The sequence below is a fragment of the Kitasatospora sp. NPDC015120 genome, from assembly GCF_043080305.1.
Taxonomy (GTDB): Bacteria; Actinomycetota; Actinomycetes; order Streptomycetales; family Streptomycetaceae; genus Kitasatospora.
In genome coordinates, this window is record NZ_JBIBVJ010000013.1 from 1 (window position 1) to 186,059 (window position 186,059).

General features: G+C 73.6%; 124 protein-coding genes and 4 pseudogenes. 72 read left to right on the forward strand and 56 right to left on the reverse strand.

Annotated features, from left to right (window positions below; all coding sequences use genetic code 11):
- A partial coding sequence (locus tag ACF1AK_RS25605; protein ID WP_391501163.1) for a beta-ketoacyl synthase N-terminal-like domain-containing protein occupies nucleotides 1–4,357 on the reverse strand: 4,357 nt, incomplete at its 3' end.
- Between the two features lie 313 nt (nucleotides 4,358–4,670).
- On the opposite strand from ACF1AK_RS25605, the gene ACF1AK_RS25610 reads away from it, so the two are divergent.
- Nucleotides 4,671–5,456 carry a BTAD domain-containing putative transcriptional regulator gene (locus ACF1AK_RS25610; RefSeq protein ID WP_391501164.1) on the forward strand — a complete coding sequence of 262 codons (786 nt, stop codon included), beginning with the start codon at nucleotides 4,671–4,673 and terminating at the stop codon, nucleotides 5,454–5,456.
- 111 nt (nucleotides 5,457–5,567) lie between these two features.
- Here the strand turns inward: ACF1AK_RS25610 and ACF1AK_RS25615 are convergent, their stop codons facing one another.
- The 6 genes from ACF1AK_RS25615 to ACF1AK_RS25640 form a co-directional block, all read right to left on the reverse strand.
- The gene (locus tag ACF1AK_RS25615) at nucleotides 5,568–6,836 is read right to left on the reverse strand and encodes a ketosynthase chain-length factor (RefSeq protein WP_391501165.1); all 1,269 of its coding nucleotides are present in this window, start codon (nucleotides 6,834–6,836) and stop codon (nucleotides 5,568–5,570) included.
- Nucleotides 6,833–8,095 carry a beta-ketoacyl-[acyl-carrier-protein] synthase family protein gene (locus tag ACF1AK_RS25620; RefSeq protein ID WP_391501166.1) on the reverse strand — a complete coding sequence of 421 codons (1,263 nt, stop codon included), beginning with the start codon at nucleotides 8,093–8,095 and terminating at the stop codon, nucleotides 6,833–6,835. Before ACF1AK_RS25620 ends, ACF1AK_RS25615 begins: the two co-directional genes overlap by 4 nt.
- Before the next feature lie 90 nt (nucleotides 8,096–8,185).
- Nucleotides 8,186–9,388, reverse strand: a complete 1,203-nt coding sequence (locus ACF1AK_RS25625) for a cytochrome P450 (protein WP_391501167.1) — start codon at nucleotides 9,386–9,388, stop codon at nucleotides 8,186–8,188.
- An 86-nt stretch (nucleotides 9,389–9,474) separates the two neighbouring features.
- A complete protein-coding gene (locus ACF1AK_RS25630; protein ID WP_391501168.1) occupies nucleotides 9,475–10,923 on the reverse strand; it encodes an FAD-dependent oxidoreductase in 1,449 nt (482 codons plus the stop codon).
- Nucleotides 10,923–11,921 (reverse strand): methyltransferase, encoded by a 999-nt coding sequence (locus ACF1AK_RS25635; protein ID WP_391501169.1) that lies wholly within the window; start codon nucleotides 11,919–11,921, stop codon nucleotides 10,923–10,925. Before ACF1AK_RS25635 ends, ACF1AK_RS25630 begins: the two co-directional genes overlap by 1 nt.
- Before the next feature lie 71 nt (nucleotides 11,922–11,992).
- The gene (locus ACF1AK_RS25640; protein WP_391501170.1) at nucleotides 11,993–12,934 is read right to left on the reverse strand and encodes an aromatase/cyclase; all 942 of its coding nucleotides are present in this window, start codon (nucleotides 12,932–12,934) and stop codon (nucleotides 11,993–11,995) included.
- Nucleotides 12,935–13,127: 193 nt separating this feature from the next.
- Between ACF1AK_RS25640 and ACF1AK_RS25645 the strand changes: the two genes are divergently transcribed.
- The 8 genes from ACF1AK_RS25645 to ACF1AK_RS25680 all read left to right on the forward strand — a co-directional run bounded on the left by ACF1AK_RS25645 (nucleotide 13,128) and on the right by ACF1AK_RS25680 (nucleotide 22,390).
- Nucleotides 13,128–13,805: a TcmI family type II polyketide cyclase gene (locus ACF1AK_RS25645; protein WP_391501171.1), complete on the forward strand. Its 678-nt coding sequence runs from the start codon at nucleotides 13,128–13,130 to the stop codon at nucleotides 13,803–13,805.
- Complete coding sequence (locus tag ACF1AK_RS25650) at nucleotides 13,802–15,007, forward strand: cytochrome P450 (RefSeq protein WP_391501172.1); 1,206 nt, start codon at nucleotides 13,802–13,804, stop codon at nucleotides 15,005–15,007. Before ACF1AK_RS25645 ends, ACF1AK_RS25650 begins: the two co-directional genes overlap by 4 nt.
- Before the next feature lie 99 nt (nucleotides 15,008–15,106).
- Nucleotides 15,107–15,847, forward strand: a complete 741-nt coding sequence (locus ACF1AK_RS25655) for an SDR family oxidoreductase (RefSeq protein ID WP_391501173.1) — start codon at nucleotides 15,107–15,109, stop codon at nucleotides 15,845–15,847.
- A gap of 63 nt (nucleotides 15,848–15,910) precedes the next feature.
- Nucleotides 15,911–16,612, forward strand: a complete 702-nt coding sequence (locus ACF1AK_RS25660; RefSeq protein WP_391501174.1) for a Clp protease N-terminal domain-containing protein — start codon at nucleotides 15,911–15,913, stop codon at nucleotides 16,610–16,612.
- Nucleotides 16,613–16,721: 109 nt separating this feature from the next.
- Nucleotides 16,722–18,515 (forward strand): ABC transporter ATP-binding protein, encoded by a 1,794-nt coding sequence (locus tag ACF1AK_RS25665; RefSeq protein ID WP_391501175.1) that lies wholly within the window; start codon nucleotides 16,722–16,724, stop codon nucleotides 18,513–18,515.
- Nucleotides 18,512–20,428, forward strand: coding sequence for an ABC transporter ATP-binding protein (locus ACF1AK_RS25670; protein WP_391501176.1), 1,917 nt, complete (start codon nucleotides 18,512–18,514; stop codon nucleotides 20,426–20,428). The genes ACF1AK_RS25665 and ACF1AK_RS25670 overlap by 4 nt, the downstream gene beginning before the upstream one ends.
- A gap of 416 nt (nucleotides 20,429–20,844) precedes the next feature.
- Entirely contained in the window at nucleotides 20,845–21,270 is a 426-nt protein-coding gene (locus tag ACF1AK_RS25675; protein ID WP_391501177.1) for a hypothetical protein, read from the forward strand.
- A 64-nt stretch (nucleotides 21,271–21,334) separates the two neighbouring features.
- The gene (locus tag ACF1AK_RS25680) at nucleotides 21,335–22,390 is read left to right on the forward strand and encodes a glucose 1-dehydrogenase (RefSeq protein ID WP_391501178.1); all 1,056 of its coding nucleotides are present in this window, start codon (nucleotides 21,335–21,337) and stop codon (nucleotides 22,388–22,390) included.
- Nucleotides 22,391–22,978: 588 nt separating this feature from the next.
- Here the strand turns inward: ACF1AK_RS25680 and ACF1AK_RS25685 are convergent.
- From ACF1AK_RS25685 to ACF1AK_RS25695, 3 genes and pseudogenes are all read right to left on the reverse strand, one after another.
- Nucleotides 22,979–23,662: a hypothetical protein gene (locus ACF1AK_RS25685; protein ID WP_391501179.1), complete on the reverse strand. Its 684-nt coding sequence runs from the start codon at nucleotides 23,660–23,662 to the stop codon at nucleotides 22,979–22,981.
- Nucleotides 23,663–24,469: 807 nt separating this feature from the next.
- Nucleotides 24,470–25,756, reverse strand: coding sequence for an MFS transporter (locus tag ACF1AK_RS25690; protein ID WP_391501180.1), 1,287 nt, complete (start codon nucleotides 25,754–25,756; stop codon nucleotides 24,470–24,472).
- 106 nt (nucleotides 25,757–25,862) lie between these two features.
- Nucleotides 25,863–25,958 (reverse strand): annotated as a pseudogene (locus ACF1AK_RS25695) (IS5/IS1182 family transposase); the annotation flags it as partial.
- A gap of 922 nt (nucleotides 25,959–26,880) precedes the next feature.
- Here ACF1AK_RS25695 and ACF1AK_RS25700 point away from each other — a divergent pair.
- The 6 genes and pseudogenes from ACF1AK_RS25700 (at nucleotide 26,881) to ACF1AK_RS25725 (ending at nucleotide 31,648) form a co-directional block, all read left to right on the forward strand.
- Complete coding sequence (locus tag ACF1AK_RS25700; protein ID WP_391501181.1) at nucleotides 26,881–27,555, forward strand: sigma-70 family RNA polymerase sigma factor; 675 nt, start codon at nucleotides 26,881–26,883, stop codon at nucleotides 27,553–27,555.
- 220 nt (nucleotides 27,556–27,775) lie between these two features.
- Nucleotides 27,776–28,711, forward strand: a complete 936-nt coding sequence (locus tag ACF1AK_RS25705) for a B12-binding domain-containing protein (RefSeq protein ID WP_391501182.1) — start codon at nucleotides 27,776–27,778, stop codon at nucleotides 28,709–28,711.
- A gap of 455 nt (nucleotides 28,712–29,166) precedes the next feature.
- Nucleotides 29,167–30,430, forward strand: a pseudogene (locus ACF1AK_RS25710) (NAD(P)/FAD-dependent oxidoreductase).
- 53 nt (nucleotides 30,431–30,483) lie between these two features.
- A pseudogene (locus tag ACF1AK_RS25715) lies at nucleotides 30,484–31,044 on the forward strand (DUF1365 domain-containing protein); the annotation flags it as partial.
- A gap of 62 nt (nucleotides 31,045–31,106) precedes the next feature.
- A pseudogene (locus tag ACF1AK_RS25720) lies at nucleotides 31,107–31,445 on the forward strand (DUF1295 domain-containing protein); the annotation flags it as partial.
- Nucleotides 31,442–31,648, forward strand: a complete 207-nt coding sequence (locus tag ACF1AK_RS25725; RefSeq protein ID WP_391501183.1) for a hypothetical protein — start codon at nucleotides 31,442–31,444, stop codon at nucleotides 31,646–31,648. The pseudogene ACF1AK_RS25720 and the gene ACF1AK_RS25725, both read left to right, overlap by 4 nt.
- Before the next feature lie 145 nt (nucleotides 31,649–31,793).
- Here ACF1AK_RS25725 and ACF1AK_RS25730 read toward each other — a convergent pair whose 3' ends face one another.
- Nucleotides 31,794–32,021, reverse strand: coding sequence for a hypothetical protein (locus ACF1AK_RS25730; protein WP_391501184.1), 228 nt, complete (start codon nucleotides 32,019–32,021; stop codon nucleotides 31,794–31,796).
- A gap of 490 nt (nucleotides 32,022–32,511) precedes the next feature.
- On the opposite strand from ACF1AK_RS25730, the gene ACF1AK_RS25735 reads away from it, so the two are divergent.
- The gene (locus ACF1AK_RS25735; protein WP_045694210.1) at nucleotides 32,512–32,715 is read left to right on the forward strand and encodes a cold-shock protein; all 204 of its coding nucleotides are present in this window, start codon (nucleotides 32,512–32,514) and stop codon (nucleotides 32,713–32,715) included.
- A gap of 397 nt (nucleotides 32,716–33,112) precedes the next feature.
- The gene (locus tag ACF1AK_RS25740; RefSeq protein ID WP_391501185.1) at nucleotides 33,113–34,645 is read left to right on the forward strand and encodes a DEAD/DEAH box helicase; all 1,533 of its coding nucleotides are present in this window, start codon (nucleotides 33,113–33,115) and stop codon (nucleotides 34,643–34,645) included.
- Nucleotides 34,646–34,758: 113 nt separating this feature from the next.
- Here the strand turns inward: ACF1AK_RS25740 and ACF1AK_RS25745 are convergent, their stop codons facing one another.
- Nucleotides 34,759–35,526 (reverse strand): FadR/GntR family transcriptional regulator, encoded by a 768-nt coding sequence (locus ACF1AK_RS25745; protein ID WP_391501186.1) that lies wholly within the window; start codon nucleotides 35,524–35,526, stop codon nucleotides 34,759–34,761.
- A 44-nt stretch (nucleotides 35,527–35,570) separates the two neighbouring features.
- Here ACF1AK_RS25745 and ACF1AK_RS25750 point away from each other — a divergent pair, with 44 nt between their 5' ends.
- The 4 genes from ACF1AK_RS25750 to ACF1AK_RS25765 all read left to right on the forward strand — a co-directional run bounded on the left by ACF1AK_RS25750 (nucleotide 35,571) and on the right by ACF1AK_RS25765 (nucleotide 45,520).
- A complete protein-coding gene (locus ACF1AK_RS25750) occupies nucleotides 35,571–36,497 on the forward strand; it encodes a proline iminopeptidase-family hydrolase (protein WP_391501187.1) in 927 nt (308 codons plus the stop codon).
- Nucleotides 36,498–36,598: 101 nt separating this feature from the next.
- A complete protein-coding gene (locus ACF1AK_RS25755) occupies nucleotides 36,599–37,915 on the forward strand; it encodes an APC family permease (protein ID WP_391501188.1) in 1,317 nt (438 codons plus the stop codon).
- Between the two features lie 676 nt (nucleotides 37,916–38,591).
- Nucleotides 38,592–44,873: a DNRLRE domain-containing protein gene (locus tag ACF1AK_RS25760; protein ID WP_391501294.1), complete on the forward strand. Its 6,282-nt coding sequence runs from the start codon at nucleotides 38,592–38,594 to the stop codon at nucleotides 44,871–44,873.
- A 113-nt stretch (nucleotides 44,874–44,986) separates the two neighbouring features.
- Nucleotides 44,987–45,520, forward strand: coding sequence for a hypothetical protein (locus ACF1AK_RS25765; RefSeq protein ID WP_391501189.1), 534 nt, complete (start codon nucleotides 44,987–44,989; stop codon nucleotides 45,518–45,520).
- A 166-nt stretch (nucleotides 45,521–45,686) separates the two neighbouring features.
- Here the strand turns inward: ACF1AK_RS25765 and ACF1AK_RS25770 are convergent, their stop codons facing one another.
- Complete coding sequence (locus tag ACF1AK_RS25770) at nucleotides 45,687–46,661, reverse strand: alpha/beta hydrolase (RefSeq protein WP_391501190.1); 975 nt, start codon at nucleotides 46,659–46,661, stop codon at nucleotides 45,687–45,689.
- 230 nt (nucleotides 46,662–46,891) lie between these two features.
- Between ACF1AK_RS25770 and ACF1AK_RS25775 the strand changes: the two genes are divergently transcribed.
- Nucleotides 46,892–47,590 (forward strand): type 1 glutamine amidotransferase domain-containing protein, encoded by a 699-nt coding sequence (locus tag ACF1AK_RS25775; protein ID WP_391501191.1) that lies wholly within the window; start codon nucleotides 46,892–46,894, stop codon nucleotides 47,588–47,590.
- Between the two features lie 70 nt (nucleotides 47,591–47,660).
- Here the strand turns inward: ACF1AK_RS25775 and ACF1AK_RS25780 are convergent, their stop codons facing one another.
- Complete coding sequence (locus tag ACF1AK_RS25780; RefSeq protein ID WP_391501192.1) at nucleotides 47,661–48,263, reverse strand: TetR/AcrR family transcriptional regulator; 603 nt, start codon at nucleotides 48,261–48,263, stop codon at nucleotides 47,661–47,663.
- A 92-nt stretch (nucleotides 48,264–48,355) separates the two neighbouring features.
- Between ACF1AK_RS25780 and ACF1AK_RS25785 the strand changes: the two genes are divergently transcribed.
- Entirely contained in the window at nucleotides 48,356–49,612 is a 1,257-nt protein-coding gene (locus ACF1AK_RS25785; protein WP_391501193.1) for an NADH:flavin oxidoreductase/NADH oxidase family protein, read from the forward strand.
- 94 nt (nucleotides 49,613–49,706) lie between these two features.
- Here the strand turns inward: ACF1AK_RS25785 and ACF1AK_RS25790 are convergent, their stop codons facing one another.
- Complete coding sequence (locus tag ACF1AK_RS25790) at nucleotides 49,707–49,892, reverse strand: hypothetical protein (RefSeq protein ID WP_391501194.1); 186 nt, start codon at nucleotides 49,890–49,892, stop codon at nucleotides 49,707–49,709.
- Between the two features lie 213 nt (nucleotides 49,893–50,105).
- Between ACF1AK_RS25790 and ACF1AK_RS25795 the strand changes: the two genes are divergently transcribed.
- Together ACF1AK_RS25795 and ACF1AK_RS25800 are read left to right on the forward strand one after the other, a co-directional pair.
- Nucleotides 50,106–50,939, forward strand: coding sequence for an RNA polymerase sigma factor (locus ACF1AK_RS25795; RefSeq protein ID WP_391501195.1), 834 nt, complete (start codon nucleotides 50,106–50,108; stop codon nucleotides 50,937–50,939).
- A gap of 9 nt (nucleotides 50,940–50,948) precedes the next feature.
- A complete protein-coding gene (locus tag ACF1AK_RS25800) occupies nucleotides 50,949–52,919 on the forward strand; it encodes an SsgA family sporulation/cell division regulator (RefSeq protein ID WP_391501196.1) in 1,971 nt (656 codons plus the stop codon).
- Nucleotides 52,920–53,473: 554 nt separating this feature from the next.
- On the opposite strand, the gene ACF1AK_RS25805 is transcribed toward ACF1AK_RS25800, so the two are convergent.
- The 3 genes from ACF1AK_RS25805 to ACF1AK_RS25815 form a co-directional block, all read right to left on the reverse strand.
- Complete coding sequence (locus ACF1AK_RS25805; protein WP_391501197.1) at nucleotides 53,474–53,929, reverse strand: M20/M25/M40 family metallo-hydrolase; 456 nt, start codon at nucleotides 53,927–53,929, stop codon at nucleotides 53,474–53,476.
- Nucleotides 53,930–54,299: 370 nt separating this feature from the next.
- Nucleotides 54,300–55,070, reverse strand: coding sequence for an SDR family NAD(P)-dependent oxidoreductase (locus ACF1AK_RS25810; RefSeq protein ID WP_391501198.1), 771 nt, complete (start codon nucleotides 55,068–55,070; stop codon nucleotides 54,300–54,302).
- A gap of 51 nt (nucleotides 55,071–55,121) precedes the next feature.
- The gene (locus tag ACF1AK_RS25815; RefSeq protein ID WP_391501199.1) at nucleotides 55,122–55,775 is read right to left on the reverse strand and encodes a TetR family transcriptional regulator; all 654 of its coding nucleotides are present in this window, start codon (nucleotides 55,773–55,775) and stop codon (nucleotides 55,122–55,124) included.
- 893 nt (nucleotides 55,776–56,668) lie between these two features.
- Between ACF1AK_RS25815 and ACF1AK_RS25820 the strand changes: the two genes are divergently transcribed.
- A complete protein-coding gene (locus ACF1AK_RS25820) occupies nucleotides 56,669–58,159 on the forward strand; it encodes an MFS transporter (RefSeq protein WP_391501200.1) in 1,491 nt (496 codons plus the stop codon).
- A gap of 503 nt (nucleotides 58,160–58,662) precedes the next feature.
- Here ACF1AK_RS25820 and ACF1AK_RS25825 read toward each other — a convergent pair.
- From ACF1AK_RS25825 to ACF1AK_RS25850, 6 genes are all read right to left on the reverse strand, one after another.
- Complete coding sequence (locus tag ACF1AK_RS25825) at nucleotides 58,663–59,037, reverse strand: hypothetical protein (RefSeq protein ID WP_391501201.1); 375 nt, start codon at nucleotides 59,035–59,037, stop codon at nucleotides 58,663–58,665.
- A gap of 113 nt (nucleotides 59,038–59,150) precedes the next feature.
- A complete protein-coding gene (locus tag ACF1AK_RS25830) occupies nucleotides 59,151–59,543 on the reverse strand; it encodes a roadblock/LC7 domain-containing protein (RefSeq protein ID WP_391501202.1) in 393 nt (130 codons plus the stop codon).
- A gap of 82 nt (nucleotides 59,544–59,625) precedes the next feature.
- Nucleotides 59,626–60,639, reverse strand: a complete 1,014-nt coding sequence (locus ACF1AK_RS25835; protein ID WP_391501203.1) for a hypothetical protein — start codon at nucleotides 60,637–60,639, stop codon at nucleotides 59,626–59,628.
- A complete protein-coding gene (locus ACF1AK_RS25840) occupies nucleotides 60,636–61,019 on the reverse strand; it encodes a hypothetical protein (protein ID WP_391501204.1) in 384 nt (127 codons plus the stop codon). Before ACF1AK_RS25840 ends, ACF1AK_RS25835 begins: the two co-directional genes overlap by 4 nt.
- 333 nt (nucleotides 61,020–61,352) lie before the next feature.
- The gene (gene hisD, locus ACF1AK_RS25845) at nucleotides 61,353–62,675 is read right to left on the reverse strand and encodes a histidinol dehydrogenase (protein WP_391501205.1); all 1,323 of its coding nucleotides are present in this window, start codon (nucleotides 62,673–62,675) and stop codon (nucleotides 61,353–61,355) included.
- Nucleotides 62,676–62,885: 210 nt separating this feature from the next.
- Nucleotides 62,886–63,857, reverse strand: coding sequence for a LacI family DNA-binding transcriptional regulator (locus tag ACF1AK_RS25850; protein ID WP_391501206.1), 972 nt, complete (start codon nucleotides 63,855–63,857; stop codon nucleotides 62,886–62,888).
- A 326-nt stretch (nucleotides 63,858–64,183) separates the two neighbouring features.
- Here ACF1AK_RS25850 and ACF1AK_RS25855 point away from each other — a divergent pair, with 326 nt between their 5' ends.
- From ACF1AK_RS25855 to ACF1AK_RS25910, 12 genes are all read left to right on the forward strand, one after another.
- Nucleotides 64,184–65,101 (forward strand): ABC transporter permease, encoded by a 918-nt coding sequence (locus tag ACF1AK_RS25855; RefSeq protein ID WP_391501207.1) that lies wholly within the window; start codon nucleotides 64,184–64,186, stop codon nucleotides 65,099–65,101.
- Nucleotides 65,102–65,183: 82 nt separating this feature from the next.
- Nucleotides 65,184–65,981, forward strand: coding sequence for an ABC transporter permease (locus ACF1AK_RS25860; RefSeq protein WP_391501208.1), 798 nt, complete (start codon nucleotides 65,184–65,186; stop codon nucleotides 65,979–65,981).
- Nucleotides 65,982–66,002: 21 nt separating this feature from the next.
- Nucleotides 66,003–66,956, forward strand: coding sequence for an ABC transporter ATP-binding protein (locus ACF1AK_RS25865; protein ID WP_391501209.1), 954 nt, complete (start codon nucleotides 66,003–66,005; stop codon nucleotides 66,954–66,956).
- A complete protein-coding gene (locus ACF1AK_RS25870; protein WP_391501210.1) occupies nucleotides 66,953–67,783 on the forward strand; it encodes an ATP-binding cassette domain-containing protein in 831 nt (276 codons plus the stop codon). Before ACF1AK_RS25865 ends, ACF1AK_RS25870 begins: the two co-directional genes overlap by 4 nt.
- 68 nt (nucleotides 67,784–67,851) lie before the next feature.
- Nucleotides 67,852–69,387 (forward strand): ABC transporter substrate-binding protein, encoded by a 1,536-nt coding sequence (locus tag ACF1AK_RS25875; protein WP_391501211.1) that lies wholly within the window; start codon nucleotides 67,852–67,854, stop codon nucleotides 69,385–69,387.
- Between the two features lie 72 nt (nucleotides 69,388–69,459).
- Nucleotides 69,460–70,272 carry an IclR family transcriptional regulator gene (locus tag ACF1AK_RS25880; protein WP_391501212.1) on the forward strand — a complete coding sequence of 271 codons (813 nt, stop codon included), beginning with the start codon at nucleotides 69,460–69,462 and terminating at the stop codon, nucleotides 70,270–70,272.
- Complete coding sequence (locus ACF1AK_RS25885; RefSeq protein WP_391501213.1) at nucleotides 70,269–71,417, forward strand: NAD(P)/FAD-dependent oxidoreductase; 1,149 nt, start codon at nucleotides 70,269–70,271, stop codon at nucleotides 71,415–71,417. The genes ACF1AK_RS25880 and ACF1AK_RS25885 overlap by 4 nt, the downstream gene beginning before the upstream one ends.
- Nucleotides 71,414–72,373 (forward strand): alpha/beta fold hydrolase, encoded by a 960-nt coding sequence (locus ACF1AK_RS25890; protein WP_391501214.1) that lies wholly within the window; start codon nucleotides 71,414–71,416, stop codon nucleotides 72,371–72,373. The genes ACF1AK_RS25885 and ACF1AK_RS25890 overlap by 4 nt, the downstream gene beginning before the upstream one ends.
- 232 nt (nucleotides 72,374–72,605) lie before the next feature.
- Nucleotides 72,606–73,208, forward strand: a complete 603-nt coding sequence (locus ACF1AK_RS25895) for an isochorismatase family protein (RefSeq protein WP_391501215.1) — start codon at nucleotides 72,606–72,608, stop codon at nucleotides 73,206–73,208.
- A gap of 159 nt (nucleotides 73,209–73,367) precedes the next feature.
- Nucleotides 73,368–75,020 carry a malate synthase A gene (gene aceB, locus ACF1AK_RS25900; RefSeq protein ID WP_391501216.1) on the forward strand — a complete coding sequence of 551 codons (1,653 nt, stop codon included), beginning with the start codon at nucleotides 73,368–73,370 and terminating at the stop codon, nucleotides 75,018–75,020.
- Nucleotides 75,021–75,492: 472 nt separating this feature from the next.
- Nucleotides 75,493–77,784: a catalase gene (locus ACF1AK_RS25905; RefSeq protein ID WP_391501217.1), complete on the forward strand. Its 2,292-nt coding sequence runs from the start codon at nucleotides 75,493–75,495 to the stop codon at nucleotides 77,782–77,784.
- A 138-nt stretch (nucleotides 77,785–77,922) separates the two neighbouring features.
- Nucleotides 77,923–78,630, forward strand: coding sequence for a glycosyltransferase (locus ACF1AK_RS25910; protein ID WP_391501218.1), 708 nt, complete (start codon nucleotides 77,923–77,925; stop codon nucleotides 78,628–78,630).
- A 49-nt stretch (nucleotides 78,631–78,679) separates the two neighbouring features.
- Here ACF1AK_RS25910 and ACF1AK_RS25915 read toward each other — a convergent pair whose 3' ends face one another.
- Nucleotides 78,680–79,903, reverse strand: coding sequence for an MFS transporter (locus ACF1AK_RS25915; RefSeq protein ID WP_391501295.1), 1,224 nt, complete (start codon nucleotides 79,901–79,903; stop codon nucleotides 78,680–78,682).
- A 661-nt stretch (nucleotides 79,904–80,564) separates the two neighbouring features.
- On the opposite strand from ACF1AK_RS25915, the gene ACF1AK_RS25920 reads away from it, so the two are divergent.
- Nucleotides 80,565–81,212: a hypothetical protein gene (locus ACF1AK_RS25920; RefSeq protein ID WP_391501219.1), complete on the forward strand. Its 648-nt coding sequence runs from the start codon at nucleotides 80,565–80,567 to the stop codon at nucleotides 81,210–81,212.
- Between the two features lie 12 nt (nucleotides 81,213–81,224).
- Here the strand turns inward: ACF1AK_RS25920 and ACF1AK_RS25925 are convergent, their stop codons facing one another.
- From ACF1AK_RS25925 to ACF1AK_RS25980, 12 genes are all read right to left on the reverse strand, one after another.
- On the reverse strand, nucleotides 81,225–82,139 hold the full coding sequence (locus ACF1AK_RS25925) for a glycosyltransferase family 2 protein (RefSeq protein ID WP_391501220.1): 915 nt from the start codon (nucleotides 82,137–82,139) through the stop codon (nucleotides 81,225–81,227).
- Nucleotides 82,136–83,038, reverse strand: a complete 903-nt coding sequence (locus tag ACF1AK_RS25930; protein WP_391501221.1) for a glycosyltransferase family 2 protein — start codon at nucleotides 83,036–83,038, stop codon at nucleotides 82,136–82,138. Before ACF1AK_RS25930 ends, ACF1AK_RS25925 begins: the two co-directional genes overlap by 4 nt.
- 9 nt (nucleotides 83,039–83,047) lie before the next feature.
- The gene (locus ACF1AK_RS25935; protein ID WP_391501222.1) at nucleotides 83,048–84,034 is read right to left on the reverse strand and encodes a glycosyltransferase family 9 protein; all 987 of its coding nucleotides are present in this window, start codon (nucleotides 84,032–84,034) and stop codon (nucleotides 83,048–83,050) included.
- Entirely contained in the window at nucleotides 84,031–85,443 is a 1,413-nt protein-coding gene (locus tag ACF1AK_RS25940) for a PfkB family carbohydrate kinase (protein WP_391501223.1), read from the reverse strand. The genes ACF1AK_RS25935 and ACF1AK_RS25940 overlap by 4 nt, the downstream gene beginning before the upstream one ends.
- A complete protein-coding gene (locus tag ACF1AK_RS25945) occupies nucleotides 85,440–86,093 on the reverse strand; it encodes an SIS domain-containing protein (RefSeq protein WP_391501224.1) in 654 nt (217 codons plus the stop codon). Before ACF1AK_RS25945 ends, ACF1AK_RS25940 begins: the two co-directional genes overlap by 4 nt.
- Nucleotides 86,093–87,343, reverse strand: coding sequence for a glycosyltransferase (locus ACF1AK_RS25950; protein WP_391501225.1), 1,251 nt, complete (start codon nucleotides 87,341–87,343; stop codon nucleotides 86,093–86,095). Before ACF1AK_RS25950 ends, ACF1AK_RS25945 begins: the two co-directional genes overlap by 1 nt.
- Nucleotides 87,340–88,302: a glycosyltransferase gene (locus tag ACF1AK_RS25955; protein ID WP_391501226.1), complete on the reverse strand. Its 963-nt coding sequence runs from the start codon at nucleotides 88,300–88,302 to the stop codon at nucleotides 87,340–87,342. Before ACF1AK_RS25955 ends, ACF1AK_RS25950 begins: the two co-directional genes overlap by 4 nt.
- Complete coding sequence (locus ACF1AK_RS25960; protein WP_391501227.1) at nucleotides 88,299–89,366, reverse strand: glycosyltransferase family 9 protein; 1,068 nt, start codon at nucleotides 89,364–89,366, stop codon at nucleotides 88,299–88,301. The genes ACF1AK_RS25955 and ACF1AK_RS25960 overlap by 4 nt, the downstream gene beginning before the upstream one ends.
- Nucleotides 89,363–90,022 carry an HAD-IIIA family hydrolase gene (locus ACF1AK_RS25965; RefSeq protein WP_391501228.1) on the reverse strand — a complete coding sequence of 220 codons (660 nt, stop codon included), beginning with the start codon at nucleotides 90,020–90,022 and terminating at the stop codon, nucleotides 89,363–89,365. The genes ACF1AK_RS25960 and ACF1AK_RS25965 overlap by 4 nt, the downstream gene beginning before the upstream one ends.
- Nucleotides 90,023–90,058: 36 nt before the next feature.
- On the reverse strand, nucleotides 90,059–91,123 hold the full coding sequence (locus tag ACF1AK_RS25970) for a glycosyltransferase family 2 protein (RefSeq protein WP_391501229.1): 1,065 nt from the start codon (nucleotides 91,121–91,123) through the stop codon (nucleotides 90,059–90,061).
- The gene (locus ACF1AK_RS25975) at nucleotides 91,120–92,790 is read right to left on the reverse strand and encodes a carbamoyltransferase (protein WP_391501296.1); all 1,671 of its coding nucleotides are present in this window, start codon (nucleotides 92,788–92,790) and stop codon (nucleotides 91,120–91,122) included. Before ACF1AK_RS25975 ends, ACF1AK_RS25970 begins: the two co-directional genes overlap by 4 nt.
- A gap of 72 nt (nucleotides 92,791–92,862) precedes the next feature.
- The gene (locus ACF1AK_RS25980) at nucleotides 92,863–93,822 is read right to left on the reverse strand and encodes an NAD-dependent epimerase/dehydratase family protein (RefSeq protein ID WP_391501230.1); all 960 of its coding nucleotides are present in this window, start codon (nucleotides 93,820–93,822) and stop codon (nucleotides 92,863–92,865) included.
- A 330-nt stretch (nucleotides 93,823–94,152) separates the two neighbouring features.
- Between ACF1AK_RS25980 and ACF1AK_RS25985 the strand changes: the two genes are divergently transcribed.
- The 4 genes from ACF1AK_RS25985 (at nucleotide 94,153) to ACF1AK_RS26000 (ending at nucleotide 102,034) form a co-directional block, all read left to right on the forward strand.
- On the forward strand, nucleotides 94,153–95,250 hold the full coding sequence (locus tag ACF1AK_RS25985) for a glutamate--cysteine ligase (protein WP_391501231.1): 1,098 nt from the start codon (nucleotides 94,153–94,155) through the stop codon (nucleotides 95,248–95,250).
- A gap of 490 nt (nucleotides 95,251–95,740) precedes the next feature.
- Nucleotides 95,741–100,078, forward strand: a complete 4,338-nt coding sequence (locus ACF1AK_RS25990) for a hypothetical protein (RefSeq protein ID WP_391501232.1) — start codon at nucleotides 95,741–95,743, stop codon at nucleotides 100,076–100,078.
- A gap of 250 nt (nucleotides 100,079–100,328) precedes the next feature.
- Entirely contained in the window at nucleotides 100,329–101,480 is a 1,152-nt protein-coding gene (locus ACF1AK_RS25995; protein ID WP_391501233.1) for a sulfotransferase family protein, read from the forward strand.
- A gap of 122 nt (nucleotides 101,481–101,602) precedes the next feature.
- The gene (locus ACF1AK_RS26000) at nucleotides 101,603–102,034 is read left to right on the forward strand and encodes a MarR family winged helix-turn-helix transcriptional regulator (RefSeq protein WP_391501297.1); all 432 of its coding nucleotides are present in this window, start codon (nucleotides 101,603–101,605) and stop codon (nucleotides 102,032–102,034) included.
- 93 nt (nucleotides 102,035–102,127) lie between these two features.
- On the opposite strand, the gene ACF1AK_RS26005 is transcribed toward ACF1AK_RS26000, so the two are convergent.
- Genes ACF1AK_RS26005 through ACF1AK_RS26040 form a run of 8 tightly spaced genes read right to left on the reverse strand, consistent with a single transcriptional unit; the run spans nucleotide 102,128 to nucleotide 110,240 of the window.
- Nucleotides 102,128–102,931: an alpha/beta fold hydrolase gene (locus ACF1AK_RS26005; RefSeq protein ID WP_391501234.1), complete on the reverse strand. Its 804-nt coding sequence runs from the start codon at nucleotides 102,929–102,931 to the stop codon at nucleotides 102,128–102,130.
- On the reverse strand, nucleotides 102,928–103,572 hold the full coding sequence (locus ACF1AK_RS26010; protein WP_391501235.1) for a LysR substrate-binding domain-containing protein: 645 nt from the start codon (nucleotides 103,570–103,572) through the stop codon (nucleotides 102,928–102,930). The genes ACF1AK_RS26005 and ACF1AK_RS26010 overlap by 4 nt, the downstream gene beginning before the upstream one ends.
- A gap of 6 nt (nucleotides 103,573–103,578) precedes the next feature.
- Nucleotides 103,579–104,463: a DUF6182 family protein gene (locus ACF1AK_RS26015; protein WP_391501236.1), complete on the reverse strand. Its 885-nt coding sequence runs from the start codon at nucleotides 104,461–104,463 to the stop codon at nucleotides 103,579–103,581.
- Nucleotides 104,460–105,584, reverse strand: coding sequence for a hypothetical protein (locus tag ACF1AK_RS26020; protein ID WP_391501237.1), 1,125 nt, complete (start codon nucleotides 105,582–105,584; stop codon nucleotides 104,460–104,462). Before ACF1AK_RS26020 ends, ACF1AK_RS26015 begins: the two co-directional genes overlap by 4 nt.
- Nucleotides 105,584–107,023, reverse strand: coding sequence for an FAD-dependent oxidoreductase (locus ACF1AK_RS26025; protein ID WP_391501238.1), 1,440 nt, complete (start codon nucleotides 107,021–107,023; stop codon nucleotides 105,584–105,586). The genes ACF1AK_RS26020 and ACF1AK_RS26025 overlap by 1 nt, the downstream gene beginning before the upstream one ends.
- Entirely contained in the window at nucleotides 107,020–107,874 is an 855-nt protein-coding gene (locus ACF1AK_RS26030; RefSeq protein WP_391501239.1) for a class I SAM-dependent methyltransferase, read from the reverse strand. Before ACF1AK_RS26030 ends, ACF1AK_RS26025 begins: the two co-directional genes overlap by 4 nt.
- 27 nt (nucleotides 107,875–107,901) lie before the next feature.
- A complete protein-coding gene (locus ACF1AK_RS26035) occupies nucleotides 107,902–109,584 on the reverse strand; it encodes a GH3 auxin-responsive promoter family protein (RefSeq protein ID WP_391501240.1) in 1,683 nt (560 codons plus the stop codon).
- Nucleotides 109,581–110,240: a hypothetical protein gene (locus tag ACF1AK_RS26040; RefSeq protein ID WP_391501241.1), complete on the reverse strand. Its 660-nt coding sequence runs from the start codon at nucleotides 110,238–110,240 to the stop codon at nucleotides 109,581–109,583. The genes ACF1AK_RS26035 and ACF1AK_RS26040 overlap by 4 nt, the downstream gene beginning before the upstream one ends.
- 252 nt (nucleotides 110,241–110,492) lie before the next feature.
- On the opposite strand from ACF1AK_RS26040, the gene ACF1AK_RS26045 reads away from it, so the two are divergent.
- The gene (locus ACF1AK_RS26045; RefSeq protein ID WP_391501242.1) at nucleotides 110,493–111,344 is read left to right on the forward strand and encodes a helix-turn-helix domain-containing protein; all 852 of its coding nucleotides are present in this window, start codon (nucleotides 110,493–110,495) and stop codon (nucleotides 111,342–111,344) included.
- Nucleotides 111,345–111,385: 41 nt separating this feature from the next.
- On the opposite strand, the gene ACF1AK_RS26050 is transcribed toward ACF1AK_RS26045, so the two are convergent.
- Nucleotides 111,386–113,494, reverse strand: a complete 2,109-nt coding sequence (locus ACF1AK_RS26050) for an acyl-CoA dehydrogenase family protein (protein ID WP_391501243.1) — start codon at nucleotides 113,492–113,494, stop codon at nucleotides 111,386–111,388.
- A 204-nt stretch (nucleotides 113,495–113,698) separates the two neighbouring features.
- Between ACF1AK_RS26050 and ACF1AK_RS26055 the strand changes: the two genes are divergently transcribed.
- The 5 genes from ACF1AK_RS26055 to ACF1AK_RS26075 all read left to right on the forward strand — a co-directional run bounded on the left by ACF1AK_RS26055 (nucleotide 113,699) and on the right by ACF1AK_RS26075 (nucleotide 118,941).
- The gene (locus tag ACF1AK_RS26055; RefSeq protein WP_391501244.1) at nucleotides 113,699–114,472 is read left to right on the forward strand and encodes a thioesterase II family protein; all 774 of its coding nucleotides are present in this window, start codon (nucleotides 113,699–113,701) and stop codon (nucleotides 114,470–114,472) included.
- A 190-nt stretch (nucleotides 114,473–114,662) separates the two neighbouring features.
- Nucleotides 114,663–115,799: an acyl-CoA dehydrogenase family protein gene (locus ACF1AK_RS26060; protein WP_391501245.1), complete on the forward strand. Its 1,137-nt coding sequence runs from the start codon at nucleotides 114,663–114,665 to the stop codon at nucleotides 115,797–115,799.
- Nucleotides 115,796–117,277 (forward strand): amino acid adenylation domain-containing protein, encoded by a 1,482-nt coding sequence (locus tag ACF1AK_RS26065; protein ID WP_391501246.1) that lies wholly within the window; start codon nucleotides 115,796–115,798, stop codon nucleotides 117,275–117,277. Before ACF1AK_RS26060 ends, ACF1AK_RS26065 begins: the two co-directional genes overlap by 4 nt.
- Nucleotides 117,278–117,316: 39 nt before the next feature.
- Entirely contained in the window at nucleotides 117,317–117,592 is a 276-nt protein-coding gene (locus ACF1AK_RS26070; protein WP_380287860.1) for an acyl carrier protein, read from the forward strand.
- 2 nt (nucleotides 117,593–117,594) lie between these two features.
- Nucleotides 117,595–118,941, forward strand: coding sequence for an NAD(P)/FAD-dependent oxidoreductase (locus ACF1AK_RS26075; RefSeq protein WP_391501247.1), 1,347 nt, complete (start codon nucleotides 117,595–117,597; stop codon nucleotides 118,939–118,941).
- Here the strand turns inward: ACF1AK_RS26075 and ACF1AK_RS26080 are convergent.
- The gene (locus ACF1AK_RS26080; protein WP_391501248.1) at nucleotides 118,938–119,687 is read right to left on the reverse strand and encodes a 4'-phosphopantetheinyl transferase family protein; all 750 of its coding nucleotides are present in this window, start codon (nucleotides 119,685–119,687) and stop codon (nucleotides 118,938–118,940) included. The genes ACF1AK_RS26075 and ACF1AK_RS26080 overlap by 4 nt on opposite strands.
- 74 nt (nucleotides 119,688–119,761) lie before the next feature.
- Between ACF1AK_RS26080 and ACF1AK_RS26085 the strand changes: the two genes are divergently transcribed.
- Nucleotides 119,762–134,761 (forward strand): SDR family NAD(P)-dependent oxidoreductase, encoded by a 15,000-nt coding sequence (locus ACF1AK_RS26085; protein ID WP_391501249.1) that lies wholly within the window; start codon nucleotides 119,762–119,764, stop codon nucleotides 134,759–134,761.
- A gap of 70 nt (nucleotides 134,762–134,831) precedes the next feature.
- A complete protein-coding gene (locus tag ACF1AK_RS26090) occupies nucleotides 134,832–141,353 on the forward strand; it encodes a type I polyketide synthase (RefSeq protein ID WP_391501298.1) in 6,522 nt (2,173 codons plus the stop codon).
- A 107-nt stretch (nucleotides 141,354–141,460) separates the two neighbouring features.
- Here the strand turns inward: ACF1AK_RS26090 and ACF1AK_RS26095 are convergent, their stop codons facing one another.
- Nucleotides 141,461–142,060 carry a TetR/AcrR family transcriptional regulator gene (locus ACF1AK_RS26095; protein WP_391501250.1) on the reverse strand — a complete coding sequence of 200 codons (600 nt, stop codon included), beginning with the start codon at nucleotides 142,058–142,060 and terminating at the stop codon, nucleotides 141,461–141,463.
- A gap of 64 nt (nucleotides 142,061–142,124) precedes the next feature.
- Here ACF1AK_RS26095 and ACF1AK_RS26100 point away from each other — a divergent pair, with 64 nt between their 5' ends.
- The gene (locus ACF1AK_RS26100; RefSeq protein ID WP_391501251.1) at nucleotides 142,125–143,141 is read left to right on the forward strand and encodes an ATP-binding cassette domain-containing protein; all 1,017 of its coding nucleotides are present in this window, start codon (nucleotides 142,125–142,127) and stop codon (nucleotides 143,139–143,141) included.
- Nucleotides 143,138–143,986 (forward strand): ABC transporter permease, encoded by an 849-nt coding sequence (locus ACF1AK_RS26105; protein ID WP_391501252.1) that lies wholly within the window; start codon nucleotides 143,138–143,140, stop codon nucleotides 143,984–143,986. The genes ACF1AK_RS26100 and ACF1AK_RS26105 overlap by 4 nt, the downstream gene beginning before the upstream one ends.
- A gap of 114 nt (nucleotides 143,987–144,100) precedes the next feature.
- Here the strand turns inward: ACF1AK_RS26105 and ACF1AK_RS26110 are convergent, their stop codons facing one another.
- Nucleotides 144,101–147,478, reverse strand: a complete 3,378-nt coding sequence (locus ACF1AK_RS26110) for an amino acid adenylation domain-containing protein (protein ID WP_391501253.1) — start codon at nucleotides 147,476–147,478, stop codon at nucleotides 144,101–144,103.
- A gap of 18 nt (nucleotides 147,479–147,496) precedes the next feature.
- On the reverse strand, nucleotides 147,497–150,325 hold the full coding sequence (locus tag ACF1AK_RS26115) for a type I polyketide synthase (protein ID WP_391501254.1): 2,829 nt from the start codon (nucleotides 150,323–150,325) through the stop codon (nucleotides 147,497–147,499).
- A gap of 274 nt (nucleotides 150,326–150,599) precedes the next feature.
- On the opposite strand from ACF1AK_RS26115, the gene ACF1AK_RS26120 reads away from it, so the two are divergent.
- From ACF1AK_RS26120 to ACF1AK_RS26170, 11 genes are all read left to right on the forward strand, one after another.
- Complete coding sequence (locus ACF1AK_RS26120) at nucleotides 150,600–151,613, forward strand: hypothetical protein (RefSeq protein WP_391501255.1); 1,014 nt, start codon at nucleotides 150,600–150,602, stop codon at nucleotides 151,611–151,613.
- 296 nt (nucleotides 151,614–151,909) lie between these two features.
- The gene (locus ACF1AK_RS26125) at nucleotides 151,910–152,779 is read left to right on the forward strand and encodes a hypothetical protein (protein ID WP_391501256.1); all 870 of its coding nucleotides are present in this window, start codon (nucleotides 151,910–151,912) and stop codon (nucleotides 152,777–152,779) included.
- 14 nt (nucleotides 152,780–152,793) lie between these two features.
- Nucleotides 152,794–153,675 (forward strand): diiron oxygenase, encoded by an 882-nt coding sequence (locus ACF1AK_RS26130; RefSeq protein ID WP_391501257.1) that lies wholly within the window; start codon nucleotides 152,794–152,796, stop codon nucleotides 153,673–153,675.
- Nucleotides 153,672–153,917, forward strand: a complete 246-nt coding sequence (locus tag ACF1AK_RS26135) for an acyl carrier protein (protein ID WP_380287836.1) — start codon at nucleotides 153,672–153,674, stop codon at nucleotides 153,915–153,917. Before ACF1AK_RS26130 ends, ACF1AK_RS26135 begins: the two co-directional genes overlap by 4 nt.
- The gene (locus ACF1AK_RS26140; protein WP_391501258.1) at nucleotides 153,917–154,744 is read left to right on the forward strand and encodes a hypothetical protein; all 828 of its coding nucleotides are present in this window, start codon (nucleotides 153,917–153,919) and stop codon (nucleotides 154,742–154,744) included. The genes ACF1AK_RS26135 and ACF1AK_RS26140 overlap by 1 nt, the downstream gene beginning before the upstream one ends.
- Nucleotides 154,744–155,727, forward strand: a complete 984-nt coding sequence (locus ACF1AK_RS26145; RefSeq protein ID WP_391501259.1) for an NAD(P)H-dependent flavin oxidoreductase — start codon at nucleotides 154,744–154,746, stop codon at nucleotides 155,725–155,727. Before ACF1AK_RS26140 ends, ACF1AK_RS26145 begins: the two co-directional genes overlap by 1 nt.
- A gap of 4 nt (nucleotides 155,728–155,731) precedes the next feature.
- Nucleotides 155,732–156,598, forward strand: a complete 867-nt coding sequence (locus ACF1AK_RS26150) for an alpha/beta fold hydrolase (RefSeq protein WP_391501260.1) — start codon at nucleotides 155,732–155,734, stop codon at nucleotides 156,596–156,598.
- Nucleotides 156,591–156,845, forward strand: a complete 255-nt coding sequence (locus ACF1AK_RS26155) for a hypothetical protein (protein ID WP_380287828.1) — start codon at nucleotides 156,591–156,593, stop codon at nucleotides 156,843–156,845. The genes ACF1AK_RS26150 and ACF1AK_RS26155 overlap by 8 nt, the downstream gene beginning before the upstream one ends.
- A gap of 17 nt (nucleotides 156,846–156,862) precedes the next feature.
- Nucleotides 156,863–157,447, forward strand: a complete 585-nt coding sequence (locus ACF1AK_RS26160) for a 4'-phosphopantetheinyl transferase superfamily protein (protein ID WP_391501261.1) — start codon at nucleotides 156,863–156,865, stop codon at nucleotides 157,445–157,447.
- Between the two features lie 12 nt (nucleotides 157,448–157,459).
- Nucleotides 157,460–163,723, forward strand: coding sequence for an SDR family NAD(P)-dependent oxidoreductase (locus ACF1AK_RS26165; protein WP_391501262.1), 6,264 nt, complete (start codon nucleotides 157,460–157,462; stop codon nucleotides 163,721–163,723).
- A gap of 36 nt (nucleotides 163,724–163,759) precedes the next feature.
- Nucleotides 163,760–164,878: a thioester reductase domain-containing protein gene (locus tag ACF1AK_RS26170; protein WP_391501263.1), complete on the forward strand. Its 1,119-nt coding sequence runs from the start codon at nucleotides 163,760–163,762 to the stop codon at nucleotides 164,876–164,878.
- A gap of 116 nt (nucleotides 164,879–164,994) precedes the next feature.
- On the opposite strand, the gene ACF1AK_RS26175 is transcribed toward ACF1AK_RS26170, so the two are convergent.
- Both ACF1AK_RS26175 and ACF1AK_RS26180 read right to left on the reverse strand, forming a co-directional pair.
- Complete coding sequence (locus ACF1AK_RS26175; protein ID WP_391501264.1) at nucleotides 164,995–167,250, reverse strand: amino acid adenylation domain-containing protein; 2,256 nt, start codon at nucleotides 167,248–167,250, stop codon at nucleotides 164,995–164,997.
- Nucleotides 167,240–167,536: a phosphopantetheine-binding protein gene (locus tag ACF1AK_RS26180; RefSeq protein WP_391501299.1), complete on the reverse strand. Its 297-nt coding sequence runs from the start codon at nucleotides 167,534–167,536 to the stop codon at nucleotides 167,240–167,242. The genes ACF1AK_RS26175 and ACF1AK_RS26180 overlap by 11 nt, the downstream gene beginning before the upstream one ends.
- 221 nt (nucleotides 167,537–167,757) lie before the next feature.
- On the opposite strand from ACF1AK_RS26180, the gene ACF1AK_RS26185 reads away from it, so the two are divergent.
- Nucleotides 167,758–168,687, forward strand: a complete 930-nt coding sequence (locus ACF1AK_RS26185) for an alpha/beta hydrolase (protein WP_391501265.1) — start codon at nucleotides 167,758–167,760, stop codon at nucleotides 168,685–168,687.
- An 81-nt stretch (nucleotides 168,688–168,768) separates the two neighbouring features.
- Here the strand turns inward: ACF1AK_RS26185 and ACF1AK_RS26190 are convergent, their stop codons facing one another.
- The 4 genes from ACF1AK_RS26190 to ACF1AK_RS26205 form a co-directional block, all read right to left on the reverse strand.
- Entirely contained in the window at nucleotides 168,769–171,516 is a 2,748-nt protein-coding gene (locus ACF1AK_RS26190) for an AAA family ATPase (protein WP_391501266.1), read from the reverse strand.
- A 76-nt stretch (nucleotides 171,517–171,592) separates the two neighbouring features.
- The gene (locus tag ACF1AK_RS26195) at nucleotides 171,593–172,876 is read right to left on the reverse strand and encodes a cation:proton antiporter (RefSeq protein WP_391501267.1); all 1,284 of its coding nucleotides are present in this window, start codon (nucleotides 172,874–172,876) and stop codon (nucleotides 171,593–171,595) included.
- A gap of 46 nt (nucleotides 172,877–172,922) precedes the next feature.
- A complete protein-coding gene (locus ACF1AK_RS26200) occupies nucleotides 172,923–173,513 on the reverse strand; it encodes a response regulator transcription factor (RefSeq protein ID WP_380296825.1) in 591 nt (196 codons plus the stop codon).
- 1,011 nt (nucleotides 173,514–174,524) lie between these two features.
- Nucleotides 174,525–175,160: a TetR/AcrR family transcriptional regulator C-terminal domain-containing protein gene (locus ACF1AK_RS26205; protein WP_391501268.1), complete on the reverse strand. Its 636-nt coding sequence runs from the start codon at nucleotides 175,158–175,160 to the stop codon at nucleotides 174,525–174,527.
- Between the two features lie 120 nt (nucleotides 175,161–175,280).
- Here ACF1AK_RS26205 and ACF1AK_RS26210 point away from each other — a divergent pair, with 120 nt between their 5' ends.
- The 7 genes from ACF1AK_RS26210 to ACF1AK_RS26240 all read left to right on the forward strand — a co-directional run.
- Entirely contained in the window at nucleotides 175,281–176,741 is a 1,461-nt protein-coding gene (locus tag ACF1AK_RS26210; RefSeq protein WP_391501269.1) for an MFS transporter, read from the forward strand.
- A gap of 125 nt (nucleotides 176,742–176,866) precedes the next feature.
- On the forward strand, nucleotides 176,867–177,625 hold the full coding sequence (locus ACF1AK_RS26215) for a class I SAM-dependent methyltransferase (protein ID WP_391501270.1): 759 nt from the start codon (nucleotides 176,867–176,869) through the stop codon (nucleotides 177,623–177,625).
- Entirely contained in the window at nucleotides 177,619–178,839 is a 1,221-nt protein-coding gene (locus ACF1AK_RS26220; RefSeq protein WP_391501271.1) for a sensor histidine kinase, read from the forward strand. The genes ACF1AK_RS26215 and ACF1AK_RS26220 overlap by 7 nt, the downstream gene beginning before the upstream one ends.
- A complete protein-coding gene (locus ACF1AK_RS26225) occupies nucleotides 178,836–179,555 on the forward strand; it encodes a response regulator (RefSeq protein WP_391501272.1) in 720 nt (239 codons plus the stop codon). The genes ACF1AK_RS26220 and ACF1AK_RS26225 overlap by 4 nt, the downstream gene beginning before the upstream one ends.
- 223 nt (nucleotides 179,556–179,778) lie before the next feature.
- Nucleotides 179,779–181,977 (forward strand): MMPL family transporter, encoded by a 2,199-nt coding sequence (locus tag ACF1AK_RS26230; protein ID WP_391501273.1) that lies wholly within the window; start codon nucleotides 179,779–179,781, stop codon nucleotides 181,975–181,977.
- A 179-nt stretch (nucleotides 181,978–182,156) separates the two neighbouring features.
- Nucleotides 182,157–182,690: a hypothetical protein gene (locus ACF1AK_RS26235; protein WP_391501274.1), complete on the forward strand. Its 534-nt coding sequence runs from the start codon at nucleotides 182,157–182,159 to the stop codon at nucleotides 182,688–182,690.
- Nucleotides 182,691–182,984: 294 nt separating this feature from the next.
- On the forward strand, nucleotides 182,985–186,059 hold a 3,075-nt coding region (locus tag ACF1AK_RS26240), incomplete at its 3' end, for a hypothetical protein (RefSeq protein WP_391501275.1).

Below are 186,059 nucleotides of genomic sequence, written 5' to 3' on the forward strand. Positions count from 1 at the left end.
CCGGCAGTGCGGGGCCGGCGGCGGTGGCGATCTGGCTCGCGTAGGCGCGCAGTGCTTCCCCGGTCCGCGCCGACAGCACCCACCCGACCGGCCCCGAGGATGACGACGACTGCTCTGAGCTGACCTCCTCGGCCTGTGGAGCCTCCTCCAGAATGAGGTGGGCGTTGGTCCCACTGATGCCGAAGGATGACACCGCGGCGCGGCGTGGCCGGCCGGTGGTGGGCCATTCGCGGGGTTCGGTGAGCAGCCGGACGCCTCCCGCGTTCCAGTCCACGTGGGGGGTCGGCTCGTCAACGTGCAGGGTAGGTGGCAGGATGCCGTGTCGTAGGGCTTCCACCATTTTGATGACGCCGCCGATTCCGGCTGCTGCCATGGCGTGGCCGATGTTCGACTTCAGCGAGCCCAGCCACAGTGGTTGGTCCGGGGAATGCTCCTGCCCGTAGGTCGCCAGCAGTGCCTGCGCCTCGATGGGGTCGCCGAGCTTGGTGCCGGTGCCGTGCGCTTCGACCACGTCGACATCCCCACCGGTTAGCCCGGCGTTGGACAGTGCGGTGCGGATGACCCGTTGCTGTGACGGGCCGTTCGGCGCGGTCAGCCCGTTCGAGGCGCCGTCCTGGTTCACGGCCGATCCCCGCAGCACGGCCAGCACTCGGTGCCCATGAGCGCGGGCGTCGGAGAGGCGTTCGAGTGCCACCAGCCCTGCGCCCTCGCCCCAGCCGGTGCCGTCGGCCGCTGCCGCGAACGCCTTGCAGCGTCCGTCGACGGAGAGGCCTCGCTGCCGGGAGAACTCCACCAGCATCCCTGGTGAGGACATCACGCTCACGCCACCGGCCACGGCCAGCGCGCATTCACCGTTGCGTACGGCCTGGGCTGCCTGGTGCAGGGCGACCAGCGATGACGAGCACGCCGTGTCCACCGTCACCGCGGGCCCCTCCAGGCCGAGGAAGTACGCCAACCGGCCCGAGGCGACACTGCCACTCACACCGGTGAGCACGTATCCGTCCACCCCACCGTACGGAGTGTCGAGCCGCGGGCCGTAGTCGCCCGCCATGGCACCGATGAAGACGCCCGTGTTGCTGCCGCGCAGCGACCCGGGCTCGATCCCGGCGTCCTCCAAGGTCTGCCACACCGTCTCCAGCAGCAACCGCTGCTGCGGATCCATAGCCAGCGCCTCGCGCGGAGAGATACCGAAGAACCCGGCGTCGAAGCCGGCGATGTCATCGAGGAAACCGCCGTATTGGGCGTAGGTCCGCCCGGATGTCGACGGGTCCGGGTCGAAGAGGTTGTCCAAGTCCCAGCCGCGATTGCGTGGCAGCTCGCCGACCGCATCCCGCCCCGACTGCACCAGGTCCCACAACCCCGCCGGCGATGACGCACCACCGGGGAACCGGCACCCCATCCCGACAATGGCGATCGGATCGTCGGCGGTGCTGTCACCAGCTGCCGGAGCGCTCACCGCGGCACCCGCGTCGCGATGCCCGGTGAGCTCCGCGTGCAGGTACGTCGCGAACCGGTCAGGGGTGGGATGGTCGAAGACCAGAGAGCCGGACAGGACCAGACCCAGCTCTCCGGAGAGCCCGGCGCACAGCTCGACCGCGGTGAGGGAGGTCAGCCCGAGGTTCTTGAAGGAGGTCAGCGGCTCCAGGTGGCCCGCGTCGTACCCCAGGACGGCCGCGAGGTGCGTGAGCACCAGGCCGAGCAGGCCGTCGCGGTCGCGGAGAGAAGCAGGCCCTGCGGCGGGTGCGGCCTCGCGCGCCTCGCCGAACCAATGCCGGCTGCGCTGGAAGGCGTAGGTGGGAAGCGCGACCCTGCGGCCGCCGTCCAGCAGCGGCGTCCAGTCCACTCCCGCCCCCGTGGCGTGCAGGGTGCCGAGCGCCCGGAGCAGCGTGCGGACCTCGTCCTGCCCGGCGCGCAGGGTGGACACCGCCGTGGGGGTCTGCTCGGCGAGGGTCTCCCGGGCGAGGCCGGTGAGGACGGGGTCGGGGCCGAGTTCGAGGTAGCGGGAGACGCCTGCGTCGTGCAGGGTGCGGATGCCGTCGGCGAAGCGGACGGTGCCACGGATCTGGCGTGCCCAGTAGCCGGGGTCGGTCAGCTCGTCCGTGGCGGCGGGGCGCCCGGTGATGTTCGAGATGACGGGGATCCGAGGGGCGTGGAAGGTCAGCCCACGGATGGCGTCGGCGAACTCGTCCAGGATCCCGTCGAGGTGGTGGGAGTGGAAGGCGTGGCTGACGTTCAGCTGCTTGGTCTTCACTCCCTTGGTACGGAAGGATTCAGCCACTGCCAGCACCGGGCCGGTGTCGCCGGAGATCACGACCGAACCGGGCCCGTTGACGGCGGCGATGCCCACCCCGGACTCCGGCAGCAGCGCCCGCACCTCGCACTCGTCGGCGTTGACGGCCACCATCGTCCCGCCGGACGGCGCCCCCTGCATCAACCGTCCCCGCGCCGCGACGAGCGTGCAGGCGTCGGGCAGCGACAGCACGCCGGCGACGTGCGCGGCGGTGACCTCACCGATCGAGTGACCGATCAGGTGCTGCGGCCGTACTCCGAACGACTCCACGAGCCGGAACAATGCTGTCTCCACCGCGAACAGCGCCGCCTGCGTGTACCTGGTCCGGTCGAGCAGTTCCGCGCCGGACCACACGATCTCCCGCAACCCGCTGCCCAGCAACGGATCCAGTTCCGCGCACACCGCGTCGAAGGCTTTGGCGAACACCGGGAACTGCGCGTACAACTCCCGGCCCATGCCAGTCCGTTGCGCGCCCTGTCCGGTGAACATGAACGCCGTGCCGCCCTCGGAGACTGCCCCGGACACCGCGTTCGGCGCCGGAACGTTCGCCGCCAGCGCGGTCAGGCCGGCGCTCAACTCGGCCGCATCGGCGCCGATCACGACCGCGCGGTGCGTGAGCGCGGCGCGGGTGGTTGCCAGCGAGAAGCCGAGGTCGAGCGGATCCGGCTCGCCCTGTGCAGCGACATGACCGGCCAGCCGATCGGCCTGGGCGCGCAGTGCCTGGGCGGTGTCGCCGGACACCAGCCACGGGATCGGGCCTGCCTTCTCGGGGCGGCTCTGCCGGACGGGCGACGGCTCCGGAGCCTGAGCGAGCACCAGGTGGCAGTTGGTGCCGCCCATCCCGAACGACGACACGCCTGCCACCCGCTGCCCGTCGCCCGGCCACCCGCGCAGCTCGGTGGCGACCTCGATGCCCAGGTCGGCGAGCGGGATGTCGCTCGGGGGAGCGGTGAAGTTCAGACTCGCCGGCACCTGGCCGTGCTGGACGGACAGTGCCGCCTTGATGAAGCCGGCGATCCCGGCTGCCCCCTCCAGGTGCCCCAGATTGGTCTTGGCCGACCCCACCACGAGCGGTCGGCTCCGGTTGGCGAAGACCGAGCCCACCGCAGCCGACTCCACCCGGTCCCCGACCGGCGTGCCGGTGCCGTGCAGTTCCACGTATCCCACCTCGGTGGGGTCCGTCCCCGCTGCGGAGAGGGCCGCCCGCAGCAGCTCCTCCTGCCCCGGTCGGCTCGGAGTGGTCAACTGCTCGCCACCGCCGTCGTTGTTCACCGCGCCGCCGCGGATCACACAGATCACCTGGTGGCCGTTCGCGACGGCGTCCTCCAGCCGCATGAGTACCACCAGGCCTGCGCCCTCGCCGCGTACGTAGCCGTTGGCGCGCGCGTCGAAGGTGTAGCACCGGCCGTCCGGCGACAGCGCGCCAAACTCGCTCGCGGCCGCGGTCGATTCGGGCGAGAGGGTCAGGTTCACGCCGCCGGCCAGCGCCCAGGCGGACTCTCCACGACGCACGCTCTCGTACGCCTGGTGCACGGCGACCAGAGCCGAGGACTGCGCCGAGTCCACGACCACGCTCGGGCCGGACAGACCCAGGAAGAACGAGATCCGGTTCGCGAGGATGCCGCGCTGGAGCGCGGACAGGGTGAAGCTGTCGATCGCTCCCACGCCCTGGTCGTGCACCAGCTGGGCATAGTCGTCCCCCATGGCGCCGAGGAAGACTCCCGCCCGGTTGCCGCGCACCACCGACGGGTCGACGCCCGCGAGTTCGAGGGCCTCCCACGCCAGTTCCAGCACCAGCCGCTGCCGCGGGTCCATTGCTGCGGCTTCGCGTGGCGACACGCCGAAGAAGTCCGCGTCGAAGTCCGCGACCCCGTCGATCAGCCCGGCTCTGCCCACCCGCGTGCCGACGTGCGAGACGCGGTCGGCAGGGACGTCGCCGACGGCCTCCGCACCCGCCGAGAGAAGGTCCCAGTACGCCTCGGGCGAGCTCGCGCCCGGAAAGCGGCAGGACAGCCCGACCACCGCGACAACGTCGTGACCGTTCGATTCCACGAAGTTCTCTGTCATGACAGCGGATTCTCATTCCGGTCTCGGCGGAGGGTGGAAGGGCACCGGGAGGGCCTCCACCCCGGAGCATGGCAAGCCGAACAGATGGATCAACAGAGCCTGGATCGAGGGACGCTGTCCAGCTGGCCCGACGGACGCTGAGCTTCTGCTTCCGCTCACGGGCCCTCGACAGTTGGTGTCCGGGTGTCAGAAGCGCACCACTTGTGTCTACCTTGACGGCTGTCAGACAGTCGGTGCACACTCCCAAACGCGAGCCCAGCGAAGATTCACGTACGAGGCTTCTGTTCGAATACCGCGTGAACGGGGACGAACCTTGTTAGACTTCCACATACTTGGCCGCCTGAAAGTCACCAACGACCTGACCGACTGCACACCAACTGCACCGATGGTGCGCCGGGTATTGGCTCAGCTTCTCCTGTGTGCGAACAACATCGTCACGCTCGACGCGATCATCGACGAACTGTGGGGCGACAAGCCGCCGAAGAGCGCCGTCCCCACCGCGCAGACGTACATCTACCAGCTGCGACGCCAGTTCGAACCGTGGCTGCCGAACGGCAAGGCCGAGCAGGTGCTCGCCACCTGCGGCACCGGCTACGTACTCCAGTTGAACCCGGGCCAGCTCGATCTGGAGGCGTACCTCCGGCTGGCCGAGCAGGGGCACCTCGCGCTCGCCGCCGGCGATCCGGCTGCGGCGAGGCAATTGCTCTGGCAGGCGCTCGACCTCTGGTCGGGGCCGGCGCTCGCCGACGTGACGGCCGGTCCGTCCATCCAAGCGCACATCGTCCATCTCAGTGAACAGCGCGCGCACACGGTGGAGCTGCGCATCCAGGCCGACGCGATGCTCGGCCGGCACCGGGAACTTGTCGGAGAGCTGAAGGCCATGCTGATGGCCGACCCACTTAACGAGTGGTGCCACGCTCAGCTGATCAAGGCACTGGCCTGCAGCGGTCGACGGAACGAATCGCTGGTCGCCTACCAGCGCCTGCGCAAGACGCTGTCCACCGAGCTCGGGCTCGAACCCTCGGAAGTGCTACAGGAGTTGCACCAGGACGTCCTGGCCGGGCGCGACTCCTGGTCGGACTGGCGCACCTCGGCGTAGCTGACCGGGCGGTGGTGAGGGCCGAGGGCCGAGGGACGGGGGAAGTCCCTCGGCTGCTCGTCTGCCCGGATGACCGGCCTGGCGGATCCGCTTCCGGGGTACCGGCGTGCGCTACGGAGCCGTCAGTACCATCGCGGAGTTGAGGCCCTCGCCGCGGGCAAGGACCAGCGCCGTGGACACGGGCACCTCCCTCGGCCGGCCGAGTACCAGGTCGAGCTGATCGGAGGGGACCGGGTCGGTCACATTGATCATGGGGGGGATAACGCCGTGCCGCATGCTCAGCAGCGCCGTGGCCACGTCGATCGCCGGGCTGCCGGCGTACAGTCGCCCGGTCATCGTCTTCGGCGCGGTGACCGGAACCGCACGCGGGCCGAACAGGCCGGTGATGGCGGCGGCTTCGGCGCGGTCCAGCTCCGCGACCCCGGCCGCGTCCGCGAACACCACGTCCACGTCGGCCGGCGTCACCCCGGCGTCCGCGAGCGCGAGCTCGATGGCCCGGCGCAGCCCGGGCTCCCGGCCGGACCCTGGCCGCGGGTCGAAGGTGGTGGCGTGGCCGGCGATCTCGCCGTACGGCCGGGCCCCGCGAGCGAGCGCGTGTGCGGCCTCCTCGACCACGAGCAGGGCACCACCCTCACCCAGCACGTACCCGGACGCGGCGGTGTCGAACGGCAGATAGGCTCGCGTGCGGTCGGTCACCGTGCTCAGCCGGCCGGTCGTCAGCTCGATCGCCCACCCGAGCGGGCATAACCCGCTCTCCGCCGCACCGCACATCGCGACCGGCAGCCCGTCGGCCACGTAGCGGCGGGCCTGTGCGATGGCCTCCAGGCCGCTGGTGTGACCGGTCAGGACACCGCCGGGGCCGTGCAGGCCGTGCCGGATGGAGATCTGCCCCGTGTTCACCGCGTAGAACCAGGAGAACGAGAGGTAGGCGCTCACATGGTCGCTGCCGAGGCTCCAGAGTTTCTCCAACTCGCGCTGGCTGTACTCCAGTCCGCCGACGGAGATGCCGGTGGCGACGCCGACATGGTCCTGCGGCACCGTGGCCAGGTCGAGGCCGGAGTCGCCGACCGCCGTCTCCATGGCGATCAGCGAGAGCCGGGTGCTCTGGTCGGTCTGCGGGACCAAACGGCCAGGGATGTACTTGCGGACGTCGTAGTCGGGCACCTCACCCGCCAGCTGAGCCGGGTACTGCGCCGGATCGAACCGGGTGACCCGGTCGATCCCGCTGCGCCCGTGCAGGACGGCGTCCCAGTACTCGGCGGTGTCGAAGCCGTTCGGTGCGACGACCCCGAGGCCGGTGATCACCGCCCGGCGGAGCCTCGGTGCCGTGCCGCTTCCGGCCTCGGTGCCGGTGTCAGGCCTTGGTATCGTGGTACTCATCGGCTCCCCTCCTTGGTCAGCACCATTGCGCTCTGGAAGCCGCCGAACCCGCTGCCGACCTTGAGCACCGTGCGCAGGTCAGCCTCCCGCGCGGTGAGCGGCACGTAGTCGAGGCCCAGGTCCGGGTCGGGCTCGTGCAGGTTGGCCGTCGGGGGGATCAGCCCGGCCTCGATGGCCAGTGCGCAGGCCGCGATCTCGATCGAGCCGATCGCCCCCAGGGAGTGGCCGATCATGGATTTGATCGAACTCACCGGCGTCCGGCACGCGTGCTCGCCGAGGGTGCGTTTGAACGCGTCGGTCTCGTGCCGGTCGTTCTGCACGGTCCCGGAGCCGTGCGCGTTCACGTAGTCCACCTGCTCGGGCGAGCGCCCGGCCATCCGCATCGCCACCTCGATGGCCTGGGCCAGCTCGGGGCCGTCGGTCCGCAGCCCGGTCATGTGGTATGCGTTCGCGCGCACGCCCCAGCCGCTGATCTCCGCGTAGATGTGCGCACCACGCTTCCTGGCGTGTTCCAGCTCCTCCAGTACCAGCATCGCGCTGCCCTCGGCGAGCACGAAGCCGTTGCGGGAGCGGTCGAACGGGCGGGAGGCGGTGGCCGGGTCGTCGTTGCGGTTCGTCGTCGCCTTGATCGCGTCGAAGCAGGCCACGCAGATCGGTGAGATGGACGCGTCCGAGCCGCCGGCCAGCATCACGTCGGCGGCGCCCTCGCGGATCAGCTGCGCCGCGTGGGCCACCGACTCGATCCCCGCCGTGCAGCCCGTGGACACCAGCCCCACCGGGCCCTCTGCGCCGACCACCCAGGCCACATCGGCGGCGACCGAGGTCGGCACCAGGTAGTTGAACATGTGGGGCACCGCGTACTCGTGGTCGAGGAGCCACTTGCGGCCGCCGTCGGACAGGACGTTGTACTCCCGGTCCAGGCTCATGGTGCCGCCGATGGCACTGCCGACGGTGACGCCGACGCGGTGCGGATCGATGGCGTCCACGTCGAGACCGGAGTCCGTCACCGCCTCCTTGGTCGCGGCGACCGCGAGCTGTGCGCCCCGGTCCATCCGCCGGATCTCCTGCGTGGACAGGCCCTCCGCCACCGGGTCGAAGTCGCACTCACCCGCGATCCGCGAACGGAACTTGGACGCGTCGAACAGCGAGATGGTGCGCGTGGCCGTGGTACCGGAGGAGATCAACTCCCAGAACTCCTTGGTGTTTCCACCACCGGGGGCGCGTACGCCGATGCCGGTGACGGCTACTCGGCGGCTCAACGCGCCCTCCCCGCTCGAACTCTGAACACGGCATTCGGCATGCGAGTCTCTTCCTACTAGCAGCTGACTTCGGTATTCGCGAGGTGGGCCTCAGACGTCGAACGTGACCGGCAGCGCCTCCAGTCCGCGGATCGTGAGGCTGCGCTGCCACCGCAGCTGCGCGGGCGGTACGGCCAGGGCGAGGCCCGGCAGCCGGCGCAGCAGTGCTTCGAAGGCGATCCGGCCCTCCAAGCGGGCCAGCGGAGCGCCGAGACAGAAGTGGGCACCCCGGCCGAACGCCACGTGCCCGTTCTCGGCGCGGGTGACGTCGAAGCGGTCCGGTGCCGCAAACTTCGCCGGGTCCCGGTCAGCCGCCGCGAGCGACAGCAGCACCGGGTGGCCCTTCTCGATGCGGGTGCCCGCGATCTCGATGGGTTCGAGCGGGAACCGCCAGGTCGCCGTCTCGAACGACCCGTCGTAGCGGAGCATCTCCTCCAGGGCCGAGTCCAGCATCTCCGGCCGCTCGCGCAGCAGGGCGAGCTGGTCGGGGTGGCGCAGCAGCGCGAGGGTCCCGTTGCCGATCAGGTTGACCGTCGTCTCGAAGCCCCCGACCAGCAGCAGGGACATCATCGACAGCAGCTCGGTCTCGTCCAGCCGGTCGTCGGCGTCCCGCGCCGCGATCAGGGCGTCCACCAGACCGTCGGCCGGCTCCTTGCGGCGCTGGTCGACCAGATCGGTCAGGTAACCGAGCAGGTCGCGCAGGCCGACCGGACGCGCGGCCTCCTGGCTGGTCCGGACGGAGTCGGTGTCGTTCGTCCACCGGCGGAAGTCCTTCGTCCATTGACGGAAGACGTCCTGATCCGCCCGGGGCACGCCCAGCAGCTCGCAGATAACCGTGATCGCCAGCGGGAACGCGAACTCGCTGAGCAGTTCGGCGCGCCCGGTCGGCACGATCCGGTCGAGCAGCCCGTCCGTGATCTCCTGCACTTGGCCGCGCAGGTTCTCGACCCGGCGGGTGGTGAAGGCGGTCGAGACCAGCCGGCGCAGCCTGGTGTGCTCGGGCGCGTCCGTGGTCAGCAGGTGCGTCCCGAGCCCGGTCCGATCCTCCAACGGCCGCCCCTTGCCCGCCTCCTGCCAGTCGAGCGGTGCATTGCGCGGGTCCTTGCTCATCCTGGGGTCGGACAGCAGGCTGCGCACGTCCTCGTACCGGGTCACCAGCAGTCCGTACAGGCCCTTGCCCTCCATGACCTGCCGGACGGGCTCCTGCTCACGCAGCAACGCGTACTGGGGGTAGGGGTCATCGCCGAAATCCATCGTCCACCTCCGCTTGCAGATCCTCGCGGCGCCGGTTCGAGGCGGCTTCGCGCCCGGACCGATCCGGCGCCGCGAGGTGATTCGGTCTAGTGCTGCCGGCACAGGAGCCGGTCGAGGGCCTCCTGCAACTGCTGGGTGCTGGTCGCCTCGCCGTCCCCGGGGGCAGCCGCGCGCCAGCCGACGAAGCCGTCGGGGCGGACGAGCACGGCGCCGTCCTCCTTGATGCCGGCGGCCGCGGCCCAGCCTTCGACGGCGTGGGCCGTGATGCCCAGCTCCCGTGCGGCCGCCAGCCAGTGGCCGGCCGCTGTCCCGGTGAGCAGGGTGAAGCCGTCCACCAGGTCGACCGTGGATCGGCCGTCCGGGAGCCGGCGGTGCGGCAGGCGGCTGCCCGGTGCACCGTCCAGGGTGAGGTTCTCAAAGTCCGACAGCGGTTCCGGGTCGATCACCGCGGGGGAGTCGTACCGGTAGCCGACCACCGGGAGCATGATGCCTGCCATGCCGACGGCCGCGCGGTCGGCGGCCCGGCTCGGGTCGTTATCCCAGTGCAGGTCGCGGTTGTGGGCGCGGATCACGACCTGCTCCATGGTGAACAGGGCGACCGGCCGGCGCTCGGCCTCGTAGGTGTCGAGCAGTGCGTCACCACCGGCGGCCAGCTTCCACGCGAGGTTGTGGCCGTCGGCGATGCCCACGTTGAGCCCGAGACCGCCGACCGGCGGCACCACGTGTGCCGCGTCGCCGACCAGGAAGACGTTCCCCTGGCGGAACCTGTCGGCCACCAGGGCCGTGGAGGACCAGGGCAGCAGGCTGATGATCTCCGGCTCGATGTCGGTGACGCCGGTGGCGTCCCTGATCTGCTGCTGGATCCGGTCGACGGGGGTGTCCGGGTCGCCGTTCGGGATGTGGAAGACCCAGCGCTCGTCGTCGACCTTGAGCAGGATGCCGGAGGCCCGCTCGTTGCGGAGGAACGTCATGGAGAACGGCGGGGTCGGCAGGTCGGCGCGGAACAGCACATTGAGCATGTGGCTGCTGCCGATCCGGCCCGGGCCCGTGACGCCGATGCCGAGCAACTCCCGTACCGTGCTGCGGACTCCGTCGGCGGCGATGACGTAGTCGCCCGTGACGACCCTGCCGTCCGCCGTGGTGACGCCGCCGTCCGAGACGGCGACCACCTCGCTGTCGAAGTCCACCCGGCCGCCGAGCTCCCGCAGCCGTTCCAGGGCGGCTCGGTCGACGCGGTCCTGCGGGCAGCTACCCAGCCTCGCCGGGCCGGTTTCCGGCGGCTCGAACGCGGCCGTCTCCGTGGTGAGTTCGGCCAGGCTCGGCCCGGTCATCAGGCCCCGGACGCGGCTGTCCGTCTCGACCTCGATGCCGGCCTCGCGCAGGATCTCCGCCGAACGGTCGGTGATGCCGAACGCCCTCGGGTGGTCGTTGGCCTGCGCCCGGCGCTCCAGCACGTGGACCGAGACGCCTTGGCGGGTGAGGAAGACAGCGGTGCACAGCCCGACGGTGCCACCGCCGACGATCACGACACGCATCAGTTCCTCCGCAGTTCGACGACGGACATCCGGCCGGCCGGCAGGACCGAGACGATCCCGAGGCCGGCCGATCCGGCCAGCCCGCCCAGCTGTTCGAGGCTGTGCTGGCGGCCTCCGAAGTAGCAGAGCATCCGCAGGTCGCCCTCGGTCTGGATGCTCTGGTTGTTGAAGTAGTCCACGACGAAGACGCTCCCCGTGGTGGCCGCCGCGTCAGCGCAGCGCCGCATGATGCGGGCGGCCGAGGCGTCGTCCCAGTTGTGCAGGATGCTCGACAGTAGGTAGCCGTCCCCGTCGGCGGGCAGCTCGTCGAAGAAGCTGCCGGCCACGGTGCGGGCCCGGTGGTCGAGACCGGCGGCGGCGATGGCCTTCCCGGCGCGGCGCACCGGCCCGGCCAGGTCGAGGACCGTCCCGTGCAGGGTGTGGTGCGCCTGCAGGATGGTGATCAGCATGCTGCCGTCGCCGCCGCCGACGTCGACGAGGTGGCGCAGCCTGCCCCAGGGGTACGCCCCGGCCACCGCCGACGCGTGCACCGCCAGCCGGGCGCCCATCAGCGAGTCGAACGACTCGGCCCGCCCGTCGTCGGCCGACAGGTCCTCCCAGAAGGTCACCCCGTACTGCTGCGGGAACGCGGGCTCGCCGGTGCGGACCGTGTGCAGCAGGTGGACCAGGCTCAACTCGGCGTGCCCGAGGGCACCTTCGATGTCGAGCACGGACTGCATGGCGTCCGGCTGCCCCTCACACAGGTACCGACCCATGGCCGTCAGCTCGTACGCCCCCTCCGCACCCGACAGCACGCCGGCCGTCACCAGGTGGTCCAGCAGTCGCCCGAGCACGTCCCGGTCGGCGTGCACCGCCTCCGCCAGCGCTTCGGCCGTCCGGGTACCGGCGGCGATGTGGTCGGCCAACCGCAAGGTCGCCGCCACCCGGATGGCCATCGGGGTCACCAGATCCGCGGCTGCCCATATTCCCCCGCCCCTGGCGGTCGTCTCCTCGGCCATTGCTCCTCCTGACTCGACGGCTGCCCCGTCGCCCTGCCCGGCATGAAAGGTTCCTGGTACGCGCACCCGCCTCAGCTGTCGGCGCGCTCCTCCGCGTACTCCTTGGCGAGGCGCAGGTTGCTCATGCTGTTGGAGCTCAGCAGGCGCCGCAGGTAACGGCGCGCCTCGCCGACCGTCGTGCCGCCGCCGAGCAGCGACAGCGCCGAGCGCTTGATGGTGCTGGTGTGCCGGGCTTCCGCGATGACGCCCTCCGGCGTCTGGGTGAACCGCCAGTGGCCGGTGTGCGCGTCGAGCATCGCGGGGAGCGAGATCTGCTTGTAGACGATCAGCTTGGACGGCAGGCAGATCCGTACCGAACGGACGGTGTGCACGGTGCCGTCCGGGCCCTTGGTGTCCATGTCGAAGAACTGGATGTTCGGCACGTCCTCGGTCATGGCCAGACCCACCACGTGCGGGATGCGCTCGGGCCAGAGGTCCGCCCGGTAGAGGTACTCGTAGGCGTCCTCGATGGAGCCGGAGATGAACAGCGGGTCGGTGAAGGAGAGCACCAGCTCGTCCAGGTCGGCACGCCGTTCCGCCGTGACGCGCAGGGTGTCGAGGTGCTCCTTGCCGTCTTGGCCGATCCGGTCGAGCAACGGGGCGAGGTCGGCGCCGGCCGGCGCCTCGACGTGGTGGTGCAGCTCGACCCTGGTCCGGTTCGGCGCCAGTTCGGTGAACACCCACTCGCCGTGGATCTCGGTGGCGGGCGCCTCGGTATCCATGTACGTGAAGGCGATCCGGCGCCCGGGCCGGTCGGTGCGGCGCACGGTCCGCCAGGTGCGGACGGCGCTGTCGCCGGCCAGCGACCAGTGCTGGACCAGTTCGCCCTTCTCGTTGGTGTGGAGCACCTCCGCGTGCACGGCGGACGCATGGAACTGCGACCAGCGCTCGACGTCCGCGACCAGGTTGAACACTGTCCCGAAGTCGGCATCGATGACCAGGTCGTGATCAACCTGCTGCTGAACACTCGTCACTGCGAGACACCTCACAAGCGTCGTGGCCTCTGTTGCTCAGACCATGTCCGCCGCCGTTCGAGCGCACGTCGAGAACCCTTTGACGGCCGCTGGAGCGTCCCCTTCCGCCGTTGATCCAGCGTCGATCCAGCGTCGAAGGCGAGGACACAAGCTCGGCGCGATCCCGGAACACCGCCAACCGTGAGGAGAGCTCGTGACGACCATCGTCACCGTCGGCTCGTTCGACAGCAGTGGCGTCGCCGACGTCACCAAGATCCTTCGGGAGTTCGACGGCGAAGTTGCACCAGGGCTCCCCCGGCTGCGCCGGAGGCAGGTCTTCCACTACAGCGACCTGTACATCCATTTGCAGGACTGGGACGTCGCCGACGAGGGCGAGGCGCAGCGGCTGATCGCCACCGACCCCCGGTGCACCCAGTTGGACGAGCGCCTGTCCGCCTACTTCGGCGGGCACGCCCCGACGGAGGACTGGGACGGCCCGGTGGACCGGCCCACGGCCGAGCGGTTCTACCTGTGGCCGGCCGAACAGTTGGAGAACCTGGAGCACTCGTACAGCGCGGTGATCGTCAACACCCAGCGGCAGGAGCACATCCCCGAGGTGTCGCGGCTGTTCGCGGAGTCGGACGAGACCGACATCCCGCAGAGGATGGGGACGCTGCGCCGTCAGATCTACCTGTGGCGCGGTATCTACCTGCACATCCAGGACTTCGCCGAGACCAACAGCATTGAGGTGATCAACTCGGTGTGGACGGAGGGCGACCCCCGCTTCCTGCAGCTCGTCGACGACCTCACGCGGATCATTCCGCCGTACGACCCCGCCGGCAAGTCCCTGGCCACTCGCTTCTACCACTGGGCTGCAGAGGTGTCCGCATGACCGAGCTTCCGACCTTCCCCATCCGCCGGCAGCACCCGAGCGTGCTGCCGGCCGAGTACGAGACGCTGCGGGAGCGCGGCATCGGCCGGGTGGTGCTGCCCACCGGCAAGTTCGCCTGGCTGGTGGTGCGGCCCGAGTTCGCCCGGTTCGTGCTGTCCGACCCGCGGTTCAGCTCGGACAAGACCAGCGGCAAGTTCCCGAAGCTGACGCCGAACTCGCTGAACAAGCTCAAGCACTGCGCGCCGTTCATGATCAACCTGGACGGACCGGAGCACCTGGAGAAGAAGCGGGTGATGATCCGGGAGTTCTCCGGGGAGCGGCTCGTCTCGCTGGAGAGCCGCATGGACGTGGCCGTGAACGAGCTGGCCGACGCGATGCTGGCGCAGCAGACGAAGCCGGTCGACCTGGTGGCGGAGCTGGCGTACCCGATCGCCTGGAAGTTCCAGGAGATGTTCATCGGCGTCCCCATGGCCGAGCTGAAGAAGATGCGCGACCACGTGTGGGACCTGCTGTTGCGGACCTCCAACGAGGAGGAGGAGAAGGCGGCCGCCGCGATCCTCAACAACCACGCGATCGAGGTGTTGAAGGAAAAGGCGGACAACCTGGGCGACGACATGATGAGCCGCCTGATCGTGGAGGAGCGCGCCGAGCACGGCGAGGTGGACTGGTACCGGATGGCGCCCATGATGCTGTCGAACGCCCAGGGCATCCACAACTCGGTCTCCACGATGATCTCCCTGGGCGTGCTCACCCTGCTGTCGCACCCTCAGGAGCGGGCTACGCTGCTCGCCGAGCCGGGCCGGATGTCGGCCGCGGCGGACGAGATGCTCCGGTTCTTCTCGATCAACGACGGCACCCCGATGCGGGTGGCCGTGGAGGACGTGCTCGTCGGGGACACGCTGGTCAAGGCCGGTGACGGCGTGGCCATTCCGACGTTGCCCGCCAACCGTGACCCTTCGACGTGCCCGTACCCCAACGAGCTCAACCTCCTGCGGGAGCAGCCCGTCCGGCACATCGCGTTCGGCCACGGGCCGCACCAGTGCCCGGCGAACCGGCTGACGCCGGATGTGCTGGGGATGGTCTACACGACGCTGTTCGAGAAGGCCCCCACGCTCGCGCTGGCCGTGCCCGAGGCGGAGCTGACGTACAAGTACCACTCGATCCAGGCGTTCGGACCGAAGACGATGCCGGTCACCTGGTAGGCAGTTGCCGACCGCCGCGCCCGCCCCCCCTGGCGGGCGCGACGGCCTGCCTGTCTGCCTGCCGAATTGACCGAGTCGAGCACTGCCGGAGGGCAACCCATGATGCCGCAGAGCAGCGAGGGCCGTGTCGCCCTCGTCACCGGAGCCTCGGGGGCGCTCGGCGCCGCCGTCGCACGCGTCCTCGACCGCCGCGGCTACCGGCTCGCGTTGCACTACGCTACCGGCGAGGCCAGGGCCCGTGAGCTCGCGGCCGGACTCGGCGGGCCCAGTACCGTCGTGCAGGCGGACGTGGCCGACTGGGCCGCCACGCAAGGCATGGTGGACCAGGTGCGCGCCGAGCTGGGCGACATCAGCGTGCTCGTCAACGCGGGTGCGATCCGCCGTGACGGTCTGCTGGTCACCCAGTCGGTCGAGGACTGGACCAGGACCATCGCCGTCGACCTGACCGGCACCTTCCATACCTGCCGGGCGGTGCTCCCGGACATGCTGCGGGCCCGCTGGGGGCGGATCGTCAACGTGGTCTCGCCCGCCGCCCTGATCGGCAGCAAGGGCCAGACAGCGTACTCGGCGGCCAAAGCCGGCGTGGTGGGGATGACCCGGAGCCTGGCCCTGGAGTGCGGGCGGTCCAAGGTGACGGTCAACGCGCTCTCGCCCGGGCTGATGGCCTCGGCGATCACCTCGGAGGTGCCGGCCGAGGTCGGCGCCGCGCTGCTGGCCAGGACGGCGTTCGGCCGAATAGGCACTCCCGAGGAGGTGGCTCGCGGCATCGAACTGCTGCTGGACGCCGACTACATGACGGGTCAGGTGCTCTCCATCGACGGCGGGATGTCGATCGCGTGAGTCCCCCGGACGGGCGTCAATTTCTTCTTGACGCCCTAGGGGCGTCAAGTTAGTCTTGACGACATGAGCCCTCTCAACATCGGCCTCGCCGACCTGATCGCCCGCCTCGACGAGGACACGCCCGGCGCCGACCACCTGGCCCGCATCAGCGAGGCCCAACTGCGCAACCGGACCCTGACCGACCTCGGCAACCAGCTCGTCGACCACTACGTCAGCAAGGCCAAGGAGGCCGGCGCGTCGTGGAGCGAGATCGGTGACGCCATCGGGGTGACCAAGCAGGCCGCCCAGCAGCGCCACACCTCCAACCCCTTCGAGCGGTTCACCGAGCGCAACCGGCACGGCATCGTGCTCGCGCAGGAGGCCGCCCGGACGTACAAGCACGACTCCATCGGCACCGAACACCTCCTGCTCGGCCTGCTCGGTGAGCCGCAGGGCCTGGCGTACAAGGTGCTCCTGGCCGAGACCGGATCGGAGCAGACCATCCGCGACGCCATCGAGGCGGCGCTGCCGCCGGCCGGGCAGAAGACGCTGCGCGGCCACATCCCCTTCCGGCCGGAGAGCAAGGAGGCCATCGAGCAGGCCTCCCGCGCCTCGGCCGAGCTCGGCAACGACTGGGTCGGCACCGGGCACGCGCTGCTCGGCCTGATCCGCACCGCCCAGAGCCCGGCCGCGCAGATCCTGCGCGAGCTCGGCTTCACGGCGGACGGGCTGCACGCGGCGGTCAAGGCCGAGCTCGCCAAGCGCTCTGACTCGCCCGGTAAGTAACGACCCTGACGACCGGTCACCACGGCGCAGCGGTGGCGGCCGGTCGTCGCCGAGCAGTCAGCAAGCCGAGTGGGGCGCCCGGGCAGGGCGCGTACAGAGGGGTACCCAGGTGAGCAAGACGTATCCGCCGCCGAGCGCGGCGATCGACCCCGACCCGAGCCGCTCCTGGCTCAGGCGGGCGTGGCCGCTGGTGCGGGCGCACGGGTGGATGTTCGGCCCGGCACTGGTGATGTCCGGGGCTGGCCTGCTGGTGGCGGTGCAGGTGCCGACCCTGATCCAGGACGCGGTGGACAACTCGATCGTGTCGGACAGGGTGCCGCTGTCGCACTACCTGTGGTGGCTGGTCGCGCTGACGGTGGTGATGCTGGTCGTCGGCTACCTGTCCAAGCAGTTACTCTTCCGCGCCGCGGCCAAGATCGAGTACGACCTGCGCAACATCGTGTACGGGCACCTGACCGGCATGTCGTTCCCGTTCTACGACCGGGCGCAGAGCGGGCAGTTGATCTCCCGCGCCAACTCCGACATCCGCGCCGTGCAGATGTACCTGTCGTTCGCGCCGTACCTGCTGGTGCAGTGCGGCATCTCGCTGGTGGCCTTCGTGTACATGCTGGCGATCAACGTGCCGCTGGCCGTCCTGGCCATGCTGCCGATGCCGCTGCTGTTCGTGACCAGCCGGCGCATGCAGCGCTCGATGTTCCCGCTGTCCTGGCTGATCCAGGCCCGGCTGGCCGAGGTCGCGACCGTGGTGGACGAAAACATCAACGGCGTACGCGTGATCAAGTCCTTCGCTGCCGAGCGGAGCCAGCTGGCGCTGCTCCAGAAGGCCGCGACCGGCGTCCGCTGGGCGAACGTCAAGGACGCCGACCTGCGGGCCCGCTGGACGCCCCTGGTGCAGAACCTGCCCCGCGTCGGCATGGCGATCGTGCTGCTGTACGGCGGACACCTCGTCATCCAGGGCGACATGGGAATCGGCGCGATCCTCGCCTTCAACGCTTACCTCCTGATGCTCCAGGTGCCGTTCCAGGTTTTCGGCAACCTGCTCATGCTGGGGCAGCGGTCCTCGGCCGCGGCCAAGCGTCTGTACGAGGTACTGGACGAGAAGCCGGAGATCGTGGACGCCCCCGGGGCACGGGCGATCCCCAGGGTGCGCGGTGACGTCCGGTTCGAGGACGTCACCTTCGGCTACGGCGACGGCCCGGACGTGCTGAACGGGCTCTCGCTGCGGCTGAACCACGGCGAGACGGTGGCGGTGGTCGGCCGGACCGGCTCCGGGAAGTCCACCCTGGCCCGACTGCTGCCGCGGTTCTACGACGTGCGCGGCGGTTCCGTCTCCCTGGACGGACACGACGTGCGGGACCTGACCCTGCACAGCCTGCGGGAGAGCGTCGGCGTCGTGCTGGACGAGCCGTTCCTGTTCTCGGCCTCGGTCCGCGACAACATCGCCTACGGGCGGCCGGACGCGGAAATCACCGACATCGAGCGCGTGGCCCGGCTGGCCGGGGCGCACGAGTTCATCACCGAGCTGTCCGACGGTTACGACAGCGTCATCGGCGAACGCGGCTACTCCCTCTCCGGCGGGCAGCGCCAGCGCATCGCGATCGCCCGGACGCTGCTGGTGAATCCGCCGGTGCTGGTGCTCGACGACGCCACCAGTGCCGTCGACGTCCAGGTGGAGCAGGAGATCCACGCCGGGCTGCGGACCCTGTTCGCCGACCGGACGACGCTGATCATCGCGCACCGGCCGTCCACCATCAGCCTGGCCGATCGCGTGGTGCTGCTGGACGGCGGGCGGATCGTCGCCGACGGCACGCACCGGGAGCTGTTGGCGAGCACACCACTGTACGCGGAGGTGCTCGCGCAGGCGGACGAGAGCATCGAGGAACTGAGGAGTGTGGGTCGATGACGACTCCCGGAGGTGGCGGCGCGGCGTTCAACGGCGGCGGCAGCGCCACCGCACCAGGCCTGCCGTTCGCCGGCGTGCCGCCGGAGATGCAGGCGAGCATCGACAAGCTGCTCAAGGCCGAGCCGGAGCGCTCCGAGCCCGACGTCGTCTTCGACCACAGCCGGCCCGATCCTGACGGCGCCAAGCTGAGCCTGCGCCGGCTGATCCGCCCGTACTGGCCGATGGTGCTGCTGGCCGGCCTGCTGGTGGCCGTGGAGGCGCTGACCCTGCAGGCCGGGCCGAAGCTGACCCAGATCGGGATCGACGACGGCATCACGGCGAAGAACTTCGGCGCCCTGGTGGTGGTCACGGTCGTCTACCTGGCCAGCCTGGTGCTCACCGGCCTCTCGCAGGCCGCGCGGGTCAAGGTGACCGGGCGGATCGCCGCGTGGGTGATGAACGACCTGCGGATCAGGGTCTTCACCCAGCTGCAGCGGCTGTCGCTGAACTTCTACACCGAAGAGAAGGCCGGCGTGATCATGAGCCGGATGACCAGCGACATCGAGAACCTCCAGCAACTGCTGCAGGACGGCCTGGCGCAGTTCGCCGTCCAGGGCCTGACCATGGTCGTGGTCACGGTGGTGCTGTTCAGCTACAACGCGTGGCTGGCGCTCATCACCATCCTGCTGGTGGTGCCCATCCTGACCGGGCTGTCCCTGTGGTTCCACCGGGCGACCGGCAAGGGCTACGTGCGGGTGCGGGACACCCTCGCCGACGTGATCGCCGACCTCTCCGAGAGCCTGCAGGGTGTTCGCATCATCACGGCGCACAACCGCCAGCAGCACAACACTGAGCACCACCGACAGGTCACCGGCACGTACTACGACGCCAACGTGCGGACCGCCCGGATCAACTCGGTCTACACACCGAGCACCCAGGTCATCGGCGTCGCCGGGCAGATCGCGCTGCTGGCCATCGGCGCCGGCATGGTCGCCGACGGGCAGTTGACCATCGGCGAGCTGGTGGCGTTCCTGCTCTCCCTCGGCGCCTTCTTCCAGCCCATCCAGCAGCTGGTGCAGCAGCACAACACGTACCAGCAGGGGCAGTCGTCGATCGTGAAGCTAAAGCAGCTGCTGGGCACCCGGCCGGAGGTCGAGGAGGACCCGGGAGCGGTCGACCTGCCGAAGGTCGAGGGCGAAGTCGTCTTTGACGGCGTGACGTTCGGCTACCTGCCCGACCGGCCCGTGATTTCCGACGTGTCGCTGGAGATCCAGGCCGGCGAGACCGTGGCGTTCGTCGGTCCGACCGGTGCCGGCAAGTCCACCCTCGCCAAACTGGTCGCCCGGTTCTACGACCCGACCTCGGGCCGGGTGCTCATCGACCGGCGCGACCTGAAGGACGTGCGGATTGACTCGCTGCGCCGGCAGCTCGGCGTCGTGCCGCAGGAGCCCTTCCTGTTCGCCGGGCCGCTTCGGGACAACATCCGCTTTGCCGCCCCGGACGCCTCCGACGACCAGGTCCGGGAGGCACTGCGGGTGGTCGGCCTGGACGAGGTGGTCGAGCGGCTACCCGACGGTCTCGACACCGTCGTCCAGGAGCGGGGCCAGTCCCTGTCCTCCGGCGAACGGCAGCTTGTCGCCCTGGCCAGGGCGTTCCTGGCCCAGCCCCGGGTACTGGTCCTGGACGAGGCCACGTCCAACTTGGACCTCCGGTCCGAGTCCAAGATTGAGGATGCCCTGGACGTATTGCTGGAGGGCCGCACCGCGATCCTGATTGCGCACCGGCTCTCCACTGCTATGAAGGCCGACCGCATCATCGTCATCGACGAGGGCCGGATCGTCGAGATCGGTTCGCACGACCAACTCGTCGCCGCCGACGGCAAGTACACCCAGATGTACGCGACCTGGACCAGCCAAGCCGCTAAGGTCCACTGACGAACCTTGCGCGTCTCGCTCCCGGACGTGGAGCGGGACTCCGCACCTGTCCGGAAACCTGATCCGCGTAGGTGGACTCTGTCGGGGATCTCGGTTGTGCCGCTGCCGGTGATCACGGTGGTGCGCCAGTCTCGCGGGTGTACGACGCCCGCGAGATTCCCGAGGAGTGCGAGATGTCGATCCGTCCCCCGTCCGGGTGTCGGGCTCCCAGTGTTGACGACGCGGATGGCTCGGGCCAGCAACCTGGGCGGTACGACGGCGATGCGGGTGCCTGACCGCCTTGACGATCTGTGGCGGACGAGGACTTCACCGGCTGGTCCGCGCGACCGCCGCCCGGGGCTGCTGCCGGCGCAGCTGGCCACGGTGAGCGTGCAGCAGTTCCGGCTGGGCCTGTCCGACCCGATGCCGACGAGGCCGTGTACAAGCTCGGCGTGGAGACCGGTATGGACTTCTCCTGGGCGTCGCGTAACGCGGACGTGCTCGCCGTTGCTGGTCATCAGGAGGTCACGGTGCGGGATTACCAAGCACCGGGGCAGGGTGGAGAGCCGACCGCGCTGCTCGCCCGGCTGCACAGCAGCATGCTGGAGCCCTGCCTGCTGAGCCAGGCCAGCCTGACCGCGGCCGACCTGGCTGTCATCCGGGAAACGCTGATCGACCCGGAATTCGAGATGCTGACAAATCAAACGAAAGTCGGTGAGCCGGGCCGATCTGGTGTCCAGTATTCGCGCGGTGTACGCCGACGACGTCCGCATCGTGCTGCTCGCGTCCGCCGAGGCACTGACCCGCATCGTCTCGGCGTCGAACTACCCGGAGACGCTCGCCGAACGGGAGCTGGGATCTGACCCTGGTGAGCAAGGTCATGAGCAATCGGCAGATCCCGCGGCGGCTGACCATTGTTGAGGGCGAGTGAAGCGGCACCTGGGGGCCATCTTCACGAAGCTGGAGGCCAGTTCCCGACTCGAAGCGGTCAGCAAGGCGGCCTCCATCGGCCTCATCGCCCCCATCGGATATAACTTTGCGCGAGGGTGCTGGAGGCATATTCGTGGCGTGTTCGTGACTGACAAGAGAACTAAAATATGTGATCCCTGGGCGGGTTGTTGCCGCCCTCTGGTGCTGATTGAATCAATTTTCAGAAGGGTCTCCGTCCTCTTGCTTTCCAGGGGCGGTGATCCGAAAGTAGCGGCAGGCGCCACAAAGGAAGGTTCGTGGACTGTGACGGGCTTGAATGGCAAGACTGCGTTGGTGACCGGCGGTCGGACAGGCATCGGCTTCGGCATCGCTACCGCGTTGGTTGAGCGAGGTGCCAATGTGGTGATCACCTCGCGCAGTGAGGACAAGCTGCGTGTGGCAGCCGCCGAACTCGGCGGAGAACACGCTTTCGGGATCGCGGGCGAGGCCAACGATCCCGAGCACGCGCGGAACGCGGTGGCGGCCGCAGTCGAGCGGTTTGGGTCGCTGGACCTGTTGGTGAACAACGTCGGCGGCACGGAGCGGGACGGCCGCCGGCTGGTCGACACCGATGTCACGGCGTACCGGCGGACTATCGAGCTCAACTTGATGTCCGCACTGACCTGGGTTCAGGCGGCCTGGCACGGCTGGCTTGCCGAGCACGGCGGCGCCATCGTCAACATATCCTCGATCGCCAGCAAGCTTGCCGTCCCCGACGGTACTTCGTACGGGACGGCCAAGGCAGCGGTGAACCACTTCACCCGGCAGATGGCGAACGAGCTCGCGCCCGGAGTCCGGGTGAACTGCGTCGAGGCTGGCACCGTCCTCACCGATTTCACCAGGGCTAACGTCGAGGGCCGCCAGGAGAAGGTGGTCGGCTCCATCCCGTTGAAGCGGCTCGGTACGCCCGCCGACATCGGTGCGGCCGTGGCCTTCCTGCTCTCCGACGATGCGGCCTGGATCACCGGGCACACCCTGGTCGTCGACGGCGGCCGGCTGCTCCACAACAGGTAGGACAGGTCGGCGTGATCGAGGATCGCCGTGCAGCGATCCTCGATCGGACAGAGTGTGGCGGATGTACATGACGCGGTCGTCCGGCCGCACGCACGGGCGCTGGAGGCCGAGTGCCTCCCCCTTGCGCAGGCCGGTGCCGATGATGACCTCGAAGAGGTCGGCGAAGGCCGGGTCGACACCTCGGCAGTGGGAGAGAAGGCGACGGCCTGCTCCGCGGTCCACGGCACGCGCTCGTCGGGGCGGGGCCTGCGCATGGGCAGGGGCTGGGCGGCGTTGAACGGCAGGCGGTGCGTGCGCACGGCCGCGCCCAGGGCGCTGGAGCGTGTGGCGAAGCAGGGGTAGACCGCCTGGCGCCTTCGGCCGGCGTCGAGCTGCTCGTGGGCGTAGGCGGAGATGTGGTTCGTGCGCGAGGTCCTCCAGACGCAGTTTGCCGAAGACGGGGATCAACTCGCAGAGCATGGGCACTGCTTCCGCACGACCAGCCCCGTCCCACGCGTCCTCGCCGACGGTGCCGTTGGCTTCGACGGTCGGGGTCCGCGCGCTCGCGGGAACCCCGGACCGACCGCAACAGCGCGCCTGGGCGGGTGCCTACCGCAGGACGGGCCTGCCCTCAAGCACCGCCTTCAGGATCTCCAGGCTCTTGCAGGATCTGTCCTCATGGAGGAACTCGGGGAGGACCGCCTCCGCAACGCCGGCGACCTTGCCTTCCCCGCCGAGGTGGACAGCGGCGTTGGCTCCCTCGGCGTACTCGTTCAGGTGCCCGCGAATACAGGTGTCGGTCGTGGGTTTGCCGGCGAAGTAGATGCAGCCCCGGCCGCCCATCTCAAGCCAGGTATGGGCGGACACCGGGCCGTTGACGACGAGGGCGGCCGGGTCGTACAGCGAGGTCGCGAGAAGGTTCCGGACGGTCAAAGACCGGCCGACGAACAGGCAGCTGTCCCAGAGGCACACCAGATCCTGTGCCGCGACCGAGCCGGTGACGTAGAGCGTCGTGTAGACGTCCGCGTTGCAGAAAGTGAGGGGACCGCTGACGGTCAGATCGCCATCGATGACGTAGACCGTGTCCTCGTCCTCGCAGGGCGCGTTGCCCAGCGCCAGCGCACCGTCGATCGTCAGGTCACCGCGGTGGACGTAGAAATGTTCGGGCTGCTCACCGAAATAGTCGTCGACATCCCAGCTGGTGCGGGTGCTCGCTTCGGCCATGTCGTACTGATCCAGCGCCTCCTCAACTGGCACGGCATCCCAGTTTGCGGCGGGCGATTCGAGAAACACGCCTCTCCCTTTCGACAGTGGGGTCAGCGGCGGGTGGTCGCCGCCGCAGTGTTCGATGGCTGCCGTGATCCTCCCTCACAGCTACGACAGCATGCTGACGGGCGGTCCGAGCGAGGGTCGCAGGTCGCGCTCCGTCCGAGCCCTGCTGCCGAAGGCCTCGATTCCGAGGTCCGGACCTGTCGCGGCGTTGTCGGACGCAGGACGCAGGCTCCCGGACCGATGAGGTGCGACTCCGACTGGCACCCGATCGGCGAGCGCCACTGGTGCAGCGAAGATCATCTAGGAGCGGCCGTGAAACCCGGAGACATCACCATCCCTCAGCGCCTGGGGCATCTCAGTCGTGACCCTCGTGGGTATCCAGTGATCGCGACGGTGGACCGCGGCAGTGACGGCGTCGACTTCGGCTCGATCGACGAGCACAGGAAGCTGGTCCTCGCGACGTTCGACTGGTGCGCGGTCTGCGGTTTGCCGTTCCGCGACGAGGCGCGGTGGCAGTTCGTCATGCATATGCCGGAAGGAGGAAGCGTCGACGCCATCTGGAGCGGCGAGGCCCCGGTGCACGAGATCTGCGGTGTCTATGCGGCGCAGTTCTGTCCGTTCCTGTCGCCTCCGGGCACGTCGCCTGGGCGACGACGGCCGCCGAGGGCAGCGTCGACCGGCTGGCGTGCTCGCGGCCGGCTACAAATGGCATTTGACCGCCCGATTTGGGCGGTCAAATGCCTCTCGCTTGATTTGCAGTCGGGTGGTTGGGTGCTTTCCTCGTTCTCTCGAAGCTCTTACCACGGGGCGTTCTGTACCGATCTGCCGTCAGGGCAGCTGCGCTGGAAAGGTGCGCAGTGCTCGGACATCCTTGGTCGCCATCAAGGGCAAGCAGGAGAGAAGGCCCACTGCGGCAATCAACCACAAGGTGGGACGTATGCCGATGAGCGAGGCTAGGTACCCGCCGACCAGGGCCCCGACCGGCAGGGTGCCCCAGATGGCGAACCGGATGGAAGCGTTCATCCGGGCCTGCATCCCGGTGGGTGTGATCGCTTGGCGAAGGCTGACCTGTCCAATGTTGTAGACAGTGATGCCGCAGGCCATGACGCCGGTGGTGACGATCAGCGTGGGTATTCCCCGGGCCTCGGTCGCCGTCGCGAGGATGACGACCGCGATTCCCGACATGGACTTGGCTGCGATCAGGACCCTGCCGAGGCCAGCCAGTCTGATGAGCCGGCCGCTGAGCACGGCGCCCAGAAGCGCGCCGCAGTTCCCCACCGTCAGTGCGAGCCCGAGTTCCCCCGGCGAGAGTTCCAGGTCCTGCAGGGCGTAGGCGGTCAGCACAGCCCCGAGCGCGCCGCTCAGTCCCACGAAGTTGCTGATTCCGGTCGCAACAGCCAAGGCCCGCAGCATCCGGTGGCGGAAGACGAAGCGCAGCCCCTCGGCGATCTGGGTGCCCATCCTGGTCCTTGCCGGGGGCTTCGGCGCCTCGGCCTGCGGAATCCGGATGAAGCCCAGCAAGACGGCGGACACCAGGTAGCTCACCGCATTGGTGACGAGGATCAGTGGCGCGGCGACCGTCTGCAGGAGGAGACCCCCGATGCTGGGCCCGGCCAATTCCGCCGTCGAGCGGGAGAACTCCAGCCTGCTGTTACCGTCTGCGGTCTGTTGCCGGGAGACGACGGTCGGCAGGAACGCCTGGTCCGCTATGTCGAAGAACACGGTGAACAGGCCGATGGTGAATCCGACCGCGCCGAGCAGGGGCAGGCTCAGGTGCTCCGTGAGGTAGCCGATCGGAAGCAGGGCGATGGCCACGGCCCGGCCGATGTCAGCCGTGACCATCACACGCCTGCGGTCCCAGCGGTCGAGCAGTGCACCCGCGGGGAGTCCGACCAGGAGGAAGGGTAACGTCTCCAGCGACGATATGATGCCGAGTTGACTGGTCGTCGCCGAGAGTGTCGTCAGGGCGAGTACGGGGATCACGAAGAAGGTGACCTGTGTCCCGAACTGGCTGACAGTGTGCGCCGACCACATCGCCTGGAAGTTGCGTTGTCGCCATACGCTGATCGGCCTGGCGACAGTAGTTGCCGGATCGGCTCCGGTGTCGACGTTCACAATCCCTCGTTCCTGATGTGTAGTTTGCGAAGAACTTCTAAGAGCCTGTCCCGTAACTGATCCTTGAGAGGTCGAGGCGGGACCGGTCGTCCGCTGGTCGGTACTGCTACGCGGCTTGGAGCAGGTTATGGAGGCGGGCGATGCCGAGCATGGAGTGGTGAACGCCGTCGCCTTTGAGACGGCAGTCGCGCAGGATCTTCCAGTTCGGGCAGCACCTCGTCGACATCAACGCACTCCTCGCCGAAGTGCTCGACCAGATAGCCCCTGCCCTCCAACTCCGCGACCAGCCAGGCGGAGCCGAGCCGCACCGGGCCTGGGCGCGCGGCAGGTACCGCGCCGGAGACCAGGAGCCGGTCCTGACACAGCGCGCCTGGTTCGCCCCAGGGAGAAGGGTCCACTTGGCCCCAGGGATCGTCGCTCCTCGGCGCCGCGGCCGGCAGGTCGTCGAAGTTTCGAGCATGCGCTGGCCCCCTGGAACGCCTCGGTGAGCAGCCACTGCGCCCTGGAAGTCCAGTCGCGCCGTCCGGACGCCGCGATGTGCTTGCCCTCAGCGGTGAAGAGGCCGACGGGCCAAGCCAGTTCGTAGTTGCTGAGATCTATCACGGGGAATTCCCTCCGCGCCCGGGGGGCCGCTGGTCAAGCGATCTACGTACCGGCTGCACCGGGAGGATACCGGCGGACCCGGACAGAACGGCGGGAATTCCGCGGCTCACGGTTGGCACATGCCGCCGGGAAAGCCCTCCAGGCCGCCAGACCTGCCTGGCGGCACCCCGTCCCCGGGGCTTCCTCGCTGGGACAGTCTCGCCGAGGTGGCGAGGAACCCCACCTGTAGGCCGGGACGCACCACCCCGCCGGCCATCCCTTCCGAGCCGTTGCGGTCGGCCGACCGGGGGTGGCGGTGGCGCCAGTAGGGGTTGTCGGGCGGCAGGTTGTCGCTCACCGGCCGTACATGCCGAAGGTGGCGATCACCAGCACGCACTGTGCGGCCTCTTCTGCGGGATCGGCCGGGGCCGCCGAGGGGGAGAGCCGCGGCGGTGCCGCGGCGGTTCCGCCCCGCGAGCACGGAAACGCTGCACAAACGGTTCGACTGGGCTCAGGGCGTCGAATCGCTGCACCGTGGCGAGGTGACCTGGACCACGCGAAATCGAACCGGCGCGCTGTGCGGCAGCGGGCACGTGCCGGCGGCCGCTGATCTGCGCGGGCTTCTCGATCTTTCGGCACGCGGCGACGATCGGGCGTTCGAGGCGCTGTACCGCGTGGTCGCGGCGCCTGTCTACGGTGTGGCGCTGCGGACCCTGTGCAGTACCGCTCATGCCGAGGAGGTCGCCCAGGAGGTCCTGCTGGAGGTCTGGCGCACGGCGGCGGCCTACCGGCCCGAGCGGGGTTCGGTGATGACGTGGGTCCTGACGATCGCGCACCACCGCGCGGTGGACCGTGTGCGCTCCGCCCGGGCGGCCGATCGGCGCGATCAGGCGGCCGCGGACCGGGAGCCCCTGCTGCAGGAGTCGCCGGAGGAGGAGGCCGTCCGCTCGCTGGACCGGCTGCGGGTCCGGTCCGCTCTGGCGGAGCTGAGTCCGGCGCAGCGCGAGGCGGTGATGCTGTCCTACTACGACGGGTACTCACACCGGGAGATCGCGCAGCTGATCGGCGTGCCGCTGGGTACCGTCAAGACGCGGATCCGCGATGGCCTCATCCGGCTGGGGGACGCCTTCGCTCCTGACGGCGGCCGGAGCCGGCCGGGCAGCGTCCGTCCTGGCCGCTCGCCCGGGCCGGGCCGCTACGGAAGCGCTGCGATGTGATGCGGAGAGACGGCCGGTGGACCATGAAGACCTCGATCAACCAGGGGCCGTGGGTGAGCCGCGTGCGATGCGACGGGGGAAGGATCGCGGGGTGGTGACGGCACGGGCTCACTCCCCGACGGGACCACGGGCCGCAGCCCTGCCCGGGGAGCCGGTTCCGGCGCCGGGCCCGGTGGACAACGGGGGCCTCCCGACCGGGGGTGTGGCCCGGCGCCTCGGGGTGTCGCCCACCACCGTCCGCTCCTGGGAACGCCGCTACGGCATCGGCCCCGCCGACCGGGAAGCCGGGCACCACCGCCGCTGGCGTCCCGAGGACATCGCCGTCCTGGAGAACATGTGCCGGCTGACGGCACGCGGGGTCCCTCCGGGGGAGGCCGCCCGCGTCGCCCTGGCCGAGCGCGACCGCGCGGTTCGCGCCGAACCGCGGCCTGCCCGCCCCGAGCCGGGAACGGGCCGGCCGAGCGGTGGGCTCGTTCCCGGCCACGGTCCGGGCGGGAGCCGGGCCCTGCGGGTCGGGTCGGTCCGCCCGGAATGCCGGGGCCTGGCCCGGGCGGCGGTGAGGCTGGACGCGCCGGAGGTCGCCAGGATCTTGCGGGAAGCGGTGGACGCGCTCGGAGTGGTCGACGCATGGACCGAGGTCATGATGCCCGCGCTGCGCGCCGCGGGCCGCAAATGGGCAGCCGACGGCGAGCAGTACGTCGAGGTCGAGCACCTGCTGTCCTGGCACGTCTCCAGTGCTCTCAGAGGCGTGGCCGTCGGCGCGTTCACCGCCCGTCGGGCGAGTCCGGTCCTCCTGACGGCGACTCCCCTGGATCTGCACACCCTCCCGCTGGAGGCCACCGCTGCGGCACTGGCGGAGCGCTCGGTGCCCTTCCGGATGCTGGGCGCGGCCGTCCCGGCCAGAGCCCTGCTGGACGCCGTCCGGCGGATCGGCCCGGGGGCTGTGATGATCTGGTCCCAGGACCAGCACACCGCGGACCGCGAGCTGGTGCGCAGGATCGGCGACAGCACGTGGGGGCCGCGCGGGTCCCGCAGCGGGGCCGTGGTGGTGGCCGCCGGTCCCGGTTGGGCCCGGCACCGGCCCCCCGCCGGCGTCGCCCGTCCCGCCACCCTCGCCGACGCCGTCGACCTCCTCGAACAGGCCGTCACGGCCTGAACCCCCTTCGAGGCCCGGACCGCCCGGACCGCCCGGACCGCTCGGACTACCCGGACCGCCCGGACCGCCCGGACTACCCGGACCGCCCGGACTACCCGGACCGCCGGACCGCCCCACCTCCGGCCGCGCTCCTGCTCGGCACCCCAGGAGCGCGGGGACACCGTCTTCGTGGGCGGCGGCGCGCCGGCGAGTGCACCGCGCGGCGTGTCGCACGGCCGTGCCCGCAGACCGCGGGCACCTCGGTGGCTCCCACCACGAGGCGGTGTCCTGCTCCCTGCTTCTCCCGGGATGCGGATCCGGGCCAATCCGAGCCGCTGCCGGCTCCGAAGACCCGGTACGACACCAGCGCGGGCCGCTTCGGGGCCCGGTCGGGAGGGGCTCTCGTGACCGTGTTCGACACCGTTTCCACCCCCCGGGCCGGAGCCCGTGCGGATCGCGCCGCGCGCCCGCGCACCGTGGCGGTGGTGGGGGCAGGCGTTGCCGGGCTCACGGCGGCCTACGAGCTCTGCCGCGCCGGGGTGGAGGTCGACGTGTACGAGGCCGACGCGCGGCTCGGCGGCCACGCCCACACCCAGGACGTCACCGCCGGGGACGGGCGGGCACTCGCGCTGGACACGGGCTTCCTGGTGCACAACGAGCGGACCTACCCGCACCTGGTGCGGCTCTTCGCCGAGCTCGGCGTGCGCACCCGGGACAGCGAGATGAGCATGTCCGTGCGCTGTGACGGCTGCGGTCTGGAGTACGCGGGTGCACGCGGACCGGCCGGCCTCCTCGCCGGGCCGCACGCCCTGGTGCGCGGCCGGTACCTGCGGATGCTCGCCGAGGTCCCGCGCTTCCACCGGCTCGCACGCCGGCTGCTCGCCGACCCGCACGCCGGCGACCCGAGCCTGCGCGACTTCCTCGCCGCCGAGGGGCTTCTCGCGGTACTTCGTGAACCACTTCATGACCCCGGTGGTCTCCGCGGTCTGGTCCTGCGCCCCCGACCTGGCGGGCGACTACCCGGCGCGCTACCTGTTCGCGTTCCTCGACAACCACGGCATGCTCTCCGTGACCGGCTCACCGCGCTGGCGCACCGTCGTCGGCGGCTCCCGCACCTACGTCGACAGGATCGCCGAGCGGCTCACCGCCGTCCACCGCTCCACCCCGGTCCGCGCGGTCCACCGGCACCCCGGCGGCGTCACCGTGACCTGCGAGGACGGACGCCGCACCGAGGCCGACGCCGTCGTGGTCGCCATCCACGCCGACCAGGCCCTGCGCCTGCTCGCCGACCCCACCGCCGCCGAAACGGAGGTCCTCGGCGCCTTCACCTACTCGCGCAACCCCACCGTGCTGCACCGTGACCCGGCGGTGCTCCCCTCCGCCCGGGGAGCGCGCGGATCGTGGAACTACCGCATGCCGCACTGCACCGCCCCCGCCGACCGGGTCCGGGTCAGCTACCACCTCAACCGGCTGCTGCACCTCGACACCGCCGAGGACTACCTGGTCACCCTCAACGAGGACCGCCGGCACGCGGTCCCCGACCACCTGGTGGTCTCCCGCACCGTGTACGAGCACCCCGTGTACACCGCGGGCTCCGTCGCCGCCCAGCGCCGACTGCCCGAACTCACCACCGCCCGCACCGTGTTCGCCGGCGCCTACCACGGCTGGGGCTTCCACGAGGACGGCTGCCGCTCCGGCAGCGAGGCGGCCCGCGCCCTGCTCGGGGTGAGCGCGCCGTGACCGCCCTGCCCGGACCGTGGGGCGCGCTCCTCTACGACACCGTCACCACGCACGTGCGCACCACACCCCGGCTCCGGTCGTTCCGCCACCGCGGGTACCTGTGGCTGGTCGACCTGGACCACCTGCCGGCCGTGCCTCGGACGCTTCGGCCGCTGGCCCGGTTCCTTCCCCGCGACCACGCCCCGGACCCGAGCGGCGATCCGCTGACACCGCGCCGGGAGCTGCAGCGCTACCTCGCGCACCACGGCGTGCGGCTCGGCGACGGACAGGTCCTGATGCTCACCCAGGCCCGCTCGCTCGGGCACGTGTTCAACCCGCTGACCGTCTACTGGTGCCGCGACGGGGCGGGCCGTGCGCTGTGCACGGTCGCCGAGGTCCACAACACCTACGGCGGCCGGCACCGCTACCTGCTCGCGCCCGATCCCGAAGGCCGTGCGGAGAGCGCCAAGGAGTTCTACGTCTCACCGTTCTTCCCCGTCGACGGCCGCTACACGATGGTGCTGCCCGAACCGGGCGGGCACCTGCGGCTGACGGTCCACCTGGAGCGCGGGGGCGGTCGCGCCTTCACCGCGACCGTCCGCGGCACCGCGCGCCCGGCCGGCCCCGCCGCCCTGCTGCGCGCCGCACTCACCCACCCGTTCGCCACCTGGGCCGTCAGCCTGCACATCCGCTACGCGCCCACTTCAAGGCCGCCCCCGCCAACCGGGGCCGGATCATGGACCGCGGCCTGTGGCGCTACACCCGCCACCCCAACTACTTCGGCGACGCCTGCGTCTGGTGGGGCCTGTTCCTGCTCGTCGCCGACACCCCCGCCGGCTGGGCCTTCGTCCTCAGCCCGGTCCTCATGACCTGGCTGCTGGCGTTCGGCAGCGGCAAACCCGTGCTGGAACGCCAGATGGCCACCCGACGGCCGGGCTGGGCCGAGTACGTCTCCCGTACCAGCGGCTTCATCCCGCTGCCACCGCGCTGGCACCCGAACACCGCGACCGCACCCACTGCGAGGCACCGCCCGTGACCGTCTCCATCGCCCTGTTCACCCAGGACCTGCGCCTGCACGACAACCCCGTCGAGCCGGGCCCGGGCGGAGCGGCCGGGGCGGTCGCTCGGTCCGGGAAGGTGCCCAGGAAGTCATCCAGTCCCACCGGGCCGGCGGCCGTGTCGGTGCCCGGCACCGGGGCGGGCAGGCCGCCGGAGGCGGCCGGGGTGAGCGCTTCGTAGGTGACGGCGCGTCCGAGGTGGGCGGCGAACGCCTCGTGGCGGCGGAGCGCCCGGAGTCCGGTGCTCCGGGTCGACGCCCGGAGTCCGGTGCTCCGGGTCGACGGTGACGGCCTTCCGTGATCTCGGCGGGCGGCCGAGCCGGGGGTCAGAGTGCGTACATGGCGTGGTACGGCTGGACGATGCGCTGCTGGTGTGATCCGAAGTCGACGAGCACGGCGGCGTCGCCGGTCTCCTCGACGCTGACGATCCGGCCGAGGCCGTACCTGTCGTGGGTGACGCGGTCGCCGGGGGCGAAGTGCTTGCGCGGCGCTTCAGGCCGTGCCTGGAAGGGGCTGGTGGGCAGGTGGCGGCGGGCTGCCGAGTATTTCGTCATTTCCGGCCAGTATGCGCCGGAAAACACCGCAGCGGAACCCTCCGGAGCGTTGGAGTCGGCGGCGTCGAAATCCGTGTGGCGTACGGCACGTTCGATACGCCCCGGGTGCGCGGTGCCGGTCGCGGACGGGGCCGCCGGGGGAGGTTCCCGGCGGGCCGCGCCGCCCCGCCGGGAAGGCCCGGCAGCGGACGGCGGGCGATGGGAACTCCAAGTGGGTTGGGGCGCAGGCGAGTTGGAAGGGGCGGCGGCCGGACGTGCGACCTCGGGGACGGCCCCTTCGAAACCCGGGGCGAAATGTTCACCCGTTGCGGGCCCGGGCCTGCTACAGTCGTTAATAGTTGCAGTAGTGGTTCCCATGAACTTTGTGTGCGCCTGCTGATGTTTCGCAGGCGCATTTTTGTTTCCCGGCTCTTTCCCCGGGTGGGTGCTCATCGCGGCGACTCGAAGTCCGCGCCGTGCGGGTTTCGGACAGCCCATGAAGGAGATTTTAATGGCTAATGGCACCGTGAAGTGGTTCAACTCGGAGAAGGGCTTCGGCTTCATCGAGCAGGAGGGTGGCGGCCCGGACGTCTTCGCCCACTACTCGAACATCAACGCCAACGGCTTCCGTGAGCTGCTTGAGGGCCAGAAGGTCGAGTTCGACGTCACGCAGGGCCAGAAGGGCCCGCAGGCCGAGAACATCCGCCCGCTGTAGTTTCTGCTCCGGCACCCGCCCGGTAGCGAGGGGCCCGCACCGAGACATGTTGCCCGGTGCGGGCCTCGGCGTTTTCGGGCGCCGTCGAAGCGCCCCCGGCCGGGCCGGCGCCCCCGCCGGCCGTGGCCGTCACGGGGCGGCAGCGGCCGTCACGGGGCGGGCGGGACGCGCAGTGCGGCGTCCGGGCCGATGTCCGGCCGTTCGTGGTGAGTGTCCGGGGCCCAAGGCCCTCCATGCCCGCCCTTCCCGGCAGGCGCCGCCCACGGGCGACGTGGCCCACGGGTCCGCCGTCCACGTTCCGCCCGCCGCATCTCCGGCCCGTTCCCTTGCGGTCTTCTCCGGCCCCGCGCCGCAGAGCCTTCCTCGTGACGCGCCGCCCGAAGGAAGGTCTTCCCGCATGAACCGCCCCAGCCGCCCCTCGTACCGGAGAACCGAACCCCGCTCCGGGGACGGTTCCCCCTCGCACGCGCCGGACCCGGCCGACGGCCGGCGGTCCCGCGGCCGGGGCCAGGACCGGGGTCCTTCGCGTCGCTCCTCCTCCCCGGACGAGTTCGCCATGCCGGTGAGCGCGACCCCCGTGCTGCCGCCCGTCGAGTCCTTCGACGAACTGGACCTGCCGACGGCGCTGCTGTCGCTGCTGGCCCGCAAGGGCGTCACCGCCCCGTTCCCGATCCAGGCCGCGACGCTGCCCAACTCGCTGGCCGGCCGCGACGTGCTGGGCCGGGGCCGGACCGGCTCCGGCAAGACCCTCGCGTTCGGCCTCGCCGTGCTGGCCCGCACCGCCGGCCGGCGGGCCGAGCCGGGCCACCCGCTGGCCCTGGTCCTGGTTCCCACCCGCGAACTCGCACAGCAGGTCACCGAAGCCGTCACCCCCTACGCCCACGCGGTGTGCCTGCGGACGGCCACCGTGGTGGGCGGGACGTCGATCGGCCGCCAGGCGCGGATGCTGAACCGCGGGGCCGAGGTCCTGGTGGCCACCCCGGGCCGGCTCAAGGATCTGATCCAGCGCGGTGACTGCCGGCTGGACCGGGTCGGCACCACCGTCCTGGACGAGGCCGACCAGATGGCCGACATGGGCTTCCTGCCCCAGGTCACCGAGATCCTCGAACAGGTCGCCGACGGCGGACAGACGATGCTGTTCTCCGCCACCCTGGACCGCAACGTCGACCGCCTGGTGCGGCGCTTCCTGAAGGACCCGGTCACGCACTCGGTGGACCCGTCCGCGGCGGCGGTCAGCACCATGGAGCACCACGTGCTGCAGGTGCACACCTACGACAAGAACGCCACGATCGCCCACATCGCCGCCCGCGACGGCCGGGTGATCATGTTCACCGACACCAAGAACGGAGCGGACCTCCTGGTCGATGACCTCCTCGCGAAGGGCGTCAGGGCGGCGGCCCTGCACGGGGGCAAGTCCCAACCGGAGCGCACCCGCACCCTGGAGCAGTTTCGCACCGGCGAGGTGACCGCGCTGATCGCCACCAACGTCGCCGCCCGCGGCATCCACATCGACGGCCTCGACCTGGTCGTCAACCTCGATCCGCCGATCGACCACAAGGACTACCTGCACCGCGGCGGACGCACCGCCCGCGCCGGGGCGTCCGGCACCGTCGTCACGCTGGTGCTGCCCGGCCAGCGCCGTGCGGCGGCCCGCTTGATGACCTCGGCCGGCATCGTTCCCGTCACCACGAAGGTCCTCGCAGGCGGCGAGGAACTCGCCCGCATCACCGGTGCCCGCGTGCCCACCGGCGTGCCCGTCGTGATCCCCGGACCCGCCTTCGAGCGCCCGCGCCGCAACGCCTCCGGCAGCCGCGGCCGGCACGGCCGTCCCGCTCATGCGGGCGGCGGCACCCGGACGGCCGCCGGCCGTGACGAGCGCGGAGCTTCCGCCGGCCACCGGGCACCCGGGCGCACCGCCCCCGCCGCGTAGCACCCGGCGGGCCCGGCCCGTGGCCGGCCCCGCGAGGCCCGCGCGGGGAACGACTCACGCCGGCCCCGGCCACCGCAACCACGCGTTCCCCGGGATGAGCCGCAGGCCTCGGACTACCTGTCCGCATCTGTCCGGACGGTGACGTGGGCTGCTTCGACGTGCTCGATATTGATGCGGGCATGCAGGCGTCCGATCTCGTGGGCCGCGGCGACATCCCGCGCGAGAATGGCCTCGACGAGGCGTTCGTGGTCGCGCAGGGCGCGGCGCTCCATGTCCTGCCAGGTCGGCTCCGTACCCCAGGGGTGCAGCGGAGCACGGATGTGGAGGCGGCGTTCCAGCGTCAGCAGGGATTCGTGCAGCGCCGGACTCCGAGCCGCGTTCGCGACCGTCTCGTGCAGCAGTTCGTCCGCGGCCTGGGCCTCGGGTCCCGAGCCCGCCGCCCGGAATTCTTCGAGGCGGATCAGCAGCGCCTCCCGGTCGGATCCGGTGTGGCGTTGCGCCGCCGCCGCCGCGACGGCTCCGTGCAGCCAGCTCTCCGCCTCGTACTGGTCGAGAAGCCGTGCGCGTGCGGCGGCGAGGACCTGGAGGATCGCGGGCTCCGTGCGCACGGCGTCCGAGCCGATGACGAAGGTGCCGCCGGTGCGTCCGCGCTGCTTCCGGAGGAGCCCGAGGTCCACGAGCCGGGCGATCGCGGCGCGCACGGTCACCCGTCCCACCCCCAGGGCTTCGGCGAGCTCCCGCTCGGGCGGGAGTTGCACCCCGGGCAGGTACTCGCCGATCGCGATCGCGACGATCAGGCGGTCCCCGATCTGTTCCCCCAGCGTCCGCGACTGGGTGTCCCGCGGGAACGGTTCGAGGTGGGTCTCTTCAGGGGCCGGCATCCCTCCATCATCCGCCAAGGATCCGTCCGACTAAAGGTTCCCCCATGGAACCTTTTGTGAGAAGGTGGGCCCCAGCCAAAGGAGCCGAGGTGCTGACATCTCCGCATATGCGACGTGACGTCGACGTCCGGACGGGTTTCGTCCCGACCCCGCAGGGGCGTCTGGCCTACCGCGCACTCGTCCCGGACCGCATCGCCGAGCCCCCGTTGCTCGTGCTGCACGGGGGGCCGGGGATGCCCGGCGAGTATCTGTCCCCGCTGTTCGAACTCGCGGACGAACGCCCCGTGATCCTGTTCGATCAGCTCGGCTGCGGGCGGTCCGACAGACCGGCCGATCCGGCCGCTCTCACCCTGGAGGTCTTCACCGAGCAGGTGGATCTCGTGCGCGAGCACCTCGGTTGCGACCGGGTGCACCTCTTCGGGCACTCCTGGGGCGGGCTCCTCGCGCTCTCCTCCTATGCCGCTCACCCCGGACGCGTCGCGTCACTGGTCCTTGCGAGTCCCCTGGTCAGCGTCGACCGGTGGTGCGAGGACGCCCGGCGACTGACCGACGCACTGCCGGCGCCGTTGCGGCACGCGATCGACGCCGGGCCGGGCGCGCCGGGCTACGCGGACGCGGAGAAGGAGTTCTACCGCCGGCACTTCTGCGCCCTGGACCCGTGGCCGGATCCACTGCGGGATTCGATGAGCCGACTGGCAACCGATGTGTACGAGACCATGTGGGGGCCGAACGAGTTCAGCCAGACGGGAACCCTCCGCGGAACCGATCTCTCGGGGGTCGCCGCCTCCGTGGACGTCCCCACGCTCTGGATCGCCGGCTCGGACGACGAAGCGCGTCCCGACACGCTCCGGGGGTTCGCCGGAGCCAACCCGCACAGTGAGTTCGTCGTCCTGCCGGGCACCCACAACGTTCACCTCGAACAGCCCGGGGCGTATCTCTCCGCGATCCGCGGCTTCCTCGACGCCCACTAGCTCCGAAGGGAAATCCCTTGGCCAGTCCGCTCCCTGATGCGCCGTCAAGACCTGACACCACGCTCGAAGAGCTCGGGTACGCGCAAGAACTCAAGCGAACGATGTCGCTCGGCGATGTCGTCGCATTCGGGCTCATCTACATGGTTCCGATGGCGCCGCTCGCGGTCTTCGGCATCATCTACAACTTCTCCCACGGCATGCCCGCTCTCGTCTACGTCGTCGCCGGCGTCGCCATGGTGTTCAGCGCGATGAGCTACAAGGAGATGGCGAAGCGCTTCCCCGTCGCGGGTTCCGTCTACTCCTACGTCCGCCTCGGCATCAACCGGTTCTTCGGATTCGTCTCGGGATGGGCGATCCTTCTCGACTACCTCCTGCTCCCGGCCCTGCTCTCGGTGTTCGCCGCAGCGGCGATGACGAGTGTCCTGCCGGGCGTTCCGGAGTTCGTGTGGGTGATCCTCTTCGTGGTTCTCGCGGCGGCGGTCAACCTGCGCGGCATCACGCTCACCGCCGGCATGAACCTGGTGTTCCTGGTCATCCAGTGCCTCGTCCTCGCCGTCTTCGTGATCGGCGCCGCGGTCGCCGTCGCCCAGGGGCGCGGAGCCTTCACCCTCGACCCGGTCTTCCGGGCCGATGAATTCTCCTGGGAGATCGTCTTCGGCGCGATCCCCATCGCCGCCCTCAGCTACATCGGCTTCGACGCGATCTCCACCCTGAACGAGGAGGCGAAAGGGGGCGGAAGGACGGTGTCGAAGGCGACCATGGTCGTCCTCGTCGTCGTCACCCTGCTCTTCGTCACCCAGGTGTACCTCGCCGCGGTCTTCGTGCCGGCCGACACCGTCTTCGCCGACGGCGATCCCGTCAACAACGCGTTCTACGACATCGCCGGCAAGGTCGTCGGACCCTGGTTCAAGGTGGTCATCACCCTGACGTCCGCCCTCATCGCGATCTTCGCGAACTCGATCGCCTCCCAGGCCACCTCAAGCCGCCTGGTGTTCAGCATGGCCCGCGACCGTCAACTGCCGGCCGTCTTCGCCGAAGTCGGAAAGCACCAGGTTCCCCGCAACGCCATGTTCCTGATCGCCGGGCTGTCCCTCGTCATCGGCATCGCCGGCACCACCCGACAGGAACTGCTCACCACGCTCGTCACCTTCGGCGCGCTGACCGCCTACATCCTGCTCAACATCGCCGTCATCGTCCATTTCGGGATCCGCGGGCGCAGCCGGAACTGGTTCCTGCACTGGACCTCGCCACTGCTCGGCACCCTGGTGCTCGGCTACGCCCTGTGGAACGCCGATCCCCACGCCCAACTCCTCGGCCTGGGATGGCTCCTCGTCGGCATCGGCATCGCGGGCTCCTGGGCCTTCCGCACACGCCACCCGGACACCGAAGCGGCAGCCACGGCCCGGAGCGGGCACTGAGCGCTGACCCCCTGCATCCACGGCGGCACCCTCACCGTCGAGGACACCGCCGTCGGCTGCACGTTCCGCGTCCGCCTGCCCGCCCGGGCCGGCATGGCCGGCACCGGCTGACCGCTCTGAACCGGCGGACCGGCCTCGGGACGTCCTCGTCCACCGGCGCACCTGCCGGCCCTCGGCGTTCGGCGGTGCGCCACTCCCGGGCGGGGCGTGCGGGCCGGTTGGCCTCGGCTCGGTGCGGCACGTGCCGATGGGTCGTCAGGCCCGTAGTGGTGGCAGGCCCGGCGCCGGCCCCGGCCCTGTGGGTGAGGGCTTGACCGTACCGGTGCAGGAGGAGGACCCCGGTGGTGGCGAGGCCGGTGAGCAGGCCCGGGCCAAGCCTCGGGTCTCGCCGCCGAGCGTCCGACTGCTTCCCGTCGATGCGCCACGGAAAACCCGCACTGTCCTCACGGGTGCCCCATATTCCACTTGAATAACAGCTTCGGGTTTCCTGGGAACTTCTTGAGCGTCCTTGTCCTGACAGGGCGTCATATGGCCCATTGCTCCCTCGCATACGATCCGTGCGGCCCCGTCACACGGGCGGGATCATGACAAGGGAGATGATGTGCGCGATCGCATATCAGGGCGCCGCGGGCGGTCGATGCCGCCGGGTGTCCGGGGGGTGGGCGTCGCCGTGGCGATGGCCGTGTCGGTGTCGGTGCTGGTCGGGACGGAGACCGCGCTGGCCGCGCCCGGTCAGGGCAACGCCGGTGGACCGCAGGGCGGTCAGAGTGCGCAGTGGGCCACCACGGCGGCCGATGTGCCGTCGGCGCGGGTCACGGCGCGGCTGTCCCGGCAGCGGGTGGAGGCGCTGTCCGAGCGGACCGAGACATCGACGACGTGGGTCAACAAGGACGGTTCGCTGACCACCGAGCTGTTCGCCGGTCCGGTGCGTTTCCAGCGCGGCGGGGAGTGGACGGACGTCGATCTGACGCTCCAGCCGCAGGCGGACGGTTCGGTGGCGCCGAAGGCGCACCCGCGCGGGCTGAAGTTGGCCGCGCCGGGCGGTTCGCGGGCGAATTCGTTCGCGGATTCGCAGGCGGGCAAGAACGAGGACCGCACCCTGGTGACGCTCGGCGAGGGTGACCAGCAGGTCGAGCTCCAGTGGAAGGGCGGTCTGCCCAAGCCGGAGCTCGACGGCACGAAGGCGACGTACAGGGACGCGATCGCGGACGGCGCGGCGGACCTGGTGGTGGAGGCCACCCGGACCGGTTTCGAACAGTTCACGGTGCTCAAACAGCGCCCCACGACGGCCGGTTATTCGTACACGATGCCGCTGAAGGCCAAGGGCCTGAAGGCGGAGGCGCAGGGGGACGGCAGTGTGCTGTTCACCGACCGGAAGACCGGTGAGAAGCGGGCCGTGCTGCCCGCGCCGGTGATGTGGGACGCCACCTCGATCGCCGGATCGCACGAGCACCCGAACCGCGCCGAGGTCGGTCTGAAGGTTGTCCAGCACGGCGAGAACATCGACCTGGTGTTCACGCCGGATGCGGCGTTCCTCGCCGATGCGAGGACGCAGTTCCCGGTGACCGTCGACCCGTCGACGATCGCGCTGGGCAACGTCTTCGACACGCGGGTGCAGAAGGGCGAGACCGTCGACTGGTCGGCGGACACCGAACTGTACTGGGGCAACTCGGGCACCAAGAACGCCGACGGCTCCTCCCGGGAGGCCCGCGCCTTCATCAACTGGAACACCGGGCCGATCGCCGACGCGCTGGTGATGAACGCGACGCTGTCGCTGTGGAACTTCCACTCCGGCAACAGCGACTGCGCCGCCTATGCCTGGGACATCTACGACACCGGGCTCGCGTCCACCGCGTCCCGCTGGACGGCGCAGCCGGCCTGGAACTCCAAGCTCGCCTCGTCGAACGAGACCGCGGGCCGCACCGGCTGCCAGAACGACGGCTGGATCAACGCCGACGTCACCAATCTGGTGCAGACCTGGACGTCGGCGAAGAAGTCGACCTCCGGCATGGGCCTGCGGGCGCCGGACGAGACCAACACCAAGTACTGGAAGGAGGTCAACTCCTCCGAGGCCGGCTCGAACGTGCCGAAGCTGACGGTCACCTACAACTACCGCCCGCGGACCGGCACCGACCAGCAGGCCGGCTCGCCGTTCTACAAGGACGCGAACGGCACCTGGTGGGTCAATTCGACCACGCCGACGTTGCGGGACACCTTCGTCGACCCGAACAACGACAAGGTCAACGGCACCTTCCAGATCTTCGACAACGACACCAACGCGCAGGTCGGCAACGTCCTGGTCTCGCCGTACGTCGCCTCGGGCCAGCCCGCCTCGGTGACCGTCCCGGCCGGCCTGCTGGCCAACGGCAAGACGTACCGTTTCCGGACCTCGCCGTACGACAGCATGCACTACAACCTCGGCTGGTCGCCGTGGGCGTACTTCACGGTCGACACCTCCAAGCCGTCCGCGCCGACCGCGATCACCTCGACGGACTACCCGTCGGGGCAGTGGGTCAAGGGCGCCGGCCAGGCCGGCGTGTTCACCGTGACCCCGGCGTCCGGCGGCCAGAGCGCCCTGGAGTGGACGCTCGACGGCACCAACTGGACGAAGGTCCCCACCAACGGCTCCGCCGCCCCGGTCAACCTGACGGTCACCCCGGACAGGGCCGGCACCCAGATCCTCCAGGTGCGGGCCGCCAGCCGGGCCGAGAACAAGTCCGACGCGTTGTCGTACACCTTCCAGGTCGGCGCGGGCGGCGTGATCTCGCCGAACGACGGCACCCGCACCGCGGCGCGCCTCCCGCTGATCGCCGAGGCCGACGCGGCGAAGTACAACGCCGTCAGCTTCTCCTGGCGCCGCTCCGACGCCGACCCGTGGACCACCATCCCGGCCACGGACGTCACCAACGGCGGCAACACGGTGAACTGGCCCGTCGCACTGACCACCGGCAAGAGCCCGTCGCTCACCTGGAACGCCACCAGCACCGTCAGCCCCGACGGCGCGGCGCAGCTCCGTGCGGACTTCACGGGCCCGAACGGCGCGGCGGTCTCCTCCGAGGGCGTCAAGGTGGTTGTCGACCGCAAGGCGTCCGGCGCCGCCTCCACGCAGGTCGGCCCGGGCACGCTCAACCTGCTGACCGGTGACTACAGCGTCTCCGTCACCGACGCCTCGTTCTTCAACCTGTCGGTCGGCCGTACGCACTCCTCGCGCGACCCGAAGGCCGCGGCGAACCAGGACGGCCAGGCCGCGATCTTCGGGCCGAACTGGACCTCCGGCGTGGGCGCGGAGGTCTCCCAGTCCGCCTACACCGAGATCCGCAAGACCTCGAACACCTCGCTGGACGTGGTCCTCACCGAGGGCGGCACCGTCGCTTTCACCGCCAATGCGGCCGGCAACGGCTGGGTCCCGGAGCCCGGCAGCGAGGCACTGACCCTGCGCGGCACCTTCGCCTCGGGCGACTTCACCCTGTCCGACACCGACGGCTCGGTCACCACCTTCGCCAAGGTCGACCCGGCCGCCGCGACCTGGACGGTGACGTCCAGCCTGCATGACGGCCTTGACAACTCGACCTCCACGGTCATTTCCGAGACGACCGTGGTGAACGGCAAGACGCTGGCCCGGCCGAAGTACATGATCGCGCCGACCTCCGCCGTCACCGCCGCCGCGTGTGCGGCCAACCCGGCCACCAAGGGCTGCCGCGTCCTGCAGTTCGTGTACGCCACCGCCACCACGGCCACCGGCTACGCCAGCAGCACCGACTTCGGTGACTTCGCCGGCCAGGTGTCGACCATCAAGCTGTGGGCCACCGCCCCCGGCGCGGCCAACGCCACCGCCACCGACGTCGCCACCTACCGCTACGACCTCGGCGGCTCGCTGCGCCAGACCTGGGACCCGCGCCTCGGCGCCGGAACCAAGACCCAGTACTCGTACGTTGCCGCCGCCTCCTCCAACGGGGCGCTGGCCGGCATCCTGCCGCCCGGCATCAACGGCGGCTACCACATGGCCTACGGCAGCATCGCGGCCAACCCGTCCGCCGGCGACGGCATGCTCACCAAGGTGTGGACCAACACCCTCACCCCGGGCACCAACACCGTCAACGGCACCGCCAACACCACCATCGTCTACGGCGTCCCGACCAGCGGCAGCAAGGCGCCCGAGGACCTGTCGGCCACCGCCGGCCTGACCTGGGGCCAGACCGACCTGCCGACCGACGCGACTGCGGTCTTCCCCGCCGACCAGGTTCCCGCCTCCAACAGCGGCACCGACCTGAACGCGGGCGACTACACCAGGGCCACCGTCAACTACCTGAACGCCTCCGGCCGCCAGGTCAACACGGCCACCCCCGGACACCGGATCACCACCACCGAGTACGACAGGTCGGGCAACAGCGTCCGAACGCTCTCCGCGGCCAACCGCGAACTCGCCCTCGGTACCACCGACGCCGCCAAGGCCCAGCTGGCCGACCTCGGCATCAACACCCTCCCCAGCGGCGAGCGCGCCCAGCTGCTCTCCAGCACCAGCGTGATCAGCGTCGACGGGCTGCGTGAGACGGAGAGCTACGGCCCGCTGCACCGCGTCACCCTCGGCGCCGACGTGGTGTCCGGCGGCGCGACGGTCGCCAAGGCCGGCACCGAGGCGCTCTCCCGCACCCGCGTCGTGAAGATCTACGACGAGGGCCGCCCGACCGACGGCACCGCCAAGGTCAAGGACCTGGTCACGTCCACCGTCACGGGTGGCGCGCTGCGGGCCTGGCCGGACGTGTTCGTCGAGACCCGCAGCGAGAAGCGGGTCTACGACTGGGTCCTCGACGTCGCCACCCAGCGCATCCAGGACGTCGGCGGCCTGAACCTCACCACCGTCACCGGCTACGACAGCCAGGGCCGGGAGACCTCCAAGTCGCTTCCCCGGTCGAACGGGTCGGACGCGGGTACCACCCGCACCACCTACTGGTCCGCGACCGGCACCGGCACCTGCGCCGGCCGCCCCGAGTGGGCGGACCTCGTCTGCCGGACCGGCCCGGCCGGTGACATCACCGGCGGTGGCTCCAACCCGGCCCAGCTGCCGTCCAAGACCGTCCAGTACGGCCTGTTCGGGCAGATCACCCAGACCGACGAGACCGCCAACGGCGTCACCCGCACCACCACGATCACGCCCGACGGTGCCGGCCGCCCGGTGACCGCCACCGTCACCGGCGGCACCGGCGCGGCGGTTCCGCCGGTCACCACCACCTACGACCCGATCACCGGCGCGGTCACCAAGCAGACGTCCGGCACCGGCGGGACCATCACCAAGGCGTATGACGCGATCGGCCGCCTGACGTCCTACACCGACGCCGACGGCTCGACCACCACGACCCAGTACGACGCGCTGGACCGACCCGTCACGGTCACCGACAGCGTCCCGTCCACCACCACCTACACCTATGACACCGCCGTCGACCCGCGCGGCCTGGCGACCTCGGTCACCGACTCGATCGCCGGCACCTTCACGGCCCGCTACGACGCCGACGGCTCCGTGGTGACCCAGGGCCTGCCCGGCGGGTACACCATGACCGAGCGCCACGCCCCGAACGGCACCGCCACCGGCCGCGTGTACACCCGCGACAGCGACGGCACGGTCGTGCTCTCCGACGGCATCACCGAGACCGTCCAGGGCCAGCGGGCCACCCACACCGGTACCCCCGGCGTCACCCCGGCCCAGACCTACACGTACGACAAGGCCGGTCGTCTGACGACGGTTCAGGACACTTCCACCGACGCCGTCTGCACCACCCGCAGCTACGGCTTCGACAACAACACCAACCGCACCTCGCTCGCCACGGCCGTCGCGGCCCGCGGCACCGACTGCACCACCACCGGAGCGACCACCCAGACCAACACCTACGACACCGCCGACCGCCTGGTGAACCCCGGTCACACCTATGACGCGTTCGGCCGCACCACCGCCCTGCCCGGATCCACCGTCGCCTACTACACCAGCGACCTGGTCCAGCAGCAGACGACCGGTGCCAACCGCCAGACCTGGACCCTCGACCCCGCCCAGCGCTTCCGCGGCTGGACCACCGAGACCAACAACGCCGGCACCTGGACCCAGAGCGGCACCAAGACGAACCACTACTCCAGCGACAGCGACAGCCCCAGCTGGATCGCCGAGGACGGCGCGGGCAACCTCACCCGCAACGTCGGCGGCCTGGTCGGCGGCCTCGGCGCCACCACCACCAAGACCGGGGGCACCATCCTCCAGCTCGCCAACCTGCACGGCGACATTGCCCTCCAGCTCCCGCTGGACACCTCCCAGGCGCCGGTCGCGCTCGACAGCGACGAGTACGGCAACGCCCGGGCCGGCCAGGCGGCCGCCCGCTACGGCTGGCTGGGTGCACAGGAGCGGTCCGCGGAGACCGTGGGCTCGGTCATGCTGATGGGCGTCCGGCTGTACAACCCGGCCACCGGCCGCTTCCTGTCCGTCGACCCGGTGGCCAACGGCAGCTGCAACCGGTACGAGTACACCTGTGCCGATCCGCTGAACAAGTACGACCTGGACGGCAATGCGCTCATGGAGCGCGTCCAGACCGACTGCAATTACTACAACTGCGTCCGCATCCGGCGTATCTGCGACAAGTCGAGCCGCAAGTGCTCGCTCCAGTGGGACATGTGGTTCCGCCAGGGCTGGGCCGGCGCCTACATCTACGCCGGCTGGCGCTACCGGCTCTCCGTCAACGGCGACCAGGTGGCCGCCGGCAGCTACAGCCACGGCGAGCTCGGCTGGTACAACTTCCACGGGTACTGGTACGGAAACGGCGCCCGCGGGAGGCACAGCTGCTACGGGTTCTTCATCTGCTTCCTCGACCCGGGTGACTCCGTCCAGTTCTACGCCACCGGCAGGGCCGCGATCGGCGTCGCCCAGTTCTACTGGCAGCGGTTCCAGAACTTCGGCGGTGGTGGCCGCTACTCGGGCTGAGGCCTGAGAGTCTTCAGGACACGTCCCACCGCAAGACCCGTTCAGCACCGCACCGACCCGGCCGGTTCCTCCGGCCGGGTCGGCCTTTCCTCGTCGCCAGGAGACACCACCCGATGAACGACCGCGAGTTCGAGGCCCGCTACGAGGACCGCTTCGCGCACTGGCTGGCACGCATGGACGGCGAGCTGGCCGTCCTGCCGGCGGACGGGCCGACCGCCTGGATCCGGAGGGTCTACCGCGAGCACGGCGAGCTGCCCGTGGAACGCTTCGCATGGCTCGCCTTCGACCACAAGTGCCGGACCGTCACGGAGGCGCTGCGCCAGGTCGTTGCCGACGCGCGGGAGTCCACGCACCACGACCTGGAGATCCTGCCGGAGTTCACCAACCCGTCCCCCGGGTTCCCGGCGGGCGACGTGGCGGTCGCCGGATCGGCGATCCAGTCGTTCGACGGGCCGCGGGTGCGGGCGGAGGTCGCCGACGCCGTCCAGTCGTACCTGGCCGACCGGTACCGGACGGTGTGGCCGCTCTGTCCGCGCCACCAGGTGGGCCTGCACGCCGTCACGCACGACGGCGAAGCCACCTGGTGGTGCCACGTCGGGGACCACCCGGGCGACCGGATCCCCGCCGGCGGGCCGGCGGCGGCCTGACCGGCGTCGCGCGTCGCGCCCGGTGGTCAGACCGCCCTGTGGTGGGAGCAGGTGGAAGCGGTCGATGACGGCGGCGGCTACCTGGACGGGGGATGCGTCCTGAGCCCCGAGCGCCGCGAGCCGCCGGTAGTGCGGCGCCGTCCGCGCGCGCACAAGCCTGGGCGGGTCAGCCGTCGTGGAGTGCCGTCCTGAGGGCGTCGACGGCGAGTTTGCGGGCGACGTTGGCGGCGCGGGTGTCGCGGAGGCTGTCCAGGAGGAGGAAGTCGTGGACCATGCCCGCCACGCGGACGGAGGTGACGTCGACACCGGCCTCGCGGAGCTTGTTGGCGTACTGCTCGCCCTCGTCGCGCAGGACGTCGGCCTCGTCGGTGATGACGAGGGTGGTCGGCAGGCCCTCCAGTTGCTCCAGGGTGGCCTGCAAGGGGGAGGCGTGGTGCTCGGCGCGCTGGGCCGCATCGGTGGTGTAGGCGTCCCAGAACCACTTCATGCCGTCGCGGGTGAGGTAGTAGCCCTCGGCGAACTGCCGGTAGGACGGGGTGTCGAAGTCCGCGTTGGTCACCGGGTAGAGCAGCACTTGGGCCTTGAGGCCGATGCCGCCGCGCTCCTTGTTCATCAGCGCGAAGACCGTGGACATGCAGCCGCCGACCGATTCACCGGTCACGGCGATCCGGGAGGTGTCCAGGCCGTGTTCCGCGCCGTGCTCCATCACCCACTGGCCGACCGCGTAGTTCTGCTCCACCTGGGTGGGGTACTTCGCCTCCGGCGCGCGGTCGTAGACGGGGAAGACGCCTGCGGCGCCCGCGCCGACGGCGAGCTCGCGGAAGAGCCGGTCGTGCGTCACGGCGTCGCCGAACACCCAGCCGGCGCCGTGGATGTAGAACACGACGGGCAGTGCGCCGTCGGCTCCCTGGGGGCGGATGATGCGGGTGCGGACGGTGCCCCATGCGCCGGCATCCACCTCGACCCACTCCTCGTCGACCGCCGGTCGTGGCACGTCCGGCCCGGTCTGCAGGCCCAGGAGGATGTCACGGCCCTGCTCGGGCGGCACCTCGTAGATCCGCGGATGCGGATCGGTCGCCTCGCACAACTGCTGCGCGGCAGGTTCGAGGTAGGGCGTGATCGGCGGAGGAAGATCAGTCATGGGTCGCTCCCCAGTGCGTCGCGGCACACGTGTGCCCGTTCCCGCGCTCCCCCCGAGGCCCTTTGGCCTCCTCTCCATCGTCGGTCCCTGTCCGTCATGCGCAACCCGCAACGGCTCCGGGCGCCGGAACGGCGACACGGAGCGTCACCGACCGGCCCGTCCGGCCTCCCGTGCGGCACCATCGTCGTGCGGGCGGGCGCCCCCACCGCACGGAAGAGAAAGGCGAGACCATGACCCGGGTCCTCTTCGTCGTGACGGCGGCCGACACCTGGACGCTCAAGGACGGCACCAAGCACCCCACCGGCTTCTGGGGCGAAGAACTGGCGATTCCGCACAAGATCTTCGGCGAGGCCGGATGGGAGATCACGATCGCCACTCCGGGCGGGAAGCGGCCCACCCTGGACAAGATCAGCATGGGCCGCACGGCAGGCCTGCCGGGCACTCTCCGCGAGGTCGCCGCCCACCTGGCAACGATCCAGGGCGCGTTGAACAGCCCGGCGGTGCTGGGCGGGACGGACCCCGACGACTTCGACCTGGTCTTCTACCCCGGCGGCCACGGGCCCATGGAGGACCTGTCCCAGGACGAGGCCTCGGGGCGGCTCCTCGCCAAGAGGCTCGCCTCGCGCCGTCCCCTGGCCCTGCTGTGCCACGGACCCGCCGCCCTGCTCGCGGCGAGGAGCGGCGACGGGGCCTGGCCGTTCGCGGGGTACCGGATCACCGCGCTGTCCAACGTCGAGGAGAAGCTGAACAGTTTCGGCCGCAAGGCGCCCTGGTACCTGGAGGACAGGCTGCGCGAGAGCGGCGCCCGCTACACGAAGGGCGCGTTGCCGCTGATGCCCCACATCGAGGTCGACCGGGCCCTCTACACCGGCCAGAATCCCGGTTCGTCCAAGAAGCTCGCCAACCGCCTGGTGGAGAACCTGGGCTGACGGTCCGTCGATCCGCGCGAGGGCCGCCGCACCGGTCCGCGGGCGGGACGGGCCGCAGGCCGCGCGGCGGTCAGGGACCGGTCGGCGCCGCCCCTGCCGGAGCGGCGCCGAACAGGGCCCGGACGGCGGCGCGGACCTGGCCGGCGACCACGTCGGGGGCCGAGGCGTCCAGCTTCCCGTCCAGGTGCAGGAAGGCCAGGCCGTGGACGACCGCCCACACCGCGGTGGACAGGGCCTCCGGTTCGGAGTCCGGGAAGACGCCGCGGACGATGTCGTGGACGTACGCCCGGATGGCGGCGGTCGCCGCCGCGCGCTCCTCGTTCGTCGGGTCGCAGGGTTCGGCGAACATCACCCGGAACATCGCGGGCCGGTCCAGCGCGAACCGCACGTAGGCGACAGCGATGTCGGCCAGGTCCCCGGGCGTGCGCGGCGAGGGGTGCGCGGCTGCCAGGTGGGCGGCGAGCTCGGCGTAGCCCTCGGCCGCGACCGCGGAGACGAGCGCGTCACGGTCCGCGTAGTGGCGGTACGGGGCGGTCGCGGACACGCCGGCCCGGCGCGCCACGGCCCGGAGGGACAGGCCTGCGCTGCCGTCCTCCTCCAGGAGCTCCCGGGCGGCGCGCACGCACGCGGCCCGCAGATCGCCGTGGTGGTACGAGGCGCTCGCCTGTGCCATGGGTCACCCTCTCCAATGTTTGCAGCGCTTACATCTTTCCTTTAATGTAAACAACGCACACATAGTAGTCGACAGGAACGAGGGACCGGCCGATGGCCAGCCAACTGTTCACGCCCCTGCGCCTGGGCTCCGGGGCGGTGCTGACCAACCGGATCGCCAAGGCGGCCATGGAGGAGAACATGGCCGACGCCGGCCAGCTCCCCGGCCGGCGACTGATCGAGCTGTACCGGCGCTGGGCAGCCGGCGGGACCGGACTGCTGATCACCGGCAACGTCATGGTCCACGCCGAGGCCCTGACCGGCCCCGCCGGCGTCGTCCTCGACGAAGCCGCGCCGCTGGAGCCGTTCGCCCAGTGGGCGCAGGCCGCCAGATCGGGCGGCGGAGCGGTCTGGATGCAGATCAACCACCCGGGCCGCCAGGTCGCCGCCGACATGCCCGGCGTCGTCTGGGGCCCCTCCGACGTCGGCGTCGAACTCGGCAGGCGCAGCAGCCGCTTCGGCCGCCCGGCCGCCATGTCGCCCGAGCAGATCGCAGCCACAGTGCGGCGCTTCGCCCTGACCGCGTCACGCGCCGAGCAGGCCGGGTTCGACGGCGTGGAGATCCACGCCGCACACGGCTACCTGCTCTCCCAGTTCCTGTCGCCCCTCGTCAACAAGCGCACCGACATCTGGGGCGGATCCCTGGAGAACCGCGCCCGGATGCTCCTGGAGACCGTCCGCGCCGTGCGCGCCGCCGTCTCCGCGTCCTTCACGGTGGCGGTGAAGATCAATTCTGCGGACTTCCAGCGCGGCGGATTCGACGCCGACGACGCCCGACGGGTGATCGAGTGGCTCTCGGCGCTCGACGTCGACCTCGTCGAACTCTCCGGCGGCAGCTACGAGAGCCCGGCCATGACCGGGCGCGCCGCCGACAGCCGCACCCGGGCGCGCGAGGCCTACTTCCTCGAACTCGCCAAGGACCTGGTCACGAGCAGCCCCGTCCCCCTGATGCTCACCGGCGGCATCACCCGCCGCCGGACCGCCGAAGAGGTCCTCGCCAACGGCGTCTCCCTCGTCGGCATGGGCACCGCCCTCGCCGTCACCCCGGATCTCCCCGACCGCTGGGCGAAGGGCCACGAAGCCGGACGCGGGATGCGCCCCGTCACCTGGAAGGACAAGCCCCTCGCCTCCGCTGCGAGCATGGCACAGGTCCGCCGCCAACTGCGCCGCCTCGCCCGCGGCACCGACCCGCGGCCCGGCGTCCACCCGGCCATCGCCCTGCTCGCCGAGCAGCGCCGCCAGCGGCAGGCCCTGCGCCGCTACCGCAGGTGGCTGACCACCCGGCAGGAGACCGCCGCAGAGCACCGGTGACTGCCGGCGAACCCCCTCTCCGGCGGGCGGCGGGTCCGCTGGCGCCTTGGCTGCTCCCCGGGCCGGGCCTGTGACCCTTGGGACGAGCGTGCGTCTATTCGATGATCATGTGGAAGAACGCCACGGCGGTGACGAAGGTGCCGCCTGCGGCGAGGAAGCCAGTGGCCGGGGCCGCCCCCGAGAGCGAGGTGAGGACTCCGGCGGTTGCGGCGCAGATGACGCCGAGGAGGAAGACCACTGCGGCGCGCTGGCCGAGCAGGGGGCCCTGGCTGTTGTTCATGTCGGCTCCCGTGGGGCTGGTCCGAGGGGCGGTGCGGCTGGTGCGCGGTGCCCGTGCACCAGGGGTGTAGGCGGCGCGCCACCCACACCCCTCGCATGACGTGGATCACACGGGAAAGTTCTGGTCGGGGCGAGGGGTGATTCCTGGCCGGGGCCTACAAGTCAGGTGACGGGCCGTCGGGATTCGGCGTGGAAGTGTCCAGGAGGAGCGGGTGTGGCGGACGAGGTTGCTGACCGTGGAGGCCGTCAACCGGCTTCGGCTGTTCCGGGCGCTCAGCCTGGCGACGCCGTGGACCGCGGCCTGAGACTGGCTGCCCTCGAGAGCGATCTGGTCCGGGCGGGCGGCGGGAGTCCCCACGGCCGGGAGGCTCGGCTCGCCGCCGATGCGCAGGTCGTGCGCCACCTGCGCCTGGCCGGCTTCCGCGGTGACCAGTACCAGCGGTACATGGAGCAGGTGATGACCTACGGCTGGAACGTGCTCGCCCCCTGGTGCAAGAGCGGCGAGATATTCAGCCGGGCCCGCGCGTTCGGCCGGCCGGTGCCCCAGGCCGCGATCACCCACACGTGGGAGGAGGAGGACCGCCAGGAGGTCACGACCGAGACGGTCATCGCCGGGGAGAGGTTGTTCCGCAATCACGCCCTGGTCAACGGCGTCTGGACACCCGAAGGCGGCGCGAGCTTGACGACCTACTTCGTGGGCGCCTGCATTCTGGCCTTCAAGGGCGAGTACCTGCGCTGGTTCCGCCACCACAAGGCGCTTCACCTTCATCTGGCCGGTGACGATGCCGCGCAGGTGCTGGCCGCGCTGCCGGACCAGAGAGCCGTCGACCCGCTCGAAGCGGTCGTCCTGAACAGCCGGGTCGCTGAGGCCCTTTCACGCATCACCGATCCCAAGGTACGCGCGGGTGTCATCCTGCGGGCCGCCGGGTTCAGCCAGTCCGAGGCCGCCGACTGCGTCGACCTCAGCACCAAGGCGCTGGAGAGCCGGCTCGGCCGTGCCCGGGCCGGACTGCGAGGCGGCAGTGCGTCGGAATCCGTCAGCAAGTAAGGGGGGACGATGACCATCCGGAACGATCAGACGCCGGCCGTACTCGCTGCCGATGAGGCTGCCCCCGACCCGGCCCTCGGGTTCGACGACCTGCTGGCTGCCTCCAGCCTGGGTGCACCACACGTGGTGGCCATGATGGCGCCTTTGCCGGCGACGGCCGGCGCACACATCACCCGCCACCTCGACGCCGACACCTGCGACGACAGCGCCGAAGGTGACGGCGGCCGGGCGCACTCCAGCCCGGCGCCACAGCGGGCCGCCGAAGGCTGCCCGCACGACGGAGACCGGAGGCCCGCCACGAGCGGGTTCCCCGGGCTGACGCTCTGGACCAGGAACCACGATGCCCCGCCGAAGCCGCAGACCCTGCTGCTCTCCGCCCACAACGGTCCGGGCAAGTCCGCGGCCACCGCCCTCTTGTGGGCCCTGCTCGGCGCGGAGCGCGTTCGTGCACGGCCCATAGCCGGTGTGTCCGCGCACGAGCTCTTCGACGCAGCGGACCTCATCGGTGCGGACCTGGGGCCGGACCTGGCGCCGTGCCACCTGTACCTTGAGGAGGCCCTTGCGCGGTGGGGAGACCGCAAGAAGAGGGCGTGCGTAGGGCAACCACGCCCAACGACGGCCGCCGGATACACCGGCAGCGGCAGGACGGGCGCTGCCCTGTGGGAGCTGTTCGACAGCCTTCGACGCCATGGTCGGCCTGCTGGCGCCGTGTCCGAGGAGCTGTACCGCACTGCCTTCCGGGAGGCCCTCGAACTGTGTGCTGCCTCCCCGGCCGTGCATGGCAGCTGGTCCGAGTCCATGCACACCGTCATGTCGCTGCCTCCCCTGCCGGCCTGGGCCTCCATGTCGGCGGGCGCCGGCGGCTACGAGGAGACATGCGCGCTGCCGCGGCAAGCACCTGTGGAAAGGGCCGACGGCAGGCCTCGGCCGTACCGCCGACTCGGCGCCCATGTCCTCGACACCCTGGACTTGTTCGCCGGTTCGGCGTTCGCCGACGACGGCGACTGCCGTACGACGACAGTCCTGGACGACGGGCCATGCCGGCGGCTGTACCACTACTACGGGATCGGGGACCAACAGCACGCACCCCTGCCGGCCGTGGACAGGGCGTCGCGAACCCGTCGTGCGGGCGAGGAAGTGCGGTTGTTCGGCCCGCTTCCGTCCGGAGCGTACGGCAGCTTCCAGCCTCCAACTCTCGTTGACAGTAGCCCGGGCAGGGCCGCGGCGCCGTTCACCCATGAACTAGCCGGCCCGGGCGATCCGGCCGCCTCGACGAATCTGGCCCTTCGGCTGGACGCATTGCGCCGCTCGCTGGACGACGATCCGGGATCCGTCTACCTGGTCCGCCCGGGCAGACGCTCACAGCCGCCCGGCCTCCTGTTCCTGCCTGCCAGGACGCCACGGGCGGGACGTCGTCATGCCGACGCACGCAAGCCCAACCCGGCAGCGGGCACCCGCCGAGGCCCATCAGCGGGCGATCAGTGCTCGCGCCTGACCACCGAGGTCTCCGATGCCGGCACTGCGCTTCGCATGCGGGTGCGCATGCATCTGCTCACGCCAGGCGAACAGCACATCGAGGTACCCACCGAACTCGTCTACCGCTCCCGCGACCCGTATGCCGTGGAGCTGGCCTTCACCGTGGCCGGAACACCATCGGTGCACTGGGCCCTTGCCCGTGACCTCGTCACCGACGGACTCACAGGACCGGCGGGAACCGGCGACGCGCGGATCTGGAGCGACCCGGCCGGCGCGTTCGCCCCGGACAGTGACCGCAGGGTTCACCTGAGCCTGGAACCACCCCAGGGCCAGGCCCATCTCACGATGCCGTGGAGCGACCTTGAGGAGTTCGTCACCGCCACCCGCAGGATCGTGGCACCGGGCAGGGAACACACCCACGTCGCCGCCGCACTGGAGGACTTCACCGAATCCATTCACCGCAGTACGACGACACCGGTGACGCGCCCTGCCATCCGTCCATAGACACGAGCGCCGTTGCCGGCCGCTCTCGACTGGCAACGGCGTACCTGGCTGTCGGCAGAGCGCCGAGGACGAGCAGCGCTGCGCACGCCCGCTCGGGCTCCGTGGCCTCCATGGCGAGCGGAGCGGCAGGGACCGTGCGGACCGGCTGTCAGCTGGACGAACGCCCGGCTGCGGCGGCGCGGTGGCGTAGTCGACGCAGCCGGCGAAGAACGGCAGCGTACCCGGGGGGCGCGAGCGGCGCGTTCGCGCCGTGGGCCGGTCCACGGCCGGTCCGGGCCTACCCTCTCGTCGGACGGGAAAGGGGCGGTGACTATGGCTGGGAGTCAAGGGGGGGCGGAGGTTCACATCCTGTCGTTCCGACAGTGAGCTCGGTGGCAGAAGACGGTATTTGGGAAGCCGAGTGCCCTGACTCCGGCGGCGCGGAGGGCGTCGGCGGCGCGGAGGGGTGCGGGGGCCGTGGTGGGGGCCGGGCCGCCGGTGAGGATGGGGCCGGGGGCGGTGTCACGCACGGCCGGACGCTTCGCAGAGCCAGGGGGCGGCGGTGAGCAGGGCCGTCAGCCGATCTCGATGGTGGGTTCGGGGACGGGGGCGAAGTGCGGGGAGTGGTTGGAGGGGACGGTGTCGGGCAGGCCGTCCTCCAGCAGGGAGGCGGGATCGACGTCCCGGTAGAGGGCGGGATCGGCGCCACCGAAGTGCCAGAAGACCGAGGGGACGCCGAGGGCCGCGCCGAAGATGCCGAAGTCCTCGCTGCCGGTGAGCGGTTGGGGCAGGGTGAAGACGCGGCCGTCGCCGAACGCGGTGGTGAGCGAGGCCTGGACGACTCCGGTGGCTCCGGGCTCGTTGACGGTGAGCGGGAAGGAGTTGATCCGGGTGATCTCCGGCTCTCGCGGAACGCCTCCCGCTCCTTGAGGTCGGGGACCGCACGGTCGTCCTCCGCTCGCCCAAGCGCATGGGCTGGCTGCTCGACGACGCCGGCCGTGCGACCGGGCGCGTTCCCCTCGCCCTGCCACGGGCCTGACGTCCCCGGTCGGCTCCTCCGATCGGCCGGGCCGAGGAGGAGCTCCCTGGTCTGCTTCCGGGGTCTGCTTCGGGCTCGACGGGGCCGCGCGGTTCGATCTCCTCGCCGGCGAGCCGGGGGCCGTCGGTTCCGCTCGGCCACCCGCCTGCGGGGCAGTACCCGGATCCCGGTGAGGACCGGCTCGGCTCCTGCCCGGTCGTGGACCGGGCCGAGCGCCCGGCACCCGCCTGCCCGCGGCGGACACCGACCGGCCGGCGCGCTGGGCGTGCCGGCCGGAAGGGGGATCAACTCGGCTTTCCGGCAGGGGAGTCCGAGCGGCGGCCGGGCCGGGGCGGCATCCTGTCCTCCGCCGGGCGCCGGGGTCAGCGGGCCGCGTAGGCGCCGTCGACCAGGTGGTAGCTGCCGTGGATGAAGGAGGCGCGGTCGGACAGCAGGAAGGCGGTCAGCTCGGCGACCTCCTCGGCGGTGCCGAGGCGGCCGGCCGGGTGCAGGGCGACCAGGGCGGCACGGGTGGCCTCGTCGGCGTGGCTCAGCAGCGGGGTGTCGATGAAGCCCGGGCCGACCGCGTTGATCCGCACGCCGTGCGCGGCGTACTCCAGCGCGGCGGTCTTGGTCAGGCCGACGACGCCGTGCTTGGCGGCGGCGTACGCGGGGGAGCCGGCGAAGCCGTTGGTGCCCAGGATGGAGGCCATGTTGACCACCGCCCCGCCGCCGGCGGCGAGGATGGCCGGGATCTCGTAGCGCAGGGAGTGGAAGACGCCGTCCAGGTTGGTGGCCAGCACCCGGCGCCAGTCCTGCGGGTCGTACTCGCCGGTCGGCGCGGTCACGCCCGCGATCCCGGCGTTGTTGACGGCCAGGTGCAGGGCGCCGAGGCCGGTCACGGTGGCCTCGACGGCGGCGCGCACCGACTCGGGGTCGGTCACGTCGACCTCGACGGCCAGCGCCCGCGCCCCCGCGGCCTCCAGGGCGGCGGCGGCCGTGCGGGCGCCCTCGGCGTCGTGGTCCGCGACGGCGACGGCGGCGCCACCGGCGGCCAGCCGGCGCGCCACGGCGAGACCGATGCCGGAGGCGCCGCCGGTCACCAGCGCGACGCGTCCGGTGAACTCCTGCGGCTGGGCGGTGGTGGCGGTCATGGTGGTGCTCCTTCGGTGCTGTGAGGGTGGTGCAGGTGGTGCAGGTGGTGCTCAGGCCCTCGGGTGGTCCGGGGGCGGCTCGGCGGCGAGCGTCGTGAAGGCCTGTTCCAGCAGCTCGGGCAGCCCGCCCGCCCCGTCGTCCTGCGCCGGACGGCGGACCCAGGCGCGGGTGGCGGCCAGCAGGGCCGCGACCCCGAGCCCGATCGCCACGGCCGGGCGCAGGTCGCGCTCGGCGTCCAGGCCCAGCCGCGCGGCGGCGATCCGGATGGATGCCTCCTCGGCGTCCACGCAGATCCGGCGGTAGACGGCGGTCAGCGAGGGCTCGCGGGCGATCAGGGCGAACAGCTCGGGCATGTCCGGGCGGCGGTGCCAGGCCGGTTCGGCCTCGTCCCGCAGCCAGTGGCGCAGGGCCGCCCGGTAGGCGGTCAGCGGGGCCTCGTCGGCGGGGCGGGAGGCCAGGGCCGCGTTGATCCGGTCGAAATCCGCCCGCAGGCAGTCCAGCACGGCGTCCTCCCGGGAGGGGAAGTAGCGGCTGAACGTGCGCCGGGAGACGTCGGCCAGCTCGGTGACGTCCTCCACCGCGACCGCGGCCAGGCCCCGGTCGAGTACCAGCCGCAGCGCGGCGCCGGCCAGCGCCTCCCGGGTGCGCCGCGCCTTGCGCCCGCGCCGCCCGTCGGTGGCCGCCTCGTCCTTCTCGATGCTCACGGGCCCCACCGTACACCCGGAAATGTCCCAATGGGACATGAGTCCCGCCGGGACATTTCCGTGCCGTTCCCGGCCGGGCGGCCACGCGGCGCAGCCCGCCGCGGACCTGCCACGGATCCGCCGGGAACCGCGACCGGTGGCGGGTGCCGAGCGGTGCGCTCGCGGACCGGCCCGGAGCAGCCGTGCACGCCTGGCCGATTTCTCTGCGAGGACAGCACAGCCGGGGCGGCTCGGGAGGCCTGGAGTCATGGCACGGCGAAGCCCGGTCCAATCGGTGGAAGTCCGCGAGGGCGGAGCGCGGGAAGCGCAGGAAGTGATGGTCGACACCGCCGTCGAAGCCGAGAGTGTGCGGCACGGACGTGTCGTAGAGGGCGAACTCCCCGGGCCCCAGCACGGCTTGACGGTCGTTCTGCGCCACCACGCTGGTCCCCGTCACCTGGAGGCCCAGGAAGACCTCCGGCTCGGTGTCCTCCCGCGCCAGCCGCTGCGTCCGCCGGATCGTCAGGCCGGTCGCCCGCCCCGGGCGGACGCCGCTGCAGCCGACCGTGTCCAGCTTGGCGACCGCGCCGGTGCGGCACTTCGAACCGCCTGGAACGGGCAGCGCGGCCGAAGCCGGCCGTCTCCATGCTGTTTCCGCATCGAGCGTCCTTCCCCCGAAGGCCGATTCCGCGCTCAGGGTGGCGGCGGAGGGCGCGGCACGCAACGGGCGCTGCGGCCGGACTCCCGCCCGGCGGCCCGCCACCGCGTGGCCCGCCGGACGAGCGGTGTCCGGGAGGCATGGAGGACGGGAAAGAAGGTTTGTTTTTCAAACTCACACATCTATAGTGAGTCAGTCCTGTTTTCCAACTCTCCGGCCCGGGTGCTCCGCGGGGCCGATCGAACGAGGAGACCGCATGAGGGCTTCACCATCCGTCGCCACGGGTGCCACCGACGAGGCGTCCGACGGGGCGGTGCCGGGGGAGCGTGGGGAGGCCCGCGGCAGCGGCCCCGGGCCGGTCCTCGTCGCCGCCTGCCTGGGGCTGTTCACGGTGTTCCTCCAGACCACGGAGACCATCGGCACGCTCGGCGCCGTCCAGGCCGGCCTGCGCGTCGAGCCCGCCGACATGGTGTGGGTGCCGAGCATGTACACCCTGGTGGTGGCCTCCTGCGTCCTGGGCGGGGGAGCGCTGGCCGACCGGTGGGGACGCCGGCGCGTCTTCCTCGCCGGGACCGCGGCGATGGCCGCGGGCGCCCTGGTCCTCACGCTCGCCGGCGACCTGACCACCGTTCTCGTCGGCCAGGCGGTCGCCGGCCTGGGCGGCGCCCTGATCACCCCCAGCTCGCTCGCGCTGATCACCCACGCCGTCCGCGATCCGCGCCGCCGCGCCGGGGCGATCTCCGCGTGGGCGGCCGCCTCCGGGCTGGGCCTGGCCCTCGGCCCCCTCGTCGCGGGCCTCGCGCTGCGCTGGTGGACCTGGCACACGGCGTTCTGGCTCAACATCGTCATGGCCGCCCTCGCCGCGGCGGTCGCGCTGGTCCGGGTCTCCGAGTCCCGCAACCCGGCCGCCCGGCGCGTGGACTGGGCGGGGCAGTGCACCGCCGCCGCCGGACTCGCGCTGCTGGTCTTCTGGCTGATCGACGGCGGCCACCACGGCTACGGCTCCGCGCGGGCCGTGGCCGCCGCCGCGGCGGCGGTCCTGCTGCTGGCTGCCTTCATCGCCGTCGAACTGCGCCACCGCGCCCCCATGGTCGACCTCCGGCTGATGCGCGACCCCTCCTACAGCGCCTCCCTCCTGCTGGCCGGGTCCGTCCTGTTCGGCTTCGTCGGCCTCTCCCTCCTCCAGGTGATGTGGCTGGAGCGGGTGCGGGGGCTGACCGCCCTCCAGGTGGGCGTCCAACTCCTCGCGGAATTCGGGGCGTTCATCGCGGCCTCGGTCCTGGCCGGGATCTTCGTGCGCCGGCTGGGCCCGCGCGCCCTGATCACGGCGGGCCTCCTGCTGGCCGCAGTCGGGGCCGCACTGTTCGCCCGGATCGAACCGGACACCGCGTTCACCGGATACGCCGCCGCCTTCGTCCTGTTCGGCCTCGGCTGCGGCCTCGCCAACGCCCCGTCCACCGCGCTCGCCGTCAGCCACGTCCCGCGCGGCCGCGAGGGCGAGGCGGGCGGCACGGTCAACGCCGCCCGCCAGATCGGCGCCGTGCTCGGCACCAGCATCCTCGGCACGCTGATCACCTCGGGCTTCGTGGAGCGCCTCGTCCGCGTCCACGACCCGCGCGCCGCCTTCACCGACGCGGTGGGCCACGCCACCTGGGTCGCGGTGGCGGTCCTGCTCCTCGGCGCGGCGGTGGCGATCGGTCTGTCGGCACGCTCCCGCCGCACCCGCCTCGCGACCGCCACCGGCTGACCCCGGCCGTCAATGTGCGGGACGGGGCAGCGCACCGCACCACACCGATCCGCATCCGACGCGGCAGGCTCCGGACACCCACCGGCCCTTCCCGGAGCCGGACTTGCCGTGCGGCCACCGGAAGGGGGGCCGGCCGAACCCCCTCCGGCTGGCCGGCCAAGGCCCTTGAGGGCATGGCGGAATCCGGGGACCTCCGGGTGGACGAGGGCCTGGTCGTCGGGGCCGGCGGTCGAGGCGGACAGGAGGGCGCCGGACGCGTCGTAGGTGGGGGACCAGGGGGTGCGTCCGCCGGAGGTGGGGGCGGTGAGCGGGCCCCGGCCGGCGGGGAGCTCCGGCCGCCGGCGCCGCGGGGGAGGGGGGAAGGCGCGCGCCATGAAACCGGGCAGGCCGAAACACGTCAATGCTGTTGTCATAAGAGCGCGGCGACGGGCGGAGACCACAACGCCCCCGGGCAGCGGGGTGGCTGCCCGGGGGCGCGGTGCGGGCCCGGGGCCGGATGGCGGTCAGACCTCCAGGTCGGCCTCGATCCTGGTGAGCTGGTGGCGGGCCATCGCCAGGTTGGCCCGGCTCTTGTCCAGCGCGAGGTAGAGGAACAGGCCCTTGCCGCTCTGGTTGGCGAGCGGGCGGATCAGGTGGTACTGGCTGCTGAGGGTGATGAGGATGTCCTCGATCCCGTCGGTGAGGCCCAGCATGTCCATGGTGCGCATCTTCGCGCGGACCACGTCGGTGTTCCCGGCGGCGGCCACATTGAGGTCCAGGCCGCCGGGGCCGTCGAGGGTCGCCAGCGCCATGCCGCTGTTGTAGTCGACCAGGGCCGCGCCGATGGCGCCCTCGATGGTGGTCATGGCCTGCTTCAGCGCGCCTGCGGCGTCGGTCATGTCGGTGTCTCCGGTTCGTGGATGGAAGGGGAAGGGGCGGAAGGGGAGGGGGAAGGAAGGAGAGGGGGACGGAAGGGGAGGGGAAGGACGAGGGGTGGTGCGGCCGGGAGCGGTCAGAACTCCCGGGCCTCCTTGGGCGGGGCCGTCTCGTTCAGGAGCGCGGCGATGCGCCGGGCGGAGCGGCGGGCCTCCAGGTGGAGGCGGCCGATGTTGGTGTCCGGGTGGGCGAGGGCGGTGAGCACGCAGCTGCCGCCGGCCGTGTAGATGGCGACGTAGCCGTGCTCGCCGCGCACCAGCGACTCCCGGAACTCGCCCTGGCCGGTGGTGTCGGCCAGCCGGTGGGCCAGGCCGAGCGAGGCGGCGCTCATCGCCGCCAGGCCCGTGGGCTCGGTCCCGTGGGTGTCGTGGGCGATGGGCAGTCCGTCCACACTGGCCACCAGGCCGCCGGTGAGGTGCGGCACCCGCTGCCGGAGGGCGCGGAGTTCGGCCAGCAGCTCGGTCTCCAAGGCGATCAGTTGTCTCCTTTCGACACGCTGCCTGAGTGCCCGCCTCATGACCGTGAGGGCGGGGTCGCGGGCGGAGCGTGGTTCAAAGTCGGGCCTCCAGAAGGGTTCTGACCCGGATCAGCAGGGCGATGTCCGGGACGGCGATGGGGGAGGGGGGCGGCACCGGGGCCGGTTCGGCCGCGTCGCCGGTGAGGGCGGCGAGTGCCGCACCCGGTACGCGGCTGTCCAGGGCGCCGGGGGGTCGCGGTTCCGGCACCCGCTCGGCCGCGCCGTCCGGCGGTCCGCCCGCGGGCTCCGCACCGGCCGCCGACGCGGAGCCGGGTGCGTCTGCGGACCCGGTGGCCGGACCGGTCCCGGTCAGCAGGCCGGCGGCGGCGAGCCGGCGGACGTCCGCGGTGAGGGCGAACGCGGAGCGGCCGAGCAGCCTGGCCAGCTCCGCCGGGGTTCTCCGGCCGTCCGCGTGGTCGAGCAGCTCGCACTGGCGACGGGTCGGCGGGCGGAGCCGGCGGGCGTGGCGTGCGGGGGTGGCGGCGGTCGGCGGGGCTGCTGCGGCGGTGCGGCACAGCGGCGCGGTGTCGAACTGCGCCGAGGGAAGGATCCGGTCCAGCAGGCGCCGCCGTCGTTCGGCCTCCCGGCGCAGGCGGTGGGCGCCGACCGCGGCCACCGGGCCGAGCCAGTGCCGCACGCCCGGGGTGAAGGTCCACGAGGCCGGGGCCGCAGCGGAGTTGGCGGGGGCGTCGAGCAGGAAGCAGGCGGCGTCGTAGAGCGCGCCGAGGTGGCAGAGTTCCAGCTCGCCCTGCGTCAGCCGGCCCTGGCCGACCAGGCCCTCGCCGACCCGCGCCCGGGGGCCGAACCGGTGGACGGCGTCCTGCCAGGTCTCCTGGCTGAGCCGGCCGCAGGCGGTGAGCAGGGTGGCGAGGTCGGGCGCCCGGTCGGACTCGGCGTGGGCGACCAGACCGTCGACGAGGTAGAGGGCGCCGCCCGGGCCGCGCAGCGCACCGGTGGCGTGCTCGCCGGCGAGCCGTTCGACGGCCGCGCCCGCGCCGACGGCCGCGCCCGCACCGGCCGGTGGGGCGTCCGTGAGGGTGTGCGTCATCCGAGCACCAGTTCCTCGGTGAGCGCCTGGAGGCGGAAGCGGGCGGCGGCGAGATTGCCCTCCGCGCGGTCGAGCCACAGGTGCAGGACGAGCCGGCTGTCGAAGACGGTGTCGATGAAGCAGAGCAGGTGGTAGCCGCGGTCGGTGGTCAGGAGGATGTCCTGCAGCGGTACCTCCCGGTCCTCCGCCGCAGTGAAGGTCGCGGCCTCGACGGCCGCCCGCACCAGGTCGGTCGCCTCGGCGGCCGTGGTGTCCTGGTCGCCGGTCGGGCTGACGCCCGCGCTGCCCAGCGCGAGCCCGCTGCTCCAGTCGATCAGGCTCGCCGCGCGGGCCCCGGCGATCGCCATGGCCTGGTTCAGGCACTCGTCGATACCCGGCACTCGGGCTCCTCCGGAGGGTTCGGGAAGGAAACGGCGCGGCGGGGTACCGCATGCCGGTGGGAATGCCGCGACTCGGGCATGTCCGACACGGAAGGGTAGTGGCGGATTCGCCGTGATGAACGTGCCAGGGGCATATTCACACCATAAGGACACACTTTCGGCCACTCTCTGCCCTGCTCCTCGGCGCCGCCCGCGGGTCCGAAGGGCGGGAGGCGGCCGGCGACATGGGTGGCGAGGCCCTCTCCCGGCGCCGGGAGAGGGCCGTGGCCGGCGGTGCCGTGCGTGTGCGATCGGCGTGTTCGGCCGGCCGGCGGGCATGACGGGGGAGGACGGTCAGGAGCGGTCCGCACCCGCGTAGTGGTCGGTCCACGGCAGCGGGGTGCCCGCGTACTTGGCGGTACGGACGTCACCGGAGCGGGCGTGACCCTCGAACAGCTCGACCCGGGCGGCCCGGCCGCACAGCTCCCCGAGTGCCGCGGAGGACTTCGGGTCGCGGACCTCCTGGTACGTGACGGTGCGCAGGTACATCCCCACCCACAGGCCGCCGGTGTAGCGGGCCGCGCCGCGGGTCGGCAGGACGTGGTTGGTGCCGATGACCTTGTCCCCGTAGGACACGCAGGTGCCCTCGCCGAGGAAGAGGGCGCCGTAGGCGTGCATCCTGTCCAGGGCCTCGCGGGGGTTCTCGGTGAGGACCTGGACGTGCTCGAAGGCGAGGGAATCGGCGATGCGGTAGGCCTCGTCGAGGTCGTCGGCCAGGATGATCCGGCCGTGGTCGCGCCAGGCGGGGCCCGCGATGTCGCCGGTCGGCAGTCCGGGCAGGATCTCCTCGATGTGCCGCTGCACCGCGGTGGCGACCCGTTCGCTGGTGGTGATCAGGACGGCGGGTGAGTCCGGGCCGTGCTCCGCCTGCGAGAGCAGGTCGACCGCGGCGATGAACGGGTCGGCGGTGTCGTCGGCGATGACGAGGATCTCGGTCGGACCGGCGAACAGGTCGATGCCGACCTCGCCGAACAGCTGGCGCTTGGCCTCGGCCACGTAGGCGTTGCCGGGGCCGGCCAGCATGTCCACGGGCGCCATGCTCGCGGTGCCGACGCTCATCGCGGCGATGGCCTGGACGCCGCCGAGGACGTGGATCTCGTCCGCGCCGGCGAGGTGCATCGCCGCGACGGTGGCGGCGGGGATCTCGCCGCGGATCGGCGGGGTGCAGGCGACCACGCGCGGCACGCCGGCGGCCTTGGCGGTCACCACGGTCATGTGCGCGGAGGCGGTCAGCGGGTAGCGGCCGCCGGGGACGTACGCGCCGACCGACCGGATCGGGACGTGGCGGTGGCCGAGAAGGACGCCGGGCTCGGACTCGATCTCGATCTCGGACATCGAGGCGAGCTGGGCCTCGGCGAACCGGCGGACGTTGGCCTGGACGGTCCTGATGTCCTCGATGACCTGCGGATCGAGGCTGTTCATGAGGCCGGCGAGCTGGTCCTCGTCCAGCCGGAAGGACTCCGGCTCCCAGTGGTCGAAGCGCGCCGAGAGCTCGCGGACCGCCTCGTCGCCGCGCTCGCGGACATCGGCGATCAGTTCGCGGACGGTCCTCGCGACGGCGTCGTTGCCCGAGGGGGCGGTGGACCGGGTGGCAGCGGCCTTGATGGTACGGGACACGCCGGGCTCCTCAATCGTGAATGGATACGTATCCATTGGATACGTATCCACAGCATGGAAGGCGAGGACCCGGCGGTCAAGGGGTGGTTCATGGCGATTTCGGAATCCGTTCACGCGCGAACGGCGCGAACGGCGCGAACGGCGGGGCCGACGGGAACAGCGGGGCCGACGGGAACGGCGCGACGGGCCCCAGTGGCGCGAACGGCGGGATCAGGCGGGGGGAGCCGTGGTGGAGCGCAGCACGAGCTCCACCGGAAGGACCTCGTGCCGGTGCGGCAGGTCCGGGGACTCCAGCCGGTCCAGGAGCAGTTCCACGCCGACCCGGGCGATCCGCTCCAGCGGCTGACGCACCGTCGTCAGGTCGATGCGCTCCCACGCGGACAGCGGCACGTCGTCGCAGCCCACGACGCTGAGCTCGGCCGGCACCGCGACGCCGGCCGCCGCGGCAGCGTTCAGCGCGGCGTACGCCATCACGTCGTTGTGGCAGAACAGCGCCGTCGGCGGTTCGGCGCTCGCGAGCAGGGCGCGCACCGCCTCGTACGCGGTGGCGTAGTCGTAGGCTCCGTCGGTCTCGGTGAGGGTGGCGCCCTGTGTGGCCGCCACCTTCCGGCGGAAGGCGAGGGCGCGCTGCTGGGCGGTGCTCGCCCCGGCCAGGCCGCGCACCATGCCGATCCGGCGGTGTCCCAGATCCAGCAGGTGCGCCGCCGCGAGTGCGCCGGCGGTCGGGTTGTCGGCCTCGACCTGGTCGGCCGGGAAGTCCTTGAGCGTGCGGTGGCACAGCACCAGGGGGATCCCGTGCGCCAGCATCCGGTGTGCGAGCGGCTCGTGCTCGACCGCCGAGGTGAACACGACCCCGTCGACGCCTTCGCGGCGCAGCAGCGCCAGCCCCTCCTCGTCCGACATCACATCGGTGACCAGCGACAGGCGCAGCCCGTGCTGGTGCAGCACGGGCTCCATCGCCTTGACCATCACCGGGTAGAACGGGTTCGTCAGATCGCGGATCACCACGCCGATCAGGCCCGACCGGGCGCCGACCAGGCTCCGCGCGGCCTGGCTGGGCTGGAAGTCGTACTTCGCGACCACGTCGAGCACCCGGCGCCGGGTCTCCGGCGCGACGCTCCCGCCGTTCAGCACGCGCGAGACCGTCGACTGCGCGACTCCCGCCTCCCGTGCGATCTGCACGCTCGTGACAGTGGGCCGGCGCACCATGGGTCCTCACCTCCGGGTCATGTGGGGGCAAGCATAGGGATCCCCGCGGGCCGGCCGCTCCCGCGGCGGGCCCGCGGCGCCCGGGCGCGCCGCGGATGCCATCGTCAACCCGCCTTTCCCCGCGGTGCGTTGAGAACGATCCGGGAGGTCCGCCACCGGCGCTGCGCGCGCGGGCCCCGGCCCGGTCCCCGTCCTTTCCGCATCGTGGAAAACCATTGACGCATGATGGAAAACCCTGCTAAACGTTTCCCCCCCGGCCAAGAGCCGCTCACCACGATGTACCCGAATGAGGAGGATCGTTGGGCTACTATGTCGGACGACGTCTACTGGAAGTCGTCCCCACCCTCTTCCTGATCGTGACGATCGTCTTCTTCCTCGTGTACATCGTGGGGGATCCGGTCGCGCTGATGCTCGGTGAGAACGCCACGCCCGAGCGCATTGCGGCGATTCGCGACGCGATGGGATTGGACGACCCGCTGCCGGTCCAGTACTGGCATTACATCGTCTCGGCCGTCACCGGTGATTTCGGTGACTCGTACCAATACCATGAGCCCGCTCTGGCAATCGTGCTGGAGCGTCTTCCGGCCACCTTGATGCTCGCCGTCGGATCGATCGTCCTGGCGCTTTTCATCGCCATTCCGATGGGGGTGTGGGCGGCGATGCACCGGGGTGGGGCGGTCGACCACCTGGTGTCCTCGATATCGGTCGTCGCCAAGGCGGTGCCGACCTTCTGGCTGGGCATCATGCTGATCATGCTCGTCTCGGTGAACCTGGGCTGGCTCCCGGTCTCCGGCAGCGGCACCTGGGCCCACCTGGTACTTCCCATGGTCACGCTCGGCACGGGCACCGCGGCCGAGATCACCAGGCTCGTGCGTTCGAGCATGGTGGAGATCCTCGGGCAGGACTACATCCGGACCGCGTACGGAAAAGGCCTGCGGGAATCGCTCGTCGTCTTCAAGCACGGTTTCAGCAACGCTTTCATCCCGGTCGCCTCGATCACCGTGCTCCAGTTCTCGGCGCTGCTCGGCGGCGCACTCGTCACCGAATCCGTATTCGCCTGGCCGGGGCTCGGACAGCTCCTGGTCAAAGCGGTGACACAGCGGGACATGCCCATCGTGCAGGCGGCGGTCTTCGTCGTGGCGGTGATGGTCATCGGGCTGAGCATGCTGTCCGACATCTCGTTCAAGCTCGTCGACAGGCGGATCAACCTTGACTGAATCCATCGGCCTTCCGCGGGCGGGCACCGCCGCGCGGCGCAGAAAGGCCATCCGGAGCATTCCCCTTCCGGCGATCGCCGGAATGGTCCTGCTGATCGTGCCGGCCGTCGTCGCGATATTCGCGCCGTGGATAATGCCGCACGACCCCGCGGCGATCGACCCGTCGCAGGCGCTCATTCCGCCGCTCCCGTTCGAGGGGAGCGACCCGGCCCACCCGCTGGGCACCGACAACCTCGGCCGCGACATGCTCAGCCGCCTCATCGACGGTTCGCGCATCTCGCTGCTGGTCGGGGTGCTCGGCGTGGTCCTGGCCGGAACGATCGGTCTGGTGGCCGGCCTGCTCGCCGGCTACTACGGACGGTTCGTCGACGCGGTGATCATGCGCCTGGTCGACGCGCTGCTCGCCATCCCCGGCATCCTGCTGATCCTCGTCATCCTCGGCGTGGTGAAGCCGGGTCTGACGACGCTCGTCGTGGTGCTCGGCCTGACGAACTGGGTGGTGTACGCCCGTCAGATCCGGGCGGAGGTGCTGGAGATCCGCGAGCGCCTGTTCGTCGAGGCGGCGAAGAACTTCGGGGTCTCCCACACCCGGATCCTCCTGCGGCACATCACCCCGAACGTCATGCCGACGTTCATCGTGCTCTCCACGCTGAGCGTGGCGACCATCATCATCACGGAGTCCTCGCTCAGCTTCCTGGGCCTGGGGGTGCAGCCCCCCGACGTCTCCTGGGGCCTGATGCTCACCAGCGGCCGCGACTACATCACCAACGCGTGGTGGCTGAGCACGCTGCCGGGCCTGGCGATCGCGGGCACGGTGCTCGGGATCCTCCTGCTCGGCGACTGGCTGCGGGACACGCTCGACCCGCGACTGGGGGTGTGAACGATGCACGGGAACGAACCCATGCTCAGCATCCGGGACCTCCGGGTGAAGGCGGAGAAGCGCGACCTCACGCTCGTCGACGGCGTGTCGCTCGACATCCGCGCCGGCGAACGGGTGGCGCTGGTGGGCGAGTCCGGCTCCGGCAAGAGCCTCACCTGCATGGCGGTCATCAACCTGCTGGCGCGGGGACTGCGGATCTCGGGCGGCGGGATCGTCTGGCAGGGCGAGGACGTCTCCCGGGTCTCCGCGGGCCGGATGCGGCAGCTGCGGGGCCGTGAGATCTCGATGATCTACCAGGAGCCGCTGACCTCGCTCAACCCGGTCCTCTCGATCGGCAACCAGCTGGGCGAGGCCGCCCGGCACGTCTCCGCCTCGCGCGCCGATGTGCTGTCGATGCTCGACCGGGTCGGCTTCCACCAGCCGGAGCGGGTGCTGCGCCAGCGTCCCCACGAGCTGTCGGGCGGGATGCGCCAGCGCGTCATGATCGCGATGGCCCTGCTGGGAAGGCCCCGGCTGCTCCTCGCCGACGAGCCCACCACGGCCCTCGACGTCACGGTGCAGGACCAGGTGCTGAAGCTCATCTACGACATCACCGTCGAGACGGGCACCGCCCTGCTGCTGGTGAGCCACGACCTCAACGTGGTGCGCCGGATCGCGGACACGGTCGCCGTGCTGTACACGGGGCGGATCGCCGAGAGCGGCCCGACCGAACGGGTGCTGTCCGAGCCCAGGCACCCGTACACCGACGCCCTGCTGCGCTCGGTGCCCTCCCTCGGCTCGAAGGCCGACCGGCTCACCGCCATCCCCGGGCGGGTGCCGCCGCCCGACGAGTGGACCGACGGCTGCCGGTTCGCCTCGCGCTGCGAGTTCGCCACCGGGGCGTGCGCCGACGAGCCGCCGTTCGCGGAGTTCCTGGGCCAGGCCTCGGCCTGCTGGCACACCGACCGTCTGACCGAGTCGAAGGGCGCACGATGACCGCCGACACCGCGCTGTCCGGCGCCTCCCCGGACGCGGCCGTCCGCGTGACGGCCCTGTGCAAGACCTTCCGGGTCGCCGACGGATTCTTCGGACGCAAGAAGGACTTCGCCGCGGTGCGCGACGTGGGTCTGTCCGTGCCCAAGGGGGCGACCCTGGGCATCATCGGGGAGTCGGGCTCCGGGAAGACGACGGTCGCCCGGATGCTGGCCGGTCTGCTGACGCCGACCTCGGGCGACGTCCTGATCACCGGCGCACCGGTCTTCGACGCCAGGGGGCGCACGACGGCCGCGGGACGCACCGCGGCGCAGATGGTGTTCCAGGACCCGTACTCCGCGCTGAACCCGCGGATGAACGTCCGCTCCATCCTCGCGGAGCCGCTGACCGTGGCGCCGCGCGCGAGCCGGCCGGAGATCGCCCGGCGGGTGGCCGAACTCACCGACCAGGTCGGGATGTCGGCCGCGGCGCTGGAGAAGTACCCGCACGAGTTCTCGGGCGGGCAGCGGCAGCGTCTGGTGATCGCCCGCGCACTGGCGCGAAAGCCCCAGGTGCTGATCTGCGACGAGCCGGTCTCCGCGCTCGACGTCTCGATCCAGAGCCAGATCCTCAACCTCCTCAAGGACCTCCAGGAGGAGCTGGGCCTGACCTACGTCTTCATCGGCCACGGGCTGGAGAGCGTCCACTTCATGAGCGACCGGATCAGCGTCATGTACAAGGGCGCGGTCGTCGAGCACGGCACGGCGGACGACATCCTCCACCGCCCCGGCCACGAGTACACCCGGCGGCTCATCGAGTCCTCGCGCGCGGAGCCCTTCAGGACGCGCTGACCCTCCGACCGCAACCCGGCCCGCCGGCATCAGCGGGAGCACGCGAACCGTTCGTGAAAGGACCGACCATGAAGAAGAGATTCACCGCGGCGCTGGCCGTGGCAGCCGTACCGCTGGCCGGCTGCATGCCCGTGGCGAGCGGCGGGGGAGAGGCCGGCGCGCACAAGGACACCCTCGTGTTCGCGCAGAACGTCGATCCGCGCAACCTCGACCCGCAGAACGCCGTGCAGACCTCGGCGGACCGGATCAACCGGAACATCTACGACCGGCTGTTCACCAGGGACAGGTCGATGAAGATCGTTCCCCAGCTGGTGACCGACTACAAGCAGGTGGACGAGGAGAACTGGACGTTCCGGCTCCGCGAGGGCGTCACGTTCCAGGACGGGTCGCCGCTGACCGCCAAGGACGTCGTGTTCACGATCCACCGGCTGAAGGACCCCGCGCTGCTCGAAGCCCGGTGGTTCGAGCAGATCGCCGACGCCACGGCGGTCGGCGACCACGAGGTCCGGATCACGACCAAGGGCGCGATGCCGACCCTGCTCGCGGTGCTGGCGAAGAGCGGCGCCGACATCGTTCCCTCGGCCTACATCGAGAAGAACGGCATCGAGGAGTTCGTGAAGGCCCCCTTCGGTTCGGGGCCCTACAAGTTCGTGGAGTGGAAGCGCGACGACCGCGTCACCCTGGAGCGCAACGACGCCTACTGGGGAGGCACCCCGAAGTGGAAGCGCGTCGAGGTCCGCACGATTCCCGAGAACTCCACCCGCGTCTCCGAACTCCTCACCGGTGGCGTCGACGTCGCGACCGAGGTCCCGGTGATCGACTGGAAGCGCGTCGACTCCGGCAGGACCGCGCTGGAGCTCGGCGAGACGACCAGGGTGATGCTGCTCGTGCTGCGCCTGGACGACCAGTACGCGACGAAGGACCCCCGGGTCCGTGAGGCGATCGACCTCGCGATCGACAAGAAGGCGATCGTCGACACGCTCTTCGGCGGCAAGGCGACGCCGGTGCGCACGCGCGCTCCCAAGACGGTGTTCGGCGGGGACCCGTCCCTCTACAACACCGCGGTGTACGACCCCGAGCGGGCCAAGGAACTGGTGAAGCAGGCGGCCGCGGACGGGCGCAGCGTGAAGCTGCACTACAGCGCCTCGCGCGGGACCTACCCGATGGACGCCGAGCTCGCGGAGATGGTGACCGCGATGCTCAAGAAGGCCGGCTTCACCGTCGAGCTGGAGATCCTCGAAGGCGGTGCCTTCGGCGACATCTACAGCAAGTACACCAACAAGGACGTCTACCAGGTCGCCTTCGCGGACGGCCTGATGGACTCCTCGTACGCGCTCCAGGGCTTCTCCACCGTCCTGGGCAAGCCCCGGATGGGATACAGCAACCCGAAGGTCGACGAACTGCTCGCCGGGGCGAACCGGACGATGGACGAGGCCGCGCGCAGGACGGCGTACTACGAGGTCCAGAAGATCATCGCCGACACGGACCGGCCGATGGTCTCCCTGTACACGCAGCCGGCGGCGTTCGGTGTCTCCAAGGACGTGGCGTTCACGCCGCGTGCCGACGACGGGTTCGTGTTCGACGACGTGACGCTCGCGAAGTAGCACGCGCGGAGCCGGGCGGACACGGGTGCCGCCCGGACCCCTGCCGGATCGATGCGGGAAGGAGAACACACCATGGGGACCGTTGACGCGAACGGTGGTGGTCAGAGAACGGCCGGCGCCGTGCAGTCGCTCCGCAGGGCGTTCACGGTCCTGGAGGCCGTGGTCGGCAGTGACGACCCGATCGGCGTCTCCGACCTGGCCCGTCACAGCGCCCTGCCGGTCGGCACCGTCCACCGCCTGGCGCAGACCCTCCACGAACTCGGCTACGTCCGCAAGGACGAGCACAGCAAGTACCTGCCGGGGCCGCGCCTGCTGAAGCTGGCCAAGGGCAACCAGAAGGCGATCACCCTCGTCGCCCAGCCCTACCTCGACGATCTCGCCAGGCGCTACGGCGAATCGGTCGCCGTCGGGACGCTGAACGGGGACTACGTCGTCTACCTGGCCAAGACGCCGGGGTCACGGTCGATCAGGATCTGGACCAGCCTCGACGAGCCCCTGTACCCGCACTCCTCGGCCATCGGGAAGATGCTGCTCAGCCGGCTCCCCGACGAGCGGGTCCGCACCATCCTCGACCACACGAGGATGCCGCGCTTCACCGAGTCGACCCTCACGGATCCGGACGACCTGCTCGCCGAGCTGGCCGTCGTGCGCGAGCGCGGATTCGCCGTGAACGAGGGGGAGCAGGAAGCGGGGATGCGGTGCGTCTCGGTGGCCATCCCCCTCAGGGGGGAACTCCTCGGGTTCTCGCTCTCCGCCCCGACCCTGCGGATGTCCGACGCGGTGCTCGCCGAGACCGTCACGGGCCTGAAGCGGGCCGCCCTCGCCCTCGCCGCGGAACTGGACGGCGCACGAGGCCTCTCACAGAAAGAGATCCACGGGAAGTGAACAACGTGAAGAACTCCTCCATCGTCGTCGTCGGCGCCGGGATCGCCGGTGTGACCACGGCCTTCCACCTGGCGCGCCGCGGGGCCCGGGTCACCCTCGTCGACGACGGCGGGTTCGGCCAGGCGACCGCGGCCAGCGCGGGGATCATCGCGCCCTGGGTGTCCTCCTCCGAGGGTGCCTTCTACGCGGCCTACGCCGCCGGCGGCGGCTACTACCCGGAGTTCCTGTCCCAGTTGGAGGCGCTCGGACTCCCCGAACTCGGGTACCGCCGCTCGGGTGCGCTGATGGTGAGCGCGGACGCCGCCGAGGTCGACGCCGCCGAGGAGCGGATCGCCGGCCGGGTGCGCGAGGCCGGACCGGTGGCGGGCACCCTCGAACGCGTGGACGGTGCCCGCGCACGGGAGCTCTTCCCGGCGCTCGCGCCCGGACTGGGCGGGCTGTTCGTCTCGGGCGGCGGCCGCGTCGACGGCCGGGTGCTCCGTGACGCGACCCTGAGCGGCGCGGTCGCGTCCGGCGCCCGGCACCTGGTCGACCCGGTCGTCGCGATCGAGCCCTCCGGGGCCGGCTGGCGGATCCGGACCACCACGGTGAACCTCGACGCCGACGCGGTCGTCGTGGCCGCGGGTGCGCGCGTCACCGGTCTGCTCGGCCGGCTCGGCCTGCGGGTCGGGGTCAGCCCGCAGCGCGGGCAGATCGTCCACCTGGAACTGCGCGGCGTCAACACCTCGCCGTGGCCGACCCTCCACCCGTTCGCCGAGCACTACATGACGCCCTTCGACGGCGGCCGGATCGCCGTCGGGGCCACCCGCGAGACCGGCAGCGGATTCGACCCCAGGGTGACCGCGGCCGGGCAGCTGTCGGTCCTGCGCAACGCCCTTGAGCTCGCACCGGGCCTCGCGGAGGCGACCGTGCTGGAGACCAGGGTGGGCATCCGCCCGATGGCGGACGGCGGGTTGCCGGTGGTCGGCCGGGTGCCCGGCTCCGACGGCCTCTGGCTGCTCGCCGGGTACGGCGCGGCCGGGCTCACCATGGCGCCGCTGCTCGGCGACGCCGTCGCCCGCGATGTGCTGGGCGAGGCGGCTCCCGAGCTCGCCGCCTTCACGGTGGCGGTCGAGCGGCGGTCCGGCGGGGACGAGGGCCGATGACGGCCGCCTCCCACGCGTACCGGCGGGCCCGGGTCGAGGTCGCGGGCGGTCGGTCCACGGTCGGGGTGTGGGAGCCGGTGGCACCCCCGCCCGGGCCGGTTCCCACCGTCTGCGCGATCCACGGCATCACCTCGAACCACCTCTTCCTCGCCGGTCTCGCCGCCGCACTGCCGGGCGTCCGGGTCATCGCCCCCGACCTGCGCGGCCGGGCGGGTTCCCGGCACCTCGGGGCTCCGTACGGGATGCGGGCGCACGCGCGGGACGTGCTGGCCGCCGTCGAGGCCCTCGCCGGGCCCGGGGAGGTGACCCTGGTCGGCCACTCCCTCGGGGGGTTCGTCGCGATGACCCTGGCGGGGCTCGCCGAGGGGGACCTCGCGGCGGCGGAGCACCGCTTCCGCGGGCTCGTCCTCATCGACGGGGGCCTTCCCCGGCCTCCCCGGACCGCCAGGGCGGCCGACGCGGACGACCCGCTGGCCGCGGTGGGGCCGGCGGCCCGCCTCTCCATGGTGTTCGACGGCGTCGAGGAGTACCTGGACTTCTTCCGCGCCCACCCGGCCTTCGCCGACGGGGTGGACCCGGTGGCGGAGGAGAGCTTCCGCTACGACCTGGTCGCCGGCGACGCCGGGGGCTTCCGCGCCTCCACCCCGGCCGAGGCGATGCAGGCGGACTCCGACGACGTGTACGGCGCACCGGACTTCGGCCGCGGCGTCGAGCGCGTCATGGGGGATCCCGCGCGCCGGCGCGCGGTCCACCTGATCGTCGCGGAAGGGGACCTGGTCGCCGCCCGCCCCGGCCTCTACACGGCCGCGATCCTCGACGACTACCGGCGGCGGTGGCCCGGTGTGCGGATCACCGAGGTCGCCGGCACCAACCACTACGACATCCTGCTCTCCGGCCACGGCATCCACGCGTGCGCCGAAGCGGTGCACACCATGCTCGGCCCCGGCCGCGACTGACCGCCGCCGATCGCCGCCGATCGCCATCGATCGCGAAACGATCGCGCTTCGTCGCACAGCCGTCCACCGGGACGCGGCCGCGCCGGCCCCCGCGCCTCGCCAGGTGCCGCCGGCCCCCCTCGGCACGCCACGGTCCGTGCCGGCCGGCCCCGCGTCCTCGGCCCGATCCTCCGGCGAGACCCGCCGGAACACCGCAGCGGACAACGCGCTGCCCCGACAGGAACAGGTCCACATGAATCTCTTCGACCCCGCCACCACCGCCCTCGTCTGCATCGACCTCCAGGGAGCGAACCTCTCGCACGGGGCCGAGCCGCACTCGCCGGAGGAGGTGCTCGGCCAGAGCCTGCGGCTGCTGGACGCCGCGCGCGCCGCCGGATCGCTGGTGGTCCACGTCCGCACCTCCTTCCTCCCCGACGAGTCGGACTCGCTGCAGCCGCTGCGCATCGAGCGGATGCGCCCGGCGCGGCCCCACCGGGAGCCGGGCTGGGACGAGCTGCTCCCGGAGGTCGCGCCCACGCCGACCGAGCCGGTGATCGCGAAGCGCAGCTGGAACGCGTTCCACGGGTCCGACCTGGACGTGCAGCTGCGCCGGCACGGGATCACCACGATCGTCCTGCTGGGGATGTCCACCAACTTCGGCGTCGAGGGCACCGGTCGGGCCGCGTACGAGCACTACTACAACGTGGTGTTCGCGAAGGAGGCCATGTCCTCGGTCACGGCGGAGGGCCACGCGTTCTCGGTGACGAACATCCTGCCGCTGATCGGCGTGGTGCGCTCGGTCGACGAGATCGCCCGGGCCTTCGCGGGCGCCCCGGACGACGAGGCCGCCGCCTGACCCCGGCCCCCGCCCCCGCGAGCAACGCCCCCGGCGCCGCTCGCCGTTGACGGAGCCGCGCCCGGTTCAAGCACCCCACCGGGCGCGGCTCTCACCCGCACCCCTCCTGCCCGTGGCGCCACGTGGCGCCACCCCAACCGTCTGAGGAGAGTCCTGTTCATGGCTGCACATCAGGGACCCGCCGGCGCCTCCCCCGCCGATCCGGTGGTCACCGTCGCCGGTCCGCACGTCCACCGGGCGCAGGAGGTGCTCACTCCGGAGGCGCTCGCCTTCGTCGCCGGCCTCCACCGCGCCTTCGAGGGCCGCCGGCAGGAGCTCCTGGCCGGGCGGAGGACCCGTCGCGCCGAGATCGCCCGGACCGGCGTGCTGGACTTCCTCCCCGGGACCGCGGACGTCCGGGCCGGCGACTGGAAGGTGGCCGAGGCGCCGCGTGCGCTCCAGGACCGCCGGGTCGAGATCACCGGTCCGACCGACCGCAAGATGGTGATCAACGCGCTCAACTCCGGTGCGCGGATCTGGCTCGCCGACTTCGAGGACGCCACCGCCCCGACCTGGGAGAACGTGGTCGGCGGCCAGATCAACCTGATCGACGCCTTCGAGGGCCGGATCGACTTCACCACCCCCGCCGGCAAGGCGTACGCCCTGCGGCCGGCCGCCGAGCTGGCGACGGTCGTGGTCCGCCCGCGCGGGTGGCACCTCGACGAGAGCCACCTGCTGGTCGACGGCGTCCCGGTGGCCGGCGCGTTCGTCGACTTCGGCCTGTACTTCTTCCACAACGCCGCCCGGCTGCTGGCCAAGGGCCCCGAGGACCCGAACTCCGGCCCGTACTTCTACCTGCCGAAGATCGAGAGCCACCTCGAAGCCCGGCTCTGGAACGACGTGTTCACCCGTGCCCAGGCCGAACTCGGCATCCCGCACGGCACCGTCCGCGCCACCGTGCTCATCGAGACCATCACCGCCGCGTTCGAGATGGACGAGATCCTCCACGAACTGCGTGACCACGCGGCCGGCCTCAACGCGGGCCGCTGGGACTACCTGTTCTCCCTGGTCAAGACCTTCCGCGACGCCGGCGCCCAGTACGTCCTGCCGGACCGCAACACCGTCACCATGACCTCCCCGTTCATGGCCGCCTACACCCGCCTGCTGGTGCGGACCTGCCACCGGCGCGGCGCCCACGCGATCGGCGGCATGGCCGCGTTCATCCCCAGCCGCAGGGACCCCGAGGTGAACGCGGCCGCGCTGGCGAAGGTCACGGCGGACAAGGAGCGCGAGGCCGGCCAGGGGTTCGACGGCTCGTGGGTCGCCCATCCGGACCTGGTGCCGGTCGCCCGCGCCTGCTTCGACGCGGTACTCGGCGAGCGCCCGCACCAGAAGGACAACCCGGGCCCGTCCGAGCCGGTCACCGCCGCCCAGCTGCTCGACGTCGCCGGGGCCGGCGGCAGCTGCACCCGCACCGGGCTGCACAACGCCGTCCAGGTCGGTGTCCGCTATCTGGAGGCGTGGCTGCGCGGGCTCGGCGCGGTCGGCATCTTCCACATGATGGAGGACGTGGCCACCGCCGAGATCTCCCGTTCGCAGGTCTGGCAGTGGGTCAACAACGGGGTCGTCCTCGCCGACACCGGGGAGCAGGCCACCGCCGAGCTGGTCCGCGCACTGGTCGCCGCGGAGCTGGCGGAGCTCCGTGCCGAGCTGGGGGAGGAGGCCTACCGGGCCGGCCGCTGGCAGGAGGCCGCCGATCTCTTCGAACAGGTCGTCCTGGCCGAGGAGTTCGAGGACTTCCTGACCCTTCCGGCCCTTCCCCTGCTGGGCTGATCCCCCTCGCCGGCGCGGAGGAGCTCCCCGGCCGGCGGTCCGCGGGCCGTCCCGACGACTGCTCCGAGTCGCCGGGCCGGCCCGGCGGGGCCGCGCGGCCGGCCCGGGGACGGCCAGGGGGCCACGGGGGACCGCTTCGGGGCCTCCCCCCGGTCCGGGGAGGGGAGGCGCGGGCCCCGCTCCGCCCACGGGCGGGGGTGGTGACCCTCGGTGACGGGCCGGTCGCGCCGGGATGCGGGAGCGGAGGGGAACCCGCAGGCTCGGGGTAGCCGGAAGCGGTCGATCGGCCGGGGGAACGAGTAGCGGGCCGGAACCCGGGCAGACGGCCCGCCGGGCCGCCCTCCGCGGCGTGCCGGACCACGTCCCGGCCGCCCCGGCGACGGCCCGCGCTTCGGCGAACCCGCGCCGTCGCGGCCCGCGGGCGCTCCCGCCCGGTCCGCCACGGCACCCCTACGCGAAGGTGAGACCGCCCATGGAAACGCCGGGTCCCCTCAAGAAGGCCGCCGACGCGGTCGTCGACGCCCTGACCGACGAGACGAGCCACCCCGGGCCGAAGGTGCCGGGTGCTCCGGGTACGGAGCCGCCGCAGGTGGCCGAGCCCACCGAGCCTCGCCCGCCACTGCCGCCCGGTCCCGACCAGCGGGCGCCCGCCCCGTTGTCGGCCAGCGGGAGGGAGGCGGGCAGCGCGGCCGGCCTGCGGGCGCAGAACGGCCGCTTCCTGACCACGGCCAACGGCACCCGGCTGGCGGACTCCGACCACTCGCTGAAGGCCGGTCCGCGCGGGCCGGTGCTGCTGCAGGACCACCACCTGCGCGAGAAGATCACGCACTTCGACCACGAGCGGATCCCGGAGCGGGTGGTCCACGCGCGTGGCGCCGCCGCGCACGGGGTGTTCCGCGGCTACGGCACCGGCTCCGGCCTCTCGAAGGCGGCGTTCCTGGCGGAAGGCGTCGAGACACCGGTGTTCGTGCGGTTCTCCACCGTCCTCGGCTCGCGCGGTTCGGCGGACACGGTGCGCGACACCCGCGGCTTCGCGACGAAGTTCTACACCACCGAGGGCGTCTTCGACCTCGTCGGCAACAACATCCCGGTGTTCTTCATCCAGGACGCCATCAAGTTCCCGGACGTGATCCACGCGGGCAAGCCGCACCCGGACCGGGAGATCCCGCAGGCGCAGTCCGCCCACGACACCTTCTGGGACTTCGTCTCCCTGCACACCGAGGCCACCCACCACACGCTGTGGAACATGTCCGACCGGGGCATCCCGCGCTCCTTCCGGACGATGGAGGGCTTCGGGGTCCACACCTTCCGCCTGGTGGACGCCGAGGGCGCCACCACGCTGGTGAAGTTCCACTGGAAGCCCAAGCTCGGCGTGCACTCCCTGGTGTGGGAGGAGGCGCAGCTGATCGCGGGCACGGACCCGGACTTCCACCGCCGTGACCTCTACGACGCGATCGAGGCGGGCGCGTTCCCGCAGTGGGAGCTGGGGATCCAGACCTTCCCGGACACGCCGGAGCAGACGTTCGAGGGCATCGACCTGCTGGATCCGACGAAGATCGTGCCGGAGGAGCTGGCTCCGGTGCGGCCCGTCGGGCTGATGACGCTCAACGCCAATCCGACCAACTTCTTCGCCGAGGTGGAGCAGGTCGCCTTCCACGTCGGTCACCTCGTCCCGGGGATCGACGTCACCGACGACCCGCTGCTCGCGGGCCGCCTCTTCTCGTACCTCGACACGCAGATCACCCGCCTGGGCGGCCCGAACTTCGCGCAGATCCCGATCAACCGGACCCACGCGCCCGTCAACGACATGCTGCGCGACGGCTTCCACCAGGACGCGGTCCACTCCGGTGTGGCCCCGTACAAGCCGAACTCCCTCGACGGCGGCTGCCCGTTCTTCGCCGGCGCCGAAGACCGCCCGTTCATCGAACACCCCACGCCGCTCGCCGCCGCGTCCAAGGTCCGCGAGGCGCCGGCGTCGTTCGACGACCACTTCAGCCAGGCCCGGCTGTTCTGGCTGAGCATGAGCGCGCCCGAACGCGAGCACATCATCGCCGCGTACACGTTCGAGCTGGGCAAGTGCCACCACAAGGCCGTCAAGGAGCGCACGCTGCTGGCGCTCGCCAACATCGACCCGTACCTGTGCGCGCAGGTCGCGAACGGCCTCGGTCTGCCCGCGCCGCGGGCCTCGGAGCCGCTCGCGGACCCGGCGCCCAGCCCCGCGCTGTCCCAGCTCGGCCGCGAATGGCCCGCCGACGGCCGGATCGTAGGGATCGTCGCCGACTCCGCCGCCGATCTCGCGCAGCTCGCCGCCGTCCGGCGGGCCCTCTTCGACGCCGGCCTGGTGCCCCTGGTGATCGGCCCGACCGGAGGCGAACTGACCGGCGAGGGCGCCGACCCGGTCGCCGTCCAGCGGAGCTTCGCCACCGCCCGCTCGACCGAGTTCGACGCGATCCTGCTGGCCGGTACCCCCGGCCCGGCCGTCGACGCCGACGGCGGCCGCGACGCCAAGGCCGGCGCCGGCGGCCCGGGTGACACCGCGGACCCGCGGGTCGTCCTCCTGCTGACCGAGGCCTGGCGGCACGCCAAGGCCATCGGCGGCTGGGGCGGCGCGGAGCGGGCGCTCGCGGAGGCGGGGATCCCCGCCGGCGCCCCCGGCATCGTCCTCGGCGACGACGGCGAAGCCGTCCTCGACGGCCTCCTCGGCCTCCTCGCCGCGCACCGGGTCTGGGACCGCTTCCCCCCGCCGCCCGAGACCGCCCGCTGACCGGGGCCCGGAGGGCGCTCGTCACGTGCGGGCCACGGGGCCGCCCCGCCGGAAGCGACCGGTGGGGCGGCCCCGCGGCACGGCCGGCTGGCGTGCTCCGAAGGGGGTGGGCCACACTGGCCGGGAGGTGAGGCTCCGATGACTTCGCTGCACATCGCGCTGGTGTCCGAAAGGATCAGCCCCCTCCTCCCGCCCGGCGGCGCCGGTGCGGACCCGTGGGGCGTCCGGATCGCAGCCCTGTCCCGGGCCCTCGCCCGCCGCGGCCACCAGGTCACCGTGCACACCCGGCGGGAGGGCACCCGGCTCGGCGAACACGTGCCGCTCTGCCCGGGCGTCCTGGTGCACCACGTGGGCGAGGGCCCGGCCCGGGGCACCTCCGAGGAGGACGTGCTGCGCCACCTGGCGGCCCTCGGCGAGCGGCTCGCCGACTACTGGATCCACCACCCGCCGACGATCGCGCACGCGCACTTCTGGACCTCGGGGCTCGTCGCCCTGCCCGGCGCCCACTACCTGGGCATCCCGCTGGTGCAGACCTTCCACGCCCTCGGCGGCAGCGCGGTACGCGGCCACGACGACGGCCGGGGGGTGAGCGCGTCCGGCCGGATCGCCATCGAGACCGCGGTCGGGCGGCAGGCCGACCGGGTCCTCGCGAGTGGTCACGACGAGCTGGGCGTCCTGCGGGCCATGGGCGTCGCCGAGGAACGGATCCGGCTCGTCCCGCAGGACGGGGACCGCTCGGCCCCGCGTCGGCCGCAGGCACCGGGCCGCCGCCCCCGCAGCCGGGCCGCCGCCCTCACCGAACTGGTCTACCGGGAGGCCCTGGGCACCCGCACGGCCCGCCCGTAGCGGGGGGTCGCGTTCGTCCGGCGAGGGGCCGCCGGGGAGCGGGCGGGCCTCAGGCCGCGACGGCGACCTGTTCCGTGACGGCGGCTCGCTCCGCGTCCGCGGCCGCGCCGGCCGGCCGGCGCCGCACAGCGGCGGCCCCGCCGACCGCCCCGCCGACCATCAGCCCGCCGGACAGCAGTGCCCCCCGGGCGCCCAGCGCCTGGATGGACGCACCGAGCACGAGCGGTCCGGCGAGGCCCCAGACGGTGCTGACGCTGCGCCAGGCGCCCAGGACCCGGCCGCGCATGTGCGCCGGCGGGTCCGTCTGCAGGATCGTCGAGACGGCCGTGTCGCTCAGCGACTCCAGCACGGCCATCGGGACGACCAGCAGGGCGAGGAACAGGAGCGTGGGCGAGAGCGCGGCGAGGCCCTGGAGGATGCCGCCGGCCGCCGTCAGGGCGGCCACCAGCCGCACGGAGGGGTTGCGCAGCCGTCCGGCCAGCACCGCCCCGGTGATCCCGCCGACGGCCAGGACGGTGGCGATCACGCCGTAGTCCTGGGCTCCGCCGTGCAGGGCGCCGCTGACCAGCGCGGCGAGGGTCAGACCGTAGTTGCGGCCCAGCACCGAGCCCAGGCCGGTCAGGCAGGCCAGCGCCACCAGGCGGCGCCGGCTGCGGAAGAAGGCGATGCCGTCCCGGACACCGTGCCCCTCGGACGGCGGCCGGTGCACGCCAGCCCCGGCGACGCCCGCGGCCGGCCGCAGGAACGGGATGACCGCCGCCACCAGGAGGAAGGAGATGCCGTTGACCACGTAGGCGCTCGCCATCCCGAACAGGGCGACGACGACGCCGGCCGACGCGGTGCCGGCCAGCCGTCCGACACTGTGCACGACCGAGCCGACCGAGATCGCCGAGGGGACGTCCTCCGGCGGCACGAGGTCGTTGCCCAGCAGGGCGCAGGCCGGCCCCTCGATCGTGGCGATCAGCCCGGTGAGGACGGCCAGCACCATCAGGGCCGGGACACTGAGCGCCCCGAGCGCCACCAGGGCCGCCGTGGCGAAGGCGATCGCGGCCAGGGCCGCCTGGCTGACGGTGGCCGTGAGCTTGCGCGGCCAGCGGTCGACGGCGGCGCCGCCCACGAGTCCGAGCAGCAGGCCGGGGGCGACCTGGAGGGCGAGCGACAGGCCGGTGACGGCGGCCGAACCGGTCAGCTGGAGGACCAGGAGGTTCTGGACGGTCAGCTGCATCCAGGCACCGGCGTTCGAGACCAGGTTCGCCAGCGACCACCAGCGCATGCTCCGGTGGCGCAGGGAGCGCCACGGGGCGCGGGATCCGGCCGGGGCGGTCGCGGGGGCGACGCGACCCGGAGCACGAAGGTCCGGGCCGCGTCGCTGGGCGGGGAGGAGGACGTCCGGGGTCGCCGGCGACGCCTTGGTGGTGGGCAGCACGTCTCACATCTGGATCGGGTGGGGGCACAGACGGGGGCTCCGGGCGGACGGTCGCCGTGCGGGAGCCGGAGCGGCTCGGACGCCGGGGCGACGGAGCGGCGCCGTCCATCCTGACCGGTCCGGGGGGATCCCGGACCGTCGATCGCGTCACACCGCCCCGCGCGGGAGCCGTCAGACCGGTCCTGACCTGGGCCGTCGTCCGTGCGGTGGTGTCGGTCACAGCGCGCCCGGCCGGCGGTCGCGCCCGGTGCGGCGTGACGCTCCGCGACCGGGCCGGTGCGGCCGGCCCGCGCGCCGCCGGGGGCGGCGGCCCCGGCGTGCGGTCCGCGGGGGAATCGTGAACGCTGGTCGTGGGGGCGGACGGCCGCCCCTCCTGGTCCGGCCGCGCGGACCACGCCGGCGGGCCCGGCCACCGAGCGCCACGCAGCGCCACCCAGCGCCGCCGAGCACCGTCGAGCGCTCCGGGACGCAGCCCCTCCTCTCCCCTCTCCCGGAAGGACGACGGCCGATGGAACAGGCTGGACGAGCGGACGGACCGTCCCCCTGCCTGCCGGTGGCGGGAGTGCCGGAGGGAGTGCGGGAGGCCGTGGTCGTCGCCGCCCCGCTGGGTGCCGCGGTCGCTGGCTTCGGCGGCTGCATGGCGATGCTGGCGGCGTCCGGGGTACGACTGCGGGTCGTGGTGCCCGGCGCCTGGCCGGCCCCGCACGCGGCCCCGCCCCGCGAGGTGCTGGCCTTCCTGGGCGCTCCGCAGGCGGAGCTGGAATGCCTGGAGGGGACGCGCTGCGACGAGGCGGTCCGCCACCTCTCGTTCCTGGTGAAGGGGGCCGACCTCTGCGCCGCGCCGTGGTGCGGGGACCGGGGGACCGCCGCCGGCGCGGCGCGGTGGGCCGCCCTGCTGGCGTGTTCCCTGCGCCTGAGACCGCCGCTGGTGGAGTACTGGGTGCCCGGGCACTGTGCGGCGCCGCAGGGGTGCGGGGAGCCCTGGCAGCGGGCCGCGCGGGTGCCGCTGCCGCCCGGGGCGGAGCGCCGGAAGCGCCGGGCCCTGTGCGCCGGCCGGGCCGCGGACCCGGGCGCCGCGGAGCCGGCCGCCGGGTGCACCGACGGGGCACCGGCGGGCGGCGCGCGGCTGGGCGCGCGCGAGATCCTGTTCCTCTGAGCGCCGGGGCGCTCAACCGACGTAGCGGCGTGCGGTCGACGATCGCTGGGACTCGTCCAGCAGCCGCAGGGCGTGTTCGACCCGGGGCGGCACCCGCCGGCGCTCCCGCACCACCCAGGGCAGGCCGGCGACGGCCTCGGCGAAGGCGCGGGCGGAGACGGCGTCGCGCGGGACGGTGCGCAGGAGGTGGGCGGTGCGCCGCACGGCGCTGGCGGGATGGCGCCGGAGCCACGTCGTCCACAGGGTGTTCCGGATCCCGTGGCGGCGGCGGAGCGTCGGGTCGCGCAGCGGTGACGGCCGGTGGTGGACGGTGAGCCCGGCGGCGTAGACGAGCCACCAGCCCCTGGCCGCGAGGTCGTGGGCGAGGAGTTCCTCCTCCCCGCCCAGCCAGAGCCGCGGCGAGAAGCCGCCCGCCGCCCGGAAGGCCGAGAGCCGGACGACCGTGGCCCCGGCCAGGAACGAACCGAGGGCGGGACCGGGCAGGCCCGGCGGGGCGGGGACGGGGGAGTCCCGCAGCTCGGCCACGATGGGGTCGTCCGCCGGCGGCCGGTGCGGCGCGGCCGGATCCTCCACCACGATCCGGGCGGTGACGGTGGCGACGTCCGGGTGGGCGTCCAGCAGATCGGCGGCGGCGCGCAGGGACCCGGGCTCCCACCAGGTGTCGTCGTCGCTGAAGGCCAGGTAGGGGCACTCCAGCTCGCGCGCCACGAGGTTGCGGCCGCAGGCGCCGAGGTTGCGGCCGGGCGTGAGCAGGCGGACCTCGGGGTGCCACCGCCGCACGGCGGCCGCGCTCCCGTCGGCGGAGGCGTTGTCCACCACGACGACGGAGGGCCGCTCGGGCAGCAGCGCGAGCCGGGCGAGGGTGTGGAGGAGCTCGTCGCGGCGGTTGTGGGTGATCACGGCGACGGCGATGCGCCGGTCGGTCATCGGGCCTCCCCGCCGGCCGTTCCGGCGCGTTCCAGCCGGGCCACGGACCGCTCCACCTCCGGAGGGAGGGGTCTGCGCAGTGCGAGCGCGGCGGGGATCCTGGGGAACGCGCCGACCAGCGCGCGGGCGGCCTGCGGGTTCCCGGCGGCCTCCCGCACCAGGCAGGCGCTCTGCCGGGCGACGTGCGGCCACGGCCGGCGCAGCCAGCAGGTGAGCAGTTCGTTGCGGCGCATGCGCACGAGCCTGCCGGGCCGGGGGCCGGGGTCCGGGCGGTGGTGGGCGACGACCTGGGGGCAGTGGGCGACCCCCCAGCCAGCCGCGGCCAGGTCGAGGGCCAGCAGGGTCTCCTCCCCGCCGAAGTGCAGCAGCGGGTGGAAGCCCCCGACGTCGAGGAACGCGCTGCGGCGGACGATGCTCGCGCAGGCGAGGAAGCCCAGGACCGAAGGCCCCGGCAGGTCGGAGGCCACGCCGAGCGGGGAGGCGGCGAGCCGGTCGTCGATGGGGTCGGACCGGCCGCCGGGCCAGACGCGGGTGGCGGCCGCGAGCAGGCCGAGCCGCCGGTGCCGGTCGAAGAGCCCGGCCGCGAGGGCCAGCGCCCCGGGCCGCCACCACGAGTCGTCGTCGCTGAAGGCGACGTAGGGCGTGCCGAGCTGTTCGACGCCCGCGTTCCGGGCCACCGCGCCCCGGTTGCGGCGCAGGACGCGCACGGCCACGGCGGGGTGACGCGCGCGCACGGCGGCGGCCGTGCCGTCGGCGGAGGCGTTGTCCAGGACGAGGACGGGCGGGGCCTCGGGCAGGCTCTGCAGCCGGTCGAGGGTGTGCAGCAGGCGTTCCCGGCGGTTGCGCGTGATGACCACGACGCCGATCCGGGGTGCGCGGGCGGCGGACGGGCTTTCCATCGACCGCCGTCACCTCCTTCGTCCGCACGGGCGCAGGAGGGCCCGGAGCTCGGACAGGACGTCGTCCGGGCCGATCCGCAGCAGGCGGGGGTCGGGGTCCTCGCCGTGGGCGTCGCCGGGCCGGTCGCCGTCGTCGCGGCCGGGCCGCCACAGGATCCGGTGGCGGGCGTCGGCGGGCGGTCCCCAGAGGCGGGGCGACACCGGGCCGAAGAGGGTGACCGAGGCGGTGCCGAGGGCCGTGGCGAGGTGGGACAGGCCGGTGTCCCCGGCGACCACCGCGCTCGCCCCGGCGACCAGCGCCGCCAGGGTCTCGAACGGTACGTCCGCGGTCCCGCCGACGACCGCACCGGGGGGCAGGCCGGCGAGGAAGGCCACCTCGTGGGCGAGGGCCGCCTCGCCCGCGCCGGCGGTGACGACCACCGGCCGGCCGGCGCGCCGCAGTTCACGGGCCACCGTGGCGAAGCGGGCGGCCGGCCAACGGCGGGCCCCCGCGTCCGCGCCCGGGTGCAGCACCACCGCCCCGGGGGCGGGGGAGCGGACCGCCGGGGGCCGGATCAGCAGGTCGGCCGGGTCCGCGGGGATGCCGTGGCTGCGCAGCAGACGGCACCAGCGGTCCCGTTCGTGCTCGTCCGGGCGCCATCCGGCGCCGCCGGCCTCCGGTGCCGCGTAGCCGATGAGCCGCCGGGGCCCCAGGGCCCGCAGCGGCCGCAGGCTCTCCTCGCCGCAGCCGTGCAGGTCGACGGCCAGCGCCGGCGCCGGCCCGGTCCAGCGCAGTTCGCCCGGCACCCGGCGTCCGGTGGCACCGGTGACGAGCAGCCGGTCGACGCAGCCGGTGGCCGCCACCGCCGGGGCCAGGCGGCCGGGGGCCGCCAGCACCAGCTCGTGGCCGGGGTGGTGGCGGCGCAGCGCCCGCAGGGCCGGGACCCCGGTGAGCAGGTCGCCGAGGCCCAGCGCGCGCAGGACGAGCAGCCGCGACCGGTCCCCGGGCCCGCTCACGCGCCCGCCCCCGCGGATCCCGCTCCGCCCGCCCCCGCGGCGGCGGCCCGGTTCGCCAGGGCGGTCGTGGACCTCCCGCTCAGATAGGGCAGGACGAGGGCGTGGCCGCCCCATTCGGCCAGGACGGCGGCCTCGGGCAGGCCGTCCACCGTGTAGTCCCCGCCCTTCACCCAGAGGTGCGGGCGCAGGTGACGCAGGACCGCGTGCGGCGTGTCCTCCTCGAAGACGGCGACGGCGTCGACGCAGCCCAGCCCCGCCAGCACGCTGGCACGGTCGCCGGCCGGGTTGAGGGGCCGCCCGGCCCCTTTGAGGCGCCGGACGGAGTCGTCGGAGTTCAGGCAGACCACGAGGCAGTCGCCCAGCCGGGCCGCCGATTCCAGCAGGCCCACGTGCCCGGCGTGCAGCAGGTCGAAGCAGCCTCCGGTGGCGACCACGGTTCCGCCCCGGGCGCGGACGGCGGCCGCCAGTTCCGCGGCCCCCGTCGGCAGCGGCTCCGCGGAGCGGCCGGCCGGCCGCTCCGGGGGGAGCGCGCCGGCGCCGCCCGAGGCGACGAAGTCGGTCGCGGCCACGACCCCGCTGTGCACCGCCTCCTCGGTGATGGCGCCCCTGGCCAGGGCCACGCCGGCGTGTGCCGCGAAGCAGTCGCCGGCGCCGCAGGGGTCACCGACCGCCCCGTAGGGCGCGGGCAGCAGGATCGGGCTGTCGGTGCCGCGGCTGAGCAGGGCGCCGCGCGCACCGAGGGTGACCGCCACCGCCGCGGCCCGCCAGTGGCGGGCCAGCAGCGCGGCCCGCCGGGTGTGGTCGGCGAGGCGGTCGCCCGAGCCGGACCCGGCGTCCAGGGCGGCGGCCATGGAACGCGCCTCGGCCGCGTTGGGCGTCACCAGCCGCGCGCCCGGGACGGGCGGACCGCCGCGCGGGTGCGGGTCCCACACCAGCGGACAGCGCCGGGCGGCCGCGGCGAGCAGCGGCCCGAGCACGTCCGCCGAGCCCCGGCCGTAGTCGGCCACCAGCACGGCCCCGGCGGACCCGAGCACCCGGCGGGCGGCGGCGTCCGGGGCGCCGGGGCGTCCACCGCCCCGGTCGATCCGGATCAGCGGCCGTTCGTCGACCCGGATCCGGGTCTTGACCGGGATGTCGCCGTCCAGCGGCATCCGGACCAGGGTGACGCGGCCCCCCAGGGCGCGCCGCAGCTCGGCCGAGGCCTCCCCGCGGCCCAGCGCCGTGAGCAGGACCACCTCCTGCCCGGTGCGCGCCGCCAGGACGGCGGCGAGCGCGGCGCCCCCGGGCCGGGTGCGCTCCGACGCGACGTCGACGACCGGGACCGGCGCGTCGGGGGCGAGCCGGGTGGCCGCGCCGTCGACGTCGATGTCGAGCAGGCTGTCACCGACCACCACGAACGGCCCGTTCACGCGACCTCACCCGCCCGCCGGGCGTCCTCGGACGGGGCGTGCCCGCCGGTGCGGCGGGCCAGGGCCGCGTCGAACGCCTCGCAGACCAGGTGGAGGGCCGTCAGGTGGACCTCCTGGACGGTGGCGGTCGTCCCGGAGGCGACGGCGAGCGTCTCGTCGGCCCGGCCGGCCAGCGGGTTGGGGGCCGGGCCCGTCATCGCCCACACCCCGAGCCCCGACCGGCGGCCGGCGTCGGCGGCCCGCAGCAGGTTGGGGCTGCGCCCCGAGGTCGACATCAGGATCAGGACGTCGCCGGGCCGCCCGTGCGCGGACACCTGGCGGGCGTACACCTCCTCGAAGCCGTAGTCGTTGCCGATCGCGGTCAGCGCGGACGTCTCGGCGTGCAGGGCGAGGGCGGAGAAGGGCGGCCGCTCGACGCGGTAGCGGCCGACGAGTTCGGCGGTGAGGTGCTGCGCCTGCGCGGCACTGCCGCCGTTGCCCGCGACGAGCAGGCGCCCGCCGGCCGGCAGCAGGCCGGCCAGGGCCTGGCCCCAGCTGGTGAGCAGCGGAAGCTGCTCGCCGCGCAGCGCGCGCACCGCGTCCTCCAGCGCCGCGCAGTGCCGCGCGGCCTCCGCGAGGTCGTGAGCCCGCCCGTGGAAGTGAGCGCTCATCACAGTCCTCCCGACGGTGCTCCGGTACGGGCCCGCGGCGGCAGCGCCGCGGGAGCGCGGCGCACCGCCTCCTGGTAGATCTTCTCGGTGTTCGCGGCGACCCGGTCCCAGCCGTAGAAGGCGAGGACACGACGGCGCCCCGCCGCCCCGAAGTCACGGCGCAGCCGGGGGTCGCCGAGCAGCCTGGCGGCCGCGGCGGCCAGGGCCGCACCGGACCCGGCGGGCACCAGCAGGCCCGTCCGGCCGTCGGCGACCGTGTCGAGGTGCCCGCCGACCGCGGTGGCGACCACCGGCACGCCGCACGCCATCGCCTCCAGCGGGACGATGCCGAACGGCTCGTAGTGCGCGGGGCAGACCACGAGGTCGGCGCTGCGCAGCAGGGCCGGCATCCGGGTGCTGGGCACGCCGCCCAGCAGGACCAGCCGGTCGGCCACGCCGTGCTCGACGGCCAGCGCGCGCAACCGCCGGCACTCCGGCTCGGTGTCCAGCCGGTCGGCCGGGGGGCCGCCGGCGACCACCAGCTCGGTGTCGGGCAGCCGGGCGAGCGCCTCCAGCGCGGTGGCGCCGCCCTTGCGGGCCACGAGCCGGCCGACCATGAGCAGCCGGTGCGGCGCCGAGCGCGGTGCCGCGTCCCCCCGGGGGCTGAACCGGTCCGGATCGACGCCGCAGGGCACGATCCTGATGCGGTCGGCGGGGACGCCCATGGCCAGGAGTTCGGCCACCTCGTCGCTGCAGGTGGCGATCACCCGGGCGGCCGTGCGGCCGAGGTGCGACTCCAGCGCGATCCGCTGGGCCGGGCTGGTGTCCTCGTGGCCCTGGTGGCGGCGCTTGACCGTGCCCAGGGCGTGGTACGTGTGGGCGACCGGCAGGCCCAGGTGCCGGGCCCCGCGCAGGGCGGCCAGCCCCGACATCCAGAAGTGCGAGTGCACGACGTCCGGTCGGCGGTGGGCCCAGTAGCGCGCCAGGTGGTCGCCGAACGCGGCCATGAACGGCAGGAGCTGGTCCTTGGGGAGCGGGCGCGCCGGTCCGGCCGGCACGTGGTGGACCACGACGCCCGGGCGCATCACGACCTCCTCGGCCGATCCGGCGCGGTCGCGCCTGGTGTGGACGACCACCCGGTGGCCCAGGTCCGCCAGCGCGCCGGCGAGGGCGGCGACGTGGACGTTCTGGCCTCCCGCGTCCACCCCGCCGAGCACGGCGAGCGGGCTGGCGTGCTCGGACACCAGGGCGATGGTCAGGGGCCCGTTCACCGGGTCACCTCGTCGATCAGGCGGTCCCAGTCCGCCAGGAACCGTTTCAGTCCGTAGCGGTCGAGTGCCGCCTGGCGGGCGCGGGTGCCGTCCGCCGCGGCGGCCGCGGCGTCCGTGAGGTAGTGGTGGACGGCTTCGGCGAGTTCGGCGGGGTCGGTGGAGACCACGCCCGCGCCGGGCGGGACCGCCCGCGTCACCTCGGTGGTGGCGAGGGCGACCACCGGCATGCCGAGGTGCATGGCTTCGAGCAGGGAGAGGCCGAGCGAGGTCCAGCGCACGGGGTGGAGGTAGAGGCGGCGGCGCGCCATCTCGGTGTGCAGGCGGGCCTGGGGGAGGTCGGCGGCCCGGCAGCGGTCCTCGGGGAGGCCGAGGTGGGCGGCGAGCCCGGCCGTGCCCATGCCGAAGACGTCCAGGGGGCTCTGCCGCGCGAAGAACGGCAGCAGATCGGTGCCGGTCGTGCGCCCGCGGCGGACCGGGTCGTTGACCACCACGGCCGCTCTCGCCAGCGTGCCGGTGTACTGGTGGCCGGGGTCGACGACGCCGTGCTCGATCACCCGGGTGCGGGTGTGCCCGCAGTCCCAGAACAGCCGGTTGAAGCCGGTGACGTGGACGGTGACGAGGTCGTCCCGGTCCGCCGTCGGATGGCGGGTGTCGGGGACGCCGCCGTGCGGGCTGTTGTGCTCCAGGTAGACGGCGGGTACGTCCCGTCCGGGTCGGCGGCCCAGCCACCGGGTGGCGAGCTCGGCCTCGTGCGGGCGCTGGAGCACCACCAGGTCGATCTCGGCGGACCGGAGCTCCTGCGGGGTCCGTTCGACCACCGAGGCCGGCCAGTCGAAGGTCACGGCGCGTCCGAGTCCGTCCGGTCCCCGCCCCGGCAGGACGGGCACCGTGTAGGTGTGGGAGCCCTGGACGAACGCGGTCGTCCAGGAGCCGTGCACGTGCCACAGCAGGATGTTCATGAGCTCACCTTCCTGGTGCTCGGCCGGGCGGGCGGGTGCGGCCCGTCCGTGCCCGGCACCGCTCCGCTCGTCAACCGGCCCACGGCCGCCGCGATCTGGGCGCCGGTCAGGGTGTTCAGGCAGGGATGGCCCGCGACGGGGCAGACCCTGGCGCGGCTCGCGGCGCACGGCGCGTCCTGCCGGCCCAGCAGCAGGTGCGGCACGCCGAACGGCCGCCAGCGTTCGGCCGGCACGACCGGCGAGAACAGGCTCACGACCGGGGTGCCGACGGCGGCGGCCAGATGGGCGGGACCGGTGTTGCCCGCGACCACGGCGTCGGCCTCGGCCAGGACGGCCGACAGGCCCCTGAGGTCGGTGCGGCCGCCGAGGTCCAGGGCGTGCGCCCCCGCGACCTCGGCGGTGAGTTCCTTCTCCGCCGGGCTCCCGGTGACCACCACCCGTCGCCCGGCCTCCGCCAGGGCGCGCACGGCGGCCGTGAGCACCGCGGGACCGGCGGCGCGGGCGGGAACGGCCGCGCCGGGATGGACGACCACGTAGGGATCCGGACCGGTGAGGTGCCGCAGGTCGGGCGGCGGCAGCACCCGCAGCCGGCCGTCGTCGTGCGGGGGGAGCGGGAACCCGGCGGCCCGGGCCAGGTCGAGGGCCGCCTCGGCCTCGTGCCGGCCGGGCGCGCGCCGGTGACGCAGATCCAGCAGCGAACCCGGGTAGTCCTCGCAGTCGGCGGCGATGGCGGGCACGCCGGCCAGCCGCAGCACCAGGGCCGTGGGCAGCGGGCTCTGGTGGAAGGAGGTGAGGAGGACGGCGCGGTCGAAGCGCTGCCGGGCGAGGTCCCCCGCGAGGGCCCGGACGTCCTCGGGGTCCACCGGGGGCGGGTCGAAGCCGGCCCAGGGGGCCTCCCAGACGATGGTCCGGTCGACGCCGGGCAGGAGCTCGGCCGCCGGGGCGCCCTGGGGCCCGCAGAGCACGGCCACGTACGCCGAGGAGGCCGCGACGGCCCGGACGGCGGGCCCGGCGAGCAGGACGTCGCCGGCGCTGTCGAGGCGGACGACGAGGGTTCTCGTCACGAGGGCCGCCCGGCGGGAAGGAGCCGGCCCAGCGCCAGCCGGACGGCCGCGGCGAGGTCGTCGGCGACGCTCCTCGCCGCCGCCGTCTCCTCGGCGCGGGTGACCGGGCCGGGCACCAGGACGGGGAACGCCCCGGCGGCCTCGGCGGCGGCGCAGTCGGACCCGATGTCCCCGATGACGACCGCCCGCCGGGGCGCGACCCCCAGGACCCGGCAGGCGGCCAGCACCAGTCCCGGGGCGGGTTTGCGGCACCGGCAGCCGTCCTCCGGCCCGTGCGGGCAGACGGCCCAGACGTCGATCGTCCCGAGGAGGGTGTCGATCCGCCGGTTCACCGCATCGACCTGCCCGCGGGTGAGCAGTCCGCGCGCGACCCCGGACTGATTGCTCACGACGCCCACCCGGACTCCGGCCGATCGCAGGGCGGCGACGGCGGCGGCCGCGCCGGCCACCAGCCGCACGGCGCCGGGATCGCCGTTGTACGGCACGTCGTGGACGAGCGTGCCGTCGCGGTCGAACAGCACGGCCGCCCGCGGTGCTGCCGGGCGGTCCGCCCGGCCCGCGGACCCGGTCGCGCGGATCCACGGCCGCAGGCCGCCCGCGCCCGTGCGGCCGGGCACGGGGCCGGCCGGTGCGGTGGAACCGGTGGGAAGCGTCATGGTGGGTCCTCTCCTCGCCTGCGGCCCCGGCGGGGCTCAGTGGTGGGCCGGAACCGGTCGTCCGCCGCCGTCCGGGTCCGCGGACCGGTGCCCGTCCTCCGGCACGGGCCGCCAGGGCGCCGCGCGGCGGTGCCGCAGCAGGCCCACGGCCCAGTGGTAACCGGCGGCGGGAGGGATCGCGGCGCTGGTGAGCAGCATCGTCGTGACCTCGTCCGCGAGCCGCGGCCCGGGCGCGATCCGCGCCAGCGCGAACTCGGCGCTGCCCGCCAGCCAGAGCCCCGTCAGTGCCAGGCAGGCGCGGGGGCGGCGGCCCAGCGCGGCGGCGGCGGCGCCGACCAGGCAGCCGGTGACCGCCAGGTGCCGCGGCAGCCGGCCGCGGGCCGCCCCGGCCCGGTGCCACCAGCGACGGCCGTGCAGCCGGTTCATCAGGACGTCGTCCGCGTTGCCGGCCTGCTGGCGCAGCGAGACCCAGCGGTCGGCCGGGCGGACCGGGTGCAGGGTCGTGCGCGCACCCCGGGCGAGGTCCCAGCCCGCGTCGACGACGCGCAGCGCCAGGTCGGCGTCCTCGCGGAAGGCCCTGCGGAAGCGCTCGTCGAAGCCGCCGACCTGCTCCAGGACGGCGCGGCGGTACGCCATGTCCGCGGTGATCCACAGCGACCGCTCCAGCCCGGCGGTGGACCGTTCCCAGTCGGTCGGCCGCCGGTGGTCGGGCAGCGGCACCACGATGGTGCCCTGGCTGCCCCCGGTGCGCGGCCCGCAGGCCGCGAGGTCGGCCGCGAGGTCGGCCGCCCAGGTGGGGCCGGGCACCGTGTCGTCGTCCAGGAAGGCGACCCATTCCTGGGCGACGCTCCGCCAGCCGGTGTTGCGGGCGGCCGCCGGGCCGTTGCCGCAGCCCGCCACCACCGTGATCCGGTCCCGGAGGGCGGGCGGGACCGCGACGTCCAGCGGTCCGCAGTCGGTCAGCGGCCGGTCGTCCACCAGGACCACCCGCTCCGGCGCCGGGGCGCCGGCGCCGGCGAGGGCGGCGAGGGTGACGGACAGGCTCGGCCGGCCGAGCGTGGGGATGACCACCGCGTACGAGGGGTCGGCACCGTTCGTCATGCCCGCGCCTCCGACCGGTCCGGCCCGGCGAACAGGACTCCGCGGCGGACCACGAAGGGGCCGAGGGCGAGCAGGTCGACCGGTGCGGAGCCGAAGCACTCCAGGGCGTCCCGGACGTCGTCCACCATCGGGCGTCCCGCCGTGTTGAGGCTGGTGTTGACGACAACGGGCAGGCCGGTGAGCAGTTCGAACCGCTCCAGCATCCGTGCGGTCAGCGGGTCGTCCACGGGATCGACGCTCTGGATCCGGGCGGTGCCGTCCACGTGGACCACCGCGGGGATCCGGTCGCGCCACTCGGGCGCGACCTCGTGGACGAAGAGCATGTAGGGGCTCGGATGCCGGCCGCCGAAGATCTTCGGCGCCCGGTCGGCGAGGACCATCGGTGCGACGGGGCGGAACTGCTCCCGCCCCTTGACGTCGTTCAGCCGTTCGAGGTTCCGGGCCCGGCCCGGGTGGGCGAGCAGGGAGCGGTGGCCGAGCGCGCGCGGGCCGAACTCGGACCGGCCCTGGAACCACGCGACGATGCCGTCCGCGGCCAGCTCCCGGGCCACCTCCGCGGCGACGTCCTCCGGCCGCTCGTAGGGGACGGCGGCGCCGCGCAGCCAGGCCTCCAGTTCGTCGTCGGACCAGCCCCGGCCGAGGTCGGCGCCGGGCATCGGCTCCACCGCGTCCCCGGCGGACGCCGCGAGGTGCAGCGCGGCGCCCAGTGCGGTGCCCGCGTCCCCGGCGGCCGGTTGCACCCAGACCCGCTCGAACGGGCCCTCGGCGGCGATGCGGGAGTTCGCCACGCAGTTCAGCGCCACCCCGCCGGCCATGGTCAGCAGGCGGTCGTGGGTGCGTCCGTGCAGCCAGCGCGCGAGGTCCAGCAGCACTTCCTCGACCACCCGCTGCGCGGAACACGCCAGGTCGGCGTGGGCGGGCGTCCACTCCTGGCCGGGCCGGAGCGCCGGTGCGAACTCGGCCCACGGCACCCCGGCGGCGTGGAACCCGCCGTCGCCGGTGGAGTGGACGTACCGGCGCAGTTCCGCCACCGACGTCGGCGACCCGTAGGAGGCCATCGCCATCACCTTGTACTCGTCCGAGGACCGCAGGAACCCCAGGTGCTGGGTCAGCTCCTCGTAGACCAGACCCACGGAGTGCGGGAGCTCCTGGGCCGCGAGCCGTTCCAGCCGCGGACCGACCCGCCGGGCCGCCAGGTGCGAGGTCGCCTCGCCCCGGCCGTCGAGCACCAGGACGGAGGAGGGGTCGCTCCGCCCGTCGGCGGCGAAGGCGGCGGAGGCGGCGTGCGCGACGTGGTGCGGGACGAACCTGACCGTGGCCGGGTCCAGCCCGGGCAGCGCCTCGGCGAGGAACCGCGGGGCCTCGCGGGCGTAGGTGAGCCGCAGGTGGTCCCAGGGGTCGTCCAGTCCCAGCTGCTCCGCGGGCCGGGCGAGCGCGGGGTCGAAGGAGTAGCCCACCAGGTCGAGGTCCTCGGGCCGGATGCCCGCGTGGTGCAGGCACCAGCGGGCGGCCTGTTCGGGCAGCTCCCAGGCCGAGAACGGCAGCGGACGCTTGCCGTGCTTACGGCGGCTGAAACGTTCTTCCTCCGCCGCCGCGACGGTCCGCCCGTCGATGACGAGGGCGGCGGCGGGGTCGTGGAACAGGGCGTTGATGCCGAGAATGCGCATGGTCGTCACGGCCTTCCGGGAACGGCGGCGGGCCCCGCCACCTCGGGGGTGGGTCGGCGCGGGGAGGACTGCTCAGGCCTCGGGGTGCTCGCGGAACCAGGCGATGGTGCGGGCGAGCCCTTCGCGGGCGGGCACCAGCGGTTCCCAGCGGAGCTTTCCGCGGGCCAGGGTGATGTCCGGGCGCCTGACCGCGGGGTCGTCGGTGGGGCGCGCGACGAAGTTCACCGTCGACGGGGAGCCGGTGAGCTCGATGATGAGCCGGGCCAGCTCCAGCATGGTGAACTCGGTGTCGTTGCCGAGGTTCACCGGACCGGAGAGGTCGGAGGCGGCCATGGCGAGGATGCCGTTCACGGTGTCGCTGACATAGGTCAGCGAGCGGGTCTGGCTGCCGTCCCCGGTCACCGTCAGGGGCTCGCCGGCCAGCGCCTGGCGGATGAAGGTCGGCACCGCCCGCCCGTCGTGGGACCGCATGCGGGGCCCGTAGGTGTTGAACAGGCGGACGATCGCGGTGTCCACCCCCTCGGCGGCGGCCTCGGCCGTGGTCAGCGCCTCGGCGAACCGCTTCGCCTCGTCGTAGACGCTCCGCGGGCCGACCGGGTTGACATTGCCCCAGTAGGTCTCGCTCTGCGGGTGCTGCAGCGGATCGCCGTAGACCTCCGAGGTCGAGGTGAGCAGGAACCTCGCCCCGTGCCGTCCGGCCAGCGCCAGCGCGTTGCGGGTGCCCAGGCTCCCCGCGTCGAGGGTGTGGACCGGAAGCCGGAGGTAGTCGGCGGGCGAGGCGGGGGAGGCGAGGTGGAGGACGAGATCCACGGGGCGCTCGACGTCCAGGCGGTCGGCGACGTCCGCCTCGCGCAGTTCGAAACCGGGGCGGCCCGTCAGATGGCGCACATTGGCCGGCGAACCGGTGCAGAAGTCGTCCACACAGGTGACGGCGTGGCCGAGCCGGACGAGTTCCGTGCACAGGTGGGAACCCACGAAGCCGGCCCCTCCCGTCACGACGGCGTGCAGGTGATCGGTCGGCAAGCTGCCCATGGAAGTCCTTTCGGTCTTCGCGGACCAGCGGCCCGCGGCCCCCGGACCAGCTTTGGCAACCCCGGGCGGTCCCGCCACTCGGCCCGCCGGGTGACCCGGCTCCGGCCGGCACACCGCCCGCCGCGCCCACGGCCCGGTCGCCCGGCCGCCGCCCGGCCGCCGCCCGGCCGCTGCCCGGCCGTCGCCCGGAGCGGCAGGGGCCTGCGGGCGGCCGCGGACGGCCGGCTGCCGGCGGCCCCGCCGATGCTCCATCCGGAGGATGTCCGCAGGCCGACCGGCCCCCGCCGTGACCGGCCGCATGCGCGTTCCGCACACGGGTACACGCGCGGCATGCTGACCCTCGGGGTGGAAGAGGAGTACCTCCTGCTCGACCCGGCCACCGGCCTGCCGGTGGCCCGCGCCGCCCAGGTCCGCGAGGCCGCCCGCCTCCAGCCCGCCCTGGAACGCGACGAGGTCCAGCGGGAACTGCTCCAGGCACAACTGGAGGTCGCCACCCCCGTCTGCCACCACCTGGAGGAAGCCGGCGGGCACCTGCTGCGGATGCGCCTGGCCCTCGGCGAGGCCGCCCGGCAACAAGGCTGCCGGCTGGCCGCGTGCGGCGCGGCGCCGTTCGCCGGCCGGCTGCCGGTCCCCGTCACCGACACCGCCCGCTACCGCACCATGCACGCCGACACCCGGCTGCTCACCGACCAGCAGCTGATCACGGGCATGCACGTCCACCTCGGCATCCCCGACCGCGGCGCGGGCGTCACCGTCATGAACGGGCTGCGCCGATGGCTGCCGATGCTGATCGCGCTCGCGGCGAACTCACCGCTGTGGCAGAACACCGACACCGGGTTCGCGAGCTGGCGCACCGTCGTCTTCGGCCGCTGGCCCGTCAGCGGGCCGCCGCCCGCCTTCCCCGACGCCGACGCCTACGACCGGCGCACCCGGGCCCTGGTGGAGGGCGGGCTGATCCGCGACATCAAGCAGGTCTACTGGCACATCCGGCTGTCCGAGCACTTCCCCACCGTGGAGATCCGGGCCATGGACGTCCAGCTGCGGGCGGACGAGGCGGTGATGCTCGCCGGCGTCGTCCGCGCCCTCGCCACCCGGGCCCTCGACGAGGCGCGGACCCGGCGCGGCGTCCCGCCCGTCGAGCAGGAGGTGCTCGCGGCCGCCGTCTGGCACAGCGCCCGGCACGGGTGCACCAGCACGGTGTTCGACCCGCTGTCCGGCCGGCTCGCCGATGCCGGGGACGCGGTGGCCGCCCTGCTGGACCACATCGATCCCGTGATCGGGACCGGCGGGGACCGGCGGCACGTCGTCCCCGTCCTGGAGCGCCTGCTGCGGGACGGCAACGGCGCCGCCCGTCAGTTGCGCCGGCTGCGCACCGCGGGCCGCGACGGTCTGCTGGCGATGATCACCGACCAGACCACCGGCGTGTAGCGGCCCTGACGCCCGTCCTCCCGGGTGGCGGTGGTGGCGGCCCCCGGCTTCCAAGTAGTTCATATGACTGATTTACCGGCTTGTCCGTGCCCGGTTACCGGGCGTGTCCGCGTCGGGGGGTGACCGTGGGGGCGTTCTGTACGCCTCGTCCGATCGACGTTCCAGGGGCCGCCCGGTCCGATCGGCCGGCACGGAGGGCTGGTTCGCCATGGTTCGGACGTGGTCGGGATCCCGTCGCAGGCGGTGCGCGTCCCTGGTGGCCGCACTGCTGACCTGGGGAACGGTGGTGCTCGCCGTACCGTCGGCGGTGGTGGCCGATCCGGCTCCGCCCGGCCGGACGCCCACCGGCGCCCGGGCCGCTTCGCCCGCGACGTCCGCGCCGCCCGCTTCGTCCGCGCCGCCTGCTTCGTCCGCGCCGCCTGCTTCGTCCGCGCCGTCCGCGCCGTCCGCGCCGGTGGCTCCGCGGGCGAAGCGGGCCGCGGAGGTCGACGTGACGACCAACGTCGCCGGGCCGACCAGCGGCTCCGCGGGCCAGGAGTTCACCTACACGGTGACCATCAGCAACAACGCGCTGACCGCGGCCGACGGATCGCCCTTCACCGTGACGCCGCCGGCCGCCGCGACGAACGTGGCGGCGAGCTGCACGGCCGCCGCCGGCGCCGTCTGCCCCGCCTCGCTGAGCGTGTCGGACAGCCAGATCTCGGGCACGGCGGTGAGCCTGCCGCACCTCGGGGTGCTGACGCTGACGGTGACCGGCCGCTTCGGCGCCCCCTCGCCGTCGTCGGTGACGGCCTCCTCCCACATCGACCCGCCACCGGGGGCCACGGACTCGGACCCGAGCTCCAACGACAGCTCGGTCAGCACGACGGTCAGCAACCGGATGAGCCTGCGGGTCACCAAGTCCCAGTCGGCGACCACGATCCTGCCGGGCCTGCCGAACACCTACACGGTGACGTTCAGCAACGAGGGCACCGGCTGGGCGGACGGCTCGACCATCCGCGACTACCTGAGCGCGTCGCAGTCGCTGTACAGGTCGTACGCCGTGCACATCGTGTCCTGCGACGGGACCGGCGGGGCGAGCTGCCCGTCGTTCATCAGGGACACCACGGCCGACAACAGCACCATGATCTTCTCCGGTCCGGTCGGGGCGTTCCCGCCGGGCGCGAAGCTGACGGTGGTGATGACGGTGGACCCGTCCGGTCCGGAGCCGGCCTGCTCGTCGTCGCCGACCGCCGACATCATCGGCAACACCGCCAACATCTTCGCGCCGAACGGCGTGACCAACACCCTGTCCAACCAGGCGTACGTCTCGGCGACCGGCCTCACCCCGAGCCGGTGCCCGCAGACGAACATCTCCGTCACCAAGACGCAGAGCAACACGCAGATCCTGCCGGGCCAGCCGAACACCTACACGGTCACCTACCGGAACAACGGCCCGAACGCCGCCGACGGCTCGACCATCCGCGACTACCTGGCCTCGGCGCAGAACATCTACACCTCCTACGCCGTGCACATCGTCTCCTGCGACGGCACCGGCGGCGCGTCCTGCCCGTCGTTCGTCCAGGACGGCACGGTAGCCGCGAACGCGATGGTCTACTCCGGTGAGCTGGGCGCCTTCCCGCCCGGCGCCGCGCTGACCATCGTCATGACGGTCGACCCCTCGGGCACGCCCACCACCTGCAGCAGGAACCCGACGGCCGACATCGTCGGCAACACCGCGCAGCTGTTCACCGCCGCACCGCTGGTCAACTCCGGCAACAGCACGGCGTCGACCAGCGCGACCGGGCTGACGCCCGAGCGCTGCCCGGAGACGAACATCGCCGTCACCAAGACGCAGGCCAGCACGGTGATCCTGCCGGGCATGCCCAACACGTACACGATCACGTACGAGAACAAGGGGCCGAACCCCGCCGACGGCTCCTTGATCCGGGAGTACCTCAGCTCGCCGACGACCCTCTTCCGCTCCTACGCCGTGCACATCGTCTCCTGCGACGGCACCAGCGGCGCGTCCTGCCCGTCGTTCGTCCAGGACGGCACGGTCGCCGAGAACGCGATGGTCTACTCCGGCGAGCTGGGCGCCTTCCCGCCCGGCGCCAAGCTGACCATCGTGCTGACCGTCGACCCGGCCGACCCCACCCCCCTGGCCGCCTGCCCGAACACCCCCACGGTCGTCGGGAACCACGCGGAGTTCTTCGTCGCGTCGCCGCTGGTCAACACCGGCACCAACTCCGCCTTCACCTCGGCGACGGCTCCGTGCGCGGACATCGCCGTCAACAAGGCGGTGGAGCCGGCCGCGGTGCAGGCCGGTGAGGCCGTCACCTACACGATCAAGGTCTCCAACGCGTCGCCGCAGACGGCGCGGTCGGTGGAGTTCTCCGACCCGCTGCCCCCGGCCACCGCCTTCGTCTACGGCTCGGCGACCTGCGCGGCGAACTCCGCCGCCTCGGCGTGCGGGCCGGTCGCGTTCGACCCGGCGACCCGCACCGTGACGTCCACGATCCCGCAGATCGGCGCCGGACGGGACTTCGTCACCATCACCGTCACCGGCACCGCCGGACCGATCCCCGGCACCTACCCCAACACCGCGACCGGCCGGTCCTCCACCGGTCCCGACGCGTTCCTCGACGCCATCCCCGCCTCGAACCAGAGCACCGTCTCGCTCCAGGTCTTCAACACGGCCTCCGCCGTCACCGTCGTCAAGCAGCTCACCGGCCTGCCCGCCGGCGGCCTGCCCGCCCCGCTCACCTTCACCGGAACGGTCACCTGCGGCACCCAGGCACCGCAGACCTGGTCGGTCACCGTCCCGGCCGGAGCGACCAGCGCCACCGCCGCGCCGCTCACCTTCTACGACGGCCAGCCGTGCACCATCACCGAGGACCCGCCGCCGCCCCCGCCCGGCGGCCTGCACTACACCGGTCCGACGGTGATCAACCCCTCCGTCATCGACAGCCTCGGGCCGCAGGCCGACCAGCAGGTCATCAGCTCCACCCCGCTGGGCGACAACGCCGGCCTGAGCCTCACCAAGGAGGTCGACCGGGCCACCGCGACCACCGGGGACACCGTCACCTACACCTACGAGGTGGCCAACACCGGCACCGTCCCGGTCACCGGCCTGACGATCGACGAGAGCGTCTTCACCGGCAGCGGCACCAGGCCCGTCCCGGTCTGCCGGAGCACCGACCTCGCCCCCGCCGCCACCACCACCTGCACGGCCACCTACACCGTCACCGCGCAGGACGTGACCGCCGGATCGATCACCAACACCGCCACGGCGGCGGGCACCGCGGCCACCGGGCCCGACCCGGTGAGCAACGAGGCCACCGCGACCGTGCGCACCGTCACCGCGCCCGGCATCCTGCTCACCAAGGGCGTCACCCCGGGCACCGTCGACCGGGCGGGCACCGCGCTGTCCTACTCCTTCACCGTCACCAACACCGGCGGCGTCCCGCTCACCGACGTGCACATCACCGAGACCGCCTTCACCGGCTCCGGCGGCGCGCCGACGGTCGACTGCCCGGCCGCCGCGCTCACCCTGGCACCGGGCGACTCCGTGGTCTGCACCGCCGCCTACACCACCACCCAGGCCGACATCGACACCGGCACGATCACCAACGCCGCCACCGCCACCGGCCACGCGCCCACCGGCTTCGACAGCCCCGTCTCCGCGGAGGTCCGCGCCACCGTCACCGCGCCCGCCGCGCCGGCGCTCACCCTGGCCAAGACCGCGGACTCCGCCGACGCGCCGCCGAGGGAGGGCTCCACGGTGACCTACCGGTTCCTCGCCACCAACACCGGCAACGTCACCCTCGGCGGACTCGACGTCCGGGAGACCGCGTTCGACGGCCACGGCACCCCGCCCACCGTCACCTGCCCGCCGGAGGCCGGCTCCCTCGCCCCGGGCGTCGCCATCGCCTGCACCGCCACCTACACCGTCACCGCGGCCGACGTCGCCGCCGGCCGGATCACCAACACCGCCACCGCGAGCGCGACCGACCCCGGCGGCCGGGCCGTGCACGCCGAGGCCACCGCCACCGTCCTCCCGGCCCAGGCCAGCCCGGCCCTGACCGTGGCCAAGACCGCGTCCCCGGCCACCGTCCACCGGGCGGGCGACACCGTCCGCTACACCTTCACCCTCACCAACACCGGCAACGTCGTCCTCACCGACGTGACCGTGGCCGAAACCGCGTTCAACGGCCACGGCACCGCGCCGGCCCCCGACTGCCCGCCGGCCGACACCGCCCGCCTGCTCCCGGGCGCGACGGCGACCTGCACCGCCACCTACACCGTCACCGGGGACGACCTGCGGGAGAAGCGGATCGAGAACACCGCGACCGCCACGGGCCACGCACCCGACGGCGCACCGGTCACCTCGCCCGGCTCCACCGCCCAGGTGGCCGTGGAACCGCCGAGCCCCAGCCCCTCGCCCAGCCCCTCGCCATCGCCGTCGCCGAGCCCCTCGGCGTCACCCAGCCCGTCGCCGTCGCCGTCTCCGTCTCCGTCTCCGAGCCCGTCGCCGTCGCCCAGCCCCTCGGCGTCGCCCAGCCCGTCTCCGAGCCCGTCGCCATCGCCGTCGCCCAGCCCATCGGCCTCGCCGACGACGCCGTCACCCAGCCCGACCCACCCCAGCCCGACCCACCCCGGTCCAAGTCATCCCGGCCCGAGCCATCCTGGTCCGAGCCACCCCGCCCCGACCCACCCCGCCCCGACCCACCCCGGCCATGAACTCGCGGAGTCCGGCATGGCCCTCGCGCCGGTGCTCGGGTACGCGGCACTGGTCCTGCTCGCCGGAACGGCCCTGGTCCTGACCATCAGCAGGCGACGCCGCTGACGACGGCCGACCCGCGGACCACGGCGCCCGCCCCCTCCCCGGGGCGGGCGCCGCCGTTCGCCGTCACCGCGCCGGTCATCCACCCGGCGGGGCGGGGCAGCGGGGGCGAGTCCGGGTAAATGGGGGGATTTGGCCGGGTGGCGGGATTTTTGGGTCGGGGTGTTTCGGCCAATCGTTGGGGCGGGGGAGCAGTTGATCATTAGTGGTGCGCTACTCTCCGCTGAGACGAATCCTGTTTTGGGGGGTACAAGTGAATGATCGGCACGATGGGTGCGGCTCGCTGTTCGAGTTGCGCGATATTCTTGCTGTTGCCCGGCAGGAGGAATTCGAGGGGAAAGCGTTGGAGCCGTCTTTTGTGCCGGCCTTCGGTGAGCTCGTGGCGTCGTTGGAGGGGGAGGCGGCGCTGACGCCGGCGGGGGTGGCGGTCACGCGGCAGCGGCTGGTGCTTTCGCTGGCCAATCAGCTCAGGGTGCGGCAGTTGGTCGAGAGCGGGCGGGTCGATCCGGGGGGTTGCGGGGACGACGCGGTATTCGTGGTGGGGCTGCCGGGCAGCGGGCTCCAGCGGTTGCAGCGGCTGCTCAGCCGGCACCCGGGGCTGAACATGCCCTCGCTGTGGGAGGTGGCGCGGCCCAGTACGGACTGGCTGCCGTGGCGGTGCGACCCCTCGCTCGTCGACCCGTTCGTGTACCCGCTGGGGGAGCGGCGGCCGGGCGGGGCGGCGGGGCCGCAGCCGGATCCGGGGGCGCCCTGCGGGGACCACCTGCTGCTGTCGTACGCGTTCCACGCCCTGTCCGCGCCCATGGAGTACCGCGTTCCGGGGTACACGGACTGGCTCGACGCGCAGGACGCGACGGCCGCGTACACCTTCCACCGCAGTGCGCTGGCGGTCATCCTGGAGCGGGTGCACGGCGGGCGGCCGGTGCTGGTCAGCGAGTTCCACTCGCTGCGGCTCGACGGCCTGCTGTCGGTGTACCCCAACGCCCGCATCATCCGGGTGCACCGGGACCCGATGGAGTCGCTGGCCAATGTCGCGGGAACGAGTGCGGTGCGCCGGCGCGCCTGGTCGCTGCGGGTGGACCCGTACGCGGTGAAGGCCGAATGGGCGCGGCGGCTCGGCCGGGGGCTGGCCGGCCCGGAGTGGTACGACGCCTCGGTCGGGTCCCGGGTGCTGGACATCGCGTACGCGGAACTGGCGGAGCGGCCGTTGCGCACCGTCCGGCGCATTTGTGAGTTCATCGACGCGCCGCTGCCGAGCGGGGTCGAGCACCGTATGCTGGCGGAACCTCTGGGGGACTTTTCCGGGGACCATATCGAGACCGTCGAGGTGCGGCTTCCCGATATCTTCCACGACCACCGGGAAATCTACTGCCGGCATTGGGGGGTCGGCATGGCGACCACATAACCGTTAATTCGGGCGGGGAATCCGCTGTCCGTGTTAGAATCCGCGCCGGTGGTTATTCCCGGAATGGATTCTCCCGGCGCCGTTGAAGGCGGGTGGGACCGGAAGGTTAGGCCGTGACGACAATGGCCCGTGAACGCGGAAGTGACATCGAGCTGTGGTGGCAGGTGTCACGGCTGTCGACGTACGTGTCGCAGTTGCTTGAGCGCAGGCTCATGCGTTCCCACGGCATCGGCCTGACGGACTTCATCGCGCTCAGCACCATGCAGCAGTGCGAACCGCGGGCGATGCAGATGCAGGAGCTGGCGGAGGAGATGGGGGTCAACCAGTCGACCCTCAGCCGGGTGGCGGTCCGCCTGGAGCGCAGTGGGCTGGTGAAGCGCACCACCAGCGAGCACGACCGGCGGTTCGTCGTCATCCGTCTCACCGAGGTGGGCCGTCGGGAGCTGGAGCTCTACTCGGCCACCTTCGCCCAGGAGCTCCACACCGCCTTCGAGATGGCCGCGCTCTCCCCGGTGCTCTCCACCTTCCTGGCCCGGATCCGCCCCGGGCAGTAGCGCTCCCGGTCGCCGGTCGCCGGCCGCCGGTCCGGTGGTTCCGCGGTTCCCTCCGCGGGGGCCACCGGACCGGCGCGGGCGCGAGGTCCCCGGTCAGCGGGTGCCGTCCCCGTCCAGCAGGGTGGTGAGCAGCCGGGTGGTCAGCTCCGGTGCCTCCAGCGGCTGGAGATGACCGGCCCCGGGCACGGTGACCAGCCGCCCCTGCGGCAGGGAGCCGGCCGTCAGCGCCGCCTCGTCGACGGTGACCAGCTCGTCCTCCGTGCCGATGGCCACCAGGGCGGGGACGTCGGTGGCCCGCAGGACCTCCACGGAGTCCGGACGCGTCGCGACGGCCTCCTGGGCCCAGGCCACCGCGCGCGGGTCGGCCGCCCTGGACCACGCCAGCACCTCGGCGAGGGTGCCGGGGCGCTCGGCCTTGGTGGTGGCGCCGAGGAGCAGCGGCGTGGTCCGGGTGATCAGCTCGTCCCGCCGGTCGTCGTCGACCACGAGGGCGGCGAAGGCCCGGCGTCCGGCGGCCTGTTCGGGGGTGTCGGCGGTGGCCCGGGTGGCCAGCAGCGCCAGGGCGCCGACCCGGTGGCGGTGCCGGCGCAGGAACGCCATCGCCGCGTAGCCGCCCATCGAGCAGCCGACCAGGGCCACCTGCGGGTGGCCCAGGGCGTCGAGGCGCGCGGCCAGGTCGTCGGCGACGGTGTCCAGCGAGGGCGGCTGGTCGCCGAGCGGCTCGGCGCCGAAGCCGCGCTGGTCGGGCACGATGACGGTGTGTCCGCGCTCGCGCAGCGCCGTCGCCTGGGCCTGCCACATGGCGGAGCTCAGCGGCAGCGCGTGCAGCAGGACCACGGGCAGGCCCGGAGTCACGGCCCGGGCCCCGGCCCCGGCCCCGGTCACGGCCCCGCTCACGGCTTCGCGCTCCGCTCGGCGGCGGCGACGAGGGCGGCGGCCTCCGGGGAGAGCTGCGCCCCGCGCAGCCAGCCGATCATCACCGGGGCGGGCGGCAGGCCGCGCATCGGTACCACCCTGATGTGGGGCGGCACGATGTCGGCCAGCGACCGGAAGGACACGTGGACGGCCTGCGTCGTGGCGAGGACGGCGGCCATGCCCTCCTGCGTGGTCATCGGGTGGACCCGGCGGATCGGTGTGCCGGCGGGCGTGCGCGGCGGCACGATCCGGTCCCAGACGTACGGCGGGAAGTCGCCGGGACAGCTGAAGGCGTCGTACTCGGCGGCCTCCTCGATCGACACCTCCTCACGCCCGGCGAGCGGGTGGTGCTCCCCGACGATCACCGCCCGGTGGTCCTGGGCCAGGGTGGCGCTCACGGCGATGTCCGCCTCGGACAGGTCGTACTTGACGATCATGAGGTCCATCGCGCCCTCGCGCAGCAGCCGGAACGGCTCGGTGACCTCGTACGGGACGAACTCGACGGTGTCGGGGTCGGTGCCGGCCGCGGCGATGAGGCGCCGGGCCAGGTGCGAGGAGCCGTGCACGCCGAAGCGGACGGGACGTGGCGGAGCGGGTGCCGCGGCCGGCGGGGTCTCGGGCATGTCGGGTCAGCTCTCCTCGGTCAGTCCGGCGTATGCCTGGAGCTTGTGCGGGTGATGGGTGTCGGTGTCGATGCGCAGGGCGGTGAAGGGGACGGTCATGCCGGTCAGCCGGGGGACCGGGCGCAGGGTCAGCCGGTCCCCGGGGCGGATCAGCCCGTCCAGGACCGCCTCGACCAGGAGGTGGTTGAGCTGGACCAGGGCGTCGGAGACGGTGACCCCCGCCGTGGCGAGGTAGAGGTCGCGCTCGCGCGGGCGGCGGCGCGCCCCGGCGGGCGGAACGGCCGCAGGAAGGGCCGCAGGAACGGACGCAGGGCCGGCCGGGGGGCCGGCCGGGGGGCCTGCTGGGGCGCCTGCCGGGGGGACGGCGGGGACCTCGACGGTCAGCGGCGGCCGGGAGCCGAGCGGGCGGGTGCCGTCGAAGGTCTTCAGCAGCCGTCGCAGTGCGGCGGTGGCCCCGTCCGTTCCGGGCCCGGCCCAGGCCGCCGAGCCGTCGGGCGCGATGTGGTCGAAGGCGAACCGCTCGCGCAGGTTCTCGGGCCGCCCGGCCAGGAAGACGGTCCGGGTGAAGGCCCGCCGCCACGGTTCCGCGCGGTCCCCGGGCACGCCCAGCGCGAAGCGGCAGGTCTCCCGCACCCAGTCGGCGAGCGAGAAGCGGCCGATCACGGCGACCGCCACGGTGCCGTCCGCGGCCTCGCCCCGCGCGGCGATCCCGGCCTTGGCCGCCCGCAGGGCCTGCGGGGTGGACAGGTCGAGCTCCCCGGCCAGTTCGGGCCGGGCCGTGCGGAGCCGTTCGGCGGCGACGGAGAGCAGCAGTTCCGGGGTGAGGGGGACGGGAGCGGTGGCGGGAGCGGTGGTGGAAGCGGTCCTGGAAGCGGTCGTGGGAGCGGTCATAGGAACACCGAGGCCAGCAGGGAGTGGTCGGGGACCGTCCGGCCCCGGCGCAGCAGGGAGGAGGTGAGCCGGTAGGGGTCGATGTGGGTGTGGTCGCGGCGGTGCGGGGTGAGGGCGGCGAGCAGTGCGTCCCGGCCCTGCTGCGGAGCCGTCCGGGCCCTGTCCAGCAACTGCTCGGCCCGGGCCAGGCTCTTGCGCAGCAGGTCGTGCCGGAAGGACTGCTGCTGACCGGGGCCGAGACCGGCGATGAAGTACAGCCGCAGCCCGAGCAGCCGGGCCTCGGGCGGGTGGTCCTCGCCGACGGCGTGCAGCAGGGCGTCCACCGTGTAGCCGTGCCAGCCGCCGTGCCGGGCCGAGGTGATCCTCCCCTCGATGGGCGTGCGGCCGATCGGCACCCGGTGCACGGCCGGGCCCCGGGCCGCCAGCACCCGTTCCAGCAGCTGGTAGTCGGGGTCGAGTTCGCGGTCGTAGAGCACCGCGATCTCGTCGTACCGGGGCGCGAGCGGCAGCAGTTCGCGCAGGGCGCAGGCGAGGTAGTTGGGGCGCCCGTCGGCGGAGACGATCTTGCGCAGCGGCAGGCCGAACCGGGTGGCGTCCAGGTACACCGGGCCGCCGCAGTCCCGGTGGTCGAGGCCCATCCCGGTGGCGACCAGGTGCTCGATCATCTCTTCGAGGCCGAACTCCGGCGGCTGGTGGGCCAGCAGCCCGGGGTCGTGCAGGCCGAGCCGCTGGTAGTGGCCGGTCCACAGTTCGAGCACGCGGGTGCTGGCGGGGTGCACGAAGCCGGTGTGCTCGATCGCCTCCGCGTACGGCCGCAGGGCCGCCGCCGCGGGCGGCGTCTCCTCCTTCCGGAACGCGACGTAGAGCTCCCCGATCTCCTCCTCCGACAGCGAGCCGTAGTCGGTGTCGCCCCGGGTGCGGTCGAGGAACTCCCAGAAGCCGACGACCTGTTCGGTCGGGTGGTAGGTGGTGTGGCTGTAGCGGAAGGTCACCTCGGCGAGCTGCGCGGTGGCCCGGAACATCACGTCCGCCCAGAGCAGGCCCTTGAGGTGGCTGGGGGTCAGCGGCTTCGACGGGGTGATGGTGATCGGTGCCAGCAGGACCCGGCCGGCCGCTGCCATCAGGCTCCCTCCCCGGTGGCGACGGCGTGCACCAGTTCCTCGCGGCTCGGCGGCCTCGGGCCCGCCGGGACGGCGGCGGCGGCGCGCACCCGTGCGCGGAAGCCGGCGTCGTCGAAGACCTCGGCGGGGGTGCTCAGGCTCATCAGCATCCGGGTCAGCCCCCGCCACACGGTGGCGTCGGTCGCGGCGGCGGCCGCCACCTCGGCCGTCGTGGGGCGGCCGGGGACGGCGGGCACCGGGACCGGCGGGGTGCTCCCCCCGGCCCGCGCCCGCCAGAGCCGGTCGCGGTCCAGGCTGTCCTGGGCGGAGTGGTCGTACCAGGGCCGCAGGAGCGTCTCCACGAGCCGGGCCGCCGCCTCGCTGCGCCCGGTTCCCGTCGCCGGGCCGGCGTCGAGCAGATCGGCGGTGCCGAAGGCGTGCGCGAGGGAGAGCGACATGCCGCGCCCGTAGAGCGGGTCGACGACGCAGGCGGCGTCGCCGACCGGGAACAGGCCGGTGACCGGCCGCCCGTCCGCGCGGGGTGCACCGCGCAGGACGTTGGGCGGAACGGTCATGGTCCGCACCGGCGTCAGCGGTGTCGCGACGCGTTCGTCGCTCCACGCCCCGACGTGCGGGGAGAGCCGGGCGACGGCGGTGAACGCGGCGGGCTCGCGCAGCGCGTCGGTGGCCGGGTCGGCGGTCGGCACCCCGATGCTGATCGCGAAGACGCCGTTGTCCGCCGGGTGCACCACCACCGCGTAGTGGTCCCAGATGCCGCCGGCCGCGTTGCCCCGGTTGAGGGGGCCCGGCAGCGTGCCGTCCGCGGAGTTCAGCCGGTAGTACCGGGTGAACGCCCGCAGCCGGTTGGGTGAGCGCAGGCCCTCCTCGACCGTCAGCCCGGCGGCCGCCAGCCAGGAGCGGGACTCCGCCCGGCGGCCGGTGGCGTCCACCACGAAGGACGCGGGCAGCCGTTCGCCGCCGCCGGTCACCACGCCGGTCACTCCGCCCCGCGCGGCGTCCAGGAGCAGGCCGCGGACGGCGGTGCCATGACTGACCGTCACGTTCGGCAGCGCGCGCACGGCCCGGTGGAGCAGCAGGTCCAGGTACGGCCGGCGGGCGGCGAGCGCCACCAGCTGTTCGTCGCCGGCCTCGCGCCGGCGCGCCGCGGCGGGCGCGGCGGCCAGGAGGTCGAGCAGCCGGGCGCCCTCCTCCAGCGCCCGGTCGAGCAGGCGGGGGGCCCGTTCGCGCAGCGTGCGCACCCCGAGCGAGGTGAGGATGTGGGAGTGGGCGCTCTGCGGCACGGTGGGCCGGTGCCACAGGCCGGCCGCCTTGCCGGCCGGCCCGTCCGGCGGGGGAGCGGCGCGCTCCAGGATCCGCACCGGCCGGCCCCGTTCGGCGAGGGCGAGCGCGGTGGCGAGGCCCGAGGTGCTCGCGCCCACGATGACGGCGGGCGCGGTCAACGGCGCCGCCCGTGGACGAAGAAGACCCGGCGCACGTCCTTGACCTCGCGCGGCGGGACCGGGTCGGGCCAGCGGCCGAAGTTCGCGCCCCGGTCGCCGGGCTGGAGCGCCTCGACCTCGAAGCCGTACTGGTCGAACAGGGCCTCCGGCTCGTCGCTGCCGAACAGCCAGGGACAGCCCCAGCCCGCGAAGACGTCCAGGAGCCCGCGCATCTCCGGCAGGGTGAGGGCCGCGGTGTTGACGAGGTCGGCGGCGATCCGGCTGCCCGGAGCGCAGAGCGCGGCCACCCGCTCCAGCATCCGGCGGGTGTCCGCCTCGGGGATGTAGTACAGCAGCCCTTCGAGCAGCCAGGTGGAGGGCAGCGCCGGGTCGTAGCCGGCCGCGACCAGCTCGGCCTCCCAGGCGTCCGAGGTGAGGTCGGCCGCGACGGTCCGCAGGGCGCCCTGCGGGGCGACGCCGGCCAGCCGCTCCTCCTTGAACCGCAGCACCGCCGGCCGGTCGACCTCGAAGTAGCGGACGTGCCCGGGCCAGCGCATCCGGTAGACGCGCGAGTCCATGCCCGAGGGGGCCAGCACGATCTGGGTCATCCCCGGGTCCTCGGCCGCTCCGTGCAGGAAGTCGTCGAAGAACCTGGTGCGGATCGCGTTGTAGTCGGGGGTGCTGGGCAGCGACCGCGGCCGGTCGGGCGGGAAGGTCGCGGTGCGGACCTCGGCCAGCAGCCGGGGGCCGACGTCGCCGGCCAGCAGCGCGGCGTAGGGGTCCTCGTAGAGGCGGTCGTCGCGCCGGGTCTCCGCGGCGCGCAGGGCGGCGGTGAGGAGCGCGGTGCGCTCCACCGGGTTCAGGTCTGCCATCTCGTTGCTCCTCGTGGTCGGTCCGGTTCAGGCCGCCGGGGTGCCGGTCAGGCGCTGCCACAGCAGGTCGTCCTGCCGGAAGAGGCGGTCCTTGACCTGGGTGGGGCGGACGCCGCCGCCCACGGCGGTGTGCCAGTCGCGGTGGAACGCCCCGGGGGCGAGTGGCAGCAGGGCGGGCGGGTCCAGCCGCCGTTCGGCGCGCGCCCGGTGGTAGCCCGCGGACTCCCGCCGCAGGGCGGCGTCCAGCAGGGCGGTGAAGCGGGTCCGCTCGGCGTCCTGCCAGGGGAGGGTGGGGGCCACCGCGAAGACGTAGCGCAGGGCCGTCCCCCGGGCCGGCTCCACCCGGCAGGCGACGTTGCGCAGCCCCAGGCCGGTGCCCTCCAGGGCGGTGCCCAGCGCCCGGACCACCTGGGACTCGCGCAGCCGCTCGCCCACCGCGTCGGAGCGGTTGGCCCGGCCCGCGTACCGCACCCGCGGCGCGCCGTCCGCCGAGTCGACCACCTGGACGACGTCGCCGACGGCGTAGCGGTGGAGTCCGCCGACGTGGCTGAAGATCACGTGGTACTCGCGCCCGGGCTCGACCTCGTGCGGCAGCAGGGTCGCGACGTCCGGGGTGAGGTCGGCGTCGGCGTCCACGAACTCGTACACCGCGGCGGTGGCCACCAGGCTGCCGGCCGAGCCGTGCCGGTCGAGCGGTACGCCGACCGGTCCCTCGGAGGCCGCCACCGGGGCGGGCAGCGCGCTGACGCCGGCGCCGAAGTCCTCGCGCAGCGCGGGCAGGTAGAGCGAGGCGACGCCGGTGGTCCAGCCGAACAGGGCGCGGATCCGGGGCCACACCAGGGCGGGGGTGACGGTGCCGAAGTACTCGGCGAGCCGCTCCAGTTCGGCCGCCCGCGCGGGGTCGGGGCGGCCGTGCCGGACGCCGCCCAGGGTGCCGTCGCGCACCTCCCGGACGATCCGCTCCCACCAGAGGTTCAGCTGGTACGGCACCGCCGCGATCATCGCCGGGTTGATGCCGATCAGGCAGCGCAGGTCGCTCTGGACGGCCAGCCGCAGCCGCAGGTACATCTTCTCCAGGTGGTCGCCGGGCGCGACCTCCACCGGGAGGGCGGCCCAGGGGGCGGCCGTGCCCAGCTCGGCCGAGAGGGGCTCGCCGAACGTCTCCCCGAAGTCGACCTGGCTGGCGCCGACGTGCGGGTGGCCGTCGCGGGTGGTGGGCGGCGCGGCGAGCGGGTCGTGCTTGAGGTTGAGCACCGCGTCGGGCCGCTGCGCGACCTCGGGGAAGTTCTCGATCAGCGGCGCCCAGGCGGCGTAGTAGAAGGGGAAGAAGACCGTGCGCATGAAGCGCGGGGTGATCGGGATCTTCTTGTGTGCGCCGGTGCTGCCGCTGCTGGTGAAGTAGACGACGGGCGCGTCGGCCGAGAGCAGGTTCTGCTCCCCGGCGGCCATCCGCTCGATCAGCGGCGCGTGGGCGGCGTAGTCCTGGACCGGGACGGCCTTGCGGAAGTCGTCCAGGTCGCGGATCCGCCCGAAGTCGTGGGCGCGCCCGAACTCGGTGCCCGCGTTGAACTCCAGGAGGTCGGTGAGGACGTGCTGCTGGCGCTCCCGCAGGCCGGGGAGGGCGGCGCGCAGGGCGTCGCGTTCGGCGAGCACCCTGGTGCGGTAGCGGTCGGCGTGTCCGGGGGAGGCCCAGCCCTGTTGCGTGGTCACCGCGCGAGCACCTCCAGGACGGCGTCGGCCGTCCGTTCGGCGCTGGGTTGTTCGTCGATCATCGCCACCGGCACGTGCCGCACCTCTTCCAGCATCAGCTTGCGAAGACTCTTCTGATAGCTCTCGAACCCGCTCCAGTCGGGCAGCCGGCCGAAGTGCTCCAGGGGGTTGAGCCGGGCCCCGCGGCCGAGGCGCTGCCACGCCGAGGCGGGCGAGACGTCCAGGTAGACCACCGCGCGGGGCTGGGGGAACGACCGCCACCAGGCGTACATGGGGTTCTCGTCGACGCCGGCCAGCCGGCACTTCGCGAGGATCTTGTAGTAGTAGGAGTCGATCAGGAGCGGGACCTGCGGGTCCTGGCGCCGGATCTCGTCCCGCAGGTGGACCACGGCGGTCTGCAGCAGGCTCGCCAGGAACTCCGGGGAGTAGGCGCTGCCCAGGCCCGGCAGGACGTCCTCGAACACGCCGCGGCGCAGCCGGTCGATCAGCGCGTGTTCGGGGCGGACCAGTCCGCCGTCGGTGGACAGCGTGCGCCAGCCGGACGGCCCGGCCCCGACCGCGGACATGACCGAGGACTTGCCGGCCCCGTCCGGGCCCAGCAGGACGAAGAACGGACGGTCGGCCCCGGCGGGATCCGGGACGTCGGGCGAGGTCATGGAAGAGCACACCTCCTGCGTGGAAGGGTTGCCGAGCGAAGTGCGCGAAGGGAGACGGCCGCTTCGCGAGGCGCTACAGGAACCTTCTTTCACAAGGCATGACTAGTCAAGTACTTTGATATGCATGCGTTTTGCACAGTGCTGACGCCGGGCCGGTGACGTCGGCCGGGGCCGCCGGGCCGGGCGTACGCGGAGGGGTGCGGCGGGGAAAAGGCGTGATGCGCGGCCCGGTCCGGCCGTAGCCTGGACGTCATGCGTGCGGTTCGTTCGGCCTACGACGTGGTCGCGGTGTGGGAGATCGCCACCCCCTCGGGGGCCGGTCCGGTCCCGGGCGTCGGCATGGCGGGCTTCCGCGCCCGCGCCGCCGATCCCGTCGATCTGGGCGTGGTGCCCTTTCCCGCCGTCACCCTGGCCCTCGACCTGGGCGAGGGGCCGCTCGCCGTCGACGACGCCTCCGGCGGCCGGGAGTGCGGCAGCGTCCTGGTCGGCCTCGACCCGGGCCCGGTGCGCGGGCGCGGCAGCGGCGTGGACTGCTTGCAGGTCCGGCTGTCGCCGCCGGCCGCGCACGCGGTGCTGGGCGGCGCCGCCGCGGAGGCCGGCGGGTCGGTGGTCCCGCTCGACGCCCTGTGGGGCCGCGACACGGCGCGGGTGCTGGAGCGGCTGCGGGCCGCCGCGTCCTGGGACTGCCGGTTCGCGATCGCGCAGGCCGAACTCGCCCGCCGGTGCGCGGAGAGCCGCCGGGTCGACCCCGAGGTCGCCGAGGTGTGGCGGCGGATGGTGACGGAGCACGGCGGGGCCCGGGTGGAGCGGATGGCGGCGGAGGTCGGCTGGAGCCGCAAGCGCCTGTGGTCCCGCTTCCGCTCCCAGATCGGCGTCACGCCCAAGCGCGCGGCGCAGCTGGTCCGCTTCGACCACGCGGCCCACCGCCTGGCCGCCGGCCACGGCGTCGCCCGGATCGCCGCGGAGTGCGGCTACGCCGACCAGTCCCATCTGCACCGTGACGTGGCGGCCTTCACCGGGGCGACCCCGGCGGCCTTGGCGGCCGCGCCCTGGCTGGCGGTGGACGAGATCGCCTGGCCGCGCCGCGCCGCCGCCTGCCGCTGAGCGGCCCGGACGCCCGGCGGTGCGGGCCGGTGCGGGGCGGGTCAGACCAGGCCGAGTCCGCGGGCGATCAGCCCGCGCTGCACGTCGTTGGTGCCGCCGCCGAGGAAGGCGAGGACGGACAGCCGCAGGCCCTGCTCGAAGATGCCGGCGCCGGGGGCGTCCGGTGTGCCGAGGGCCGCCGCGGGGCCGAGCACCTCCAGGGCGTCGCGGCTCAGCTGCTCCGAGGCCTCGGCGGCCTGCACGCCGGCGATCGACGAGGCGAGGCGGGCGACGTGGGCGGGGCTGGACTCGGCCCGCTCGGCGGCCTCGGCGAGCAGCAGGTTCACCGCCCGGACCTGCACGGCCATCCGGCTCAGTGTGGCGCGGGCGGCCGAGCCCGGAGGGCCGGCCACGGCGTCCGGGTCGGCGCGCACCACGGCCAGCAGTTCGTCGAACTGCCGGCGGGACTGCCCGGCCACCTCGCCGGCCAGCAGGAGCCGTTCGCCGGCGAGCGTCTCGGTGATGACGTGCCAGCCGCGGTTGACCGGGCCGACGAGCGCGGCGCCGCTCACCCGGACGTCGTCGAAGCGCACCGTGCAGCAGGTCTGCCCGGACAGGCCCCGCAGCGGCTCCGTGCTGATCCCCGGGGTCGCCATCGGGACCATGAACATGCTGATCCCGGCGATCGCCGGCCTGGCGTCCACGTCCGTGCGCACGGCGAGCCAGATGTACTCGGCCCGGTCGGCGTTGGCGATCCAGGACTTCGTCCCGTTGATCACCCAGTCCTCGCCGTCCCGGGTCGCGGTCGTGGTCAGCGAGGCGAGGTCGGAGCCGGCCTCCGGCTCGCTGTAGCCCAGGCAGAAGGTCAGTTCCCCGGCGCGGATCCGGGGGAGGTGGCGGGCCTTCTGCTCCTGCGTCCCGTACCGGACGACGGGTGCGCCGACCACGGAGACGGCCGCCAGCGCGTTGGCGGCCGGCAACTGGTTGTAGGCGCACTCCTCCTGCATCGCGAGCTGTTCGGGGACGGTCGCCCCGCGTCCGCCCTCGGCGGCGGGCCAGGCCATCCCGAACCACCGGCGCCGGGCCATCTCCGCCACCAGGGCGGGATCGTCGCGCTCCCTGAACTTCCTTACAGGGGCTCGGTGTTCGGCACCGAAGGCGCGGGCCTGCGCGCGGACCTCCGCCGCCTGCGCGGTGAGGTCCACGACGGGCAGGCCGGCCGTACCCCCGATCAGGAGGTCGGCAACCGTCCCGCCGGGGGCCGGGTAGCAGGACAGCCGGGCGACGTCGGCGTGCACCCGGCGGAACAGCCACGGGGCCTCGTGGTCCTCGAAGTACCCGCCCGCGCCCAGCGTGTGGTGGGCCGTCAGCTGGATGCGCGGTGCGACGGCGGCCACGTGGCAGACCGCGAGCTCGGTGGCGAGGACCGCCGCCCCGGCGTCCGGCGCCGCGCCGTGCCGGCGGACGGCGTCCTCGATCAGGAGCTCGCCCGCGACGAGCTCGATCTCGCGGGTCGCCGTGCGCTGCTGGACGGCGCCGAGGCTGCCGATCGTCTGCCCGAACTGCCGCCGGACCTTGGCGTGGGCGACGGACTGCCGGTGGGTGTGCCGCGCGGCCGCCAGCGCCCGCACCGCGAGCCCCAGCCGGAGCAGCGACAGGGCCCGGCCGGCCTCCTCCGGCCCGACGGTGAACTCCACGTCCGCGTCGCCGAGTTCGAGCCGGTTCCAGGCGGGTGAGGCCAGCCCGGGCTGCGGGACGGCGAACTCCACCGGCCGCACCGAAGCGACTCCGCCGCCGGGCGGCAGCAGCAGGACGTGCGAGGCGGCGGATCCGCCCTCGGCGTAGGGGAGCGAGCCGTCCGCGGCGTCCGCCGGTACCGCCACCAGGATCCGGACGTCGCCGGACGCGATGGCGTCGACGATCCCGGGGGCGGCCTTGGCCAGCAGGTCCGAGGCGACACGGCCGTCCATGACGGGCAGCGGGCAGGCGGCCGCTCCGGTGGCCCGCAGGAGCGTGGCGACGGCGCCGAGGCCGTGCGGGCCGAACCAGCCCCGGGCCGCCGCGAGCCGCCACAACCGGGCCAGGGCGGCCTCGTCCGCCTGGTCGGGGAAGCGCCACTGCCGGGTCAGCAGTTCGCCGGCTCCGTCGTTGGTGAGTTCCGCGCTGAGCATTCGCCCGTCCCGCCTGCGTTGTTCGCCGTCACTCCGGCGGAGATGAACTCCGGAGAACCGAGCGTAGGGAATGGGCGGAATGCCGGGCAATGCCGGGCCGGGCGTTTAGGGGTGGGCTAGGGGTTCGCCGTGCGACGCCCGGGGATAAGGTCGGATCCGGCCGATGAATCGGTTGTTCGTGCTGCGCTCAGAAAGGTGACCGCCGTGGGAAATACCGGCAGCGGCAGTTGGATCCGCGTCTACCGCCAGGCACCCGAAGGCATGCGTCTGTTCTGTTTCCCGCACGCGGGTGGCGCCGCCACCTCGTTCTTCTCGTGGGGGGCGGCGCTGCCCGGCGACGTCGAGGTGCTGGCCCTGCAGTACCCGGGCCGCCAGGACCGCGGCGCCGAGCCGCACCTGCGCTCCGTCCCCGAGCTGGCCGACCGGATCCACGAGGCGGTCCGCCCGCTGCTGGACGCGCCGTACGCGTTCTTCGGCCACAGCATGGGCGCGATCCTCTCCTTCGAGGTGGCGCGCCGGATCGCCCGGGAGGACGGGCCGGCTCCGGCGCACCTGTTCGTCTCCGGCCGGCGGGCTCCCTCCCTGGTCAAGCACGAGGAGCTGCACCGGGCGAGCCGGGCCGACTTCGTCGCGGAGATGGGCCGGCTGGGCGGCACCGACCCGCGGATCCTCGCCGACGAGGAACTGCTGGACCTCGTCCTGCCGACGGTCCGCGCCGACTACGAGGCCATCGAGACCTACCGGTACGAGCCCGGACCGCCGCTGTCCTGCGACATCACCGGACTGACCGGGGACCGCGACCCGCGCGCCTCCGTCGACGAGGTGGCCGCCTGGACGCAGCACACGCTCGGCCGGTTCGACCTACGGATTTTCCCCGGCGGTCACTTCTATCTGGAGGACTGCCGGGCCGGAGTTCTCGACGTCATCTCCTCCGTGCTTTCCGGGGTGCGCCAGGACGGTACGTCGATGCGGACCTGACCGGCACCCCTAACGAACCCCTAGCCGCGCCCCCCGGCCTGCTCTAAGGGTGCGGTAAGGGTTGGGGTGCGCCCGGTCCGAACATACCGTTGCGGAGTGTGCCGGGGAGGAAGAAAAACATGGCGCGGCGACGCCGCTTTCTGAAGGGGACGGAATTGGAAACGGTCGACTGCACGCCGGAAGCTGACTGATGGATTTCGACCCTTCGCCGGTTCAACGTGCACGCTGCGCCGAAATCGGCGCGGCTGTCTCCGAGCGTTTCGCCGACCACGTGACGAGTGCCGACCCCGAGTCGGCGCGGCTGGCGTGGAAGGACGCGGCGGACATCGGTCTGACCGGGCTGTGCCTGCCCGAGGAGTACGGCGGGGCCGGCCTGGGCGCCCTGGACACCGCGCTGGCCCTGGAGGCGTTCGGACGCTCCTGTCCCGACATGGGCCTGGTGTTCGGGGTCGCCGCCCACCTGCTGTCCTGCGCCGTGCCGGTCCGGGAGTTCGGGACGGAGGCGGCCCTGGGGCTGCTGTCGGGCATGGCCGCGGGCGAGCTGATCGCCGGCAACGCCATGACCGAGGACGAGGCGGGCTCGGACATCAGCCGGATCCGCACCACCGCCACCCGCAGGGGCGGCGGCTACGTGCTCGACGGGGAGAAGTCCTTCGTCAGCAACGCCCCGATCGCGGACGTGTACGTGACCTACGCCGTCACCGACGCGTCCGCCGGCTTCCTCGGCGTCTCGGCGTTCGCCGTGCCGAGGGAGCTCAGCGGCGTCGAGGTCGGTCCGCCGCTGCAGAAGGCGGGCCTCCAGGGCTGCCTGGCGGCGCGGGTGCGGTTCGACGGCTGCGAGGTGCCGGCCGAGTTCATGCTCGGCGAGGAGGGCAGCGGAGCGGCGATCTTCCAGCACTCGATGGCCTGGGAGCGCGGCTGCCTGTTCGCCGGCTACCTCGGGCTGATGGAGCGCCAGCTGGAGGAGTGCGTGAACCGGGTGAAGCAGCGCCGGCAGTTCGGGCGCAGGATCGCCGACTTCCAGGCCGTCTCGCACCGGATCGCCCGGATGCGGCAGCGGCTGGAGGGTGCGCGGCTGCTGCTGTACCGGGCCTGCTGGCTGCTCGAACAGGGCCGTACGGACGTCCGCGCGATCGCCCTGTCGAAGACCGCGGTGTCCGAGGCCGCGGTCGCCAACAGCCTCGACGCGATGCAGCTGTTCGGCTCGGCCGGCTACCTGGCCGACCACGGGATCGAGCAGCAGCTGCGCGACTGCCTGCCCACGACGATCTTCTCCGGGACGACCGAGATCCAGTTGGAACTCATCGCACGGGAGTCCGGGCTGTGACCCTCCACCACCTGGTCGTCGACGCCGCCGCGCGGCGGCCCGACGCTCCGGCCGTGAGCGGCCCCGCCGGGTCCGTCGGCTACGGCGAACTCGACGCCATGGCGGACGCGATCGCCGCCAGGCTCCTCCGCCGGGGGGTGCGGCCCGGCGACCGGGTCGTGATCTGGGCGGGCAAGAGCCCCGCCACGGTGGCGGCGATGCAGGCGGTGCTGCGGTGCGGCGCCGTCTACGTGCCCGTCGACGGCGGCAGCCCGGTGGCCCGGGTCGCGACCATCGCCCGGGACTGCGGGGCGCGCCTCGTGGTGACCGCCGCCGCCTGGATCCCCCGGATCTCCGCCGAGCTGGGCGAGGAGGCCGGCTACCAGGAGCTCGACGGCCCCTACGAGCCGGCCCCGGCCGCCGACGCCGCCGTCGCGCCCGACGACCTGGCGTACATCCTCTACACCTCGGGATCGACCGGCACGCCCAAGGGCGTCTGCCTGACCCACCGCAACGCCCTGGCGTTCGTCGACTGGGCGTACGAGCTGCTGGCGCCGGGGGAGGACGACCGGTTCGCCAACCACGCGCCCTTCGGCTTCGACCTGTCGGTGCTCGACCTGTACGTGGCGTTCCGCGCCGGCGCGTCGGTGCACCTGATCCCCCCGGAGCTGTCCTTCGCCCCGGCCCAGCTGGTCGAGTTCCTCCACCAGGAGCGGATCAGCGTCTGGTACTCGGTGCCGTCCGCCCTCGCGGTGATGATGCGCTTCGGCGGCCTGCTGGACCGCCCGGCGCCGGAGTCCCTGCACACGGTGCTCTTCGCCGGCGAGCCGTTCCCCATCGCGCAGTTGCGCGACCTGGCGGGCTGGACCGGTGCCCGGCTGCTGAACCTGTACGGCCCGACCGAGACCAATGTGTGCACCTACCACGAGGTCACCGGGCAGGACCTCGGCCGCGACCGGCCGGTGCCGATCGGGATCGCGGCCGCCGGTGACCGGGTGTGGGCGCAGCAGGACGACGGGGGGACCGCGGCCGCCGGCGAGGAGGGCGAGCTCGTGGTGGACGGTCCCACCGTGATGGCCGGCTACTGGGGGCACCCGCCGCAGGCCGGCCCGTACCGCACCGGCGACCTGGTCCGGGTGCTGCCCGGCGGCGCGTTCGACTACCTCGGCCGCCGCGACCACATGGTCAAGATCCGCGGCCACCGGGTCGAACTCGCCGAGGTCGAGGCCGTGCTGGAGAACCACCCCGACGTCGAGGAGGCCGCCGCCGTGGCGGTGGACGAGGGCGTCGACACCCGGCTGGTGGTCTTCGTGGCCCCGCAGGCCGGGCGCGAACCGGGGGTGCTGGCCCTGCGGCGGCACCTCGCCCAGCACCTGCCGCGCTACATGGTGGCGGACGAGGTGCGCTTCCTCTCCCCGCTGCCGAGGAACGGCAACGGAAAGATCGACCGGCGGGCGCTGAAGACGCACGCCGGCGGGTCCGCGACGAACAGTGCCTGAGCGGACCCGACAGTCACCCTGCAACGGAAAGGCGGCGCCATGACCCAGGACGAGGTCACGCTGCGGATCACCACCTTCATCAGTGAGAGTTTTCTCGACGGTGACCCGAGAGGCGAACTGACCGAGACCACACCGCTGCTGGAGTGGGAGGTCCTCAACTCTATGAACAGCGCGCTCCTGCTGAACTTCCTGCGGGAGGAACTGCGGGTCGACGTGCCCCTTGCGAAGATCAACGCGGCGAACTTCCGGGACATCGCCGCCATCAGCAAGCTCGTTTCCGGTCTGAAGGCCGCCCCTGTGGAAGGTGTCCGATAACCATGAGTGTCGACTATGACGTCGTGATCGTCGGTGGCGGGCCGGCCGGTTCCAGCGCCGCCGCCTACCTCGCCAAGGCCGGTCTTTCGGTGGCCGTCTTCGAGAGCGAGAACTTCCCCCGGCCGCACGTGGGCGAGTCGCTCGTCCCGGCGACCACCCGGGTGCTGCTGGAGACCGGCGCGATGGACAAGATCGAGGCGGCCGGCTTCCCGCGCAAGTACGGCGCGGCCTGGACCTCCTCCCTCCCGGTCAACGTCAGCTCCCCGCAGGTCACCAAGTTCACCCACGAACTCGGCGTCGCGGACGTCCTGTTCAGCGAGCGCGACCAGCCGGGCGTGGACCGGGACTACACCTTCCACGTCGACCGCAGCAAGTTCGACCTCATCCTGCTGAAGCACGCGGAGAGCCTGGGCGCCAAGGTGTTCCAGGGCGTCCGGGCGCTGCGCGCGGACTTCGACGACCCGGACAAGGTCACCCTGACCTGCCGCCTGGGCTCCCGGGAGGTGGACTTCACCGCGAAGATGATCGTCGACGGCTCCGGCCGCCAGACCATGCTGGGCCGGCAGCTCGGGCTCAAGCAGGCGGACCCGGTCTTCAACCAGTACGCCGTGCACGCCTGGTTCGAGGGCCTCGACCGCGCCGCGGTCGCCAACAGCCCCGAGAAGGTCGACTACATCTACGTGCACTTCCTGCCGATCAGCGACACCTGGGTCTGGCAGATCCCGATCAGCGAGACCGTCACCAGCATCGGCGTGGTGACCCAGAAGCACCGGTTCGCCGAGGCGAACATGGACCGCGAGAAGTTCTTCTGGAGCTTCGTGGAGAGCCGTCCGGACCTCTACGAGGCGCTGCAGAAGACCGAGCAGGTGACGCCGCTCAAGGTCGAGGGCGACTACAGCTACGCCATGAGCCAGATCTGCGGCGACCGGTACGTGCTGCTCGGCGACGCCGCCCGCTTCGTCGACCCGATCTTCTCCAGCGGCGTCAGCGTCGCGCTCAACAGCGCCCGGCTGGCCTGCAAGGACATCCTCAAGGCCGTCGAGGCCGACGACTTCTCGAAGGGCATGTTCGCCGACTACGAGCGGCAGCTGCGCAACGGCACCCGCAACTGGTACGAGTTCATCGCGGTCTACTACCGGCTGAACATCCTGTTCACCACCTACGTGGCGGACCCGCGCTACCGGCTGGACGTGCTGCGGCTGCTGCAGGGCGACCTCTACGACGAGGAGGAGCCGGAGGTGCTGCGCATCATGCGCGAGACGGTGACCGCCGTCGAGAACGACCCGACGCACCTGTGGCACCCGTACCTGGGCAACCTCCGGTCGCCGTTCGTGGCTCCGTCCTTCTAGCGCGCCCCCGCGGATCCCGCCGGGCCCGGCGGGGTTGCGCCGGGAAGGCGCTGGACGGCGGGACCGTCCGGGTCCTCGTCGGCGGGCAGCGCGAGCGTCCGGGCCACCACCCGGACGCCGGGCGCCCGGACCGCGACGGTGGCGATCACACCGCCGTGGACCGGGAGTCCGGCCAGCGTCCAGCCGGCGGGGTCGCCGCACTGGGGCGGGAGCGTCACGACGGCACCGTCCGCCGTCGTGACGATGCCGCGCAGGTCGGTGGCGAGCCCGGTGCCCAGGGCCTTCGCCACGGCCTCCTTGCGGGTCCAGAAGCGGATCACCTGGGCGTCGCGCCGCGCCTCGGGCAGGTCGTCCACGGCCTGCCGCTCGGAGTCCGACAGGGCCGCCCGGGCCAGCGCGTCACGGGCGGCCAGCGGCCGCAGCCGCTCGACGTCGACGCCGACCGGGGCGTCCCGGGCCAGTGCGGCCGCCACCACGGACTCGCCGTGGCTGAGGCTCACCTGGAAGCCGGCGGGGCGGGCGAGCACCGGACGTCCGCGGTCGTCGCGCTCCCAGGCCTGCCGCTCCGGCGGACACCCGGTGTGCGCGGCGATCAGCTCCCGGCCGACCCGGCGGGCGGCGGCGCGGGCCCGGCGGTAGCGCCGGGCGCGCTCGTCGAGGCCGAGCGGCCCGCTGCCGGGCGCGGCCGTGCCCACCGCGACCCAGACGGCGACATGACCGGGACCGGCGAGCTGGTGCCCGGTCATCGCCGCCCCCTCCGGTGCCCCGCGGCACCGCTGCCGAAAATTCGAAGATCATTGTAGAGCAAGGACAATCTCCAATGGTAGAACGATCGCTGACGAGCCATCACGACACCCCGATCGCCGTCGTCGGCATCGGCTGCCGGTTCCCCGGAGGCGCCCGCGATCTCGAATCCTTCGGCGCGGTGCTCAGGTCCGCGAACCCGGTGTTCCAGGACGTCCCCCCGACGCGCTGGCGCCGGGACTTCGCCGGCCCGGACGGCCCGGGGACCTCCAGCGACGCCGGTGGCTTCCTGGAGGACATCGACCGCTTCGACGCCGCCTGGTTCGGGATCTCGCCGCGCGAGGCCGCCGCGATGGACCCCCAGCAGCGGCTGCTGCTGGAGGTGGCCTGGGAGGCGATGAGCGACTCCGGGCGCCCCGCGGACCTCTGGCGCGGCACCCGCACCGGGGCCTTCTTCGGGATGTTCGCCCACGACTACGCGACGCTGCACGCCAAGACGCTCGGGATCAAGGGCATCGGACCGCACTTCGGCGGCGGCAACGAGTTCAGCTTCGCGGCGGGCCGGCTGGCCTACGCCTTCGACCTGCACGGGCCGATGGCCTCGGTCAGCACCGCCTGTTCCTCCTCCCTGCTCGCCGTCCACCTGGCGAGCCAGAGCCTGCGCACCGGCGACAGTGACATCGCCCTGGCCGGTGGCGTCAGCCTGATGATCACGCCGGAGCTGAGCGTCTTCATGAGCCGGATCGGCGCGATCTCGCCGACCGGACGCTGCCGGCCGTTCGCCGCCGACGCCGACGGCATCCTGCGCGGCGACGGCTGCGGCGTCGTCGTCCTGAAGCGGCTGCCCGACGCGCTCGCCGACCGGGACCGGATCTACGCGGTGATCCGCGCCTCGGCGGTCAACCACGACGGCCTGAGCCTCGGCATCACGGCGCCCAACGGCGCCGCCCAGGCCGAACTGCTGCGCACCGCGCTCGGCGGCGCGGGCCTCGCCCCGTCGGACCTCGACTACGTGGAGGCGCACGGCACCGGGACCCCGCTCGGCGACCAGGTCGAGCTGATGGCGCTGAACGAGGTCTTCGGCCGGGGCCGGGAGTCCGGCCGCGCGCCCCTCTACGTGGGCTCCAACAAGGCGGTGTTCGGCCACACCGACGGCGCGGCCGGCGTGGCCGGACTGCTGAAGAGCCTGTGGGTGGTCAACGCGCGGGAGGTCCCGGGCCAGCCCGACCCCGGCCGGCTGACCTCGGCCGTCTCCTGGGACCGCGGCGAGCTGGCGGTGCCGCTCGCGCCGGTCGACCTGGCGCCGACCGGCCGGCCGCTGCGGGCGGGAGTGAGCTCCTCCGGGCTCAGCGGCACCAACGTCCATGTGATCGTGGAGGGCGTCGAGCCCGCCGCCGAGCCGCCGGCCGTCCGCCCGGACGGCCCCTGCGTGCTGCTCGCCTCGGCCTTCCACCGGCCGGGCCTGGACGACCAGGTCGCCGGGATGGCGCGGCGGGTGGCCGCGGAGGACGGCGCGCTCGGCGACCTGCTCGCCTCCGCCGCCACCCGGCGCACGCACGAGCGCCACCGGTTCGCCGCCGTCACCGCCGGGCCGCAGGAGCTGGCGGCCGTCCTGGAGGGGATCGAGGAGGGGCCGGACGGCGCCTACGTCGGCTCCGTGGACCCCGACGCGGCCGTCGAGCCGGTCTTCGTCTACTCCGGCCAGGGCTCGCAGTGGGCGGGCATGGCGGCCGACCTGTACGCCTCCTCGCCGGTGGTCCGCGCGGCCCTCGACGAGTGCGACGCACTGATCCGGCGCGACGCCTCCTGGTCCCTGGTCGAGGAACTGCGCCGGGGCGCGGACGGCGCGGACGGCGTGAGCCGCCTGGACCGCACCGACATCGCCCAGCCGGCCCTGCTCGCCGTCCAGGTGGCGCTGACCGACTGGCTGGCCGAGAGCGGGATCCGGCCCGCGACCGTCGTCGGCCACAGCGTCGGGGAGATCGCCGCCGCGCACGCGGCCGGCGCCCTGTCCCGCGCCGACGCCGTGCGGCTGGCCGTCCGGCGCGGAGAGATCCTGCACGGGACGGCCGGCCTCGGCGCCATGCTGGCCGTGCGCGCGGACCGGGAGACCGTCCTCGCCGCGCTGGCCGGCGGCGGCCTGCCGGTGGTGGTCGCCGCGGTCAACGGACCGCAGGCGGTGGTGCTCAGCGGCCCCGGCGACGCCGTCGACGCGGCCGCCGCCGAGCTCGAAGGCCGCGGCCTGCGGTGCAAGCGGCTGGCCGGCGCCTACGCGTTCCACAGCCCGGTGGTGGCCGACCGCGGCCCGCTGCTGCGCGAGGCCCTGGCCGGGCTCGCCTGCGCCGACCCCTCGGTGCGGCTGCTCTCCACCGTGCGGCCGGACGAACCGGACGCCGCGCGCGACGCCGCCTACTGGGAGCGCAACCTCACCGACCCGGTGCTCTTCTGGCCCGCGGTCGACGGCCTGCTCGCCGCGACGGACGGCGCGTTCGTCGAGATCGGCCCGCACCCCACGCTGCTCCGGCCGCTCACCGACGCGCTGCGCCGCAGGGAGCGGCGGGGCCCGGTGACGGCCACGCTGCGCCGGGGCGAGCCCGGGCTGCTCGCACTGCACCGGGCCCTCGCCCGGCTGCACGTCGGCGGCGTCGAGGTGGACTGGACGCGGATCACCGGGACGCCCGGCCGGTACCGGACGCTGCCGGTGCCCTCCTGGGGCGGCGAGCGGCACTGGCTGCCGGGTGTCGAGCCCGGCGAGCAGGGGCGCGCTCCCGGCGGCGAGGCGCCCGCGCAGGTGCGGGTGAGCCTGCTGGACGCCGAGGGCCGGGTGATCAGCGAGATGGTCGCCCGCCCGGAGGACGCCGTACCGGGCGCCCCGGCGGTGGCGCCGAGCGCCGCGCCGTCCGCGCCGTCCGCGCCGTCCGCCGCGCCCGTCCCGGCGGCCGCCCCCGCCCCCGCCGCCGGTGCCCCGGCGGCGCCGGCCGGCGGCGCGCTGCGCCGCGTCGAGGAGCACCTCGCGGCGGTCCTCGGACTCTCCGGGGACGAGCGGTTGGCCCGCCGTCGCGGCCTGTTCGACCAGGGCCTGGACTCGCTGACCGCCGTGGAGCTGCGCGACCGGCTGGCCGCCGAGTTCGGCCTGGACCTCCCCAAGACGATCGTCTTCGAGCGGCCCACGGTCGAGGCGCTCGCCGCCTACCTGGCGCAGGCGGCCCCCGGGGCGGCCGCGCAGGCGTCCGTCGGGGCCGTCCCCGGCGCGGGCGCCGCGGCCGGGGACGACGGATCCGCGGACGACGCCGTCGCCGTGATCGGCATCGCCTGCCGGCTGCCCGGGGCGGACTCGCCGGAGCAGTTCTGGTCGCTGCTGACCGAGGGCCGCGACGCGATCCGCGACATCCCGGCGGCCCGGCTGGCCGACCCGGTGTGGGCGGAGGCCGGGCCGGACGTCCCCACCCGGGGCGGCTTCCTGGACGAGGTGGAGGGCTTCGACGCCGAGTTCTTCCGGGTCTCGCCGCGCGAGGCGAAGTCCCTCGACCCGCAGCACCGGCTGCTGCTGGAGGTCGCCTGGGAGGCGCTGGAGGACGCCGGACAGCCCGCGCTCGCGCTGGAGGGACGGCCCGCGGGCGTCTACTTCGGCCTCAACACCGGCGACTACCAGCAGCTGCTGACCCGGGACATGGCCGACGTCGACCACTTCTACGGCACCGGCACGACCTTCGCCGCGGCCGTCGGACGCCTGTCGTACTTCCTCGGGCTGCGCGGTCCCAGCATCGCGGTCGACACCGCCTGCTCCTCCTCCCTCACCGCGGTCCACCTGGCCTGCCAGGGCCTGCGCCAGGGGGACTGCGAGATCGCCGTCGTCGGCGGCGCCAATGTGATCGTCGCCCCCAGCGTGTCGGTCTCCATGGCCGGGGCGGGCGCCCTGGCCCCCGACGGCCGGTGCAAGACCTTCGACGACGCGGCCGACGGCTACGGCCGCGGCGAGGGCGCGGCGGCCGTCATCCTCAAGCCGCTGAGCGCGGCCCGGCGCGACGGGGACCGCGTCTACGCGGTGATCCGGGGCACCGCGGTCAACCAGGACGGCGCGAGCGGCGGCATGACGGTGCCCAGCGCCGACGCGCAGGTCGCCGTCGTCCGGCGGGCGGTCGAGTCCGCCGGCTGGGCGCCGCGCGACGTCGACTACGTCGAGGCCCACGGCACCGGGACGCCGCTCGGTGACCCGATCGAGGTCCGCGCCCTCGCCGAGGCGCTCGGCTCCGGGCGCGCGGCCGACGAGAACCTGCTGATCGGCTCCGCCAAGGCCAGCATCGGCCACCTGGAGGCCGCGGCCGGTGTCGCCGGACTCCTCAAGGTCGTCCTTTCGCTCCACCACGGGGAGCTTCCCCCGCACCCGCTGGACCGGCCGTCGTCGAACATCGACTGGGACCGGCTGCCGGTCTCGGTGGTGACCGAGCGGCGCCGGTGGCCGCGGCGCGACCGTCCGCACCGGGCGGGCATCAGCTCCTTCGGCTTCAGCGGCAGCAACGCGCACGTGGTCGTCGAGCAGGCGTCGGCGGTCGCCGAGCCGGCGGCGGCGCCCGCGCCCCGCAGCGCGCCCTACGTCCTGATGGTCACCGCGGAGGCCGAGCCGGCGGCGCGTCAGGCGGCCGGCCGGCTCGCCGCCCGGCTGCGGGAGGCCCCGGCCGAGCTGGACGACATCGTCTTCACCGCCGCCTACCGGCGCAGCTGGCTCGGCCACCGGATCGGCGTCACCGGCCGGGACGCCGCCTCGCTCGCGGCCGCCCTGGAGGCGGTCGCGCGCGGGAGCGGCACGCCGGCCGCCCGGAGCGGGGAGGTGACCGGGGGAGAGGTGCGCACCGTCGGCTTCTGGTTCGGCGCCGAGCCGCCGGCCGCCGCCCTGCGCGAGCGGCTGGCCGGGCTGCCGGAGTACGCGGCCGCGCTGCGCTCCTGCGCCGAGCGGCTGACCGCGCTGACCGGTGTGGTCCTCGACCCGTTCGCCGAGCCGGCGGACGGGACGGCCGCGGCCCACCTGCTGAGCCACCACGTCGCGGCGGTCCGGCTGTGGGCCGCCGTCGGGCTGGCGCCGCAGGCCGTGGCCGGAGCCGGGGCGGGCCGGCTGGGCGCCGCCTGGGCGGCGGGCCGGCTGGACCTCGACGACGCCCTGCGGCTCGCCGTCGGGCGGTCGTCCGGCGTGGAGCTGCGGCCCGGCGTGCTGCCGGAGCTGTCCGGCGACGGCGGCGACGGCGGGGACGTCGCGGTCTCGGCCGAGGAACTGGCCCGGCTCGCCGGCGGTGCCCCCGGCGAGCCGGCGCCCACGCTCGCCGACGCCCTCGCCGACGCCCTCGCCGACGCGGGCGTGGACGCCCTCGTCGACGTCCTGGCGCGGCCCCTGCCCGGCGCGCCGGCCGAGCGGTTCGGCGTGGCGGTGGACGCCGAGGACCCGGTGGAGCGGTTCGCCCTCGGTGCGGCGGAACTCTTCGTGACCGGCGCCCTTCCCGCGCCCGTCCAGACCCCCCGCCGGCCGGTCAGCCTGCCCGCCTACCCCTGGCAGCGCCGCCGCCACTGGTACCGGGAGGCCGTCGAGGCCCCCGGCGAGCGGCCGGTGCTGCCGTGGGCGGTCGCCGCCTCCAGCGCGACCGGTCTGCGGGCCCGGGCCGCCGCGCTCCGCGACCTGGTGGCCCGCGGCCCGCAGACCGACCCCCTGGAGGTGGGCGCCGCGCTGGCCGCGCTGCCGCGCGGGGGCGCCCACCGGGCCGTGGTGCTGGCCGGTGACGGCGCGGGCTTCGGCGACGCGCTCGGCGCGCTCGCGGACGGCCGGACCGCGGCGGGCCTGGTCCGGGGCCCGGCCCCGGACGGCCCGCGGACCGCCCTGATCTTCCCCGGACAGGGCGCCCAGTGGCAGGGCATGGCCGCCGGACTCATGGCGTCCGAGCCGGTCTTCGCCGAGGGGATGCGCGCCTGCGAGGAGGCCCTGGCCGAGTTCACCGACTGGTCGCTCGGCGCGGTCATCAACGGCGAGGCCGGAGCGGCCCCGCTCGACCGGGTCGACGTGGTGCAGCCCGCGCTCTTCGCGGTGATGGTCTCGCTGGCCGGGCTCTGGCGCTCCTACGGCGTCGTCCCGGCGGCCGTGGCCGGTCACTCGCAGGGCGAGATCGCCGCCGCGTACGTCGCCGGGGCGCTGTCCCTGCGCGACGCGGCCAAGGTGGTGGCGCTGCGCAGCGCCGAACTGTCCCGGCTGTCCGGCCGCGGCGGGATGGCCTCGGTCGCCCTGGGGGCGGCGGAGGTCACCGGCCTGCTGGACCGGTTCGCCGGGCGGCTGTCCGTCGCCGCGGTCAACGGCCCGCAGAGCGTCGTGGTGGCGGGCGACGTCGACGCCCTGGAGGAGCTGGAGGCCCGCTGCCTGGACGGCGGCATCCGGTTCCGGCGCGTCGACGTGGACTACGCCTCGCACTCGCCGCACGTCGAGCAGCTCCGCGAGCGGCTCGGGAAGGTCCTCGCCGGGATCACGCCCCGTACGGGCACCGTGCCGTTCTACTCCTCGGCCACCGGCGGCCTGCTGGACGGCGCCGAACTGGGCGCCGATTACTGGTACCTGAGCCTGCGTCAGCAGGTCCGCTTCGAGGAGGCGGTGCGCGCCCTGCTGGCGAGCGGCCACGGGCTGTTCGTCGAGGCGAGCCCGCACCCGGTGCTCACCTCGGCGATCGAGGCGACCGTCGAGCAGGCCGGCGCCGACGCGAGCGCGCTGGGCACGCTGCGCCGGAACGACGGCGGCCCCGGGCGCTTCCTGACCTCCCTCGCGGAGGCCTACACCCGCGGCGCCGAGGTCGACTGGCAGCGGGTCCCGGCCTGGGGCCGGGTGCGGCCGGCCGTGCTCCCCGACCTGTCCGGCCGGGAGCTCGACGCCTGGCGCTACCGCGTCGACTGGCAGCCCGCCGCCGAGCCCGGCGACGCGCGGCCGGCCGGACGCTGGCTGGTGCTGGCCCCCGGCGACGGCCCGGGCCGGGAGTGGGCGGCGGCCGTGGGCCGGGCGCTCGCCGACGGCGGTGCGCAGGCCCGGCAGCTCACGCTCGACCCGTCGCGCGACGGCCGCGAGCACCTCGCCGCCCTGCTCGCGGAGGCGGACGCCGCGGACGCCGCGGGCGTGCTGTCGCTGCTGGCGATGGACGAACGCCCGCACCGGGACTTCCCGGACGTCCCGGCCGGCACCGCCGCCACCCTGGCCCTGGTGCAGGCGCTGGGCGACGTCGCGGCCGACGTCCCGATGTGGCTGGCCACCAGCGGCGCGGTCGGCGCCGACGGCGACGACCCGCTGTCGCCCGCCCAGGCCCAGGTCTGGGGCATGGGCCGGGTGGCCGGCCTGGAGAGCCCGCAGCGCTGGGGCGGCCTGGTCGACCTGCCGGCCGCGCCCGAGGAGGACGCGCTGCGGCGCCTGTGCGCGGTGCTCGGCGGCGGCCTCGGCGCCGAGGACCACGTGGCGCTGCGCGACAGCGGCGCGCACGTGCGGCGCCTGGTGCGCGACCCGGTGGCCGACCGGCCCGCCTCGCGGACCTGGCAGCCGGGCGGCAGCGTGCTGGTGACCGGCGGCACCGGCCGCCTCGGCCGGCGCCTGGCCCGCTGGCTGGCGGCCTGCGGCGCGGAGCACGTCATCCTCACCGGCCTGCGCGGGCCCGGCGCCCCGGGCGCGGCCGCGCTGGAGGCCGAACTGGTGGGCTCCGGCACACCGGTGACGCTGACGGCCTGCGACGCGGCCGACCGGACCGCGATGGCGGCCCTGCTGGAGGAGGCCCGCGCGGCGGGACGGCCGGTGCGCACCGTGGTGCACGCGGCGGTCGTCCCCGAGCCCGGCCCGCTGGCCGGCACGACGCTCGAACGCCTCGCCGGAACGCTGCGCGCCAAGGTGACCGGGGCCCGCGTCCTGGACGAACTGCTCGGCGAGGACGCGGTGGACGCCTTCGTGCTGTTCGCCTCCGTCGCCGGCGTCTGGGGCGCGGCCGAGAACGGCGCGTTCGCGACCGCCGACGCCCACCTGGAGGCGCTGGCCCTGCGGCGCCGCGCCCGGGGCCTGGCGGCCACGACCGTCGCCTGGAGCTTCTGGAACGCGTTCGGCGAGGACGCCGACGACCCGGCGGTGCGGGACATGTTCCGCAGCCAGTCGGAACGCCAGGGCCTGCCGCTCCTGGAGCCCGGGCAGGCGCTGCGCGCCCTGCGCCAGGTGCTCGACCGGGACGAGACCTCCGTCACGGTGGCCGACGTGGAGTGGGAGCGCTTCGCCCCGCTCTACACGGCGGCCCGCCCCCGGCCGTTCCTCGACGCGCTGCCGGACGTCCAGGGCGGCGCCGCCGGCGGGCCCGGGAGCGGCGAGCCGGCGGCCGGGCAGAGCGCCCTCGCCCGGCTGCTGGCGCAGACCCCCGACTCCGAGCAGGAGTGGGCGGTGCTCGACCTGGTCAGGACCGAGGCCGCGATCGTGCTCGGCTACGGCCGGGCGGGCGAGGTGGACCCGGAGCGCCCGTTCACCGAGATGGGCTCCGACTCCGTCACCGCGGTCGAGTTCCGGACCAGGCTGAACACGGCGACCGGGCTGCGCCTGCCGGCCTCCCTCGCCTTCGACTACCCGACCGCCGCGGCCGTCGCCGGCTACCTGCTCGACCTCGCCCTCGGCGAGTCGGCCGGCCCGGAGGAGACCGCGCCGGCCGTGAACGCCGCCGCCCAGGACGAGCCGATGGCGATCGTCGGCATGGCCTGCCGGCTGCCCGGCGGCGTGGGCTCGCCGGAGGACTACTGGCGGCTGCTGGCCGAGGGCCGCGACGCGGTCTCCGGCTTCCCGGCGGACCGCGGCTGGGACCTCGCCGGGCTGTTCGACGACGACCCGGACCGCGTCGGGACGTCCTACGTCCGCGAGAGCGGCTTCCTGGACGACGCGGCGGGCTTCGACGCCGAGTTCTTCGGGATCTCCCCGCGCGAGGCCGTGACCATGGACCCCCGCCAGCGGCTGCTGCTGGAGACCGCGTGGGAGCTGTTCGAGAACGCCGGGCTGGACCCGCTGAGCCTGAAGGGCAGCCGGACCGGGGTGTTCGTCGGCGCGGGCCCCACCGACTACGCGACCGGTGCCCCGCTGGCGCCGCACAGCGCCGAGGGCTACGCGGTCACCGGCAGCACGCCGGCCGTGATCTCCGGACGCGTCTCCTACGTGTTCGGGCTGGAGGGCCCGGCCGTCACCGTGGACACCGCGTGCTCGTCCTCGCTGGTGGCGCTGCACCTCGCGGGGCAGGCGCTGCGGGCCGGTGAGTGCTCGATGGCCGTGGTCGGCGGCGTGGCGGTGATGTCGAGCCCGAAGGTCTTCGTCGAGTTCAGCCGCCAGCGGGCGCTGTCCGCCGACGGCCGGTGCCGGGCGTTCGCCGACGCCGCGGACGGCACCGGGTTCGCCGAGGGCGCCGGCCTGATCCTGGTCGAGCCGCTGTCGCAGGCCCGGCGCCTGGGGCACGAGGTGCTCGCGGTGATCCGGGGGTCGGCGATGAACCAGGACGGCGCGTCGAACGGCCTGACCGCCCCGAACGGGCCCTCCCAGCAGCGGGTGATCCGCCAGGCGGTCGCGAACGCGGGCCTGACCCTGCGCGACGTCGACGTGGTGGAGGCGCACGGCACCGGGACGACCCTCGGCGACCCGATCGAGGCGCAGGCGCTGCTGGCCACCTACGGCCAGGACCGGCCCGAGGGCCGGCCGCTGCTGCTCGGGTCGGTGAAGTCCAACATCGGCCACACCCAGGCCGCGGCCGGGGTGGTCGGCGTGATGAAGATGGTGCTGGCGATGCGCCACGGGCTGGTGCCCAAGACCCTGCACGTCGATGCGCCGAGCCGGCAGGTGGACTGGACGGCGGGCGAGGTGGACCTCGTCGTGGACGCCGTCCCGTGGCCCGAGAGCGGACGGCCGCGCCGTGCGGGCGTCTCCTCGTTCGGCGTCAGCGGCACCAACGCCCACCTGATCCTCGAAGAGGCCCCCGCCGAGGAGCCGCAGCCGGCGCCCGCCGCCGAGCCCGCTCCGGCGACCTCGCTCGTCCCCTGGCCCGTCTCGGCCGCCTCGCCGGTCTCGCTGCGGCTGCAGGCCGACCGGCTGCGCCGGCTGCTGGCCGACGGGTCCGCGCCGCTGCCGCGCGAGATCGGCTGGAGCCTGGCCACGACGCGCGCGGCGCTGCCGCACCGCGCGGTGCTGCTCGGCGCCGAGCGGGGCGACTACGTCGGCCCGCTCACCCGGATGGCCGACGGCGAGCCGGACCCCCGGCTCGTCCTCGGCACCGCGCAGCGCAAGCCGCGGGTGGTCTTCGTCTTCCCCGGCCAGGGCAGCCAGTGGCCCGGGATGGCCGCCGAACTGCTGGACGCCAGCCCGGAGTTCGCCGAGTACATCGGCGAGTGCGAGCGGGCGCTGGCGCCGTGGACCGACTGGTCGCTGACCGCGGTGCTGCGCCAGGCCGACGGCGCGCCCGGTCTCACCCGGGTCGACGTGGTGCAGCCCGCCCTGTTCGCGGTCATGGTCTCGCTGGCCCGGCTGTGGCAGCACCACGGCGTGCACCCCTCGGCGGTGGTCGGCCACTCGCAGGGCGAGATCGCCGCCGCGTACGTGGCCGGTGCGCTGTCGCTGGAGGACGCCGCCCGGGTGGTGGCCGTCCGGGCGGGCGAACTGGCCCGGCTGACCGGCTCCTCGGGCATGGCCTCGCTGCACGCCGACGAGCAGCAGGTGACCGGCCTGCTCGCGCCCTGGGAGGGGCGGGTGACGATCGCGACGGTCAACAGCCCCTCGCAGGTCGTCGTCGCCGGCGACACCGGAGCACTCGACGGGCTGACCGGGGAGTGCGAGCGCCGCGGCGTGCGGATCCGCCGGATCGACGTCGACTACGCCTCCCACTCCCCGCAGGTCGAGCCGATGCGCGAGGGCCTGGTGGCGAAGCTCGCGGGCATCGCCCCCCGGCGGGCGCGGATCCCGTTCTACTCCGCGGTGACCGGCGAGCCGATCGACACCACCGAACTCGGCGCGGAGTACTGGTACCGCAACCTGCGCGAGCCGGTGCTCTTCGCCCGGGCCACCCGCGCCCTGCTCGACAACGGCTTCACCACCTTCGTCGAGGCGACCCCGCACCCCGTGCTGACCGGCGCCGTGCTGGACACCGCCGCCTCGGCCGAGGACGGCCCCGAGCCGGTGACGCTGGGCTCGCTGCGCCGCGACGAGGGCGGCCCCGCCCGCTTCGCCGCCTCGCTGGCGGAGGCCTGGGTGAACGGCGTGGACCTCGACTGGGCGAAGCTGATCCCCGGCGGCACGAGCGTCCCGCTGCCCACCTACGCCTTCGACCGCCGGCACTTCTGGCTGGCGGAGGAGAACACCGCGGTGGACCCGGCGGCCCTCGGCGTCGCCGCGCCGGACCACCCGCTGCTCGGCGCCGCGGTCGAACTCGCCGACACCGGCGGCCTGGTGCTCACCGGGCGGCTGTCCGTCGCGAGCCGGCCGTGGCTGGCCGACCACGCGGTCAACGGCGTGGTGCTGCTCCCGGGAACGGGCTTCGCCGAACTGGCGCTGCGCGCCGGCATCGAGGCGGGCTGCCCCCGGGTCGACGAACTGACCCTGGAGGCGCCGCTGCTGCTGCGCGGCGACGCCTCGGTCTCCCTCCAGCTGGTGGTGGGCGCGCCCGACGACACCGGCGGGCGGTCGCTGGCCGTCTACTCGCGGCCGTCCGGGCAGAGCGGTCCGGACGCCGAGTGGACGCGGCACGCCTCGGCCGTGCTGACGGCGCAGGAGGTGCCCGCCCCGGCCGCGTCGGGCGACTGGCCGCCGCCGGGCGCCGAACCGGTGCCGCTGGACCCGGCCGCCTTCTACGCGGAGGGCGCCGAGGCCGGCTACACCTACGGGCCCTCGTTCCAGGGGCTGGTCCGGGCGTGGCGCAACGGCGACGAGGTCTACGCCGAGGTGTCGCCGCCGTCGCCGGTGCGCGAGGAGGCGGACCAGTACGGCGTCCACCCCGCGCTGCTCGACGCGGCGCTGCACGCGATGGTGCTCATTCCGTCCCACGACCGCCAGGTGCGGCTGCCGTTCACGCTGTCCGGCGTGTCGCTGTTCGCGGCCGGCGCGCGGTCGCTGCGGGTGCGGATCGCCCCGGCCGGGCCGGGCGCGGTGGAGCTGACCGCGGCCGACGAGACCGGCGCGCCGGTGCTGGCGGTCGAGCGGCTGGTGACCCGGCCGGTCTCGGCCGAGCAGCTCGCGGTGGCCGCGAGCCCGGTCGACCGCTCGCTGTTCCAGCTGGACTGGGTCCCGCTGGCGACGCCCGGGGCCCGGGCCGACGGTCCGTGGGCCGTGCTCGGCGCGGATCCGTTCGGCCTGGCCGGCTCGCTGCGCGCGGCGGGGATCGCCGTGGACCCGCGCCCCGGTGTGGCCGCCCTGCTCGGCGCGACGGCCGGGGGCGCCCCGGCTCCCCGGATCGCGCTGCTCCCCTGCGCGACGGAGCCGGGCGCCGAGCCGGCCGCCGCGGCCCTCGGGCTGACCGCCCGGGTGCTCGACGAGCTCCAGGCGTGGCTGGCCGACGACGCGACGCTGGACACCCGGCTGGTGGTGGTCACCCGCCGCGCGCTGCCGGTCACGGACGCGGGCGACGTGGGCGACCTCGCCGCCTCCCCGGTGTGGGGCCTGGTCCGCTCGGCGCAGGCCGAGAACCCGGGCCGGATCGTCCTGGTCGACCTGGACGAGCGGGACTGCGCGGACGCGCTGGCCCACGCCCTGGCGGGCGACGAGCCGCAGCTCGCGGTCCGGGCGGGGGCGCTGCTGATTCCCCGGGTGGCTCCGGCGGTCCGGCCCGCGGGCCGGCTGACGCCGCCGCTCGGCGGACGCTGGCGGCTCGAACCCGACCCGGCCGGTGTGCTCGACGCGATGTCCGTGGTGGCCTGCCCGGAGACCGGGGAGCCGCTGGGCGCCGGTCAGGTGCGGGTGCGGGTCCGGGCCGCCGGGATCGCCTTCCACGACCTCCTGGTCGCGCTGGGGCTGCCGCCGGACGACGGCCTGTTCATCGGCGGCGAGGGCGCCGGCGTGGTCCAGGCGACCGGTCCCGGCGTGACCGGCATCGAGCCGGGTGACCGGGTCCTCGGGCTGATGCCGCGCGCGTTCGGCACCGAGGCGGTGACCGATCACCGCTGGCTGGTCCGGTTCCCCGGGGACTGGTCGTTCGAGCAGGCGGCCGCGGTGCCGTCCGCCTTCCTGACCGCGTACTTCGCGCTGACTGAGGTGGCCGGTCTGCGCGCCGGGCAGCGCGTCCTGGTCCACTCGGCGGCCGGCGGCGTCGGCACGGCGGCGGTGCGGCTCGCCCGCCACCTGGGGGCCGAGGTGTTCGCCACCGCGAGCCCGGCCAAGCACGACGCGCTGCGGCAGCTGGGCCTGGACGACGACCACATCTCCTCCTCCCGGGACGCGGACTTCGCCGACCGGGTGCTCGCCGCCACCGGCGGCGCGGGGGTCGACGTGGTGGTCAACTCGCTGGCCGGCGACCTCATCGACGCCTCGCTGCGGCTGCTGCCCGAGGGCGGCTGCTTCATCGAGCTGGGCAAGACCGACCGCCGGGACCCGGAGCAGGTCGCGGCCGCGTGCCCCGGTGTGCGGTACCGGCCGGTGGACCTGGTGCCGGACACCACCCCGGAGTCGGTCCGCGCGATGCTGGCCGAGATCGTCGCCCTGCTGCGCGACGGCACGGTGCAGCCGCTGCCCGTCCGCACCTGGGACGTGCTCGACGCGCCGGAGGCCTTCCGGTTCATGGCCCAGGCCAAGCACATCGGCAAGCTCGTCCTGACCGTCCCGCCCACGCCCGACCCCGAGGGCGTGGTCCTGGTCACCGGCGGGACCGGCACGCTGGGCGCCCTGGTGGCCAAGCACCTGGCCGGCCCCTGGGGGATGCGCCACCTGCTGCTGGCGAGCCGTCAGGGCCCGGACGCGCCGGGCGCCGGGGACCTGTGCGCGGAACTCGCCGCGCTCGGCGCCGACGCCCGGGTGGTCGCCTGCGACATCGCCGACCGGGAGTCCCTGGCCAAGCTGCTGGCCGGGATCCCGGCGGAGCACCCGCTGACCGCGGTGGTGCACACGGCGGGCGTGCTGGACGACACCGTGTTCACCTCGCTGACCGGCGAGCGGCTGGCGCCCGTGCTGCGTCCCAAGGTCGACGCCGCCGTGCACCTCGACGAGCTCACCGCCGGTCTCGACCTCGGGATGTTCGCGATGTACTCCTCCGCCGCCGGTCTGCTCGGCAACGCCGGACAGGCCAACTACGGCGCCGCCAACGTGTTCCTGGACACGCTCGCCGCGGTCCGGCGCTCGCGCGGCCAGGCGGCCTCCTCGCTCGCCTGGGGCCTGTGGGCGAACGACAGCGCCCTGACCGGCCAGATGAACGAGCTGGACCGGGGCAGGCTCTCCCGGGCCGGGGCGCAGGCCATGTCCGCCGCCGAGGGCCTCGCCCTGTTCGACCTGGGGGTGCGCAGCGGGCTGCCGCTGGTCGTCACGGCCCACATCGACCGTGCGGCGCTGCGCGTCCAGGACACCCAGGGCACGCTGCCGCCGGTGCTGCGGCAGCTCGTTCCCCGGGGCGCCGCCGCCCGGCCGGGCCGGGCCTCCGCCGAGAGCGCCGCCTCCGCCGGGGGCGCCGACCAGTTCGCCGGGATGACGGCGGCCGAGCGGCGCCAGGCGCTGGTGAACCTGGTCAGGAAGCAGGCGGCCGCGGTGCTCGGCCACGGCTCGGCGTCCGCGGTGGACGTCGACCGCGGGTTCGTCGAGATGGGGTTCGACTCCCTGACCGCGGTGGAGCTGCGCAACCGGCTGGCCACGGCCACCGGGCTGCGGCTGCCGGCCACCGTCGTCTTCGACTGCCCGACGCCCGTCGAACTCGCCCGCCGGCTCCACGAGCGGCTCAGCCCGGTCGAGGAGGAGCCGGCCGTGCAGGACGGCGCGCAGGACGCGGCCAGGGCCGAGGCGGAGGCCGAGATCAGCACCGTCGACGACATGGACGTGGACGAACTCATCAACGCCGTGCGCGCCGCCGGCGGCCACGAGCAGAACCCCGGAGAGTGAGGCCGCGATGCCTGCATCAGTCGAAGAGATCACCAACGCGCTGCGGGAGTCGGTCAAGGAGACCCGGCGGCTGCGGCTGCGCAACGACGAGCTGGAGGCGAAGCTCGGCGAGCCGATGGCGATCGTGGCCATGGCGTGCCGGCTGCCCGGCGGGGTGAACTCGCCCGAGGAGTACTGGCGGCTGCTGTCCGAGGGCCGGGACGCGGTCTCCGGCTTCCCGGCGGACCGCGGCTGGGACCTCGCCGGGCTGTTCGACCCGGACCCCGACCACCCGGGGACCTCGTACGTCCGCGAGGGCGGTTTCCTGGAGGGGGTGGCGGGCTTCGACGCGGAGTTCTTCGGGATCTCCCGGCGCGAGGCGCTCGCCATGGACCCCCGGCAGCGGCTGCTGCTGGAGACCACCTGGGAGCTGTTCGAGAACGCCGGGGTGGACCCGGCGGGCCTGAAGGGCAGCCGGACCGGGGTGTTCGTGGGCGCCGGTCCCACCGACTACCCCCACGCCATCGAGGGGTACGCGGTCGCCGGGACCACCCCGAGCGTGCTGTCGGGCCGGCTGTCCTACGTGTTCGGGCTGGAGGGCCCGGCCCTCACCGTGGACACCGCGTGCTCGTCCTCGCTGGTGGCGCTGCACCTCGCGGGGCAGGCGCTGCGGGCCGGTGAGTGCTCGATGGCCGTGGTCGGCGGCGTGGCGCTGATGTGCAGCCCGAAGGTGATCGTCGAGTTCAGCCGCCAGCGGGCGCTGTCCGCCGACGGCCGGTGCAAGGCCTTCGCCGACGCCGCGGACGGCTTCGGGTTCGCCGAGGGCGTCGGCCTGGTGCTGCTGGAGCGGCTCTCCGACGCCCGGCGCCTGGGGCACGAGGTGCTCGCGGTGATCCGGGGGTCGGCGGTGAACCAGGACGGCGCGTCGAGCGGGCTGACGGCGCCGAACGGGCCGTCGCAGGAGCGGGTGATCCGCCAGGCGGTGGCGGACGCGGGCCTGACCCTGCGCGACGTGGACGTGGTGGAGGCGCACGGCACCGGGACGACGCTCGGCGACCCGATCGAGGCGCAGGCGCTGCTGGCCACCTACGGTCAGCAGCGGCCGCAGGGCCGGCCGCTGCTGCTGGGGTCGGTGAAGTCCAACATCGGCCACACCCAGGCCGCGGCCGGGGTGGCCGGTGTGATGAAGATGGTGCTGGCGATGCGCCACGGGGTGGTGCCCAGGACCCTGCACGTCGACGAGCCGAGCCGGCACGTCGACTGGTCGGTGGGCGACATCGAGCTGGCGGTGGAGCCGGTGCCGTGGCCCGACAGCGGACAGCCGCGCCGGGCGGGCATCTCCTCGTTCGGGGTCAGCGGCACCAACGCCCACCTCGTCGTCGAACAGGCCCCCGCCGCCCGGCCGCCCGCCCCCGGGGCCGGCGCGCCGGCGGGGGAGGGGCTGCCGGTCCTGGCGTGGGTGCTGTCGGGGCGCGGCGAGCGCGGTCTGCTCGGGCAGGCCGCCCGGCTCGCGGAGTTCGCCGCGGCCCACCCGGACGTCCCCGCGCCGGACACGGCCCGCGCACTGCTGCGGCGCGCGGCGCTCTCCCACCGGGCCGTCGTGCTCGGCTCCACCCGGGCCGGACTGCTCGCCGGACTGGACGCCCTGGCCGCCGAGCAGCCCTCGGCCGCCCTGGTCCGGGGAACGGCGCGCACCCGGTCCGGGGAGGCGGTGCTGGTCTTCCCCGGCCAGGGGTCCCAGTGGCGGGGGATGGCCCTGGGGCTGCTGGAGGCGTCCCCGGTCTTCCGCGACCGGCTCGCGGCCTGTGAGCAGGCGCTCGCCCCGTTCACCGGCTGGTCGGTGCGCGACGTGCTCCGGGAGGCGCCCGGCGCCCCGGACCTGGACCGGGTGGACGTCGTCCAGCCGGTGCTGTTCGCCGTCATGGTGTCGCTGGCCGCCCTGTGGCGGTCCGCGGGCATCGAGCCCGCCGCGGTGGTCGGGCACTCCCAGGGCGAGATCGCGGCCGCCTGCGTGGCGGGCGGGCTGTCCCTGGAGGACGCGGCCCGGGTGGTGGCGCTGCGCAGCCGCGCCCTGCGCTCGCTCTCGGGCCTGGGGGCGATGGCCTCGCTGGGCCTGGGGCCCGAGGAGGCCGAGGCGCGGCTGGCCCGGTGGGACGGCCGGCTGGTGGTCGCGGTGGTGAACGGACCGGGCTCCGTGGTGGTCTCCGGGGACGCCGACGCGATCGCCGAACTGGTGGCCGAGCACCGGGACTCCGAGGTCCGGGTGCGGCTGCTGCCCGTCGACTACGCCTCGCACTCGCCGCACGTCGAGCGGATCCGCGAGGAGCTGCTCGCGCAGCTGGCCGGGATCACCCCCGGCCCCTCGCGCATCCCGTTCTACTCGGCGGTGACCGGCGGCCAGTTCGACACCACCGGGCTGGACGCGGACTACTGGTACCGCAACCTCCGCCGGCCGGTGCGCTTCGACGAGGCCGTCCGGACCCTGGCCGACCGGGGCTACGAGCTGTTCGTGGAGGCGAGCCCGCACCCGGTGCTCACCGTCGGCGTGGAGGAGACGCTCGCCGCCGTGGACGCCGCCGCGGTCGTCATCGGAACGACGCACCGCGACCGCGGCGGCCCGGACGACTTCCTCGGCTCGGTCGCGCAGGCGTACGTCCGCGGCGTTCCGGTCGCCTGGGAGGCGCTGCTCGGCGGGGGCGGGGACGGCGGCGTCAGGCTGCCCTCGTACGCGTTCCAGCGCGAGCACTTCTGGCAGGACCCGGCCGCGCCGTCCAAGGACGCCCTCGGGCGGGCGGGACTGCGGGCCGGTGCGCATCCGATGCTCGGCGCCGCGATCGACGTCGCCGGCACCGGCTCGGTGGTGCTCTCCGGCCGGCTGTCGCCGCAGACCCACGGGTGGCTGGCCGACCACGCCGTCCAGGACCAGGTGCTGCTCCCCGGCACCGCCTTCGTCGAGCTGGCCCTGCGCGCCGCGGCCGAGACCGGCTGCTCCGGCGTCGAGGAACTGACGCTGGAAGCCCCCATGCTGATCCCCTCGGCGGGCGCCGTCCAGCTCCAGGTCGTCGCCGGGGCGCCGGACGACTCCGGCAAGCGCCGGGTGACGGTGTACTCGCGGCCGGAGGACACCTCCGTCGACGGCGAGTGGACCTCCCACGCCGTCGGCGAGCTGACCGCCTCGCCGCGCGCGGAGGACTTCGCCGACCTCGTGCTCTGGCCGCCGGCCGGGGCGCAGGCGCTGCCCGTCGACGGGATCTACGGCGGGTTCGCGGAGCGCGGCTACGCGTACGGCTCGGCCTTCCGCGGGATCCGCCGGGCCTGGCGCCGCGGCGACGAGGTCTTCGCCGAGGTCGGCCTCCCCTCCCGGCAGCGCGACGAGGCCGGGCGGTTCGGAGTCCACCCGGCCCTGCTGGACGCGGCGGCCCAGGCGGCCGGGATCCTCATGCCGCAGGAGGGCGCCGGGGCCGGCACGGGCCTGTGGCTGCCGTTCGTGTTCAGCGAGGTCGCCCTCGCCGCGTCCGGCGCGGCCGACCTGCGGGTCGGGGTGCGGCGGATCGGCCCGGACCGGGTGGCGCTGACGGCCGCGGACCTCGACGGCCGGCCGGTCGTCTCGGTGGGGACGATCGTGGTGCGCCCGGTCTCGGCCGGGCAGTTGCGGGCGCAGGACACCGGGGCGCGGCGGGACGCGCTCTTCCGGCTCGACTGGACGCCCGTCACCGCGACCGCCTCCGGCCCGGGCGCGGCCCGGCCGCGCTGGGCGGTGCTGGGCGCGGACCGGGCGGCGCTGGTGCGCCGGCTCGCCGACGCCGGTGCGGCCGTCGACGGCCACGACGACCTGGCCGGGCTGCGCGCGGCGCTCGCCGCCGGCGCGCCCGTGCCCGACCTCGTGGTCCTGGGCGTCCCCGAGCCGGCCGGACCGCTCTCCGGGGACGGCGAGGACCCCCTGACCGCCCGCGTCCGGGCGGTCGCCGGGCAGGCGCTGACGGCCGCCCAGGAGTGGCTGGAGGCCGACGAACTCGCCTCCGCCCGCCTGGTGTTCAGGACGCAGGACGCGGTCGCGGCGGTGGACGGCGACGGCCTGACGAGCCTGGCCTCCGCCACGGTGTGGGGCCTGGTGCGCAGTGCGCAGACGGAACACCCGGGCCGGTTCGTCCTGGTCGACGACGGCACCGGGGCGGAGGACACCGGATCCGCGCAGCACTGGGCGGCGGTCGCGGACAGCGACGAACCCCAGTTCGCCGTGCGGGCCGGCCGGCTGCTGGTGCCGAGGCTGGCCCGGGCGGACGGCGGCGAGAGCCTGACGCCGCCCGCCGGGGCGGACGCCTGGCGCCTGGAGTGCGGCGGCACCGGGACGCTGGAGGGGCTGAGGCTGGCCCCGGCCCCGGCGCCCGCCGGACCGCTCGGTCCGCGCGAAGTGCGGGTGGCCGTGCGCGCGGCCGGCCTCAACTTCCACGACGTGGTCGTCGCGCTGGGGCTGCTCCCCGGGGAGACGGACCTCGGCGGCGAGGGCGCGGGCACGGTGACGGCGGTCGGCAGCGAGGTCCACGACCTCGCGCCCGGGGACCGCGTCCTGGGCCTGCTGACCCACGCGTTCGGCCCGGTCTCGGTGACCGATCACCGGCTGCTCGCCAGGATCCCCGAGGGGTGGTCGTTCGAGCAGGCCGCCTCGGTGCCGGTGGCCTTCCTCACCGCGCACTACGCGCTCTACGGGCTGGCCGGGCTGCGCTCCGGCGAGTCGGTGCTCGTGCACGCCGCGGCCGGCGGGGTCGGCATGGCGGCCGTCCAGCTGGCGGAGCACCGCGGCGCGCGGGTGTTCGCGACCGCCAGTGAGGGCAAGTGGCCGGTCCTGCGGTCCGCCGGACTGGACGACGCGCACCTCGCGTCCAGCCGCACCCTCGACTTCGAGCGGCACTTCACCGGGACCACCGGGGGCCGGGGCGTGGACGTCGTGCTGAACTCCCTGGCCGGGGAGTTCGTCGACGCCTCGCTGCGGCTGCTGCGGCCCGGCGGACGGTTCGTCGAGATGGGCAAGACCGATGTCCGGGACGCCGAGGAGGTCGCCGGCCGCCACCCGGGGGTCGGCTACCGGGCCTTCGACCTGAACGAGGTCGGCCCGGAGCGGATCCGCGGCATGTTGGCCGAGATCATGGAGCTGTTCCGCGCCGGTGCGCTGGCGCTGCCGCGGCTGACCACCTGGGACGTGCGCCGCGCCGTCCCGGCGTTCCGCCACATGAGCCAGGCCCGGCACGTCGGCAAGATCGTGCTGACGGTCCCGAAGGCGCCGGACCCCGAGGGGACGGTGCTGGTCACCGGCGGGACCGGGACCCTGGCCGGGCTGGTGGTGCGGCACCTGGCCGGGCGCGGCGCCCGGCACTTCGTGCTGCTGAGCCGCAGCGGCCCCGCGGCGCCCGGCGCGGACGAGCTGCGGGCCGGGCTGGCGGAGCTGGGCGCGAGCGTCGACCTGGTCGCCTGTGACGTCGCGGACCGGGCCGACCTCGCCAAGGCCCTGGCCGCGGTCCCGGCGGACCGCCCGCTGACGGCGGTGGTGCACGCGGCCGGCGTCCTCGACGACGGGGTGCTGCCCTCGCTCACCCCGGAGAAGATCGACGCGGTCCTGCGGCCCAAGGCCGACGGCGCCCTGCACCTGCACGAGCTCACCGCGGGCGCCGATCTCGCCGAGTTCGTGCTGTTCTCCTCCGGCGCCGGGCTGACCGGCGCCCCCGGACAGGGCAACTACGCGGCCGCGAACGTGTTCCTGGACGCGCTCGCCGCCCACCGGCGGGCCGCCGGCCTGCCGGCGACGTCGACGGCGTGGGGCCTGTGGGAGGAGACCAGCGCGCTGACCGCCGGCATCACCGGCTCCCACCGGGCCCGCATCACCGGGTACTTCGCCCCGCTGTCCACCCCGCAGGCGCTGGCGGTCCTCGACGCCGCCCGCGGCTCCGCCGAGCCCGTGCTGCTGGCGTCCCGGGTGCGCACCGACCGGCTGCGGGCGCTCGCCCGCGAGGGCCACCTGCCGGCGCTGTGGCGCGGACTGATCGCCACCCCGGTCCAGGTGCGGGCGGTGAGCGCCGACCCCGCCACCGGGGTGGCGCGGCAGCTGGCGTCGCTGGGGGAGGAGGAGCGGCTGGAGTTCCTGCTCCGGCTGGTGCGCTCGCACGCCGTGGCCGCCCTGGGCGGCGGCGACGCGGAGGCCATGGAGCCGGACCGGCCGTTCCGCGACCTCGGGTTCGACTCGCTCACCGCCGTCGACTTCCGCAACCGGCTGGCCGGCGCGACCGGCGGCCGGTTCCCGGCGACGCTGGTCTTCGACCACCCGACCCCGGCCGAACTCGCCGCGCACCTGCGGACGAAGCTCGTCCCGGAGGCGGCGCCGAGGCCGGAGCCGGTGCTCGACGCGATCGACGGCCTGGAGCGGTCCCTGCTGGGGGAGGCGGCGGACGAGGAGCTGGGGGAGCGGATCACCAGGCGCCTGCGGACGCTGCTGAGCCGCTGGGACGACGCCCGCCCGCAGTCCGGGGCGCCGTCGTCCGGGGCGGCGGAGGTCGCCGTCGACTCCGCGAGCGACGACGAGCTCTTCGCCCTGCTCGACGGGGACTTCCCCGACACGCCCTGAGGCCCGTGCCCGGACCCCCGCCGTCCGCCGGGCGGGGGTCCGACGCGGTGGCCCGGGGCCTGTCCCCCGGATTTCGCCGGCCCCGGTGAGGATCCGGAGACAGGCCCCTAGGCTCCGCTCCCGCCGCAGAGCCGCTGGGCGCTCTCCAGGCACAGCGCCTCCGCCGCGGAGGTGGTGAGGCGGTGGGCGGCGGCCTCCGCGGCGGCGGTGTGCTGGAGGCCGATGACGGCGGCGGCGAGCCAGCCGGCGGGGTGGGAGCGGTCGAAGACGCCCTCCTGCTGGCCCCGCCGCACGAGGCGCTCCAGCCGGGGCGGCACGACCTCGGAGAGGGCGTTCTGGCCCGGCCGCGGGGCCCCGGGGACGGTGGGGTCGAGCAGCAGGGGGTGGCGCAGCAGGAACTGCCAGCCGGCGCCGAGGAAGCGGGCCAGGGCCTCGGCGGGCGGGCCGGTGTCGAGGTCCGCCTCGTCGAGCGCGGCGAGGTACTCGCCGGACGCGGCCTCGGCGAGGGCGGACACCAGGGCGTCGCGCGAGGCGAAGTGGGCATAGACGGTCTGCCGGGTGACGCCGGCCTTGGCGGCGATGTCCTCCATGCTCGCGTCGCGCCGTTCGGCGAGCAGCACTCCGGCCGCGTCCAGGATGGCGGCGATGCTGCGCCTGGCGTCGGCCCGGAGGCGGCGTCGGGGGGCGGTGTGGTGCGGATCGTCCATGGTTCGACGGTAAGCGTTCCATCGAAGACTTGACAAGACGTAAGAGATGTCCAAGTCTTACGTCATGTCAAAGAAAAGCTTGGGTGGCGATCATCCGGCGGTCGAGGCACACGGTCTGGTCAAGGTCTACAAGGGCAACCGGGCACTGGACGGGATCGACCTCACGATCCCGCGCGGTCAGGTCTTCGGGTTCCTCGGTCCCAACGGGGCGGGCAAGACCACCACGATCCGGATCCTGGCCACCCTGACGGGGCTGGACGGCGGCACGGCCCGGGTCCTCGGCCACGACGTGCGGACCGAGGCGGACGCGATCCGCTCCAGGGTGGCGTTGACCGGGCAGTACGCCTCCCTCGACGAGGACCTGACCGGCTACGAGAACCTGCTGATCCTCGGCAGGCTGCACGGCCTCTCCCGGGCCGCCACCCGCCGGCGCGCCGACGCCCTGCTCTCCGCGTTCGACCTGACCGAGGCGGCCGGCCGCGCGGTGGGCGGCTACTCGGGCGGCATGCGGCGCCGGCTCGACATCGGCGCCAGCCTGATCATCACCCCCGACCTGCTGTTCCTCGACGAGCCCACCACCGGCCTCGACCCCCGCAGCCGCAACCAGGTCTGGGAGCTGGTCCGCCGGGTCGCCGCGGCCGGCACCACCGTGCTGCTCACCACCCAGTACCTGGAGGAGGCCGACCAGCTCGCCGAGCAGATCGCGGTCATCGACCACGGCCGGATCGTCGCCGAGGGCACCAGCGCCCAGCTGAAGGCCCAGGTCGGCTCCGGCACCCTGCACCTGCGGCTGCTCGACGGCGACCAGCGTCCGCAGGCCCTGCAGATCCTGGCCGCGACCGTCGAGGGCGCCGTCCAGCTCGCCGCCGACCCGCTCAGCCTGTCCGTGCTGCTCGCCGACCGGCCGCACGCCACCGACGTGGCCCGGCTGGTCGGGCACGCCATGACCCGGCTCGCCGACGCGGGCGTGGGCGTCGCGGACTTCTCCCTCGGCCAGCCCAGCCTGGACGAGGCCTTCCTCACCCTGACCGGCCACCGGGCCGGCCAGGGCGCCGACGACCACGAGGAGCCGAGCCCATGAGTGCCCCTGCCGTCCCCGTCCGCCCCGCCACGGCGGAGTCCGACCCGATCGACGTCCTGCTCGCCGAGGGCCGCGAACGCCACCGCGCCGGGGCGCTGACGGCCTCGGCCGCCTTCGGCCGGCGCGCCCTGCTCAAGATCAAGCACGATCCCAAGCAGCTGGTGGACGCGACCGCCATCCCGATCCTGCTGACCGTCCTGTTCACCTACCTGTTCGGCGGGGCGATCAGCGGCTCGACCAGCGAGTACCTGAAGGCGCTGCTGCCCGGCGTGCTGGGCATGAGCATCTCCATCGTCACCATGTACGGCGGTGCCCGGCTGGCCCAGGACATGCAGACCGGGGCCTTCGACCGCTTCCGCGGCCTGCCGGTCTGGCGCGGGGCCTTCGTCTTCGGCGGACTGCTCAGCGACGCCGGGCGCTACCTCTTCGCCTCCACCATCGTGGTGGGCCTCGGCCTGCTCATGGGCTACCGGCCCGACGGCGGCGTGGTGGGCGTGCTCGCCGCCGTCTGCCTGGTCATCGCCTTCGGGGTCGCGCTGTCCCTGGTGTGGTCCATGCTCGCCCTGGTCGTCCGCGACCCGGCCGTCGTCCTCAGCATCGCCAACGCCGTGCTGATGCCGCTCTCCTTCGCCAGCAACATCTTCGTCACGCCCACCACCATGCCCGGCTGGCTCCAGGCCTTCGTCGACGTCAACCCGCTCAGCCACCTCGCGACCGCCGCCCGGGACCTGATGAACGACACCGGCGACGCCGGCGGCGCGGTCCTGTGGTCCCTCGCCGCGACCGCCCTCATCGTCCTCGTCTGCGCCCCGGTCACCCTGCGCCTCTACAGCAAGCAGGGCTGACGCCCCCCGGCCCCGCCGGCGGGCGACCGCACCGCGGGAGCCCGGGGCGAGCCCCCTGCGAGAGCCCGTGCGAGAGCCCCGCCCCTTCCGGGCGGGGCTCTCGCATCGCTCCGCTCAGACGCCGGCGCGCATCGCGGCCGCCAGCCGGGCGACCGTGGGGTTGTCGAAGAGCTTGCGCAGGCCGTCCTCCTGGCCCTCGGTCATGCCGAACTCCCGGCCGATCCGCTCCAGGACGCCGATCGCGTGCAGGGAGTCCCCGCCGAGCTCGAAGAAGTTGTCCTCGGTCCCGAAGTCGTCACGCTCCAAGGCCTCCTGCCAGATCCGCAGCAGGGTGCGCTCCAGGTCGTCCCGCGGAGCGGTCGGCCCGGCGCCGGCCTGCTGCTCGCGCGGGGCGGGCAGGGCCGAGACGTCGACCTTGCCGTTGGCGCTCAGCGGCAGCTTCGGGATGAGCAGGTAGTGGCGCGGCACCATGTACGCGGGGAGGACCTCCTCCAGCGCGGCGCGCAGCTCGGCGGCCTCCGGGTGGGCCCGTCCCGCGGGGGCCTCCCCCCGCTCGGGCACCAGGTAGGCGACCAGCTGCCGGCTGCCCGTGCGGGGGTTGGTGTCCACGGCGACCAGCGCGTCCTGGACGCCCGGGTACTGCCGCAGCGGGGCCGTGATCTCGCCGAGCTCGATGCGGTAGCCGTTGAGCTTGATCTGCGAGTCCTCGCGCCCCAGGAAGTCGATGTCCCCGCCCGGGAGGTAGCGCCCGAGGTCGCCGGTGCGGTAGAGCCGCTCCCCGGTGCGCGGGTGCGTGATGAAGCGCTCGGCCGTCCGCTCGGGATCGGCCCAGTAGCCGCGGGCCACGCCCACCCCGCCGATGTGGATCTCACCCGTCGCCCAGACCGGACAGGGCTCCAGCCACTGGTCGTAGACGTGCATGGTCTGGTTGGCGAGCGGCTTGCCGTAGGGGATCCGCGACCACTCCGGGGGCACCTCGCCGATCGGGTACGCGATCGACCAGATGGACGCCTCGGTGGCGCCGCCCTGGCTCATCACCACGGCCTGCGGGTAGAACCCGCGGATGCGGTCCGGCAGGGCCACCGGGATCCAGTCGCCGCTCAGCATGACCAGCCGCAGGCGGTCGCCGGGCGGGGCGGCGGCGGGGTCGTGCGCCTCGATCCACACCTGCATCAGGGCCGGCACGCTGTTCCACAGCGTCACCCCGTGCCGCTGGACCAGCTCCGACCAGTGCTGCGGTTCCTGGGAGCGGTCCGGATCCGGCAGGACGACCGCGCCGCCCGCCGCCAGCAGGCCGAAGACGTCGTACACCGAGAGGTCGAAGCTCAGCGCGGACAGCGCCAGCACGCGGTCCCGCGCGGTGACCCGGTAGCGGTCGTTGAGGTCCTGGACGGTGTTCGCCGCGGCCCGGTGGTCGATCATGACGCCCTTGGGCGTGCCGGTCGAGCCGGAGGTGAAGATCACGTAGGCCAGGTCGTCCGGGGCGGGACCGGTGGTCGGCGCGGTGGCCGGGGCGGAGCGCACCTCCTCGTCGTCCAGGGTCACCAGCCGCACGCCCTCGGGCCAGCAGAGCTCCTCCCGCAGCTTCGGGGTGGTGACCACCACCTCGACCCGGCCCTGCCGGATCAGCTGCTCGCGCCGGGCGGCCGGCCAGCCCGGCTGGACCGGCAGGTAGGCGGCCCCGGACCGGGTGACGCCGAGGGCCGCCGCGACCTGGGCGTACCCCTTCTCGGCGATGACGGCGACCAGGGTGTTCGGCGTCGCGCCGAGCGACTGCAGCGCGTGGGCCAGCCGGTGGGTGTCGTCGAGCAGTTCGCCGTAGCTGTGCTCGCCGTCGGCCGAGATCACCGCGACCGCGTCCGGCGTGCGCGCCGCCTGCTCCTCGACCAGGCCGCAGAGCGTCCGCTCGGGGATGGGCGTGCCGGTGGCGTTGGCCAGGCGGCGTTCCTCGGCCTGGGCCCGCGGAAGCAGGACGAGCTCCCGCTCGTCCCAGCCGGCCTCGTCGACGAGCCGCTCCAGGGCGGCGTGGTGGGCCCGGAACATCTCGTCCACCATGCCGTCGGGGAACAGCCCCTCGACGTAGTCCCAGTTGACCAGCAGTTCGCCGCGGTCCTCCAGCACCTGGTAGTCCAGCCAGACCTGCGGCGTCTGGCTGACGCCGTACACGACGTCGCCGAACACCTGGGCGGTCCCGGCGGGCCCGGCCGCGGAGTCGAAGCCGATCATGCTGGTGAACACCACCGGCATCGCGGCCCCCGGCCGGCCGCCGAGCCGCCGGGCCCGCTCCCGCAGGACGCGGACGCCCGAGTAGCCGGAGTGCCCGAGGTCGTCCAGCAGCTGGTGGTGCAGCTGCTTGGCGCGCGCGGTGAAGGAGTCGCCCGCATCGGCCCGGCTCTCCAGCAGGACCAGCGAGGTGAAGTCGCCGATCACCTCGCCGAGCTGCGGGTGCAGCGGCGGCCGGTTGAACAGCGTCAGGTTGAGGGTGAGGTCGGGGCGCTTGGACCAGCGCCGCAGCACGTCGGCGTAGACGGTGACCAGCACCGCCGACGGGGTGAGCCCCCGGCGGCGGGCGGTCTCCTTGACGGCGGACCACTGCTCGCGCGACAGCCGGGCGTGGTGCCGGGCGAACCGCGGGCGCGAGAGCTGCCCGGGCTGGACGGCCAACGGCAGTTCCGGGGCGGGCGGCAGCTGGTCGAGCCGGTCCAGCCAGTACTGCTTGTCGGCCTCGAAGCGGGCCTCGCCCTGCCGGCGCTGCTCGGCGAGCACGAAGTCGCGGAAGGTGACCTCGATGGGCTCGGGCGGGGAGTCCGGCCGGCTGTAGAGCCGGAACCAGTCGCGCTGGAAGATGCCGAAGCTGTACCCGTCGATGACCAGCATGTCCAGGCTCAGGTGCAGCCGCCAGCGCCGCTCGTCCAGCCGGGTCGCGTGGACCTCGAACAGGGGCCAGCGGTCGGCGGGCAGGACCTGGTGCGCCAGCCGCTCGCGGATCCGCTCGATCCCCGCCTCCTGCGCCGCCTCGTCGAGGCCGCACAGGTCCGTCACGCCGATGTCGTACGGCGGGACCTCGGGCAGGACGCGCTGGCGGCCGTCGGGCTGGATGACCGCCCGGAGCATGTCGTGGCGCCGCACCAGCTGGTCGAGGCTGCGGCCCAGCCTCGGCACGTCGAGGTCGGCGGCGTCGAACTCCAGGTAGCAGTGCGTGGAGTTGCCGCCGAGCTCCACCGACGGCGTCCGCCCGACCCAGTACGCCTGCTGGATGTCCGTCAGCGGGAAGGGCTCGTGCCGCTGCGACGGCTGCGGTTCGATCCGCGCGGGCTCCTCCCGGGCCGGGGAGCGCGTGATGATCTCGATGAGTTCGTCCCGGCGGAGCTTGATCTCCTCGCGCAGTTCGGAGGTCAGCGCGCCGGGTGGGGCCGTCAGGTGGAGTTGGCCGTAGACCACTCGCATCCTGATGCCGCGGCGGTACAACTCGGCGAAGAGGTCCGTGCTCACATGCCTGCCTTCCTGGCGTTAGAGGATGAGTTCTTCGACGTCGCCGGCGGCCTCGGGCGCCTCGTCGCCGGACACGACGAGACGCTGGGCCGCGAGCGAGCGGCAGACCAGGTCGACGATGTCCGCGACGGTGGTGTCACCGAGCAGGCGCTGCGGCGGGACGTCCACGAGGAGTTCCGTGCGGAACTGGTCCCTGAGCCGCATCGCACGCAGTGAGTCCAGGCCGAGTTCGCCCAGCCGGGAGTCGGGGAACCGGGCGCGCAGCTCGTCCCGGCCGGCCGCGGCCGGCCCGGTCATCGCGGACACCCGGTCGAAGAGGAGGTCGGTGAGCGCCCGCCCGGCCGCGCGCGGCTCCTCGACGGCGAGCCGCGACAGTGCGTCGGCGTCCCACCGGACGGCGTCCTGCGGTCCGGCGTCCTGCGGTCCGGCGCCCCGCGGCCCGGGGGCCGCCGGGAGCGCGGGGTCCTGGGCGCTCCGCGGGTCGATCCAGTACCGGCTGCGCTGGAACGGGTAGCCGGGAAGACCGGTCCGCCGGGCGCCGGTCGCGGTGAAGGCGGCCTGCCACGCGAGCGTCGCCCCGGCCGTCCACGCCCGGGCGAGCAGGTCCAGCACCGCCTCGGGAGTGGTGAGGGCGCCCGGGTCGAGCACCAGGCAGACCGTCGCGCCCTGCTCCCGCGCGAGGGCGGGCAGGTCCGCGGCCGTGGTGTGCAGGAAGTCGCCCTTCGCCCAGTGGCCCGGGTCGTCCGGCGCGGCGGGGGAGACGACGGTGAGGCCCGGGGCCGCGTAGCCGAGCCGGTCGGCGGTGGCCCGCAGCCCGTCCGCGGCGCCGTCCGCACCCTGCGCCGCCCGCGAGGCCGCGGCCGCGAGCGCGGCGGCGTCCTCCGCCGACAGCACGCCGGCGGCGCAGGCCGCGGCGATCTCGCCGGTCCCCGCGCCGGCGACGAACTGCGGCGCCGGCCCGAACGCGCACAGCAGCCGGTACAGCGCGAGCTGCAGCGCGAACGCCGCGGCGCCCCGGTGGGCCGTCAGCGGCCCGCCGAGCGCGGCCTCCAGCCGGGTGCGCAGCTCCTCGTACGCCTCGGCGAAGACGGGGAAGCGCGCGGCCAGCGCCGGGGCCGGGTCGCCGGAGCCCGGCTCGCCGCCGGGGAAGACCACCGCCGGCCTCGCGGCCGCGGCCGTGCCGGTGACCAGGCCGGGCGCCTCCTCGCCGCGGGCCAGCGCCGCGAGCGCGAGGAGGAGGCCGTCCCGGGAGGTGCCCACGCAGACCGCGCGGTGCCGCAGGCCCGCCCGGGTCCGGGCGAGCGAGATCCCGATGTCCGCGGCGCGGGAGTCCGGCCGGGCGGACACGGCGGCGGAGAGCTCCGCGGCCATGGCGCGCAGCGCCGGCCCGGTCCGTGCCGACAGCACCCAGGGCATGGCGAGGTCCGCCGCGCCGCCGGGCGCGCCGGCGGACCCGCCGTCCGCCGCCGGGGCCTGTTCGACGATCAGGTGGGCGTTGGTGCCGCTGATGCCGAACGAGGAGACGCCCGCCCGCCGGGGGCGGCCCAGGTCCGGCCACGGCGCCGCCCCGCTCGCCAGCACGACCGTGCCGGCGGACCAGTCGACATGGGGGGACGGCCGGTCGACGTGCAGCGTCCGCGCGTGCACTCCCGCACGGATGGACATCACCGTCGTGATCACGCCCGCCACCCCGGACGCGCACTGGGTGTGGCCGATGTTCGACTTGACCGACCCCAGCCGCAGCGGCCGGCCGGCCGCCCTGGACTCGCCGTAGGTGGCGATGACGGCCTCGGCCTCGATCGAGTCGCCCAGCGCCGTGCCGGTCCCGTGCCCCTCCACCGCGTCCACCTGGTCGGGGGTGAGCCCGGCGGTCTCCAGCGCCCGGCGGATGACCGCCTCCTGCGCCGAACGGCTCGGCGAGGTCAGGCCGTTGGTCGCGCCGTCCTGGTTGACCGCGGACCCGCGGATCACCGCGAGCACCTCGTGGCCCTCGCGCTGCGCCACCGACAGCCGCTCCAGCACCAGCAGCCCGGCGCCCTCGCCGAAGCCCATGCCGTCCGCGGCGGCCGCGAAGGGCTTGCACCGCCCGTCCCCGGCGAGCGCGCCGCGGCGGGCGAACTCGACGACGACGTCCGGGGTGGCCATGACCGTGACGCCGCCGGCCAGCGCGAGCTCGCAGTCGCCGCGCCGCAGGGCCTGGCAGGCCAGGTGGACGGCGACCAGCGAGGACGAGCAGGCCGTGTCGACGCTGATGGCCGGCCCGTGCAGTCCCAGGTGGTAGGCGACCCGGCCCGAGGTCGTGCTCGGGGCGCCGCCGACGACCAGCTGGCCCGCGACGTCCGCCGGGAGGGCGGCGTGCGCACCGGCGCCGTAGTGGGAGTAGGAGACGCCCGCGTAGACGCCGGTCCGGGTGCCGCGCAGGGCGGCCGGATCCAGCCCGGCGTGCTCCACCGCGTCCCACGCGGTCTCCAGGAGCAGCCGCTGCTGCGGGTCCATCGCCAGCGCCTCGTGCTCGCCGAGCCCGAAGAACCCGGCGTCGAAGAGGTCGGCGCCCGCGACGAACCCGCCCTGGTGCGCGGCCGGCGCCGCACCGGCGTCCGGACCGGCCAGGCCGACGGCCCCCCAGCCGCGGTCCTCCGGGAACGGCGCGATGCCGTCGCCCTCCGCGGCCACGAACCGCCACAGTTCCTCGGGGGAGCGCAGGCCGGGGGGAAGGCGGCAGCCCATGCCGACGATCGCGATCGGTTCGTTCTCCCTGAGTTCGGCCTCGCGCAGTCTCCGGGTGGCGCGCTGGAGTTCACCGGTGGCCTTCTTCAGGTACTGACGCAGCTTCTCTTCATCAGCCATCGGTCGTGCGGCTCCCCTGTGAATTGTCCGGCCCAATTGGCGCACCCGGAGGGAATGGTTCACGCTCGCGCGGATTCCCCGTCGAACGTACTGTGCGGGCCTGCTCCCTGATACCCCACCGTTACCCCTACGTGCGGCTCCCGGCCGGGCGGCTAAGGGTGTGTTAGGGGTTGATCGGGCATCGGGGGCCGGGTAGCAAGAGATAGTCGCGGCGGATCGTCGCCGCGGGGTATTTCATCAGGGCGTTCAAGCGGGAGAAGAGGGCGAAAAGCCGATGGCTGAACAGGGCAATGGGCTGAGCATCAAGGCGGCGGTGGCCTGGTACCCGGCCGACAAGGAGACCGCGCCCGAGGGGTTCGGCCCGGAGGACATCGAGCGCATCGGGGTCACCGAGCTGGCCGTCTCGAACGAGCTGGCGGCGCCGGAGATGGCCGTGCTGGCCGCGCGCGAGGCGATCGCGGGCAGCGGGGTGGAGGCGGGCGCCATCGGCCACCTGCTGCACTCGAACCTCTACCACCAGGGCTTCGACGTCTGGTCGCCGGCCCACTACATCGCGCAGGAGTCGGGGGCCGTCGCGGGCCTGCCGATCAACGTGCAGCAGACCTGCAACGGCGCCGCCCTGGCGCTGCACCTCGCGGCCGTGCTGCTGAGCGCCACGCCGGACTCGGACGCGGCCCTCGTCACGGCGGCGGACCGGTTCTGCGGGCCCGGCTTCGACCGCTGGCGCAGCGACGACGAGGCCGTCTACGGGGACTCGGGCGTCGCGGTGGTGCTCGGGCGCAGCGGCGGGGGCAACGACCTGCTGGACCTGCTGGCGCTGGAGATGGGCGCGGACCCGGCGTTCGAGATCCAGATGCGCGGCGACGACGAGTTCGGCCCCGCCCCGCTCCACCACAGCACCCCGGTGGACCTGGTGCGCCCCAACAACGTCTTCCGGGCCTCGGGCCAGGCGGCGCAGCTCGGCAAGAGCGGGGTCGAGAAGCTGTTCGGCGCCGCGCAGCGGGCGATGGCCAAGGCCGGCGTGACGCCGGAGGACATCCGCTGCGTCACGATCCCGCGGCTCACCAGGCACATGCGCGAGAACGTGTTCAAGCCCGGCATCGACCTGCTCCTCGGCCGCCGGCCGCAGTACCTGGAGCACGACACCGGCTGCCTGGGCCCGGCGGAGTACCTGGCGGACCTGGCGGAGATCGCGGTGGCGCTGGAGCCCGGCGAGGTCGGCATGCTCGTCCAGGGCGGCGGTGGATTCACCTTCTCCTGCACGATCGTCCGGCGGTCGGCGAACTGAATCCGGCGTTCCGAAAAATGCTGATCGCCTCGGCGGGACCCTGTCCCGGTGGGGCGTTCTGCCATTTCCTTTTTCATTGTGAAGAATGCACGGGTCAATGTGCTGGATGAATCTTTCGGGGCGTATCCGCGCACTGTATCGTCGGAAGAGTCATTGAGGATCCGAGCGTCGAACCTGTCTTGGGGAGATGGACTGTGCCGGGCCAGCCTGTAGTGGTGGAAGTACCCTGGGAAAGGGTCGCGAACTCCATCGAATTCATTCCCGCAGAATATTCCGAGCGGATTCAGCCGGAATCGGTGGCGCAGGAGATGCTGCGCTGCGGGCCTGCGGAGATCGACCGGCTCGTCGCCGCGGGCCTTCCCTTCGAGGAGCGGGACGGCGTTCGCTGCTTCGACCCGAACGACCTCTACAACCTCGGGATGTACTCCGGCACCGGGCAGACGCAGCCGGAGCTCGCGTTCCGGATGCTGTTCCGGTTCGCGAGCCGGCCGGTGGACGCCCTGCTGCACGACAAGACCTGGGAGTTCCAGGTCCGGCTGGAGTGCCCGGACTGCGAGGGCGAGGCGCCCTGGCGCCTGGAGGAGCCGGACATCGCCCGCTTCGGCGGCAGCGTCGCCGACGTGACGCGGCCGGAGCCGGGGGCGGGGGCGGCCACCTGGACGGCCACGGTCACCACCACGGGTGCGCACACCCCGGTGGTCTCCCCGGTCCTGCGGGAGCTGACCGCCGACTACCTGGCGGCCGGCTACCGCTGGCAGATGATCCCGGTGCCGATGCAGGCCGACTACCGGCTGGTGCACCAGCTGGGCGCGACCAGCTGCATCGCGGCCAGCCTGCTGCTGGCCGAGCGGTTCCGGGAGGCCGGCTACCGGGCCGAGGCCAGGCGGGGCTGGTTCTGCGGGGTGCTCGGCGGCGCCCTCGACCTGCCGCACGCCAGCGTCGAGCTTGAGGACGACGACGGCCGGGTCAAGACCATCGACATCGCGAAGTCGCAGCTGGCCGCCCGGCTCCCGGGGAACACCGGCGGGTTCCGGGAGCTGTGCCTCGGGTCGATCTACAACAAAGTCATTCCGTCCACGGCGCAGGGCAACGCCCCCCTGGGCCATCACGAGTGCGGCTCGCGGACGCCGCTCCACGTGCGCGCGGACATCCGATCGGTGCGTTGAGGAGACGACTGCACATGGCGATACGTGACATCGAGCCGGTCGTACTGGACCTGGACCGGCTGGAGCAGATGGCCGAGTCCGGCTACTACAACCCCTACACGATCTTCGAGTGGCCGGACGCGATCGAGTCCGACATGCCGTGGATGAGCGAGAGCCTGACCACGCTCGCCGGCACGGAGATGTGGGACGAGCTGACCCGCGAACAGCAGCTCGCGCTCACCAGGTTCGAGGCGGTCAACTTCTTCAGCCTCAACATCCACGGCATCCGTGAGCTGTTGAGCGAGGTGGTGATGCGCATCCACGAGCGCACCTACGCCGGCGTCTCCGAGTTCCTCCACCACTTCATCGGCGAAGAGAACGAGCACATGTGGTTCTTCGCCCAGTTCTGCCTGCGCTACGGCGGCAAGCTGTACCCGGCGCAGCCGAAGCTGCAGGCCGACTCGGTGGACCACCTCTCGCCGCTCGCCCGGGAACTCGTCGTGTTCGCGAGGGTCCTGATCTTCGAGGAGATCGTCGACCACTTCAACGCCCACATGGCGACCGACATGACGCTGCCGCACATCGCCCGCGAGGTGAACCGGGTCCACCACCAGGACGAGAGCCGTCACGTCGCCTTCGGCCGGATGATGTTCACCAATCTGCTGGAGCAGGTGAAGCGGAACGACCCCGACGAGGTCCCGCTGATCGCCGAGTACCTGGAGGGCTACCTCCAGTACAGCATCGCCACCCTCTACAACCCCGCCGCCTACCGCGACGCCGGCATCCCGGACGCGCTGGGGCTGCGTCGCCGCGCCCTGGAGCACCCCGCCCGCCAGGAAGCGCACGAGCGGATTCTCAAGCGGACCCGCAAGTTCCTGGCGAAGTCGGGCGTGAGCCTCAAGGAGCCCGTCGAATGAGTGCCGAAGCCATGAAGGGCGTGCACGAGTTCATTCTGGTCCGCAACCCCGGGCTCGAAAAGCTGGACGGGGACCTGGACCTGATCGACAGCCGGGCGATCAACTCGCTCGCCTTCGTCGAGTTCATCTTCCTGCTGGAGGAGCTGACCGGCGAGCAGATCGACCCCGAGGACGTCGACCTGGACGACTTCCGCACCCTCGACGCGATCGAAGCGCGATTCTTCAGCCGGAAGGCGGCCTGATGACCACGGTATCCGACAACGGCCTGGGCGTTCTCGACGCGGGCCAGCTGCGCCTGCTGCGGGCGCTGGACGCGGCGTTCCTGCGCCTGGCCGACGGCTGGCAGGCGCCGGAGTTCCGGTTCCCGTTCCTGATCCGCACCCAGGACCTGGACCGTTTCGACTACTTCGACAACTTCCCGCACCTGGGCCTGGCCGCCACCCGGCTCGACCCGGCGCGGCTCGGCAAGCTGCTGACCGAGGCCGAGCGGCCGCTGGACCGCGTCCCGCCCGGGATCATGGAGCCGACCGCGTTCGCGCTGCCGTCCGCGGCCTGCTACGCCATCTACCTGGACCTGGCCGGCCGCACGCTGCCCGACGCCGGGGTGCTGCGCACCACCGTCGCCACCTGCTTCCGCAACGAGGACCACTACGACGGCCTGCAGCGGCTGCTCGGCTTCTCCATGCGCGAGATCGTCTTCATCGGCCCGGAGGACGGCGCCAAGGAGCACCTGCGCCGGGCCAAGGAGACCGTGCTGGCGCTGCTGGACCGGCTCGGCCTGGACGTCCGGGTCGAGGTGGCCACCGACCCGTTCTTCGACAAGAACAGCGGCAAGGCCAAGATGCAGCGGCTCTTCCCGGTCAAGGAGGAGTTCGTCGTCAACGGCCTGGCGATCGGCTCGGTCAACTACCACCGCAACTTCTTCGGCGAGCGGTGCTCCATCCAGGCGGGCGACGACACGGCGCACACCAGCTGCCTCGCCTTCGGGCTGGAGCGCTGGGTGCACACCCTGACCCAGCGCTTCGGCGACACCGCCGCCGCGCTGGCCGCCGTGGAGAGCCTCGGCTGATGCGCGTCACGTTGGCCCAGAAGCTCGGGATCCGGGTGAGCCTGCTGCAGTCGGGGATGGGCGGCGTCGCGGGCCCGGACCTGGCCTGCGCGGTGTCCGAGGCCGGCGCGGCGGGCTGCGCGGGCGGCTACAAGCTGGTCGGCGAGGCGCTGTCGGCGATGCTCGGGCGGCTGGTCGCGGGGACCGGCCTCCCGGTCGGGGTGAACCTGATCGAGGAGGTCGTCGGCCCGCGGACGCTCGTCGAGCAGGTCGAGCAGGTGCTCGACGAGACGCCGCAGACCGTGTACCTCTCGCTCTTCGGCCCGGCCGAGGACGCCGTGCTGAAGCGGATCACCGACGCGGGGCGCCGACTCGTCGTCCAGGTCGGGACGGTGGAGGAGGGGGTGCGCGCGGCCGGGTACGGCGCGGTCGTCGTGGTGCAGGGCACCGAGGCGGGCGGTCACCTCCTCGGCACGGCGCACCGGGACGCCCTGGTCGGCGAGCTGCGCACGCGGCTGCCCGACGCCTGCCTCGTCGCGGCGGGCGGGATCGGCTCCCCGCGGGCGGCGGCCGAGGCGGTCGCCGCCGGAGCCGACGGCGTGCTGCTCGGCACCGCCTTCGTGGTCGCCCGCGAGTCGATGGCCCACCCGTACTTCAAGTCGGCGGTCTGCGCCTCCGCCGAGGACGACACGGTCATCACCGACGTGTACGAGATCGGGTGGCCGGGCCGGCGGCACCGCGTCCTCGCGACGGACGTCACCCGCGACCCGGACCAGCCCAAGAACTTCATCGGCCGCACCGTGGTGGAGGGCAAGCCCTACGTGGTGCCGCGGTTCAGCGCCGCGGTGCCGACCGTCGCCACCAGCGGCCGCATCGAGGAGATGGCGATGTACTGCGGCCTCTCCTGCGGCGACATCGCGCAGGAGGTCCCGGCCGCCGACATCGTCGCCGGATTCGCTCGCATGCTCCCGGGCCCCGGGGCCCTCGAAGCAGGGAAAGGATAGAACCATGCCAGGGTACGAGAACCTGTCCCGCCTGGACCTCACCTACCGCGAGGACGTTCCTCGGGTCCGGACGCGCGAGGGGGTGGAGATCTACTACGAGTCCCGCGGTGAGGGCACCCCGATCACCCTGCTCAACGCCTTCTTCCTGACCAGCCCCTCGTGGCGGGTCTTCACCGAGCAGCTGGAGAAGGACTACCGCCTCATCAGCTACGACCTGTGCAACCACGGCGCGTCCTCGCACGTCGCCGAGGAGCCCACCTGGGACGAGCACATGGCCGACCTGATCGGGCTGCTGGACGCGCTGGAGATCGAGTCGACGTACCTCGTCGGCGTGTCCACCTCCACCATCCTGGCGCGGGACATGGCGATCAAGCACCCGGACCGGATCAAGGGCATCGTGCTCGCGGGCCCGGTCTTCGGCCCCAAGGGCATGCGGCGCCAGCGCCAGATCCAGCGGGCGTGGCTGCGCACGCTGGAGACCCACGGCATCGCCGCGCTCTACGAGCACCTCTACCCGGAGGTCTTCAGCGCCGAGATGAACGAGTTCCTCGGCTCGCCGGGCTTCCTCGGCTTCCGCGAGGCCTTCTCGGCGCTCTCCACCGTCGAGGACCTCGGCAACGGCCTGCGCCGGTCCATGAAGGACGACCACAAGCCGGAGCTGCTCGCCGGCATCGAGGCGCCCGCGCTGGTCGTCGTCGGCGACGACGACTTCCTGCTCAGCCCCACCGGTGCCCGGCAGCTGGCCGAGCAGTTCCCGAACGGCCGCGCCGAGGTCATGCCCACCGCCGGCCACGTGCCGTACGTGGACGACGCCGAGACCTTCCAGGACCTGGTCCACGCCTTCATCCAGGGAGTGGACACGGATGCCTGAGCAGGCGGCCGAGGTGCGGCTGCGCATCAGGGAACTGCTCGTCGGACTGTTCACCGACGCGGGCTTCCTGGCGGCCGTTCCCGACTCCGCGTCGCTGCGCCAGGCGGGGGTCTCCTCCAACGCCCTGGTCAGCCTGCTGGTGGCGATGGAGGACGACTTCGGCTTCGAGTGGGACGACGACGTCCGCCCGGAGGTCCTGCGCTCCATCGACTCGCTCGCCGACCACGTGCTGGCGCTGCGGGTCTGAGACCGACGGTGGCCGCGTTGGACCTCCCGGCCGGAGTGCCCCCGGACCTCCGCGCCGCCTGGAGCCCGGTGCGGCCGCCGTACGGGCCGGCCGAGGAGTTCGCGGCCGGCCGTCGTGCCGCCTCGGCGGCGCTGGCCGCGGCCGGCGCCGCCGACCGGGTGGTGCCGCGGGATCCCGACGGACGGCCGCGCTTCCCGCGCGGATTCGCCGGCTCGATCTCGCACACCGCCCGGCTGGCGGTCGCGGTGGTCGCCCCCGGCGCCGCGGCGGTCGGCGTCGACATCGAGGACGCGGTCATCGGCCCCCGCGTCGCCCGTTTCGTGCTGCGCGCATCCGAGCGGCACGCTCTGCTCGCGCCGCGGGCGGAATTCACCTCACGCGAGCTCTTCGCCGCCAAGGAAGCCGCCTTCAAAGCGCTCCACGGCCCGGAGAACCAGAACGACCTGGTGTTCTGGCATGTCGGGCTCAGTCGGTCCGGCGACGCACTGGAAGCGTCCTTCCGCGGCGCGCGGGTGCCGGTCTGGGTCCGTTCCGGGCCGGAACTCTCCATCGCCGTGGCATTTCTGCATCACCCCAACGTACAGACCACAGATGAATTCTGAGAAGGAGTCGTCGTGTCGGACCCGAGGGACATAGCGGTCATCGGCATCGGGTGCCGATTTCCGGGCGGAGTGGATTCGCCGGAGGCATTGTGGGACCTGATCGAGCGCGGAGGCGACGCGATCACCGAGATCCCGGCCGACCGGTGGGACGCCGAGGAGTACTACGACCCCGAGCAGGGCGTGCCAGGCCGCTCGGTGTCCCGGTGGGGAGGCTTCCTCACCGACATCGCCGGATTCGACGCGAAGTTCTTCAAGCTCAGTGAGCGTGAGGCGCTGGCGACCGACCCGCAGCACCGGGTGCTGCTGGAGACCGCCTGGGAGGCGGTCGAGCACGCCGGCATTCAGCCGTCCGCGCTGGCGGGCACGCGCACCGGCGTCTTCGTCGGCATGGCCCACATCGACTACGCGCTCGCCAGCCACGGCCCCCAGGAGCAGGAGCAGGTCCACCCGTACGGGTTCACCGGCCCCGCCCTGAGCATGGGCTCCGGCCGGATCGCCTTCGCGCTGGACCTCGCCGGTCCGGCCCTGAGCATCGACACCGCCTGCTCCTCGGGCCTGATGTCGGTGCACCTCGCCGTCCAGAGCATCCGCAGCGGCGAGAGCGACATGGCGCTCGCCGGCGGCTGCATGCTCATGCTGGTCCCGGAGGCGGCGACCTCCGCGTCCGGTCTCGGCATGCTCTCGCCCACCGGCCGGTGCCGGCCGTTCGACCAGGGCGCGGACGGCTTCGTCCGCTCCGAGGGCTGCGGCATGGTGCTGCTCAAGCGCGCCAGCGACGCGGTGGCCGACGGCGACCGCATCCTCGCGATCATCAAGGGCGTCGCCTCCAACCAGGACGGCCGCACCGAGACGGTCACCATGCCCTCGGAGTCCGCCCAGGTGGCCGTCCACCGGGCGGCGCTCGCCGACGCGGGCGTCGCGGCCGAGAGCGTCGGCCTCATCCAGGCCCACGGCACCGGCACCCCGGTCGGCGACCCGATCGAGTTCCGCGCCCTCGCCGAGGTGTACGGCCGCGGCGACAGCGCGTGCGCCGTCAGCTCGGTGAAGTCCAACATCGGCCACACCGAGTCCGCGGCGGGCGCGGCGGGCCTGATCACCGCGGTCCTCGCGCTGCAGCACGGCGTGGTGCCGGGGACGCTGCACCTGAAGGAGCTCAACAAGGAGATCAGCCCGCTCGACACCCAGCTGTTCGTGCCGGCCGAGATGCAGTCCTGGCCGGTCGAGCAGGGCCCGCGCCGCGCGGCGGTCTCCTCCTTCGGCATGTCGGGCACCAACGCCCATGTGATCCTCGAAGAGGCGCCGGCCGTCGCCGGGGCGCCGGCCCCCGCGCAGGAGAACGGCCCGCGGCGGCGGCTCTTCCCGCTCTCGGCCACCTCCGCCGAGGAGCTCGCGCCGACCGCGGCGCGCATCGCGGACTGGCTGGACGCCCACGAGGAGACGGCGCTGGCCGACCTCGGCCGCACCCTCGCCCGCAGCCGCGAGCACCGCGGCGTGCGGACCGCCGTGATCGCCGCCGACCGCGCCGAGCTGATCGCCGGACTGCGCGGCATCGGCGAGCAGGTCGCCGAGCGGCCCCCGGCGCCGGTGGTCGGCGACGACTCGCGCGGCCCCGTCTGGCTCTTCTCCGGCCAGGGCTCCCAGTGGGCCGGCATGGGGGCCCAGCTCCTGGAGACGGAGCCGCAGTTCGCCGCGACGGTGGCCGAGGTCGAGCCGCTCGTCCAGCGGGAGTCCGGCTTCTCGGTGACCGAGGCGATGACCCGGCCCGAGACGGTGACCGGCATCGACCGCGTGCAGCCGACGCTGTTCGCCATGCAGGTTGCCCTCGCCGCGGCCTGGCGGGCGGCCGGCGTGCGCCCCGGCGCGGTCATCGGGCACTCGCTCGGCGAGGTCGCGGCGGCCGTCGTCGCCGGAGCGCTCTCCCTGGAGGACGGCGTCAAGGTGATCTGCCGCCGCTCCAAGCTGTGCGCCAGGCTCGCCGGCGCGGGCGCGATGGCCTCCATCGAGCTGCCCGCCGCCACCTTGGAGAAGGAACTCGCCGAGTTCGACGACGTCGTCGTCTCGGTCATCGCCTCGCCGGAGTCCACCGTCATCGGCGGCGCCACCGAGCGGGTGCGCGGCCTGGTCGCGGAGTACGAGCGCCGCGGCGTGCTCGCCCGCGAGGTGGCCGTCGACGTCGCCTCGCACTCCCCGCAGGTGGACCCGATCCTGGACGAGCTCGCCGAGGTGCTCGCCGACCTCGACCCCGCCACCGGGACGGTGCCGTTCTACGGGACCGCCCTGGACGACCCGCGGGCCCGGCCGTCCTTCGACGCCGAGTACTGGGTCAACAACCTCCGCCGCGCCGTCCGCTTCGGCAGCGCGGTCACCGCCGCGCTCGACGACGGCCACCGCGTGTTCCTGGAGCTCTCCCCGCACCCGCTGCTGACCCGCGCGGTGGACCAGTGCGCCCGCTCCGCCAGCCTGCCGGCCGCCGCCATCGCGAGCATGCGCCGCGGCCAGGAGACCCCGAACGGCCTGCTGAACGCCCTCGTCGAGGTGCACGCGGCGGGCGGCGGCGTCGACTTCGCCGCCCTCCACCCGGACGGCGCGCTGGTCGACGCCCCGCTGCCGACCTGGACCCGCCAGCACCTGCTGGTGCGCACCGGCCAGTCGCGGCCCGCCCACACCGTCAAGATCCACCCCCTGCTGGGCGTGCACGTCCGCCTCGACGAGGACGAGGAGCGCCACGCCTGGCAGTCCGACGTCGGCACCGCGGTGCTGCCCTGGATGACCGACCACCGGGTCCGGGACGTCGCCGCCTACCCGGGCGCGGGGCACTGCGAGTCCGCGCTCAGCGCCGCCGCCGAGGCCTTCGGCCCCGGCGCCGAGGTCCACGGCCTCGCCTTCGAGCGCATGCTGCTGCTCAGCGGCCACACCGAGGTCACCACGACCGCGGCGGTGGAGATCCCCGGGCGGGCGCAGTGGGAGGCGTCCATCACCGAGAACGACGAGCGCTCCCGCCTCGCCTCGGCCACCCTGCACAGCGCGCCGGCGGACCGGGCCGAGCCCGTCCCGCTGGACATCGACCTGCTGCTGGAGGAGCACACCGAGCGGGTCTCCGGCGACGAGCTGCGCAGCACCCTGACCGAGCGCGGCATCCAGTACGGCCCCGCGTTCCAGGGCGCCGTCGCCGCCCACCGGCGCTCGGCGCCGGACGGCGGCCAGACGGTGCTCGCCGAGGTCGCCCTCCCCTCGCAGCTGCGCAGCTCGCAGGACGGCTTCCTCGTCCACCCGGCCCTGCTGGACGCCTGCTTCCAGTGCGTCGCCGCGCTGCCCGCCGTCTCCGGCGAGGGCGGGGGCGGCCTGCTGCTCCCGCTGGAGGTCCAGCGGCTCCAGGTGTGGGCGCCCGCCGGCACCGCCGGGTACTGCTTCGTCCGGCTGCGCTCCAGCGACAGCAACCGGGTGATCGCCGACCTGCAGCTGACCGACAAGTACGGCTCGGTGCTGCTGACCGTCGACGGCCTGGTCATGGGCACCAGCGCCGGGGACGAGGAGAACGCCGGCCAGCTGCTCAACGAGCGCCTGCTCACCATCGGCTGGCAGCAGGCGGAGCTGTCGGACGCCCCGGCGAAGGCCGCCGCCGCGCCGTGGCTGATCCTGGCCCCGGCCGGGAGCGCGTCCGAGGAGCTCGCGGAGGCGCTGCGCGACCAGGGCGGCACGTGCGTGGTCCGGCCGTGGCCGGCCGCCGGCACCAGGCCCACGGTGTCCGACACGACCTGGCACGGCGTCGTGCTGCTCTGCCCGCCGCCGTCCGGCCTCGCCGGTGCGGACGCCATCGCCCGCGGCCGCGAGCTGATCGGCTCGGTCGTCGAGGTGGCGCAGGAGCTGGCCGCCGGCGACGGCGCCCCGCCCCGGCTGTACGGCATCACCCAGGGCGCGCAGCCGGTGCTGCCGGGCGACCGGGTCAACCTCGAACACGCCGGGATCCGCGGCCTGCTGCGGGTCATCGGCGCCGAGTTCACCGATCTGCGGGTCACCCAGATCGACATCGACGCCGATCCCGACCGGGGTGCGGTGGCGAAGAGCCTGGCGGCGGAGCTCACCTCGGACACGCCCGAGGACGAGACCGCCTGGCGCGCCGGCCGCTGGTACACCGCGCGGCTCCAGCACACGCCGCTCGCCGCCGACGAACGCCGCACGGCCGCGGTCGGCCGCGAGGACGACGGCGTGCGGATGGAGATCCGCCGGCCCGGCGACCTGGACACGCTGGAACTGACGCTGGTCGGCCGCCGCGCGCCCGGCGCGGGCCAGATCGAGATCGAGATCGGCGCCGCGAGCGTCAACTTCCACGACGTCCTGTTCGCCCACGGCAACTACTTCGCCTTCGAGGGGGTGACGCCGGCGCTCGGCGTCGACTGCGCGGGCACCGTCGTGCGGGTCGGCGAGGGCGTCACCGAGTTCCGGGCCGGCGACCGGGTGATGACCGGCGCCGCCACCGAGGGCGCCTGGGGAACCCACGCCACCCTCGACGCGGCGCTGGCGGCACCGCTGCCGGCCGGCCTGAGCGTCGAGGAGGGCGCGGCCGTCCCCGCCGTCTACGCCACCGTCTGGTACGGGCTGATGGACCTGGCCCGGCTGCGCGCCGGCGAGCGGGTGCTGATCCACTCGGCCACCGGCGGCACGGGGCAGGCGGCCATGGCGGTCGCCCGCCACGTCGGGGCGGAGATCTACGCGACGGCCGGCAGCGAGGAGCGCCGGGAGTGGCTGCGCGCCCAGGGCGTCCAGCACGTCTACGACTCCCGCAGCCTGGAGTTCGCCGAGCAGATCCGCGAGGACACCGGCGGCGCCGGCGTCGACGTGGTGCTCAACTCGCTGACCGGGGCCGCGCAGCGCGCCAGCCTCGACCTGCTCGCCTTCGGCGGCCGCTTCGTCGAGATCGGCAAGCGGGACATCTACCGCGACGGGAAGCTCGGCCTGGCGCCCTTCCGCCGCAACCTGGCCTTCTTCAGCGTCGACCTCGAACTGATGGCCGTCGCCGACCCGGCCCGGCTCGGCCGCCTGCTGAGGGAGGTCTCCGACCGGATGGCGGCCGGGGAGCTCGCGCCGCCGATGGCGACCGCGTTCCCGCTGGCCGACGCGGCGACCGCGATCCGGCAGATGGCCTCCGCCCAGCACATGGGCAAGCTCGTGCTCACCACGGCGGTGGAGCCGGGCACGGCGGCGGTGCTCCCGCCGGAGCGGGTCCCGGTGTTCCGCGCCGACGGCGCGTACATCATCACCGGCGGCCTGGGCGGCCTCGGCCTGCGCCTGGCCCGCCACCTCGCCGCGGCCGGCGCAGGCCGGCTGGTGCTCAACGCCCGGTCCGCGCCCGACGAGCCGGCGCTCCGCGAGATCCGGGCGATGCGCGAGGCCGGCACCGAGGTGCACGTCGAGCGCGGGGACATCGCGGACCCCGGGACCGCCGAACGGCTGGCGGCCGCGGCCCGGGCCACCGGGCTGGCGGTGCGCGGCGTCCTGCACGCCGCGGCCGTGGTCGAGGACGCGACCGTCCCGAGCATCACGCCCGAACTGCTCGACCGGGACTGGGCGCCGAAGACCTACGGCGCCTGGTACCTGCACCAGGCCACCGCCGAGGACGACCTGGACTGGTTCTGCACCTTCTCGTCGGCCGCCGCGCTGCTGGGCTCGCCCGGCCAGGGCGCCTACGCCGCCGCCAACAGCTGGCTCGACGGCTTCGCTGCCTGGCGCCACGCCAAGGGCCTGCCGGCGACCACGATCGCCTGGGGCGCCTGGGGCGAGATCGGCCGGGGCGCCGTCCTCGCCGAGGCCGGGGACACCACCATGATCACCCCGGAGGAGGGGACCCACGCCTTCGACGCCCTCCTGCGCCACACCCGCGTCCACACCGGCTACCTCCCGCTCGCCCGGGCGCCGTGGCTGACCGCGCTCGCCAAGCGCAGCCCGTTCGCCGAGGCGTTCCAGGACAACCGCGGCGACCAGGCGCAGTCCTCGGAACTGCGGCTGGAGTTCGAGGCGCTCCCGGCGGAGGAGCGGCTCGGCTGGCTGCGCCGCTTCGTCGCGGGCGAGGCCGCGGCGATCGTCCGGGGCTCCGTCGACCCGAGCCGGCCGTTCAACGACTACGGCCTGGACTCGCTCGGCAACCTGGAGCTGCGCACCCGGATCGAGACCAACCTCGGCATCCGCATCGCCCCCAAGGCGGTGGCCGAGAACAACTCGGCCCAGGCGCTGGCCCAGCACCTGGCGGACCTCATCGGCACCACGCCGGCCGGCAGCTGAGCCGCCGTCCCCGTCGGCGCAACCCCTGGGGGAAGCATGACCGCGATCGTCCTGTCCGGTGCGACCGGATCACTCGGCGGCCACCTGGCCGCAGCCCTGCTCGAACTGCCCCACTCCGTCATCCACTGCCTGGTCCGGGCCAAGGACCCCGCGGCCGCCGACCGGCGGCTGCGGGACCGGATGGCGGAGGTCGGCACCGACGACCCGGCCCGGCTGGTCGCCGTGCCGGCCAACCTGGAGGCCCCCCGGCTGGGCCTGGCGCCGCAGGCCTGGAGCCGGCTGACCGACGAGGTCACCGAGGTGTTCCACTGCGCCGCCTCGGTCCACCTCACCGCGCCGTACCAGCAGCTCGCGCCCGCCAACGTCGGCGGCACCCGGGAGCTGCTGGAGCTGGCCACGGCCATCGGCGAACGCCGGGGCACCGGGGTCCGGTTCCACTACGTCTCGACGCTCGCGGTCTTCCTCGACGCGATCCGCGCCGGGATCGACGTGGTGGACGAGTCCACCCGGCCGTCCATGGACACCGCGGGGGAGCTCGGCTACCCGCGCTCCAAGGTCGCCGCCGAACGCGCGGTGCGCCGTGCCGCCGACCACGGGGTCGTCGGCACGATCTACCGCCCCGGGCTGGTCACCGGACACTCGGTGACCGGCGACACCTCCACCTCGGACCTGCTGATGCCGGTGCTGCGCGCCGCCGTGGCGATCGGCTGTGCGCCGGACGCCGCGGAGGCCGTGCCCGGGGAGGCGGTCGACCTCGTCGCGCGCCACCTCACCCGGCTGTCCGTCGACGCGCGCGGGGGCGAGGCCTACCACCTGGTCAGGCCCCGGCCGGTGTCGCTGATGCACGGGATCGACGCGCTGCGCCGGGCCGGGTACCGGCTGGAGGAGGTGCCGCGCGACACGTGGTGGGAACGCGCGGCGCAGCGCCGCGAGGACCCCGAGGTCGCCCCGCTGATCCACCTGGGGGCGATCGGCCGCCGGATGCTGGGCCTGGAGCCGGCGTACCCGCCGCCGCCGGTCCACAGCGACCGCACCTACGACACCCTGCGCCGCTCGTTCCCGGAGCCGGTGGCGCTCGACGAGTCCTTCTTCGACCGGCTGGTCGCCACCGGACTCAGCCGGTTCGCCCCGCTGCCGCAGGCGCAGGGGGTCTGAGCCGGTCCCGGTGAGGGCCCTTCCGGCGTTCCCGGGCCGGTGCGGAGGCGTGACGGCGCGCGAACGGCGGTGCCCCGGCCACGGGTGGCCGGGGCACCGCCGTCGGCGGGTGGTTCTCACGCCTCCCGGCGGGCCTTCTTGGCCCGGGCGGCGAACGCCTGGGCGGGCAGCGCCGCGGCGGTGAGCGCGCGCCGGTCGACCTTGCCGTTCGCGGTGACCGGCATCCGGTCGACCACCGCCCACAGCACGGGCACCATGAAGGACGGCAGCCGCCCGGCCAGCCGGTCCCGCAGCTCGACGGGCGTGACGGCCGTCCCCGGGGCGAGCCGCACGGCGGCGAGCAGCCGCTTGTCGGTGCCGCCCTCGGCGACGGTGACGACGGTGTCCTCGACCTCCGGGAAGCCGTTCAGCACGTCGCTGATCGCGGTGAGCTCGATGCGGTAGCCGCGGACCTTCACCTGGTGGTCGGCCCGGCCGAGGAACCGGATCCGGCCGTCCCGGTCCAGCCGGACCAGGTCGCCGGTGCGGTAGATCCGCTCGGGGACGTCGGGGGAGAAGCGGCCGAAGCACCGGTCGGTCTCCTCCTTGTCGTTGACGTAGCCCGTGGCGAGGCCCTCGCCGCCGGTGTAGAGCTCGCCGACGGCCCCCGGCGGCAGCAGCCGCGCCCGCCGGTCCAGGACGTAGACGCGGGTCCCGGGCACGGGGGTGCCGATCGGCAGCGGGCCGTCGACGTGCGCCGGCTCCCGGACGGTGTGGAACGTCGTGAACGTCGTGTTCTCGGTCGGGCCGTAGCCGTTGGTGACGGTCAGTCCGGGGTGGTCGGCGAGCGCCCGCGCGACGTGCTCGTGGGGCACCACGTCCCCGCCGCTGAGGAGCTGGCGCAGGGTGCCCAGCGAGGCCGGCGCGAACTCCTGGACGAGCCGGAAGAGACCGGCCGTCAGCCAGGCCACGGTCACCTCGCGCTCCGCGATGAACGCGCCGAGTTCGCCCGGTGACAGCAGCCCCGGCGGGCAGACCTCCAGGGCCGCCCCGGACAGCAGCGCGCCCCAGAGCTCGAACGTCGAGGCGTCGAAGGCCAGCGCGGACAGCCGCAGCACCCGTTCCTCCGGCCCGAGCAGCAGGTAGTCGGCCTCGTGGACCAGCCGGATGACGCCGCGGTGCGGGACGGCCACGCCCTTGGGCTCGCCGGTGGAGCCCGAGGTGAAGGCGATGTAGGCCAGCCGCTCCGGGTCGGCCGGGGCGGGCGGCACCGGCTCGGTGCCGGGCTCCCAGTCCGGCTGCCAGGGGGCGGTCACGGGGACGCCGTGCCGCAGGACCCCGTCGGCGTCCTCGTCGCCGACGACGGCGGCGGCCGGCGCCGTCCTGGCGACGATCTTCGCGGTGTGCGCCGCGGGCTGGGCGAGGTCCACGCCGATGTAGACGCCGCCGGCCCAGAGCGTGCCCAGCACGGCGACCGCCTCCGCCGCCGACCGGGGCACCGCGACCAGGACGGCGTCGCCCTCCCGCACGCCGGCGGCGCGCAGCCGCCGCGCCTGCTCGGCCGCCGCGCGGGCCAGTTCGGCGTAGGTCAGGGACGTCCGCTCGTCGCGGACCGCCACCCGGTCGGGGTGCCGCTCCGCCACCGCGCGGAACAGCGCGTCCAGCGAGGCGGACGGGAAGTCGGCGGCGGTCTCGTTGAGACGCCGCAGGGTGCGCAGCCCCTCGGGGGAGATGCACCGGACGTCCGCCAGCGTGCGGCCGTCGCCGGCCGCCTCGGCGAGCTGCTCCACCGCCGCCAGGTAGGTGCGGACGAAGCCCTGTGCCTCCTCCGCGCTCCACAGGTCCGTCGCGTAGGCGGCGTGACCGGTGCCGACCGCCCCGTCCGGCCCGAACCGGAGGCTGAGGTCGAAGCGGGTGTCGTCGTCGTGGTCGCCGAAGGCCGCCTGGACGAGCGGGTGGCCGGGGCCGGAGGAGTCGATGCCCAGGTGTTCCACGAGCCGGGGGAAGGCGATGCCGTCGGCCTCCAGGCTCCAGGCGAGCGAATCGTGGACGGAGCCGACGAAGGCGTCCGGCGAGCGGTCGTCGTCGATGTCGATGCGCACCGGCAGGAGGTCCCCGGCGGGCGAGGCGACGCCCACCAGCAGCCGTTCGGCACCGGTGAGCCGGCCCAGGGCCAGGCCGAAGGCGGCGAGCAGGAAGGCGGACGGGCTCACCTCCAGGGCCCGGGAGCGGTCCAGGACGGCCTGCGCCGTGCCGGCCGGGAGCTCGACGGGCAGCCGCCCGGTGGCCGTGCCCTCGCGCCGGGCCCGCGGCCGGTCGGCCGGGATCTCCAGGGCCGTCGGCACGCCGGCCAGCCGCTCGGCCCACGCGTGCGCGGCGGCCTCAGACGCCATGGGGGGACTCCTCGTCCGCCCGGCGCAGCCGGGCGAGCAGGTCCGCCTGGCCGCTGATGGTGTCGGCCTGGATGACGTCCAGGGTCTTGAGCCGTATCCCGCTGGCCTTGGAGAGGAGCTCGATGAGGACGAACAGCCGGTGCGAATCGCCTCCGCAGTCGAAGAATCCGATGTCGTCGTCCGGTTCGAAATCCAGGATTTCCCGCCAGGTCGAGCGGACGAGGCCGAGGAGATCGGACGGATCGCTGAATTCGTGGTCAGCGGATTGCGAGGACAAGTTCTCCATCACCAGCACCTTTTTCGATTTTTCACCGACCTGCCACGATATCGGCGGGGCCGGTTCCGGGGCGATATGAGAAACGCACCAATCGCCGTGCGTTCCGCACGTCTCCTGCGCCGGGACTCTCCGCCGGGCCCGCGGCGAAATAGATTCGGAGCGCGTGTGTCCCGGCGCGGCGCGCGGGGGCACGTCCGATCGGATACGAGCGAGTACGTGGGAGAGTTGCGATGCCCCTGGACCGACTGCTCCGGCACCTGATCGCCTGGCAGAGCTCGGACGGCGTCCCGGTCCCGGACCGCGAACTGCCCGTCGGCCGAGCCCGCGAACGGTACCTGGTGAACGCCGTGCGCCCGCTCTCCGACGCCGACCGCCGCGGCCCGGCCGTGCACGCGGAGGACCGGCTGACCGACGGCCCGGACGGAACGACGCTGCGGCTCAGGGTCTACACCCCGCAGCCGGCCGGGCCGGCCGGGAACAGGGTGGTCACCTATCTGCACGGCGGAGGGTGGGTGATGGGCGACCTCGACAGCCACGACCGGGCCTGCCGGATCCTGGCGGCGTCCCTGGGCGCGGTCGTGGTCGCGGTCGACTACCGGCGGGCGCCGGAGTCCCCGTACCCCGCGCCGCTGCACGACGCGATGGCCGCGGCCCGCTGGACGGCCCGGACCTTCCCCGGCCGGGCGCACGTGATCGCGGGCGACAGCGCCGGTGCGAGCCTCGCCCTCGGGACCGCGCTGCAGGCCCGTGACCTCGGCTTCGCCGCCCAGCTCCTGATCTACCCGCCGGTCGACCCGAGCCTGGCCCTGGTCTCGTCCAGCCCGCACGCCGAGGGGTACCTGCTGACCGCCGAGGACATGGCCTGGAACTACGCCCAGTACGTCCCCGACCCGCGGCAGCGGGCCGACACCGCCGTGGACCTGCTGAACGCGGACCTCCGGGGCCTGGCGCCGACGGTCGTGGCCACCGCCGAGTACGACCCGCTGCACGAGGAGGGCGCGGAGCTGGTGGCGCGGATGCGGGCCGCGGGCGTCTCCGCCCGGCTGGTCACGGGGGAGGGGCTGGTGCACGGCTTCCTGCTGATGCAGGACATCGTGCCGGCGGCGGCGGCCTGCACCGAGCGGGTCCTCAAGGAGCTGGACGCGCTGCTGGGGCCCTGAACGGCCCGGGAGGCGGTCCGCCGCCGGTGCCGTCGAGGACACCGGCGGCGGACCGCTCGCGCGCCCGTGGCGCGGCGCCGGTCACGGGACCAGTTCGGCCAGCCGCGAGGGCAGTTGGGTACGGCGGCGGATGCCGAGCTTGCGGTAGGAGCGGGTGAGGTGCTGTTCGACCGTGCTGACCGTGATGAACAGCTTGCGGGCGATCTGCTCGTTGGTGGAGCCCCCGGCGGCGAGTTCGGCCACCCGCCACTCCGCCGAACTGAGCCGGCGCACCGGCTCGGCGGCGTCCGCGGGACTCTCCTGCGTCCAGGCCTTCCTGGTCTGCGCCGCCGGTGGCTCCGGCAGGGACGCCGCGGCGCACTGGGCGGCCAGCGTCCGGGCCATGTGGCTGTGGAAGCGGGCCTGGACCGGGTCGTCCAGCACCTCGTAGGCCTGGCCGAGGTCGGTGAGCGTGTACGCCAGGTTCAGCGAGTCGCCGCAGCGGTCCAGCACGCTCGCCGCCTTCAGCAGGACCTGCGGGCGCTCGTCGGCGCGGAGGGTGGCCGCCAGCGCGCGGTAGGCCTGGCCCCGGGTGCGCGGGTGACCGGAGGGGACCAGCGCCAGCTGTTCCGTCAGCAGTTCCCTGGCCTGCGCCGCCCGGCCCTGGTGGAGGTGGGCCCGGGCGGCGTTGACGCGCCAGGCCACCGTCGACGGGCAGTCGGCCCCCCAGAGCCGCATCAGGTGTCCGGCCGCCAGGAAGTCCTGGAGCGCGGCGCCGTGGCGGCCGCGGGCCAGGTGCAGATGGCCCCGGGCGTCGAGGTACACCACCCCGCCGAGGGTCCCGAAGGCGGCGCTGGGCACCGGAAGGTCGAGGTAGGTCTCGGCCTCCCCGAGGTCCCCCATCGCCGTGGTGGTGAGGATGAGGAGCGACAGCGGGATGACGATGGCCGTCCCCCAGCTCTCCCTCGGCATCAGCGCGAAGGCGGCCTTGGCCTGGCGCTTGGCGTTCGCGAGGTCCCCCAGCCGGTAGTGGATCTCCGCGCGGGCCGAGATGAGCAGGGCGTTCCAGACCAGTCCGTACGCCTTCCCGATGGAGGCGAGCAGGGCGTCGCACCAGGCCGAGGCCTTGTCGAGGTGGTCGGAGTAGATCAGGACCAGCAGCGAGGCCAGCGAGGAGGCCGGGCCGGCCGCTCCGGCCAGGGCCTTGCGCAGGACGAGTTCCGCGGCCGGGAGGGCCTCCTCGTCGCCGGCGCCCCGCAGGACCGCGCCCAGCGCGGCGGTGGCCCGCTGGTCGGGGTCGAGGCCGGCGCCCATCGGGGACACGTCCGGGCTGCCCGGGGTGGGCGCGATGCCCGGGTACGCCAGCGGGAGCCACAGGCGCAGCGGTTCGGCGTACCGGGCGGAGTCCTCGTCGCCCGGCGCGGGGGAGTCGTCGAGGTGCGCCATCACGCGCGTCGCCAGCTCCACCTGCCCGTTCCACAGCAGGCTCCGCACGACGGGCGCGGACTGCCGCACGGAGAGCTCGCCCCGCTCGGCCGCCGCCACCAGGTCGGGCAGGTAGCTCTTCGCCGCCGCGGGGTTGTAGCACCACACGACGTCGACGAGCTTCGCGGCGATGTCGAGCTGCTCGCGCCGGCTCGCGCTCTCCCGGTGGGCCCGCTCCAGGTATCCGACGGCCGTCTCGTGGTCCCCGCCCGCGAGGGTCTGGTCCGCGGCCTCGCACAGGACCTGCCGCGCCCACGGGATCGCCTCGTCGACGCGCATCAGGTGCTCCGCCGTCACCGCCGCCGGGGCGCCCTCGTGGTGCAGGAGCCGGGCGGCGCGCGAGCGCAGGATCTGGCGCTGCTGTTCGGGGATGCTGCGGAGCACGGCCTCGCGCACGCTCGGCTGGCGGAGCAGGTCGTGGTCCAGCAGCGCGCCGACGCCGGGGGTCGCGACGACCCGGCCGACGGACTCCGGGTCCATGCCGCACAGCCGGGCCACCACGGCGGCCGAGCGGAAGTCGCCCAGCGTGGCCATGGCCTGCGCGATCTCCAGCACGACCGGCTCGGCCCGGTAGAGGCAGGTGAGGACGGCGCGGCCGAAGGCCGGCCCGGCGACCGGCCGGTGCCGGGCGTCCGGCTCGGCCGCCCCCCTCGCGTAGTCCTCGGCCAGGGCCCGGACCAGCAACGGCCGGCCGCCGCTGAGTCGTTGGCACTCGGCGGCGATCCGGCCGGCCGTCCCGGGGTCGAGGCGGTCCTGCAGCAGCGTCGTGACGCCGGCCCTGGAGAGCGGCTCGACGTCCAGCCTCGTACAGTTCGGCAGCCGGAGGATCTCGGCCTGCACCAGGCGCTGCACCTCGCCGCGGCCCATGTCCGGACAGTAGGTGAGGGCGATCGTCAGGGGCGCGTCGCCCATCCGCCGGACGAGCGCGAGCAGGTACTGCAGCGACTCGACGTCCGTGAAGTGCGCGTCGTCGATGCAGACGACCAGGGGCCGGCCGCTGGTCAGGCGCTGGAAGGCGCTGTGCAGCAGACCGAGGACGGACGGGTGGATCTCGCCGCGGGCCCGCGTCCCGCCGTCCGCCGCCGAGCGGACCTCGGGCGCCGCGCCGTGCGAGAAGAGGCGCCGGGCCCGCAGCAGTTGATCGATGACTCCGAGCGGCTGATGGCGCTCGGCCCGGGAGGCGGTGGCCTCCAGGACCTTCGCGCCCGCGTCGGCGGTCCGGCGGGCGAAGGAGGCCAGCAGGGCGGTCTTTCCGCTCGCCAGCGGGCCGCCGAGGGCCACGATCCGGGATCTGCCCCGGGAGGACTCGTCGTAGACCTGGGTCAGTGTCAGCTCTTCGTAATCCCGTTCGACCAGCTTGTCCATCACTTCTCACCATTTCGCAACACAGTGAAGGGGGTGAACCTGCACCCGACGAATGCGCCCGAGCGCGTGTGCGATGTCAGGAGTGGTCCCCTACTTCGGCGACCGGGACCGGGGTGGCGGCCTTGGGCACCAGGCGGACGGCGGTCCTGCGCTCGATCGCGGTGATGAGCGGCCCGGTCATGCCGGTCGTGATCAGGGCCATCAGGACGAGGACGGTGAACATCCGTCCGTCGATGATGCCCGCGCTGAGCCCCACGTTCAGCGCGATGAGCTCGGTCAGTCCGCGGGTGTTCAGCAGCGCGCCGATCATGGCCGACCGCCGGGTGTCGAGACCGCCGAGCCGCGCCATCGCGTAGCCCGCGGCGGCCTTCCCGCCGACCCCGCAGACGAGGATCACCACGAGCAGGAGCACGTCGGAGCCCTTCAGCGCCCCGAGGTTGGTGGTCAGGCCGGTGACGACGAAGAACAGCGGCAGCAGCAGCCCGCCGGACTGCTCGGTCGAGCGCAGCACGTCCGCGTCCGGCGCGCCGTCCGGCTTGGGCATGACGAGGCCGGCGACGAAGGCGCCGAAGATCGCGTGCAGGCCGATGCTGGCGGTGGCCCACGCGCCCGCCGCGGCGAGCACCAGGGCGATGGTGACCTGGCTCGCCATCACGGCGTTGGTGCGGCGGAACCACCAGCCGAGCGCGGGGCGCACCACGAGGACCATCACGGCCACGAACAGCGCGAGCAGCAGTGCCGTCTCCGGCCAGGAGCGGTCCCCGGCGCCCTTGGTGCCGATCAGGGCGGCGGCGAGCACCAGCCAGGCGGACACGTCCATGAACCCGGCGGAGGCGGTGGCGATGTTGCCCACCGAGGTCCCGGCGAGCCCGCGTTCGCGCACGATCGTCGCGAGCACCGGGAGCGCGGTGATCGACGTCGCGACGCCGAGGAAGAGGATGAAGGAACGGCCGTCGGTGTGCTGGCCGTCGAAGGCGCCGGTGTGCTGCACCGCCAGGGCGAGGCCGCAGCCGAGGGCCAGCGGGACGAGCATCGCCCCGACCGAGATCAGGGTCACCGGTCTGCGATGGCTCCTGACGGACTTGAGGTCGATCTCGTAGCCCACGCCGAACATGAAGATCACGACGGCGATCTGGGCGATGACGGCGATGAAGGGCATCGCCTGCTTGGTGAAGAGGTGGGAGGTCAGATCGCCCGGGAGCCTGCCGAGCAGGCTCGGTCCGAGGATGATGCCGGCGGCGATCTGGCCGACCACGGTCGGCTGCCCGATCCGGCGCGCGAGGGCGCCGAGCACGCTCGACGCTCCGAGTACCAGGGCGATGTCCCCGACGACGGTGGCCGTCACTGCATCCATGCTCATGTGTACTACGCCCCCAAATGGTCGATGAATTCGGTGAGTCCGGCTCTCAGAGCCAGCGTGCGTCCCGAGCGATCCGCAGCGCGTCGATGCGGTTGCGCGCACCGAGCTTCGCCACCATGGATGAGAGGTAGTTGCGCACGGTCCCCTCGGAAAGGTGCAGTCGTGCGGCGATCTCGACGGTCGTGTCTCCGTGGGAAAGGCGTTCCAGCACCGCGAGTTGACGTGAGGTCAGCGGGCAGCCGGCGTTGGCCAGGGCGGCGACCGTCAGGTCCGTGTCGAAGACGCGTTCGCCCTGGTGGATGCGGTGCAGGGCCTCGAAGAACCGGCTCGGCGGGACGCTGCGGTGCAGCATGCCGGCCACGGCGCCGGAGTAGGTCTGGCGCACGATCGACCGGGTGTAGCGCTCGGCCAGGACGAGGCTGCGGCACTCCGGAATGCCCGCGATCTTCTCGGCGACGGTGATCGCGCTGCTGTCCGCGCCGTCGAAACCGATGACCGCCACGTCCGGCCGGTGGATCTCGGCGAATTCCAGTGCGTCGGAATCGCCGCCGACGGCCCCCACCACGTGGATATCGTCGTTCTTCTCGATCAGCGCGGCGAGCGCGCTGCGGGAAAGCAGCAGATCATCGGCGACCATCACTCGGATACTCATCGGTTCCCTCGCGAATGACGGGTGTCACACAGGTGGCCGGAAACAGGATGGCTCGCATGCCGCAGTGGTGCTTCGCGCCGGGGCGGGGGCTGTGCCGCCGCGCCGGCTGGTCTCGTACGACGCCCGGGGTGCTGCTCCCCGGCACCGTCGAGGCGGCCGGAAGCGGGCGTCGATGACGCCGCGACGCAGGCCGGCTCGTACGCGTAACCCTGATGAACGCTCTGGATCAATCGCTCGACCGCAGACCGCAATGTGCTCAACTCCCCCGTTTGGAGCCGCGCATGACGACCGTAAGACTGTTCTGATGTTCGAATTCGAAGCTCTCCCCGGCCCGCTCCGGCGAGCGGCTGCCCGGCGGGAGAGGGCATGGCGGCGCGCCCGGCCCCCGGCCGGGAGGTGTCCTCGCCGCTAGCTCCTGGACCCGGCTCCGGCGTGCCCGGGTGCGATGACGACCAGCACCGAAACCCCCGTTCCGTGGTCGCCGACCTGCATGACACTCACCCCCCTACGCCTGCGAAGTCGGGTCCATTTCCTCGTCCGTACCGGAATCGTTGCAGATCAAGCCCGTGCGCTGTGCCGACCGGCCGCTGGACGGGCCGCCTGATCGCGAGTGCACCCGTCACTGCAAGCGGTCGAGCCCAAAATCGAACATAAGATAGCCAGGCTTGATAATGAAGGTCAAGGATGAATGCAAATGGCTCAGGGCCCCAACCGTGGATGTGATCTTCATGGCTTCCGGGTGACCCGGTGGCGGCGGTCGCCGCTGCCGGTGTGACCAGCGCCGTTGCCGGGAGAGGGCGCGGGCGGGGCGTGTCCGGGGCGGCGCGAACGCCCGCCGTCGCGGGCGGGTTCGCCGGCGCGGCGGATCGGCTGCGTTGTTGACTGCTTGTCAATTTGAGTGCGGAAATGTCGCATTGGATCATTTCGCGTCGTCGCCGGGGCATCGTCGCCGCGGCGCCGCCGCCGGCCCCGGACCCGCGGCGGCGCCGGACGGCTTCACGCCGGCTGCGGCGGCAGGGTCGTCCGCAGGTGGCGCAGTCCCTCCAGGAAGAGGTCGAGCCCGAAGGCGAACCGCTCTGCCGGGTCCGTTCCCGCCAGCGCGTCGAGTGCCGCGGCGTACTGCGGCGACACCTGGACGTCGAGCCGCTCGGTGCGGATCCGCCAGTCCTGCTCGGGCGGCAGCCTCGACTGGGCCTGCTCCTCGATGGCGTGGCCGAGCACGTAGTAGAACAGGGCGAAGCTGATCCAGCCGGCCTGGGCGGGGGGAAGCCCGGCCCGGCAGAGGACCTGGACGGCCACGTCCGAGCCGATGATCGTGTTGGCCCCGGGAGCGAAGGTGCCGGCCACCACCCGGGCGCCGTCGCGCCGGCCGAGCAGGGCCCCGCGCAGGCGCCCGCCGAGGATGCGGAGCTGGTCGAGCCACGGGGCGTCGGGCAGCGGGTCCCCGATGCCCTCGACGATCCGGTCGGCCACCGCGTCGAGCAGGGCCTCCTTGTTCGGGAAGTGCCGGTAGAGAGCGCCACCCTGGACGTTGAGCGCCGCGCCGAGCTTGCGCATGGTGAGCTGGTCCAGCCCCTCGGCGTCGAGGAAGCGCAGCGCCTCGTCGACAACGTCGGTTTTGCGCAGGCGCATTGACTCTCCTTCAGATCGATTGACACCCCCCGGGCCCGAGGTTATCTTGAGCACCGTTCAGAGTGAACACTGTTCACTAGTGAACACTGTTCACCCTTGGGTCGCTACTGAGGAGACGTCATGTCCGAGGCCCGAGTCGCGGCCGCACCCCCTGCTCTCCGGCCGAACGTGCCACTCGGCGTGGTCGTGGCGATGTCCTGCCTCGCCCTGTTCATGGTCGTGCTCGACGCCACCATCGTCACCGTGGCCCTGCCGGACATGCGCACCGGGCTGAGCCTGTCGACCGGCCAGCAGCAGTGGGTGGTCAGCGGCTACCTCGTCACCCTGGGCGGCTTCCTGCTGCTGGCGGCGCGGGCCGGCGACCTCTACGGGCACAAGCGGGTCTTCCTGTTCGGGGCGTTCGTCTTCACCCTCGCCAGCCTGATCGGCGGACTGGCGCCCGGCGGAGCCGTCCTGATCGCCTCCCGGATCGCCCAGGGCGCCGGCGCCGCCGCACTGGCCCCGACCAGCCTGAGCCTGATCACCGCCACTCACGCCGACGCCAAGGAGCGCGAGCGCGCCCTGTCGCTGTGGAGCATGATGAGCGGGGTCGCCGGCCTGATCGGCGTGGTCCTCGGCGGCGTGCTCACCGCCGAACTGAGCTGGCGCTGGGTGTTCTTCGTCAACGTCCCGGTGGGCATCGTGCTGCTGGTCGTCGGGGCGCGCCTGGTGCTCCCGCCCGCCCTGGCCGCCGAGAGCCGGCTCGACCTGGTCGGAGCCCTCTGCGTCACCCTCGGCATCGGGGCGCTCACCTACGGGCTCTCCGAGGCCTCCACCGAGAGCTGGGGTTCGGCGAGCGTCGTGCTGCCCCTGATCGCGGCCGTCGTCCTGCTCGCCGCCTTCCTGGTCGCCGAGGCCCGCAGCCCCCACCCGCTCATCCCGCTGGACCTCGTCCGGCCGCGGAACCTGCGGATCGCCAACCTGCTGATGTTCTGCCTGGGCGTGACGCTGACCGCCCTGCTGTTCTTCCTCTCGCTCTACTGCCAGCAGGTGCTCGGCTACAGCGCGCTGCGCACCGGCATGGCGATGCTGCCCATCACCCTGATCTTCATCGTGGGCGGCCTCACCTCCCGCAAGCTCATCTCGGTGGTCGGCCCCCGGCCCCTGCTGGTGGCCGGCGGTCTCATCGCCACCGCGGGCATCGTCTGGCTGTCCACCATCTCCACCGACTCCGGCTACCTGACCCACATCCTCGGCCCCAACCTGGTCGGCGGGTTCGGCATCAGCCTGATGCTCCTCGCCGTCACCATCAGCGGCACCGTCGGCGTGGAGCCCAAGAACGCCGGCGCCGCCTCGGGTCTGCTCAACACCTCCCGCCAGATCGGCGGAGCCGTCGGTCTCGCCGTGCTGGTGAACATCGCCTCCACGGTGACCACCCACGCGGGCGACCGCGGCCGCCTCGACGCGCTGGTCCAGGGCTACCGCGCCGCGTTCCTGGTGAACGGCGGCCTGATGCTCCTCGCCGGGCTGGCCGCGCTGGCGCTGTCCTCGGCGGGCACGGCCGCCGCCGAGAAGGGCCACGAAGCGCCCGGCGGGCACTAGCCGGGCCGGGTACGGACATGACGGAAGGGCTCGGGGGCGTGCGCGGACCGGCGCCGGCGGGGCGCCGTGCGGGACGGGAACATTTCTCCAAGACAACGCGCCGCGGTGCTTGTGAGGCTGCGGGGGTGTCCCAGAACCTCAGCGGCACCGTGCCGTCGCGGCTCCGCCCGCCCCGGTACGGTGTCGACGCGCCGGCGTTCCTGGCCTCCACCGCCGTCACCGGGACGGCGTGCCTCCTGGCCGCCGCCCGCCGACGGCGCGGCCGGGGCCCGGTGGCGGCCGCCGGAGCGGCCCTGCTCGCCTCCGCCGGCGTCTACCTGCACACCACGCTCCGCGGCAAGCTGCGGGTCTGGGAGCGGGAACTGGACCGGATCGGCCTGAAGGGCGACGAACGGCTGCTGGACCTGGGGTGCGGCCGCGGCGCGGTCCTGGTGGCGGCCGCCCGGCGGCTGCCGGCCGGGCACGCCGACGGCGCGGACCTCTGGTCCCGGGAGGACCAGAGCGGCAACGACAGCGCCGTCACGCTCGCCAACGCCGCCGCGGCCGGAGTCGCCGACCGGGTCGCGGTGCACACCGCCGACATCACCGCGCTGCCGTTCGCCGACGCCTCCTTCGACGTCGTGACGAGCGCACTGGTCATCCACAACATCCCCACCCGCGACGGACGCGAGCGCGCGCTGGACGAGGCGATGCGGGTGCTGCGCCCCGGCGGGCAGCTGCTCGTCGCGGACTTCTGGTGGGCCGCCGCGCAGTACGCGAAGCACCTCGGCGCGGGCACGCCGCGTCCGCTCGGGGCCGCGTACTGGTACGGCGGCCCGTGGCTCGGCGTCGCGCTGCTGCACGTGGTCAAGGAACCCCGGCCGATGGAGGAGCACTCGTGCTGACCGCCGCCATGATCCCCTGGAACAGGCTGATGGCGAAGCAGCAACTGCTGTTGCTGCTCTCGTCCATCGGGTCGATGGTGCTGTTCACCGTGGCCACCGTGCCCGTCGCCGTGCACACCGGCACCCACTGGCCGCTGAGCTGGCCGGTGACCGCCGTGGTCTACGCGTCCCTGACGGTGCGCCGGCACTTCCCGCTCGGCACGGTGGCGGTCTCCGTCATCGGCTCGGTGGTGCTGATGGCCGACGGGATGGTCTACCCGCTGACCCTGCTCGCGCTCTTCTGCGCGCTGTACTGGGTCGCGCTGGACTCCTCCCCGGTGCGCACGCTCATGGTCGGCGTCCCCGTCAAGGCGACCCTGCTCGTCGCCTCGCTCATCACCCACCCCGGCATCACCGGTGTGATCATCGTGATGTGGGCGGCGCTCGCCGTCACCACCGGCAGCGCCGCGCGCAGCCACCGCGCCTACGTGGCCGAGGCCGAGGAGCGCGCCAAGCGCGCCGAGCGGGCCCGGGAGGAGGAGGCGAACCGCCGGGTGGCCGAGGAGCGGCTGCGGATCGCCCGGGAGCTGCACGACGCGGTGGGCCACCACGTCGCGCTGATCAACGTCCAGGCCGGCGCGCTGGGCTACCTGCTGGAGGACGAGGACCGGACCCAGGCGCTGGAGTCGGTCGCCCACATCCAGCAGGCCAGCGCGGAGGCCCTGGAGGAGCTGCGGCTGACGGTCGGACTGCTGCGCCAGCCCGGCTCGACCGAGTCCGCCGAGCCGACCGAGCCGGTGCCGGGCCTCGACCGGCTGGGCGACCTGATCTGCTCGTTCGCCGGCGCGGGCCTCCAGGTCACCCGCGAGGTGACCGGCCGGGCCAGGCCGCTGCCCGAGGCGGTGGAGCTGACCGCCTACCGGGTCATCCAGGAGTCGCTGACCAACATCCGCAAGCACGCGGGCTGCGTCCCCGCGACCGTGCGGCTGGGGTACGGGCCCGGGGCGCTCAGGCTGGCGGTCGAGGACGACGGCGAGCCGGTCGTCCGGGAGAGCCGGCGGGCGGCGGCGCCCGCCGCGGCCGGGGCCGGCACGGCCGGCGGGCACGGCATCGTCGGCATGCGGGAGCGGGTGACCGCCGTGGGCGGCCGGATCGCGGTGGGGCCCCGGCCCGAGGGCGGCTACCGGGTGTTCGCCGAGCTCCCGCTGCGCGCGGCCGGAATCGAGGGCGTGTGAACGGGACCGTCCCCGCCCCGCCGGCCTCCGCCGTCGCGGCGCCGACCCGGGTGGTCATCGCCGACGACCAGGCCCTCGTCCGGGCCGGCCTGCGGCTGGTGATCGACCGCGCACCGGGGCTGACCGTGGTGGGCGAGGCGGCCACCGGCCACGACGCCGTCCGGGCCGCCCAGGCGGAGCGCCCCGACGTCGTGCTGATGGACATCCGGATGCCGGAGCTCGACGGGCTGGCCGCGACCCGGCGGATGGCCGCCGACGACAGCCTGGCCGGCGTGCGGGTGCTGATCCTGACGACCTTCGAGGTCGACGACTACCTCTTCGAGGCGCTGCGGGCGGGGGCCAGCGGCTTCCTCGGCAAGGGCGCGCGCCCCGAGGTCCTGATCGAGGCGATCCGCACCGTGGCCCGCGGCGACGCACTGCTCTCGCCGTCCGCGACCCGGGGCCTGATCACCAGGTTCCTCACGCTGCACGACAGCGAGCCGGTCCGCCCCTCCCCGCTGGTCGCCACGCTCACCGAGCGCGAGCGCCAGGTGGTCGCCCTGGTCGCCGAGGGCATGTCCAACGCGGAGATCGCCGGCCAGCTCATGCTCAGCCCCCTGACCGTCAAGACCCACGCCAACCACGCCATGACCAAGCTCGGCGCCCGCGACCGGGCGCAACTCGTCGTTCTCGCCTACCAGACGGGGCTGGTGGACGCACCGCGTCCCCGGCCCTGATCCCCGTCGTCCCGCCCCGCTGCCGCGGTGTCCCCGCGACAGCGGGGTGACGGCTGCCCGCTCCCTCGCCCGTCCCGGTCCCGCCTACTGCGAACGCAGTAGGCGAAGCCGTGTGCCGCGCCGGATGGCGTGGTCACGCCCCGGGCAACCGCTGCGGCCGGCCGGAGACGGCGGCGGCGCGGAACCGGACCATAGGGCACTGAATTGAAGGGAACGGAGAATCATGTCAACCCTTGCACGCTGGTGTTATCACCACCGCTTCGTCGTGATCATCGCCTGGGTGGGGCTCCTGATCGGGCTGGCGCTGATGTCGGGGGCCGTGAAGACGGCGTACGACAACTCGCTCAGCCTGCCGGGGACCGGATCGGGCAAGGCCCAGGAACTGCTGCAGCGGGCGGCACCGGCCCAGGCCGGTGACTCCGACCAGATCGTCTGGCAGGTGAAGGACGGCAGCGTCACCGACCCGGCCGTCGAGCAGCGGATGTCGGCGATGCTCGACGACGTCTCGCACATGCCCTCGGTGGCCTCGGTCGTCAGCCCCTACGCGGCGGGCGGCCAGATCCAGGTCAGCCAGGACAAGCGCACCGCCTACGCCACGGTCACCTTCGACGAGGCCGCCGACAACCTGGACAAGGCGGACATCAAACGGGTGATCGACGCCGCGACCGCGGCCCAGCAGCCCGGCCTCGCGGTCGAACTCGGCGGCAAGGGGATCACGGCGGCGGAGGAGACCCCGGCGTCGGACGCGTCGGCGATCGGCATCATCGCGGCGGCCGTCATCCTCCTGGTCGCCTTCGGATCGCTGCTGGCCATGGCCCTGCCGATCGTGACCGCGGTGGCGGGCGTGGGCAGCGGCATGATGCTGATGGCCCCGCTCAGCCACATGATGTCCGTGAACGGCATCGCCCCGATCCTCGGCGCGCTGATCGGCCTCGGCGTCGGCGTCGACTACGCGCTGTTCATCGTGACCCGGCACCGCCGCGGCCTCGGCTCGGGGCTGGACCCGGAGGAGTCGACCGTCCAGGCCATCAACACCTCCGGGCGCGCGGTGCTGTTCGCCGGCGGCACGGTCTGCATCGCCCTGCTCGGCCTGCTCAGCGTCAACCTGGAGTTCATCAACGGCCTGGCCGTCCCGGCCGCGATGACCGTGGTGTGCACCGTGGTCGCCGCCGTCACCCTGCTCCCCGCGCTGCTCGGCGTCTTCGGCATGCGCGTGCTGAGCCGCAAGCAGCGCCGCGCGATGGAGGCCGGTACGGCGGTCCGGACCGAGAGCGACAACGGTCTGTGGGCGCGCTGGTCGCGCATCGTGCCGCGCTTCCCGGTGGTGCTGACCGTCCTGGGCCTCGTGGTGATGATCGTGGTGTCGGCCCCCGTGTTCAGCCTGCGGCTCGGCTTCGCCGACGCCTCCAACGACGCGACCTCGACCCACACCTACAAGTCCTACCAGATGCTCGCCAAGGGGTTCGGCCCCGGCTTCAACGGCCCGCTGGTGCTGGTCGCCGAGGCGAAGAACCCGGCCGACCTCGCCGCCGTGGAGAAGCTCGACCAGGCGCTGGCCGCCGTGCCCGGCGTGGCCGCCGTGGAGAGCGCGCCCCCGCAGACCGCGGAGGGCAGCGCCTCGTCGATCGTGATCACCCAGGTCATCCCGACCACGGCCCCGCAGGACGAGGCCACCTCCGACCTGATCAACCACCTGCGCGACACGGTCGTGCCGCAGTACACCCAGGGCACCTCCGCCCAGGTGTACGTCGGCGGGCTGACGGCCACCTTCATCGACTTCGCGACGGTGACCAGCGAGAAGCTGCCCTGGCTGCTGATCACCATCGTGGGCTTCAGCTTCCTGCTGCTCGTGCTCGCCTTCCGCAGCCTGCTCATCCCGGCCGTCACCGCCGTGCTCAACCTGCTGTCGGCGGCGGCCTCGTTCGGTGTCCTCACCGCCTTCTTCCAGTGGGGCTGGGGGACCGACCTGTTCGGCCTCGGCGCACCCAGCCCGATCGAGGGCTACCTGCCGGAGCTGGTGCTCGCCGTCCTGTTCGGCCTCTCCATGGACTACCAGGTGTTCCTGGTCAGCAGGATGGCCGAGGAGTGGGCGGTCTCCCGCGACAACGCCCGGTCGGTGCTGGCCGGCGTCACCCACACCGCGCGGGTGATCACCGCCGCGGCGCTGATCATGATCGCGGTGTTCACCGCCTTCATCTTCACCGGCCAGCGCGGCATCGCCGAGTTCGGCGTCGGTCTCGCGGCCGCCGTGGCACTGGACGCCTTCGTGCTGCGGACGGTGCTCGTGCCGGCGGTGATGTACATGTGTGGCAAGGCCAACTGGTGGCTGCCGGAGTGGCTGGACCGCCGCCTCCCGCATCTGGCCATCGAGCCGGCCGTCGAGGAGCCGCCGACCCGCGTTCCCGGTCCGGCCCTCGTCTGACGGGGCACCCGCACGGCGCCGGGGGTGCCCGGCGCACATCCGTCCGATCGGCGACCGGGTGCCGGGTCACCCCCCGGTCACCCGTCGCCGTCGGCCGCCCTCCTCCCGCAGGCTCGTGAACTCCGGTGGTGCCGGAGGGATGGGGTGGCCGGTCTCTTTCGTTGTCCCGGAGGTTGCTGATGCCGTCGACGGTGGGGCTCGTGGAGGACCTGGAGGAATGGGCGTGGCGCGAGGTCGAACGACTCCGCTGTGAGACGGCCCAGTTGGCCATCGCCCTCGGGGAGGTGGAGAAGGAGCTGTCGCGGCTGGCCGGTGCCCGGGAGACGATGCGGCGGGCGCTGCGGGCGCTGCGCCCGGACCTCGGCGACTGCGCCGGCCCGGCGGCTTCCGCCGAGGCCGGCCGGTCCCCGGGCGCCGACCCGGCGGGCGGGGTGCACCCGGTCGGCGGAGGGCCGGGCGCGGGGATCCGGATGACCGTGCCGGTGCGGGAGCCCGGGATGGACCTGACGGCCCTTCCGGGGATCTACCGGCGGCTGGCGCAGATCCTGAACGACTCGCGGACGAGCCTTCAGGCCCACGAGCTGACCCGGCTGCTGGGGCTGGAGCTGACGGCCTCCGCCGTGGAGGGCGTGCGGGCGCGGGCGAAGCGCCTGGTCGCGCGCGGCTGGGCGGTGCAGGCCGGCCGGGGCCGGTTCGCCGCGCCGCCCGCCTGAGCGCGGCCCGGCGGAGCGCCGCCCGCCCGGCCGCCGGCCGAGGCGTGCGTCCGTCGGAGTGTTCCTGAGCGGCCGGAGGGTGAACCTGGGCCGCGTCGGACACTCTGGACAGTTCATCAGAACATCATCAAGTCGCACTGCGCTCATTCTGGCTCCCTTTCCCCGCCTCCCCGGCACGTGAGCGCAGGGTCGAAAGGACCTCTGATGACGCGCTGTCCGCCCACACCCCCGCCCCAGGGAACCAGACCTGACGGACGCTCCGCCCGCCGGCCACCCGGCCGGGCCGTCACCCTGGTGGCGGCCTTCGCGGCGGCCGTCGCCTCGCTGACCGCCCCGGCCCTCGCCGCCGGACCCGCCGACGGCCGTGCCGTCGCGGCCGCCGGCCGGCCCGCCGCGCCGCGGCCGGCGGACCACCAGGCAGGACGGCAGGGCCGGCAGCAGCCGGTGACCCTGGAGAAGACCGGTACCGACCTCGCCACCGGCAGCACGACCACCACCGCCCACGGCGGCACCGTCCGCTGGGTGGTCTCCGCCACCAACCCGGAGACGGTCCCGGTCTCCACCACGGTCACCGACGTCATCCAGGGCGGCCCGGGCAGCACCCCCCAGGCCCAGACCTACGTGCCCGGCTCGCTCCAGGTGCCGCCGGGCTACAGCAGGCAGTGGTCCACCGACGGCGGCACCACCTTCGCCACCACCGACCCGGGCACGGCCACCAACGCCGTCCGGGCGACCAACCCGAGGCTCTCGGGACCGGCCACCGGTGACGTGGTCCAGATCCCGCCGCCCCTCACCCCGGTCAACACGGCCACCGGCGGCGACGGCTTCACCCCGATCCTCTACACCGCCACGATCAACGGCGTCCCCACGCCCGAGGCCTGGAACATCTACCACCACGGGTTCTCCAACGAGGCCAGCGTGGTCTGCACCGACCTGCTCACCAACGGCCCCTGCCCGACCCCGAGCGGCGCCCCCGCCACCTGGCCCCAGGCGCTGAACTCCTCGGTGGCCGGAGAGACCACCGGCGACCTCGGCAGCACCCGCACCCCGACCTATGTGCAGATCGGCTCCAAGCTGTACTACGCCGCGATCAGCCGGCTCACCCTCGGTCTGATCGGCGTCGGCTGCATCGACCTCCAGACCCAGGCCAGCTGCGGCTTCACCGCCCTCCAGACCGGCACCGGACTGGTCGTGGGCGGCGTGGTCCAGGCCCCGAACCAGCTGATCTACGCGGTCTCCGGCACCGGCGAGATCCTCTGCTTCGACCCCGCCACCAACGCCTCCTGCGGAACCTTCGACATCGGCCTGCCGCCCAACGAGGGCCAGGCCGTCTTCAGCGGCGACTACGCGGGCATCATGCGGGTCGTCAACGGCAAGATCTACGTCACCGACAACACCCCGGCCCCGCTGCCCACGGTGATGTCCTGCTTCGACCCGTCGACCAACACCGCCTGCACCGGCTGGGCCGTCCCCAGGACGGTGGTCACCCCGACCGGCACCGAGCCGGCCCGGGCCGACAACATCTTCGAGGCGTACGACGCGGCGGGCACCGTCATCGGCGTCTGCACCGCGGTCGGCGGCTTCTACCAGGAGGTCGTCCCGCCGGTCGGCACCGTCGTCTGCTTCGACCCGACGGGCAACCCGATCGCCGCACCGCCCGGCCTCCAGACGCTGCTGATGACCAACGTCGCCCTCGGCGAGGCCAACTTCCAGGTGCCGCTGACCATCGTCGCCCCCAACGGGCACCTGGAGACCGAGTTCCCGCTCTGGATCTACCGGGGCATCACCCCGACCTCCAACAGCACCGAGTACTGCTACGACTGGAACACTCAGGCGCCCTGCGCCCAGTACGGCACCAACGGCATCGTGAACGGCCCGCTCAACGTCAACGGCGGCGACACCCGCCCGTACGGCTTCGCCTACGACGGCCAGTGCAAGTACAGCCTCGGCGACACCGGCTTCCTGTTCTCGATCGACCCGGTCACCGGTGCCTCGCCCTGCCTCAAGACCAAGGCCCAGGCCACCATCAACCCGTCGGCGTACTACTGCGACGGGGCGACCGGGCACGTGCGGTCCTACGGGACGGTCAGCCTCGCCGGCATCGACCCGGCGACCGTCGACTTCGGCGGGTCCACGGTGACCGTGCTGGCCGCCGACGGCACCCCCCTCGGCACCTTCCCGTTCGACCCGGTCACGGGCACGGCGGACATCTCCGCCGTCCCGGTCGCCGACCAGCCGATCCAGGTGATCGGCAACATCGACCTCGTCAGCGGCTCGTCCTTCACCCCGGACAACCACCCGCTGATGCAGGTGACCTTCGTCGGTGACGCCCCGCAGATCTGCTACGAGACGACGGTGGCCACGGACTGCGCCGTCACCTCGATCTCCGACCAGGCCTCCGCCGTGACCAACGGCGGCACCCCCGTCACCTCCAACACCGTCACCCTCCAGGTGACCCCGGGACCGGAGTGCGCGCCGGAGCTGAAGATCGAGAAGGAGGTCTGCACCTCGGCGAACGCGGCCGACTGCGTCGACGGGGGCCCCGGTCCCTGGGAGAAGAACGCGACGCTGCTCCCCGGCGGCACGGCGTACTGGCGGATCACCGTGACCAACAGCGGGACCGTGCCGGTCACCGGGATCACGCTGGAGGACAGTGTCTCGCCGTCGTGCGTGGCCGCCGCGGGGACCTTCGACCTCGCGGTGGGGGCGTCCCATCAGGTGTTCTGTGATCTGACGGACGTCACCCAGCACACGGTGAACACCGTGACGGCGTCCTTCCCCGGTCCGGGCGGCGAGACGATCACCACGCCGCCGTCCGAGGCGACCGTGGACGTGCAGTCGCTGGCGATCGACAAGGAGGTCTGTACGTCGGCGAACGCCGCCGACTGCGCCATCGGCGGCCCGGGTCCGTGGGCGAAGGCCACCACGGTGGCGTCGGGTGCCACGGCGTACTGGCGGATCACGGTGACGAACACCGGAAGCGTGCCGGTCACGGGGATCACGTTGGCGGACAGTGTGTCGCCGTCGTGTGTGACGGCCGCGGGGACGTTCGACCTCGCGGTGGGCGCCTCTCACCAGGTGTTCTGTGATCTGACGAACGTCACCCAGCACACGGTGAACACCGTGACGGCCACCTTCCCCGGCCCGGGCGGCCCGGTCACCACGCCGCCGTCCGAGGCCACCGTCGACGTGACGCCGCCGCCGCTGCCGGAGCTGAGCATCAACAAGGAGGTCTGTACGTCGGCGAACGCCGCCGACTGCGTCGACGGCGGCCCGGGTCCGTGGGCGAAGGCCACCACGGTTCCGTCCGGGACGACGGCGTACTGGCGGATCACGGTGACGAACACGGGGACGGTGCCGGTCACGGGC

Excerpts from the sequence above, each read along its gene's own strand:
- ACF1AK_RS25730 (WP_391501184.1), bottom strand. The coding sequence starts at position 32,021 with ATGACGAAATACTCGGCAGCCCGCCGCCACCTGCCCACCAGCCCCTTC.
- ACF1AK_RS25745 (WP_391501186.1), bottom strand. The coding sequence starts at position 35,526 with ATGCCGGCCCCTGAAGAGACCCACCTCGAACCGTTCCCGCGGGACACC.
- ACF1AK_RS26100 (WP_391501251.1), top strand. The coding sequence starts at position 142,125 with ATGTCAAAGAAAAGCTTGGGTGGCGATCATCCGGCGGTCGAGGCACAC.
- ACF1AK_RS25655 (WP_391501173.1), top strand. The coding sequence starts at position 15,107 with ATGATGCCGCAGAGCAGCGAGGGCCGTGTCGCCCTCGTCACCGGAGCC.
- ACF1AK_RS25865 (WP_391501209.1), top strand. The coding sequence starts at position 66,003 with ATGCTCAGCATCCGGGACCTCCGGGTGAAGGCGGAGAAGCGCGACCTC.
- ACF1AK_RS26115 (WP_391501254.1), bottom strand. The coding sequence starts at position 150,325 with ATGGCTGATGAAGAGAAGCTGCGTCAGTACCTGAAGAAGGCCACCGGT.
- ACF1AK_RS25880 (WP_391501212.1), top strand. The coding sequence starts at position 69,460 with ATGGGGACCGTTGACGCGAACGGTGGTGGTCAGAGAACGGCCGGCGCC.
- ACF1AK_RS25955 (WP_391501226.1), bottom strand. The coding sequence starts at position 88,302 with ATGAACATCCTGCTGTGGCACGTGCACGGCTCCTGGACGACCGCGTTC.
- ACF1AK_RS25860 (WP_391501208.1), top strand. The coding sequence starts at position 65,184 with ATGGTCCTGCTGATCGTGCCGGCCGTCGTCGCGATATTCGCGCCGTGG.
- ACF1AK_RS26150 (WP_391501260.1), top strand. The coding sequence starts at position 155,732 with ATGCCAGGGTACGAGAACCTGTCCCGCCTGGACCTCACCTACCGCGAG.
- ACF1AK_RS25870 (WP_391501210.1), top strand. The coding sequence starts at position 66,953 with ATGACCGCCGACACCGCGCTGTCCGGCGCCTCCCCGGACGCGGCCGTC.
- ACF1AK_RS25775 (WP_391501191.1), top strand. The coding sequence starts at position 46,892 with ATGACCCGGGTCCTCTTCGTCGTGACGGCGGCCGACACCTGGACGCTC.
- ACF1AK_RS25835 (WP_391501203.1), bottom strand. The coding sequence starts at position 60,639 with ATGACGCACACCCTCACGGACGCCCCACCGGCCGGTGCGGGCGCGGCC.
- ACF1AK_RS25785 (WP_391501193.1), top strand. The coding sequence starts at position 48,356 with ATGGCCAGCCAACTGTTCACGCCCCTGCGCCTGGGCTCCGGGGCGGTG.
- ACF1AK_RS25790 (WP_391501194.1), bottom strand. The coding sequence starts at position 49,892 with ATGAACAACAGCCAGGGCCCCCTGCTCGGCCAGCGCGCCGCAGTGGTC.
- aceB (WP_391501216.1), top strand. The coding sequence starts at position 73,368 with ATGGCTGCACATCAGGGACCCGCCGGCGCCTCCCCCGCCGATCCGGTG.
- ACF1AK_RS25970 (WP_391501229.1), bottom strand. The coding sequence starts at position 91,123 with ATGACGAACGGTGCCGACCCCTCGTACGCGGTGGTCATCCCCACGCTC.
- ACF1AK_RS26175 (WP_391501264.1), bottom strand. The coding sequence starts at position 167,250 with ATGGCGTCTGAGGCCGCCGCGCACGCGTGGGCCGAGCGGCTGGCCGGC.
- ACF1AK_RS25930 (WP_391501221.1), bottom strand. The coding sequence starts at position 83,038 with ATGGAAAGCCCGTCCGCCGCCCGCGCACCCCGGATCGGCGTCGTGGTC.
- ACF1AK_RS26020 (WP_391501237.1), bottom strand. The coding sequence starts at position 105,584 with ATGGCAGCGGCCGGCCGGGTCCTGCTGGCACCGATCACCATCACCCCG.
- ACF1AK_RS25985 (WP_391501231.1), top strand. The coding sequence starts at position 94,153 with ATGCTGACCCTCGGGGTGGAAGAGGAGTACCTCCTGCTCGACCCGGCC.
- ACF1AK_RS25740 (WP_391501185.1), top strand. The coding sequence starts at position 33,113 with ATGAACCGCCCCAGCCGCCCCTCGTACCGGAGAACCGAACCCCGCTCC.
- ACF1AK_RS25920 (WP_391501219.1), top strand. The coding sequence starts at position 80,565 with ATGGAACAGGCTGGACGAGCGGACGGACCGTCCCCCTGCCTGCCGGTG.
- ACF1AK_RS25910 (WP_391501218.1), top strand. The coding sequence starts at position 77,923 with ATGACTTCGCTGCACATCGCGCTGGTGTCCGAAAGGATCAGCCCCCTC.
- ACF1AK_RS26230 (WP_391501273.1), top strand. The coding sequence starts at position 179,779 with ATGTCAACCCTTGCACGCTGGTGTTATCACCACCGCTTCGTCGTGATC.
- ACF1AK_RS25770 (WP_391501190.1), bottom strand. The coding sequence starts at position 46,661 with ATGACTGATCTTCCTCCGCCGATCACGCCCTACCTCGAACCTGCCGCG.
- ACF1AK_RS26085 (WP_391501249.1), top strand. The coding sequence starts at position 119,762 with ATGGTAGAACGATCGCTGACGAGCCATCACGACACCCCGATCGCCGTC.
- ACF1AK_RS25630 (WP_391501168.1), bottom strand. The coding sequence starts at position 10,923 with ATGCGTGTCGTGATCGTCGGCGGTGGCACCGTCGGGCTGTGCACCGCT.
- ACF1AK_RS25800 (WP_391501196.1), top strand. The coding sequence starts at position 50,949 with ATGACCATCCGGAACGATCAGACGCCGGCCGTACTCGCTGCCGATGAG.
- ACF1AK_RS25975 (WP_391501296.1), bottom strand. The coding sequence starts at position 92,790 with ATGCGCATTCTCGGCATCAACGCCCTGTTCCACGACCCCGCCGCCGCC.
- ACF1AK_RS26190 (WP_391501266.1), bottom strand. The coding sequence starts at position 171,516 with ATGGACAAGCTGGTCGAACGGGATTACGAAGAGCTGACACTGACCCAG.
- ACF1AK_RS26180 (WP_391501299.1), bottom strand. The coding sequence starts at position 167,536 with ATGGAGAACTTGTCCTCGCAATCCGCTGACCACGAATTCAGCGATCCG.
- ACF1AK_RS25980 (WP_391501230.1), bottom strand. The coding sequence starts at position 93,822 with ATGGGCAGCTTGCCGACCGATCACCTGCACGCCGTCGTGACGGGAGGG.
- ACF1AK_RS26155 (WP_380287828.1), top strand. The coding sequence starts at position 156,591 with ATGCCTGAGCAGGCGGCCGAGGTGCGGCTGCGCATCAGGGAACTGCTC.
- ACF1AK_RS25965 (WP_391501228.1), bottom strand. The coding sequence starts at position 90,022 with ATGACGCTTCCCACCGGTTCCACCGCACCGGCCGGCCCCGTGCCCGGC.
- ACF1AK_RS25750 (WP_391501187.1), top strand. The coding sequence starts at position 35,571 with ATGGAACCTTTTGTGAGAAGGTGGGCCCCAGCCAAAGGAGCCGAGGTG.
- ACF1AK_RS25895 (WP_391501215.1), top strand. The coding sequence starts at position 72,606 with ATGAATCTCTTCGACCCCGCCACCACCGCCCTCGTCTGCATCGACCTC.
- ACF1AK_RS25925 (WP_391501220.1), bottom strand. The coding sequence starts at position 82,139 with ATGACCGACCGGCGCATCGCCGTCGCCGTGATCACCCACAACCGCCGC.
- ACF1AK_RS26015 (WP_391501236.1), bottom strand. The coding sequence starts at position 104,463 with ATGACCGCTCCCACGACCGCTTCCAGGACCGCTTCCACCACCGCTCCC.
- ACF1AK_RS26210 (WP_391501269.1), top strand. The coding sequence starts at position 175,281 with ATGTCCGAGGCCCGAGTCGCGGCCGCACCCCCTGCTCTCCGGCCGAAC.
- ACF1AK_RS26195 (WP_391501267.1), bottom strand. The coding sequence starts at position 172,876 with ATGAGCATGGATGCAGTGACGGCCACCGTCGTCGGGGACATCGCCCTG.
- ACF1AK_RS26235 (WP_391501274.1), top strand. The coding sequence starts at position 182,157 with ATGCCGTCGACGGTGGGGCTCGTGGAGGACCTGGAGGAATGGGCGTGG.
- ACF1AK_RS26200 (WP_380296825.1), bottom strand. The coding sequence starts at position 173,513 with ATGGTCGCCGATGATCTGCTGCTTTCCCGCAGCGCGCTCGCCGCGCTG.
- ACF1AK_RS25825 (WP_391501201.1), bottom strand. The coding sequence starts at position 59,037 with ATGACCGACGCCGCAGGCGCGCTGAAGCAGGCCATGACCACCATCGAG.
- ACF1AK_RS25635 (WP_391501169.1), bottom strand. The coding sequence starts at position 11,921 with ATGGCCGAGGAGACGACCGCCAGGGGCGGGGGAATATGGGCAGCCGCG.
- ACF1AK_RS25650 (WP_391501172.1), top strand. The coding sequence starts at position 13,802 with ATGACCGAGCTTCCGACCTTCCCCATCCGCCGGCAGCACCCGAGCGTG.
- ACF1AK_RS26095 (WP_391501250.1), bottom strand. The coding sequence starts at position 142,060 with ATGGACGATCCGCACCACACCGCCCCCCGACGCCGCCTCCGGGCCGAC.
- ACF1AK_RS26030 (WP_391501239.1), bottom strand. The coding sequence starts at position 107,874 with ATGGCAGACCTGAACCCGGTGGAGCGCACCGCGCTCCTCACCGCCGCC.
- ACF1AK_RS26185 (WP_391501265.1), top strand. The coding sequence starts at position 167,758 with ATGCCCCTGGACCGACTGCTCCGGCACCTGATCGCCTGGCAGAGCTCG.
- ACF1AK_RS26130 (WP_391501257.1), top strand. The coding sequence starts at position 152,794 with ATGGCGATACGTGACATCGAGCCGGTCGTACTGGACCTGGACCGGCTG.
- ACF1AK_RS25820 (WP_391501200.1), top strand. The coding sequence starts at position 56,669 with ATGAGGGCTTCACCATCCGTCGCCACGGGTGCCACCGACGAGGCGTCC.
- ACF1AK_RS26010 (WP_391501235.1), bottom strand. The coding sequence starts at position 103,572 with ATGCCCGAGACCCCGCCGGCCGCGGCACCCGCTCCGCCACGTCCCGTC.
- ACF1AK_RS26170 (WP_391501263.1), top strand. The coding sequence starts at position 163,760 with ATGACCGCGATCGTCCTGTCCGGTGCGACCGGATCACTCGGCGGCCAC.
- ACF1AK_RS26045 (WP_391501242.1), top strand. The coding sequence starts at position 110,493 with ATGCGTGCGGTTCGTTCGGCCTACGACGTGGTCGCGGTGTGGGAGATC.
- ACF1AK_RS25945 (WP_391501224.1), bottom strand. The coding sequence starts at position 86,093 with ATGAGCGCTCACTTCCACGGGCGGGCTCACGACCTCGCGGAGGCCGCG.
- ACF1AK_RS25760 (WP_391501294.1), top strand. The coding sequence starts at position 38,592 with ATGGCCGTGTCGGTGTCGGTGCTGGTCGGGACGGAGACCGCGCTGGCC.
- ACF1AK_RS26120 (WP_391501255.1), top strand. The coding sequence starts at position 150,600 with ATGGCTGAACAGGGCAATGGGCTGAGCATCAAGGCGGCGGTGGCCTGG.
- ACF1AK_RS25660 (WP_391501174.1), top strand. The coding sequence starts at position 15,911 with ATGAGCCCTCTCAACATCGGCCTCGCCGACCTGATCGCCCGCCTCGAC.
- ACF1AK_RS25735 (WP_045694210.1), top strand. The coding sequence starts at position 32,512 with ATGGCTAATGGCACCGTGAAGTGGTTCAACTCGGAGAAGGGCTTCGGC.
- ACF1AK_RS25670 (WP_391501176.1), top strand. The coding sequence starts at position 18,512 with ATGACGACTCCCGGAGGTGGCGGCGCGGCGTTCAACGGCGGCGGCAGC.
- ACF1AK_RS25615 (WP_391501165.1), bottom strand. The coding sequence starts at position 6,836 with ATGAGTACCACGATACCAAGGCCTGACACCGGCACCGAGGCCGGAAGC.
- ACF1AK_RS26135 (WP_380287836.1), top strand. The coding sequence starts at position 153,672 with ATGAGTGCCGAAGCCATGAAGGGCGTGCACGAGTTCATTCTGGTCCGC.
- ACF1AK_RS26080 (WP_391501248.1), bottom strand. The coding sequence starts at position 119,687 with ATGACCGGGCACCAGCTCGCCGGTCCCGGTCATGTCGCCGTCTGGGTC.
- ACF1AK_RS25755 (WP_391501188.1), top strand. The coding sequence starts at position 36,599 with ATGTCGCTCGGCGATGTCGTCGCATTCGGGCTCATCTACATGGTTCCG.
- ACF1AK_RS26075 (WP_391501247.1), top strand. The coding sequence starts at position 117,595 with ATGAGTGTCGACTATGACGTCGTGATCGTCGGTGGCGGGCCGGCCGGT.
- ACF1AK_RS25890 (WP_391501214.1), top strand. The coding sequence starts at position 71,414 with ATGACGGCCGCCTCCCACGCGTACCGGCGGGCCCGGGTCGAGGTCGCG.
- ACF1AK_RS26000 (WP_391501297.1), top strand. The coding sequence starts at position 101,603 with ATGGCCCGTGAACGCGGAAGTGACATCGAGCTGTGGTGGCAGGTGTCA.
- ACF1AK_RS25765 (WP_391501189.1), top strand. The coding sequence starts at position 44,987 with ATGAACGACCGCGAGTTCGAGGCCCGCTACGAGGACCGCTTCGCGCAC.
- ACF1AK_RS26105 (WP_391501252.1), top strand. The coding sequence starts at position 143,138 with ATGAGTGCCCCTGCCGTCCCCGTCCGCCCCGCCACGGCGGAGTCCGAC.
- ACF1AK_RS25625 (WP_391501167.1), bottom strand. The coding sequence starts at position 9,388 with ATGGATTTCGGCGATGACCCCTACCCCCAGTACGCGTTGCTGCGTGAG.
- ACF1AK_RS25875 (WP_391501211.1), top strand. The coding sequence starts at position 67,852 with ATGAAGAAGAGATTCACCGCGGCGCTGGCCGTGGCAGCCGTACCGCTG.
- ACF1AK_RS25780 (WP_391501192.1), bottom strand. The coding sequence starts at position 48,263 with ATGGCACAGGCGAGCGCCTCGTACCACCACGGCGATCTGCGGGCCGCG.
- ACF1AK_RS26070 (WP_380287860.1), top strand. The coding sequence starts at position 117,317 with ATGACCCAGGACGAGGTCACGCTGCGGATCACCACCTTCATCAGTGAG.
- ACF1AK_RS26145 (WP_391501259.1), top strand. The coding sequence starts at position 154,744 with ATGCGCGTCACGTTGGCCCAGAAGCTCGGGATCCGGGTGAGCCTGCTG.
- ACF1AK_RS26040 (WP_391501241.1), bottom strand. The coding sequence starts at position 110,240 with ATGACCTCGCCCGACGTCCCGGATCCCGCCGGGGCCGACCGTCCGTTC.
- ACF1AK_RS26050 (WP_391501243.1), bottom strand. The coding sequence starts at position 113,494 with ATGCTCAGCGCGGAACTCACCAACGACGGAGCCGGCGAACTGCTGACC.
- ACF1AK_RS25810 (WP_391501198.1), bottom strand. The coding sequence starts at position 55,070 with ATGACCGCCACCACCGCCCAGCCGCAGGAGTTCACCGGACGCGTCGCG.
- ACF1AK_RS25915 (WP_391501295.1), bottom strand. The coding sequence starts at position 79,903 with ATGCGCTGGTGGTCGCTGGCGAACCTGGTCTCGAACGCCGGTGCCTGG.
- ACF1AK_RS25905 (WP_391501217.1), top strand. The coding sequence starts at position 75,493 with ATGGAAACGCCGGGTCCCCTCAAGAAGGCCGCCGACGCGGTCGTCGAC.
- ACF1AK_RS26140 (WP_391501258.1), top strand. The coding sequence starts at position 153,917 with ATGACCACGGTATCCGACAACGGCCTGGGCGTTCTCGACGCGGGCCAG.
- ACF1AK_RS26060 (WP_391501245.1), top strand. The coding sequence starts at position 114,663 with ATGGATTTCGACCCTTCGCCGGTTCAACGTGCACGCTGCGCCGAAATC.
- ACF1AK_RS26205 (WP_391501268.1), bottom strand. The coding sequence starts at position 175,160 with ATGCGCCTGCGCAAAACCGACGTTGTCGACGAGGCGCTGCGCTTCCTC.